The sequence below is a fragment of the Roseomonas sp. CAU 1739 genome, from assembly GCF_039839775.1.
Taxonomy (GTDB): Bacteria; Pseudomonadota; Alphaproteobacteria; order Acetobacterales; family Acetobacteraceae; genus Neoroseomonas.
Genome location: NZ_JBDOQQ010000009.1, coordinates 1 through 222217, shown reverse-complemented (window position 1 = coordinate 222217; position 222217 = coordinate 1). Strand labels below are relative to the sequence as shown.

Here is a 222217-nt window from a genome sequence, read left to right as displayed (position 1 = left end):
GCGATCGCGACGGTATCGGGCTTGGCGGGTGGCTCGGACGGTCCGGATTCAAGCCAGAACCAGGCGCCCGCGCCGACCCCGGCGATCAGCAGCAGCAGGCCTGCCGCCGCGACCAGCGCGACCGGCGGCCGCCGGCCCGCCGGAGCGGCGGGCGGCGGTGGCGCCGGTGCGGCTTGGCCGGGACGTTCGAGGCGTACCGTCGCGTCCGGGTCGACCACGAAGGGGGTCGTCAGGAGCCGATATTGACCACCTGCACGCGACGATTGCGTGCGTTGGAGGTCTGCGGCGGCGTCGGCACCAGCAGTTGCGTTTCACCAAGGCCGACCGCGACCAGCCTGTCCGGGGTGACGCCGAACTTCGCAATCAGGTATTCCCGCACCGCCGCCGCGCGGCGTTCCGACAAGGCCTGGTTGGAGGCGGCATCACCGACCGTGTCGGTATGACCCTCGATGCGGAAGCGGAAGCCAGCGAGATCCTGCGACGACAGCGCGCGGCCAAGCGGTGCCAGGGCGCGTTCGGCATCCGGCGTCAGCATCGACGACCCGGAGGCGAAGGAGACGGTGATCGAGGCCGAGGGGGCATCCGCCGTCGTCTCGCGCACAGGGGCGCGCGCGGCGGCGGGGACCGGGCGCGACGTTGCGGTGGTCGGGTTGGCGCTCGGCGCACCGGGTCCGGCGACCGAGGGCGCCGGCGCGGCAGCGGGCGGCTGCCCGTAGACCGGCGCGGGCTGCACCGGGGCGGGTGCGGCCGGTGCGGCCTCCACATTGCCAGGCACGCGGATGCCGCGGGTCTGGCCGCCGGCCTGCGGGCGCAGCCGTTCGATAAGCTGCAGCGCAGCCGGATCGGACTGCGCCTGGACGCCGGGGGCAGCCGTGACGAAAGCCAGCGCGGCGGCGCCGGCAAGAAGCAGCGAACGGGTCATGATTGGCCCTCCTTGGATACGACCATGAGTAGCATGTGTAGCGTCGCCGTGCATCCGAAGCGGTTCACACCAGCCCCATGCCGCGCCAGGCGGCCAGGCGCAGCCCCAGCAGGCGCTCGATCGCCACCTTCGCATTGGCCAGCGCCTCCGGCGGCATGTCGGGCGGGATCAGCTGCGCCGCGATGGCATCGGGGTCGGGCGGAACCCCCCTCTGCAGCTGCACGACCACCGCCAGATCCGAAGGCGACCCCGCGATGGCGCTGCCGAGAGCAGGCACCACGGCGCCCAGCACCGCACCGCCGGCCCCGGGCTCGCCGGCGAGGCTGGTGACCAGCGTCTCGTTCGATCGCGCGGCGCGGGCGGCGGCGACAGGGTCGCGCGTGATCGGCCGCCACAGCGGATGCGCCGCGTTGCTCTCGACCAGCATCAGCCCGATTTCCGCCAGGGTGAGGTCGCCGAGGCCAGGCAGCGCCGCCAATTCGCCAAGGGTACGCGGCCCATCAGCCAGGGCACGGCCCAGGATCGCCTGGTGCTCATCCTTCAGAGTCGCTTCGCCGGAGGAGGTGTTGACGGACGTATCGAGCAGTTCGGCCGCCATGCCGAGAACGACGGGTATGTCGGCCAGCGCGGTCCGGGCCGCCGGACGCCGGCCGCGCACGAAGATGTCGGCGCGGAAACGGCGCTGCAGGAACATGTCCGTCATCGTCTCGCGATGAATGCCGGCCGGCGCGTTCTCGATCACCTGGCGCTGTGCCGGGGTGAGTTGCAACTCGGGCATGCTGCGCGACGGGTTGGCGCTGCCGCCGTATTCAAGCCGCGCCGGAACCAGGGCCCGGGCCAGGTCCGCGTGATAGGCCGGCCGCCAGAACGAGGTCAGCCACTCATGCACCATGTAGGAGGGCGACCGACGCGACGAATCGAGGATGTGCTTGAGCACATGCTCGTTCGGCAGGTTATAGGCGCCGGCTTCCTTCATCGACGCGATGATCTCGATCGCCGCGGCGCCGCGTTCGAAGGGCGTGCCGCGGGGGTCGCGGCAGGCCTCGTCGATCAGGCGCTGCATCACCACCGAGTCGGAGAAACCGGGCAGCGCGTTGTAGCCCATCAGCACGATGCCGCCGGGCTTCAGCCGGCTTTTCAGCAGGCGGACGATGCCGTCGCGCACCGCGTCGGGCACCCAGGTCCACACGCCCCAGCAGATCACGATGTCGATCTCGGGCAGCCCGGTGGCGAAATCCGCCGCCTCCAACTCGGCGACGTCCATCTCCAGGAAGCGGATGTTGTCGATGCCGGCAGCCGCGGCACCTTCCTGCGCTTCGACGATATGCACCGGCTGGAGGTCGAGGCCGATCACATCCCAGCCCGGATTCGCCGCCGCCAACAGCCGTGCGGTCACGCCGCGTCCGCAGCCGATGTCGAGCACCGTCATCCGGTCGCGGTCGGCCGGTTCCCAATGCACACCGGCCAGCGCCAGGTCGAAATGCAGCCGTGCGGGGGACGCCTCCGACTGGAAGGCGGTGACGTAGCGGATGTCGGCCGCGCCGTAGCGCGACTTGGCGTCACTCATTTGCTTGTCCCTCAAACGCCGGGCGCCGCCCATCCGGGCGGCTTGGCTTGCGCGCCCTGCGCTGGTGCTTTGGCGGCGGCTGATGGTCTGGGCGCGGTCGCGCTGTGCGCTCCCGGATCGCGGCTTGGCCGCGATCCGCTGTTTCCGGTTGGAAGGGCGCGCCCCATGTCGTGATGCGGTCCGCCCGGCTTGGCTTGCGCGCCCTGCGCTGGTGCGTTGGCGGCGGCTGATAGTCTGGGCGCGGTCGCGCTGCGCGCTCCCGGATCGCGGCTAGGCCGCGATCCGCTGTTTGCGGTTGGAAGGGCGCGCCCCAAGTCGTGATGCGGCCCGCCCGGCTTGGCTTGCGCGCCCTGCGCTGGTGCTTTGGCGGCGGCTGATGGTCTGGGCGCGGTCGCGCTGTGCGCTCCCGGGTCGCGGCTTGGCCGCGATCCGCTGTTTCCGGTTGGAAGGGCGCGCCCCATGTCATGATGCGGTCCGCCCGGCTTGGCTTGCGCGCCCTGCGCTGGTGCGTTGGCGGCGGCTGATAGTCTGGGCACGGTCGCGCTGCGCGCTCCCGGATCGCGGCATGGCCGCGATCCGCCGTTTTCGCCGGGTGGCTTGCGCCCCACGCAACAGCGCCGTCCGCGCGCATCGGCGGGGCGGCGGTCACACCACCTCCCGCGGTTCGAACAGCGCGTCGCGGGCATCCCCGCGGCGCGCCTTCGACGATCCCATCCAGGAGGTCCAGCCGAGCCGTGCCGTGCTGCCGAGCGAACCCGCCGGGACATCGTCCTTGCGCAGGACCAGATTCACGGCGAAGGCCGTATCGGGTCCGACGAACAGGCGTGCCAACTGCGTCACGCGCAGCCAGGTGGGCGTGCCGGGCAGCAGCGAATCGAAGGCGGCACGGTCGAGCGGCCCGAAGCGGATGATCAGCCTCGCCTGCGGGTCCCACACCTGCGCCCCGGCGGTGGTCGACACACCCAGCGCGCAATGCTGCGGCGCGCCGCGGCCCTTGGGCATGCGGGTGCGTTCTTCCTCGGGCAGGCGGATGTAGCCGCCGGCGAATTCCTCGATCTCGACGCGCAGGCCGGTCTCGGCTTCCAGCATGGCGCGCAGGCGCTCGGCGCTGCGCGTGCGGGCGGCGAGGTTGCCGGCATGGAACAGCAACGCCGCCTGCGGGATGCGGGTCCGGACCTCGAGATGCGGCGTGCCCATGCCGATGGCGGCCGAGAGCACGCGCGCGGCCGGTTCAGGATTGCGGGTCGGGCGGTACTTGGCGCCGGCCTTGCTGTGCAGCCCGCTGACGCGACGGCCCAGCATGTCGAGGAAGGCATGCAGCGCGAGCGAGCGCTTGCGCTGCTCGGCGGCGACCTGGGCGGTGTGATGGCGCGGGAGCACACCGCCGGCCCCGACCAGGCCGAAGGTGCCAAGCGTGAGCTCGCCCTGTTCCGGCTTCGCCGCGATCACCGCGCCGGACGGCATGGCCAGGCGCGCCGCGCTGCGCAGCACCAGCGACTCGGGTTCATCCAGCGGCAGGCCGGCGGCGCGAAGCGTGACGCCGGTGGCCTGGTCGAGGTCGAAACGCGCCGGTTCGCGCTTCAATCGGTCGATCGGCGTGAGCGGGGCCAGCACCGGCGATGGGGGCGGTTCGGGCGGCGGGCGCGTCTCGGCCACCGCCTCGGGTGTCGCGACCGACAGGGTGGCGATGTCCAGGACGGGTTCAGGCGCGGCCTCGGCGGGTGGGGCGGCGGCGTCAGGCGGGGTCGGGCCGCTCACAGAAGGGTCCGCGTCCCGCTGCGCGGAGCGAAGCGTGCCGCGATGCCCGGCCGGCCGCGCAGCGCGATCATGGTGCGGGAGAAGGCGTTGACCGAGACCTGCAGCGCCAGGAAGCGTTCGAGCACCTGGGCCAGTGGATAAAGCCCCGCTGCCTGCCATGCCTGCGGGTCGAAGGTGAGCGTGACGTCCAGGCCACGCGCGAAGGCGCCAGCCCGCCCGCCGGGCAGGCGCGCCACGCCGGGGCGCGTATCGACGGCGACGATGGCGGCCAGCGCGGCGCGCGTCTCGGCGGTGTCGCGCTGGTCGTGCAGGCGCAGGATCTCGCGCAGCGCCGCCGCGCCGCCTTCCCCGCCCGTCACCGACAAGTGGTTGAGCGCGAGGTGGGAGATCAGCCGCCAGGCGCCGCGATCATTCAGCTTCGGGCGGAGCGTCGGCGTCGGCGGGGAGATGCAGTCCACCGCCGAGACTGGCGAGCCGCCCTGGGCCACGCGCAGCCGCGGCTGGCCGGCGCCGAAGGGCAGCAGCGCCGGCAGGTCACGGTTGCAGCACATGGCTTCGACGGTCAGCACGCCCTCGGCGGCCAGGGCAGGGTCGAATTCGGTGTCGCGCAGCTCGATCCAGGTCTGGGTACCGGTGACCGGTGGCGTCGCGCCCCGGCGGAAGGTCACGAAGTTGACGTCGGCAGTCAGCGCCTGGTCGGTCTCGGCCCGTCCGACCCGGTAGAAGGGCAGCACGGTGCGCCTGCGGCCGTCGGCGCGGCTCTCACGCACGGTGTCGACGGCGTAGATCTCGAGCGCGCCGGGGCGGCGTGCATCGGGCACCACCATCCATTCGGATTGGGTGCCATCGAGCGCGATCGGCTCGCAGCGCTGCGGAAACAGGTTGATCGCGGGCGTGCAGGCCAGCGCCACGTTCTCCACACCGACCGAGCGTTCCAGTTCGGGCATCGCGCGCGACAGATAGACGAAGATGTCGAGCTTGTCGGATTCCTGGAGCAGCGTCCGCGCATCCAGCCCTTCGAGGTCGAGGTAGAGGAACTTCTCCGGGAAGGCGAACCACTCGGTCAGCATCCGGTAGCCGGCGAAGGACCGGTTCGGCCAGGGCAGCGCGGCTTCCTCGGCGGTGAATCCGCCGGGCTTCAGCGCATCCGCGTCGAGCAGCGTCGGGCGTGGATCGGCCGGGCTGTCGGCGAGCGCGATGCCAAGCGTGGAGGTGCAGAGCAGTTCGTGGAGCAGCGAACCTTGCGCGCCCACGCCGCGCAGATGCAGCCGCAGCTTGTCCAGCCCCAGCTTGGCGAAGCTCACTTCCGGATTGGCCGTGCGCAGCGTGATGCGCAGCACCGCCAGCGCGCCCTGCACCCGGTTGTTCGCCGGCGCGGTGATCGGCAGGCCCGACAGGCGGAAGGCTTCCACCACCACCGGCCAGACGGTGACGTCATGGCAGGTGCTGAAGCGGACCGGCTCGCCGCGCACCGGCTCGGTTTCCACCATCAGGCCGCGCGGCACGCGCGTCGGGCCGGCCGCATCCGGCGGCGCGGCAAGCTTCAGCGTCGTCATCGACGGCACCGGCGCCAGCAGGTGCGGCGCCAGCATCTCAAGCAGCGTCTCGCTGAATTCCGGCAGCTCGTCGTCCAGCCGCTGCTGCACCCGTGCGGCGATGAAGGCGACGCCTTCGAGCAGGCGCTCGACATAGGGGTCGTCCACCGCCTCGGCGGTGACGCGCAGGCGGGCGGCGACCTTCGGATAGGCATCGGCGAACTCGCCGGCCAGCTTGCGGATCGCGCGCAGCTCGCGATTGTAATACGGAAGCAGCGATTCAGACATCGCTCAGTCCTCCCGCACCGCGACGTCGAGCGTGGTCGGGCGCACCACCGTCTCGAAGGAGATGTGCTCGGGCACCGGGTCGGTGCGCAGCACGGCTTCGATGCGCAGGCGCAGGACGCGGTCGATCGACTCGCCCTCATTCTTGTGGAGCTGGACCTTCACGCCGGTCAGGCGCGGCTCGAAGCGGGTGATGGTGGACTGGATCTCACGCGACAGGGCGGCGCGGCGTTCCTCCTCGGTGAAGGAACCGGCGGTGGGGTCGGGCACGCCGTAGCCGATCGGCGACAGGGCCAGTTCGGTTAGCCCGGTCGGCGGCGGCAGGCGGCGCCGCCGCGCGTTGAGCAGGGCCTCGAGATCGCGGCGCACCGCGGTGCGCAGTTGGTCCACCGCGAGGGATTGCGACAGCGGCGGGTCGCGCGGACTGTCCGGATCGGCATCGAGCAGTCGATCGAGCAGCGGAAGGCGGATACGCGGGCTGGAGCGGTTGTCGCTCATTGTGCTGCCCTCAGTCCCCGGGCGCGGCCCGTCCGGGCCGCTGGGCTCTCGCGCCCGGCACGGACGCGCCTGCCGCGGTCGTTGGCCCGGGCGCGGTCGCGCCGCCAGCACCCAGCCCAAGGCGTGGCCTCGGGCCGGTCCTGGCTGGCGAAAGGACGCGAGACATCGGCCTGCCACGCGCAGCAGGCGCCGACCGACAGGGCTGCGGGCCGAAGGCATGTCGCGGTCGGGCGCGCTGGGTGCATCAATCGAAGGTGATCTCGGTGAGTTCGGCGAGCGTCTTCGCATCCTCGCCGATGAGGAACTCACGCATGCCCAGGCCGCGCACCAGGCCGGCATCGTCCTGCCATTCGGTGCTGCGGCCGAGACGCAGCAGGTTCGGCATGTCCTTGGCCGTCCAGGGATAAACGGTGGGCATGTAGACCACGCCCTCCTGGCCGTCCTTGGTCTCGATGGTGCAGCGGCGCCAGTAGAGGTCACGCGGGCGCTTCGGCTCATCGAAGGACAGCGCCCGCAGGCGCTCGATCGGCACCCACATGTATTCGCCGCCGGCGGTGTGTATCTCGATGAAGGATGCGAGCACGTCGTCGGCGTCGCGCAGGTCGTCGAAGGCGACGCCGTCGATCTTGCCTGGCGCGCGGGGGCGCAGCGATTCGACCTCGGCGGCCGCGGCCGCGGCACCGGCGTGGTCGCCCGACCGCACCAGCGTCACGGCGCGCGCGGCCGCCTTCTGCGCCTCGGTCGGGTCATCGCCCTGGAACTTCGGCACGCGGCCTTCGGTGAAGACCTGGCGGCGCACGACCTCGGCGCGCAGCAGCTGGCGGAATTCCATCACGGTGGGGGACGGCGTCTCCTCGATCACCGCGTCGAGGGCGCGGTCGGCGCGCTCATACTCGCCGGCAAACAGGAGCATCTCGGAGAGCAGCCAGCGCGCCCCCGCATCCCGTGGAGAGGCCTTCACCGTGGCCGTCGCCGCGGCGACCGCCCCTTCGATGTCGCCTGCCTTGAACGCTTCACCTGCCGTGATCATGCCGCTTGCCTCGCCGCCTGGAGATCCGTCACGAGGCGGAAGGCCGCCCCCACCTCGTCCAACTGGTAATGCGGCTGCAACAGGACCGTGCAGCCGTAGACGCCGGGTTGTCCCGGCTTCTCGCGAACCTCGACCCGCGCTTCGCGCAGCGGGTAGCGCGCACCCGCATCGCCCGCGCCACCGGCCGAGATGTTGGTGAAACCCTGCAACCACCGCTGCAGGCGCCGCTGGATGTCGTCCGCGGTCTGGAAGGAACCCACCATGTCGCGTCCCATCAGCTTCACGCAATGGGCGAAGCGGCTGACGCAGAGCATGGCGTTAAACTGCGCCGACAGGCGCTGGTTGGCGTTGGCCGCGGCCGCCGTCTCCCCGGTCATGCGGGGCGGTCGGTGGATCGACGGTGTCGCCGCGAAAGACGCCTCGGGCAGCAATTCCAGCCCGATCATGGGTATGAATCCTGCCTCGACCGCTTGGCGTTCCTGGTCGTCGGTCAGGGCGACCTCGACCGGCGGGCGTAGCGTGCCGCTGCGCGGATCGCCCGAGAGGCGCTCGAAGGGCAGGTCCTCGATGACGCCGCCCGACGCTTCCTGGGAAATCGCGGCGCCACGGACATCGGCCGGCCAGGACGCCTTGGCGAAGGCGCGGATGGCCGCGGCCGCCAGCCCATAGGCCGGGCTGGTCCATACGCGCGCCTCCGGGCCCGGCGCGTATTCCCGGTAGCGGAAGCGGTCGGCGCGGGTCGCGTCGTCGGGCCAGGGCGGGCGGCCCAGCACGCGCGGCAGCACCACGGACAGGAAGCGGCTGTCCTCACGCCCCTGGAGAGAGCGCCAGCGGGCGCGGTCGGTGGCGCGCAGCACGTCGGTCAGGTCGGCCGCAGCCCCGACCCCGGCCCAGGTATCAAAGCCGAGCAGCGCCGGATGTGCGGCGATCGCCGCCGGGGCGAAGGCCGCCGCGGCAACGCCTGCCAGCCCGTCCAGCCCGGCGATGTCGTCGGTCGGGCTGCCCGGGCCAGGTGCATGCCGCACCTCATAGTCGGCGACCAACATGCCGAAGGGCTCGCCGCCCGGGCTGCCGAACTCGCCCTCATAGACCTGCTTGAACAGGGTGGACTGGTCGAATTCGATGGCGCGTTCGAAGTCGCGACAGATCTCCGCCCAACGCGCGGTGAACATGCGGATCTTGATGCGCGCGCCAAACGGGACACGCTCCACCAGCCAGTCGAGCGACCGCCAGCCACCTTCCAGTCGGCGCAGGCGTTCATCGTGCAGGACGACGTCGAGTTGCGAGCCAATCAGCCGGTCAAGCGCCGCGATGTCGCGGTCGACGGCCTCCTCGAGGCGGGCCATGGCGTCGGCGCGGCCGGCCTTGCTCCCGTCATGAGCGATGATGCGCTCCAGCCCATGGCCGAACCAAGCCTGGAGCGATGCGGTCGCGGATTTCTCCACGATGAAGGCGGAGACCGCACCCGCCCCTCCTGCACCAGACCTGCCCAGGAAATTCCCGGACAGGACCAGTGCACGCAGCGGCACGGGCGGGTCGGTGTCTGGCGGCCGTGATGCCACGCCGCTGTTCCCTCCCCGCCCCGCCGTTGCGTCAGGCCTTCTGCGGAATGCGCGCGACCATGCGCATGGAAGTCGAGAGTTCCTCCATCTGCAGCCACGGGCGGAGATAGGCGACGGCGTTGTAGACGCCAGGCTTGCCCGGCACTTCCTTCACCTCGACCTTCGCCTCGCGCAGTGGGTAGCGCGCCTTCAGGTCCTGGCCGGCATTCTCGTTGCCGTTGACGTAGTTGACGATCCAGCGGTTCAGCCAGATCTCGACATCGGTCGCCTCCATGAAGGAGCCGATCTTGTCGCGCGCCATGACCTTCAGGAAGTGCGCGAAACGGCTGGTCGCCATGAGGTACGGAAGGCGGGCGGAGATCGCCGCATTCGCCGTGGCTTCCGGCCGGTCGTACTTCTTCGGCTTCTGCACGGACTGCGCCCCGAAGAAGACCGAGTAGTCGGTGTTCTTGTAGTGGCACAGCGGCAGGAAGCCGAGGCCGGAAAGTTCCGCCTCGCGCCGGTCGGTGATGCCGATCTCGGTCGGGCACTTGGTGTCGCTGTCACCATCGTCCGAGGTGAAGACGTGGGTCGGCAGGTTGGACACCTTGCCGCCGCCTTCCGCACCGCGGATGGCAACGCAGAAGCCGTACTGGGCGAAGGCGTCGGTGAGCCGCGCGCCCATGACATAGGCGGCGTTCATCCAGCAGTAATGCTCGTGGTCCATCGCCTTCGGCTTGCCGTTGGCGTCGTACGGCGCCTCCTCATAGGCGAATTCCTCCACCGGGACGGTGGCGGCGCCATAGGGCAGGCGGGCGATGGTGCGCGGCATGACCAAGTTGAGGAAGCGTGCGTCCTCGGTGTCACGCAGGCCGCGCCACTTGGTGTATTCGGCCGTCTCGAAGATCTTGGCGAGGTCGCGCGGCTTGGACAGCTCGCGATAGTCGTTCATGCCGAACATCTGCGCCGAGGCGGCGGAGATGAAGGGCGCGAAGGACGCCGCCGCGATCGAGGACATCAGGCGCAGCGTCTCGACGTCGTCCGGGTGGGACGACCACTCGTAGTCGCCGATCAGCGAGGCATAGGGCTCGCCGCCCGGGGTGCCGAACTCGTTCTCGTAGATCTTCTTGAACAGCTGCGACTGGTCGAACTCGACGGCGCGCTGCAGGTCGCGCGACAGCTCGCGCTTGCTGATCTGCAGCAGGCGCAGCTTCAGGGACGTTCCCGTCTCCGAATTCATCACCAGGTAATTCAGGCCGCGCCAGGACCCTTCGAGCTTGCTGAAGCGCTCATTGTGCATGATCGCGTTCAGCTGCTCGCTGACCTTGGCGTCGATCGCGGCGATGGCGCGGTCGAAGGTCTGCGACAGGTTGCGGCTGAAGGTCACGGTGCCCTTCAGCGCTTCCTCGGTCAGCGCCTTGATCAGGTCCTGGGCGCGGTCGCGCTCGGTCTGCTTGGTGGCGCCGATGACCTGGTCGAGAAGGCCAAGGCCGCCTTCGGCTTCGGTGGTGGTGGTGGTGCCGGCCGCGGAAGTCTGGGTGCCGCTCATGCGTTCAGCCCTCCTTCTTGTCGAGGCCGAGCTCGGCCGACAGGGCGTCGAGCTTGGACTTGTCCTGCAGGACCTGCTCGAGCAGGCCTTCCAGCTCGTCCGAGCGGTCCACCTTGGACATCAGGTCGCGCAGCTTGGCCCGCGTCTCGAGCATGGCCTTCAGCGCGGGGACCTGCTCGGCCACCTTCGCCGGCTCGAAATCCTCCATGCTGTTGAACTTCAGGTTCACGGCCATCTGGCTGCCGTCGCCGGCGAGCGTGTTGTCCACCTTGATGTTCAGGCCGGGCTGGATGCGGGCCATCACGTCGTTGAAGTTGTCGCGGTCGATCTGGACGAACTTGCGTTCGGCCAGCGGCTTCAGCGGCTCGCTCGGGTCGCCGGCGAAATCCCCCATGATGCCCATGACGAAGGGCAGCTCGCGCACGATCTGCGCACCCTCCGTCTCGACCTCATAGGTGATGTGGACGCGCGGCTTCCGGACCCGCGCGAGCTTGTCATGCACGCTGCTCATCAGCATTCCTCCAAAGGGCGAGGTCCGAGGCCCATGATTACGGTGGCGGGAGACTACGCATCCAGCATGATCCGGGTCAACGCATCCGCATCACAGCCGGACCGCCTGTTTCATTCGTCGGCAACCCGGATCCCGAGGGTGGTCAACAGCAGCCGTCGGGCGGCGGCGTCGGGCAGCACCTCGGCCAGCAATTCCGGCAGGGACAGCCGCGCACGCCGGACGGCGTCGTCCAGGGTGAACGCCAGCGGCGAATGCGGCTCGGTCTTGCGGAAGAAATTGGCGATCTCCTCCAGCTGGCGGATGGCGTCGTCCCTGGTGCGCATGGGCTTGGGCCCGCCCGCCACCCCACCCGCCGCCGGAGCACCGCCGCCGGCATCGCCCGTCGCCGCCGCCTCCTCGGGTGCCTCCTCCGGCGCGGCTTCGGCCGGCGCACCGGCGATCCGGGTCACAACGTCGATGATCGCCTGCAGCGCCTCCGCCACCCGGCGAGTGGACGGCGCGCTGCCGCCGAAGCGGGTCGATAAGGCGGCATCCATTGCCGTCCAGGCGGCCAGCGCGGCGCGTGCCTCCTGCCCGGCCGTGCGCAGGGTCGCGACGCTCGCCCGGGCCTCATTCTGCAGGGCGTCGAAATCGGGCACGCCGGCCTTCAGCCGCGCCTGCTTGCGTTCGCCATCGCCGATCGCCGCGGTCTCCTCGGCGCGCTGCCAGGTGAACAGGTCGCCATCGGACCCGTCGCCGCGCTGGAACAGCGGATAGCGGCGAATCGAGGCCATCAGCGTGCCGTCTGCACCTTCCCCCGACAGGCCCCCAATCGGGGCGCCGCGGTCCTCGAGCCCGTCCTCGGTGTCGAGGCCAGGGAAGCCGTGATCCCAATACTGGTTGCACAGACCGGTGATGACCTCGGCGGCATCGGTAAGGCCTGGCAGGCCATCGACCCGGATCACCGCCTCGGCCAGCCATGACGCGACCTCGAAATCCTTCGACTTGCCGGCCAGGACATCGATGCCGAGCTTCTTTACCTCCCGCCAGGCGGTGGCGACCGCGGCCGGGTTCGCATCCGGGTCCGCTCCGTCGATCGCTCGCTCGCCGGCCCGCGCGTCATTCCGCTGGGTGCGGATGCGCTGGTACAGCGATGTCGGGGAATAGTCGGGACGCAGATCCTCGCCTGCGCCTTCACCCGCCGCCAGCGGCGCGAGAAGCGCCTCGGTATCGAGCACACCTGAACCCATCATGAACCCCCGTGTGATGCCCCTAACACCAAGACTACGGGGGCAGCGCGACGGAACGCTAGCACGCTGGACTCGTTTCGCACGCCCCCTTACCGTCCCGTCCGCGGAAGCGAGACTGCTCCGCGCGTTTCGTTCAAGTGAGGCACGTCCGACATGGTGGCGATCGACCTGAAATCACTCGTCGGGCGCATGAACGCGCTCACTCGCCGGCAGCTTGAGGCTGCGGCGGGGCTGACGCTGTCCCGCACGCATTACAATGTAGAAATCGAGCACGTCCTGCTGAAGCTGGTCGAGACCGGCGGATCGGATGTGTCGGCCGTGCTGCGCAAGGGCGGCGTCGATGCTGGGCGGGTCGCCAACGAGATCACCCGCGCGCTGGACAAGTTCAAGACCGGCAATTCCCGCGCCCCGTCGCTGTCCCCGGACATCGTGACCTGGCTTCGCGAAGCTTGGCTGCTGACCAGCCTGGAATCCGGCGCGCCGAAGATCCGCTCGGGCCACCTGCTGGCCGCATTGCTGAACGATGACGCGCTTGGCCGCACGGTGAAGGAAAGCGCCCCGTCGCTGCTGAACCTGCCGGCCGACGCGGTGCGGCGGAACCTCGGCGAGATGGCCGAGGGCAGCGAAGAAGCCGCCGAGGCGGGTGCCGAGAGCGAAGCCGGCCCCTCGGGCGGCGGCGGCGCGCCCGGTGCCGAGGCGCCGCGTTCGGGCGGCCCGCTCGACCAGTACTGCACAGAACTTGTTGCCCACGCCAAGGCCGGCAAGATCGATCCGATCCTCGGCCGCGACGGGGAGATCCGCCAGATGGTGGATATCCTGACCCGGCGGCGGCAGAACAACCCGATCCTCACCGGCGAGGCCGGCGTCGGCAAGACCGCCGTGGTCGAAGGCCTAGCCCTGCGGATCGCGCAGGGCGACGTGCCGGAGGCGCTGAAGGGCGTGAAGCTCTACTCGCTGGACATGGGCCTGCTGCAGGCCGGTGCCGGCGTGAAGGGCGAGTTCGAGAATCGTCTCAAAGGTGTCATCGACGCGGTGAAATCCTCGCCGACGCCGATCGTGATGTTCATCGACGAGGCGCATACGCTGATCGGCGCCGGTGGTGCCGCCGGGCAGAACGACGCGGCGAATCTGCTGAAGCCGGCCCTGGCCCGCGGCGAGATGCGCTGCATCGCGGCCACCACCTGGGCCGAGTACAAGAAGTACTTTGAGAAGGACGCCGCCCTGACCCGCCGCTTCCAGGTGGTGAAGGTCGAGGAACCGTCCGAGCCGCTGGCCTGCGCCATGCTGCGCGGCCTGGTTGGCACGCTGGAAAAGCACCACGGCGTGCGCATCCTGGATGAGGCGATCACCCAGGCGGTCAAGCTGTCGGCGCGCTACATCCCGGCGCGGCAATTGCCCGACAAGGGCGTGTCGCTGCTCGATACCGCCTGCGCCCGCGTCGGCATGTCCCAGGCGTCGATCCCCGCTCCGGTCGAGGACCGCCAGCGCCGCCTCGCGCTGATCGACACCGAGCTCGGTGCGATCCAGCGCGAGGAGGCGACCGGCACCAATCACGAGGCACGCCGCGTCGCCCTGGAACAGGAGCACGCCAAGGTTTCCACCGAACTCGGGGAGGTGATGAACCGCTGGGAGGAGGAGAAGGCGCTCGTCGCCAAGATGCGCGACCTCCGCCACCAGATCGAGACGGCGGCGGTGCCGATGCCGGGTCCCGACGGCAAGCCCGGCGAACCGGTGGATACCGAGTCGCTGAAGAAGGAGCTCGGGGAGACCGCGACCGCGCTGCACACGCTGCAGGGCGAGGAGCCGCTGGTCTTCCCGGTGGTCGATGGCCAGGCGGTGGCTGACGTCGTGGGTACCTGGACCGGCATCCCGGTCGGACGGATGGTCTCCGACGAGATCAACAACGTCCTGAAGCTGAAGGACCATCTGATGGAGCGCGTGGTCGGCCAGGACCATGCGCTGGACGCGATCGCGCAGGCGATCCGCACGTCGCGCGCCGGGCTGACCGACCCGCGCAAGCCGATCGGCGTGTTCCTGATGGCCGGTACCTCGGGCGTCGGCAAGACAGAGACGGCACTCGCGGTTGCCGACCTGCTCTATGGCGGCGAGCAGAACATGACGACCATCAACATGTCCGAGTTCAAGGAGGAGCATAAGGTCTCGCTCCTGATGGGCTCGCCCCCCGGTTACGTCGGCTATGGCGAAGGCGGCGTGCTGACCGAGGCCGTCCGCCGCCGCCCCTACTCCGTCATCCTGCTCGATGAGATGGAGAAGGCGCATCCCGGCGTGCAGGACGTCTTCTTCCAGGTGTTCGACAAGGGCGCGATGAAGGACGGCGAAGGCCGCGACATCGATTTTCGCAATACCGTCATCATCATGACGTCGAACGCCGGCACCGACACGATCGACAAGCTGTGTGCCGATCCTGAAATGGCGCCGGAGCCCGAGGTGCTGCGCGACAGCCTGATGCCGGACCTGCTGAAGTCGTTCAAGCCGGCCTTCCTCGGCCGCACGAACGTCGTCATCTACTATCCGTTGCCGCCCGAGATCCTGAAGAAGATCGCGGGCCTCAAGCTGCGCAGCATCAGCCGGCGGCTAAAGGAAGCCTACAACGTGCCGCTGCAGGTCGATGACGCCGTCATCGACGCCATCGTCGAGCGCTGCAAGGAAGTCTCCTCGGGCGCCCGCAACATCGACAACATCCTCAGCCGCACGGTGCTGCCGGAACTCTCGGCACGCATTCTCGAGCGCCTCGCCGAGGGTCATGAAATCCTTCAGGTGAAGGTGGCCATGAACGACGATGGCTCGTTCCGGTACGAGGTCGGTTGAGGTAAGGTTCTTCGTATCAGGAGGCGACATCGGGTCGCCTTCCGGGGGTAGGTTGGGAAAGGGAAAAGACAATGCCAATTCTGATGGAATACAAGAACATTCCTGGCGAGAGCAAGATCAAGGGCTTCGAGAAGTACATCGAGCTGACCTCGTTCGAGTTCGGCCTCGGCCGCCGGATCACCTCCGGTGTGAACTCGGTCCGCGAAGGTTCCGTCGTGAACATGAGCGAGATCGTCGTGAAGAAGTCGACCGACGGCACGACCCTGAAGCTGTTCGAGCAGGGCTGCTTCGGCAAGCTGGACAACGACGTGAAGATCTCCTTCGTGCGCACCGGCGCGGGCGACCCGCAGGAGTTCCTGGGCGTGTACCTGAAGCAGACCGGCGTTTCCGGCCTGTCCTTCAAGGCGGCCGGCGGCTCGGGCGTGGACAGCCGCCCCGGTGAGACGCTGCACATGAACTTCGGCGAGATCGAGGTGAAGTACAACCCGATCGGCGACGACCTGACGGGCAGCCCGGCCTCCACGAGCTGGAAGCTGTCGTCGATGACGAAGTGATGCCGCGCCGCTCGGCGGCGTGACATCCCCGGCGGCGGCTTCAACCGGCGCCGGATGACAAGACAGGACATGCCGTCCGGAGCGATCCGGGCGGCATGACCGTGAAGGAAACCAGGTCAGGAACCCACGCGATGTCCGGCAGTACCGTCCACATGTGCTACGGCAGCATCCGCGGCGAGGCGGAAGTTCCCGCCAATGTCATCAAGGCGCCGGCCAGCGGCGGGTGGATGAAGCTCACCAGCTGCTCGCTTGCCGCGGCCGTCAACTATGGCCAGCGATATTCGCTGCAGCTCCAGGGTGGTGGTGACGTGACGCCGATCCTCGTCAGCAAGGTCACCGATGCATCATCGACCGGGATGTTCCGCGAAGCGATACTCGGCAAGGCCGACCAGAACGCCGTGATCATCTTCATGCGGACCGGCCCTGACGGGCCGCAGGAATACATGCGCCTCGAAATTGAGAATTGCGGCATCGTGGATTTCACCGTCGACAGCAGCGGCGATGATCGTGCGACCGAGAAGTTTGGAATCAGCTACGGCCGCATGTCGGTCATCTCCTGGGGTTTTGACGCGAGCGGCCAAGCCGCCGGCCAGGCCATGGCGATGATCGAGAACGTGAGCTGACGGAGGAGATGCGACCATGCCGCTGTTGATGAAGTTTCCCGGCATCACCGGGGAAGGCACCGTCGAGGAGCACATCGGTTGGTTCGCACTGACCGGCTTCGACTGGGGCGGCACCCGCGCAGTCCGCCGCGTGTTGAAGAGTTCGGGGCAACCCGTGGTGACCATCGCTCCGCCCCAGATGCGCAGCGCCACGGTCCGCCGGAAGTCGGATTCGCAATCGGCGCTGTTCTGGATGCTCATGGTCGGCAGGGCCGCCGATGTGCCGAAGGTCACCCTGGAATGGCTGCGCACGGGCCAGGGCTCCCCGGTGTGCTACTTTTCGATAGAGTTCGACGGCGTGCGCATAGCACGCATCAGCGAGGATTCGACGGGCGACCATCCCATCGAGAGCATGGATCTCCTGTATCGTACGGTCACGCTCGGCGTTCGCGATGTGGGCAATTCGCTGACCGGTGCGCAGGACATCGTGACCTATTCGGTGCCGTTGAATATGTGACCGCCGCGGCTGCGGTGGCGGGCTGACAGCGCCATCGCCCGCTGCGTCGCACAGGCTGAACGCGATGATGGCCTGAAGGCGATCGGTACCGGGTATCGCCTTCGCACCGGCGCCGCGCGTCCCGACGGAATCACGGGCAGACGCAACCTGACACCGTCATCGTAGCGCGCCGATCAGCCCAGGGACACCCGCAGGGCCGCCGCCCGAACCTGGTCCGTCCCCGATACCCAGGGCTCTCGCGCGGTTCGTCCTCTCATACCAACGGCCGAATTCTTCGACCGCTGGCATCGGCTTCGGCCTGCGCTCGGACGCCGGGCGCAAACCCCCAGTTTGCTTGGCTTTCGCCGGGCCGCCTTCGCGGCCTCGGCACGAGCCCATGTCTCGTGCCGTCGGAATCAGACCACGCAATCCACGCCGATCGCGCTGACATTGTCGCGCGCACCGCGGCCTACCGCCTCGGTCACGATCGCCTGGGCATCCGCCCCGCCGGCGAGCATGGCCTGGATCTCGCCCTCGGCCATGGTCTTGAACAGGCCATCGGTGCACAGCAGGAAGCGGTCGCCTTCGATGATGCGGCCCGAGACCTTGTCGAGTTCCAATTCCCCATGCGCGCCGATCGCGCGGGTGATGACGTTGGCCTGCGGATGGCTCTCGGCTTCATCTTCCCGCAGCGTGCCCTGGTCGACCAGTTCCTGCACCAGGCTGTGGTCCTTGGTAACGCGCGACAGCGTGCCCTGCCGCAACAGATAGGCGCGCGAATCGCCCGCCCAAAGCATCGCGAAATGTTCCCCGCGCGCCAGCATGACGACGACGGTCGAGGCGAGGATGCGGCCCGGTCCGCGCCGCGCCGCTTCCTCCTGCAATTCCTCATGTACGGCGGTCAGGCGCAGGCGGACCTGCGCCAGCAGTTCCGCGGCGGCGAGCCCAGGGGGGACGACCTTCATCGCCGCGACGATGGCGTTTGACGCGACATCCCCCGCACCATGCCCGCCAGCACCGTCCGCCACGACCCACAGGCCGATATCCGGGCGTTCGAGCAAGGCATCCTCATTGCGCGGGCGCACCGCACCGGGATGGGTCGCGGTCAGCGAGACAAGGCGCCAGGTCATGCGTCGGCTTCCAGTAGGCTGGCAAAATCGGCGGCTGGCAGCAAAGCGGGTCGCGGCCGGATCATTGGCGGCAGGCGGCCCCCGCCGCCACTCCACCAGCCACCGCCGGGCGGCGGATCGGGTGCGTCGGCCGGCAGGTGCGTGGCATGCGATGGGGCGGGGTCGAAAGGCTCGGGAAGCGCAGCGGCCTGCACTGGTTCCCGCGCAGGCGCGGGCAGCGGTGGCGCCGCGCCGAACGGTCCATCGCCCGCCGCAATCAGCGCGGCCAGCGGATCGGCGGCATCGTCGGGCCCTGCGGAGGGTTGCGGTGCGGCATCGAGCGCGGCACCGGCGGCCGGGAGGAGTGCAGGCACCGGATCGCTCGCCGTACCCGCCGCTTCACCAAGCAGGAATGCGAGCGTGCCATCGGACGGAGCGGGCTCCGAGATCGCCTGCTGCGGCGCTGCGGGGAGCACCGCCGGGCTGCCGAGCATGTCGAGCACATCATCCCGCGGTTCCGCACGGGGAGGTTCTGCCGTGGGCCACGTCGGAGCGGGCGCGGCGATCGGGGCATCGCTGAACAAGCCAAGGACGTCCAGCCCATCCGGCGGGGCAGGACTGCCATCGACAGGCCCATCGCCGGTGGACGGCGGCAGGGCATCGGGCACTGCGGGCATCGCATCCCCGAACATGTCGAGCAGGTCGCCCGCGATGGGTTCGGCTTCGGTAGAAGCGGAGGACAGCGGCGGCGGATCGGCAGGTTCCGCCAGTGGCCAGGTGGCGGGCGTGGCGAAGCCGGGGATTTCCGGAAACGCGGCATCCGGCATTGGGATCGCGGCCGCCAACGCATCGGCATCCGCCTGCCCGCCCCGACCGGCCAAGGCCGCCGCCTCCAGCGCGGCGAACCATGCGGGACCTGGAACTGCATCGCCCGGCGCCAGCAGGGCCGCGAGCGTGATCGGGAAGCGCCGTCCGACCATGTCCTCGCTCGGCAGCATCACACCGGCCACCGCATCCGGCCCGCAGGCGCCGGCTGGCAACGCGAATCGCCAGGGTGGCGCGCCATCCCACCGTTCCGCCCAACGATCGCCGAGCCGTTCTCGCGCCGTCGCCATGCCGTCCTGCAACCAGGAATCCCACGGCCCGACGAAGCTCGTCGGCAGGCCACGGCGCACGAAATCGCCATGCGCCGGCACCTTGCCGAACAGGCCCGTCAGGGGGAGAGCGTCGGGCATCTGAACTCCGTCAGCTCGCGCAGGCCGAAGGGGTGCTGCGTGCTGCCCGCGCGCAGCTCGAAATCGATCACGCGATCGCCCTGCGTCACGCGCAGACGCAGCCTTTCGCGTGCCGGCGTGGTGGTCAGGGTGGACCCACGCCGCATCACCAGCCGCAGCGCCGACCAGGCGCCGTCATAGGCGAGCGGCCCGGCGAGCGACGGCGGGTCGAAGGTCAGCGTCGTGTTGCCGCGCGCCGGCCAGGACATCGGGATGGGTCGGAAGGCGGAATTGCGGGTGATCTCAGTCTTCACACCCTCCGCTTCCAGCGTCGCCATCTGCGTGCCGGCATCCATGCTCTGCGGCACCAGCTCGAAGCGCAGTCCGATCGAGGCGACGCCGGGGAAGAAGGCATCGCGGATCGCCCGAGCGCGCTGGAACTGCGCAAGGTCGGCCGCGGAGATCGGCGGCGGCAGGCCATCGGTTGCCACCGGCCGCCAAGGCAGTTGGGTGATGTCGGCATATTGCCGGACATTCTGCGTGAAGAACTGGTCGAACACGCCGCCCGGACCGAACAGGCGGATGAAGTCATCCACCGGCAGATCCTGGCCGTTGATGTTGAACGGGAAGCGTTGGTCGAGCCCACGACAGAACGGCGCGATCTGCTGTGCGCCGGCCGCCGCGAGTGCCGCCTTCGCCCCACCGCCACGCGCGGCGGCGGAAGCGGTGACCATGCCGTTCAACCAGCGCTGCAGCGGCTGCGGCTGGCGCACCGCCTCGGCCTGCAACCGCTGGCCGGGGTCAAGGCCCACGGAGGGCGGCGGCAGCGTGCCCGGCGGCGTGCTGGCCAGGCGCTGCACCTGGACGAACAGCTCGTTGACGATCTTCAGCACGTCATCCAGCGGCTGGCCGGCGGCGGTGCGGATCGCCTCGAAGCGCGGTTCCACGATGTCGCTGACCGGTTCGGCGCCGGTCGGCTCCGGCGGCTGCGCGGGCTGGCCCGGCGGCGTCGCGGCGCGCGGCTGCGCACCGGGGCGCGTCCAGCCCTGCGGCGGCGTGCCGACCGTCACCTGCCGCGCGATCGCGCGCAGCAGGTCCTTGATGGGCGAATTCGGCGCGCCGAGGATGTTCAGCGCCTCGGCCTGCTGCGCCAGAGCGGGCGGTAGCGGGATGAGGTTGAGATCCTCCAGCAGCGCCTGCCACTGCTTCACATATTCCTCGGCGTAGAGCCGCAACACCGACTGTTCCAACTGCACCGGGTCGTCGGTGCCGAGATTGGCCCCTTCCGCCCCCAGCACCCAGTATTCGGCAACGCCCTGACGCACCGCCTGGCCCAGCACCGGCAGCAGGCCGCGATACAGCCCATCGATGGTGTAGAGGCCGGGGATGCCCTCGGTCAGCGGCTGGCCGGAGGCGCGCACGAAGTACCGCTGGCCGGACTGGCCGAGCGCATCAGCCGGCCGCCAGGGCTGGATATTCTGCCCCGCCGTCGCCGCGATGGTCTGCAACCGCGAGAACACCCGCTGTGCCAGCGGCAGGCGGGAGAAGACGCGCCGCGCCTGGTCCACCAGCGCGCCATCCACCGGATAGCGCTGGAAGTTGCGCGCCAGCGTGGCATCGAGGTGACCCATCAGCGCATCGCGCACCGGCTGGTTCACCGCACCTGGAAAGCTGCGTTGCCAGTCGCGGGCAAACCAGTTCTTCACCACTTCAATGTCGAGAGGACCTTCCTGGCCCAGCATCAGATAGGCGCGGGTCGTGTCGTACAGCTCATCCGGCCGCTGGAAGGCACCGCGCATGACCAGTTCCATCCGCGCCAGCAGCCGTGGCAGGAAGGACCGGTCGAGCGCGCGGCGATAGGCGGCGTTGGCACCCGCCTCGAGCTTGTCGCCCTGGCTCAGCCCCAGCATCGGGCCGTCGCCGCGGGCCGCCGGCGGCAGGTCCCGCGCGGCGTCGAGATAGGGCAGGATGCGGCGGAATTCGGCATCGGAGATGCGCTCGAAGGGGACGCCCTGCGACGCCTGCTCGGATTTCGCGACCCGGTCAGCGAGGCGCTGCGCGCGCGCCTGCTCGGTGCTCCAGGCGCTGTAGCCGAACAGGCCGCCACCGGCGATCACGAGACCGGCGATCGACCATGCCGCGATGGCGACGATGCGCCGGCGCTTGTCGGCCTTGCGGTCGTTCGACGCCAGCCGCGCCTCGTTGAACACCACGTTCTTCAGGAGATTCGTGATGAAGTAGGCGCGGCCCTTCTGCTGCATCACCGCCGCCGGGCGACGCGGATCGAATCCGAAGGACCGCGACAGCGCGCCGGCCAGCCGGTCGAGCGGGCTGCCTTCCTGCGTGCCCGAAGTGAAATACACCCCGCGGAGCATCGGCGCCGGATCCAGCCGCGTCCCGCCGAAGGCCGCCGCGACGAAGGCGCCGAGTGCGCCCTCCATCGAGGCGAACTGCGCCGGGAAGCCTTCAAGTGTCGCACGCTGCTGCGGGCCACGCTCGTTCTGCAGCCGCTCGAGCACGCGGTCCTGCAGGCGGCCGAGCAGCAGTTGGAATTCCTCGTTGAACTTCGCGGCGTGGCCGGCCTCACCCGCACCTTCGACCGGGAAGGTGAAGCCCCAGACCTGTTCGCGCGCGGTCTTGTCGAGGTCGTCGAAGAATTCCATGAAGCCGGCCAGCAGGTCGGTCTTGCTGATCATGAAATAGACTGGCAGGCGCTGGCCGAGTTTCTCCTCCAGCTCCTTGATCCGCCGCCGCACGGTGCGCGCATGCTGCTCGCGCTCGGCCGGGCCGAGCCGAGAGATCATGTCGACGCCGAATGTCACCAGCACGCCGTTCAGCGGCAGGCGCGGGCGGTTCTTCTTCAGCAGGCCGAGGAAGCGTTCCCAGCCAGCCTTGTCCGCCGCCGCATCCGAATCCTGGGTGGTGTAGCGCCCCGCGGTGTCGATCAGCACGGCGGTGTCAGTCAGCCACCATTCGCAGAAGCGCGTGCCGCCGACGCCTTGCAGCTTGCCGCCGTCGCTCAGCGGGAAGTCGAGGCCGGAATTGGCGAGCGCCGTCGTCTTGCCCGAACCGGGCGGGCCGATGATGACGTACCAGGGTTGGTCGTAAAGGAACGCGCCCTTCTTGCCGGAAGCCGACTTCAGGCGGTCGAGCGCGGCAGTCAGCCGCTCGCGCATCTCGCCTTCTTCTTCGGCGGCGCGATCGGCGCCGGGGTCCGGCGCGGCGATGCCCGCCACCAGCAGCATGTCCCGGCGCGACTTGCGCCGTTCCATCACCCAGATCACCACGAGCGTCAGGACGAACAGCACCGCACACAGGATCATGCGGTTTGTTTCGGTTTCGAGCGGCCGGAAGCCACCGACCTCGATCATCGGGCCGAACAGGTAGACAATCGGCATCAACAGCATGACCGCGACCAGCGCCGCGACCGCGCGCCCCGTCAGGAAGGGACGGAAGACGTTGAGGAGTTCCATGGTCAGTTCGTACCCCTCAGCAGGATGACCTCGATACGCCGGTTCTCCTCCCGGCCCTCGGCTGTCCTGTTGTCGGCAATGGGTTCGGCATCGGCGCGGCCCTCGACCGTGAAGCGGCCGACATCCCCCGTGGCGGCGGAGATGATCGCCGCGGATGCCTCGGCCCGCGCCTGCGAGAGATGGAAGTTGGACGGGAAGCGCACGGTGCGGATCGGCTGGTTGTCTGAATGACCGATCACCTGCACGCGCCCCGGTTCGGTCCGCAGCCCCTGCCCAATGCGTTCGAGCATGGGCACGAAGCGCGGTTCGACCGTCGCCGACCCCGAGGCGAACATGCCGCGCCCCTTGATGCGCACGGTCACGGAGCGCCCGTCACCGAACACCGTCAGCAGGCCCTGGTCGATCTCGGGCTTGAGGAACTGGCGCAGCGTGGCGAGGAAATCCGGCGGCGGCGGCGGCAGGTTGCGCGGCGGCGGTGCCGGCGGGGCGGGCGGCACGGGCGGGGCGGAGCGCTCGATCTCCGGCACCATGCCAGGCGGCAACGCGGCCATGCGTTCATAAAGGCCATCCGAGCCCTCATTCATCGCATTGGCCAGCCAGGCATAGCCCATGCCCAGCGCGAACACGGCGACGCAGGCCGCGACCCAGGCCGGGATGCCGCGGCGCGGGCCGCGATGCGGCGCATCGACACCCTTCCAATGCGGCGACAGCTCGCGTTCCCACGGCGCGCGCACTTGCGTCAGAAGTTGGTAGAGCCCGGTGCGGATCTGGTCGAGTTCGGAGGCGCCGCGAGGCGACAGCCGATAGCGCCCCTGGAAGCCCATGGACAGGCACAGGTAGGACACTTCGAGCGCATCCTTCCAGCGCCCAGGGTCCTTCTGCATGCCGGCCAGCACATCGAAGAAGCGGTCGCCCGACTTCACTTCCTGATGGAAGGTCGCGACCAGTGACTGCACCGACCACACGCTGCCCTGCCCCCAATTGTAGGACAGCACCACGTCGTCGAGGCTGGCACAGAGGATGTAGTGCGCCGCACGAACCTGTTCGGCGCTGACGCCGGCGTCGCGGGCATCGACCTCGAACTGGCGGAAGGCGCGCAGCGCGCGCTCGCGCAGTTCCTCGCCCTGCGGCGGCGCGGTCATGCCGGCATTGGCAAGGCGCCCCTGCAGGTCGAGCAGCGGCTGCGCAGCGGCGGCGAGCGGGCCGATGCCGGTCTTGGGCAGCGCCTCGGCCTCACCGGCCAGGCGCGGCGCGGCTTCAGCACGGCCGGCCGGCGCCGCCCCTGTGGGCAGGCCGCCGAAACCGCCGACGGGCGCGGAAGGGGCGCCGAAACCGGGCTGCGGCTGCTGGGGTCGGGGCGGCGGCGCGGCGCCGCCCGGGCCCCGCACCACCGTGCGGTCGCTGTCATTCGGTTCGGCGAAGGGATTGTCGCTCATCGCGCCGCGTCCTTCGGGTCAGGCCGGGACATCCGGGGGATCAACCCCTGATCGCCCAGAGTTCCATCTTGAGGTTCGGGAAATCGCCGGAGACATGGATGGCGAAGGCCCCGGAATTCTGCATCTGCGCCCAATGCGGGCTGCCGCGGTCCAATTCGAAATAGACTGCGGCCGAATGGAAGGGGATCTGCCGGGGCGCCACCGGAAGCGGGCGCACCTGGATGCCCGGCAGCGCCACGTTGACCAATTCGCGGATGTGCTCGACGGCGCCGATTTTCACCTGGTTCGGGAAGACGCGGCGCAGCTGTTCCGACGGCAGATCCGCCTGCACGGACAGCACGAACTGGCTGGCGCGCAGCAGGTTGCGGTCGACGATTGGCCCGACGCGCACGCCGAACTGGCGTTCCTGCAGCGGGATGGAGACGGCGTTGGTCTCCAGCACCATCGACAGCGACCGGCGCAGATCGGCGACGACCGGCGCGAAGGACCGTTGCAGGTCCTCATGCCGATAGGCCGGGTAGGTCGCGGCCATGCGCTTGGGATCGGTGAAGGTGGCGAGCTCACCGGCCAGCTGCACCAGCGCGGCGTAGAGCGATTCCGGATGGACGTTGCCCGCATCGGCCCAGTGCGCGAGCAGCGGCTGCCAGCGATTGACCGCCTGCAGCAGCAGAAAGTCCGCGACCTCCGCCACGCCGCGCGCGCCCGGTTGGGACAGGCGCGCCCCGAGCGCTTCCGCCCGCTGGCCGAGCATGCCGACCAGTTCGCCCACCAGGTTGCCCAGCGGCGGCGTGGCCGACACGCGCAGGCAGGGCGGGATGAAGCGCTCATCGACGACGACGCGGCGATCGGCCTGCACCTCGACCACGCGGGTCAGGCCGATGGTGGAGAAGCCCGCGCGTTCCTCGGTTTCCAGCATGAAGCGCAGGCGTGGGCGGCCGACCTGCAACTCGGCGGGGACGGTCGCATCCGAATGGGTGTCGAAAGCCTCGAAGCTGCGCATGCCGAAGCGGGCATTGGCGGTGTCGGGGCCTTCGATGAAGGCGATCTCGGGGCTGCCGGGCTGGCGCACCGGCAGGGCCAGGTAGACGACGCAGTTGCGCGTGCCTTCCGGCAGGTCGAGCGGCGATGGCTGGTCCGCATGGCCAGGGACGGAGAAGGCTGTGCCGTCCTCCATAATGCCGGTTGCCGAGGCGATGGCGAACTTGCCCGCCGCCAACAGGTCACGGTCGAGCGACAGCTCCGTGATGCCCCAGGGGTGGGACCGCAGCGGCGCGGCGCGCGCCTGGAGCATCCATTCGGCATGGCGGTCCTGCTGCTGAAAATGCTGCGCCCGGAGGAACATGCCCTCCTGCCAGACCACCTTGTCGTGCCACAGCATCCGCGCCCTGCCCCCTTGTGCCCCGGCCTAACCGTCTCGCCGCGCTGCCTGTTCGTAGGCGCGCGCGAATTCCTTGCCGAAGGCGCTGTCGAAATCGTCGTCGAACTGTTCGGTCACCTGTTGGTGGAGACGCTTGTAGGCCTCCCACAGGCGCTTGTCCTTGCTGGCGAAAAGCCCGCCGCCGCCGCCATCGGTGCCTTCGATCCCTTCCGGTGCGAGCCGCGCGAGCAGCGCCCGGGCGGCCGCCTGGGTCGCGGCGAGCGTCGCCACCTGGTGGGCGGTCAGGTCCTCGACCGTCTCGCGCACCGCACGCGGGCCGGCCTGCGGGCCGGCGGTCAGCAGCGAGGCCAGCGCCTGTTCATCGGAAGCGGCGAACTTCACCGGGTTATTGCCGGCGGAGCGCAGCATCGTTTGCTCGATGCGGAATTCGCGCTTCACATCGGCCCGCGCGATCAGCAGTTGGCGCATGCCGGAAATCGCCGCGTGGAAGGCGGCGCCCATGGCGCGCAAAGCTGCTTCGGGATCCGCATTGGCGGCGAGCCCTGGCGGCAGGCCGGCGCCGGCGAGGAAGGCCACCAGCCCGGCATCGGCACCGCCGGCCGAGGGCGCGGCGGCAATGGGGCGCGGCGTCGGTGGCGGGGCCTCATGCACCGGCGGAGGTGCCGGCGGCGGGGCGGCGCGGGGCGGCTCGGCGAAGGGGTCCGCATGCGGCGCCGGTTGCGGCACATGGGGCGCCATCGGCGGGGGGGCGGCGAACGGGTCGGCCGCGCCGGGCAATGGTCCGGCCGGTGGCATCGGGCGCGGGGCCGGCGGCGCGAAAGGGTCAGGCCCGGACGGCGGGGCGGCGGGCTGCGGCGCATAGGCCGCCGGCGTCGCGAAGGGGTCCGGGCCTGCGGGGGGCGCAGCGAAGGGATCGGGTCCACCGGGCCGCGAGGGCGGCGGCGCGGCGAAGGGATCGGGCTCGGCCTGACGCGCGGGCGGCGGCGGTGCGAAGGGATCGGGGCCTGCAGGCCGCATCGGCGGCGGCGCGAAAGGATCCGGGCCCGCCGGCCGAGCCGGGGCGACCGCGAAAGGATCGGGCCCTGCCGGACGGGCGGGCGGTGGCGCGAAGGGATCGGGGCCGGGCGGGTGGGCTGGCGGTGGCGCGAAGGGATCCGGAGCAGGCGCCCCCGCCGGCGGTGCGGCAGCGGCGTCCGGCCTGGAAGGCGGCCGTGCGGGCTGCGCCGCCGGCGCCGGCGACAGGTCGATGTTCCAGTCGTCCGGGATACGCGACGCCCCCCCTGACGGTGCGGGCGGCGGCGGCGCGGCCGGGGTCGAGGGCGTCGGTCCCAAATCCCAGCTGTCCGGGATCACCGAGACCTGCTGCATCGGCTTCGGCGGCATGAAGGCGTCCGACGAGGCCGGCCGGTGGTCCGGCATCGCCGGCCCCTCATTGAAGGGATCGAAATCAGCGGGCATGCCGCTGCCGCTCGGCAGGCCGGGCATGCCGGTCGTCGGCGGCTTGGCGCCCATGAAGGGATCACCCGGCAGGCGCGGCTGCAGCGGTTCATCGCGCGGCGGCGCGCCCCAGCCACCACCCTGGTCCTGCCCACCCCAGGCCGGCGGCGGAGCGGCAGGCGCCGCGGCCCAGCCCGGCGTGGCAGCCGGCTGGTCCCAGCCACCGCCATGCTGCGGCGGCGCGGCCTCGGGCAGGCCGCCGCCCCACGCGGATCCGGCCGACTGGCCGCCTGCCATCGCGACGCGCACTTCGATCTCATAGGCGCCGAGCCGCAGCCGGTCGCCATCATCGAGCATCTTCACCTGGTCGCGCCCGACCGGCGCGTCGGCGTGATTGATGAAGGTTCCGTTGGTCGACAGGTCGCGCAGCTGCCAGCCGCCACCGCGGAATTCCAGCACGCAGTGGTGCTTCGACAGAAGCCGGTCCGGATCGGACAGCACCCAGCTTGCATCGGCGCCACGGCCGATGACGAAGTCGCCCCCGGGCACGCGCCGCTGTTCCGGCACCACGCTGTCCGGACAGCGGATCATGGTCAGGGTCAGTTCCATCGGTTCGTCCCCCCCGAGGCTGCCGGCACGATGCGCGCCGTCACGGCATCCTCGGCCGCGGTGCCGGCGGAGGCGGCGGCGGTATCACCTTGCGCTGGATCGGCCCGGGCGGCGCAGCCGCGGGCGGTGGCGCAGGCGGAGCTTCCTCGGGCGGCAGTCGGCCAGCGCCACCACCGGCGATGTCGCGCGCGCTGACGATGAAGCGTTCCAGCCGGTCCTGCGCCTTCTCAGGCGCATGGCGCGTGGCGGCGAGCATCACCGCGCCGGTGACCGCCGTCGCCGTCAGGTGGTCGGCCGGCGGGACGGCCATCTGGCCTTCCGGCGCCATGCTGCCACCGCTCCAGAAAGCACCCATGGCTGCCCAGGATTCGGGGGTGGCGAACTTGGTCTTCTCGGCGGCCGCGGCGGCCTTGCGGCGCGCGGGTTCATCGGGCCGGCGCACCCAGCCCTCCGCCGCATCGACCGCGGCGGCGTCCTCCGCAGGCAGCGCGGCGCCCGGCACGCCGCGCGCGCACATGCACGCCCACCACACCGCCTCGCGCTTCGGCAAGGCGTGGGCAAGCAGCTTCACGGCGTCCTGGTGGCGTCCGGCGGCAACGAGGCGGTCGACGCCGGCGGCTGCGGAATCGGCGCCTGCGATGGCCTTCTCGCCATCGGGATCGAGTTCGAGCCGGGGCACCAGCGGTGCGAGCGGCCCGGCGAGCTTTGCAGGGACTTCGGTCATCAGTTGATGAGGACGATGCCCCCCTTCACGATCGTCACGGCGCTGCCCTCGACCTGGTTGATCATGCCCTCGACCTTGCTCATCAGACCAGCCTTGGCTTCGAACATCATCTGCGCGTCATTCTTGATCATCATCGACTTCAGCTCGATCTGGAAGGGCGACATCGTGATGGTGCTGCCGCCACAGACCAGTTTGATCTCCTGGGCCGCGTTCAGCTCGATCTTGCCCGCTGTCGCCTTGACCGTGATGTTGCCGGTCTTTGACGTTTGCTTGATGTTTCCATTGACCTCGGCCGACTGGTTGCCCTGGCCGACGACGAGATCGTGGTGGCCCTGACTCACCTCGGTGTAGTGGTCGGACTTCTTGACGATGACGATGTGGTCGCCCTCGGTCACCTCGACGATGCGGTCGCCCTTCTTCACGAAAAGCGCGTCATTGCCCTTGTCGATGACACGGTAGTGGTTGCCCTCCTCAAGATGCGTGAGGAAGTCGCCCTTCTGGAGGGTGATGTACTTGTCGCCGTTCTTCAGCAGATAGGTGTCGTCACCGTCGAAGTCGCCGACATTGATGGTCTCCGTCCGGGCATTCTTGACAAGGACATTCATGTCCTTCTCGGCCTGGATGAAGAACTCCTCCGACCCCTTGGTGTCGTCGAAGCGCAGGATGTTGGCGTTGGACGTGCCGCCCTTCTTGGAGGAACGGGTCGAGAAGCCGCCCTGCTCCTTCTTGCCGGGCATCGGGAAGGGCGGCGGCGCGTCGTCGCTGTACAGCGAACCCACGATCACCGGCTTGTCCGGATCGCCGTCGACGAAGCCGACCAGCACCTCGTCGCCGATGCGCGGCAGGAAGAAGGTGCCGCCCCATTTGCCGGCGAAGGGCTGCGCCACGCGCACCCAGATCTCGCAGGCCGTGTCGTCCTTCGGCCAATGATGGTCCCACAGGAAGCGGACCTTCACCCGGCCCAGCTTGTCCGTGTAGATCTCCTCATTATCGGGGCCGACCACGATGGCCGATTGCAGCCCGGGCACCATCGGGCGCGGCCGCGGCGCCGCGGGGCGGAAGGGCCGGTCGTCGGGCATCAGCGTGATCGAGCAGGAATAGCCCGCCCCGCCGCCGTCGACGATATGCGTCTCATCGAATGCGCTGTGGACCACGCGGGTCAGCAACCAGGTCGTGGTCGCGTCTTCGTTCGGGTCGATCTGCACGGTGATCTTGCAGCCGGCGATGAAGGCCGGGTCGTAGCCGGTCGCGCGCGCGATATCGGCCTCGGCCTCGTAGGTCTGCATGGCGAGCAGCGCCGGATCCGCATCCGCCATGGTGTGCTGCCCGCCCGGCCAGTGGAACATCTGGAAGGCGGGGTCGTTCTGGATCGCCGTCAGCGCGGTGGGCGTCGTCGCATCCAGCAGGTTCGAATGCTTGGCCAGGTCATAGTCGAGGGTACGGACGGCGCCCGGCTTCAGCCGCGCCTGCCGCGTGAAGCCGGTCAGCGAGTCCCACGCCGAGGAGGATGCGCTGACCCTGTAGGGCCCCGAGGAGATCGGCAGGTAGTCGGCCGCGGCCGAGGCGACGAGCATGATGTGCTCGTTGTCGCCGTGGATGAAGTAGTAGCCGCAGCCGGTCTCGTCCATCAGCCGCTGGCAGAAGTCGAAATCGGTCTCGTTGAACTGCATGCAGTACGGCCGCGGCGTCTCCGGCGCCGACATGAAGACCGGCACAGCGGCGGCGGCCTCGGTGCACAGCTTCTTGACGATGGTGGGCACCGATTCGTTCTGGAACACCCGCGCATCGGAGGTGCGGGTCAGGTTCCAGAAGCTGGGCACGATCTCGAAGCCATAGGCCGTGTAGCTGGTGCCGAAGGTGCCGATTCGCCGGAAGGCATTGATCACGCCGTGGAACTGGCGGGGCTGCATCGTCTCGTCGCGGGTGATCGTCACCAGCGCGGTCTGGCCGATCATGTCCGCGGCGGCGATATCCGCGCTCGTGCTCAGCACCTCGGCGTGCACGACGTACGGCCGGGAGATCGCTTCGACGGCCTCGACGCGACGCAGCACGAAGTGCTTGTCGGTCGAAGTATCGATCCGAAGCAGTCGCGTCTCCTGGCTCAACTCGACGGACATAAACCCGCTCCTTTGCCCCGGGCGCAGCATAGCCGCCTCTCTCCGCGTCTTGAAACAGCGGCGCCCGGTCCGGCGGGCCGGAGGATGAAGCGTTTCAGGCGCGCTGTCCCGGTGAAACGACCGCACCCCCTTTGCGGAAGCGCAAAGCGTGCTTCGGGTCACAGCGGGAAAACAGCCGCATGACCACCAGCGCCGACCCCGCCGAGGACGTTCTGCTGCGCCATGCGGCCCTGCCGCTGCCGCGCTACACCAGCTATCCGACCGCACCGCACTTCGCACCTTTGCCGGCCGAGACCGTGGCCGGCTGGCTGGCGGGCTGCGGGCCGGACGACGCGCTCTCGCTGTATGTCCATGTGCCGTTCTGCCACGCGCTGTGCTGGTATTGCGGCTGCCACACGGCGGTGACGCGCTCATCCGCGCGCATCGCACGCTACGCCGCCGGGCTGGAGCGCGAGGCCGCGATGGTCGCGGCGCTCATGCCTGCCCATGGCGGCGTGGCCGCGCTGCATCTGGGCGGCGGCACGCCGACCGCGCTGGGCGCCGCGGGGCTGGTGCAACTGGTCTCCGCGCTGCGGCGCCTGTTTGCCTTCCGCGACGGGGCGGACGTGGCCGCCGAACTCGACCCGCGCAGCCTCGACGACGCGGCGATCGCCGCACTGGCGGGACTCGGGCTGAACCGCGCGAGCCTCGGCGTGCAGGACATCAGCCCGGTGGTGCAGGCGCTGATCGGACGGGTGCAGCCCACCGCACAGGTCGAGGCCGCGGTGCGCGGCCTGCGCGCGGCCGGCGTGGCCGGGATCAACATGGACCTGATATATGGCCTGCCGGCGCAGGGCGTGGCGGATGTGGAGGCCTCGGCCCGATTCGCCGCCGCTTGCGGCGCCGATCGCGTCGCCGTCTTTGGCTATGCGCATGTGCCCTGGATGAAGGCCCACCAGAAGGGCATCCGCACCGAGGACCTGCCGGGCGCGGCGCTGCGCATGCGCCAGGCGGAAGCGGCGGCGCGGGTGCTGACCGGCGCGGGCTATGTCGCCATCGGGCTCGACCATTTCGCCCGGCCGTCCGATTCGATGGCGCAGGCCGCCGCGGCCGGCACGCTGCGGCGCAACTTCCAGGGCTACACCACCGACACCGCGCCCTGGCTGCTCGGCTTCGGCGCCTCGGCGATCGGCCGCACGCCGGCGGGCTTCGTGCAGAACGAGGCGGATGAGCGCCGCTGGCTGGCCGCGGTGGAGGCGGGCCGCCTGCCGGTCGCGCGCGGCCGGCCTTTGAACGCAGAGGACCGGCTGCGCGGCGCGCTGATCGAACGGGTGATGTGCGATGCGGCGATCGACCTCGCCGCCGTGCCGTCGTCGGTCATGGCGGATGCCGCGCCGCGAATCGACGGGCTGGTGGCCGATGGGCTGCTGCGCCGGGAAACCGGACGCCTGGCGGTGACCGAGGCGGGGCGGCCCTTCCTGCGGCATTTCGCCGCATGCTTCGATGCCTTCCTGGCCCCGGCCGGCGGTCGGCACAGCGCGGCCGTGTAGCGGACGTCGGAGTTGGCCGCTGCCGGACTGGAATCAGTCAGGCGCGTGACGATGCCTGCTCCAGCAACGGGTCAGAGCGGTTTGCATGAGTGCAGTCGAACGCAAGCCGCTCTACGGGCGGCGCTCGCATAGCCGCGTCAGCATCGCGGTCAGGTCGGCCGGATCATAGGGCTTGGGCAGCACCAGCGCATTGCGGTGCGTCGCCGGCAGACCCGCCGCGCCATAGCCCGTGGCGACCACGAAGGGGATGCCGCGCGCGACAAGCGCGTCGGCAACGGCGACTGAATTCTCCCCTGCCAGGTTCAGGTCGAGGACCGCAGCGTCCGGAACCTCGGCCTCCAGCGATTCGAGCGCCTGAATGACGGAGCGGACCGGTCCGATCACGCCGAAGCCGGCCTCCTCCAGCGCGTCCTCGACCAGCATGGCCACAAGGGCCTCGTCCTCGACGACCAGAATGCGGTGGGTGGCCCGGTCAGGCGGCATGCGAAGGTCCCTCATTACGCCAGTGGGTCGGGCCGCGGCCCGACATACCCCCCGGCACGAAGCCATTACCACGACCAATGGTTGTGCGCACAACCCACGGCGTGCAACCGGCTCACCGCCGCGTGAAAAGCATGACGACCCCGAGTCCGGCCAGTCCGATCAGCGCCATGACCGTGATGGCAAGCCGCGGGCCATGCGCATCGGCCAGCGCGCCCATCAGCAGGACCCCGAGCGGGCCGGTGCCGATGCAGGTCGTGGTCAGGCCGAGGATACGGGAGCGTGCCTCGGGCGGCGCCTGCATCATCACGATGCCGGTCTGAAGGCTGGAAAAGGCCGCGGTGCCGAGGCCGCCGATCACCAGCAGCAGGACCCCCAGTGGCAGGGACGGCGCATGGGCGGCCAGCATCAGGACGCACAGGAAGCCGGCCGCGCCGACCGCCAGCAGGGTGCGATCGGGTGCCGCGCCACGCCGCAGCGCGAGCGCCAAGCCGGTCAGCAGCGCACCGAAGGGTTCGGCGGCCGCCAGCAGGCCGATGCCAACCGGATCGGCCTGGAAGGCGACAGCCCCGAAGGCGGGCAGGATACCGCTGTAGGAGAAGCCGAAGATGTTCATCACCAGGGTGACGCCAAGCACCATCCGCAGGGCCGGATGGGCGAGCGCGATACGCGCCGCCTCGGCGACCTCGGCCGCCAGGTGGCGCGGCCGAAGCACCCGGCGCTGCTGGCTGTGCGAAGCGCCCTTCACCAGCAGGAGCGCGGCCAGGAAACAGGTCGTCGCGATCAGGTAGGCCGCGGTGATGCCGACCGTCTGGTAGAACAATCCGCCGGCGAGTGGCCCAAGCATGCGCGTGGTGCTCGCCGACATGGTGTCGATGGCGATCGCCTGGACGATGCGCTGCGGGCCGGCGGCCTCGGCGACCATCCGGCGGCGGGTGGCCAGTTCATTGGTCCAGGCCAAGCCACCGATCATGCCGTTAAGGAACAGGTGCCACGGCGCAAGCCAGCCGCCCGCCGCCAACCCGGCGATCACCAGGGCGCCCGCCACCTGCGCCCCCTGCCCGGCCATCAGCAGCCGCTTGCGGTCCAGGCTCTCGGCCAGGGCACCGGCCAGGGCACCGACCAGCAGCATCGGCAGGGCGCGAGCCATCAGCACCAGCGAGACGGCGAAGGCGGAGCCGGTGAGTTCGAAGGTGAACAGGCCGCTGACCAGCATGTCCAGCCAGCGCATGGCGTTGGTCAGGCCGCCCGCAGCCCACAGGCGGCGGAAATCCGGATTGGCGAACAGCTCGCGGAGGGGTGAGCGTCCCGCCGCCGCCGGGGGGCCGTTCAATATCCGGAATCGTCGAGCCGCAGCAGCGGGAAGGCGCTGTGGACATGCGGCATGTTGGTCGGCATCGCCGCATGCACGAAGCCCGGGCCAAGCTGGTCGATGGCCGTGACACCCATCAGGCCGAGCGCCGAGCGCATCTCGTTCTCCAGGATCTCGAGCATGCGCACCACGCCCGCCGCGCCATCGGCCGCCAGCGCATAGCAGTACAGCCGACCCAGCCCGACCAGTTCGGCACCGAGGCACAGCGCCTTGACCACGTCGGTCCCGCGCGAGAAGCCGCCATCAACCCAGACCTTGGCACGTCCGCCGACGGCCTGGACGATCTCGGGCAGCACCTCGATCGACCCGCGCCCGGCATCGAGCTGGCGGCCACCGTGGTTCGAGACATAGACGACCTCGACGCCGTGCTGGACGGCGATCTGCGCGTCCTCCCCGGTCCCGACGCCCTTAAGGATCAGCTTCAGGTCGGGGTGCTGGTCCTTGATGCGCTTCACATCGTCCCAGTTCAGCATGGCCTGGCGCATCTGCGCCTCGCCGGTCGCGCTCGCCCGCCAGGGCTTGGCGAAGCGGCGGACGATGTCGCGCTCGCGGCGCGAATAGATCGCGGTGTCCACGGTCAGGCAGAAGGCGTCATAGCCATTGCCCTTGGCGCGTTGGATGCTGTCCTCGATGAAGCTGGCATCGCCGCGCACGTAAAGCTGGTAGATCTTCGACCCCGGCGTCGCCGCTGCCACCTGTTCCAGCCCGGGCTTGGAAACCGAGGAGAGCATGATCGGCACGCCAAAGGCCGAGGCCCCCTCGCCCGCCGTGACCGCGCCATTGTGGCCGACCGCCATGAATTCCAGCCCGCCGACCGGGGCGAGCATCACCGGCAGGCGGATCGACTTGCCGAACAGCGAGGATGTGCTGTCGATCTTCGATACATCGCGCAGCACGCGCGGGCGCAGCGCGAGCGCGTCGATCCCCATGCGGTTGCGGCGCATGGTGGTCTCGGTCTCGGTCGCGCCGACCAGGTAGTCCCACATATTGGCGTCGAGGCGGTTCTTCGCCGCCTTCACGAATTCATGCAGGGCCAGGTACTTGGTCTGGGTCTCGGCGAGGGCTTCGGGTTCGATCGGCATGGCTCTGTCTCGTCCGGGTCAGAGGAAGTCGCGGGTCCAGGCGGCGTAGTCGGCCTCCCGCGTCACCGTCTTCATCAGCGATGCCGGGGCCACGCCCTTCAGTTCCGCGGGTGGCGTGCCGTCGCGCAGCGCCTTGAGCGTCGCGTGGATGGCGGCGACCGCCGCGGCGAAGGGCTGGTGGCCCTGGAGCGCGACGCGCACGCCATGGGCGGCGAGCTTCGCCTTGTCCGACATGGATGCCGGCGTGCCGCCCAGGATGATCGGCACGCCATTCGCCGCCTGCTGCAGCGCAGCGAGCTGGTCCCAGTCATTCACGCCGGTGAAGAACAGCGCATCGGTGCCACAGGTCGCATAGGCCTTCGCCCGCCGCACCGCCTCGTCGAGATTGACCAGGTTCAGGGCCGAGGTGCGCGCGATGACGGTCAGCCCGGCATCCTCGCGTGCCGCGACCGCCGCGCGCATCTTGCCCAGTCCGGCCTCAAGGCTCAGCAGGCCCGGTTCGCCGCCGCCATGGGCGCGCGGCAGGTCGGTGTCCTCGATGGTCATCGCGGCGATGCCGGCGGTCTCCAGCTCCTCGACCGTGCGCATCACGTTCAGCGCATTGCCGTAGCCGTGATCGGCATCGACCAGCAGCGGAGGCGCGCCGCCGCGGCAGATCCGTCGCGCCTGGTCGGCGAATTCGGACAGCGTGAGAACAATGATGTCCGGCGCGCCGAGCACGGTCAGGGATGCGACCGACCCGGCGAACATCGCCGCCTCGAAACCGAGGTCGGATGCGATGCGCCCGGCGATCGGGTCGTGCACGGAGGCGGGATGGATGCAGGCGCTTCCCGAAAGGATCGCGCGAAAGGCCGCGCGGCGCTGCGCCGTGCTCGGTGGACGTTCCATCCCGGTAGCTTCCTCAGACTTTGTCGCCGGCACTGTGCAACCGGTCGCGCCATCGGTCTACAGCACCCCCGGACATGGGTGGCTCACGCCGTCGTCCGGTCTCCCGCGCCGGTTCGGCGCTGACGCCCGGCCCGAACAGGGGCTAGGCTGCCCGCGCGACATGCAGGGAGTGCGTGATGAGCGATGCGGTGGCCGATGCGCTTCTGGCGCGCAAGGACGAGATCCTGGAACGGCTGAAGGCGCTGCTGCGCCTGCCCTCCGTCAGCACGGACCCGGCCTATGCCGAAGGCATGAAGGCGACGCGCGAATTCCTGATGGCGCGGCTCAAGGAAGGCGGCGTGCAGGATGTCCGCCTGCTCGACGGCGGCGGCCAGCCTGCCATCACCGGGGTGTGGAATGGCGCACCGGGCAAGCCGACGCTGCTGATCTACGGCCATTACGACGTGCAGCCGCCCGACCCGCTCGAATTGTGGAAGACGCCGCCCTTCGAACCCACAATCCGCGACGGCAGGCTCTATGCGCGCGGCGCCTCGGATGTGAAGGGATCGACCCTGATCGCGGTCGAGACGGTGATCGAGTTCATCAAGTCAGGCGGCTGCCCGGTGAACATCCGCTTCTTCCTGGAAGGCGAGGAGGAGATCGGCAGCCCCTCGCTTGGCGCGATCATCGACCGCTTCCCCGACGCGCTGGTGGGCGATGCGATGATCTCCGCCGATGGCGGGCGCGCCAGCACGACGCTTCCGACCGTGAGCGTTGGGTCGCGCGGGCTGACCGCCCTGCGCTTCACGGTCCGCACCTCCGGCAAGGACGTGCATTCCGGGCGCTATGGCGGGGCCCTGCGCAACGCGAACCACGAAATGGCCCGGCTTGTCGCGTCCCTGCATGACGAGGACGGCCGCATCATCGTCCCCGGCTACATGGAGGCCATGGCCCCGATCACCGCGCGCGAGGCCGAGGACGCCGCCGCGCTGCCGGTCGATGAGGCCGATTTCTACCGCGAGGTCGCCGCCGCCCCCTATGGCGACGCGCGCTTCAGCGTGCGCGAGCGCATCACCCTGCTGCCGACCATCGAGGTGAACGGCATGTGGGGCGGATATATCGGCGCCGGTTCCAAGACCGTGCTGCCCTGCGAGGCGCATGCGAAGCTCACCATGCGCCTTGGCCCCAACATGGACCCGCTACGCGCCCAGGCGCTGGTGCGCGACCACCTGCTTGCCAAGGCCGCGAAGGGCACGACGCTGACCTTCGAGGAATCGGGCAACGGCACGCCCGCCTTCACTCTGCGCGAAGGCCACCCTCTGCTGGCCGCGGCCGAGACCGTGATCCGCCGTACCCGCAACCGCGCCCCGGTACGCGCCCGCGCCGGCGGCACCATCCCGATCACCGCCATCTTCAAGGAACGCCTCGGCCTCGACACCATCACCTTCGGCTTCGCCATGCCGGATGAGGATGTCCACGCGCCGAACGAATTCTTCCGGCTGTCCTCGCTGGAGGAAGGGCTGCGGTCCTGGCCGCTGCTGCTGACGGAGTTGGGGAAGGTCACGCCGGAAGCGCTGCGCGGGGGGTGACGGGACGCGGCAAGGGTTTCGCCGCGACGGGTTGGAGGCGCGCCCACCTGGCGCAGCAGGTTGGAGGGGTTTCACCCCTCCAAGCCACCCCACCAAAGGGCGGTGGCCCTTTGGAAACCATCACCTGACGCAGGGCATGACGGTCAGGATCAGGGGCCCGGCATTCACGTTTTCCCCGGCGCGCCAGGATCGTTGCGCCGGCGTCTCAGACTCGCTCACGCCGCCTTCAGCGCATCCACGAACATGTTGCAGTACCGCGCCGCCGTCACGTCGAACACGGCGCGGCGCAGCACCGCATGGCGTTCTTGGCGTTCCTCCAGCGGCATCTCGAGCGCGGTGTTCATCGCCTCGGCGATCGCGTCCGGGTCATAGGGATTGACCAGCAGGGCATCGCTGAGTTCCTCCGCCGCGCCGGCGAAGCGGGACAGGATCAGCACGCCTGGATCGGCCGGATCCTGGGCGGCGATGAATTCCTTCGCCACCAGGTTCATCCCGTCGCGCAGCGGCGTCACCAGCCCGATCCGCGCAATGCGGAACAGCCCGGCAAGCTTCGTCCGTGCCACCGTCTGGGTCATGTAGTGCAGCGGCATCCAGTCGAATTGCGAAAAACGCCCATTGATATCCCCCGCCAGGCGGTCGAGTTCACGGCGCAGCGCCTGGTATTCCGCCACATCCTCACGCGAACGGGCGGCAATCTGCAGCAGGGACACGCGGCGCTGCTGCTGCGGGAAGCGCGTAAGCAGCCGAGCGAAACCTTCGAAGCGGTTCGGCAGGCCCTTCGAATAGTCCAGCCGCTCGGCACTGATCGCGAGGTTGCGGCCGACCAGGCTTTCCCGCATGCGCCGGATATACGCCGTGCCGGTGGACCGCGCCGCGACCCGCGCAAAGCCGGTGGCGTCGATGCCGATCGGGTCGGCGATGGCGCGCACGCGCCGGCCATTGGTCACCACCTCCTCCCCCTCCACGGTGAAGCCGGTGAAGCGCCGCGCGCAGTCGAGGAAATCCTGCAGGTGGGTCCGTGTCTGGAACCCGACCACGTCGAATGCGCACAGCGCGCAGAGCAGTTCATAGGCCGGTGGCAGCGCCTCCAGCACCGAGGCGGGCACGAAGGGAATGTGCAGGAAGAAGCCGATGCGTCCGGTGAAGCCGCGCGCGCGCAATGCCGCCGCCAGCGGGATCAGGTGGTAGTCGTGCACCCATACGAGGTCGCCCTCGCGCAACATCGGCAGCAACGCGTCGGCGAAGTCGCCATTGACCGCAAGGTAGCCCTCGAAATCCTCCCGCCGGTAGCGCATCAGGCCCAGGCGGAAATGCAGCAGCGGCCACAGCGATGAATTCGCGAAGCCGACATAGAAGCGGTCGTAATCAACCCCGCTCAGGTCGATCGTCGCGTAGCTGACCCCCTGCCCTTCCGCCATGCGCGGCGTGTCGGACGGCTTGTCCACGACGCGGCCGCTCCAGCCGAACCATAGCGTGCCGGGCTCGACGAAGGACTGCAGCGCGACCGCCAGGCCACCCGCGCTCGCCCCGCTGCCGGCACGCGGCGGCGGCACGCGGTTCGACACGATCACGAGGCGCGCCACAGGCCTTCCTCCCAGCTGCGGGACAGGCGCATCGCCGACAGGATGAGGCCCACCTGGGAATAGGTCTGCGGAAAATTGCCCCACAACGCGCCGGTCGCCGGCGCCACATCCTCGGACAGCAGGCCGACATGGTTGCGCCAGGCCAGCGCGCGCTCGAACACCACGCGCGCTTCCTGCTTGCGGCCGATGCGGGCGAGGGTGTCGATGTACCAGAAGGTGCAGACGAGGAAGCCCACTTCGGGCGTGCCGAAATCGTCGGCATGGTCATAGCGCAGCACGATGCCGTCGCGCACCAGGCGGCGTTCCAGCACCTCGACCGTGCGCAGGAACAGCGGGTCGGTCGCCTTGATCATGCCGATCTCGGGCAGCAGGAAGGTCGAGGCATCGGCGACGCCATCGCCGTTCAGCACGCCGGACAACCAGCCCTCGCCGGGTACCGTGGCGGCCGCGATGATGCGGGCGCGCAGCGCATCGGCGCGGCGTTCCCAATCCTGCGCCTCGGTGGCGAGGCCGAGATGCTGCGCGATGGCGCCAAGCCGGTCGAGCGCGGCCCAGCACATCGCGGCGGAATGGGTGTGGGCGGCGGCGCGGCCGCGATACTCCCACAGCCCGGCATCGGGTTCGAACGCCGCACGTTCCGCCTGGCGGCCGATGCCGACGAGTTGCCGGTACAGCGCGACGTCGCCGGTGCGGGTCAGCCGCTGGTCCCAAAACATCTGCGTCGCGGTCATGACGATCGCGCCATAGCTGTCGTTCTGTCGCTGGGAGACGGCGGCATTGCCGATGCGCACCGGCCCGTCGCCGCCGAAGCCGGGCAGCGCGGTGGCAATGCGTTCGTCCACCAGCGTGCCGGGCGCGATCGGGAACAGCGGCGGGATCGGGCCGGAGGACCCGTCCGGCACGGTGTCCATGATGAAGCGCAGGAAGCCTTCCATGGTCCGCGTCGCGTTCAGCCGGTTCAGCGCGCCCACGGTGAAGAAGGCATCGCGCAGCCAGCAGAAGCGGTAGTCCCAGCAACGCCCGCTGCCCGGCGCCTCGGGCACCGAGGTGGTCAGCGCGGCGACGATGCCGCCGGTATCCTCGAAGGAGCAGAGCTTGAGCGTGATGGCCGCACGGATCACCGCCTCCTGCCAGTCGAAGGGCAGGTTCAGGCCACGCACCCATTCGAGCCAATAGGCCTCGGTTTCCGCCAGCGCCTGGCGCAGGACGGCATCGGGTGATTCCGGAAGGCTCTCATCCGGGCCGATCACCAGGTTGACCGGGCGATCGAGCCCGAATTCCGCTTCCTCCGTGACATAGGTGAGCGGTGCGTCGGTGGTCAGGCGCAGCACCATGTCGGCGCCGTAGTAGCGGATATGATTGCTGCCGATGCTGGTGCGGCCCCGATCGGTGCCATAGGCGAAGGATGGCCGCACCCGGAGGCGGATGCGCGGCCGGCCGCTGACCGGTTCGATCCGCCGCAGCAGCATGGGCGGACGATACATGCGCCCGAAGCGGCGGAATCGCGGGGCGAGATCGAGCACGCGCACGCCGCCGCCTGCCGCATCCGTCAGCAGCGTCTCGACCACCGCCGAATTGCGCAGGTAGCGCTGGGTGCTGCCTGATTGTCCGTGCAGCAGCACGTCCATGAAGCCGCATTCGGGGTTGGTGCCGCCCAACAGCGCATCGAAGACCGGCTCGCCATCCAGGCGCGGAAAGCAGAACCAGTCATGGCGGGCGCTTGTGGAGATCAGCGAGGCGACGGCGCAATTGCCGACGACGGCATAATCAAGCCCGGGCATGGCGCATCCCCTGCGAAAGGCGCGCTGCCATGGTGGCGACCCAGGCGCGGACCTGGGCAGGACCGCCCGTCAGGTCGCGGCCCACATGCAGCCCGAGGCCGCCTAGCCGGCGCGCGGCCTGCATCCCATCCTCATCTGTCACATCATCCCCCACGAAGACCGGCCGCCGGTCTGCAAACGGCGACGACGCCATCAGTGTTTCCACCACACGCCCCTTGGTGGCGCCGCGCGGCCGGATCTCGAAGGCCATGTGCGCGGGCAGCAGCTCGAATTGCTCCGCGTGGCCGGCAAGCAGTGCCACCAGCAGCGCGCGCACGGCATCGCGCCACTGCGGCGCTGCACGGAAGTGCAGCGCCAGGCCGTGCGGCTTGCGTTCGAGCAGGACACCCGGCCAACCAGCCGCGGCATGGGCGAGGCGTGGCGCCCAGTCGGGCGGAAGCGGTGGGATCGCGCCGAGGGCGAAAACGCGCCCGGACGCGTCGCGCAATTCGGCGCCATGGCCGAAGCCACCGGGCAGGATGAGCGGCGCCATCAGCCGATCCACGGTCGCGCGGGCACGCCCGGTCACGATCGCCAGGGCGCCGTCCAGGCGCTGCGCCAACCCATCAAGGGCGTCGATCAGCCCGGATGGCACGACAACGGCATCCGGCGCGGGCGCGAGGTCAAGCAGAGTGCCGTCGAGGTCGAGGAAGAGCGCCCAATTGGCCTCGATCTCGGGAACACCGAAGTCAGTCACCGAACCTATTTGGGTCCGATCACCTCGAATTACACCCTGGTAACGTATCGTGAGCTGCCCGATCCGGACGACACTTCGTGATCGGCGATATGAGGACTATGCCAGCGGCCTGCACGATTGGCGCGCCCTGAGCGCTGCGCGCGCGACGGTTGCGACGCTGCGCGATGTGTCCCGGCAATGAAATAATGAGGAGTGGCGCGCCCGAAGAGATTCGAACTCCTGACCCCCAGATTCGTAGTCTGGTGCTCTATCCAGCTGAGCTACGGGCGCCTGGCCGCTACTGCGGCGCGGCCGGGGAAATAGCGGAGGCGGCGGCGGGGCGCAACCCCTCCGCCGCCAAAGATTCACGCGGCGAGTTTGTCGAGCTCGCGCACCACCGCCTCACCCATCACCGAGGTGCCGACGCGGGCCATGCCGGCCTGCATGATGTCGGCCGTGCGCAGGCCGCCGGACAGCACCTTGCCGACCGCGGCCTCGACCAGGGCGGCATCGTCATCCATGCCGAAGGACCAGCGCAGCAGCATCGCGAAGGACAGGATCTGCGCGAGCGGATTCGCCACGCCCTTGCCGGCGATGTCGGGGGCCGAGCCGTGGATCGGTTCGTACAGCGCATGGCGCTTGCCGGTGACCGGGTCCACCGCGCCGAGCGTCGCCGAGGGCAGCATGCCGAGCGAGCCGGTCAGCGCCGCCGCCAGGTCCGACAGCACGTCGCCGAACAGGTTGGAGCCGAGGATCACGTCGAATTGCTTCGGGCGCGAGCAGAGCTGCATGGCGCAGTTGTCGGCGTACATGTTCTCGAGCTCGACATCGGCGTATTCGGCCTTGTGGATCTCGCCGACCACGGCACGCCACAGGCGGCCGGACTGCATGACGTTGGCCTTCTCGACGCTTGTCACCTTGCGGCGGCGCTGGCGTGCCAGGTCGAAGGCGACTCGTGCGACGCGGGCGATCTCATCCTCATGGTAGACATCGGTGTCGAAGCCGCGACGCTTGCCGTCGGGCAGCGTCTCGACGCCGCGCGGCTCGCCGAAATAGACACCGCCGGTCGATTCGCGGACCACCATGATGTCCACGCCGCGCACGATCTCGGGCTTCAGCGAGGAGGCATCGACCAGCGGATCCAGCACAACAGCCGGCCGAAGGTTGGCGAACAGGCCAAGATCCTTGCGCAGCCGCAGCACGCCGAGTTCGGGGCGCTTCTCGAAGGCCAGGCCATCCCATTTCGGGCCGCCAACGGACCCGAACAGCACGGCATCCACGGCCTTGGCGCGGGCGACCGTCTCATCGGAACAGGGCGTGCCCTCGGCATCGATCGCCGAGCCGCCGACCAGGCGCTCCTCGATGTCGAAGGTCACGGCGCGGCGGCGGTCCATCCAGTCGATGACGCGACGGACTTCGCGCATCACCTCGGGGCCGATGCCATCGCCGGGCAGGATCAAAAGCTTTTTGTTGGACGGCATGTGAAAGGACGTCTCCTGGTCATTCGGGAGACGCCCCGGGTGGACGCCGCCCGCGGAAGATTCAAAGCGCCATGCGTTGCCGATGAACTGTCATCGGCTGGACGAACGACATGGCGCGCAGCGGCGGCGAGGCTACTGCGCGCGAAGCAACCACTCTCAGGCGTAGAGCCAGGGCTGGGTGGCCTTCTGCTTCGCCTCGAAGGTGTCGATGGCCGGCGCGTGCTGCATGGTCTGGCCGATGTCGTCGAGGCCGTTCAGCATCAGGTGGCGGCGCAGCGGGTCGATCCTGAACGGGATCTCCTCGCCATTGGGGCGCACCACCACCTCGCGTTCCAGATCGACGGTGATGCGGGCATTCGCACCGAGCTTCGCATCCTCGATGAGCTGCGCGCAGACTTCCTTCGGAAGTCGCACCGGCAGCACGCCGTTCTTGAAGCAGTTGTTGTGGAAGATGTCGGCGAAATCGGGGGCGATGACGCAGCGGATACCGAAATCGAGCAGCGCCCAGGGGGCGTGCTCACGCGACGAACCGCAGCCGAAATTCTCGAAGGCGATGAGCACCTCGGCCTTGCGGTACGGTTCCTGGTTCAGCACGAAATCCGGATTCTCGGAGCCGTCTTCCTTGTAGCGGAAGTTGGCAAACAGGTTCTTCCCGAAGCCAGACCGGCTGATCGACTTCAGGAAGCGCGCCGGGATGATCTGGTCGGTATCGACATTCGCCTTCGGAAGCGGCGCGGCGATACCGGTCAGCGTCGTGAAGGCCTGCATCACACGATCTCCTTCGGCTGATAGTCGCGCACATCGGCAAGGTGGCCCGACACCGCCGCCGCCGCCGCCATGGCGGGCGACAGCAGATGGGTGCGGCCGCCGGGGCCCTGGCGGCCCTCGAAGTTGCGGTTGGACGTGCTGGCCGAACGCTGGCCCGGCGTCAGCTTGTCCGGGTTCATGCCGAGGCACATGGAACAGCCGGCCTCGCGCCACTCGAAGCCCGCTTCACGCAGGATACGGTCTAGCCCTTCGGCTTCCGCCGCCTTCTTCACCAAGCCCGAGCCGGGGACGACCATGGCGCGCACGCCATCGGCGACCTTGCGGCCCTTGGCGATGGCGGCGGCCGCACGAATGTCCTCGATGCGCGAATTGGTGCAGGACCCGATGAAGACCACATCGACCTTGAGGTCCTGCAGCCGCTGGCCGGGCGTGAGGCCCATATACTGGACCATGCGCTCCATCTGGGCGCGCTTCGCCTCGTCCTCGACATCGGCGGGGTTCGGCACCACGCCGGTGATCGGCAGCACCGCCTCGGGGTTGGTGCCCCAGGTGACCTGCGGCGCGATCTCATGCGCGTTCAGCCTTACCACCGTGTCGAAATGCGCATCGGCATCGCTTGGCAGCGTCTTCCACCAGGCGAGCGCGCGTTCCAGCGCCGCGCCCTTCGGGCCATTCGGGGTGCGGGCGATGTAGTCGAAGGTCGTCTGGTCCGGGGCGATCAGCCCGGCCCGCGCGCCGCCCTCGATCGCCATGTTGGAGACAGTCATCCGCCCGGCCATGTCGAGGCTGCGGATGGTGTCGCCGCAATACTCGATCACATGGCCGGTGCCGCCGGCCGTGCCGATCTTGCCGATGATGGCGAGGGTGATGTCCTTGCCCGAACAGCCGACGGCGAGGTTGCCCGACACCTCCACCTTCATGTTCTTCGCCGGCTTCTGCAGCAGCGTCTGGGTGGCGAGCACATGCTCGACCTCGGACGTGCCGATGCCGAAGGCGAGCGCGCCCATCGCGCCATGCGTCGAGGTATGGCTGTCGCCGCAGACGATCGTCATGCCCGGCAGCGAGCGGCCGAGTTCCGGCCCGATCACATGCACGATCCCCTGCCGCTCATCCAGCAGCGGGATCAGCGGCATGCCGAATTCGGCGGCGTTCTTTTCGAGCGTGGAGACCTGCAACGCGCTCTCCGGATCGACGATCCCAGTGTAGCGCGACGCATCCGTCGCGATGTTGTGGTCGATCACGCCGAGCGTCAGGTCCGGGCGGCGGATGCCGCGCCCGGCCGCCCGCAGCCCGTCGAAGGCCTGCGGCGTGGTCACTTCATGGGTAAGATGGAGATCGATGTAGAGCAGCGCCGTGCCGTCCGGGAGGGTGTCCACCACATGGGTGTCCCAGATCTTGTCGAACAAGGTGCGCGGCTTCTGCGCTGACATCGCTTTCTCCCGGTCGGTCAGTGCAGGGCGCCGCGCGGATCGCGGCGCCCCTTGGAAAATCAGCCCTCGGCGGCCGGGGCCGCGGCGGCAACGGCGGCCTTGGCGTCTGGCTTGGTGCCCAGCTTCTCGGCGATGCGCGCCGACTTGCCGGTGCGGCCACGCAGGTAATACAGCTTCGCGCGACGCACCTTTCCGCGGCGCACCACCTGGATCTCGGCCACGTTCGGCGAATAGAGCGGGAACACGCGCTCCACGCCCTCGCCGTAGGACAGCTTGCGGACGGTGAAGTTGCTCTGCACGCCCTTGTTGCTGCGCGCGATCACCACGCCCTCATAGGCCTGGGTGCGGACGCGTTCGCCCTCGACCACCTTCACCATGACGCGCACGGTGTCGCCCGGCGCGAAGTCCGGGGTGGTGCGGGCGGCGGTGAGGCGCGTGAGCTGGTCGGCCTCGAACTGCTGCAGCAGGTTCATGACAGTATCCTTTCTTTCGTTCGTTTAGGCGGCAGCGGGGTGGCGGGCAATGGCCCCCGCGCCGCCGTGCTTTGCGTCATGCCGGGCCCACAGGTCAGGCCGGCGTTCCTGGGTGATCTTCTCGCTCTCGGCACGCCGCCAGCGGGCGACGTCCGCGTGATGGCCGGAGAGCAGGATTTCGGGAATGGCCCGGCCCTGCCATTCGGCGGGCCGGGTGTAGTGCGGGTATTCCAGCAGGCCTTCGGTGCCGTGGCTTTCCTCCGCGGCACTGTCGGCCGCGCCCATCACGCCGGGCAGCAACCTTATGCAGGCATCCAGGAGCACCAGGGCCGCCGTCTCGCCCCCGCTCAGCACGTAGTCGCCGATCGAGACCTCGACCATGCCGCGTGCATCGATCACGCGCTGGTCGATGCCTTCGTAGCGACCGCAGACCAGGACGCAGCCCGGCCCGGTGGACAGCGACCGGACCATCGCCTGGTCCAGCAACCGGCCACGCGGGGTCAGGTAGATCAGCGGACGGGTATCACCATCGGCCATCACCCCGCCGATCGCCCTGTCGAGCACGTCCGCGCGCATGACCATCCCTGCCCCACCGCCGGCCGGGGTATCGTCCACCGTGCGGTGGCGGTCGGTGGCGAAGCCACGGATGTCATGGCTATCCAGCGACCAGGTCCCGTTGCCCAGCGCACGGCCGGCCAGCGACAACCCCAGCGGACCGGGGAACATCTCCGGGAACAGCGTCAGGATCGAAGCGCGCCACGGGTTGGTCGCCGGGTCCACGCGTCCGGTGCTCGGCACCGCTGCCGGGATGGGATCAGACGGCGTCATGCCGCGTCCTCCTCCCCGGGTTGCGGCTGGACGATGATCTCGTCCGGCGGAACCACCGTGACGCGCCCGCCGGCGATATCCACCACCGGCACCGCGGCGCGGGTGAAGGGCAGCAGATGCTCCTTCGCCGGACCATCCACGATCAGGAAGGCGCCGGCGCCGTGATCTTCCACCGCGCGGATGGTGCCGAGCGTCTCCCCGCCCTCCGTCACGGCCGCGAGGCCGATCAGGTCGGTCAGGTAGAACTCGTCATCCTCGGGCGGCGGCAGGCGGTCGCGATCGACGAACAGCTTCGTCCCGGTCAGGCGCTGCGCCGCGTCGCGGTCTGCCACGCCCTCGATGGCAGCGATGTCGCCGCCCTTGAGCGTGACGACGAAGCGCTTCGCGCCGGTCTCGTCGGTCAGCGGGGAATAGGCGGCGATGGCGGCCGGGTCCTCGGTGAAGGCGCGCAGGCGCACGAGGCCGCGCACGCCATGCGGCCTGCCTATCTCGCCCACCATCACACGCTTCACCGCCACGTCACGTCACCTCGCCTGGCGCGGCTCAGCCGGCCGCGGCGGCGGCGGCGGCAGCGCGTTCCTGCGCCTTCTTCTTCGGCGCGGACTGCTTCGGCTGCTCCGCGAACACGGGCATCGGCGCCAGGCCGGCCTTGCCGAGGAACTTCGCGACACGATCGGTCGCCACCGCACCCTGGCCGATCCAATGCGTGATGCGCTCATCCTTCAGGCGGATGCGGTCGGCATGCTCGGCCGGCAGCATCGGGTTGTAGGACCCCACCTGCTCGATGAAACGACCATCACGCGGGCTGCGGCTGTCGGCCACCACGATGTGGTAGTAGGGACGCTTCTTCGCACCGGCGCGGGCGAGGCGGATCTTGAGGCCCATGAGGCTTCCTTTCATCGTATCTCTAGAAGGGTCGTTTGTTGGCCATGCCGGGAAGAAGCGAGGCGAGACCGCCGCGCATCAGACCTTTCTGGCCCATCTTGTTCATCCGCTTCATCATCGCGGACATGTCGTCGAACTGCTTGAGCAGCTTGTTCACCTCCTGCACGGAGGTGCCGGACCCGGCGGCGATGCGCTTCTTGCGCGATGCCTTGATCAGGTCCGGGGTGCGCCGCTCCCGCGGCGTCATGCTGCTGATGATCGCCGCCTGACGCCCCAGTATCGACGTATCCAGGTTGGCGTCGTTCAGCTGCTGCTTGATCTTGCCGACACCCGGCAGCATCCCGAGGATGCCCTGCAGGCTGCCCATCTTGCCGATCTGCTTCAGCTGGGATGCGTAGTCCTCCAGCGAGAACTGGCCCTTCTGCATCCGGGCCGCGAGCTTCTCGGCCTCGGCCTGGTCGATCGTCGCCGCCGCCTTCTCGACGAGCGACACGATGTCGCCCATGCCGAGGATGCGCGACGCGATACGGTCCGGATGGAAGTCCTCGAGCGCGTCGAGCTTCTCGCCCGCGCCCAGCAGCTTGATCGGCGCGCCCGTGACCGCGCGCATGGACAGCGCCGCACCGCCACGCGCATCACCGTCGATGCGCGTCATCACGATGCCGGTGACACCCACCTTCTCCTGGAAGGCCTTCGCGGTGTTCACCGCGTCCTGGCCGGTCATGGCATCCACGACCAGCAGCGTCTCGTGCGGGTTGGTGGCAAGCTTGACCTGCGCCACCTCCTCCATCAGCGCCTCGTCGATCGCCAGCCGCCCCGCGGTGTCGAGGATGACGACGTCGTAGAGTTCGCGCCGGCCAAGGTCCATCGCGCGCATGGCGATCTGCATCGGCGTCTGGCCGGCGATGATCGGCAGGGAGGTGACCTCGGCCTGCTGCGCCAGCGTGGCCAACTGCAACTGCGCCGCCGGGCGGTGCACGTCGAGCGAGGCCAGCAGCACCTTCTTCTTGTCGCGCGAGCGCAGCCGCAGCGCGATCTTGCCCGAGGTGGTCGTCTTGCCCGAACCCTGCAGGCCGACCATCAGGATCGGCACCGGGGATGGCGCGTTCAGGTCGATGCCGCGCTTGCCGTCATCGCCCGCGCCGCCGCCGAGCGCTTCGACCAGCGCATCGTTGACGATCTTGATGACCTGCTGGGCGGGGGAGACGGAGCGGATGACCTCCTGCCCCACGGCGCCTTCGCGGACCTTGTTCACGAGGTCGCGGACCACCGGCAGGGCGACGTCGGCCTCCAGCAACGCCACGCGGACCTCGCGCAGCGCCTCCGTCACGTCGGCTTCCGACAGCGCGCCACGGCGGCGCAGCCGGTCGAAGACCCCGTTCAGCTTGCTGGACAATGCCTCGAACATCAGGCGGTCCGTTCAGTCCTTCAACGCGTTGCGGATGCCCCAAACGACTTTGCGCCGCTGCGCGAGTCTTCGCGGAGCGGCGGTGCCAACCCCATCAGGGGGCCGACATGACGGTTCAGGGCGAACCGGAGAATGGGGCGTTTACGGCGGGTGGTGCTTGCTGGTCAAGTCGGAACCGGAGGGGCGCCGCCCCTCTGGGCCACCCCGCCAGGGGCCAACGGGCCCCTGGACCGCGGTCACCTGGCGCCTCGAGGCTTGGGTTGCGCCATGGCTATCAGGTCGCGGTCTTCGAGCCTTTGAGCAGCGCCACGATGGCCATCGCGTGCCCGTGGCCGAGGTCGAAATCGGCCTTCAGCCAGGCAACGATCTGGCCTGCCTTGACGCCTGGCGCAAGGCCACCCGCCGTGGCAAAGCCCTTGGCCTCGGCGAGCGTTCGGAACTGGTCGGGCGTCATGCCCGTCTTTTTCTCGATGTTGTCGAGATAGGCCTGGAAGGACATGAGGCGTGCCCCGTTCAACCGGCACGGACCGGCAGCATCGCCCGCACGGCCGGATCGCGCAGCCACAACCCGGCCCACATGACCAGCCCGAGATACACCCCGAACAAGACATGGCTGAACAGCGGCTGGCCGGCCCGAAGCTGCGTCGCGATCGCTCCGCCGAGCAACGCGGTCATCAGCACCGCGCCGAGGATGCTCGTCCGCGGAAGGAGGTACAGCAGGAGCAACGCCAGTTCCATCATGCCGATGAACAGCACGAAGCGCGGATCCCAGCCAAGCACGACCATCGTTTCATCGGCCACCGCCATGCCCGCCAGCTTCGGCGCGATCGATGCGCCGAGCATGAACAGGGCGAACAGACCGGTCAGTCCCCAACCCACCTTTGCGCCGATCGTCATAGGTCGCCCTCCGGTGATGAAGCCTTGAGAGGCTGTCAGCGTGGATCTATCTTGATATCGAGATAACTCGCGAAATATCTTGATGTCAAGACAAACTGAATCGCCACCCCCGGACCATGTCGAACAGCGGCGCAGCCAGTGGCGCCGGGAACTGCCCGAGGTGGACACGATCGGCATGGCGGTTCTCGGCCGTGCGCGCCTCGCGACCATCCTCGCGCGCGGGCCGATCGAGCGCGTCTTCGCACGCCACGGCCTCGATACCGGCGAGTTCGATGTCGTCTCGACCCTGCTGCGATCGGGACCGCCCTACCGGCTGCGTCCGACCGAACTCTACAATGCCCTCATGATATCGTCCGGCGGCCTGACCGACCGGCTCAACCGGCTGCAGAAGGCCGGCTTGATCGCGCGCCGACGCAGCGAGGAGGATGCGCGAAGCCTCCTCGTCGAGCTGACCGCGAAGGGGCGCGCGGTGGCGGAGGCTGCCTTCCGCGAGGATATGGCACTGGAGGCGCAGCTCCTCGAAGGGCTGACGCAGGAGGAACGGTACCGTCTCGCCGCCTTGTTGGCCCGGTTGGTTGCGGTCGTCACCGAGCGCTCTGCAGGCCAGGACCGCGACCTCGACCGGCCATGACGAGGCTGGCGCAAAGGTCGGTTCGCCTTCGCTCACGCCTCCGGTGATCACGCTCTACGTTCCGAATCAATGCGCCGATCAGGCGCGTTGGTGTCCGCGTCGACCGGCCCATCGTCGACAAGACCGCGATCTCATCCCCATCCTCGGGCACCGAACGTCGATCCCGTGGCCTCGTGTCGATGCAGGGGCGCCATCGGCGAGGCGCCAGGCGATCTCGCGCAACCGCCCCAGGTCATCCGCAGGCGAGGCGTTCGCCGCCAAAGCCAGCGCGATGGCCTCATCGACCTGGATCTCCGCCAAACGGAAGACGTGGCGGCGGCAGCGATATCGCCCTCCGCTGCAGACGCCTCAGGGCGACCGAGAATGCTGCAAGACGCCGAAAGACGCCGCCAATGCGGCTCCGGCGCATGCCAGTCCGCCCAGGGGGAATGGCGACCAATATCGTGGCGGTATGCCCAGCCGGCACCATGGCGGTCCAGCACCCTCAAACCGGGTGCACCGCCTGCGTACGGGAATAAAATCAAAATGCTCGCAGCAGGTAGCGCCGCGGGGCACCCAATAAAGCGATGAGAACAACACGGGGAGGGTCGCCCCTCCCCCGCTTCGTCACTTCGGCGCCAGCACCATGATCATCTGCCGGTTCTCCATCCGCGGGAACTGCTCGACCTTGGTGGTCTCGGTCAGTTCGTTGCGAATTCGCTCCAGCACCTTGGCGCCAAGGTCCTGGTGCGCCATTTCGCGGCCACGGAACCGCAGCGTCACCTTCACCTTGTCGCCTTCCGAGATGAAGGACTTCATCTGGCGCATCTTCACATCGTAGTCGTGATCGTCGATGTTCGGACGGACCTTGATTTCCTTGATCTCGACGACCTTCTGCTTCTTCCGCGCCTCGTTGGCCTTCTTCTGCTGCTCGTACTTGTACTTGCCATAGTCGAGGATCTTGCAGACAGGCGGCACCGCGTTGGGCGAAATCTCAACCAGGTCGAGGCCGACATCATAGGCGCGGATCAGCGCATCACGCGCAGTCAGCACGCCCTGCATCTCGCCATGCTGGTCGATCAGGCGCACCTGGGGGACGCGAATCTCGTCATTGATGCGCGGGCCGTCGCGGGTCGGGGCCTGGGCGGCGGGCGAAGGGGGTCGGGCTATTGTCGTCTCCTGTGGCAGTTTCGGGCTCAGTAACGCGGATATATGGAACGGCGGGGGCGCCGCCGCAACCATGAAGGCGCGCCCTGCCCGCATGGCCGGGCACGGAATTCAGCCGATGAGGTCTGGCGGCGTCGCCTCGGCCTTCAGCCTCGCGACGGCTTCGGCGAGCGGCAGCGTCGCCTGCTCGCGCCCGGGCAGGCGGCGCAGCACGATGCTGCCTTCCTCGGCCTCGCGCCGCCCGACCACGGCGAGCACCGGTACCCGTTGCTCGATGTGGTCGACGATCTTGCGGTTGATCTTCTCGTTGCGCAGGTCGAGTGCCACAGAAACCCCGGCCTTCTCCAGCGCCGCGGCGGCCTGGCGCGCGAAGTCGTCGGCATCGGAGACGATGGTCGTCACCACCACCTGCACCGGCGCCATCCAGGCCGGGAAGCGGCCGGCATGCTGTTCGATCAGTATGCCGAGGAAGCGTTCAAAGGACCCCAGGATCGCCCGGTGCAGCATGACCGGGCGCTTGCGGGTGCCGTCCTCGGCCACGTATTCGGCGCCGAGGCGTTCGGGCAGCACGTAGTCCACCTGCAAGGTGCCGCATTGCCAGTCGCGGCCGATCGCGTCGCGGAGGACGAATTCCAGCTTGGGGCCGTAGAAGGCGCCCTCCCCGGGGTTCAGCTCATATGCCACGCCGGCCAGGCGGCAGGCCTCGCGCAGCCCTTCCTCGGCCTTGTCCCAGGATTCCTCTGTGCCGGCGCGCTTGTCCGGCCGGTCGGAGAACTTCACCCGGAAATCGGCGAAGCCGAGGTCGCGGTAGATGCCGGCGAGCAGCGCGACGAAGCGCGCCGTCTCCTCGGCGATCTGGTGCTCCTCGCAGAAGATGTGCGCATCGTCCTGGGTGAAGGCACGCACCCGCATGATGCCGTGCAGCGCGCCGGACGGCTCGAAGCGGTGGCAGGCGCCGAACTCCGCAAGGCGCATCGGCAATTCGCGATAGCTGCGCAGGCCATGGTTGAAGATCTGCACATGGCAGGGGCAGTTCATCGGCTTGACCGCCAGGATGCGCTCGCGCTCCGCCTCATCCTCGACGGTCGCGATGAACATGTGCGGGCGGTAGTTCTCCCAATGGCCGGAAGCCTCCCACAGCTTGCGGTCGACCAACTGCGGGGTCTTCACCTCAAGGTAGCCGGCCGCATCCAGCCGGCGGCGCATATAGGCCTCGACGTTGCGGTACAGCTTCCAGCCCTTGGGGTGCCAGAACACCGAGCCGACCGCTTCCTCCTGGAGATGGAACAGGTCCATCTCCTTGCCGATCTTGCGGTGGTCGCGGCGCTCCGCCTCCTCGATCTGATGGAGATGGGCGTCGAGTTCCTTCTGGTCGCGCCAGGCGGTGCCGTAGATGCGCGACAGCATCGCGTTGCGGTGGTCGCCGCGCCAATAGGCACCGGCCACCTTCATCAGCTTGAAGGCGGTGCCGACATCGCCGGTGCCGCGCATGTGCGGGCCGCGGCACAGGTCGATCCAGTCGCCCTGCTTGTACAGGGTGATGGTCTCACCCGAAGGCAGATCCTGGATCAGCTCGACCTTGTACTTCTCGCCCTTCTCGGCAAACAGCGCGATGGCGTCATGGCGGGTGGTGACGATGCGTTCGAAGGTCGCGTTACGGGCGACGATCTCGCGCATCTTCGCCTCGATCGCGCCGAAATCCTCCGGGGTGAAGGGCTCGTTGCGGGCGAAGTCGTAGTAGAAGCCATTCTCGATCGACGGGCCGATGGTCACCTGGGTGCCGGGGAACAGTTCCTGCACAGCTTCGGCCAGCACATGGGCGGCGTCGTGGCGGATCAGTTCCAGCGCCTCGGGGTCGCGGCGGGTGATGAAGCGGATGGCAGCGTCGGACTCGATGCTGCGCGCTAGGTCCTGGGTTTTCCCATCGACCTGCATGGCGAGCGCGGCCTTGGCCAGGCCCGGCCCGATCGCGGCCGCGACCTGCGTGCCCGTCACCGGTCCATCGAAGGACCGGACGGAACCATCAGGCAGGGTGATCGCGGGCATCGGGCGTCCATCTCATCGGGGGAAAAGCGGGCGCGGACCATGGGGATCGCGCCCCGCCGGGTCAAGTCAGCCCGGCCGCCGCGGCCGCCACATCGGCCGGATTGAGCCCCGAAAGCGGCACATGGCGCAGGAAGGTGGCCCGCGCGCCACGCGGCGCGCACAAAGCCGGGTCGCTGTCCTGCCCGAACAGGGCGAGGGTCGGGCATCCGCAGGCCGCCACCAGATGGGTCGGGCCGGTATCGTTGCCGATGCAGAAGATCGCGCGGCGGGCCAGGGCCGCGATGTCGGCGAAGCTGGTCTTGCCGGCCAGGTCCACCGTCCCCGGCGCAGCGGCTGCTATGGCGGCAGCGAGCGGTGCCTCGGCCGGACCGCCGATCACCACCGCCGGAATGTCCAGGGAAGCCGCCAGCACGCCGAAGCGATCCTCCGGCCAGCGCTTGGCCGGCCGGCTGGGCGACGCGCCCGGGACCAGTAGGTAGAAGCGCTGCGGCAAGCCGAAGCGTGCCACGTCGGCGTCCAGCCAGGTCAGTTCAGGGATGGGGAACGCAGTGACGCCGGCCAGCTCCAGCTGCTCGCGTTGGCGGTCGATGGTGTGCATCAGGTCGCGGCGCGGATTGGCGTGGCGGTGGGAGGAGCCGGGCGCGATCCCGGACCATGCGGCACGTCGTCCGACGAACCAGCGGTATCGGGACGAGCGCGAGGACGTCTGGAGATCATACACGCGGTCGAAGCGCGCCCCACGCAGCCGGCGCGCGAGGCGGAACACGGCGGGGATGTCGGTCCAGTCGGGCCGGCCATCCTCCCACACCTCGTCGAACCAGGGGGACATCCGTGCGAGCGGTGCGTAGGGCCTGGTCGTCAGCAGGGTGATCCGCGCATCCGGGTGATGCGCGCGGATCGCCGCGAAAGGCCCGAAGGCCTGGGCGAAGTCGCCCAGTGCGGCGAGCTTGATCACCAGCACCCGCATTCACAGCAATTCCCGATAAACGGCGAGTGTCGCCGCCTGCATCCGCGCCTTGGTGTAGCCCGCCAGCACGGCTGCCCGCGCCCGCGCGCCGGCCGTGGCGCGATCCTGCGGCTTCATCGCCAATACGCGGCCGATCGCCGCCGCCAGCGCCGCCGGATCACCTGGCGGCACGCGCCAGCCGGTGACGCCGTCCTCCACCGTCTCGGTCGGGCCGCCGAGGTCGCTGGCGACGACGCAGCGTTCCATCGCCTGGGCCTCGATCACTGTGCGGCCGAAGGCCTCGGCGTCGGTCGAGGCATGCACCACCACATCGGCCAGCAGCAGGGCGGCCGGCACATCGCTGGCGTGGCCGACCAGCCGCACGCGCCCATCCAGGCCGAGGGCGGCGATACGGTCGCGCAGTTCCTCCTGGAATGCAGGCTTGGCGCCGCCATCGCCAACGAGCAGCGCCTGCGCGTCATGCGGCAGGCGGGCCATGGCCTCGACCAGTACGGACTGGCCCTTCCAGCGCGTGACCCGCCCCGGCAGCATGACAACCGGACGCCCCGGCACGATCCCCCAGGCAGCGCGCAACCTGCCAACCCGATCGGGGGCAACCGCGGCAGGATCGAAATACCGCTCGTCCACGCCGCGGGGAATGATGCGCAGGCGGTCATCGGCAACGCCGTGCCGGTCACGGACCAGCGCCGCGATGAAGCGGCTGATGGCAATCACGCGGTCGCCGCGCGCCATCACGGAATTGTACAGCCGCTTGCCGGGCAGGCCCTCGTTGTAGGTACCGTGATAGGTGGTGACCAGGCGCGCGCCGGTCCGGCGCGCGGCCAGCAAAGCCGACCACGCCGGGGCGCGCGACCGCGCATGAAGGATGCGGATATCTTCCGCCCGCGCAATCGCTGCAAGGTGTTCGGCATTGCGCCAGATCCCCAGCGGCGACTTGGTGTCGAGCGGAAGGGTCACATGGCGCGCGCCGAGCGCTTCGAGCGAACCCACCAGTGGCCCGCCGGCCGAGGCCACGAAAGCGCGGAAACCTGCCGCGATCTGGGCTTCGGCGATCTCCAGCGTGCCGCGTTCGACACCGCCCGAGACCAGCGATGGCAACACCTGCAGGATGGCGGGCGGGGCGGACAACGTCACGGTATCCTGAATTGCTTCATAGCGCGCGGCGCGAACTATCGCAGCGCAACACGCGGGGTCTTGCGCGGAAGCGGCGCGGGACGCAAGTGAGGGGCATGTCGATGTATTTCCTCGCCATGGTGCTGCTTTCGGCTGGAAGCTTCATCCACGCCCGATCCGCCGCACCCGAGATGCGCCCCGCTTCGGCGGCGTCGGACCTGGTCTGGGGCCTGGTGGCGAAGGCGGCGTTCTGGATGTGGCTCGCGCTCATCGTCTGGGGCTTCCTGACGCTGCATTGGTCGCAGCCGGTGGCCGCCGTGATGGTGTCGCTGGCGGTGAATGCGTTGATCGCCACGCGCGGCCCATTGCGGACATGGCCGGGCATTTCCCTGATTTTTTGTGCTGCCGGGCTGATGTCCGGCACAGCCACCTTCCTACAATAGTCGATCGTCGACCGTCGCCCTTCGCCGGACGCCCGTTGCCAGGCGCGGGCGATGATGGTCAGGCCTTCGGGTCCAGGTGCAGGGCGACCACCTCGCCATTCTGTCCGGCAACGGGTGGGAACCGGTCGCGCACCGCGGGGTCATGGCCTGGGATGACGCGGCTGTCGTCGCCGCCGGCAAGCCTCTTCGCCGTCCGCCAACCCGCCGCCATAGCGCCCAGGTCGAAGATGATCGGAAAGGGATTGCCGCTCAACGCATTGGCATAGAAGTGCATCGCGTCTGAGGCGATGACCACGGGGCCGCGCGCCGTCTCGACACGCACCACCTGCAGCCCATCGGAATGGCCGCCGACGCGGTGGACCGTCACGCCGGGCGCCACCTCGGCATCGCCGTCGTGGAATTCCACCCGGTCGGCATAGAGGGCACGCACCATGGCGATGACATGTGCAGCCTCGAAGGGCATGCGGATGGCGTGGACGCACATGTGGCGGCCGACTGCGAAGTGCATCTCCCGTTCCTGCAGGTGGAAACGCGCGGCGGGGAAGATGTCGAGGCTGCCGGCGTGGTCATAGTGAAGGTGGGTGACGATGACGTCCTGCACCTTCGCCGGATCGGTGCCCATCGATGTCAGGCACTCGCCGACCGAACGCGACAGCTTGCGACCACGCTTGGCCGCGAGTTCGGCGTCGAAGCCGGTATCGACCACGATCTCCCGCCCATCCGGGCCGCGCAGCAGCCAGATGTAGTAGTCGAGCGGCATGGCTTCATGCGGGTCGGTCAGTGGCAGCAGGTGGTTGGATTGCGCGGTGCGCTCATGCCGCCCGTAGCGGATCGCGTAGGCTTCCCAGGTCATTTCTCTTGGTTCCCCCCCAGCACCGTGCCGGACATCTGTTCGGACAGCTTGGCAACCGCGGTGTGGTCGGCCCCCGGGCCAAGCAAGGCGGCGGCCGAGGCCCACATCTCCCGGCAAAGCGCCGCGAAGGGGGTGGGCGTCGTCGTCTCGCGACCGACCTCGAGTGCGATCGACAGGTCCTTGACCATCAGGTCGAGGCCGAAGCCGGCGTCGAAGCGGCGTGACAGCACGTATTCCTTGAACTTCTTCTGCGTCGAGTTGTTCATCCCGGTGCTGGCGTTCAGCACATCGACCATCTTCGCGGGGTCGAGGCCGAAGCGCTGGCCGATCAGCAGCGCCTCGATGCCGATCAGGTAGCCACCCGCACTCACCAGGTTGTTCAGCGCCTTCATCGCTTGCCCCGCACCGATCGGCCCGCAGCGGTGGATGGAGGTGCCCATCGCCTTCAGCACGGCATCGGCGCGGTCGAGATCGGCGTCCTCGCCGCCCGCCATGATGGCGAGCTGGCCGGTCTTGGCACGCGGCACGCCTCCGGAGACCGGGCAGTCGATCATGGCGACGCCCTTGGCCGCGAGGCTCGCCGCAATCTCCCGCGTGCGACCCGGCTGGCCGGAGGTCATGTCGATGACCAGCATGCCCTTGGTCAGCGACGGCAGCATCGCCTCCACCGCCTCGGCCACCTGCTTGCTGGTGGGGACGATGGTCACGACGGCATCTGCGCCGGCAGCGGCATCGGCGGGGCTCGCCGCCGCATTGCCGCCGGTCTCGGCCGCGAAGGCATCAGCGCGGCCCGGCACCACGTCGCAGACGGTGACGTCGAAGCCGGCCTTCACCAGGTTGGCCGCCATCGGCCAGCCCATGTTGCCGATGCCGACGAAGGCGACCTTCCCGATGGCGGCCATGGGCTTACTTCTTCCCCGGAATGGCGCCTTCGGCGATCAGCACCTCATGCGCCGCCTTGAAGGCGTCGAGGCCGGCCGGGATGCCGCAATAGGCAGTGGCGTGCAGCAGCGTCGCCTTGATCTCATCGACCGTGATGCCGTTGTTGAGCGCGCCCTTCACATGCAGCTTCACCTCCGGGATCTTGCCCAGCGCGGTCAGCATAGCGAGGTTCAGCAGCGAGCGCGTCTTGCGGTCCAGCGTCGGGTCGCCCCAGGCCCAGCCCCAGGCCCAGGCGGTCGTCGCACGCTGGAACGACATCATGAATTCGTCGGCCTTCGCCATCGACGAATCCACGTATTCGGCACCCAGCACGGCGCGGCGGATGGGCAGGCCTTTGTCGAACAGCGCGGCATCATCGGACATGGTGCGTCCCTCCCTCGGGCATTGAGGCGCGCACGCTGGCCCGTCGCGGCAGGCCGGTCAACGGGTGGCGGGCAGCATCCGATGGCGCGGAACGCGGCCTTGCGCCAGTATCCCGCACCGCCGCCGCAGGGAGGACCACCCCATGGACGCCGCCAGACCCTCGCGCATCGTGCGCATCGGCGCGCTGGAACTCCGCTTCCACGTCGATGAGACGGACGGCGCCGGCGATGTGGTGATGTTCGAATTCATCGTCCCGCCCAAGGCGCGCGTGCCGGTGCCGCATTTCCACGAAGCCTGCGACGAGATCGTTTATGGTCTGGAAGGCACGATGACGACGACGCTGGACGGACGGACGCATGAAGTCTGCAAGGGCGACGTGGTATTCGTGCCGCGCGGCAAGGTGCACCACCACGCCAACCTGCATGAGGACACTGCCAAGGCGATGATCGTCATCGCACCCGGCACCATCGGCCGCCGCTATTTCGAGGAGATGGCCGAGGTCGTGAGCCGACCTGGCCCGCCCGACATGGCCCGCATGCAGGAGATCATGCGCCGGCACGGTCTCGTGCCCGCCTGACACCAGCCAGCCTTTGGGCTCACCCGGTGTCGGGGGCCCTTGCTTCGCGCGCAGCCGCCACGCCAACCCTGCGCGCCCTCACTTCAGCGCGCAGCCGCCACGCCAACCCTGCGCGCCCTCACTTCAGCGCGCAGCCGCCACGCCAACCCTGCGCGCCATGCCGGCGGGACAGCACGCGCCGCCCATGCGAGACTGCCTATCGGAGGGACCGGCCCGATGTTCTTCGAAGGCTTCACGCTCGAATACCAGGAAGCGGCAGGCAAGCGCTTCCGCCTGCGCCGCGGCGGCGAAGGCCCGCCGCTGCTGCTGCTGCACGGCAATCCGCAGACCCATGCCATGTGGCACAGGGTGGCACCCGTGCTGGCCAGGCGCTTCACCGTCATCTGCCCGGACATCACCGGCTATGGCTTCTCGGCCAAGCCAGCGGTCAGCGACGACCACGCCTCCTATTCCAAGCGCGCCATGGCGGCGGACATGGTCGCGCTGATGCAGGCCTTCGGATACGGGCGCTTCCAGGTGGTGGCGCATGACCGCGGCGCACGCGTCGCGCACCGCATGGCGCTGGACCATGCCGATGCCGTGGAGCGGCTCTGCACCATGGACATCGTCCCGACGGTCGAGCATTTCGACCATGTCGATATGCGCTTCGCCATGGGCTACTGGCACTGGTTCTTCCTGGCCCAGCGGCATCCCGGACCGGAGCGGATGATCCGCGCCGACATCGTCCCCTGGTTTGACTTCCACACCTCGCGCGAGCCGAAGCCGGCGGATTTCTTTCATCCCGAGGCGCGGGCCGACTACCTCGCCGCGCTGCACGAACCTGGCACGATCGAAGCGATCTGCGAGGATTACCGCGCGGCGACGAGCATCGACCTCGATCACGACCGGGATTCGCGCGACAGCCGGCAGACCGTGCGCTGCCCCATGCTGGCGCTGTGGGGCGCGAAAGGCAGCATCCCGAAATGGTACGATGCGGCCGAGGTCTGGCGGCGCTACGCCTCCGGCCCGCTGATGACCGGGGACGTTCCTTCCGGCCACTACCTGGCGGAGGAAGCACCGGAGGCAGTGCTCGCCCATCTCGACGGCTTCCTCAGCCGATAGGCGCATCCTCGGCCGGCAGCACCAGGTGCAGCCGATTCAGCCCATCGGCGGTGCGCTCATAGGCCAGTTCGGCGGCGATGCGCTGGACCAGCGGCACGCCGAGGCCGCCGATCGGCGCCTCCTGCAGGCTGCCCGGCTTGCTGGGCTGGGCTGCCTTCGTCGGGTCGAAGGGCAGGCCGCGATCCTCGAGGTCGAGGCCGCAGCGCGCGCCATCATGCCAGGCTGTGACGACCAGTTCCGGCGTGCCGCCCGCCTTGAAGCCATGGCGCAAGGTGTTGAGCGCCAGTTCCTCGAGCAGCAATTCGGCCCGCGCCGCCGTACGGGGACCGGCTCCGCACCCGCGCAGGAAATCGGCAGCGGCAAGCTGGGCCTCTCGCAGCGCCGAGGTGCCGCCGCGCAGCACCAGCCGCAATGTGTCCCCCGCCACGTCCGGCAGTGTCACGCCGCGAGGTGCGCGAGCGCCGCCGCCTCATCCGGCACGACGGGGATCAGGTCGTCGAGGGCGATCGTGCGGAACACCTCGGCCACCGCCGGCTGCACGCCGAAGATCACGGCCTTGCAACCGCCGCGGTCAGCCAGACGGGCTCCGGAGATCAGCATGCGGATGCCGAGCGAACCGACGAAGGTGACACCGGTCATGTCCACCAGGGCGCTGTCCCGCGCGGCGCGCATCTGGGCGCTGAAGGCGACCTCCACCTTCTCGGTCCCGGCCGCATCCAGCCGCCCGGTGAGCACGAGGCGCTTCGGCGCCCCCGCAGCATCGACCACCACCATCTCCATCAGCGACTCTCCCTTTTTGCCCGGGCCTGACACCTGCCCTTCGCCGCAATGCCGTGTGACATCGCATGCGTCTCACACAAAATCGAGGCTCACCAGCGAGACATCGTCATCAAGCGGTCCGGCCCGCGAAGCGCCGCGCACTGCGCGCCAAAGGCGCTCCGGTTCCGGCAGGCCGGGGCGCGGGGGGGCCGCCAGCACCGGCAGGAAGTCGCCGATCGTCAGTTGCCGGTCATCAGGGGTGATGATCTCGAAGGCGCCATCGCTGAACAGGTGCAGCCTGCCACCCGGCGGCACGACCACCTCCGCTCGGCGATAGGGCCAGTCGGGCGCCAGGCCGATGCCGGGATTCTTCACCCACAGCGGATGCGGCGCCGAATCGCCCGGGACCAGCATGAATGCGGGATGCTGCCCCGCGCAGCCAAAGCCGAGGACGCGGCTGCGCGTGTCATAGACACCGTACCAGATGGTGAAATACAGCCCGCCCTGATGGTCCATCTGGAAGCGGTCGTTCAACGCGACCAGCACCGCGGCGGCATCGGTGAAATCCGTCCCCGGCAGGGAGTGGACGCGCAGCAGGTTCATCACCGAGGCGGCAAGCAAGGCCGACCCCACGCCATGGCCCGAGACATCGAGCAGCCAGATGGCGAAGCGGTGTTCGTCGAGCCAGCCATAGCCGAAGCCGTCGCCGCCGATATTGGTCGAAGGCACGAAGCGCCAGTCGGCGCGCACCGGCCCGTCCGGGATCGGCGGCGGCAGCAGGGCGGCGACGTAACGGCCGGCGCGGGCGAGGTCCTTCTCCACCTCCTCGGTGCGGGCGAAGTCCGAGGCGCGGCCACTCCGATAGACCAGGGTGAAGGGACCGAGCGCGAGGCGCGCACCCGGTGTCAGTCGCACCGGCCCCTCGGCACGCCGGCCATCGACGATGGTCCCGTTGGTCGAGCCGAGGTCGGTGACGATCGCCATCTCCCCTTCCAGGGCGATGACGCAATGGCTGCGCGAGACGTCGCCGGACGGCAGCACCAGCCCGGCCTGCGCGCCGCGCCCGATGGTCAGCGGCCCGGGACCGATGGCCATGCGCCGGGCGGGCTCGCCCTCGGCGGCCTCGATGTCGAGCAGGTGAACGATCGGCTCCGCCGCCGCGGAAGGCGCCGCGCGGCGAAGCATGGTGCGCTCCTCCTCCGGCGCGTGGCGCTCGGTGGCGTCGCCGGTCATGGCACGAGCCCGAGGCCGGCGAGGTCGACCACCCAGGGCATGTCGGTATCCCCGGTGGCGCCGCCGGCGGCGGTGATCAGCGCGTGCGCCTGGCCGCGATGATGGGTCTGGTGGTTGAAGACGTGGGTGGCGGCAATCCAAAGCGGCATCGTCACCTCGCGCCCCGATTGGCCGGAAAACCAGGTGAGCGGACCGGCGAGGCGCGCCTGCGTCAGGCCGGCGACCCAGGCGGCGATCCGGTCATCCGTCGCGATGCGCGCGGCTTTCAGCGCGGTCCAATCCTCGATCATGCCAGGGCTGTCCTTCTGTCCGACCGGAGGCTTCGCCCCACCATCGAAGCGCGACATCCATTGGGTGTCGCCCCACAGCAGGTGCGACAGAGTGCCGTGCAGAGATCCCCAGAATGCGCCACGGTCGGCACGCCGCGCTGCGTCGCCGAGGCCATCGGCGGCACCGTACAGGCGGCGGTTCATCTCCGCATTGTAGGCCGCCATCATGCGGCACCAGTCAGGCGAGATCATGGAAACTCCTCGGCCGGGGCCGCCGGGCGCACTCATGCGTCGGATGCGGCGAAGGTCAAGCCCGATCCGGGCGCGGAAGGGTGCGCGAGGTGGCGGGCCGTTCCCCTTGGGCAATACGTCCGTGCGCTGAGGCACCGACCGATCCATGTCCTGGCGCCGGCGTTGGGTGCCCTTGGCGGCGTGGCGGCCGGTGAGCGAGGTGAAGGCCTGACGCACCGGAGAGGGCTTTGCCCCCTCCGGACCTCCGCCACCAAAGGCTTAAGGCTTTTGGGAACCTCAATCTGGTACCGGGTGGATGGTGCAAGGGCGATCGCCGTCCCCGGCGCAGGAGCAACCTTGGGAATTGGCCCCGAACGCAGTGCCCGGTGCCAGGTGACGGTTTCCAAAGGCCCACTAGCCTTTGGCGGGGTGGTTTGGAGGAGCGGCGCCCCTCCAATCTACAGCTCCAGCGCGCCTAACCGTGTGATGACCGTAGGTGCGAATGCGCCGAAGGTCTGGATCACGCGAACAAACAATAGATGAGAGCGTGATAGGTGAACGAAGATGCACCAATCGCGCTCCAAGACCCCCTGGGATCAGACCCGCTTCCAGAAAAACACCGTATCGCAGGACTCACGCGCGGCGTTCAGTTCCAGGCCCGGAATGCGCCCAAGTTCCTGCCACGCTTCGCCCCGGTACAGCGATTCGGCGGCACTGCCGGCACGGGCGTCGAGCATGACCAGCCGCCGCCCATGCGCCCGCGCGGCCTGTTCGGCGCGGCGCATCAACGCGCGGCCGATGCCGCGCCGGCGTTCCACCGGGTCGACCATCAGCGTGCGCAGGGAGGCCGCGTGGGGCATGTTCTCCTCGGTGGCGAGGTCGAGGATGACGCAGCCGGCAAGCCTTCCATCGCACCAGGCGGCGAGCAGCACGCGGCTGCCGGCCGCCACCGCTGCCGAGGCGGTCTTCCAGAAGGCCACCGCGCGGTCGCGCGACAATGGCGGCATGAAGGTCAGGGATGCGCCATCCGCAACGCAGGCGATCAGCAGTTCCGCGAGGCGGCGTTCCGCGCTCGCCGCCGCGGCGGCGTCAAGGGCTTCGACCACCAGCCCCACCGCTGGCTTGGTGTAGCGGAATTCCAGCGAGTTCGAGATGTCGTCGAGGATCCGGATCGAGCCCTGCCGCACATAGCCCAGCTTTTCGTAGAAGCCGTGGGCCCGCGTGAAGCGCGTGTCGGTCCACAGGACCATGCGTTCTGCCCCGGACACCCGTGCATGGGATTCGGCGGTATCAAGCAGCCGCGTCGCGAGACCACTGCCGCGTGCCGCGCCGTCCACATACATTCGGCAGATCTCCCAGGCTGCATCCTCCTTGAGGGGGCGGGTGGCGATCATGCCGATGATGCGGCCACCCTGTTCCGCGACCCAGAGCCGGCCGCCCTGGTCGCGGAAGTAGGTGGCGAGGGCACGGAGTTCCGGCACCTCACCGTCCACATCCAGGATGCAACCGGGGTATTCGCCCCAGCAGGCGCCGATCAGGGCGATGAACCCGTCGGCGTCACTGTCCAGGCCGTCGCGCAGGGCCTGCGCCGCGGTCACACGAGTTCCTTGCAGAACTCCTGGATGCGCTCGCAGGCCTCACGCAGGCTGTCGGTATCCGTCGCGTAGGAGATGCGCAGATAGGGCGACATGCCGTAGGCCGAGCCCTGCACGGCGGCGACGTACTTCTCCTCGAGCAAAGCAAGGGCGAAGTCGGTGTCGGTGTCGATCTTCTTGCCCGCCTTGGTCGTCTTGCCGAGGCAGCCGGCGATGTTCGGGAAGACGTAGAAGGCGCCCTCGGGCTTGTGGCAGGCGATGCCGGGGGCGGCGTTCAGCATCTCCACCACCATGTCGCGGCGCTTGCGGTAATCCTCGGCGCGCTCGCGCACGATATCCTGCGGGCCGTCCAGCGCGGCGGCGGCGGCCGCCTGGCCGACCGAGGAGACACCGGAGGTGGCCTGGCCCTGCATGTTGACCATCGCCTTGATCAGCGCCTTCGGCCCGCCGCAGAAGCCAATGCGCCAGCCGGTCATGGCATAGGTCTTCGACGCGCCGTTGACCGTCAGCGTGCGGTCCTTCAGCGCGGGCTCGACCTCGGCGATGGTGCAGAATTCGAAGCCGTCATAGACGAGGTGCTCATACATGTCGTCGGTCATGACCCAGACATGCGGGTGCTTCTTCAGCACATCGGCGATCGCCTGCATCTCGGCGCGCGAGCACGCCGCACCAGTCGGGTTGTTGGGGAAGTTCAGCATCACCCACTTGGTCTTGGGGGTGATGGCGGCGTCGAGATCCTCGGCGCGTAGCTTGAAGCCGTTGTTCTGCGGGCAGGACACCAGCACCGGCTTGCCGCCGGCGATCTTCGCCATGTCGGCGTAGGAGATCCAGTAGGGGGCGGGGATCACCACCTCGTCGCCCGGATCGAGCGTCGCCATGAAGGCGTTGAAGATGCACTGCTTGCCGCCATTGGCGACCATGATCTCGTCGAGCGCGTAGTCGAGGTTGTTGTCGCGCTTGAACTTGCGCTGCACGGCCGCCTTCAGCGCCGGGCTGCCATCCTGCGGCGGATACTTGGTGTCGCCGGCGAGGGCGGCCTTGTGCGCGGCCTCGATCGCATGCAGCGGGGTGGGGAAATCGGGCTCGCCTGTGCCGAGGCTGATGACCTTGATGCCTTTGGCGGCCAGCTCCCGTGCCTTCATCGTCATGACGACGGAGGCGGAGATGGAAACTTCGCTCATTCGGGCGGCGAGGGCTGGCATTTTCTTTCGGTGTCCCTTCGGGAGAACAGTTTCGCGAAACTAGGCCGCGGGTGCGGAGTCGCCAAGGCTTGGCGGACGTTCATAGAGCCAGTCGAAATCCTGTTCGCCCGTCCGGACGAAGCCCTGCTTCTCCCAGAACCGGTGAACCTGGCTGCCTTTCAGCACCTCGATCCGCACGGGCAGGCCGGCATGGCGGGCGGTGACGGCGGCAAAGACGGCGGCACCCAGGCCGCGGCCCTGCGTGTCGGGCTCCAGGTAGAAGGAATGGACTTCGATATGGTCGGCCGCGGGTGTCGCCGCGATGCAGCCGACCAGACGCCCATCGCATTCGATGGCTGAAAGCGTCGCCGGGTCGAAGCCGGCCCGCATCCGGGCTCGGCGCCGATCCGGGTCGAACCGGCCGACGCGATCGAGATCCGCCCGCAGCACGCGGATGGATAGGTCGAGGAGCGGTTCGAAATCCGCTTCCCCGACCGGACGCAGGGTGAAGGCCGCGCTCACGCCATCCCGGCGCAGAACTTCTGGATGCGGCCGCAGGCTTCCTTCAGCGCGGCATCCGAGGTCGCGTAGGAAATGCGGAAATGCCCCGGGGAGAGGAAGGCCGCGCCATGCACCGTGGCGACGCCGGTTTCCTCCAGCAGGGCGATGGTGAAGTCCTCGCAGGTCTCGATCTTCTTGCCGCCGGCGGTGGTCTTGCCGATGCAGCCGCGCATGTCCGGGAACACGTAGAAGGCGCCTTCCGGCTTGTGGCAACGCAGGCCGGCGCAGGCATTCAGCATGTCCACCACCATGTCGCGGCGGCGCTCATAGACGACGCGCATCGCCTCGATGCTCTCTTGCGGGCCGGCGAGCGCCTCGACGGCGGCGGCCTGGGAGATCGAGGAAGTGCCGGAGGTGGACTGCCCCTGCAGCTTGTCCATCGCCTTGATCAGCGCGACCGGCGCGCCGGCGAAGCCGATGCGCCAGCCGGTCATGGCATAGGCCTTGGAGCAGCCATTCATGGTCACGGTGCGGTCGCGCAGGCGCGGCTCGACTTCCAGGATCGTCGCCACCTTGAAGCCGTCATAGACCAGCTTCTCGTAGATATCGTCGGTGAAGATCCAGACATTGGGGTGCTTCAGCAGCACATCCGTCAGCGCCTTGATCTCCGCCGCGCTATACGCCGCGCCGGTCGGGTTGCAGGGGTTGTTCAGGATCAGCCACTTGGTCTTGGGCGTGATCGCGGCTTCCAGCTGCTCGGCCGACATCTTGAAGCCGGCATTCTGGCCGCACTGCACGATCACCGGCTTGCCTTCGGCCAGTTCGACGATGTCCGGGTAGGACACCCAGCACGGGGCGGGGATGATCGCCTCATCGCCCGGATTGATGGTGGCGAGCAGCGCGTCGAAGATCACCTGCTTGCCGCCGGTGGAGACGATGATCTCCTCCGGCTTGTAGTCGAGGCCGCTGTCGCGCTTGAACTTCTCGCAGACCGCCTTGCGGAGTTCCGTGGTGCCGGCGACGTCGGTGTACTTGGTCTCGCCGCGCTGGATGGCGGCGATCGCCGCGTCCTTGACGTTCTGGGGCGTGTCGAAGTCGGGCTCGCCCGAGGACAGGCCGATGATGTCCTTGCCCGCCGCCTTCAACGCGCGCGCCTTGCCCGTCATGGCGATGGTGAGCGAGGGCGAGATACGGTTCAGGCGATCGGCGATCAGGGTCATGGCGGTCCCGGCTGGGTTCTGGGGAGGGGGCGGACCGTAATCCCGCCCTCCCCGGTCATCAACCCGACTTCGGCACAACCCGGACCCGCGTTCGGGATTGCGCCGTGCGGCGCATTCCCAGGCCCGCCATCGGCCCGCACCACCAACCCGGCCGCCCCACGCCAGCGCCCTGGAATGGGGGCCGGGTGCGGGTACTGGCCCCGGCCGCTTCGATCAGACGCCCCTCAATCGCGCCACGGCTTGCGGGCCCAGATGGCGCGCAGGCGCGCGTCCTCATCCAGGAACAGACGCTCCTGGTCCTCGGCCGACATCGGGCGCATCGGTAGGTTCAACCGCGTCGCCTCAGCGATCCAGGCGGGATCGGCATTCGCTGCGGTGACCGCGGCGCGCAGTTCATTGCGGATTTCCGCCGGCAGGTTGGGCGGTGCGACCAGGCCGCGGGTGGACCCGCCGATCACGGCAAAACCGATTTCGCGGAAGGTCGGCACCTGCGCCGTCCCGGTCCAGCGTTCCGGGCCACCCTGCGCCAGGGCCCGGATCAGCCCTTCGCGCATCAGGCCCAGCCCCTCGCTCATGTTGAAGGACCCGACATCGATGCTGCGGGACAGCAGCCCGGTGACGATGGGCGGGGTGCCGTTGAAGGGCACGTGGGAATACTCGGTCTGCGTCGCATCCTGCAGGGCGAGGATCAGCAGATGGTCATCGCTGCCGACCCCGGCGGTGCCGATCGTCACCTGCCCCGGCCGCGCCCGGGCGGCGGCTACCAATTCCGTCACGCTGGTGATCGGGCTGTCCGCCTTCACCCACAGCCCGCAGGGATCCTCAATGACGTTGCCGAGGAAGGTGAAGTCCTGCACCCGGTAGCGCACCTGGCGTTCGATCGGCAGGGTGATGGAATTGGGTGCCTGGGCGGCACCGATGGTGAAGCCGTCGGGGGCCGCCTGGGCAATGCCCTCGAAGGCCTGCTGGCCGCCGGCGGTGGGGCGGTTGACCACGACGAAATTCGCCCGCGACAGGCGCTGCTGGACGAAAGGCAGGATCGTGCGCGCCAGGATGTCCATGCCCCCGCCGGCCGGTCCCGGTACCAGCACCTGGATCGGCCGGTCGGCCGGCCAGGCGGCCTGCGCCAGTCGCGGGGCCACCAGGGCGCCGGCCGCCGCCAGGGCGCCGAGCATCTGTCTGCGGTGCATGCGTTTCTCTCCCACCGAGGTCGTTCTGCGCGGCAGGCTAGGCCGCTTTGCGCATCAGCGGGAGTCGCCGCGCCGGCGCAGCAGCAGCGCGGCGACCGCCAGCATGGCGCCGACGCCGATGACCACCACGGCGCCGAGTGCATTGACCTCCGGCGTCAGGCCCAGCCGCAGCATGGCGAACAGCGCCATGGGCAGCGTCGTCCCGGCCGGCCCGGAGACGAAGGAGGCGATCACCACGTCATCGAGCGAGAGTGTGAAGGCGAGCAGCCACCCTGCCCCCAACGCCGGGGCGATCAGCGGCAGGGTGATGGTGCGGAAGGCGGTGAATGGCGTGGCACCCAGATCCATCGCCGCCTCCTCCAGGCTGCGGTCCGTCTCGGCAAGGCGTGCCTGCACGACCACCGCCACGAAGGCCGCGCCGAGCGTCGCGTGCGCCAGCAGCACGGTCGCCGCGCCGCGGCCCTGCGGCCAGCCTGTGGTGATCTCCAGCGCCACGAACAGCAGCAGCAGGGATAGGCCGGTGACGACCTCCGGCAGCACCAGGGGCGCGCCGATCAATGCGCCGAACAATGCCCGGCCGCGGAACCGGCCATAGCGTGCCAAGGCCCAGCCCGCTGTGCCGCCGAGCAGCACGGCGAGGCTTGCCGACCCCGCCGCGACGCGCAGCGACAGCATGGCGGCGTCGACCACCCGATCATTCGCTGCCAGCGCCGCGAACCAGCGCAGCGAGAAGCCGCCCCACTGGAAGGGGATGCGGTCGGCGCTGAAGGCGTAACCGACCAGCAGCAGGATCGGCAGCCAGAGGAAGGCGAATCCCGCCCCCATCGCCACGGCGATGAACCGGCCGCGCCTCATGCGCGCGCTTCCAGCCGCTGGAACAGGCGAATGGGGATCAACAGCAGCGCCAGCAAGGCGACGGCGAGTGCCGCGGCCACGGGCCAGTCGCGGTTCTGGAAGAATTCCTGCCACAGCACGCGGCCGACGAGTTGCGCTTCCGGCGGGCCCATCAGTTCGGGGATCACGAACTCGCCTGCCGCCGGGATGAACACCAGCAGGAACCCCGCCGCGGCCGCGGGCGCGGTGACTGGCAGCGTCACGGTGAAGAACGCTGTAGCCGGCCGCGCGCCGAGATCGGCCGCCGCCTCGCCCAGCGTGGGATCGAGCCGAAGCAGGGCTGCGAACAGCGGCAGCACCGCGAAGGGCAGATAGGCATGCACCATGCCGATCAGCATCGCGCCCTCGGTGTAGAGCAGCGGCAGGGGCGCGTCGGTCAGGCCCGCCGCCATCAGCATACCATTGATCCAGCCCTCGTCGCGCAGCAGGCCGATCCAGGCGCCGACGCGCAGCAGGAAGCCGGTCCAAAAGGGCAGCATCAGCAGCGCCAGCAACAGCACCCGCCGGCCTGGCGCCGCTCGCGCGATACCGATCGCCATGGGGTAGGCAATGAGCAGGCAACCCGCCGCCGTCATCGCCGCGATGCGCAGCGCGGTCAGCAGGGCGTCGAGATAGTAGCTGTCCTCAACCAGCGTGGCGAAACCGGTCAGCGACCAGGCCAGGTGGAAGGGCGGCAGGCCGGGATCGGCCTCGGCCAGCGCGATGGCCACAAGGATCGCCGCCGGCGACGCGACGAAGACCAACAGCCAGGCCCAGACCGGTGCGAGGACCGCCAGCCGCCCCTTCACGAGGCGAGCGGCACGACGTCGGCGGCCTCCCAGGCGAGGGTGACCTCGGCGCCGCGGGCGGGCGGGGCGCCGTCCTCCTCGGCATGGGCGACGCGCAGCACGGCGCCGCCGGGCAGGCGCACCAGCAGCAGCGTGTCGTCACCACGGAAGGCGGCGTCCTCGACCACGCCACGCGCGGTGTTCGGCCCGGCCGCGCCGGGCGCGACGCGGATGCGCTCCGGGCGCAGCGCGACAGCCACCGTGCCGGGCGGGATGGCGCCGGCGAAGGTCACGCCGGCCTCGGCGCTGTCGAAGCCGCCTGCCGCCGCGCTGCCTTCCAGCACATTCGCCGCCCCCAGGAAGCGGGCGACGAAGCGCGAGGCCGGGCGTTCGTAGATGTCGCGCGGCGCGCCGAGCTGCGCGATGCGCCCGGCTTCCAGCACCGCGACGCGGTCCGCCAGCGCAAGCGCTTCCTCCTGGTCATGGGTGACCATGACGAAGGCCGCGCCGGTCTGCCGCTGCAGGGCGCGCAGTTCGAAGCCGGTGCGTTCACGCAGGCCGGCATCCAGCGCGCCGAGCGGTTCATCCAGCAGCAGCAGGCGCGGGCGCATCACCAGGCTGCGCGCCAGCGCCACGCGCTGCTTCTGCCCGCCGGAGAGCTGATGCGGCTTGCGACGGTCGAGACCGGTCAGCCCGACCATGGCGAGGGCGGCGGCGATCCGCGCTGCGGCCTCCGCCTTCGTCACGCCGGCGCGGCGCAGGCCATAGGCGACGTTGTCCGCGACCGTCAGGTGCGGGAACAGCGCGTAGGATTGGAACATCATATTTACCGGCCGCGCCCAGGGTGGCGTGGTGGCGATGTCGGCGCCATCCAGCAGCAGGCGGCCTGATTCGGGCGCCTCGAAGCCCGCGATGATCCGCAGCAACGTGGATTTTCCGGAGCCAGATCCGCCCAGCAGGGCGAAGAACTCGCCTTCCGCGATGTCGAGGTCGAGCGCGTCCAGCGCCAGTGTCGCACCGAAGGTCTTGGTAATCGCCTCGGCCCGGAGCAGCGGCGCCGGCCCGATGACTGCAGGGCCACCAGGGCCGGAGTTTACAATCGGCCCGGCCAAGCTAGCGCCCAGCCTTGAAGCGCGACCACAGCCGCGTGCGGATCCGCTCGGCCTCGCGCGGCGGCGTGCCGGCGATGAAGGTGCGCGACAGCGCCTCGGCGGAAGGGAAGACATTGGGGTCGTTGCGCACCGCCTCATCCACCAGCGGCCGGCTTGCCGGCACGGCATTGGGGTAGCGGACATGGTTGGTGATGCCGGCCATCACGTCCGGTTGCAGCACGAAGTTGATGAATTGCTGCGCGGCCTCGGGGTTCGGCGCATCGGCCGGGATCGCCATCATGTCGAACCACAGCTGCGCGCCCTCGCGCGGCATGACGTAGCCGACCTCGACGCCGCGCCCGGCCTCCCGCGCACGCGCCGCAGCCTGGATCACGTCGCCGGAATAGGTGAGCGCGACGCAGGCCTCCCCGGTTGCCAGCGCGTCGAGGATGGAGGAGGAGGCGATGATGGCCCGCACATGGCGGCGGATGCCCATCAGCGCCTGCTCGGCGGCGCGCAGGTCATCGGCCTCGCTGCTGTTGGGATCGCGGCCGAGCCAGCGCAGCACGGAAGGCAGCACATCGGTCGGGCTGTCCATCACCATGATGCCGCAGCGCGCGAGCCGCGCCGCATTCTCGGGCTTCAGCAGGATGTCGAGATTGTCGAGCGGCACGTCCGGACCGAGCACCGAGCGCACGCGATCCACCCTGATGCCGAGCCCGACGGTGCCCCACAGATAGATCGCGCCATGACGATTGCCCGGGTCGATCGCCGCGACCCGTTCCATCAGCACGGGGTCGAGGTTGCGCCAGTTGGGCACTGCCGCGCGGTCGATCTGGCGCAGGGCGCCGGCGCGCACCAAGCGGGCGAAGGTCGGCTCGCTGGTGGGTACCACGATGTCGTAGCCCGACCGCCCGGCCGACAGCCGGCCTTCCAGTGTCTCCAGGCTGTCATAGACATCGTAGCGGACGCGGATGCCAGTCTCGCGTGTAAAGCGGGCGACCGCATAGGGATCGATGTAGTCCGACCAGTTGTAGACGTTCAGCACCCGCTCCTGCGCGGCAGCCGGCAGGGCCAGTGTCAGCAGGGCAAGCAGCAGCGGCAGGCGTCGGAACATCGGCGCGGTCCCTTGGGCGGCGGTCGGCGGATTGCGCGAGACTAGCCATGCGCGCGGCGCCTGCCATCCCCTACGAGGTTTTGTGACGCGTAGGATTTTTAGCCTTGACGTTCCGTATTTGTTCCTGTATCCACGCCTCATCACGGGGCGAACTGCGCCTTCCGCCCGCCCCGTCCTCCCACCCAGACAGCCCGACCCCCAGCACCCGCTCCGGCGGAAGGCCCGCGCCTTCCGTCCCGGCGGGCGAGGAGCCATGCATGCCCTTCCTCTCGAGCGGCCTTTCGGCGCTGACCACCGCGAATGGCTTCACGCTTTGGCACTATCGCACCGAGGACGACCGGGCGAGCGTGTTGGCGCTCGGCTACTTCACCCCGGCCGCGGCGCAACTCGTGCCGGGCGATATCGTCATCGTGCAGGCGGCCGATGCCACCGCCCTGCTGCCGATCCGGGGGGGGTCGATCGCGGGCGGCGGGGTGACCCTGGATGCGTCGGGCAGCGCGCCGGCCCTGCTGCGCTCGGCCACGCTGCTGGCCGATGTCTTCCTCGCCGGGTCAGCCGTCGCGCGGGCCCTCGTGTTGGATGCGCCACCGAGCCCGCTCAATCCGGGCGATGCATTGGTGGCCGGCGTCACCGTCACCGGCCCGATCGCTCAGGTCACCTTCAGCTTTCGCCGATCCAACGGCGCCGATGTCAGCACACCGCAGACGGTGGCGGTGGTGGCCGGCCGGGCGGTGGCTGGCTTCACTGCGCCGGAACCTGCCGGTGGCTACCGGCTGTTCGCGGTCGATTCGACCGATCCGACGAGCTACGTCCTCTCGCCGCCCTTCGCCGTGACCCAGCCACCGCGCCTGCTGAGCGAGGCGGGCGGCACGCTGCTCACCGAAAGCGGTGCGCTGCTGCTCCTGTAGCCGCCCTCCCGGCGGGCCATTGGCCACAGCGGCCGGTGCCCCGGGTGCCGGGGTCCGACCAGGTCCCGCCCGGGTGGAACCACCGAGGCGGGCGACGATGCTTGCTTCACCAATGGGCCGGAGCGGATTGCGTGCGCGCAGTCACGCCCAATCCGTTGCGGCCGAGGCAGCCACGCCGAACGCCGCCGACCAGCCACGCAATGTCCAACGGGACGCGTCGATCCGACGCGATCGCGCGCACCCCTGCCGCGGCTCCCGCCCCTTCCCTTCCCCAGCCCCCGACGGGAGATCCCCATGTCCGATACGAAGATCAGCGCGCTGCCGGCGGTTGCCGCCACGGCCGATGCCGACAGGCTGCCCATCGTCCAGGGCAGCGGTGCCGGCGCCGTCACGCGCAACGCGACCGTCGCGCAACTGCGCGGCGGCATCCTCGCCGACCGCCCCTATCATGTGCGGGATTTCGGCGCGGTCGGTGACGGCACCACCAACGACGCGCCGGCGATCCAGGCGGCGATCGACGCGATGAACGCGGCCGGCGGCGGCACGCTGGAATTCGGCGCGCGGTCGTACCGCATCGCCAGCCCGGTGGTGGTGGACAGCGTCTCGATCACCTTCCAGGGGGCGGGCTTCACGGAAGGCCCGTCGATCGCCGACGGCACCTGGTTGCGCATCGACACCACCGGATTCACGCCCTTCACCTTCACGGGCACCGGCGCGCGCGGGTCCACGGTGCGCGACATCGCGGTACGCCAGACGCACAACGCGACGCAGGACGCGACCTGGGCGCCGACCAACTACGACTTCGTCTTCCGCGTGCAGGATTGCCTCGGCTCCGTCACCTTCAAGAACGTCCTGCTGGTCGCGGTGAATCGTGGCATCTGGTGCGACAATTCCGGCCGGCTGAACATCGAGAGCCTGCGCGGCCAGGTCTTCACCACCGGCATCGAGATCGACCGCGCCTTCGACGCCTGCCGTATCGAGCACATCCATTTCTGGCCGTTCGCGACGTCCGACGACGACGTGGTGCGCTGGCAGCAGCAGAACTGCGACGCGGTGGTGCTGCGCAAGGTCGATGGCATCTTCATCGACGACGCCTTCGCGCTGGGCGCGCGGTCGATGCTGCGGCTCGCCTCCTCGGCCTCGGGTGTGCCGACCAAGGTCTATGTGGGCAGCCTGTATGCCGATTTCGTGCTCACCCCGATCTGGGTCGAGGGCAATGGCGTCACCGCCCAGATGGCCAGCATCACCACCCAGTCGGAGCTGTTCAATTCCGGCGGCCAGCCGCTGGTGGGCGGCAACGGCATCCGCATCGACGGCAACAACGCCAGGCTGCAGATCGCCAACCTGCGCATCGATGATGCCGAGAGCAATTCGATCCGCGTCAACGGCTCCGGCAACCGCGTGGACGTCTTCTCGTTCCGCGCCGAGTACTACAACCGTCTGAACGACGGATCGGCGGCGATCCACGTCGCCAACGTCGCATCCGGCACGCCCAATGCGGTCCATCTCGGCAGCCCGGCGCTGCTGGGCAACGGCAATGCCGGACCGCTGGTGAACACCGGCACCAATGGTCATGTGGCGCTCGGCGCGCCGGCCGGGCGGATCGACCGGCCCGGCGTGATGCTGGGCTTCGACAACCAGGGATTCTTCTCGCCCTCCTCGACCGAGATCGCCGCCTCGGCCGCAGGGGTCGAGGTGCTGCGCGCATCCTCGGCCGGCACGATCAGCCTGGGCGGCGCCTCGGGCGCGCATGGCCTGGGCATCACGACGCCGACGAACAGCGTGAACCGCGTTGCCATAACAAGCGCGGTCACCGCGGGCACACCTTCGATCATGGCCCAAGGGACCGACGCCAACATCGCGCTCGCGATCGCCGCCAAGGGCACCTCGACGATCCGGCTTCAGACGCGCGGCCAGACCGCCTTCGAGGTGAACGCGACCGGCACGCCAGGCAACTACATCCGAGCGGACGCGGCCGCGTCAGGCGGCTGGCCGCGCATCATCGCCCAAGGCAGCGACACCAACGTTCACCTGCAATTGGCGGTCAAGGGCACCGCCTACGTCGAGTCCACCGCGCCCTTCAAGCTGCCGACCTACACGGTCGCCACCCTGCCTTCCGCGGCGACCTTCGCGCGCTGCCTGATCTTTGTATCGGACGGCACGGCGAACAAGCGCTTCGCGGTCAGCGACGGCACGTCCTGGCGCTGGCCCGACGGCGCGGTGGTGAGCTGAGCGCAATGCGAGCGAAGGAGACACGGCCATGACCGCGCTGACCGACTATGCGAAGAACCTGCTGGCGCGGTCCCTGACCGGACGGCAGCCGGCCCTGCCGACCGGCATCTGGGTGGCGCTCGGCACCGGTGGGACCGATGCCGCCGGCCTGACCGGCGAGCCTTCCGCCGCCGCGGGGTATGCTCGCCAGCCGGTGTCCTTCACCGGCAGCGGCACGCAACGCAATGCGGCGGCGCTGCGCTTCAACTTCACCGCCGCCATCGGCACGCTGACCCATGTCGGCCTGTTCGACGCGGTGTCCGGCGGCAATGCGCTGGCCTGGGCAGCACTGGGGTCCCCGGCGACGCTGGGGGCGGCGGGCAGCGTGACCATACCGGCCGAAAGCCTGACCGTGCTGGCGGATTAGAGCATGATTGGCTCACATTCGTTCACCCATCACGCTCTAACCTGTTGTTTGATCGCGTGCTTCAGGCCTCCGGTGCATTCGCACCTGCGGCCATCACACGCTAGCGGATCCCGATCAGGTGGATTCGCCTGATCGGGCGCGGATGCGCGCGGACACCGCTCCATGCCCTCGGTCGCGCAAGCATCGTCACGTGGCTGGGTGGGTCCGGCCTAGCGCGATCGGGTCTACTGCCCCGACGTCCTGGACCGGATTCCGGCACCGGCCGACTGGCCCGCATCCAGCAAGGCCTGGGTGCGGTCCATGGCCCAGGTCGCGCCCATATTCGGACGCAGGTCGCCATCGCGTTCATCGGTGACGGCATAGGTGACCAGGTAGCCACGCCCCGCGCGCCCGGCGATCACGGACAATTCCACGACCATGAAGCTGACATGCAGGTCGGCCGCGCAGCTGTCGTTGCGTTCGATCGGCATGCGCACGGCCCGCTGCACCCCGGCGGTGAAGGCGACCGCATCGTCCCGCGCTTCGGCATGGCGGACGATGTGGATGCACGACGCGGCCGCACCGCCGGTCGAGGCCACAAGGCCCAGCATCGCCGCCCCGATCGCACGCATCGCCCACCCCCCAACACGCTGCGAAGGATGCCCCGGAAGCACCGTCCGGGGCCAGTCTTCCGCGGCCCGCCAAGGAGGACCCCATGGACCCCCGCCAAACCCGCGGCTACCGCAACCGCAACCCGGGCAATATCGACCATGTCCCAGCCAATCGCTGGCAGGGCCTCGACGACCCGCCGATCGAGGCGCCACCGGTCGGCGGCCGCCCGCGCTTCGCCCGCTTCGTCTCCCACGCCTATGGCATCCGCGCGCTCGCCGTGCTGCTGACCACCTATCAGGACCGGCACGGGCTGCGGACCATCCGGGGCATCATCGGCCGCTGGGCACCGGGCAGCGAGAACAACACCGAGGCCTATGTCGGCGCCGTGGCCCGGCAGATGGACCGGCACCCGCGTGCCGAGTTGGACCTGCATCGCTTCGAGGATCTCCGCCCGCTGGTCGAGGCGATCATCACCCATGAACTCGGCGGCAACCCCTATGACCGCGGCACGATCGAAGCCGGGTTGCGGCTGGCCGGCGTGACGGCCGGCGGGCGCGCCGCGGTGGCCCGCAGCGGCACGGCGCGCGCGGCGGCGGGGACCGCCGCAGCGGGGGTTGGCGGCGTCGCGGCCACCGAGGTGCTGGGGCAGCTTGCGCCGCATCTGGGCAGCGCGGCGGAACTGGCCCGTGCACTCGGGCCCTGGGTGGTCGCAGCCCTGCTGGTCGCCACCGCCGCCTGGTTCGTCTGGCAGCGCGCGCGGCAGTCGGCATGAGCGCGGTCGTTGCCCTGCTTGGCGCCGCCTGTTCCCGCGCGGCCGGCTGGATCGCGGCGGGGGGGGCCGCACTGGCGCTGCTGCTCGCCGCCTATGGCACCGGTCGGCGGGACGGGCGCACCGCCTCACGGACGCAAACGCTTGAGCGCGCGGCGCGCGCGCGGGAGATCAGGGATGAGGTGGACCGGACTGTGGATCGCCTTGGCGATCCTGCCGACGAGTTGCGCCGGGACTGGCGCCGCGGGTTGTGACGCCTGGCGGCCGATCCTGGTCGCCGAGGCGGACGGGCTGAGTGCCCAGACCGCCCGCCAGATCCTGGCGCATAATCGGACGGGACGCCGGATCTGCGGCTGGTGAGGGTCGGGGCGGCCATGGCCAGCGGCGCCGGTTTGGGGAACCATGGCCCCACAAGAGGAACGCCATGACCGAAGACACCCGCCTGGACCCGCCGAGCCTCGAGATCGAGGGCCGCCGCGCCACCATCCGCCTGCATCGTGCGCGCCACCGAAACCGCGTCGAGCCGGGCGACATCATCCGCATCCTTGAGCATTTCGACACCGTGCAGGCGAATCGCGACCTGCGCGTGCTGGTGCTGGCGGCGAGCGGCCCGGCCTTCAGCGCCGGCTTCCACCTGGGCAGCTTCGCCGAGGACCGCGAGGCCGCCGCCCGGGCTCCGGGTTTCGATGCCATGGTCGACCGCTTCGAAACGCTGCGCGTGCCGACCATCTGCCGGCTGCAGGGCGGCGTCTACGGCGGCTCCACGGACCTTGCCCTGACCGCGGATTTCCGCATCGGCGTGACAGGCATGGAGATGTTCATGCCGGCCGGGCGGCTGGGCGTGCACTATTATCCGGGCGGATTGCGGCGATACGTTTCGCGCCTGGGGCTGAACAATGCCAAGCGCCTGTTCCTGACAGCGGAGAAGCTGGGCGCGGAGGAATTGCTGCGCATCGGCTACCTGACGCAGTTGGTCGCACCCGAAGCGCTGGACGCCGCGGTGGACCGGCTGGCGGAAACGCTGTCGACGATGGCGCCGCTGGCGGTGCAGGGGATGAAGCAGGCCTTGAACGAAATTGGGCACGGGGTGCTGGACGTCGCGGCCTGCGAGGCACGGGCGAAGGCCTGCAAGGCGAGCGCGGATATCCAGGAGGGGCTGAAGGCATTCCGGGAAAAGCGGGCGCCGGTGTTCAGCGGGGCATGAACGGCAGGGCAATGGTGCTGTTGGAGAGGATTGAACTCTCGACCTCTCCCTTACCAAGGGAGTGCTCTACCACTGAGCTACAACAGCGCCGTGCCCGCGGGCGGCGCCCTCTCTAGGCGGATGGGACCAGCCGCGCAACCCCGTCCTTGCGCCTGGGGCCGCCTGGCCGCCCTACCGGTCGTCGCCTTGCGCAAGCAGCCCCGCTTCCTCGAGCGCCGGGATTCGATCCGCGAGCCGCGCGCGCAGCCGTTCGAGCGTGGCACCTCCCGTCAACAGCGGCCGGCATGGCTCCGTCCCCCGCCGCAGCGTCCCGGTACGCAGCCCGTCCGCCACGATCATGTCGTGATCGCCCATCTCCAGCTGGAGGTAGCGGACAACGCCCGACATCGGCACCGTCCTGATGCTGCGGCCATTGACCAGGGCGACAATGGGAACCAGCCAATCATCCACCCCCACCAGGGTGTGCGGTGCGATGATCGTGGTCCGGTTGGGGGAAAAACGGTCGAACGCCCCTTCTGCGATCCGCACCGGGGCGGCGTCCGGGCGCCGCGCCAGGTCGACGATCGTCTCAACCACCCGCTGCACGGGGCGGTAGCCGGCGCAGGCCAGCACCACGACGATGTCGCCCGCCTCCAGCTCGTCAACCTGGCGCTCCCCACGAACCGTCACGACCATCGATGTTGGCAGCAGGCCGCTCAGCGCCGGGTCCTCGCATGCGGGCTTCCCAGCGGCGGGGGACCGCGTCCAGGGCAATGCCACCGGGCCATGCGTCATGTCGTACTCCAAGGCTCACCGCCACGCGGTCGGAACTCATCTCATCTTGATTTAGATCAATCCGCGCCCACGGGTTGTAACGGAAGCGCGATCCGCAACCATTGGTGACGCCATCTTGCCGGGCGGCGCCGGTCGCAGCCATCCTCAGGGCATGTCCAAACCCCCTGCGCCACCCAAGCCCGAGGATCGCACCGCCCGCCTGGCCGCCGCGCTGCGGGAGAACCTGAAGCGCCGCAAGGCGCAAATCCGTGCGCGCGATGCCGCCGAAGAACAACCCTCCAACGCCGGCAAGGTTGCCCCACCCAAGCCCATGGGCTAATGCGGCCGCCCTGGGGCGCGCCGGGGCCCCGCCCCGCCCCGCCCGCCCTCATGTCGCAGGCCAGGCTCCGCCCCATGTCCATCATGCCCGACAGCTGGATCCGCCGCATGGCGACCGATCACGGCATGATCGAACCCTTCGTCGAGGCCCAGCGGCGCGAAGGCGTGATCTCCTACGGCTTGTCCTCCTACGGCTATGACGCGCGGGCGGCCGACGAATTCAAGATCTTCACCAATGTGGACAACGCCGTGGTGGACCCCAAGGCGTTCAGCGAGGAAGGCTTCGTCACCCGCCGTGGGCCGGTCTGCATCATCCCGCCGAATTCCTTCGTGCTGACGCATACGGTCGAATATTTCCGCATCCCGCGCGACGTGCTGGTCATCTGCCTCGGCAAATCCACCTATGCACGCTGCGGGCTGATCGTGAACGTCACGCCCCTGGAACCCGAATGGGAAGGCCAGGTGACGATCGAAATCAGCAACACCACCCCCCTGCCCGCCAAGGTCTATGCCAACGAAGGCGTCTGCCAGTTCCTGTTCCTGCAGGGATCGGCGCCACCCGAGGTGAGCTACGCAGACCGACGCGGCAAATACATGGGCCAGCGCGGCGTCGCGCTGCCGAGGTTGTAGACCATGGATCGCATCCGTATCCGCGGCGGCCGCGCGCTCAGCGGCACCATCCCGATCTCCGGCGCGAAGAATGCCGCGCTACCGCTGATGGCGACCGCCTTGCTGACCGACGGGCCGCTGACGTTGACCAATGCGCCGGATCTCGCCGATGTCACGACCATGGCCGGGCTGCTCGCGCAGCACGGGCTGGCGGTGGAACGCGACAAGACGGCGCGCACCATCACCATGTCCGGGGCGGCCACGCACCTCGAAGCACCCTACGACCTGGTCCGCAAGATGCGCGCCTCGGTGCTCGTGCTGGGTCCGCTGGTCGCCCGCTTCGGCCAGGCGCGCGTGTCCCTGCCCGGCGGCTGCGCCATCGGCACGCGCCCGGTCGACCTGCACCTCAAGGCGCTCGAGCAGATGGGTGCCGAGATCGAGATCACCGCCGGCTATATCGAGGCCCGCGCGCCTGGCGGCCTCAAGGCCGCGCGCATCATCTTCCCGCAGGTCTCGGTGGGTGCCACCGAGAACATCCTGATGGCCGCGACACTGGCGAGCGGCGTCACCGAAATCGTCAACGCGGCGCGCGAGCCCGAGATCAGCGACCTCGCCGCTTGCCTGATGCGCATGGGTGCGCGGATAGAAGGCCTCGGCACCGACCGGCTGCTGGTCGAAGGCGTGCCCGCGCTGGGTGCCGCGGTCCACCCGATCATCCCCGACCGCATCGAGGCCGGCACCTTCGCCTGCGCAGCGGCAATCACCGGCGGCCAGGTCCTGCTCGGCGGCGCGCGGCTCGACCATCTCGGCGCCGTGGTGCGCATCCTGCGAGATGCCGGCGTGGATGTCGCCGAAGCCGATGGCGGGCTGAAGGTCTCGCGCCTGAACGGCCTTCGCGGCACCGATGTGGTGACCGAGCCCTTCCCCGGCTTCGCCACCGACATGCAGGCGCAGTTCATGGCCCTGATGTGCGTCGCCGAGGGCGCGGCGATGATCACCGAGACGATCTTCGAGAACCGCTTCATGCATGTGCCGGAACTCGCCCGCATGGGTGCGCGCATCAATTTCCACGGATCCTCGGCGATCGTGCGCGGCGTGCCGCGGCTCGCCGGCGCGCCGGTGATGGCGACCGACCTGCGCGCCTCGGTCTCGCTGATCCTCGCGGGGTTGGCGGCGCAGGGGGAGACCATCGTCAACCGCGTCTATCACCTCGATCGCGGCTATGAGCATGTCGAGGCGAAGCTCGCCGCGGTGGGTGCAGACATCGAACGTTTGCCGGGCTGAAACGGTATCGCGATGACACCGACTCCGCCCTTCTTGGTGTAGCCTCCGCCATGGATCACGCGCTTACCTCCCCCATCACGCCCGCCACGCCCGAGGATGCCGGCCCGATCGTGCTGGCGCTGCCCAAGGGGCGCATCCTGTCCGAGCTCGGCCCCGTCCTCACCCGTGCAGGCATCGTCCCGGCGGCGGACTACGCCGATGAAAGCAGCCGCCGCCTGCGCTTCCCGACCGAGGACCCCGCGCTCGACGTGATCCGCGTGCGGTCCTTCGATGTCGCCACCTTCGTCGCGCATGGGGCCGCGCAGATCGGCATCTGCGGCGCCGATGTGCTGATGGAATTCGACTATCCCGAGATCTATGCGCCGCTCGACCTCGGCATCGGCCGCTGCCGTGTGTCCATCGCCGAGCCCGTGGTGACCGAGCCGGACGACCCGACCCGTTGGTCGCGCGTCACGGTGGCGACGAAATACCCCAACATCGCCCAGCGCCATTTCGCCGCGCGCGGCGTGCAGGCGGAAATCGTCCACCTGAACGGCGCGATGGAACTGGCACCTTCGATGGGCCTGTCGCGGCTGATCGTGGACCTGGTGCAGACCGGTTCGACGCTGAAGGCCAATGGCCTGCACGAGACGGAAGTCATCGCGCATGTCACCTCGCGCCTGGTGGTCAACCGCACGGCGCTGAAGACGCGGCCGGAGGCGATCGGGGCGTGGATCGCGCGGTTCCGCACGGCGCTGGCCGGGCGGGATGCGCGGTGAGCAAGCAAGGAAGGTTGGGGGAGGAGAACCTCCCCCAATCCCCCGCCCTTTTTCTGACAATTGGTGCCGGCCGATATCGTCGGGCGAGCGGCAGCGCCGGCCGCCTCTTGGTCGGCTACCCTACATTGGATCGTGAGCGCGAAGGCGCGACCGCGACCAGACCATCAGTGGCCCCGGGCAAATCCGTGCAAGTCGCTGGCCCGGATGGGCCGCGCCCGCCGTTCGTGGGCACGAAAAAAACCAAAAGAAGGAGGGGGATCGGGGGAGTTCTCTCCCCCGACCTTTGCCCATGAAGCGCCTGGACACCACCGCCTCGGATTTCGAATCCGCCTTCACCGCCTTGCTGGACGAGGCGCGCGAAACCACCAGCCGCGTCGATGCCGCCGTCGCCGACATCATTGCCACCGTACGGGCCCGCGGCGATGCCGCGCTGATCGACACCACAGCCCGCTTCGACCGCTGGGCGCCGGCGGATGCCGCCGCGCTGCGCGTGACCTCGGCGGAGATCGAGGCCGCCGATGCGTCCATTCGTCCGGAACTCCGCGCGGCGCTGAACCTCGCTGCCGAGCGGATCGAGGCATTCCATCGCGCGCAACTACCGCGCGACCTTGAGATGCAGGACAGCGCCGGTTTGACGCTGGGCATGCGCTGGGGAGCGATCGACGCGGTCGGCATCTATGTGCCCGGCGGCAAGGCGGCCTATCCGTCCTCGGTGCTGATGAATGCGTTGCCGGCGCGTGCGGCGGGTGTGAAGCGCATCGCGATGTGCGTCCCCACGCCCGATGGCACGCTCAATCCGCTGGTGCTGGCGGCGGCGAAGCGCGCGGGCGTGACCGAGATCTTCCGCATCGGCGGCGCCCAGGCGGTGGCAGCCATGGCCTGGGGCACCGCGTCGATCGCCGCGGTGGACCGCATCGTCGGGCCAGGCAATGCCTATGTCGCCGAGGCCAAGCGCCAGGTGTTCGGGCGCGTCGGCATCGATTCGATCGCCGGGCCGTCGGAAGTCGTCGTCATTGCCGATGCCGGCAACGACCCGCGCCACATCGCGGTGGACCTGCTCGCCCAGGCCGAGCATGACGAAAGCGCGCAATCCATCCTGATCACGCCGGATGCGGCACTCGCCGATGCGGTGGCCGGCGCGGTCGAGGCCGAGCTTCGGCACCTGCCGCGTGCCGACATCGCCGGCGAATCCTGGCGCCGCCATGGCGCCGTGATCCTGGTGCGGGACCTGACCGAAGCCGCGGCGCTGACCAATCGGCTGGCGCCGGAGCACCTTCAACTCATGGTGGCGGAACCACGCGCGCTTCTCGCGCAGGTGCGCCATGCCGGCGCGGCCTTCCTCGGGCGCTTCTGCCCCGAGGCGGTGGGCGACTACGTCGCCGGCCCGAACCATGTCCTGCCAACCGGGCGCACGGCGCGCTTTGCCTCGGGCCTGTCGGTGTTCGACTTCCTCAAGCGCACCACCTGGGTCGAGGCGGATGAGGCCGCACTCGCCGCTGTGGGGCCTTCCGCGGTGGCCTTGGCCGAGGCCGAGGGCCTCACGGCGCACGCCCGCAGCGTGGCATTGCGACTCGGCGGCTGACGCTGCGCTTGACCCGGCGGGGTTCGCGGACCATTTTCCCGCCGATTTCCGGTGGCGCGCCGTCGCGCCGCGTTCCCCCATGCGCGCCTGGCGCGCCAAATTCGAGGCCCGATGTCGAAGGAAGATATGATTGAGTTCAGCGGCCAGGTCGTTGAACTCCTCCCGAATGCGATGTTCCGCGTGAAGCTGGACAATGAGCACATGGTTCTGGCGCACACCTCCGGGAAAATGCGCAAGAACCGCATCCGCGTGCTCGCCGGCGACCGCGTGAACGTCGAGATGACGCCCTACGACCTGACCAAGGGCCGCATCACGTTCCGCTTCAAGTGACCGGCATGCGCCGGGATCGCTCCAAGTAGGCCGCCAGTGCCCGAATCGCGCCCGCCGCTGGTGCTGGCAAGCGCCAGCCCGCGGCGCCTCGACCTTCTTGCCCGGCTGGGCATCGTTCCCGCGCAGGTCATCGCCACCGACATCGACGAATCGCCGATGAAGCGCGAGACGCCGCGGCCGCATGCGGTGCGCCTGGCGTTCGGCAAGGCCGAGGCCGCGGCGGCGCAACGGCCTGACGCCTTGGTTCTCGCTGCCGATACGGTGGTCGGCGTCGGCCGCCGCATCCTGCCCAAGGCGGAGACCGACGCGCAGGCGCAAGCCTGCTTCACGCTGCTGTCGGGTCGGCGGCACATGGTGACCACGGCCGTGGTGCTCGCCCTTCCCGATGGGCGCCGGCTGAAGCGCGTGGTGGAAAGCGCTGTGACGTTCCAGCGCCTGACCGAGCAGCAGGTGGCGGACTACCTCTCCAGCGGTGAATGGCAGGGCAAAGCCGGCGGCTACGCCATCCAGGGCCGCGCCGAGGCCTTCATCCGGTTCCTGTCGGGCAGTCATTCCAACGTGGTCGGCCTGCCGCTGTTCGAGACGGCACAGTTGCTGCGCGGCGTCGGATGGCTGCGACCTTGACGACCTGCGCGCCTGGTGGCGCGACGATGCCCCGCGCGCCTGGCGGCGCGACAACACCTCGCGCGCCCGGCGGCGTGACGATCGTCGTCAGCGCCTCCCCCGGCGAGCTGCGCACCGCGCTGCTGCAGGGCGGGGCCCTGACCGAGGCCTGGGTGGAGCGCCCCGGCCGCCCTGATGGCATGGGCGACCTGCATCGTGGCCGGGTCTCGGCATTGGCCCCGGCCATGGCCGGGGCCTTCATCGCCCTGGCAGGCGGCGAAACGGGCTTCCTGCCGGAACGCGAGACCGGCGAGGCGCGTCGCCCCCTCGCCGCCGCGGTCCATGAGGGCATGATCCTGCCGCTGCGCGTCATTCGCGCCGCGCAGGGTGGCAAGGGCCCACGCGTGACCGCCCGGGTGACCCCGACCGAGGCCGCCCGAATCGCCGCCGCGCCGCCCGGCGCCCCCAGGCTGGTCGCGCGCGGGATGCTGGCGGTGGAACGGCTCGCCGGGCAGTACGCGAATGCGGCGGTGCTGGTGGACAGCGCGGCGCTGCTGGCGCGGCTGCGCGGCCGCCTGGGCGACAGGGCACGCCTGGTCCCCGCCCCGGCCTTCGACGACGCCATCGAGGCTGACTTCGACATCCTGGCCTCCGCCGAGGCCCCGCTGCCCGGCGCTGGCCGCCTGCTGATCCACCCCACGCCGGCGCTGACGGCAATCGACATGGACGCCGGCAGCGCGGCCGGGGCGCGCGGTGCCCATGCGGTGCTGACCTTGAACCGGGACGCGCTGCCCGAACTCGCGCGCCAGATCCGCGCCCGCAACCTGGGCGGCGCGATCTTGGTGGATTTCGCCGGGCTGTCGCCGAAGCGGCGCGAGGCCCTGGCCGATCCGCTGCGCGAAGCCCTGGCGGGGGATCGCCATGCGCGGCTGCTCGGCTTCACCCATCTTGGCCTGGCCGAAATCGTCCGCGACCGCATCCATCCTCCGCTGAATGAGGTGCTGGGGCGTCCGCCCTCCGCCCTGACGCGGGGATTGGCGGCGTTGCGGCAAGGGGCGCGGGATGTTGCCGCCCGGCCTGCGGCGCGGCTGGCGCTGCGTGCTTCACCAGGCGTCATCACGGCGCTGCAGGACCTGCCCGGGGCCTTGGAGGAATTCTCGGCCGAGGCGGGCTTTGCGCTGCTGCTGCGCCCCGACCCGGCCGCCCGTGATCCATCGATCGAGGAGGCCGGTCATGACGGCTGACCCGACACCCCGCGCACCATCGCGCTGCCCGATCTGCGGCCGGCCGGCGCAGCAGGCGGGATCCCGGCCCTTCTGCTCGCTGCGTTGTGCGCAGGTTGATCTGGGGCGCTGGCTCACCGGCGGCTACGCGATCCCGGTCGAACCGGAGACGACGCAGGACAATGACGAGGATGGTGGCTGACCCCGCTGGACAGGGGACGCAGCCTCCGCTATTTCCCGCCGCCTCGCCGGGTTCCCACGGGAACCTCATGGGCCCAGGTAGCTCAGTTGGTAGAGCATGCGACTGAAAATCGCAGTGTCGGTGGTTCGATTCCGCCCCTGGGCACCATTTACCCGAATAGATTCAGGCTGTTAGGATCGGCGTTCGCCCATCATCAGTGATCGAGGTCGCGCCAGCGAGCATATAGCGAGCACGTCTGCTCCAACCTGGGCACTGCCCCTCCTTGGGCCGACCGTAGCCTTTGGAAAGGCTTCATGGCGCGTAACCCGTCCCGCTCCATGGGTCCTCGCACTCGAGCGTACGGGCGCTGCCCGCGACGCCTATTCGACGACGATATCGGCCGGCGGCATATCGCCGCGAATGACCCGGCACGCCAGGAGGGCGTCCATTCCCTCGCCGAGGGCCTCTGGCAGCGTGGTCCACCAGATCGTCTCCGCGCTGCGCAGTCCTGAATGAGCATCCTGCGCCCGGCGGAGTGCGGTTCCTACTTCCTGGCGCGCCCTACGACCCTGAAAGGCTGCTCCCACCCCCTGCTGGATTGCGGTCAGCCTGCCAATCTCGCCCTCGATCTCGCGACCGATCCAGCCCGCACAGCGGATAAGGATCCGGCGGATCGCAAGGTCCTCCTACTTCGACCCACCCCGTTTCGGCCACAGCACCGGGTGGTGCCCCCCACCCTCGGCCTTCCTCGTCACGGCTTCACCGCCTTCGGTGCCTTCACCATCGGCTTGCCGGTACGCGGCGGGTAGCGGTGGATCAGCGGCAGATAGGCATCGATCACCAGCCTGATCCGGTCCGAGCCCTCGCAAGGGTCGACCGAAAGCCGCAGGTGTTTGATCCCGGGGTTAGATGGTGCAGTCTTTTCGCAGGCGTGGAAGGACGCGCTATGGGCCAGGTTCTTCACGGCAGCGCCACCACGACAGCGGCAGCCCGTCGCGCGATCCAGCATAGTCAAGCGAGCCTGAGGGAACTGGCGCGGCGCTACGGCGTGAAACCCAAGACCGTCGCCAAATGGCGCAAGCGCACCTCAGTTGCCGACCGCCCGACCAGACCGCGCGAGGCGCACTCGTCCACCCTGTCCATCGAGCACGAGGCCATCATTGTTGCCTTCCGCCGCCACACCCTGCTGCCGTTGGACGACTGCCTCTACGCGCTGCAAGCCACCATCCCGCAACTCACGCGCTCAGCGCTTCACCGCTGCCTGCAACGCCATGGCATCTCCCGACTGCCGGAGGTCGAGGGCGACAAGCCGACCAAGAAGGCCTTCAAGCCCTATCCCATCGGCTACTTCCACGTCGACATCGCCGAGGTCCAGACCACCGAAGGAAAGCTCTACCTGTTCGTGGCCATCGACCGCACCAGCAAGTTCGCCTTCGTCCAGTTGGTCGACAGCGCTAGCCGAAAGGCATCGCTACGCTTCGGTCGCGATCTCGACGAAGGTTGCGACCGCCGCGAAAACGTCGTTCTTCGAGATGGCGCGGGTCAGATCTGAGAATTTCTGTGCACTCGAGTGCACGGCAAAGACGGACCGCTACGCTCGATGCCCCACTACGTCGTAGGTAGTGCTCACGTCGGCGCTTCGTGCACGTTGTGACGATCCAACTCGACGCATCGCCATGCGGGCATCGGAACCTTTAGTTCCCTGGCGCCGGCCTTTCCCATCTGATCTGGGCTCAACGGCGAGATTTGCCCTGGGCTATGGTCCCAGGCGTGAAATTTCGCGCAGGAGCGCTACCGCGTCAGCGCCCAAAGCCTCAGTCACTTCTATCAGTTCGATCACGTCCAGGCGGCGCTCGCCGGTTTCGTACTTGGATACGAAGCTCTGCGGGCGACGCAGCCGGAGACGCACCGCTCGCCGCGCGCTTTGTGCGGCCTGTCGCAGCGCGCGATCGGAACACGTGCGAAAGGCGGACAGCTCAATACGGAAACCCGGCTTCAGCGCGGAGCGTTGACCCCCGCAGCAACGGAGGCATTCGCCATGGAATCGCTCGCCACGCACACTTCGTCGCAACAGAACGGCCAAGGGGAAGTGCAAGCCTATTGGAAGGCGTGCACGGCCATCCGGGAAGGCGAGACCGCAATCGGCGTTGCGGACCTGCTCACCATCGCCTGGACGCGCTCTCCAATTCTTCGTCAGCGTGTTCGGCAGGTGCTGGCGAAGCACGGAGCGAACTTCCACTAGCCGGGCGCGAGGGCTGCCCTCGCATCGCCGTCTCATCGGAAACCAGTCCCCCACCCTCGGACGGCGGCGTGCAATATGAACGGGCCGCCTAATTCGACGACGGAGTCTCCCATGTCCGACCTGGTCGCCAAGCCGGGAATTCTGCAGCTCACCGCGTCAATCGTGGCTGCGCACGTCTCCAACAATCCCGTACCGATGAGCGATCTCCCCAGTCTTATTGCCGGCGTCCATGCCGCGCTGGCGGGGAGCGGACAACCGGCTCCGGCCAAGGCTGAGGCCCGGCCGGAACCCGCCGTTCCGATCAAGAAGTCGGTCCACCGCGACTATCTCGTATGCCTTGAAGACGGGAAGAAGCTGAAGATGCTGAAGCGTCACCTCGCGACGGCATTCAACCTCACGCCCGACCAGTACCGCGAAAGGTGGGGCCTGCCTCCCGACTACCCAATGGTCGCGCCCGCCTATGCGGAACGCCGATCCGCGCTGGCAAAGGAGATCGGCTTGGGCAAGGGTGGTCGCGCGAAGGCGGCGCGGAAGAAGAAGTAGGCCAGACGCTACCCACACCAGCGAGGACGCGGACCGCGACCGGCATCGGCATGGAAGGCCCTGCGCCCTTACGCGGGGCCCTGGCCGGATTTCAAGCTAGCGGCGCGGCGCGCCGGCTTGGGGCTGCGTGGCCGGTGCTCCCATTGCTGGCGACGCGCCGGACCTGCCCGCAAGGCACTCACTCATGAAGGTGCGTCGCGCATCGCCTGCGAGGTTCTGTCGCCCCGCGTCCGCATTGCAGGTCCGCATCCGATCCTGCTGCGCGGCCTGCGCCGAGCTCGGCTGACTACCCCCTGCCGCTGGCGGCATGCGGCCCGCCAAGCATTCGCTCATGAACGTCCGCCGGCCGTCGCCTTCGAGGTTTCGGCTGCCCGCTTCGGTGTTGCATGACCTCATTCGCTCCTGCTGGGCCGCCTGGGCCGCGGTAGGCGTGCGCTGTGTTCCGGCCCCAGGTGTCGGCGTCGAGGCACCGGGCGCAGACGGTGTAGCTGGCGCGGACGCTCCTTGAGCAAAGGCAGCGGCGGGTATTGCGACGGCCAGAACCGACGCGACGACGATGGCCGAGGCAGCATTCTTGAAGGTCATGACGACTTTCCCTTTGGGTCCGATGCATGCAGGCCCCGGCAGGAGAGTGCATTGGCTGATCTGGTGGCAAGTGACAGGTCAGCCACGATCCCCACGCCTGCGTGATGCCGTGGGGTCGTCACTTCGGGCATTTTGCATGGCGCAGGCGCATGGCCTGAAGGACTCTATGCTGGCCCTGCGGCAACCACTCCCTGAGAACCGTACCATCGTGATCATCACCGTTGCCGAATGCCCGCGGTGCCGTAGCGTTGTCGTCTGCAAATTCCTTTGGCGTTCGGACGGTGCCGGCTGGTCTGGCCTTCAGCCTTTCGCCGCCACGGAACAGGTCGCGCCACAAGCTCCATAGCAGCTCAATCTCAAGGAGTTTAAGTATCTTGGTATATTCTACCTTTGGTTTCTTTCGCATGTTCATACTTGCCTTCGCCAGGCGGGGGCCGAGTTGCCGTCCGCCGCGCCTCGGTGCAGCCTTCCCTCAAAGAGTTTGAGGGAACGTCATGATCACCGGTTTGCGCCGCCGCAGCCTTCTGGCCCTTGCCGGCGCCGGTGCTGCCTCACCCTCCGCATTGCACGCGCAAGGTGTCTTCCCCGATAGGCCGGTTCGCATCATTGCAGGCTTCGCCGCAGGTGGTGGGGTCGATCTAGTAGCGCGCTTGCTTGCGGAGCCGATGCGAGCAAACCTCGGCCAGGCGGTCGTCATCGAGAACATTGCGGGTGCTGGCGGTCAGATCGGCGCCCAGGCAGCCATGCGGTCGCCGGCAGATGGCTATACCATCCTGCTTGGCACAGCCGGCGAGATAGCCGCGGGGCCCCAGCTCTACGGTTCTCGCCTGCCCTTTGATCCGGCGGCATTCGAACCGCTCTCCTGCGGCGTTCGGGTACCAAACCTTCTCACGCTCGGTGCCAGCATCCCTGCAAATTCCGTCGCCGAGCTGATTGCCATGGCGCGGGCGCGACCTGGTGAGCTCACCTACGGCAGTGGCGGTGTCGGCAACCTCACCCACCTGAATGGCGAGCTGTTCACGCGCATTGCGGATATCAAGATCGAGCACGTTCCGTATCGAGGCACCGGCGCGCTTCTGAGCGACATTGCCTCCGGGCGCGTCACAATGACCTTCGCCGGGCCTCCGGGTGTGTTGCCCCTCATCCGCGAAGGCCGAATGAAGGGTCTAGCTGTGACCTCCCGGTCGCGCATGGCGAGCCTGCCTGACTACCCCGCCATCGCCGACTACCCGCCAATGGCGGCATACGAGATGGTGAACTGGTATGGCTTCTTCGCTCCGCCTGGCACACCGCCACCAATCCTAGATCGCCTGAACACAGCCATCGTGGCCGCTTTGCGCGACCCGGAGGCTGGCCGCCGCCTTGCAGAACAAGGCTGCGAGCCGGCCCCGATGACGCGGACCGAGTTCCGATCCTTTGTCGCCACTGAGACAACGTCCCTCACGCGCCTTATCCGTGATGCCGGCATCAGGATCGACAGCTGAGCGTCCACCACCTCCCCCTTCTTCGGAGACAACACATCCATGCCGATCAACCTTGATGAGGCGGGCCTGCTGGGCCTTTTTCCTGAGATCGCCGAAATCCGTGACGATCGTATTCGCCGTGGCGTGACGGCGATCTGGCTGGAGGTCGCCGCCGAATGCCCGTGGAACCGGCTGGAGGACATCCCCAAGAATATGGATGCTGAGCGTCACCGGCGCCTAGTGGATCACGTTCGTATCGTCACGCGCATGGCACTCGCTCTCGCCCAGGTGGCAAAGGTAGAAAGCGGTACGGAATATGATCGGGATGGGCTAATTGCGATGTGCCTGCTGCACGACGTGAGCAAGCCGATGGAATGTGAACCCGATCCCGACGGTAAGCCGACCGGCACGGAAGCATTGCCGGCCCGCAAGAGCAAGATGGGCAAGCTGATCCAGCACGCTGTCTATGCCACGCACAAGGTCTTCGCACATGGGCTGCCGATCGAGATCGCTCACGCGGTGAACACGCACACTCACCAAAGCGCTCACCGCTCGCGCACGGTCGAGGGAGCCTACCTGTTCTACGCCGACTATGCAGACAGCGATTCCGTCATCATTCCTGACGGTGGTCGGAGTTATCTTGGCCGGTGGGAGATGCACTGAGCCGCGAAAGCCGCTCTACGGCCGTACTGGACAGATTCGATCCATGTGCAACCTCTACAGCATCGTTTCCAATCAGCAGGCCATCCGCCAGCTTTCGATGGCGTTCAAGGACAGCACCGGGAATCTCGCGCCGATGCCGGCGGTGTTCCCCGACTACGCCGCTCCGATCGTCCGAAACACATCGGAAGGTCGAGAACTGGCGCTGGTGAGGTGGGGCATGCCCAGCTCTAAGAAGGCACTCCTGGACGCAGCGACGAAGCGTGCAGACAAGCTGCGGGCCAAGGGCAAGGCAGTAGATTTTGACGAGCTGTTGCGCATGGAGCCGGACGCCGGAACCACGAACATCCGCAACACGGCATCGAGCCATTGGAAGCGTTGGCTTGGTGTCGAGAACCGTTGCCTGGTCCCCTTTACGTCCTTCAGCGAGTTCAATCGCGAGGCCGGCGGCGACATATGGTTTGCCCACGATGCCGGCCGCCCCTTGTCGTTCTTTGCGGGTCTGTGGGCGCCGCAGTGGGCCAGCGTGCGCAAGGTCCGGTCGGGCCTAGAGACAATCGACTTGTTCGGCTTCCTCACCACCGAGCCGAATACGGAGGTGGCCGCGGTCCATCCCAAGGCTATGCCGGTGATCCTGACCACGGCGGAAGAAATCGAGACGTGGATGACGGCGGAATGGCCAGAAGCGAAAGCGTTGCAGCGCCCGTTGCCGGATGGCTCGCTGGTGGTGGTGGCGAAGGACGTGAAGCACGATCCTCCGATCGAGCGCACGACGGAAGGCAAGGTATAGTGGGCAGTGCGGTTCATGTTGCCACCCGACTAACCCATCCTGCCAAGGCGCCAGTCGCGCACGACCCTTGCCGCTTCGCCGACCGTGATGCGCTTCGCAGCCAGCGTATCCGCCAGGATCTCACACGCCCCCGCCACGGTCGCTGCGTCGCGCTCCTGTAAGGCCCGTCCTAGCTCGACCCAGAACGCCTTGTGATACCGCGCTGTGAGCGCGCCATAAGCCGGGTAGCAGCCGAGCGCGGCCATGGCGCGCTCTGCGAAATCAGTATCGAGCACAGCCCGCCGGGCGTGCAGGGGATAGGTGTAGAGGTAGGCAGGATGCTTGCGAGCCATCGGCCCATCCGCATAGCAAACCCTGGCCACCGAAGGGCAGCGCGGCTAGGCAGCATCGCTGCTTTTCGACGGTCGACCAGCGCAATTTCCGCTGGAAAGGCATCACTACAGCGTTCTTGATTTGTTCTCAAGCGTGCGCCATCGTCCTCCTATGTCCGACCCTCTCACCATTCCGCCCATCCCGACTGCCGGCCTTGCCCCTGTCAGCCCGAAGGAAATCGCGGAGTCCATCGCCTATGCTCTGCGCTATGACGCACGCGGCAAGCCCGTGTCCGGCGGATGGGAACTCGCCGCAAAGTTGGCCGCGGACCGTCTGGTGGAGCATCTGGAACGCTCCGGCTTCGTTGTCCTCAAGCGCCGCCCCGGCGCCCCGCACAGCGCCGGATAGCCCCGATGCCGGCCGGCCCTGCCTTCGCCGAGCTGTGCGCCAAATCCAACCTCAGCCTGCTGGATGGCGCCTCTCATCCCGGCGAGATGGCGACGCAGGCGGCTGCATTGGGCATGGCGGGCATCGGCATCTGCGACACCAACACCCTGGCCGGCGTGGTGCAGGCTCATGTCGCCGCTAAGGAACTCGGCCTGCCCTTCGCGGTCGGAGCACGCGTGCTGACCGATGACGGTGCCGAATACCTGGCATGGCCCACGGATCGCGCTTCCTACGGCCGCCTGACAGCGCTGCTATCCCGTGGCCGCACGCGCGCGCCGAAGGGCGAGTGCTGGATCAGTCGCGAGGAATTGCTTGGCGCCGCCTGTGGTTCTGCCATCGCTATCGTGGCGCCCGAGATCGTCACGCCCGACTTCGCGGACCGCCTACGCGCCGATGCCGAGGCTCTACGGGATCGGCTGCCGTTGCCGCTGCATTGCGCTGTGCCAAGCGTCATGGACGGCCTTGGCTATCGTCGGCTCCGTGGTGCCGCCGCCACCGGCGTCCCAATCCTCGCCACCACCACGCCGCGTTTTCATGCCGCCTCCCGCCGCCGCCTGGCGGACGTGCTGACGGCGATCCGTCTGCGCACGACCGTGGATGAGATCGGCTATGCCGCCGAGCAGAATTCCGAGCGCCGGCTGAAGTCCCCGGCCGAGGTCGCCAAGCTGTTCGAGCACCATCCCGACGCGTTGACCGCCTCCCTGCGCATCCTCGAAGCGACGCGCGGTTTCAGTCTGGACCAGCTCCGCTACGAGTATCCCGAGGAGGTGCTGGAACCCGGCCGCACCGCGCAGGAGACGCTGGTCGCCCGTGTCGTCGATGCCGTGGCCGAACGCTGGCCGCATGGCGTCTCAGCCGACATCACCGGCCGGCTCGACCACGAGCTGAAGCTGATCGAGCAGCTGGGCTACGCGCCCTACTTCCTCACCGTCCACGAAATCGTCCGCTTCGCACGCAGCAAGGGCATCCTCTGCCAGGGGCGCGGATCAGCCGCGAACTCCGCCGTCTGTTACGTCCTCGGCGTCACCGCCGTTGATCCCGCCAAGCACGACCTGCTGTTCGAGCGCTTCGTCTCGGCCAGTCGCGGCGAGCCACCGGATATCGATATCGACTTCGAGCATGAGCGCCGCGAGGAGGTGATCCAGCACCTCTACGACCGCTATGGCCGGGATCGGGCGGCGATCACCGCTACCGTGATCCGCTATCGCGCCCGCAGCGCCATCCGCGAGGTCGGCAAGGCGATGGGCCTGACGGAGGATGTGACCGGGAAACTGGCCAAGGCGGTCTGGGGGCCAGGCGCCGACCGCACGCTGACCGAGGTCGCCGAGGCCGCCGGGCTGGACGCCCGCAATCCGCGCTTGGCGATGACCCTGGAGCTGGCGGAGGAGATCGAGAACTTCCCCCGCCACCTGGCAACCCATGTCGGCGGGTTCGTCATTACCCGCGGCCCGCTCACCGAACTGGCGGTGGTGACGAACGCCGCCATGCCGGGGCGCACCGTACTGGAATGGGACAAAGACGATATCGAGGCGCTGGGCATCCTCAAGGTCGATGTGCTCGGCCTTGGGATGCTGTCCTGCCTGCGGCGTGGCTTCGACCTGCTGCGCCAGCACCGACATGTCGCGCTCGATCTGGCGGCCGTGCCGAAGGACGATCCCGCGACCTATGCGATGCTGCGCCAGGCCGACAGCCTCGGCGTGTTCCAGGTGGAGAGCCGGGCGCAGATGGCCATGCTACCGCGGCTGCGGCCGAAGGAATTCTATGACCTGGTGGTGCAGGTCGCCATCGTCCGGCCCGGCCCAATCCAGGGCGACATGGTGCACCCCTACATCCGTCGCCGGTGGGGCCTGGAAGAGCCGGAGTATCCCGGCCCGTCACCCGATCACGGCCCGGCGGACGAGTTGAAACAGGTGCTCGGCCGCACGCTGGGTGTGCCGTTGTTCCAGGAACAGGCGATGCGTCTGGCCATTGTCGCCGCCAAATTCTCACCGGAGGAGGCCGACGATCTACGCCGGGCCATGGCGACGTTCAAATACACCCAGGGCGTCAGCGTCTATCGGGATCGGCTGGTGGGCGGGATGGTTCGCCGCGGCTATTCGCCCAAGATGGCGGAGCGGGTGTTCAAGCAGATCGAAGGGTTCGGCAGCTACGGCTTCCCGGAGAGCCACGCCGCCTCTTTCGCCCATCTGGTCTACGCATCGAGCTGGCTGAAGTGCCACCACCCGGCGGTGTTTGCCTGCGCGCTGCTCAACAGCCAGCCGATGGGGTTCTACGCGCCGTCACAGATCGTCCGCGATGCCAGGGAGCATGGCGTTGTGATCCGGCCGGTCTGCGTCAACGCCAGCGAGTGGGATTGCAGCCTGGAATCCGACGCTGACAGCGCGGACCTGCACGCCATGCGCCTTGGCCTGCGGATGGTGTCCGGCCTCGGCGAGGAGGAGGCGCGCGCCTTAGTGAAAGCGCGCCACGCCAGCAACGGGGCACCCTTCGCCTCGGTTGAGGAAACGGTGCGCCGCGCCGGCCTAAGCCGCCGGGCGGTCGAGCAGCTGGCTGGCGCCGATGCCTTCGCCAGCCTTGGCATCGGGCGCAGGCAAGCCGCCTGGGATGCCACTGGCATCGCCCCGGATGCTGGGCGGGAACTGCCGCTGTTCCGTGCGGCCATCGCGTCAGAGCATCCGGACCAACGGTCGCTGTTCGATGAGGCGAAGCCAACGCTCCCGGCCATGGCGGAGGGCGAGTCCATCGGCCAGGACTACGGTAGCACGGGCCTCACGCTGCGGCGCCATCCCCTGGCACTGCTGCGGCCCGTGCTGGCCCGCCTGCGCTGTGACGATAGCAGGACGCTGGCCAAGGCTCCGGCCGGCCGTCGCGTCAAGGTCCCTGGCCTGGTGCTGATGCGTCAGCAGCCGATGACTGCGAAGGGCGTAATCTTCGTGACCATCGAGGATGAGCACGGCCAGGCCAATGTCGTGGTCTATGCGCATGTCTCCGAGCGTGACCGCATCCCACTGCTGACCTCACGCTTGCTGGTGGTGGAGGGGCGGGTTGAGCGCGAGGATCAGCATGCCGAGGTGCCGATCGTTCACCTCATCGCGGCGCGGCTCGTTGACCGGTCCGACCTGCTCGACACTCTGGCGAAGATCGATGGCCAGGATGATGGGGCGTGGGCGGAGAAGATGCTCGGCCGGGCGGATGAGGTGAAGCGGCCGGAGCCGGGATCGCGGCGCGTCAAGATGCCTGGGACGCGCGACTTTCGATAATGATGCGCTATCGAGCACGCAAGATCGATCGGGTATCTTGTGCACTCGAGTGCACAGAACGAGATCGGCTAGATGGACGAGGGCGACCTACCTGCCGCGGGGCCGCGGGATCGGTCTCGGCAACCCCTTGTTTCGGTTACCATCGGCGGGCACGAGCGTGTTCCCCGACCCGGCCGGGATGCAGATCGCCGTGAGGGCCGCTGCCCGTGCGCCAGGTCCCGCGCCCGCCGGTGCACCGTGGAGCGCAAGCGCCTTGCGTACGGAGGCGGCCTGGCGTGCGGTGAGGGAGAAGTCGAGAACCTCGAGCTTCCCCTGACGCGACGGTGCTGCGGCCAGCATTCGAGCAGATTGGCCAAGAGCATGACGGACCGCAGTTCGGGTCACCTTCTTCATCTCGCGCAAGGCCTGACTGGCCAATACGCGGGCTCGAGCCCACCCCAAAGCCGCCACGTCGGCTTCGGTGATGAGCCCCGCGTCGACGGCCCTTGCTATCGCAGCGAGATAGAATGCCGAGCGCCGCGCAATGCCAGCCTCGCTTGCCGCGGTCTCGCGCTCAGTTCCCACCAGCGTTTCAAGGATCCGCCCCACCGCAACCGGGGACGCTCTTCGATCCACAGCAAATTGCCGGAGAGCCACAACCGCAGCCTCGTACGGTGTCTGACGTGATTGATACTTGCGTGTCTGTCGTTGGCTAGGGCGTCGCGGTGACTTCATGGGTGCAAAGGATGGCCTAGTGACCGCGCCCATGGGAAGCGGGACGCACCGACCTTGGCTGCGTGCGCACCGTTGCATACTAATCCACGGCGACATCGGGCGGCGCGGCATCGCCCGGCACGTTGCGGCACGCCATCAGTGCCGCCTCGCCCTTGCCCAGCGAGTCCGGCAGCAACCAAGGCCAGATTCTCGCGGTCCCCCCGAGATCCAAATCGGCGTCCCGCGCAGCCTTCAGTGCCGCCCCCGTTGCATCGCGCAGCGCCTCGAGCCGCAGCAGCTCCGCCTTGGCCTCCTCGTGCAGCGTGGCAAGCCGTCCGATCTCGACCTGCAGGTCCGACCTCAGTCGCGCCGAGCAGGCGAAGAGGGCCTTGCGGATGGCACGGTCCTCCTTCTTCAACCCACCGCGCTTCCGACGCAGCACCGAATGGTTCGTGTTCTCATCGTCCTTGGCGGTCACGGCTGGACCGCCTTTGGCGCCTTCACCATCGGCTTGCCGGTACGCGGCGGGTAGCGGTGGATCAGCGGCAGATAGGCATCGATCACCAGCCTGATCCGGTCCGAGCCCTCGCAAGGGTCGACCGAAAGCCGCAGGCCCGGTGCTGCCCGGAAGGGCACGTCCTGGCGGATGGTGACCTCCTGGCCGCCGGGGGCGAACAGGACGGCGGCCGTGCCATCCTCGATGACGTCCTTCAGCAGCCAGATGTCGATGGTGTCGATCCTGACCCCCTCACCGACCGATAATTCAGCAATAATCGGCATCACGCCTCTCCATATGTATTGGATGGAACGTGGAGAAGCGTGAACTACCGGCGGCCGCAGTCCATTGAAATATTAACATCAAACAAAATTAGAATAATTGAATTCTATCGCGGTGGAGTTAAAATGTTTCACCCTTCAAATAAGCAGCGATTCTCGCTCAAGCGGCGGAATTCCTCACCGCCTCCGGGTTTTGGGCGCTGGCCGAAAGGCATCGCTGCGCTTCGGTCGCGATCTCGACGAAGGTTGCGACCACCGCGAAAACGTCGTGCTTCGAGATGGCGCGGGTCAGATCTGAGAATCTCCGTGCACTCGAGTGCACATCCCAACGCTTCTTCAAAACTCCCACCGGCGGCCGCCGTGAATGTTGCACGCCAAGCAGCGCCTACCACGTCGTCTCCGAGCGAGGACGCGAGACGCTCCCGGACGGCTGACTACTCCTGATGCGGCCCAGCGAGCGGCGCGCGTACGGAAGTTACCGTCTGGATCTTCGCCGAACTCGATTTAAAGGGCCCGCTGCGGCGCCTCGCGGAGGACCATACTATTCCGCCTGGTGGAAATGCCACCCCACCTCTTCTCGCTGACGCCGAACGACCTCCATCCTGGCTGAACGGGATCGACAGCCTAGTCGGTGGCTTGTGCCATCTCAACGTCCATCCAATCAGCCGACATCGCGTTTCGCCGCGTCCGCCATCGGCGGCGCCCTCCGCCAGCAGGTCCCGCGCCTTAACCAGGAGATCGAAGGCCAGCTCGGAGCGTGGGACATGCCAGTTGCCAGAATTGCAGCGTAGCGATGGCGGCACTACCGGCCTCGGCAGCGGCCCGAGGCGAGCAGTGAACTGGAAGCACGTACCGACCGCCGCGGCCCGGCCGGGCGGGAGCGTGGTGGTGCAGGCGCGACGGCGCCGCGCTGGAGATGGCCGCCCACCGCGATCGTGCTAAGCGTTGCCCATGTGGGTGCCTGCAAGCTTTGACCAGGCGGCCGGCGAGATCATTCAGGTCGACGCCTGGGAGCCGGACGACAAATTCCCCGTCATGCCCTTGGGGCAGAAGCCGAAGCGTGTCTTGGTCTGCCCGACGCCTTCGCCCCACCGCTTCCTTATCGCAGGCCATCGATATCTGTTTAAGGAGCCGGCGGGCCATGCGGAGCAGCAGGTCTGGTCGGAGGTGATCGCCTACAAGCTGGCACGCGCGGTCGGCGTGGAGGTCCCGCCGGCCTTCCTAGGCTACGACGGCCGCCGCGACTCCCCGGGCGTACTGATGGAATTCTTCTTCGGTCATGGTGAGCGTGCCGACGCCCGCTTTGTCCATGCTCGCGACCGGTTCCAGGCCCTGGGCGTCAAGCTGGACGAGCGTCGCGGCAGCTTGGCCGAGAACATCAAGCTCTCGCGTCAGCACCAAGTGCCAGATCCGCGATCATGGTGGGCTCAGACGCTCGCCTTCGACACGCTGACCGGCAACACGGATCGCCATTCTGAGAATTGGGGGTTCCTCATCCGCCGCTCCCCTGATGGCCGGACGTCCTACGAACTCGCGCCCGCCTTCGACAATGGCAGCAGCCTCGGCTGGATCGTGCGCGAGCCTGACCTGCAGCGCCATCTCGAAGCCGCCGGCCTGCGGCGCTTCGTCGAGCGGGGCCGGCATCATTACGGCTGGCTATCTTGGGACGACGGCAGCGCGCGCCATATCGAACTCGCCCGGCGTTTTGTAGCTCGACATGGCGTTTCGCGACCGACCATCGCTAGGATCGCCGGGATCGCCGAGTCGAAGGTGGAGGCCGTTCTCCGCTCATGCAGCGAGTTTGATTTTCCGGTCCGGTTCTCCGAACAGCGTGCCGCGTTCGTCCTCGGGCAGATCAGGGCGCGTCGCATCGCCCTCGAACAGGCGCTGGGAGGCTGAGATGGAACGCTGGATCGAGCACCTAGTGGAGCCACGGCGGCTCATCCTGGAATGGCGTCCGCCGCCGCATGTCGCCCACCGGTCGCGATGGGCAGTAGGCGACCTACGCCGGAACGAGGACGGGGCTGAGTTCCGCTACTTCGAGGCGCAGGACCTCCCGACCCTCAATAACGGCCGGACGCCGGAGGCTCTGAGGGAGGCGGGCTTCGTCGGCTACCCCGCATTCCCCTGGGATCCCCGGCGGCCAAGCGGCGTGTTCCGGGAGCGGGCGCTGGAGCCATTCCTGCGGCGGCTGCCCTCGCCTCGGCGCAGCGACTTCGCTGCCTATCTGGCCCGCTTCTTTCTGCGGCCTGGGGCGCCCATGCCGGCCTTCGCGTTACTGGCAACTACCGGCGCTTCACTGCCGAATGATGGGTTCTCGCTGGTAGACCCGCTGGACGGCGAGGCGACGCTGCAGGACGTCGTGCTGGAAGTGAACGGCGCTCGGTATTACTGGCCGTACCTTTCCGTACCGCCCGCCGTCGGCAGCCGCGTCTCCCTGGTGCCGGAGCCAACGATGCCGCATGACCCCTTTGCTGTTCGAGTCGAAGTGGAGGGCGCGTTGATCGGCTATGTCAGCCGCCTGCAATCGGCCGCAGTCTCTCGCTGGATCGCCCGCGGCGTGGCGGAAGCGTGGCTGGTGCGCGTGAACGGCACCGCGGCGGAACCGCGGGTGCATATCCTAGCGCAGGTGCGCGACCGGGCACAGCGGCCGGTGGCCTGAAAGTAGCGGGCCCCAACGGCGCCGAGGCCGGAGCCTGGGCTTATCGGCGCGCCCAGACAGATCAGGTGGGCGACCCTGCTAGGACGTTCCGTCCTCCTGGTCCGCCTTCGCGCGGATGGCCGCGGTGCCGACCCGCAGCGCGGTCCAGAAGGCCTCCGACTCGCGGACGAAGTTCTCTTCTTCCTCTTCGTCGTCTGTCTCGGCTCCACCGTCGCCGTGCACCGCGAAGCGCAGCGACACGACGATCGGGCGCAGCTGCTGATGAATGTCCTCCAGCCAGCCATAGAGCGGGCCGGGCTTACCCGGCATGTCGAATAGGGCATGGGTCAGCCGGACATCCCGAAGATGGCGGAGCCGATCGAGACGGTCCGACCAGTCCGGGGCGCTCGTGATGGCGTTCCAGGTGGACTCGGCACGGCGGCGATGTCGGACGCAGGCCCGCGCATTGCGGGCTGCTCGGTGTGGAAAGTTGGCGTTCAGCCACAAGGCCGCCTCGCGGGTGAGTCTGCGACGTACATCGCGTCGGGCGAGGATATCCATCGCGGTCGGCACCGAGGCGCGGTTGCTGCTCGCCTTATCGAGGAGGCTGGTGAGTGCCAGGACCAGTCGGCCCAGGATCGCGTGGTAGACGGCATTGAAGCCGGGCACTTGGGGGCTGCTGTGCAACGCTGCGCGCAGGCTGGTGTCGCTATTGGCGACGCGGAGCATAGCCGCCATGAGCGACGCTTCGCGCATGGCCTCCGTCATGCGCGTGACGAGCCGCCCAAGGCGCTGTTGTTCCTGCTCGGCCGTTTCCGCTCTCGCTTCCTTCTCGCCGCCATTCCCTTTCGCCATCGACGTTACCAGTTTCGCACAAAGCCTTGGCGAAGGCTGCCGAGCTCAGCGGGCAACGAGGCGCCATCCACCGTGACGCCGAGGTAGGTCGCTGCCCGTGTCGCTCCTACGTAGAGATACTTGTCGAAGAGCTCCGGCTCCTCCTGAACGAGTCGATCCAGGCCAACGAAAAAGACGGCCTCGAACTCGAGGCCCTTGATGTGGCGGACGTCGAAGACGCGAATGTCTCGCTCCTCGCCGACAAACTTGCCCTCCGGGCACGGGACGGCGCGCAGGTTGCGCTCCTCAAGGACCTCGCTCAGGGCATCAGCGAGCGGCTTCACCATGTCCTCATTCGGGGCAAGCACAGCTACCGTCGGAAGCGGGAAACAGGCAGATTGGATCTCGTCGATCCGCGCAGCGAGCCACGTCGCGCACGCTTCAGGGCTGGACAGATCCGCGCCAAGCACCGGCGCGACGCCCTCGTTCCTGATATCGGGCGGCAGCATCGGGCCTGGGCCGTCGTCTCCCATCATGCCCGCGATCTCGCGGGCGAACTCGTTGAGTCGTCGACTGTGGCGATAGGTGATGTTGATTTCCCGCAGGTCGATGTCGGGGAAGACCCAGGCCAGATCGTCGCGGGAGCGGGCGCCCCAGCGCGTCGTGCGCTGCCGAAAATCGCCACACGCCAGGAAAGAATCTACGGCCGGGTCGCAGAGCGCGGCCATGCAGGCCAATTGGACGGGCGAGAAATCCGTCGCCTCATCCACCACGATTTGGGATTCGAACAGGCCGCGCAAGTCAGCAAGGAACTCGAACCGAGCATCGTCCAGCAGCCCGCTGACGCGCGGCTCACGCAGGAGCTCCCGCACTACCCGGAGCATTGCGAGGATCACGACGTCTAGCTCAAGGGGCGCCAGGTCATTCGGCCTGGCGGGGGCGTCGCGGTACCAAGCCGCGCGGGCTTCTGCGGTACGACGGAAGGCGCGGTACCGCTTTGGCAATTCGAATAGGTAGCGGCGAACGGGAGCCATGAAGCGACGCAGCGCGCTTTGGGCCTGAAGCGCACGCCCAAGCTCCTCGAATTCAGCCTCGGGCGGCACGCGCGTGCCCAGCCAGACCATAACCTTCGCCGTGCGGGACTCGGGCCTGAGCCGCCGGCGCGCTGCACGCGCGCGTGCCGCCTGCTTGAGGGCACGTGCGTAGGCCGCGAAGGTGGCAGCGGGAGAGCCGGGCGACGGGGGCGCAGATTCGCCCTCTTCATCCTCGTCCTCGTCCGCCTCGTCGCTCTCCTCCTGCTCCGCCTCCACGCCGACATCGAGACGGGCGAGGTAGGCAGCGAATTCATCCAGGAAGCCCTTGTTTGCGGAGATCGCCGTGTTGGCGGCCTTCCGGATGATGCTGTTCGTGCGATACCCGATCGCCTGCAACTGATCCGAAAGCCCGCCACCCAGGTCGAGCAGGACCCGCACTGAGGGATCTGCGCCGGCGGATGTCGTCGCCAGCAGTGCCTCGAGCTTCTGTCCGATGCTTCGGATGGCCACTGCCTCATGGGCGGCTAAGCGTGTGGCGCGTTCCCGTAGGTCGGCCCAATAGGCGCGCCGCTGCCACCGATTGAAGCCCTCGAACCATGGGATGGGCCCCTCCATCACTCCCGGCTGCAGGTGCAAGAGGTCCGCCTGTGGTCGTAGCACGAACACGCCGCGGCCTGAGACGGAGCGGAGGATTCGAAGTTCATTGCGGCCCAGATCCCTGCGGAAATCTGACCAAGTTTGGATCCGCTCGCTTGGCGCCGGGATGCCTTCCTGGTTGAAGGCATCCTTGACGTACTCCTTGAGCAGGTCGGTCGGGGAGAACATCAGCCAACTCGTGCGATGCCCCTCCACGCCGGCGAGGCTACCGCGCACAAGGGCCATCTCTTCCTCATCCTGCGCCAAGACATCGAGGTCGAGCTTTTGGCCGAGCCGCTTGATCAGTGTTGTGGTCTTGCCGCTGCCTGGCGGACCCATCAAGACAAGGCGGCTCGAAATGGGCAGGCGGAACACCTCGTCCTGGAACTGGTCGAGGATGGGGTTTTCCCGCAGCGACATGCTGCGCAGGAGCTCGCGCCTGAATCCTGCCGTGACGAGGCTTGAAGCGGCCTCATCCGCAAGCAGGCCGCCGATGAAGTCTTCGGCTTCCGTATCCGCGGGCGCGCCGAGCAGAGCACGGAGAGACTGGATGGTTGCGGCGGCCCGGTCCACGGCCTGGACGCGGGTGTCAAGCGCGTCCCAAGCGCTCGCCTTGAACTCGGGACGAAAGGCGGCACGTTCGACGATCTCGAAGGCGCGGGTGCCACCTGGCGTCTTGATCGTTTCGTAGGCACCGACGGGCAGCGCCGCCAGGCGCCCCATCGGCCCTCGATAGCTGAGGATCGAGGCGTCCGCGGCCGCACTCAGGGCGGGCGTGGCGCGGCTGACGAAGAAGGTTCGCTGCGTTCCGTCATCTTCCATGGCGACAATTCGCGCCACCGCGGGCTCGACGCACTGCCGTCGGTAGTCCTCCTGGTTCTGCTGCTGGATGGCCGCGAGATTGATTGCGGCCCTCGCAGCGTGGATCGTGTTGTTGTGGGTGAACACGTCCGACGCGGCGGCGCCAGGGCGGGCTAGGAGGGACCTGGCCTTGTCCGCCACTGCCGCGAATACCTCCAAGGACTGCGCGGCCATGGCCGTCAGTTCCGCACGCTCGATCGCGAACTTGGCGCCGGATGGGTCGTTCATCTGGATCCTGGTCTCCCGTGTCGTGCCCAGCCGCTACCGTGGGCTTCTGGATGTGTCAGGCCGGCGTGGCGCCGGCCTAGCTGGATGTCATGCCGCACGCTTTCGCCCACGCCGGGTCGCGATGGGCGCGGCAACGGCGCCAATCCGACTGAGGGTGACGGAGGCAGGCTCGTCGGCGGGGTCCTGCGGGACGAGCTCACCGCGGAAGGCGCGGGTCAGGATGCTGCGTTCGAGGTGGTCGAGGAGGGCAAGGGCGCGGGTGGCGTCGTCGGCGAGCCGTACCGCTTGGCCTCGTTCTGAGTTGAGGCGCTCTACAGCTTTACGCTGTTGCTCGATTGGCGGCAGCGGCACTTCGAGCGCACCCAACTCCTCACTGTTGATGTTGTGGACGCCGCTGCTGGAACGGGCATTGATCTCGATGTGCTCCCGGATTTGTGGCGCCTGCAACATCAGGGAGAGATATGCAGGCTCTACGCGGTCAGAGCGTGGCCGAGCACGGATGAGGTATCCGGCGAAGGCGAGACCCTCGGCCTCCGGACCAACCAGCGCGGGCCGGCCGACGAGGGTCGGGCTTCCGTTGGATCTGATGATAAGTATGTCGCCGACCCGGAGCCGAAGGCGCTCCAGTTCAGCTCGGTCGAGCTCACCGTATTTTAGGTCGCCGAGGTCGATGCGTCCGTTCGCGACGTTCGGGATGCGGAGCACGGCAACGCCACGCGGCTCGGTTGAGCACTTCTGCGCAGTTCCGTAACGTAGCGACTCAACAATAGTCCTGAGCGGAATCAGCGGCGGCGGCATCGCGTCGCCGTGGGGTGGCGGGAGCATCTCGCCGCGGAAGATGGCAGCTAGAACCGCGGACATGTGGCGTTGGGCTAGCGGCGCGATGCGCAGCAGGTCGGCGCGGGCCTGGCGGGTGCGGGCGAACAGCGCCTCGATCCGCGCCACGATCCGGCGCTGCTCGGCGAGGGGGGGAAGGGCAAGCGGCTCATCAAGGGTGTCCCCAACCTTGACGAACGGTTGTGCAGAGCCGCCCTTCTTCCAGAAGTCTTCGTCATTGACGCGCCACCAAAGGAAGTCGCGGTCAACCACGTGTTCGTTGGGCCAGAGCACATGTGTGTTGGCAATCGCCGACCAACGCCCATCGGCAATAAAGCATTTGCCGCAACGCGCCCCAACGGCCGACACAATAATGGCGCGCCCTTCATGGGCGGGTTCGGAAACCCACACATCCTGACCCGAGGCACTAAAGGCGGGGAAAAGCCCCGAAACCGGCTCCTTCGTGAGTTTACCCTTGATGAGCTTGCTGTCTCCGGAACGCGTGCGCACCATTGGTCGAAGCGGTGCGAGCGCCCACCCCGGCGGCAGTTCTTCACTCACTCCACCGCCTCCACCCGCTCACCGCCGCCGTTCAACTCACCGGCCAGCGCCTCCACCTCCACCATCGCCCGCGCTAGATGCGTGCGGATCGCCTCCAGGATGTCTTCCGGCTCCTCCAACGCATCCTCGGCCGCCGCGTCGTCGCCGCGGAGCCAGGCAATGTCTAGGTTCTCGCCGCGCGCCGCGATCTCCTCCCGCGTGAAGCACCGGAAGCGGCCCTCCGCGCCCTGGTCCTCGCGCGCCGCGCCGCCATGCGGGTCGTCGCCATAGGCAGCCTCAAAGGCTGCGAAATCCTCGGCACGCAGCGGGCGCGTCTTGCCATAGGCGGGCTGCCCGGCGCGCATGTCGTACACCCACACCGCCCGCGTGCCACCCTTCGTCGCCTTGCCGCGGCGCAGGAACACCACATTGGTCTTCACGCCCTGGGCGTAGAAGATGCCCGTGGGCAGGCGCAGGATGGTGTGCAGGTCGGCCACCTCCATCATCCAGCGCCGCAAATCCCGCCCCACGCCATCGGCGAACAGCACATTGTCGGGCAGCACGATGCCGGCGCGGCCGCCCGGCTTCAGCCCGCGGACGATGTGCTCCACGAAGGCCAACTGCTTGTTGGACGTATCGGCGGTGATGGTGAAGTCCCCGCGCACCGGCCGCCCGCCGCCCTTCTTGGTGCCGAAAGGCGGGTTGGACAGGATCAAATCCACCTGGCCCATCGCCTCCCCATCCGGCCCCAGCGCATCGCCGCCCTTCACGCCATCCGGTTCGATGCCATGCAGCAGCAGGTTCATCATCAGGAGCCGGTGCGTGCCGGGCACCAGTTCCAGGCCGCGGAAGGCCTCCCGCCGCTGGAAGTCCTGCTGCGTCTTGGGCAGGGTGAACAGCTCATCGGTCTCCGCCTTGATGGCGCGGTCCGCCGCCACCAGGAAGCCGCCGGTGCCGGCGGCGGGGTCCTGGATCACCTCGCCGGGCTGCGGCTTCAGCAGCCGCACCATGCAGTCGATCAGCGCGCGCGGTGTGAAGTACTGGCCGGCGCCGGATTTCTTCTCGTTGGCGTTCTTCTCCAGCAGCCCTTCATAGAGGTCGCCGAGCCCTTCCTCCTTCGCGGAATACCAGTCGAGCCGGTCGATCGCGCCGACCAGTTCGCGCAGGTTGGCCGGCTTGCGCAGGCTGGTCTGGGCGTTGTCGAAGATGGTGCGAATGCCGGCATGGCCGGAGGTGCCGAGCTTCAGCAGCGTGGCGCGGTAATGCGTCAGTAGCGCATCGCCTTCGCGGGATGTCAGGCCGGACCAGCGGCAATCGGGCGGGACCAGTTCCTCCCGCCCTGTCTCGGCGAGCATCTTGAGGAACAGCAGGTAGGTCAGTTCGGTGACGTAGTCCTGATAGGTAATGCCGTCATCGCGCAGGATGTTGCACAGGCCCCAAAGGCGCTGGACGAGGTTGGTGGTTGTCGTGCCGCTCATGCCGCTGGCTTCCAGACTTCTTCGTTGATGTCGGCGAGCAGCGAGGCGAGTTGCCCGCCGAAGACCGTGTTGAGTCGCTTCATGCCGCCGTTCTGCGCGAATAGCCCTTCATCGAGAAGGGCCGGATCCGCGACGCCCATTTCCTTCACCAGGTTGCCCAAGCGGTCGAGCCAGTTCCGCTGCGGTTGCGTCCAGCCCTGGCGCGCCTTCAGGCGGGTGATGGCGCGGTCCACCCGCGATGGCCAGGGTTCCAGCGCATCGCCCAGCGCCGCCTGCCGGATGAAGCCGATCAGCCCGGCGGCGATGTCGTGGTTGGTGGCGTCGCGATAGGCGGCGCGCAGCGTGGCCTCGGTGAACTGCGCCGCCTGCAATGCCATGGCGAGGTCCTTCAGCGCCGCGCGGGTCAATTCGCGCGGCCGGGTCAGCACGGTGTTGAGCGCGGCAAGGGTGTTGCCGTTCTCCCGCAAGAAGGTCGCGAAGGCCGACAGATAGTCCTCAGGCCGGCCCGCCGCGCCATAGCCGACCGTGGTGCTGTGGTGGCTGTCGGGGTGGTAGGAGACGGCGAGCGGCGGCGGCCGGCCGCCTTCCGGGTTCCAGTCCAGGATGGGGCCGAGGGCGGGGCGGGCCTTCACCCAGGCGGCGAAATCCTCTGGCGTGGCGCCCTGGGCCCGCGCCAGGGTGGCGGCGGGGGTTTCGCCGGTGGCGTTCTCCCACGCCTCGGCGGCCTGTGGGGCCAGCTTGCCGATGCGGCGGCGCAGCCGCACCAGGACCTGGTCGCGCACCGCGGCGCGGAAGGCGGGGTCGCTGGCCTCGGCGAGTTCCTTCAGCAGTTGCTCGAAGGACAGGGTCGGGTTGACCACGACCGGCTTCATCTCGGTGAAGCCCTGGATGGCGTCGTATTGCCGCACGGCGTCGAAGACGCGGAAGGTCTCCTTGCCGATGGCGTCGCATCGCCGCGTCGCGCGGCCGATCATCTGGTCGTACAGGATGCGGCTGTTGACCCGCCGCAGAAAGACCAGGTTGACGATGGACGGCACGTCCACGCCGGTGGTCAGCAGGTCCACCGTCACCGCCACCTTGGGCAGGGCGTCGTTGCGGTAGCGGCGGATCATCTGGCCCGGCTTGTCGATGCTGCCGGTGATCTTCTGCACCGCGCCGTCCTCGATCTCGCCATAGGCGGCGGCGAAGGCATCCTTCAGCGCCTTCACCACGATGTCGGCATGGGCGTCGGTGGCGGCGAAGACGAGCGTCTTGCCAGGCAGGCTGGGGTCGATGTGGCGGGCCAGTTCCTCGGCGACGACGCGGTTGAACGGCTCGGTGATGACGCGGCGGTTGAAGCTTTCGACATCGAAGTCGAGGTCGTCCGGGGCGGTGGTGAGGTCGATGGCCTGGGTCAGCGGGTCGAGCAAGGGCAGTTCGTCGCCCTGCTGGAAGTGGATGCCGGCCTGGGACAGCGCGGTTTCGATGCGGATCGGCGGTTCCTGGTCGATCAGGTAGCCGTCGATCACCGCCTCGCGCAGGCCATAGGTGAAGACGGGCCGGCCGAAGATGTCGGTGGTGTGCAGCGCGGGCGTGGCGGTGAGGCCGATCTTCACGGCGTCGAAGTGTTCCAGCACGCGGCGGTATTTCGAGACGTAGTCGGCCTCATTGCGGAAGCCGAGTTCGGCGTCGCCGAGTTCGCGGTCGAGCGTGTAGCCGCGGTGGCATTCGTCCACGACGATCAGGTCGTAGAGGTCGACGGGTGGCGTGGGGTCCGGCGCGGGTGGGCCGAGGATGCGCTTCACCAAGGATTGAATGGTGCAGATGTGCACCTTGGTCGCTTCGTCGGGGGCGACCTCGTTCAGCCCCTTCAGGCCGAAGGTGTCGGCGAAGGTGTTGGCGCCGACGACGCGGGTGGTGCGGAATTCCCCGCCTGCCTGGTCGCCGAGGGAGGTGCGATCCACCACGAAGCACACCCGCCGGAAGCGCCGCGTGGCGAGCAGCCGGTAGAGCATGGCGATGGCCAGCTTGGTCTTGCCGGTGCCGGTCGCCATGGCGAGCAGCAGGGAGCGGCGGCTGTCCTCGGTGAGGTTGCGTTCCACCGCCTCGATGGCGCAGCGCTGGTAGGGGCGCAGTTCGAAGCCGAAGTCGAATGGCTTTTCGGCGAGGTCCGCCTGCGCCTTGGCCTGGTCCTGACCGAGCAGGGCGAACAGGCCTTCGGGCGTGTACCAGTCGGCCAGGGCGCGGCCGTGGTTGGTGGTCGCCCGGGCGTCGCGGAACCAGGTGCCGGATTGGGTCTCGATCTGCTTGAGGTAGCCACGGCCATTGGCGGAGAACAGGAAGGGCAGCCGGTAGGCGGGCTCCTGGCCCTGGTTGTCGGCCAGCCATGGGCCGCCGGCGGGTAGTTCGAGGCCGGGTTCGGGCAGGAAGCCCTGGGCGTACCGTCCGGCCTGGCCGAGGGAGGCGGCGACGTTGCGGTTGCGGCGCTTGGCCTCGACGACGCCGACGCAGGTGAGGCCGCAGAACAGGGCGTAGTCGGCCGGGCCGCTGGCGGTGGGCCATTCGGCGATGGCCATGTTCCGGCCCTTGGCGGGGCGGGCGCCGGCGGCGTGGCGCAGGGTGCGGCTGTCGGCATCCCAGCCGCGAGCGCGGAGCTGGGCGTCGATACGGTCGCGGGTGCTGGCCTCGTCAAGATCGAGGGCCTCGGCGGCCTGGAAGGCGAGGAGGCTGATGGTCTGTTGCGCGGCGGGTGGCGCGGATGCCGCGGCCTGTTGCAGCGCGGCGAGTTCGGCGGCGAGGGCGGATCGGGCGGCCTGTTCCTCGGCGGCCAGCGCTTCCCACACGGCGCGGTCGGCGGATTCGGCCTGGGCGCGTGCCTCGGCAGCTTCTGCGGCCTCGCGGGCGCGCTCGGCGGTGGTCAGGCTGGCGTCACGCTCGGTGCGCAGGCGTTCGATCTCGGCCTGAAGCTCGACCGTCGCGTCAGCCGGCGGGCGCGGCGGCTGGAAGGGGCCAGGCTTGAAGTTCGGGTCGCCGCCGAAGGTGCGGTGGAAGAAAATGGCCAATTGGCGGGCAAGGCGCAGGGCGGCCATGGCCTCGGCATGGTCGCCCTGGTGGCCATGGGTGGCATCGTTGCCGCGGCGCCGCAGGTCGTGGAACACGTCGAGCACGTCCCGCGGGAGGTTGCCCTCCCGGCGCAGGCGCGCGAGCAGTTCGGCCTGCGATTCCTCCATCGTCGTGAAGACGCCGGTCCGCGCGGCGACCTGCTGCGCGAGCATCTCCCCGAACTGGCGGAGCTTCATCAGGGCGGTGACGGGGTCTTCCGGGAAGTACTGCTCGGCCCGGGTCGCAACCAACGCCAACCCCGCGTCGTACCGAGCGAGGAAACCGAAATTGGCGGAGGGTGGGAGAGTGACCGGCATGACGTTGCAGCTATGAAGCAGCCGGCGCCCCGCATAGGCAAGCCGTCCATAATACGTCGCGGCCTGCGCCATGCGGCCAAGAGCCCACGGGGCATTCAACTTCGTCCGTCCGCCCCGCCTCCGCCCTCTTGCTATCGATATTACCGATTGGGCGAGATTTAGGCCGGAATGCTAGCTTTCTTTCAGAGGGGTCGGCTCGCCCGTCCGGCCTCGACGTAGGATCGAGACACATGCAGGCCATCCTTCACCAGCTTGGTCCTTAATTTGCGAATGCGAGTTCGACGTCGGCTTGGGACGTGAAGGAGCTAGACATCATGAATGACCGGTTAATGCGCGTGCTGCAGCGAGTCCCCACCATGGCGGGGGCGCAGCTGACGCAGCTCGAAGATAACGCGCGGCGCCATAGCACCGATCCAGCTGCCCAGGTGATTCTGCACGAGATTGGTGAGGAGCGCCGGCGACGTGTGGAGTCCGGCGCGAAGGCGGAAGAAGAGCGAGCCGACGCGATCGCCTCGCGCGTAGCGGATCTTAACCTCACCGAGCGTCTCGGCCTCGCCTTCACCGAGATCCCACTCTCGGATGCCGAGCTCGCCCGCCTTAGGGTTCTCCACGATCATCCCGACCAGAACGAATATGAGCTGATGGTGCTTGCTGGGGATCGCGGTCCGAGCGCGTTCAATCTGATCATCGGCATGCTGTGCTATCGGCGGCGCGCTTACCTGCCCGCTCCGCCACCATCGAGGACGCCGAACGAGGAATTCTGGAGCGGCTTGGTCTGCGAGCTGACACCGCGCAACGCGTCGAACGGCTCGAAGACGCATGGCTGGAGGCTGAGGCCTGAAACGGTCTTGGCGCTGCGTCGATTGGCCTTGCTGCCCGAAGCAGCCTAGCGTCGCCTCGCGTCGGTAGTCTTTCACCGCTCGTCCCTCGGCCATTCTTCTCGAAGGAAGCTGATCGAGGTCACGCTGCGAGGCTCACACCCGTCAATCCTCCGGCCTTGCACTCGAGTGCAATTCCCTTCTGCACCTTATATTTCCCGAGATCTGCATGGCCCTTCCTCATACCACGGATCCGGCAAGCACCGGCGGCAGCGGAAGGCCGCAAGCCGCGACAGCGAGAAGGGCGTGCGCGGAGGCGGGCCAGCCACCCCAAAGATCGCCGGGGGCCCACCATGGCGGCGTGCTTCCAAGCAGCAGATCGGCAGCGATCGGGGAGTCGTCGAGCGACAGGTCGCCGAGTGCCTCCCGCAGGCCCGCGACGTTTACCGCCGTTGCGAGGTGGCGCCGATGGGCCTTGGTAAGCGGCAGGGCTGCAGTGTCCATCACCAACAGATCGTCCAGCGGACTGACCAGATGCGGCAGCGCAAGCAGTGGCTGGTCCCCGCCTTTCGGCATGATTCGGAACTCAATGCGCAGCGCGGGGCTCGGATTGTGTGGAAGCTTGAGGCGGTCATAGACCACGACGTGCGAGTCACCCTCGGCCCCGAAGCGGATGCCCGTCAGGCCCGCAAGGCGGCGTCCTTCGCCCTGGATCACCTGCTTTTTCCGATGTGCGAAGGCAAAGGTGCTGAACCCCTGCTCCGGCAGATCGAAGGCGGCGTCCACACGCGTTACGCGGATTTGGGGAAGCAACATCGGCGCCGCGACGTTCTGAGCCGACGCGCACTGGAAGAGTCCCTCGAAGATTCGCGCATTCTCCGACTGGGTGAAGCGAGCCGGATTCCAATCGGCACGGCAACTGTAGCCGAGGGCTTTGGAACCCGTCGGCCCGACCTGCAACGTCAGCGTCGGATCGCCCTTTTCGCCCGCGCCCGCGCGGATGTGGAACGCGGCTTTGTAGCCCTTCCGTGCGCCGCTGCCCGCCTTGGCCATGGTCACGGTAAGACCCGGGAACAGCAGGCTCACACCCTCCGTTGCATCGGCCTCAAGGACCTTCGCCAACTCCAACTCCTCGGCCTTCTTTGCTTTCGCTAGATCAGCGACATCGATCGCCACTGCCGAGAACACGTCTGGCTTGAAGCCCAACGGCGGCAGCAGCAGCACCAGCCGATCGATGATGGGGCCGACCATCCCAGCTCCTTCAACTATCAGCATCATCGGCTCCCTTCTTCACCTGCACCTTCCTCCTATTCACGACCTCTGCTGTGGCATCGGGGGGCTGATAGAAGGAAAACTCGATCACTCGAATAGCTGCATTCAGACACGCCGGCAGCGTCGGCAGTTCGCCTGCCGCCGCCGGTCCGAATTGCGTGTGGCCATCACTTCAGGCGGTCGTTCGCCCATTCCAGCGCGCTGGCCCATCCGTAGACGGCGCGCTTGCCGAACTTGGCGTAGGGCGGGCCTTCGCCGCGCCACGCCATGTTCTCAAGCGTCTTTCGGCTGATGGGGAAGCCGGCGGCCGTCAGGGCGTCGGCGACCTGTTGCCGACCGAGCTTAATGTCGGCCGGGAGAGATGGTGCAGCCAGCGAAAATCCGCTTGCAGGTGCGGCCTTCGTGGGAGGGTGGACAATGGTCACGGCCATGGGGAATCTCCTCGTGCCCCCCAGTCGTGCCCCAATTGATTTTCTTCAGGAAACTGAAAAGAGTCCGCTGCCCACCTCGCTCAAACGACGTCGAGGGTTGCGTCGTAGGTCGCCAGCGCCGTGTCCTGCAAACCATGGGTGCGGTAGTACGCGATCAGGTTGCGTGTGTAGCCGGCGCCCTTCTTCTTATAAGGCGCGCCAAAACGCGACAGCAGACGATTGTAGATGGTCTTACGACCGGGAATGGCCGTCGCGCTCTGGGAGTTCTTAAGCCAATCCTTAAGGAAAGCGGCTTCATGCGTTGGCGAGAGATGGGCTATTCCGGCTTTCCTCCGCTGCTGGTGCTCCTCCCACACCATGTCGAGGTCCGTTTTCGGGGCTCCTTTCTCTGATTTCTGAGTGGCCGTCGAGGCAGGCGCATGCAGGCCAATGTCGACTTTCGCGATGCGTCCCGCGCCTGCGTCCCTTGGCATCATGCGGCCCCCTTCTTGCTGACAGCGGCGATTGGCGAGATCCCCATGCTCTCGCCCACCACGCGGGCAACCTCCTCCGCGTGCGGATGCAGGTGGTGCGGGATCCGCTTGGCGTAGCGGTTCGGCATGGCGAGGGTCCGCCACCCGAACAGGTCCCGCATGGTGAAGGCGTTCATCCCCCGGCGCGCTGCCGTGGTGGCGGCAGTCGAACGGAACACATGAAGGGTCGCGTCAGGGCCGAGTTCTGCTGCCCGCCGAATCTTCGTCCAAGCCCGGACGACGACGATGGCGTTCGCCGGCTTTGCGGGATCGCGTCCGGGAAAGACGAATGGTCCGAGCCGCGGCAGAGTGGCGAAGATCGCCAAGACGTCCGTACTGAGCGGCACGCTGCGCGGTCCCGTTTTCGTCGCGGCGAGGTGCAGCAAGCACTGCTCCACGTCGACCCAGTCCCAGCGGGCTTTCAGCAACTCGGACCGTCGCAACCCGGTCAAGGCATACAGGCGGACGGCCGCCGCCGCCCAGGGGCTGATCTCTCCGGAACGCTCGAAGTCGTCGATCGCTTTTCCGATGCGCCGGAGTTCGTCGGCTTCGAAATGCCGAACTCGCGGCTGCTCGGCATTTCGCTCAATGCCTTTGCATGGGTTTTCGCTTAGCCCTGCTAGCTCCCACTGAACGGTCGCAAGGCTGCACATCTTGGACAGCGCGGCCAGGGCCCGATTGGCCTGGATCGGCACGGATCCCATCGAGGCATGCCAAGCATGAACCCGCGCCCGCGTCAGTTCTGACAGCTTTAGGTGGCCCAGTCCTGGTACGATGTGGCGGCGGACAACACCACGGATGCCTGGCTTGGCCGACGCGGCATTCCGCTTGGCAACGTATTCCCTCAGGTAACGTTCCGCGAGGTCGGCGACGGTGAGTTCCGCCCGCAACGTGTCTCGTTCGGCTGCAGGATCATGCCCAAGATGCACAGCCGCCATGCGGTCGCGCGCCAATCGCCGCGCCTCGGCAAGGGTGAGGGTTGCGGCGTTGCCAAGCTTCAGCCAGCGTTGCCGCCCTGCTCGGTCACGGTAGCGGAGGGAAAAGACGCGCAGCCCCCCGGGGTGGACGATAAAGGCCAAGCCTAGTGTCGTCGTATCCCAGGCGGTGCGGCGGTCGGTCGCCGCGTCCGCGAAGTCGCGAAGCCGGCTGGGCGTGAAGGCGAAGCGGCTGCAGGGAACGCTCATAGAACAGATGTTCCTCGTCTTGCGCCAGCGAGCAGATAGCGAGCAACACGGTTAGGAATCTGCGCGGCGACGACGGGAGCAATCTAGTGATGGCGGGAGGAATTCGCCATTTATTTCAGCCCGTTGAAGGAAATCACGAGAAGCGCCGGGAGATGGAGGTCACTAGGCTGTACGTGACTGAAAATCGCAGTGTCGGTGGTTCGATTCCGCCCCTGGGCACCATTCCTCTTTTTTCTACTTCCGATCAGTCGCTTGAGAGACGCTTTCGTCCCTCTCGGGCTTTGCTGCGCCTGAGTGGGATTTTTCGTGCGCGGCGACCCGCGCCATCGCGCTCATGCGCCATGCCTCGCTGCGCCCCGGGCGTATCGATCCTCCTCCTGCAAGGTCCGATGGACGGTCACGGCCATGATCTCGTGCGCGCTCGCGCCGAACTCAGCCAGGCGCGCCGCGGCGGCCTTCCGCAGGCCATGCGGCGATGATGTGCACCGCGGCGGGCGCGGAAGCCGTGACGGCGCCTGGCGCTGGAAGGATCCCATACCAGCGGCACAAGTCATTGACTCGTGCCGAGGCCGCGAAGGTTGTCGGCGAAAGCCAAGCAAACCGGAGGTCTGCACCCGGCGTCCGACGGCACGCCGAAGCCGATACCAACGGTCGAAGAATGCGGCCGTTGGTATCGGTCTTTTGGCTTTGCTCGACGGCTACGGCGACACGGCTCTGTCACAGCGGGTATGACGTCGCGGCGACAGCAGGAGATTTTGATGACGATTCGACGCAATGTCCGGCCGTTGCTGGCCCTTCTGGCGGTCGCCGGCTGCGCCGAGGGTGGCGTCTGGGCGAATGTGCCCAATGAACCCGGCCCGGTCGCGGCGGCATGCCGCCAGGAAATCGCGAATGACCCCCGGGTGCGCGGCCTTGGCGCCGAGGCTGGCGGCAACGCAGCCAATACCGAGACGGTCCGGCAGCAACTACTCGTGCTCCTGCCGCAGCTCTACCGGCAATGCATGGTCCGCGCCGGCGTCATCGCGCCAGGCCAACCGCTGCCCACATCAAGAGACACCTTCTGAACGGGAAGGGCCTTCGCGGAACGGGATGGGTCCGGGGAGCGATTGGTCCACCGGCCGACGGCGCCATCAGCCGCGCAGGAAGTCCGCGAGCCCAAACCCGCCGGCCTTCTTCCGGTCATCGACACCCCGGCCGCCACGGGGCGCCCTGCGCCATTCGGTGGGCGTTACGCCGAAACTCCGGCGAAACTGCCGGCTGAACGAGGACGGATCGAAGAAGCCGACCGCCTCACCAATCTTGACGATGCTGCGTGCTTCATCCGGCTGGAGCAATAGCCGCCCGACCGCCTTCAGGCGTTCCTCCTGTATGGCCGACGCAACCCCGCCCACGGGCTCAAAGGCGCGATACAACTGACTACGGGACACGCCCAGGGCGCGCCCGACGGATTGCGGGGTCAGGCGAGGTGATCCGAGATTGCGCCTGATTACCGTCAGGGCACGGGCGCGCTGATGGGCCTGGAGGTATGGTTGCGCCCCGCCCAAAGCATCGGAAGTCCCGCAGACGCAGGCGGTGATCATTGCCGCGGTGGCCTCGGCGACGCGGGCACGCTCCTGCAGGGCCAGCGCCGGCAATACAGGCCACAGGGCAGCGAGATATTCGGCGAGCATCCGCGACCGTGCATCGGCACGGGGATGGTCGCGCGTTGCATCGAGGTGCACGGACAATCCCGGGAGGCTGTCCCGGGTAAAGAAAACGCCGATCCATTCCGTTTGCTCGCGAAAGCCCCAGTACGCTTCATCGAGAGCCTGCACGTGCAACTGACCTGCGGGCACCGACAGGCAGCGGTCGCCGCGGTCCCATCGGAAGCGCCGATCGCCGCGCACGGTGAGGTTGAGACACCAGTGGTCGAGCCCGTCGCGCCGGACATGGTTCCGTGTCCGAATGGCTGTCGCGCTGTCCGCCACGACGCGCGTCATGACGAAAGGACCGAAGGAGATCACTTCCCGCTCGGCGGCGAAGCCAAGCGTGCCTTCATTGAAGATTACATCGAGCGACGGTGCATTACCGGCGCGCCAGGCATCCGCCTGGTGCGCCGTGGGAAGCGTCTGTGTCGAGAAGACAAGGGTCGATGGCGCGGTTGACTCCTCGGGAGCGGACGGCTCGCCAATGTATTCAATGTCGCGTCGTGAACCGCCCAATCTGTCCAATATTGACACCCCGGCTTGAGTGGACATCCCGCCACAGTAACGTGAGTGCTGCATTCGTGCACCAGCCTCGGCGGGCATGGGCTGCGGTCGATCCGGTTGATGGCGCGCGGCGTCATCGCGAACCGAGGGAACCCGACGGAACGCGTCGGCGATCATGCCTGCGGCCTACGCGCCAGGTCAGTGAACCAAGCCGGCTGGTCGGCGGAAGGCAGGCAACCAAAGCCGAGGTCGGCCGCTGCCCAAATCAGGAGGCGATTGCATCGGCGCGAGCCGAAAGGGGGATACTGCGCTTCTGAAACCCGGGCTTTACCTGGGCTTTCCAATTGTGCGGCAGCCCGCTATGGACTGGCTCCGGTGAGCCTTATTCCGCTAGCCCCTGGGCACCATTTTCTCCCGCGCGATGCCGCCCATCAGCCCGCCACGCCGGCGTGATTTCGTCGCGCTCAGCCACGCCCTCACCACGCTTCCCTCCATGCCCGGCTTCGCGCCGCGCACCGGTGGTGCCGGCCAGATGGACGTCATGCCGGCTCCGTTGACCGGGGCGCGCTTCACCGTCGGCTTGCCGTCCTCATCCAACCGGCCAGGTCTGCGGCCGTTGATCCGCTGGAACCTCCTATGACCGCTTCCCTCGCATTCGGCCTCGACACTTTCGGCGACGTCACCGCCGCGCCGGACGGCATGGCACTGCCACAGGCCCAGGTGATCCGCGACGTGATCGCCGAGGCCGTGCTCGCCGACAGCCTGGGCATCGACTTCTTCGGCGTGGGCGAACACCACCGCGAGGATTTCGCCGTCTCCGCGCCGGAGGTCGTGCTCGCCGCCATCGCCGGGCAGACGACGCGCATTCGTCTCGGCTCCGCCGTCACGGTGCTGAGCTCGGATGATCCGGTACGCGTGTTCCAGCGCTTCGCGACACTGGACGCCGCCTCGAACGGGCGCGCAGAGGTGATTCTCGGCCGCGGCTCCTTCACCGAATCCTTCCCGCTCTTCGGCTACCCGCTCGACCAGTACGAAGTCCTGTTCGAGGAAAAGCTCGACCTTTTCACGAAGCTGCTGCCGCAGGAGCCGGTGACCTGGTCGGGCACGGTTCGCGCACCGCTGCGCGACCAGCGCGTCTTTCCCCTCGTTGAACATCCTCCATTGAAGGCGTGGATCGGCGTTGGCGGCAGCCCCGAATCCGTGGTTCGCGCCGCGCGCCACGGCCTGCCGCTGATGCTCGCCATCATCGGCGGAGATCCGCGCCGTTTCGTCCCCTATGCCGAATTGTTCCGCCAGGCCTGCGACAAGCTTGGCCAGAACGCGCTGCCGATCGGCGTGCATTCCCCCGGCTACCTCGCCGAGACCGATGCGTCGGCGCGCGAGGAATTGTGGCCCGATTACCGCCGCATGCGCGACCGCATTGGCGCGGAACGTGGCTGGCCACCGATGACCCGAACCGAATTCGACCGCGAGGCCGATCACGGCTCGCTCTATGTCGGATCGCCCGAGACGGTGGCGCGCAAGATCGCCGCGACGGTGCGTACGCTCGGCCTGCAGCGCTTCCAGCTGAAATACAGCGCCGGCGCGCTCAGCCATGCGCGCATGCTGCGCAGCATCGAGTTGTACGGCACCCGCGTGATGCCCCTCGTGCGCGACATGCTGGCCTGATCCTGCCGCGCCCTTCCGATGAGCTACGGGGGAGATCGAACAATATCGCCCGCAGAATTGGCATCGTGGCTGCGCGCCAAGGCGGGGCCCAATGCCGGCTTCTCCCACCACCGAGAAGAAGCGGTCCGCAGCAGGCGCGCGACCGGACCCTGACGCATGTCGTGCTCGATGGCGTCGACGCCACCCTGCCGCTGGGGCGGGTCGCAACGGCGCGCCTGTGCGCGGCTTTGGCCGACCGCCCGCGGGCGGGCCAGCCGCCGGGGGCCGAGAGCAGGTCCCGGGCCGGTGGAATCACCTGATCGGGTAACGATGCGCCGGAGCCTTCGCGCCGCGGCGCAGGGGCGCGGCCCTACGACCCGCCGATCAGGATGCCTGTCGCCAGCACAAGACCGCCGCCCAGCAGGATCTGGAACATGGCGCGGCCGACCGGCGTCTCCATGTAGCGGTGCTGGATCCACACGATCGCCCACAACTCGAAGAACACCACCACCAGCGCAATCGCCGTCGCGGTCCAGAAATGCGGGATCAGGTAAGGCAGCGCATGGCCCAGCCCGCCCAGCGCCGTCATCACCCCCGATGCCAGCCCGCGCTTGAAGGGCGAGCCCCGGCCGGACAGCTTGCCATCGTCATGCGCCGCTTCGGTGAAGCCCATCGAAATGCCGGCGCCGAGCGACGCGGACAGGCCCACCAGGAATGTCGTCCCCGGGTTCTGCGTGGCAAAGGCGGTGGCGAAGATCGGCGCGAGGGTGGACACCGACCCATCCATCAGCCCGGCCAGGCCCGGCTGCACCCAGGTCAGCAGGAATTGCCGCCGGGCGGTCGAGACCTCCTCCTCGCCTTCGGCCCCGCCCAGGCGATCGGCCACCAGCAGATCGGCCTTCTCCTCATGCTGCGCCTCCGCCACCTCAAGGTCGCCAAGCAGCTTGCGGACCTCGGCATCCGTGGTGCGGGCGGCAGCGGCGGCGTAGAAGGCCTGGGCGTCGCGCTCCATCGCCGCGGCTTCCTCGCGGATACGCTCAAGGCCAAGGTTCTCCACTAGCCAGACCGGCTTGCGGCCGTAGAAGTCCGCGACATGCTCGCGCCGGATCGGCAGGATCAGGTCGCCGTAGCGGGCGCGATACAGGTCGATCAGGCGGCGGCGATGGCCATTCTCCTCCTCGGCCATGCTGTCGAACACGGCGGCCGAGGCGGGGTATTGCTCGCGCAGGCGGCTCGCATACAGCGCGTAGATGCGGCTGTCCTCCTCCTCGGAGGAGATGGCCAGCGCCAGGATTTCCTGCGCCGAGAGGCTGTCGAAACGGCGGCGGGAACCGCCCAGGCCGGGAAGCAGCGATCGCATCGGGTCCATCCAGTCTTGCGGCGCACCGGCTGAACGGCCCGGTGGCCATGCCCACACGCCATAGCCGATCATGGCGCTGGAGGCACCGCCTGCGTGCGGCACCGGCGCCATCGGCGGGCTGGCCCGAAGGGTGGCCGCGCGAGGGGATCTGCCGCGGCGTGCTACCGCAGCAGCGCCGCGTAGCGGTCGCGATAGGCGACGATCAGCATCCCCGTCAGCAGCGCCAACACCACAGCCACTGGAATGCCGCCCGGATTCAGCACCAGATGGAACAGGATGATGACGGTGATGATCGGCAACAGCAGCAGCAGGGCGGCCGCCGGCGCGCGATTGAACAGCAGGCCCAGCGCCGCGACCAGGTCGATCGTCTTCATCAGCGGCCAGATGAAACCGCTCTCCTTCAGCGCGTCCTCGAAGCGCAGCCCGGCAGGGGAGGTCGGCGGATGGACCAGGCTTTGCCCGGTGAGCATCCAGGCGAAGCCATCGACGGCACTCACCAGGAACAGCAGGCCGATCAGGATGCGGGGGAGGTCGACCGTCAGGCGGGGGATCATGGTGGCTCCGGCAATGCGAGGAGCCTCACTCCTACCGCCGGGCCGGCTCGCGGCAAGATGCGCGATGCGCGCGATGTGATCCGCTTCACCGCCCCCTCCCGCGCCGTGCGGGAGGGTCGGGCATGCCGCCGGGCGCGTCAGACCATCGGCCGAATTCCTTGGCCGTTGATATCGGCTTCGGCGTGCCCTCAGACGCGTCGTGCCGAAGGGCACGCCCATGGCGTGACGCGCAAACCTCCGGTTTGCTAGGCTTTCGCCGGACTACCGGCGGGCCGCCTTCGCGGCCTCGACACGAGCCAATGACTCGTGCCGTTGGTATCAGACCGGCGGAAGCGGGCCCGACGGGCTGGCGCGGAAGGACATCGGCACCGCCTGCTGACCGTTCAGCGTGATGACACAGTCGAACTGCCGGTCGGCATGACCGATCTCGCGCGACTGGCAGGCGGCGACGACCGGCATCATGCCCGCCTGACCCTGCAGGGTTGTCGCGCCATAGGTCACCAACGTGCCCTGCACCGCCGGCTGCCCGTTCACACGAACGAACAGGTCGTGGCGCGGTTCGGTGTTCGCACCGACCGGGATGCGGCTGGTCTGCATCTCGCCGGACAGCACCACCTGCTGGGTGGTGCCGGGGATCGCGCCCGGCACGATCACCGCCTGGTCCGGCACGCGGGACACGCCGGGGGCCGTCATGGCGCAACCGGCGGCCGCGAACAGGGACAGGCCGGCCAGAAGACTGCGTCGCATGGTCGTTCTCCGTGATTCCATTGCTCGGAGCCAACGCCACCGTCGGAACGAAGTTGCCCCGGGCCGTCACGGCCGCCCGCCGAATCCGCTTTCGGCCCCGCCATCCCTGCCCTAGCGTCAGCCTCTGGGAGACTGCTGTGGGGGGCTCGTGGCCTATGCGCTGCAACAGCTGATCAACGGGATCAGCCTCGGGATGATCTATGGGCTGATCGCGGTCGGCTACACGATGGTCTACGGCATCATCGGCATGATCAACTTCGCCCATGGCGACATCTTCATGGTCGGCGCCTTCGTCGCGCTGATCTCGGTGGTCATGCTGATTTCCGGTGGCATCATGGATGGGCCGGCGGCGATCCTCATCGTGCTGCTGGTATCGATGTGCGTCACCGCGCTGTATGGCTGGACGGTGGAACGCATCGCCTACCGGCCGCTGCGCGGGTCCTTTCGCCTGGCACCGCTGATCTCGGCGATCGGCATGTCCATCGTGCTGCAGAACTACGTGCAGGTGGCCCAGGGCGCGCGGGTGAAGCCGATCGACGCGGTGCTGCCCGGCGGGGTGACGGTGCTGCGGGCGGAATCCTTCGTCGTGCAATTCTCCTACATGCAGATGCTGATCATCGCGCTGACGCTGGGCGTGCTGGCGATCTTCACCTGGCTGGTCACGCGCACGCCGCTGGGCCGCGCGATGCGCGCCTGCGAGCAGGACAGGAAGATGGCGTCGCTGCTCGGCATCGACACCGACCGCACCATCAGCCTGACCTTCGTGATCGGCGCGTCTCTCGCCGCGGTGGCGGGCACGATGTACCTGCTGCGCTATGGCGTGGTCGATTTCTACATCGGCTTCCTCGCCGGCGTGAAAGCCTTCACGGCCGCCGTGCTGGGCGGCATCGGGTCCTTGCCCGGCGCGGTGCTCGGCGGGCTGCTGATCGGGCTGATCGAGACCTTCTGGTCCGCCTATTTCAGCGTGGAATACAAGGACGTCGCCGCCTTCTCCATCCTCGTGCTGGTGCTGATCTTCATGCCGACCGGGTTGCTCGGCCGGGCGGAGGTCGAGAAGGTATGACGCTACGGGCGCTGAAGGATGCGGCGATCACCGCGCTGATCGCCCTCGGCCTGTTCGTGCCGCTGGTCGGGCTGCGCACCGATGTCGGGCCGACCGGCAGCCTGGTGCTGCGCCAGCGCTGGGGCGATGTGGCGATCCTGGTGTGCCTTGCCTTCGCGGGGCGGCTGGCGCTGCTGGCATGGCGCGCCGTGCGCGGCGAACCGAAGCCGCCCTCCGCCGCCCGTGCCGAAACGCTGCGCAGGGCCGGGCGGCTGGTCGCGCCGCTGATGCTCGCGCTGGCGGTTCTGCTGCCCTTCATCCCCGGCACCGGGCGGTATGAGCTCGACCTAGGCATCCTGGTGCTGACCTACGTCATGCTCGGCTGGGGGCTGAACATCGTGGTCGGATTGGCCGGGCTGCTCGACCTCGGCTACGTCGCCTTCTATGCGGTCGGCGCCTACTCCTATGCGCTGCTGGCGACCACCTTCGGCCTGTCCTTCTGGGTCTGCCTGCCGCTCGCCGGCATCCTCGCGGCCTTCTGGGGCATCCTGCTCGGCTTTCCGGTGCTGCGGCTGCGCGGGGACTACCTCGCCATCGTCACGCTGGCCTTCGGCGAGATCATCCGCGTCGTGTTGCTCAACTGGGTCAGCCTGACCAACGGGCCGAACGGCATTTCCGGCATCCCTCGCCCGACCTTCTTCGGCCTCACCTTCAGCGCCGGCGGCGGCCCCGGCTCCTTTGCCGATTTCTTCGGCATCGAGCCATCGCCGACCCATCGCGTGCTGTTCCTGTACTACCTGATCCTCGGCCTCGCGCTGTTGACCAACTGGGTCAGCATCCGGCTGCGCCGCCAGCCGCTCGGCCGCGCCTGGGAAGCCCTGCGGGAAGATGAGATCGCCTGCCGCGCGCTCGGCATCAACGTCACCACCACCAAGCTGACCGCCTTCGCGCTGGGCGCCATGTTCGCCGGCATCGCCGGGTCCTTCTTCGCCACGCGGCAGGGCTTCATCAGCCCGGAATCCTTCACCTTCATCGAAAGCGCCATCATCCTCGCCATCGTCGTGCTCGGCGGCATGGGCAGCCAGATCGGCATCGCCATCGCCGCCCTGGTGATGATCGGCGGGTTCGAGGTGTTCCGCGACCTCGACGAATGGCGAATGCTCGTCTTTGGCAGCGCGATGGTGCTGATCATGGTGGTGCGGCCGCGCGGACTGGTGGGTCACCGCACGCCATCGGTCGCGCTGCGCGAACGACGCATCATCGGTGCGGAACACGTCGCCGAGGGGCATGGCTGACGCATGCCGGCACCGATCCTCGAAGCCGAGAACCTCACCATGCGCTTCGGCGGCCTCGTCGCCGTCGATACCGTGACCTTCACCGCACGGCACGGCGACATCACCGCCATCATCGGCCCGAACGGCGCGGGCAAGACCACGCTGTTCAACTGCATCACCGGATTCTATCGCCCATCCGCCGGCGCGTTGCGCCTGTTCCGCGACAATGCCCCCGTCGAACTGCATCACCTCGCCGGTCATCGCATCGCCCGCACCGGCGTCGCGCGCACCTTCCAGAATATCCGCCTGTTCCCCGGCATGACCGCGCTCGAGAACCTGCTGGTCGCGCAGCACAACACGCTGATGGCCTCGACCGGCTTCGGCATCGGCGCGCTGTTCGGCATGCCGCGATACCGCCGCGCGCAGAAGGCCGCGATCGCCAAGGCGGTGCATTGGCTGGAACGCACCGCGCTGCTCGAGCGCGCCGACGACCCGGCCGGCGCCCTGCCCTATGGCCAGCAGCGACGGCTGGAGATTGCGCGGGCCATGTGCACCGACCCGGTGCTGCTGTGCCTCGACGAACCCGCGGCCGGGCTGAACCCGCGGGAATCGGAGGAACTCTCCACACTGCTGCGCGGCATCCGCGACGGCGGCTGCTCCATCCTGCTGATCGAACACGACATGGGCGTGGTGATGGGCATCTCCGACCGCGTCGTGGTGCTCGACCACGGGCGCAAGATCGCCGACGGCACGCCGGCCGAGATACGCGCCGATCCCCGCGTCATCGCCGCCTATCTCGGGGAGGGCGACGACGAATGCTGAGCGTCGAAGCCGTCTCCACCGCCTATGGCGCCGTGCAGGCGCTGCGCGACGTGTCCATCGAGGTCGCCCGGGGCGAGATCGTCACCCTGGTGGGCGCCAATGGCGCGGGCAAATCCACGCTGCTGATGACAATCTGCGGCGACCCGCGCGCGCGGTCCGGCCGCGTGGTGTTCGAAGGCCAGGACATCACCCAGATGCCGACGCACCGGATCATGCGCCTGGGCCTCGCCCAGGTGCCGGAAGGCCGCCGCGTCTTTCCTCGCATGTCGGTGATGGAGAACCTGCTGATGGGCGCGCAGGTCGCCGGCCACGACCCCGCGCCGCTGCTGCGCCAGGTCTTCGCCCTGTTCCCGCGGCTGGACGAACGCCAGGCTCAGCGCGGCGGCACGCTGTCGGGCGGGGAACAGCAGATGCTCGCCATCGGGCGCGCGCTGATGTCCAAGCCCCGCCTGCTGCTGCTGGACGAGCCCTCGCTTGGCTTGGCACCGCTGATCGTGCGGCAGATCTTCGCCGCCATCCGCGACCTGAACGAGAAGGAAGGGCTGACCGTCCTGCTGGTGGAACAGAACGCCAACCAGGCGCTGCGCCTCGCGCATCGGGGCTATGTGCTGGTCAATGGGCGGATCACCCTGGCCGGGCCGGGCCGGGAATTGCTGGCCATGCCCGAGGTGCGCGACGCGTATCTCGGCGGCGGGCACTGACGGCACGAAGAGGGGGGCAAAGCCCATTCCGGTCTCACCCCCTGCCGGATGACTCCCGCGCAGAGGGGCAGAGCCCCACCAATCCCATGCTATACGCCCCCCGATGTTGCGCCTGACCGAACTGAAACTACCGCTGGACCACCCGCCCGAGGCCCTTGAGGCGACGGTCCGCGCGCGCCTGGACCTGCGCGGCAGTGAACTACGCGCAATCCACGTCGCCCGCCGTGCGTGGGATGCGCGCAAGCGGTCGGACATTGTCCTGGTCTATTCCGTGGACATCGAGGTCGCCGATGAAGCCGCTCTGCTACGCCATGCCGCGACCGACCGCGTGCTGGCGCGCACGCTGGGACCCACGCCCGACACGCGGTATCGCCATGTCGTCCATGCTCCATCAGCCGCATGGAAGCGCCCGGTCGTCATTGGTACCGGCCCCTGCGGCATCTTTGCCGCGCTGATCCTCGCCGAGATGGGCTTTCGCCCGATCATCCTCGACCGCGGCAAGGTGGTGCGGGAACGCACCAAGGACACCTGGGGCCTGTGGCGCCGTCGCGTCCTGACGCCCGAAAGCAACGTGCAATTCGGCGAGGGCGGCGCCGGCACTTTCTCCGACGGCAAGCTCTATTCCGGCATCAAGGCGCCCGAGGCGCTGTCGCGCAAGGTGCTGACGGAATTCGTGGAGGCCGGCGCGCCGGAGGAGATCCTGTTCGTCGCGAAGCCGCATATCGGCACCTTCCGCCTGGTGACGATGGTCGAATCCCTGCGCGAGAAGATCACCGCCCTGGGCGGCGAATACCGCTTTGGCACCAAGGTCACCGACATCGTCGTCGAGACCGGGCGCGACGGCACCCGCCGTATGCGCGGCGTGGTCACCGAAGCCGGCGAGACGATCGAGACCGACCACGTCGTGCTCGCCATCGGCCATTCGGCACGCGACACCTTCCAGATGCTGTTCGACCGCGGCGTGCATATCGAGCCCAAGCCGTTTTCCATCGGCGTGCGCATCGAACATCCGCAATCCATCATCGACCGCGCGCGCTTCGGGGATTTCGCGGGAAACAGGATCCTCGGCGCGGCGGACTACAAGCTGGTGCATCACGCGACAAACGGGCGCGGCGTCTATTCCTTCTGCATGTGCCCCGGCGGCACGGTGGTCGCCGCCACCTCCGAACCCGGCCGCGTCGTGACCAACGGCATGAGCCAGTATTCGCGCGCCGAGCGGAACGCCAATGCCGGCATCGTCGTCGGCATCACGCCGGACCAGGACTATCCCGGCCATCCGCTGGCCGGCGTCGACCTGCAGCGGCATTGGGAGGAACAGGCCTTCATCGCCGGCGGTGGCGACTACAGCGCGCCGGCCCAGCTTGTGGGGGATTTCCTGGCGGGGCGGGCCTCGACGGCGCTGGGCAGGGTGGTGCCGTCCTACAAGCCGGGCGTGACGCCGACCGATCTCGCGCGCTGCCTGCCCGATTTCGCCGTCGCCGCGATGCGCGAGGCGCTGCCCGCCTTCGGCCGCCAGATCCGCGGCTTCGACATGGACGACGCGGTGATGACAGGGGTGGAGACGCGCACCTCCTCCCCCATCAGCATCCGCCGCGATGCGTCCTTCCGCAGCGTGAACACCGTCGGGCTGTATCCGGCCGGCGAAGGCGCAGGCTATGCCGGCGGCATCTTCTCGGCGGGCGTGGACGGCATCCGCGTGGCGGAAGCGGTCGGGCGCGACATGGCGGGCGCTGCGGCAGCGTGACGGATTTCGATGTCGTCGTCCTCGGCGCCGGGGCGGCCGGGCTGTTCGCCGCGATGCGCGCGGGCCAACGCGGGCGGCGCGTGCTGCTGCTCGACCACGCCGATGAACCTGGCAAGAAGATCCTGATCTCCGGCGGCGGACGCTGCAACTTCACCAATACGGGCTGCGTGCCGGATCGGTTTCTCTCGGCGAACCGGCATTTCGCGCGATCCGCACTCGCACGCTACACGCAGCACGATTTCATTGGCCTCGTGGGCAAGCACCGCATCGCCTTCCACGAAAAGACGCTCGGCCAACTGTTCTGCGACGGGTCGGCGCGGCAGATCGTGCAGATGCTGCTGGCGGAATGCGAAGCGGCGGGCGTCGATCAGCGCCTGCGCCACCGCGTCACCGATATCGCGCGCGGTGACCGCTTCACCATCACCACCGATCATGGTGCCTTCATTGCGCAATCCCTTGTGCTGGCCACTGGCGGGCTTTCCATTCCGAAAATGGGCGCCACCGGCTTCGCGCATGATGTCGCGCGCCGCTTCGGACTGCCCATCGTCGGCCCACGCCCAGCCCTGGTGCCACTGACCTTCGATGGCGCGATGCTGGACCTGATGCGCCCCTTGGCCGGCGTCGCGCTGCCGGTCATCGCGCAGGCCGGCCGCGCCAGCTTCCCCGAGGCGATGCTGTTCACCCATCGTGGACTGTCCGGCCCGGCGGTGCTGCAGATCTCCTCCTACTGGCAGCCCGGCGGGGCCGTGACCTTCGACCTGCTGCCTGGCCAGGACGCCACCGCGCTGCTGCTTGCCGCCAAGCGCGCCCGCCCCAAGGCCGAGCCACGCACCATCCTGGCCGACCTGCTGCCGCAGCGGCTCGCGCAGGCGATGGCCACCGCCCACCTGCCACCACGCATCATGGGTGAACTGGGCGATGCGCCGCTCAAGGCGCTGGCCACGCTGCTGAAGGCATGGCGGCTCGAACCTTCCGGGACCGAAGGCCATGCCAAGGCCGAAGTCACCCTGGGTGGCATCGACACCGCCGCGCTGTCGTCCAAGACCATGGCGGCACACGACGTCCCTGGCCTGTTCGTGATCGGGGAGGCAGTGGACGTCACCGGCTGGCTCGGCGGCTACAACTTCCAATGGGCCTGGTCGAGCGGCTGGGCGGCCGGCGAGGCGGCCTAGAAACCGCCGCTTTCGCGCCCCATCCTTCATCCATGCGCAAGCTGATTCTGCTCGCCGGACTGACGCTCGCCGCCTGCGCCACCCAGGCCGGCTTCGATACCCGCATGCAGGGGTTGGTCGGGCTGTCGGTGGGCGACCTCGTGCAGCAGGTCGGCGTGCCGGACGGCGACTTCACCACGCCGGAGGGCCGGCGCTTCCTGCAATATGAGCGGCTCGGCACATCGGCGCCGACACCCATGCCGGTGATGGGCTTTGGGGTCGGCGGCTTCGGCTGGCGCGGCGGCTATGGCGGCGGGTGGGGCATCGGCTCCGCCTACCCGGCCTATGCGCCGCCGCCACCCTGCCGCGTGACCTTCGAGATCCGCGCCGATCGGGTCGCGTCCTTCACCCGAGCCGGCGGCGGCTGCGTGGCAACCCAGCCGGACGGCTGACCCCTTGAGCATGCGGCGCTCGCATGCGCTCACGCCACATCCTCCGGCCTATTGTTTTGGGAGCATCGTCACGCGTCCAGATGAGTCCATCTGAACGCGATCTGCTCTACCGCGGCACCGCCGCCAGCGGGAACGACCTGAGATCGCGCTGCGCGGCCCGGAACACCGCGTTCTGCTGGTGCCCCTTCTCCCGCGCCAGCTGCGGCACCCGCCGCATCACCCACTCACCCAGCGCCAGCGCCGTCACCCGCCCTTCGGCGTCCACCGCCGCGCGTCCGCGCAGCCCTTCCATCAGGGCATAGGCGAACACGCCGTTCCGGTCGTCGTAGGAATCCAGCGCCTCCTGCACCGACGACGACGCCGCCAGCAAGAAGCGCCCGGTGTCGTTGCCGATGGCGGCGAGTTGGTCGATGTCGATCTGCCCCGCATAGCAGGTGTCGATCAGGATGAAGGCATCCCGCGCCCGGATGCGCGCGAGGGCGGCGACCAGCGTCGTGTCGTCCAGCGATTGCTGCCGCAGCACCGGGAAGCTGCTGGTGTCGCGCACATCCGACGGCAGGAACAGGAAGTGGTTGCCGGGCTGGGAGACGATGCCATGCCCCGCCAGATACAGGATGAAGGTATCAGCCGGCCCGGTATCACGCGCGACCGCCGCCAGCGCTTCCAGCACACCGCGCCGATCGGCCCGTGCGCTCGGCAGGAAGCGCAGATCGACATCGCGGAATAACCCCACGCCGCTCGCCTTCAGCGCCTCGCCCACCGACCGCGCATCAGGTTCGGCAAAGCGCAGGTTCAGATCGCGATTGGCGTATTCGTTCACCCCGATGGCCAGCACCACCAGCCGCCCCGCGCCCGCCGGCTGCTCGGGCTCGCCGGGTCGCCGCAGCGTCAGGGACGGGCCTTCGGCGAACAGCGTTCCATCGCTCGCGTAAAGTCGCGTCGCGATGCGGTTGCTGCCGGGGTCGAGCGGCACCTCGACGCTGGCATCGCCAGCCGAGGGTTCGGCACGCGCCGCGATGCGGTCATTAACCAGAACATCCAGCGGCCCGAAGCCGAGCCCGCGATCGGTCGTGGTGAAACCCATGCGCAGCGCGGTCGATCCCTCGGGCAGCGCCCGCGCATCCCAGGCGATCGGCGTGCAGGCGGACCCCACCACGGCACACAGCGAAGCCGGCGCCAGCGATGGCAGGCGCCCGATCCGGCTGCGCACCTCGCCCAGTTGGACGAGCCGTTCCTGTGCCGGGGCGAAGTCCCCCGCGATGCGCGCCCGCACCGCCCGCGGCGCATACAGCGCGCGATAGGCCTGCTGGAAGGACGCCCATTCCGGCGTCTGGTTGCGACCACCATTCAGGTGCACGCCAACCAGTTCCTGCCCGCCATTGGCCGCGTGATCGAACAGGCCTTCCGGCGACCACAGAACCCAGCGCAGCGTCTCGGCGCTGACGAACAGCGCGGCCTGTTCGCGCAAGGCACCAGCCTCGAAGCGGTACCAGCGGATGGTGCCGTCGCCCAGGGCGGCAACCCCCATGTCGCCCGCCACCGTCACACCCCAGACCGCGCCCGGCGTCGGGACCGAATCCACCAGCCGGCCCTGCGCGTCGAACAGCCGCAGATGCGTGTCGGTGCCGAGCAGGAAGCCGTCCTCCCGCACCAGGATGGCCAGGGATCGGGCGAATTCGCCCTCGCCGAGGCGCAACGGCGCGTTGTTCAGCCGCGGGCGGTTGGAATTGCGCCAGTCCAGCACGCGGATGCGCGGCGTCTCGGTGCGCGCGGTGGCGAAGCCGGCCTCGCCCTGCCATGCGGTCAGGTTGCCGGTCAGCGGGTCGAAGATGACCGGCGCACCGCCCGCGCGCAGGCTGAACAGCACCTGGGTGCCATCGGAGGACAAGGCCAGCGTCACGCCGGTATTGCGGAAATCCCCGCCCGGCGGCCGCGGCGCCGCGGCCAGCGTGCCGTCCGGCGCGATGCGCCCCCAGCCCGGATCGGCCGCCGCATAGACCAGCCCGCCCTGCGGCAGCGGCACCATATGGGCAATGGCGTCGCGCGCCGCCGGAATGTCGGTGGCTGGCCCGAAGCCGAAATCGGCCCAGCGGCGGATCATGAATTCGCGCTGCGTATCCGGTGGCGAGACCAGCGCCGGGTCGAGCAGCCCGGCCGGGGCCGGCTGCTGCTGCCGGACGACCAAGCCACGCCCGCCGCCTGGCGCGGAGGAGGAGGAGGACGAGGATGACGCCGGCCCCGGCAGCCGCTGCTGACCCGCCGGCGTGGCCGCCGGAGTGGGCGCGGGCACGGGTGGCGGCGCTGCCGCCCCCTGCGGCCCAGCTGGGCGATTATGCCGCGCGTAGCCACCGGCATAGAGCTGCAGCCCGCCGCGACCATCATGCGCCCAGGCCACCGCCGGCAGCCCTTCCCCCGCCAGCCCCGTCACATCCGGCGTGAAGACTGTGCGCAGGTCGGTGGTCGACAGCACCTCCACACGCAGCCGGTCCTCGAAGCCAAGCACGAGCAGCGAGCCCTCCGGCGAGAAGGCGATGCCATAGGGTCGCGCGCCCTGGACCGGCGTGCGCTGCGCGATCCGGCGACCATCCGGCGCATAGAGCCGCACCGACCCATCGGCGGAACTCGCGGCGAGCCGCCCGGCGCCATCGAAGGCGACCATGCGGGTGGGGCCGGTGAAGGTCGCGTCCTCGAATTGCAGCCGCCCGTTGCGCGCATCCCAGACCTTGATGCCCGCCCGCCCTCCGAGCGCCGCGGCCAGCCGCGTGCCGTCCGCCGAAAAGGCCAGATGCTGCACCGGAGCGGCGAGCCCGGGCAGCCGCGCCAGCAGCCGCCCATTCGCCGCATCGAAGATGTAGAGCGCGAAGCTGGTGTCCCAGGACCGCGCGGTGAAGCCCGCGGCAGCGACGCGCGCCCCGTCCGGCGTCAGCGCGACGGCATACAATTCGCCCTCCGCCTCGGGCCCCATGGGCGGGCGGATGACCATGCGCTGGGTGCCTTCGGGCAGGTTCCACAGCCGCAGCGTCTTGTCGTCGGACACGGTGGCCAGCGTGCCGCCCGCCGCATCGGTGGCGAGGCGGCCGACAGGGGCGATGTGCGCCCCGGCCTCGATACGCAGGAAGGGTTGTTGCGGTGGTTCGTTCGGTGCCTGGGCCAGGGCGGAAGCGCTGGTCAGCGATACCGCGACCACGGCAAGGGCACATTGGAGGGGCTTTGCCCCTCCAAGCCACCCCACCAAAGGCCTAAGGGCCTTTGGAAACCAATTCCTGGCACCCTGCGCCGCAGCGTGGAGCCGCCCTTCTGCGTGAAGCATATCCGTTCCCGCCTGGCGCCAGAACATCGCGGTCCAGGGGCCCGCTGGCCCCTGGCGGGGTGGTCCGGAGGGGCGGCGCCCCTCCGGCTTCCTCAGCTGCTGGCCAATTCGAAGCCCTGGCCCTGCGCCAGCCGATCCGCCGTCGCCACACTCTCAGAGAAATTGTCCCGCCGGGCGATATTGGAAGCGGCCAGCTGGCGGAATTCGCCATCCTGCCCACGCCCGCCGACGCTCGCCTCGGGGGTGCCGAGGCCGCGCACGCCCACCGAACTCGCCGGCACATAGCCGACCACACCCGAGGAGGTCTCGACCCGGGCGAAATTGCCCTGGGCCGGGCTGACCGTGACGGACTCGTTGCGGCTCAATTGGCCGACCTCGGCCGCGCCGGCATCGGGGCGGATGCGGATCGGGGCGGAAACGCGCGCCGTGGTCGGCGTCGCCGTCACCGCGCGCCTAGCCTGCACCTGGCCCTTCACGCCCGGGGAGATGGTCTCGATCGCGGTGTCGAACTCGCCGCCGCGGGTGCCGATCTTCTGGTTGATCTGCTGCGCCAGCGCGACGTCACGGCGCATCAGGTCGCGCTGGTACGACATCAGCGTGAGCCCCTGGTCACGGCTCATCCGACCGGACCGCACATCGGCGCGGATGCGGTTGGCGGTGTTCACGCGGCAATCGACCAACTGGTTGAAGGCCAGCTGCGTCGCGTCGAGCTGCCGGTTCTCATTGCGCAGGTCGCCGCCGACCGCCTGGACGAGCCCGCCCTGGTCCTGCGACTGGCGTTGCCGCGCGGCGATGTAGCCGCCGACGCCGCCGACCACGCCGCCGGCCAGCGCGCCGATCGCGGCACCCGCCAGGATATCGCTGCCCCGCCGCCCGGTCGCCGCCGCCAGCAGGCCGCCGGCGATCGCGCCCGTTCCGGCGCCGATCGCGGCGCCGCGGACGATGTCCTCGCCATAGAAGTCGCCGGTGGAATCGAGCTGCACCACATAGGCGCGACAGGCATCGCGCCCGTCATCGGCGCCGATGCGGCCCATCTGGGTCGAACACCCTGCGAGCATGACCAGAGCCGTGATGCCGGCGAAGGGGCGGCGGAGGGAGGAACGCATCAAAAAGGACTCCCGGAAAAGGGCAGCGAGACAGAGTAACAGGACGATACACCTTGTGCCAGAGTGGCGCGGCCCGCCCCCGTGTGCCAGGTCACGCCGCCGGGGCCGCCCGATCGCTTGTTCCCCCGCCGCGGCGAAGTGATCTAACGTCCCAGCCCCACAGGGTCGCGCGAGCCATCGGGGCACGGGGGCGGCTGGCTTCACATAGGGGACAACACCATGGTCACGACACGCAGGCTGGTGCTCGGCGCGGGCCTCGGCACCCTGGCCGTCGGGCGGGATGCTTTCGCACAGGCCGCATCGGGCCCGATCCGCATCGCCACCGCCGGGCCGATGACAGGGCAGAACGCTTCCTTCGGCACGCAGATGCGCGAAGGCGCGACCCAGGCGGTGACCGACATCAACGCCGCCGGCGGCGTGCTGGGCCGGCAGCTCGCGCTGGAAGTCGGCGACGATGCCTGCGACCCGCGCCAGGCGGTGTCGGTGGCGAACCAGCTCGCGGGCCGCCGCGTGCAGTTCGTCGCCGGGCATTTCTGCTCCGGCTCCTCGATCCCGGCCCGCGATGTGTACGCCGAGGAAGGCGTGCTGCAGATGTCGCCGGCCTCGACCAATCCGCGCTTCACCGACGAAGGCAAGTGGAACACCTTCCGCGTCTGCGGCCGCGACGACCAGCAGGGCATGGTGGCCGGCGCCTACATCCTGGCGAATTTCCGCAACCGGAAGGTGGCGATCCTCCATGACAACTCCGCCTACGGCAAAGGCCTGGCGGATGAGACGAAGAAGGCGATGAACGCCGGCGGCATGCAGGAGACGATGTACGCCGCCTATACGCCGGGCGAACGCGACTACAGCGCCATCGTGTCGCGCATGAAGGCCGCGGGGATCGATGTCATCTACCTCGGCGGCTATCACACCGAAGCCGGGCTGATCATCCGCCAGGCCAGGGAACAGGGGATGAATGTCACCCTGATCGGCGGCGATTCGCTGGTGACCAACGAGTTCTGGCAGATTTCGGGTGCCGCCGGCGAAGGCACGCTGATGACCTTCTCCTCCGACCCGCGGAAGCGCCCGACCGCGGCCGAGGTCGTCGCCCGCTTCCGCGCCCGCAACGTCGATCCGGAGGGCTACGTCCTTTACACCTATGCCGCGATCCAGATCTTCGCGGATGCGGCGAAGAAGGCGAACACCACCGATCCGCGCCGCCTGGCCGCGGTGCTGAAAGCCGAAGGCCCGTGGCAGACGGTGCTTGGCCCGATCAGCTTCGATGCCAAGGGCGATGTCACGACGCCCGACTATGTCTTCTATGTCTGGCGCAACGGCGCCTACGCCGAACTCTCGTGACCGGCCGGGCGCGCGGAGGCCGTAAACTCGTGCGCGCCCGCCCATCGTGAGGGCACGCCGATGCTCCTCATGGTTTTCGTACGGTTCCGGGGCCGTGATGCGCCTGCCGTCCATCGGGAGCAACGCGCCGAGGGCCGCGGCGGCTGCCGCACGGCCTGCGCCGTGTCGGGATCTGGATCGTTCGATCGCTGCCCTGCTGCCGTGGCGGGAAGGTGCAGGGATACGGGCTGTCCTGCGGCGACCACGTCGCTTGCGAGATCGTGACTGTGGTTGCCTCGCCACACAGGCGCGCGCTGGTGGAGGGCCTTCTCGAAGCGCTTGCATGCTGCGCGGGCGAAGGCGCAGACTTCGTGCAGTCGTCAACAACCGAAAGGAGGTGATCCGGTGTCTCATCGCATTATTCGGGCTGTCGCGCCCGTGGCCCGGATCACCGCGGGGGTCTGAACCTTCGATGACCTTCAGGCCGCAAGGCCTGGCGGTTTGCATCGATCGGCTCGGATGACACCTCGCGGGTCACCAGGGTTTCGCGGGCCGCACACCGGCCACGCGATGTAGGAAGGCTCCGGCGGGACACCGCCGGGGCCTTCTGCGTGTCAGGGAGTGCACTCATCGGGCCGCACCCAGAGCACCGTCAGCGGCTCGCGGAAGGCGAAGCGTTCGAGGTGGCGGCCCACCACCTCCTCCAGCCTGGTGAGCGACGCCTCGTCCGTTGCCGCGGCGCACATCAGCAGCGCCCCCGGAAGCGCTTCGGCATCGAGTGTGCAGACGCCCATCGGAAAGTCGATGCGGCCCTGGGTCTCGCTGAGTTCCACGGGCAGCTTGTGCTGGAAGTGCTTGCAGAGCTGGCCGAGGTAGCGGCGCGGCGCCGCGGTTGTGACGCGCGCTTCGGAACAGGCCGTCGCACCCATCAGCTGCGCTCCACGCCGGTGGCCGCGGCGTCGAGGGCGGCGGCAACCGCGTCGGCCTGTTCGGCCGTCAACGGACCGCGCGCCATCCGCATGCGCAGGGCGAGCTTGAGGTTTTCCATGGCGCGGATGATCTGCGGCGCGGGGCCGCCGCCCTGGGCGCGGCCGGCTTCATCCATGCGGGCGAGTAGGGCGTCGTGGGTCGGGCGGTTGGCCGCGAGGAAGGCGCGGCCCTGTTCCGTAACCTCGTGCAGCTTGCGGCCGCCCTCGGCGGCGGTGCTGACGGTGACGTAGCCGAGTTCCTCAAGCAGCGTCAGCGTCGGGTAGATCACGCCGGGGGATGGGCTGTAGGCGCCACCGACGCGTTCCTCGATCGCCTTGATGATCTCGTAGCCATGGCTCGGCTTCTCGGCGATCAGACCGAGGATGACCAGGCGCAGGTCACCATGGGCGAAGAAGCGGCCAAGGCCAGAGCGTCCGCCACCGCGATGGTGGTGGCCGAGGCGGGGACCGTGCTCTGTCCGGTCAGGGCGCGCGAAGCGGCAATCGTGGTCATGGTCGCGATGCCGGGGATGGGCGTGTCTCATGGGGTTCGTACCTGCTGTCAAAGCCTGTTGAGATCGTATTTCGATATAGCGATTTCTTAGATATATCGAATCTCTGTCGAATTCCAGATCATCGACATCACTTGACCGCGAGAATGGTCGCTGCTGTCCCCGTGACGGCTTCCAAGTCCCTTGGGCTTTGGTGGGTCCAGGGCAGCGCCCTGGCCGAAGCGGTTTTGGGGAGGGCGGGGTTCACCCCAATCGGCGCCGGGCGCGCGCCCTCCCACCCAGCACGCAAACCCCCTACCCTTCTACGCCAAGAACAGGGAACGCGGCCGCGCATGACCATACGCAACGTGCTCTACATCATGTGCGACCAGTTGCGCTGGGATCACCTCGGCTGCGCCGGCCATCCCTTCCTGCGCACGCCCAACATCGATGCGCTGGCCGCGCGCGGGGTGCGCTTCGCCCAGGCCTATGTGCAGTCGGGCATCTGCGGGCCCTCGCGCATGTCGGCCTATACCGGCCGCTACGTCTCCTCGCATGGCGCGACGCATAACCGCGTGCCGCTGTCGGTGGGCGAGGTCACGCTGGGGTGGCACCTGCGCGAGAGCGGACGGACGCTGGCGCTGGCGGGCAAGACGCACATGCTGCCCGATGCGCGCGGCATGAAGCGGCTGCTGCTGGATGGGCAGGACGAACTCGCCGTCCTGCTGCGGGAAGGTTGGTTCACCCTGGTGGATCGCCATGACGGGCACCATGCCGAGACCGACAGCGCCTATGCCGACTGGCTGCGCGTGCAGGGCTATGACAGCGCCGATCCCTGGACCGACTACGTCATCGCCGTGACGGACGGCCAGGGCCGCGCGCAGAATGGCTGGAAGATGCGCAACGCGCGTCATCCGGCGCGGGTGCGCGATGAGCATAGCGAGACCGCCTACACCACCGACCGGGCCATCGACTTCATGGACCGCCAGGGCGACCAGCCCTGGGTGCTGCACCTGTCCTATGTGAAGCCGCATTGGCCCTATATCGCGCCGGCGCCCTGGCACGCGATGTTCACGCCGGACCAGTGCCTGGCGGTGTCACGCGATGCGGGCGAGCGCGACGAAGCGGCGCATCCGATGTTGCGCGAATTCCAGAACGAGGAGGTCGCGCAATCCTTCCAGAACGATGAATGCATCGCGACGGTGCGCCCGGCCTATCAGGGCCTGATCGCGCAGCTTGACCATCACCTGGGGCGGGTGTGGGCGGCGTTGGACCGGCTGGGGCGGTGGGACGACACGCTGGTCGTCTTCACCTCGGACCATGGCGACTATCTTGGTGACCATTGGCTGGGCGAGAAGGAACTGTTCCACGACTGCATCCAGCGCGTGCCCTTCCTGCTTTATGACCCCTCGGCGGCAGCGGGTGGCACGCGCGGCACCGTCGATCATCGCTTCGTCGAGGCGATCGACGTGGTGCCGACCATCCTCGACGCGCTCGGTCTCGGCGCCGCCGAGCATGTGGTGGAAGGACGTTCCCTGCTGCCGCTGACGCGCGGCGATGCGCCAGCCTGGCGGGAGGCGGTGTTCAGCGAGCTCGACTGGACCTTCCGCGGCGCAAGGCGGCGGCTTGGGCTGCCGACCGGCCAGCACCATGCCTGGATGGTCCGCACCGATCGCTGGAAATACGTCCATTGGACGGACGGGCTGCGGCCGATGCTGTTCGACCTCGCGGCCGATCCTCAGGAATTCCGCGACCTGGGCGCCGATCCGTCGCTGGAGGGCGTGCGGGAGGCGATGCGCGAGCGCCTGCTGGCGTGGTTCACCGGCCTGAAGCGCCGAACCACATTGACCTGGGCGGAAGCCGAGCTGCGCACCGACCGGCACAAGGCGGCCAGAGTCTTCTACGGGGAGTGGTGAGCCCGGCAATGGCCGGCGCCGGGCCGGCCTCGGACCCGCCCGGTTGCTTCAGCAGGGCGGGGTGGATGTCAGCGGGCGATCCAGCAATCCGGGCCGTCGACGGTTTCCTCCGGCAGGTCCGCGGCGACGTCCTGAACGACCGACGACACCCATTCCTCGGCGGTGGTGCCGAGCGCCGCGGCACGGCGGGCGATCTCCGCGGCCAACGCGTCGGGTAGTTCCACCTTCACTTCCGTCATCAACCGGCTCCTTGTCTGCACCAACGACTGTGCATGTGCGAAGAAGATAGGGTGCAAACGGTTTACGGCGCCTTTGCGACCTTCGCATGGGAGCAATGCGCGCCCGATTCCCTGATCCAATCGTCCCCGCGCGGATCGCATCCGCCGCCGCTGGCAGGCCGCGCCGGGTCGATCCCTGGACGCTGGAAGCACCATTGCCTCCCCGGCCCGGCACCCTGCCCAGGGGCCGGGCGCCGCGATGTGCGCGCCGGCGCCATGGGTCAAAAGGACATCTGCGCGGCAGCGGGAGCCGCGGACAGCGGCATGGGCCTTCGACCCATGCCGAGGCCGCCAATGCGCCCGGCCACCGGTCAGCGAAGCCCGACAGGCCGGGGATCCACGCCCGGCCCTTGGGCACAAGACACCGTGGCTACCCACGGTCGCGCGCAGCGAGCGGTGGTATCAGCCGGCGCCGATCGCGTGGTAGCCGCGGCTGAACCAGATCAGGCCGCGCGATGCCGCACCCTGTCGGACGGCCTCGACCTCGGCGAAAATGACGCTGTGCGTTCCGCGCTCGACCACCTCGGCAATGCGGCAATCGAAGGATACCGCGGCGCCATCCAGCACCGGCGCGCCCGTCTCGAGCAGCCCCCAGCTCGCATGGGAAAAGCGCTCAGGCATATCGGCCTCGGCGGAACGGCCAGCGAAACGACCCGACAGTTCCTCCTGCCCCGGTGCCACGCTGTTCACGCACAGCACGCCGTTATCCTTGAACAGACGATTCTGCGGGCTGCCACGGTTGAGGCAGACCAACAGCGTCGGCGGATCGTCGGTCACCGAGCAGACGGCGCTGACCGTCAGGCCACCCAGGCCGGCCGGCCCGTCCGTGGTCACGATGTTCACGGCAGCCCCGAGACGCGCCATGGCATCGCGGAACTCCTGACGCGTCACGGACATTCAGACAATCCCCCGCCGGCCATCAACAACCCGGCCCTTCGATGACAAAAAGGTAGCAAGACGTGCCCCTGCATGGCACGGAGCGCAACCCCGCGATCCCGCCGCCGGGCTGCCGTCATGCCACACCTGATCGCGCCCTGGGCTTTGCTGCCCGCAACGCAGGCGGCGATCAGCGTTTCACCACCCCGCCGCCGCCTGGACTGCCGCCACCCCCGAAGTTTCCACCTCCGGGGCTGCCGCCTCCGCCGAAATTGCCGCCGCCGGGACTGCCTCCGCCGCCGAAATTGCCACCGCCGGGACTGCCGCCGCCGCCGGTCAGGTTGCCCCCGCCGGGGGACTGCCGGTTGCGGTAGGCGCGGGTGACGGCATCGACCAGCTGGGCGCTGTCATTGGACTGGTCGGTGACCCAGGCGAAGACGGCGGCGACGCGCTGCGCGCCGATGCAGCGCACGGTCAGCGCCTCGTCGCCACGCCATCCGAAGATGGTCTGTCGGTCCTGCGAGACGCTGACCTGGAAGCCGGCACCCTGCACGGCGCGCTGGCCGATATCGATGCATTCGTCCTGGTTGGTCGAGCGCAGTTCGACCCAGGCGGTGGACACCGACGCGGCCGTGGCGGGCAAGGCTGCCACGGCAAACAGCGTCGCGAAGACGTAGCGCTCAATGCGGGACACGGAACCCTCCTGCCGGCTCGCGGTGATGCCCACGATCCTACCGTTGCGGCGCCGCCAGGCGATAGAGCAGGTGATGGCGCATCGCATGCCCTTCGGGCAGGCGCGGGTGGTCGAAGCCACCATCGGGCGCCATGCCGAGCCGTTCCATCAACCGCCAGGACGCTTCGTTCGCCGGGATGGTGAAGGCGACGATCTCCGCCAGGCCCAGCGTGGCGAAGCCGAAATCGAGGGCAGCACGGGCCGCCTCCTCGGCATAGCCGCGCCGACGATGGGCCGGGCCGATGCGCCAGCCGACCTCGACCGCCGGGGTGAAGCGCGCCTGCCACGGAATGGTCAGCAGGCCGACCACGCCGATGAAGGGCGCCCCGCCGCGTTCCTCCACCACCCAGAAGCCCCAGCCATGCGCCTGCATATGGCCGCGCAGCCGCGTGGCCCAGGCGTCGCTCTCGGCCCGCGTCAGCACCGTGGGGAAGTGCCGCATGCTGTCGGCATCGCCATTCAGGGCGGCCAGCGGATCGAGATCCTCGTCGCGCCAGGGGCGCAGGACCAGGCGGGACGCGTGCAGGGTGACGGGCTTCATGCTGCCGCGGAATCTAGCCGGGAGCGGCGGCGCGGCGTAGTAGCATCGGTCACGGAGGATCCAACCATGATGCTGCCATCCGCGGATGCGCTCGCTGCCCTGGTGCCCGATGGCGCGCTGCTGGCGATGCCGCCGGACAATTCCCTGCCATCGGTCGCCATCGCCAAGGCGCTGATCCGGCGCGGGGCGCGCAATCTCCGCCTGCTCGGCGTGCCGGTGTCCGGCTTCGCGACCGACATCCTGATCGGCGCCGGCTGCGTCGCGGAACTGGAGACCTCCGCCGTCTCGCTCGGCGAGGCCGGCTTCGCGCCGCGCTTCTCGGCGGCGTTGCGCGAAGGCCGCATCGTCGTGCGCGACGCCACCTGCCCGGCGATCCATTCCATGCTGCAGGCGTCGGAAAAGGGCATCCCCTTCATGCCGCTGCGCGGGATCATCGGGTCCGACATCCTGGCCAACCGCTCGGACTGGAAGGTGGTCCCGAACCCCTTCGCCGAGGACGGCATGGACCCCATCGTGCTGCTGCCCGCCCGGCAGCCCGACTTCGCCATCTTCCACGCCGCCATGGCCGATTCCGAAGGCAATGTCTGGCTTGGCCGCCGGCGCGAATGTGCGACCATCGCGCATGCGTCGAAGGCCGCGCTGGTCACGGTGGAACGCCTCGTCGAAGGCAATTTCCTCGAGGATGAGCGCATGGCCGCGGGGGCCATCAGCAGCACCTATGTCACCGCGACGGCGATCGCCGAACGCGGCGCGCGCCCGGCGGCGCTGCTCGACGAATACGGGTTCGACGCCGCCTATGTCGCCGACTACGCCCGCGCGGCCAAGACCGAGGAGGGCTTCCGCGCCTGGCTCGACCGCGAGGTGCTGCACACCGCGCGGAAGGCCGCCGCAGCATGAGCGCCTCCGATCGCCCAGGCGCACAGGCGGAACCGGCGACCGGCGGCGTGAACCGGCCGGGCCTGCAGCCCGAGGGTATCGCCCCGGAAGAACGCATCGCGGCGGCGCTCGCGCGGCTGATCCTCGACCCTTCCGCGCCGCCGGCCCGGCACATCGCGGTGGGCGCGGCATCGCCGATCCCGGCGGCGGCGTGCTGGCTGGTGAAGCTGCTGGGTCATCCGGTGAAACTGTCCCTGCTGCACAAGCGCAGCGGCAATCCCTTCACCGAGGGCACGCGCGAATTGTTCGACCTGACCGGCCAGGGACGGATCGACCTGTTCTTCCTCGGCGGCGGGCAGATCGACGGGCAGGCGAACCTGAACCTGGTCGGCACCGGCGCATGGCCGGGCATGGGTGTGCGCTTCCCCGGGTCCTTCGGGTCGGCCTTCATGTACTTCATGACACCGCGCACCATCCTGTTCCGCGAGGAACACTCGCCCCGCGTGCTGGTGGACAAGGTGGACAACATCTCCGCCCCCGGCGTCTCGCCGCCGGGCGTGTTCCGGCGCGGCACAGCGCAGGCGCTGGTCACCGGCAAATGCGTGTTCCGCTTCCACCCCGACCGCGCGCGCTTCTCGCTCGACAGCCTGCATCCGGGCGAGACGGTGGACGGCGTGCGCGCCGCCACCGGCTTCGACTTCGACTTGGACGGCGCCATCCCCGCCACGGCCGACCCGACGGCGCAGGAATTGGCGCTGCTGCGTGGCGCGGTCTGTGACGAGATGCACGAAACCTATCCCGAATTCTGCCGCAAGGTGTGGGGACGCGCCGCCGCCGCCTGAATCCCCTGAACCGCCGGCGCGGAGGAGGCCGCGCATGCGACTGCCCTTCATCATCGCCCGCGCCGCCCGCCGGCCGGCATGACCCGGGCGATGTGGATCGTCCCCCTGGTCCTGGGCGGCATGGCGATCTGGATCGCGGTCGGGAGCATACGTGTCGCGCGCTGGCGCAGCGTGATCGGCACGGTGCGCCAGATCGCCCGCGCCGAGGACATCGATGCCTGGATCGTCACCTTCGCCTTCGACGAGCCCGGTGGCTGGACCAGCGAGGCAACCCTGACCGTCGATAGCCGCGACCAGTTCGCAGCAAGTGAGCAGGTCGCGCTGCGCCGCAACCCAATGGACCCGACCCAGATCGAGACGCTGCAGCCGCGGCGCATCGCCGCGGTCCTTGCGGTCCTGGTGGGCGCGACCGGGCTGTCGATCGCGGCACTCATCCTCGGCTGAAGCGCCCTCGACATTCGGCCGCCGCCGCCGCATCTTCCGCCCCTTTTCGAGGAGGAACCGGCGATGGATGACAATGCGGCGAGCGTAGGCGCGAGCATGCTCTCCGCCGGCGCGCTGGCCGGGCTGCGCGTGGTGGACCTCACCCGCGTCCTCGGCGGCCCCTACTGCACCATGGTGCTGTCCGACCACGGGGCGGAGGTCGTCAAGCTCGAACCCCCGCAGGGCGACGAGGTCCGCGACTGGGGCCCTCCGTTCAACGCCGATGGCGATGCCTCCTATTTCGTCGGCGTGAACCGCAACAAGCGCAGCGTCGGTCTCGACCTGTCCAGGCCGGCGGGGCGCGAGGTGCTGCTGCGCCTGCTCGACGGCGCCGATGTGCTGGTCGAGAACTTCAAGCCGGGTTCCATGGAGAAGTGGGGCCTCGGCTATGAAGCGGTGCTGTCGAAGAAGTTCCCCCGCCTGATCCATTGCCGCGTCTCCGGCTTCGGCGGCGAGGGCCCGCTCGGCGGCTTTCCCGGCTACGATGCCGTGCTGCAGGCGATGGTCGGGCTGATGTCGATCAACGGCACCGAGACCTCGGGGCCGACGCGCCTGGGCAACCCGATCGTGGACATCGCCACCGGCCTGTTCAGCACCATCGCCATCCTGATGGCGCTGCATGAACGCGCCACCTCCGGCCGCGGCCAGTATTGCGACATGACGCTGCATGATTGCGGCATGGCGCTGCTGCATCCGCATGCCGCGAACTTCTTCCTGTCGGGCAAGCGGCCGATGGCGACGGGCAACCCGCACCCGAACCTCGCGCCCTATTCCAAGTTCACCACCAAGACTTGCGAGATCTTCGTCGCCGCCGGCAACGATCCGGCCTTCCGCAAGTTCTGCGCCTTCCTCGAGATCCCCGAGGTCGCGAAGGACCCACGCTTCGCCACCAACGGCGAGCGCGTGATCAACAAGGCAGCACTGACCGAGGTGCTGAACGCCCGCTTCGCGAACGAGGACGGGCACGAACTGACCCGCCGCATGCTGGCCGCCGGGCTGCCAGCCGGACCGGTGCTGCATGTCGACGAAGCGATGGCGGCCGAACACACGGCCTTCCGCAACATGGTGGCGCAGATCGGCGATTTCCGTGCGCTGAACACACCAATCAAGCTGTCGCGCACGCCGGGCGGGGCACGGTCCGAACCGCCGCGCTTCAACCAGCATGGGCGCGACGTGCTGCTCGCGCGAGGCTTCTCGGAAGCCGAGATCGCCGGGTTGGAGAATGACGGGGTGATCGTCGGGTCGCGCCGGAAGTGACACCGCCGGGGGGGTTTGGCCCCTTCTTGCCGGGTTAGGCTGAAGGTTGGAGGGGGCTTCGCCCCTCCAAGCCACCCCACCAAAGGCCCAAGGCCTTTGGAAACCGTCACTTGGCAATTGGCATTGCGGCCAGTGTCCGGCGCCGGGATCAAGCCCTTGGCCCGAAGTGAACATCTCCTCTGGCGTAGACGATTGCGCCCGGCGCCAAGTCAAGGTTTCCAAAGGCCTTGGGCCTTTGGTGGGGGTGGTTCGGAGGGGGTGAAGCCCCTCCGGTTCCACCGTACAGGACCTTTACCAGCACTCATGGGGCGGTGCCCTCGCCTCATCGGCACTCCGTTACCCGAACCCCATGCGCCGCTGATCCTCCACGCCGACCAGCGCCTCGATCGAATCCTGCGCCAGAAGCCGGACCTGCTCCAGCAGCGGTGCGACCAGCGCCGCGGTCGCCGGTGTCGGCGACCGCCCCTGGCGGCGCGCCAGGTACACCGTGCGGAAGACTGCCGGTGCCAGGGGCCGGAAGCCGAGACCGTCCTCACGCATCGGCAGCGCCGCCAGCGCCGGCAGCGCGGCGACGCCGATCCCTTGCCGGATCATGCTCCGCAGACCGCCGACGCTCGACACTTCATGGCGCGCGCGCGGCATGGCGAGGCCGGCCGGGGCCTGGCGTTCCAGCAAGGCACGGATGCCGCTCTCACTGCCGAGGCTGAGCATCGGGTGATCCCGCAAGGCGCCCCAGTCGAGCGGCGTCGTCTCCGACAGCAAGGGATGGCCCGGTGGACACGCGACGCCGAAGCGGTCGCGCAGCAGCGGCACGGCATCCATCGCGGGGTCGGGCTCCGGCAAGGTGGTCAGGGCGATGTCGGCCTCCCCGCTCAGCAGCCGTCGCGTCGCGCCGCCGGTGTTCTCCTCGAGGATGCGCACCTGGATGCCGGGATAGCGCCGGTTGAGCACGGCAAGCGCGGGAGCGAGCGCATGGCTGACCAGGGAGGCGGTGGCGGCAACCACCACCAGCCCCCTCTCCCGCCGTGCATGGGCTTCAAGGTCGTCGAGCGCCTGTTCCATCTCCTCCAGCATGCGGCCGGCCAGGGCGACGAAGCGTTCGCCATGCAGTGTGGGCGTGACCGAACGGGTGCTGCGGTCGAGCAGCTTCAGGCCCAGTTCTGCCTCCAGCGCCTTGATGCTGACGGTCAGCGCGCTCTGCGTGACGTGCAACTGGGCGGCGGCGCGGGTGAAGCTGCGTTCCTGCGTGACGGCCAGGAAGGCGCGCAGCTGTCGGAGCGTTACGTTGCGACTCATGAGATAAATCTATCAATCATCAAGATAAATGAAATAGACTTGTGGCCCCGCCTGCGCTGCCCTTCCGGACGTGACGGGCGCAGGCCCGCGGGACGGATGGGCCGGGAGGAAACAGGACATGCCGCAGGAGGAGACCGGCCAAGGCCGGCCTTTGCGGGGACGCGCGTGGCGACGGCGCCGGCTGCTGGGCGGCCTCGCCGGCGCCATGGCCGCGCCGATGCCGGGCGCGCGCGCCAACGCCGCCGCCTGGCCGGGCGACCGGGTAACGATCGTCGCCTCCCTGCCCGCGGGTTCGACCGTGGACCTGACCACGCGGGTCTATGCCGACCAGTTGTCGCGCATGTGGGGCAAGCCGGTCATCGTGGACAATCGCGGCGGCGGCAATGGCGTGCTGGCCTGCCAGATGGTGGCGCGGGCGCGCCCCGACGGGCTGACGCTGCTAGCCACCTCGGCGATGACGCATGCGGCGAACCCCTCGCTGTATGCGCGGCCGCCCTATGACGCGGTCGGGGAATTCGACGCGGTGGCGCGCTACGGCGCCTCGCCTTTCGTGGTGATGGCCTACAGGGGCCTCGGCGCGCCGAGCCTCGCAGTACTGACCGAAACGCTGCGCCGGCGGCCGGGCGAATACAGTTTCGGCGCCGGCACCGTGCCGTCGCGCCTGGCGGCCGAGTTGTACCGGCAGGTCATCGGTGCCGAGGCGGTGCATGTCGGCTATCGCGGCAACCAGGCCGGCTTCCCCGATCTGGTCAATGGCCGCATCGCCTTCATGGCGGTCGATGTGGTGGGCGCCAAGCCGCTGGTCGATCGCGGCGACGTGGATGCGGTCGCTCTCAGCGATGTCGAACGCCACCCGGCGGTGCCGCAGGTGCCCACCAGCGCCGAGGGCGGGCTGCCCGCCTATCGCTTCACCACATGGTCGGGGATCTACGCGCCCAAGAACACGCCGCGCGAGGTGATCGCCCGCATCCATGCCGACATGACCGAAGCCTATGCCATGCCGGAGGTGCGCTCGCGCATCCTGGCCATGGGCGGATCGCAGGCCCCGCCGATGGGACCCGACGACTTCCAGGCCTTCACCATCGCCGAAATTGCCGCCTGGGGCCGGATCATCCGGCAGGCCGATATCCACGTCGAATAGGAGGAACCGCCATGAACCAGATCCCGAACCCGCGCTGGACCGGCCCGCGCATCAAGCATGAATCGACCACCGCCACGCCCTACGCCGCCATCACGGTCGAGAAGCTGACGCCGATCATCGGCGCCACGGTCGGCGGCGTGGACATCGGCAACCCGACCGAGGCGCAGATGGCCGAGATCCATCGCGCGCTCGCCGAGAACCTGGTGATCTTCTTCCGCGACCAGCATCTGAGCGCCGGGCAGCACCTCGATTTCGGCCGCCGCTTCGGGGAGTTGCACATCCACCCCGCCGCGCCGACCGAAGGCGGCCATGCCGGGCTGATGGTCATCAAGGCCGACCGCGACAGCCCGCGCGCAAACGGCGAAGGCTGGCATTCCGACGTGTCCTGCGACGAGGAGCCGCCGATGGGCAGCATCCTCTACATCAAGCAATGCCCGCCGGTCGGCGGCGACACGCTGTTCGCCAACATGTACGCCGCCTACGATGCGCTGTCGGACCGCATGAAGGCGTATCTCGAAGGCCTGACCGCGGTGCATGACGGGGAGGAGAACTACCGCGGCACCTACGCGAATTTCGGCGTGAAGGACCGCCCGGCCTATCCGCGCGCCATCCACCCCGTGGTGCGGACACATCCGGTGACGGGGAAGAAGGCGCTGTTCGTGAACAAGGGATTCACCCGGCGCATCCTGGACGTCCCGGTGGACGAGAGCACCGGGGTGCTCGCCTACCTGTTCGAACACATGGCCAATCCGCTGTTCCAGTGCCGCTTCCGCTGGCAGGAGAATTCCGTGGCGTTCTGGGACAACCGCTGCGCCCAGCACCGCGCGATGTGGGACTACTGGCCAGCCACGCGCTACGGCAACCGCGTGACGGTGAAGGGCGAGCGGCCGGTCTGACGGCGACAGGGGGCGCCGCGACAGGGATGCGCGGCGCGGCGACCGGAGAGGGCCTTGCCCCCTCCGGGCCACCCCCACCAAAGGCCTAAGGCCCTTGGGAACCTCGACTTGGCGCTGTGGGCAAGGTGCGCCCGAACGATGAGGGGGGCGCCGACCACAGGGCCGGTGCGCGGGGTACATCCCGCCACGGCCGCCTTGCGCCGAACATTGGTTCGCAAGGGGCCATTCCACCGGAACGAAGCCGCTCCGTTCTTCCGCCTGGCCCGGCACCAACGCATCCTGCGATCATGGCCGCCGCCCATGGCATGGCGTCCCAGTGCCGGCGAATGATATTCAACAATTTGGTTGAATGATCGGCCAAGGCCGCTATATTCAACGACATGGTTGAATTAGAATCCCCGCAACTGGACAGCGTCTTCCACGCCCTCGGCGACGCCACCCGCCGGCGCATGCTCCACGCCCTCGCGGATGGGGAACGGACCGTCGGCCAGTTGGCCGAGCCCTTCGCCATCTCGCTGGCCGCGGCCTCGAAGCACATCAAGGCGCTCGAACATGCCGGGCTGATCCGCCGCGAGGTGCGCGGCCGCACGCATCTGTGCCGCCTGGCTCCGGGGCCGCTCGCCTCCGCCCACGCCTGGCTGACCTTCTACGAGCGCTTCTGGACCGGGCGTCTGGACGTCCTCGAACAGCTCCTCCGTGAGGAGGATTCACGCCCACCAACCATCCCCCCCCAAGGAGACGAACGATGAATGACCTTTCGCCCATGGACGCCTATGGCGTGCTGAGCAAGCCGGCGACGCTGACCATCAAGCGCCTGCTGCCCGGCCCGATCGAGCGGATCTGGGCGTACATCACCGACAGCGATTTGCGCCGGCAGTGGCTGGCGTCGGGCCCGATGGAGGCAGTGGTTGGCGCGCCCGTCGAATTCGTCTGGCGCAACGATGAACTGACCGATCCGCCCGGCCAGCGGCCGGAAGGCTTCTCGGCGGAACACCGGCTGGTCTGCACCATCACCGACATCGATCCGCCGCGTCGCCTGTCCATCACCTGGGGCAGCACCGGCGGCGTCACCTTCGAACTGGAACCTGCCGGCGCGAAAGTGTTGCTGACCGTCACGCATCGCCGCGTGGCCGACCGCGCCATGCTGCTGAATGTCAGCGCCGGCTGGCACATGCACCTGGATGTGCTGGCGGCCCGCGCATCGGGGATGCAGCCGCAGCCCTACTGGGATGGCTGGGTGCGTCTGCGGCGGATCTACGAACAACGCATCCCGGACTGACCCACCCGCCGTGCCGATGCGCTGTCGTCGGCACGGCGAACGATACCCGTCGCAGGCCGGTCTGGCGGCGGCGCGCAACAGCACGGCTGTCATGCCGGCGCCGCCAAAGGGCTGGCCGGCATCCCCCTGCGGGGCGCATCGGGGTCGCGTCGCCGAATCGGCCGGCGCGAGGTCGCGCAGGCTCCCCCGGACACTACGCCACGGGCGGGCCGGGTTGCAGGATTAATGCCTGGTCCGCTGCATCGGCCGGTCGAGCGAAGCCGCGCACGAAGGCTTCCTGGGCCTCGGTTTCAATGGCCTCGGGCAGATACCGCGCGCGTAGCCACGCGACCGGGTCGCCCTCCACGGCCCCGGCAAGGCGCGCCAGGCACGCCATCGCCAGGCCGCTGCGCCCCAAACCGGCCTTGCAGCCGATGTGATAGGCATCGCCCGGCCGTGCGCGCATCGCGGCGAGCATGGCCGACAGCACCGCGTGCAGCGCCGCGGCCTCGGGCACGCCGAAATCGGGCACGTCGAGCCGCCATTCCGCCGCCGCCACGCGCGCCGAGTGCGCTTCGAGGCACAACCCGCGCGCGCCATCCGGCAGGGCGTCGAACGGCCCGCCGGTCACCCGCACGGGACGTCCGTCGACCAGCAGCGTCAGCACGCCGCGCGGCGTCACGGCTGCGCGCGCAGCGACCGCAAATAGGCGATGAGGTCGGCAAGGTCGGCTTGCGTCATCCGCGCATAGTAGCCGTAGCCCATCGGCGGAAACATCTGGCGCCCATCGGCCGAGACGCCCTGCGTCACCGCGCGGATGATCTGCGCATCGGTCCAACCGCCGATGCCATGCTCGCGGTCGGGCGAGATGTTTCGCGCGACGGAGGTGCCCCAGGGCCCGTCGAAGGTCTGCCCCCCGGCACCTGTGCGCGACCAGTCGCGCTGCCCGGTCGGCTCCATCGGCGTGTGGCATTCGATGCAATGGCCGAGCGGACCGGCCAGATAGGCGCCGCGCGCCACCGGGTCGTTCGCCGGCGGGTTCGCCACGCCCGCGACAGGCGGCCCATAGGCCGGCGGCAGCGGCATCCGGTACTGGCTGGCCGGCACGGCGTTGCGCACCGCCGGCACGCTGCGCAGATAGGCGACCATCGCCGCAAGGTCGCTGTCGGAGATGCCGCGGTACAATTCGATCGGCATGGGCGGGCCGATGATGCGGCCATCGGGCCGGATACCCTCGCGGATGGCGCGGGCGATCTGCGCGTCCGTCCAGCGGCCGATCCCCGTCTCCGGGTCTGGCGTGATGTTCGAGGCGATCGCGCGGAAGGGTGCCTCGTCGAAGACCTGGCCGCCGGCCAGCGCCATGCCGGGCAGGTCGCCCTGCGGGCTCTTCGGCGTGTGGCAATTGCCGCAGCCGGCGATCGATTCCACCAGGTAGCGGCCGCGCGCCAGGGAATCGGCCGGCTGCGCCACCGACGGCCAGGCCACAAGAATCATCCAACCGGCCAATGCGGCCTGTCCCAGGCGAACCATCATCGCTGTCCCTCGCTCCCTTTGGCGTGAACAATGCGATGACCCGCCATGGCTCGCCAAGCGGGACGTGACGTGCGGCGGACGGAATCGGATCGTGCCAGCCCCCTCCCCCGCCGGGCCGTCAGCGCGGAACCTGGGCGTGCGGACCCGCCCCGCGCGGCGGGCATTCGGCGCCCGGCACCACGGCGCGGCCCATGCGTCGCCCCAAGGCGGGGGTCCGGCAGTCAGGCACCGCCATCCGGCTCAGGCGTGAATCGGAAGGTGGCGACCAGTCCGGTGGGCTTGAAGTCCCGCGTCACCTCGCCGGGGACGGTATCGCTGTCGAAGGCGCGGCTGATGAGGAAGGCACCGAAGCCGTCGCGCAGCGGCGGCGCGGCGATCGGCGGTCCGCCTTCCTCGCGCCAGGTCAGCCGCACGACGCCGGCATCCTCCCGCCGCCATTCGAGCGACACCTTGCCGTCCGGCACCGACAGCGCGCCATACTTGGCCGCATTGGTTGCGAGTTCATGGAGCACGAGCGCAAGGCTCAGCACCTGGCTCGGTCCGAGCAGCGGCGCCGGCCCGGCTTCCCCGTCGATCGCGAGCCCGCCCCCGCCAATGCCAAGCCACGGCGCCAGCGCGATGCGCAGCACCTCGGTCAGCGCGGCATGCCGCCAGCCCGTATCGAACAGCAATCCATGCGCCCCGGCGAGGCTGCGCAGGCGCGCGCCGAACATTTCGAGGAACAGTTCGCCATCGCCTTCCGCGCCGGCCCAGCTCTGGTTCGCCAGGCTCTGCACCGTCGCGATCACGTTCTTCACGCGATGGTTCAGCTCGCGGATCAGCAGCAGCCGTTCGGCATCGGCGGCACGACGAGCGGTGATGTCCTGCATCAACAGGATCAGCGTCGGCGCCTGCCCCTTCACCGCATCGGCGCGAGCGATGGCGTGCCACGATCGACGGTCGCGCGGCGCGCCGGGCCCGTCGATCGTCGCATCCGACACCTGGCCCCGCCCCGCGAGGGCCGACCGCAGCAACGCATGCACCGGCGCCGCCAGCCCATCCGGCAACGCCTCGACCACGCGGCGGCCGCGCACCGCCGCCGCGGTGCGGCCCGCCGCCTCGCCGAACGCCTCATTGACCACAAGGAAGCGCAGCCGGGCATCGAGCATCGCGATGCCGAGCGGCGCGGTCTCGACAATGGCCCGGGCGCGCGCGGCGGCCTGCTCCTCACGCCCGCGGCCGATGCGCTGGCCGCCGAGGCCGGCCGCGAAGGCGATGGCGATCAGCGCGGCCACCGCCGCGCCACCCCAGCGCAGCAATTCCTCCGCGGCTCGCGAGGCGTGCGTGGCCAGAGCATCGGTGATCGCATGGACCTGTTCGACCAGGCGCCGTGCGTCGTCCATGTGGCGCTTGCCGACGCCGGCACGCACCCGCGCCAACGCCGCCGCCTGGCCGACTTCGACGAAGTCCCGCAGCGTCGCCTCGAGTTCGACCCGCTTCGCAGTCGCGGCATCCAGCAGGTCCTGCAGGACAGCGCCCAGGGTGTCGCCGGGGGGCTGCTCGGCGCGCATGGCGGAAAGGCCCGCAAGGGCCGGGGGCAGCGTCGCGTCCGCCCGGCGATAGGGGGCGAGATAGGCGTCCTCGCCGGTCAGCAGGTAGCCGCGCTGCCCGGTCTCGGCATCGAGCAGGGCGGAGAACAGGGCGTCGGCGGCGATCGCGACATCGCGCGCCCGCCGCGCATCGCCCGCCAGTGTGGTTATGCGCGGCGCGCCCAGGCCCAGCAGGCCGAGCGCCAGCAACAGGGCCAGCGTTGCCAGCACCCAGGCGAACCTGCCGCTTCGGCGATCCGGGATGATCGTGCGCGGCATGGGTTTCCCCGGCTCAGTGGCCGGATGAGCTGCCGTTGCCGCCGACCACCACGGGTTCCAGCAGGCTTTCGGCCTCCCGCTTCAGTCGCAGGTAGGAGCGAATGGAAAACGGCAGCATGCCGAGATAGGCCAGCCCGGCGAGCGCCAGCGCCGCCCATGGTTCGGCCAGCAGCACCGCGACGAACAGCCCGGTGCCGAGCAGCAGCGGCAGCACATAGGCCCGCGGCACCCGGAAATTCTTGAAGGACCAGGTCGGCAGGGTGCTGACCAGCAACCCCGCCACCAGCACCATCATCAGTCCGACGAAGGCCGGGTGGCGCGCGGCGGAGGCCAGCAACGGCCAGTCGATCTGGCTGAACCACAGGCCGAGGAACAGCGGCACCATCACGCAGACCGCGCCGGCCGGCGCCGGCACGCCGGTGAAAAAGTTGTAGGTATAGGCGGGCTTCACCCCCGGCCCGACATCGAGCGCCGCGTTGAACCGCGCCAGCCGCAGTGCCATGCACACCGCGAACATCAGGCAGGGTGCGAAACCCAGCGCCCGGTAGTCGTGCATGGTCCACAGGTACAGCACCATGGCCGGGGCGACGCCGAAGCACAGGAAGTCCGACAGGCTGTCGAATTCCGCGCCGAAGCGCGACGTCGCCTTCAGCAGCCGCGCGAGCCGCCCGTCGAGCCCATCGATCACGCCGGCAACCAGGATCAGCGTGGCGGCCTGTTCGAAGCGGTCCTCGAAGGCGAAGCGGATGGCGACGAGGCCGCAGCACAGGCCCAGCATCGTCATGATGTTGGGGATCAGCCGGTTGAACGACTGGCCTTCGACGCGCGGCCGCGTGCGCGGGCGGAAGCGTCGGCGGAGGCGCCGGACCCGGCCCTCCTCGCCGCTCATGTGCCCAGCTCCGCGATCACCGTCTCGCCGCCGATCATGGTCTGGCCCTCCCGTGCGAGCGGCAGCACGCCATGGGGCAGATAGACATCGGTGCGGCTGCCGAAGCGGATGATGCCGAAACGCTCGCCCGCCTGCACGGAATCCCCGGCCTTGGCATCGCACAGGATGCGGCGCGCGACGAGGCCGGCGATCTGCACCACCGCGAGGTCGCGGCCGTCCGGCAGGGCGATGGCCAGGGCGTTGCGCTCATTCTCCTCGCTGGCCTTGTCCAGATTGGCCGAGAGGAACTTGCCATGGTGATAGGCGACGCGGGTGACGGTGCCATCCACCGGCATGCGGTTCACATGCACGTCGAGCACGGAGAGGAAGATCGCCACGCGCCAGCGCGGCGCATCGCCCAGGCCGAGTTCGACCGGGGGTGCGGCCATGATGACCGAGGTGACATGCCCATCGGCCGGTGCGAGCACCATGCCCGGCCGGTCGGGCGGCACCCGTTCCGGGTCGCGGAAGAAGTAAAGGCAGAAGGCGACGAAGGCCGCGCCGAGCCAGAACAGCCAGTTGCCAAGAAGGACCAGGCCGAGCAGCGGAAGGACCAGGCCGAGCAGCGCGACCGCGCCCCCGCCGATCAGGAAGGGTCGCGCGGCCGGATGCGGCGGCGCGAGCACCATGCGGAGGCTTTGTTCAAGGGCCATGTCGCGGCGGTTATGGTGTGTTCATCCCTTTGGGACAACCCTGAAGGGCCATGGACACGATCGAACTCGGCCGCTTCGCGGTCGCCCCCGACGGCGCGCTGACCGCACGCCACCCGCCGGAACCCCCGGCCCTGCGCTTCGCCTGGCGGGGGCGGCCCTGCCAGGCGCATCTCGATGCCGGGTCGATCCGGCTGGAAGCGGACGCCGCGCGCATCCCCTCCACCGCCGAGCGGCCGGGCGACCGGTCGCGCGCCTTCGCGGCGGTGGCCGCGCTGCCGCGACGTTTGCCGGAAGGCTGGCAAGCCCGATTGCTGCCGGACCATCGCATCCGGATCGAAGCCGAGGCGCCGATGGACAATCCGTCCAACGCCACGGCGCTCGTGGCGGCGCTGGTGCGATTCGCGCTGGCGCTCGACCCCCACCTGGACGCGCTGGAGGCGGAAGGCGCGGACTGACGCTCGGCCGGCCGCCGCGGACCTTCGGGTACCGCGCCCGTGCAACTCGCATGAATGCGGGCAAGCAACCGGCCGCCACGCGCGATCTGCGCGGGGCTTGATGCCGTTCCATCGGCGGGTCGGGCGTCAGCGCACCACGGTGGCGGGCTGGCCCTCCGGCAGGGCAAAGATCTGTCCTGGGAAGATCCGGTGCGGGTCCCGTATCTGGTCGCGATTGGCCTGGTAGATGACGGTGAAGCGGGTGCCGCGGCCATAGGTGGCGCGCGCGATGCGCCACAGATTGGTGCCGGGCTGCACCACGACGCGATGCGCATCGAAGGCATTGGACGGCAATTCGTCGCGCTGGAAGGGGACCTCGATGCGTGCGGCGACGGTGCCGGCGGCGGCAATCTGGTCCACGCGCAGCGAATTGCGGCCGACCGGCGGCTGCTGGTCCGGTGCCAGTAGCCAGCGCCCGGCGGCATCGGCCACCGCGTCGCCGGCATGGCGTTCTCCGACATAGACCCGCACCGAGGCCCCCGGCGGCGCGGAGCCGGAGAAGCGGATCGAGCCGCCTTCCTCGTAATCGACCGAATCCATGCCGAGGCGCGGCGTGGCATTGCGCGCCTGGCCAGCCGGCGGGGCGACCTGCGGCCCCTGCAGGATGCGCGGCGCCGTCGCCGCCGCGGCAGGCGGGATCAGCACCGCGATCGGGCCAGATGCGGCCTCGGCCGGCGGCGAATCGGCGGCGGCGGTGGCGCCGCGCGCCACTTGGGCCGGCGCCGATTCGGGCACCACCACCACGACGGCATCAGGCCCGGCGGTTTCCTCCCCGGCCAGGCGGGAGCGCAACGACAACTCCCAGGCACCGGACGGCAGCGGATCGGCCGGCAGGATCACCCACTCGCCACGCCCGTCGGCCCGGGCCCGGCCGAGCTCGCGCCGGCCATCGACGAACAGCAGCACTTCCGCCCCCGGCGCGGCGCGGCCGGCAACCACCGCCGAGCCGCGCGCGCCGACGCGCACCACATCGAATCGCGGTGCCTGGGCGGTGGTCGCGGCGGCCGGTGCCGCAGCCGGCGGCACGGCGGTGCCTGGCGCGGTGCTGGTGCCCGGCGCGGCGGCCGCTGGCGATGCCGCCGCTGCGGCCGGGGTTGCGGTGGCCGCTGCAGAGGATGCGGCGGGGGCGGGCTGCGCGGCGCTGCGCGGCAGGTCCGGCGCGGCGGTGGTCGCCGGCGCGGCAGCCATGCGCGCCGGTTGCGGCACCTCCTCGGAGGGCCACAGGCCGTAGATGAGGGCCGACAGCAGGACGAGCCCGCCAAGGCCGAGTAGCGCAGTGGGCCGCATTGCGGAATCCGCCGATGTCCCCTGATCCTTACAGCCGAACCGACCCGGCTGTGCAGACGGAAAACAGCAATGCGGACAGCATTCGCGGTGGCGGCGCTTCAGCGTGCCAGCAGGAATGCCGCGGCGACGGCCGGCGCGGCCGCGACGGCCGGGCCAAGCCATGCGGCCAGGCGCGGCCCGGCCCGCCCGGCGATGCGCCCCGCCAGCAGCGGTCCGGCGAGCAACGCCAGTCCCGGCGCCGCCGCGGCCGCGACATCGGCCGCTGCCGCCCGCGCCATCACCGGCACCGCGGCAACCCCGACCAGCCCCAGCACCAGCGGCAGGCGGGACGCCGGTGCCGACGCCGCCCCGAAGGCACCGCCGGCGAGCAGCGCGCCCATGCCCGCCAGGGCAAAGGCGGCATAGGGGCCTGGTGCCGCCGCCGCCATCAGGCTGGCCGCCAGCGCGGCCCAGCCGATGATCAGCGCCGGGGCGCCCGCATCGCGGCGCGGCAGCAGCAGCAGCGTCATGGCCACCGCCAGGGCGAGAGTCTGAGGGGCCGCCCGCATCAGGTCCGGCGGATGCAGGGGCGCCCCGGCCATCCACCAGGCGCCTGCCACCACGCCCACGGCACTGCCGAAAACCCGCAGGACAGGACGCGGCAGGCTGGCGAGCAGGCCCGCGAGCAGCCCGATCAGCACCAGCGCGGGCAACCGCTCCGCCAGGTGCCGAGGCGAGGCGCTGATAACCCCGAGCACCGCAGCGAAGCCGGTGACGAGACCAAGTCCGACCGCCGGCCCACCCCATCGCGCGCGCCGCGCCAGCCGCGCCGCGCCCGCCACCACCAGCGTCACGACGCATGCCACGGCAAAACCCCGCCACTCGGCGGGCAGGTCGACTGTCATGGCGGCATCCTGCCATGCGGCGCGGCGCCTGGCGCAAGGCGTCGCGCACCGTGAGCACCCATGGCACGCTGCGCTGGCGCAAGGAGATTCGGCATGGCGGAACAGACGGTGGCGGTAAAGGTCTGGGACGGCTGGGTCCGGCTGTTCCACTGGGGCGTGGTGGCCTGCATGCTGATGTCCTATGTCAGCGCCAAGACGGATGCCTGGAACATCCACTACCTGTCCGGCTACACGCTGCTGGCCCTGGTAATCTTCCGCATCGCCTGGGGGCTGGTCGGATCGGAGAACGCCCGCTTCAGCGGGTTCATCCGCTCACCCCTGGCCGCGTTGCGGCACCTGGCACATTTCACGCGGCGCGAGCCGGATACCGAGACGACGCACAACGCCGCCGGCGCCTGGATGGTGGTGGTGCTGCTGCTGATGCTGCTGGTGCAGGCGACCAGCGGCTTGTTCACCAACCACGATGTCGGCATGACCTATTCGGCGCATGGGCCGCTGGCCAATGCGGTGGCGGAGGGGACCTCGGAATGGGTCTCCACCCTGCACGTCAAGTTCATCAACCTGCTGCTGATCGCGGTCGGGCTGCACGTGACTGCGGTGCTGGCCTACGCGGTGGTGAAGCGGCAGGACCTGATCGGGCCTATGGTGACCGGGGTGAAGCAGTTGCCGTCCACCTCCGCCCGCGCCCCGCGACATGGTTCGGCGGTGCTGGCGGCGGCGCTGGCCGCCGCTGCCGGCGGCGCGGTGCTCACCATCACGCGGCTGGGCGGCTGAGCCTGCACGGGATGCGCGCTGCGCGCATCCCGTGCCGCACTCAGCGCGCCGGACCGCGATTGGCGCGATGACAGGCGGCGCAGGCCGCGCCGACCTGGTTGAAGGCGGTCGTGGTGGCCGCGAGATCGCCCGACGCGGCTGCCACGCGGAGGCTTCCCAGCGCGGTGACGATCGTCGTCCTGGCCGCCTCGAAGCCCGCGGGGTCGGACCAGATCACCGGCAGGGCGCGGGTCGGACCGGTGTCGCTGCCCGGCGGATACAGCGCCTGCAGGTTGCGATAGAATCCCGCGATCGTGTCGACCCGCTCGACGAGCGGGCGGGTGTCGCCGCGCGCATCGAGCACCGCCTTGATCGCCTCCATCTGGCGGCCCTCGGCCCGCATGCCCTCGCGCCGCTGCGTGATGACATCCTGTGCGACCGCGGTCCCGGCCATGCCGAGCAGCGCAACAGCGATTCCGGCGATCGTCCCAGACTTCATTCGGCTTCCCCTGTCGGTCCCTGATCTGCCGCGACGCGGCAGCGCGTTGGAAGGTGGCGCGACCTGTCCGACAGCGCAATGGCAGCCGGCGAAATCCCGCCCCCACCCCGTCTTGCAGTGCCGATGACGGGCCGCTATACCGCCGCCTCCGCAGCAGACCCGGCGCCGGAGTGTAGCTCAGCCTGGTAGAGCACTGTGTTCGGGACGCAGGGGCCGGAGGTTCGAATCCTCTCACTCCGACCATTCCCGGTCATGCCGCGGCCGCAGGCCCCCCGAGCAATCGGGGGGCTTTTGCGTTTCAGGGCCCCGCCCGCCGATTGCCGCGGACCGCCCAGGCGATCAGCCACTTCGCCGGCCACACCCAGACGATGCCGGCAGCGGCGAAGAACAGGGATTCGATGGCCCAGTGCAGGCCGCGGACATGGTCCGCCAGCAACAGCACGACCACGACATAGGCGATGAAGCCGCCGATACCGGCGAGCGAGGCGATCATGTTGCGTGACATGCCCTGCACTTGACGCGTCCGGCGCCCGCCGCCAAGCCCCGCCGCCGTGAATGGACAGTGCCGCGGCCCATCCGCCACTCTCCGCGCCACAGACCCCCAGCAGGATCGGCACCGACGACGTGACGAGCGATACCATCGACCTGAAGTCCCACATCCGCGGCATTCCGGATTTCCCGAAGCCCGGCATCCTGTTCTACGACATCTCGACCCTGCTGCGGCACGGGCCGGCCTGGAAGGCGGCGATGGGGCGGCTGGCGGACATCATTCGCCCGCACAGGCCGGACCTGCTGGCAGGCATCGAAAGCCGCGGCTTCCTGGTGGCGGCGCCGCTCGCACTCGAACTCGGCCTGGGCTTCGTCATGCTGCGCAAGCCGCGCAAGCTGCCGGGGCTGACCATCGGGCTGAACTACGCGCTGGAATACGGCACCGACCGAATCGAGATGCAGGCCGATGCGGTGGAGAAGGGACAGAAGGTCGTGCTGCTGGACGACCTGCTGGCGACCGGCGGGACCATGGCGGCGGGGATCAACCTGCTGCGCCAGGCGGGCGCCGAGGTGCCCTGCGCCGCGGCGCTGATCGAACTGACCTTCCTGGAAGGGCGCAAACGGATCGACACGGCCTTCGAGGCGCTGGTGGCCTACGACGCGTAGGCTCCGCAGGGGCCTTGCCGCTGGCACGGCGAGGCTCCGTTCCGCCTACCGCCGCGCGGCCCACCACCGGACCACGCGCCAGAGCGGCACCGCCAGCAGGTTGACCAGCACCATCCGCACCAGGTGCAGACCCAGCACCAGGGGCACCGCCAGCACGAGCGCCTGCGCCGTCACCACCATTTCCGGCAACCCACCCGGCGCCAGGCCGAGCACGACGGACACCAGCGGCAGGCCAGCGGCCCAGCCGAGTCCGAGCCCGGCGACCACCAGCAGGGCCGACACCGCGGCGCCCGACGCCAGCCCGGCCAGCACCAGCCGCTGCGGTGCGCTGCCAAGGCCCTCGCGCGCCAGATGCGCCCCGAGACTTGCCCCCATCGCCACCTGCGCCGCATCGACCATCCACCGCGGCACGCCGGATGGCAGAGCCCCATTGGCGGACAGCCCCAAGGCCAGCAGGCAGGGCGCGAACATCGCGGCATTGGCGAGGCCGATCCGCCGCCCCGCCAGCGCAGCCAGAACCCCGCCGGCCAGCAGCAGCAGCAGCCCGCCCCAATCCAACGGCGGCAGTGCCGCGGCGAAGACCGAGGCGTCGCCGGGCGTGGCGAGCACGCCCATCAGCGCCGGATAGGTCAGCACCACCGTGGCCATGCGGATGGATTGCGCGATGGTCACCGCCGGTACCGCGACGCCGGCCTGCGCCGCGAGCATCGCCATCGCCACAACGCCGCCGGGGATGCAGGCGAACAGGGCGGTGCCGCCATCGACGCGAGCGATCCGCCGGTACAACGGCGCCACCGCCGCGCCCGTCAACAGGACCAGCATCCCGCCGACCAGCATGGCCGGCAGCGCCGCCGCCACGGCTTCCAGCACCGGCGCGGTGAAGCCTTGGCCCAGCGCCAGGCCGAGCACGATCAGCCCCGCCGGTCGCGCCGTCGCCGGGACCGCCGCCGCATCGCGGATCGTCAGATAGGCCGTCGCCACCAGCGCGCCGATCATCCAGCCAAGTGGCAGGCCGACGGCGGTGAGCAACCCGCCCGCCAACAGGCTCAGCAGCAGCGTGCGCAGATGGGAGTCGGTCAGGCGAGGAGGTGTATCGGCCACGATGGGAGACAAAGTCGGCGCCCGGCCGCCGCAGGTCAAAGTCGACGGCGCGTCGTTGTGACATCGCCACGTTTACCGGGGCTTCACGAACGGACGCGCAATATGGATCAGGAGCACAGCGTCATGCCGACCGATCTTGTCCTTCGCGCCATATCGACCGCCGAACCCGTCCGGGCTGCCGCCCGCGCCGCGGGCCAGGCGATGGCCGCCGAAACCGTGCCCGCCGTCGCCGCGCCGGCGACGCCCAATCCGCGCCTGCGGCTGGATGGCAGCCTCGGGATGGTCGTGCTGGAGTTCCGCGGCGCGGCCGGGGAGGTCGCGAACACGATCCCCTCCCCGCGGGCCATCGCCGCCTATCGGGCAGCCGCGATCTCGGACGCGCCGGTACCGTTTGGCGTGGCGCCGCGGGCGGAACCCGCACCTGCGCCGACGCACGATGTCGCTGTCGACTGACCGCCCCGATGCCAGCAGGCACGAAGGTCAGGCGGGCGGATACCCCGCCGCCCTCGGACAGACCCAGCACCCGGATCGTGGCCCCGCCTCGATCCGCGAGCGCACGGCGCGACCGCGCCCAGACCATCATCCGGCCCCGGCGCTTCAGTGCATGGTGCGAAGGCCAGGCGGGCGGATGCCCGCCGCCCGCCGCTTGAGGGTCAAACGAAAAGCTCCGAGGCTCGGGATCAGGCGCCGACCAGTCCGGTGGCGACCTGGTCGTTCACTTCGATCAGGAAGGCGAGATCGGGCACCGGCGCATCCATCTCCCGCAGCACGGCGCGGCCGAGCGAGACGAGCCCGGCGCGCATCGGCGGCGGCAATTGGTTGGAAGGGTCCAGCAGCGCGGTTTCCATCGCCAGCCACAGCCGGCGATTATCGGCAACCGCGCGCACCCGCCCCGGCCCCTCATCCTGCAGGGACGCACGCAGGCCGAAGTTGACCCGGCGGATCACGTCCGCCTCCTGTTCGCGTGGGTCGCGCGCGGCGCGCGCCGCGCCATAGGCACGGACGATGTCGGCAAGCGTCATCTTGGCTCAGTCCTCCGTCTCGCCACGGGTGGAGGGTGCGATGCCGAGCACGACCTCCTCATGCCGCATCACCCGACGCACGAATTTCAGCGCCTGGTAGCATTCATCGGCCTCGGCCGCCGACAAGGCTCGGTCGAGCAGGTCGCGCGCAAGGGTGGAGGTGGTCGCGGCCTGGAAGTCGGCGATCAGGCGCCGCGCAACGGCCAAGCCGGCCTCGCGTTCATCCTCGTCGCCGATATAGGCGGTCTGCAAGGCGAAGTAGATGCGACGCGCGGGGCTCGACGCCGTCTCGGGCGTCATCAGCTGCTTGCCGAAGAGAAAGCGCGCCTTGGCGGTCAATTCGATGCGCGCGCGATTGCGGAAGCGGATCGGCGCGCCGTTCACGACCATCAGGTCGCCCTGTCGCAGTTCAAGCACCAACGTGGACATCCTGTCCTCCCGGCCGGGGTGAGAAGGGCGCGGCCACCGCCGAAGCGGAGACCGCCGCCGGGATCAGCGGAACAGGCTCAGGAGGGTCTGCGGCGCCTGATTCGCGATGGACAGCGCCTGGGTGCCGAGCTGCTGGCGGATCTGCAGCGACTGCAGCCGCGCCGATTCCTTGGCGAGGTCCGCATCGATCAGCGCGCCCAGGCCGGATTCAAGGGAATCGACCTTGTCCTTGTTGTAGGCGACCTGCGCGTCGATGTAGCGCGAGTCCGAACCGAACTGGTTCAGCGCATCGCTGATCGAGGACTGCACCGTCTCGAAGTCGCCGCCCGTGCCCAGCGCGGCCTGCGCGCCCGCCGCATCGGTCGGTGCCGTCGCGACGATCAGCGTGCCGGCGCCGTCCACCGCCGTCAGCGTATAGGTGGTGCCGGACTCGTTGCGCGTGGAGGCGATGTCGCCACCCGCCGGCGCAGTGGTCGAAAGCAGGGTGCGGCCATTGTAGGTCGCATCCGAGATGAAGTTGGTGATCTGCGTCTGCAGCGCGTTGTACTGCGATTCATACTGCGCGCGCTGGTCGGTGTTCAGCGTGTCGTCGGCCAGGCGCACCAGCGTCTCGCGCACCTTGACCATGGTCTCGGAGACCTTGGTGAGGCCCGACAGCGCGGTGTCGAGGATGCCCTTCACGCCGCCGAGCTGTTCATTCGCCGCCGTCAGTCCGGCGACATCGGCTCGCACGGCCTGCGCCACGGCGAAGGCCGCGCCGTCGTCCTTGGCGTCGTTGACGCGATACCCGGTGGAGATCCGCTTCTGCGTGACGTTCAGCGCTTCGTTCGTGCGATTGAGCGACTGCAGCGCAACCATCGCGCCGGCATTGGTGTTGACGGAATTCAGTGACATCGGGGTCTTCCCCTGGTTGCGATGACCCCTGCATGTCCGGTGGACCGAGGGTCGGGTTGCGCGCCGCATCTTGCGGTATCGAGGCCATGATGACCGGCCGGCATTAAAAGAGGCTGAATCGCGCGGGGTTTTGGCCCGTGGCCGCCCAACCGCCATCCGCTGACGCGCGGCGCGAAGGCCGTGCCGGCCGATGCCGGCGCCGGCATGCGAGGGCACCACAGGGACCGTTGGCGGGATCACAGGAAGTTGGTCAGCCGCAGCGAGGATACCAGCGAGATTGCCTGGTACGACGCCTCGAGTTGGGTCCTGGTGGCGTCCAGACGGCTGATCGTCTCGGCCATGTCCACCTCCTCGATCGAGGCGAGCTGGGCGGTCAGCGTCACCGTGACGTCGGCATGGCGCTGCGATATCGCCTGCAGCCGCGCCTCCGTCGCGCCGAGCGTGCCCTTCTCCACCCCCAGCGCATCAATCGCGCTGCGCAGCCCGTCGCGCACCGTCGCCACCAGGGCGGTGAAGTCGGTCCCGAGCGTCGCCTGCGACGGGTCGAGCGCAGCAAGCGTCGCAAGCCCGCGCAGGATGTCCCGCGACCATGACCCGGTGGTCTCCCCGGTGCTGGCGGCGGCGGCGTTGCGGTTGGCGAGGACGCCGTAGTCAACCGACTGCCCATCGCCGGTGGGCACCGACCGGCGTGGTTCGGCGAACCCGCCCGCGGGGTCGGACAGGAAGGCGGAGAATGGCGTCGTGCCGGGCGCGTCGGAAGCCGCGGCGGCAAGCGTCGCCGCCGCCACCATGGCCGCAGTGCCGCCGGACAGCCCGGCCACGGCGGCGGCGATGTCGGTGGCCATGCCGGAACTGGCGATGCCCTCGGCGTCGGGCACCGGCGGGTTGGCGCTGTCGGTGCCGCCGAAGACATACTGCCCGGCATAGCTTTCGTTGAGCAGGCTGGCGATCTCGGCCATAGCGGCGCGCGCCTGGGTCGCGACCGAGGCGATCAGCGTGCCGCTGGTGCCGTCGATCTTGACTGCCTTCTGATAGAAATCCGTCGCGACATCGGAGATCCGCTGCATCGCGTTCTGCGTCACTGCCGTGCGCGCGAGCGTGGTGTCGATCGTGCCTTGCCAGACATCCCGCCGCGCCATGTCGGCGCGCAGGTCGATCGCGACACGGGCCTGCGGCGCGATGTCCCCGTACAGCGGTCCCTTGCGCCCGTCGGCCACCTGGCGCGTCAGCGTGTCGAGGCGCAGCCGCAAGGCGAGCGAGCCGGCATCGAGGCGGGACAACGTGCTGACCGCGGTCATGGCTCAGCGCACCGCATTCAGCAGCGTGTCCCACATCGCCTGCACAGTCGACATCACGCGTGCATTGGCGGCATAGGCGTTCTGCAGCGTCACCATCGCGGCCATCTCCCCATCCACATCCACACCCGAACGCCGGGCGAAGCGCTCCTCAAGGCCGGTGACGATGGCCTTCGCACCGGTCGAACGCGCTTCGGCCGCCGCGCTGTCGGCGGTCTGCGTCGCGGTGACCATGGCTGCATAGCCTTCGAGCGTGGCGGGCGCGTTGAACGGGCTCGACAACGTGCCGTCCGGGCCGAGGCCGCCGGTGGCGATCGCGCTCCAGGCGATGCCGGCACGCGCCTCGGCGCCGAAGCTGAAGTCGACCACGCGATCAAGGAGGCCGGTGAAGGATGCCGGGCCGCCGGCCGGGTTCGGCGTGAAGTCGGCCGAGCCGGACGGGTCGCCCGTCACCGCTCGCGTGCCGTCCCGCAACAGGGATGGATCAGCCGTCACCGCGGCATTGACCCTGATGCGCCCGGCGAAGCCGACCATGGCGCTGCCGGCATAGGCCCCGGCGGTGTCGGGCACCGCGCCCACCGCATCGGTGAACAGGGTCAGCCCCTGCGCGTCGAAGCGCGCGGCGAGCGTCGCCGCGGTCAGGTCCAGCTCGGCCTGGTAGCGCGGCAGCGTCTGGTCGCGCAGCGCCACCGCCTCGGCGAGGCGCCCGCCGAGCAGCGTGGCCGTAACGTCCTGCCCGCCCATGGTGATGCCGGGGATGCTGCCGCCGCTGCCGTGGAAGGATGTCGCATCGAGCGCGGCGTCGGATGTCGCGAAGGCATCCGACCAGGGATCCAGCGGCAGCACCAGGCCGTTGCGCGCGACCAGCACCAGGCCGCCATCCTCGCGTTTGAGCGCCTTGACCTCGATGGAGCTCGACAGCGTCGCGATCGCCGCGTCGCGCGCATCCTCGAGCGCCGCGGCATCGCCGGTCAGGGCGATCTGTTCCTTGATGCGCAGCGTCAGCCCGGCAATGTCGCGCAGCCCGGCATTGATCGCCGAGACCTCATCCACCACGGTGTCCTGGGCGCGCTGCCGCGCATCGGCGATGACGCCCGACACCTCGTTCAGCCGCCCCGCGAGATCCTGCGCGGCGACCACGGTCGCGCCCTGCAGCCCGGCTTCGGAGGGGGTGGCGCGCAGCTCCTCGAAGCCGGTGTGCAGAGCCGCGACCAGGTCGCCGATGCCATCGCCGGATTCGGTGCTGCCATGCGCGGCCTCGATGCCGGACAGCAGGTCGCTGCGCAGCGCAGCGCCGGCGGCGGCGGCACGGCGGCTGTTGAGCTCCGTGACCAGCGCCTCGTCCACGTCGCGGCTGGTGGGCAGGGCGCGCACGCCGCTGCTCTCGATCGCGGCCGCGCCCACCGTCTTGCGCGTGTAGCCGACGGTGTCGGCATTGGCGACGTTGTCCGACGCCGTGGCCAGCGCGCGCTGGGTGTAGAGCAGCCCCGAGCGCGCGGTGAGCAGGGCGGATTGCAGGCTCATGGCGAGGCTCCGCTACCGGCGGCGCCTCAGCGCCGCATGTTGATGGTGTCCTGCAGCATCTCATCCGTCGCGGTGACGATCTTGGTGTTCGCGGTATAGGCGCGCTGGGCGATGATCAGCTTCGAGAACTCGGCGGCGATATCGACGTTGGAGCCTTCGACGGAACTGATCGCGAGCTGGCCCGCGCCGTTGTTGCTGGCGTCGGAGGTCCGTGCCTCCCCGCTCTCGACCGTGCGCATGAAGGCCTGGCCGTCCAGGCGCTGCAGCGCGTCGGGATTGTTGAAGGTGGTGACCGGCACGCGCGCGACGACGCGCGACTGGCCGTTGTCGTAGTTGATCGAGATGTCGCCGTTGTCGCCCACCGTGACCGAGGAATAGGAGCCGAGCGGTACGCCGTTCTGGGCGAGGTTGCGCACGGAGTATTCGTCCTGCGCGTATTGGGTGACGCCGCCGGCCACGTTGAAGGCGCCGAGGTCGAGCGTCACGGTCTGCGGCCCCTGCCCGAAATCGGCGGTGAAGGTCACCGTGGCGGGATCGCCGGCGACCGCCGCGCTGCCGGCGAAGGTACCGGACGCATTGGCGAAGCTGCCGATGGTGCCGTCGGCCGAAGTGGGGGTCGCGGCCTGGCCGAACTGCACGTCGATGGTGCCGAGCGAACCGCCCGCCGCCGCCGAGGAGATGTCCAGCGTCCAGGTGTTGGACCCGTTCGGCGTCCAGGTCATCGTCATTTCCTGCAGCGCGCCGAGCGAATCATAGACGTTGATCGGCGTGGTGACCGCGGTGGTGCCGGTGGCGGGCAGGTTGGCGGACAGCTCGATGCTGGTGGTGGCGATCGGGTTGAACACCAGGTCGCTGATCTGGATCGGCTGGATCTGCGTGCGGTCCGGATTGCCCGAGGCATCCACGCTCCAGCCCTGCAGCACATAGCCCGAGCCGTTGACCATGTAGCCTTCGCGGTCGAGCTGGAAGTCGCCGGCGCGGGTGAAGAACTGCCGCTCGTCGAAGGTGACCTTGCCGTTGGTGGTGCCGGTCGGCCGCGCCACCGAGAAGAAGCCCTGGCCCGAGATCGCCATCGACAGTGGGTTCTCGGACTGGGAGATCGTGCCGGCGACGGTGTTGGTGTAGTCGGGCCGCGCCACCACCGAGCCCGGCCGGTGCACCGTCGCGGTGCTTTCCGTCAGGTAGGACACGAAGTTGGTGTCGGTGCGCTTGAAGCCCACCGTCTGGCTGTTGGCGACGTTGTCCGACACATGCCCGAGGGCCCGCGCCTGCGCATTGAGGCCGGTGATGGCGGTGGTCATGGAGGCGAACAGGGACATCGGGTTCTCCGCGAAAGGCGAGACGGGCGCGGTGGCGCAGCGCTGGCGGACGCAGCGCAACCGACGTGCCAGCCCGGTGGCGGGATTGGTCGGCGCGACCTGCCGGGGCGCGGCAGTTTGTGCCGGCGTGGCGGCAGGCGCTGCCCGGCGCGGCGGGCCACGGCGCTGGCGTGCGGCTTGCGTTGCCGGCCGGCGGCGCGCCGAAGCGCCGGAAGGTCCCGCCCCGATGGATTGCACCGCCTGCCCGCCCTCGCCATCGCCGGGTGCCGCGCCGCCCGCCGGCATCGCGGCACCTGCCGCGACCGTCGGCGGCCCGGCGGGCGGCTTTGCCGCGCTGATCGCCCAGGTGGCGCAGGCAACGACGCAGGGCACCGACGCCACGGCCGCCACGCCGACCGGCATCCCTGGCGCGGCGGGGATCCAGGCGAAGCCGGCCGGCACCCGGCCCGCGCCGATTGCCGCCGGGCCAGGCGCGGTGCAGGCCGGCCCGATTGCCGCGCCGGTTGCCGCGCCGAATGGGGAGGTACCGATACCCTCCGGGCCGCCTCCGGCGCCCATGGTGCCCGTCGGGGCACCGGCCGAGGCCACCGTCTCGACGGATCCGGAAATACGGCCTCCGCCCGCCCCGCAGCCCGTCGTCCCGGCCACGACCGGTGACCCGGCACCGGTCGTGGCGCATGCGCCACCGGCCGCCGAACCGATCGCCGAGGGGACGGAGGAGGCGGATGCAGAAGCCACCCTGGCGTTGCAGATGGTGTCTGCGGCGCCGGAGCCCCGCGATGCGCCGCCACCGCCGCTACCGCCCGAGGTCCCGGCGGCCATCCCCGGGCGCGGGCCGCCGGACGCGACGCAAACCGTCGGGGCCGCGCTGGTGGCCGTTGCCGCCACCGTGGCGCCCTCACCGCCGCCCAGCACGGCGGAGGCCCCGCCCGCAGCGATGCCCGACCGCGGCACCACGCCGGCGGGCCGCCAGCCGGCCAGCGCGGGCGCGACCGCGCCCCCCCGGTCGGAGACGACCGCCGCGCCCCCCAAGGCGGCCGAGCCGGCCGGGCCCGCGCCGGCGGCCGTGATGACCCGGCAGCCCGCGACGGGCGCCGCGCCCGCGATGACGGCCGAACCCACCGCCCCGCGCCCCACCGCCCCGGAACATCCGGTTCCCGAGGCGACGCCGGCCACCGGGACACCGGCTCCGGCACCTGTCGTGCCGCCGGCAGCGCCGCCGCAGGCCAGCGCGTCGCCACCCGCCGCGGCGCCGCCGCCGGCCACGCCGGCGCGCCAGATCGCGCCGGTGGTCGTCGCCGTCGCCATCGCAGGCGGCACGGCGCGGCTATCCGTCACGCTGGAACCGGCCGAACTCGGTCGGGTCGAGATCAGCGTCGAACGCCAGGGCGAGACCACCGATGTGCGCGTCATTGCCGAACGGCCCGAAACGCTCGCGCTGCTCCAGCGCGACCAGCGCGAACTGGATCGCACCCTGACGCAGGCCGGCATTGGCAGCGAAGGGCGCAGCCTGTCGTTCAGCCTGTCCGACGGTGGTGCCGGCGGCTTCGCCCAGGGCCGCGAGGGCGAGGCGGAGCGGCTGGCACGCGGCATGCGTGGCGCCGGTGGCGGCGCGGCCGCCGTTGCCGACGCACCCGCCGCCGTCGCCGCGCCGCCGCGCCGGCTGCTTTCGCTGCTCGACCTTGCCGTCTGAGAAGGACCACGCCGATGTCAGGAACCATCGCCAACGCCACCGCCGCCGGCAGCACCGCCGCCGGAAGCGCCACGACGCGCCTCGGGGCGGATCTCAACACGTTCCTGACCATGCTGACGACGCAGCTGCAGAACCAGGACCCGACCAATCCGCTCGATACCAACCAGATGACGAACCAGCTCGTGCAGTTCGCCTCCGTCGAGCAGCAGATCGCAATGAACCAGAACCTGACCTCGCTGGTCTCCCTGCAGCAATCGGCGCAGCTGACCGCCGCGGCGCCGATGATCGGGCGGCGGGTGGAAGTCGCCTCGGATCGGGTCGCGCTGCAGGGCGGCAGCGCCGAGGTCCGCCTGCCCGCTGCCGGCACCGCGCGCACCGCCGAGATCACCGTGTCGGATTCCGCCGGCCGCACGCTGCGCCAGCAGACCGTCACACTGGGGACGGGCGCGACAGGCTGGACCTGGGACGGCAGGAACAGCGCCGGCGTCACCCAGGCGGACGGCGCCTATGCGGTCCAGGTCAGCGGGCGCGACGCCAATGGCGTGGCGGTCACCCTGCCCCACACCGTGCGCGGCACGCTCACAAGTGCGCAGCGCGGCACCGACGGGTTGACCTTGAGCATGGGGGCGCTGTCGCTGGGCTTCGACAGCCTGCGCAGCATCCTGCCCGATAGCTAAGGCGCCATGGTGAGCGCCCGATGCGGCTGCCGCCATCGGTTCCGCCCGTATTAACCGCACCGCAACCCCGGCCCGGCAAAGTCTGCCGCAGGCGGCAGGAGGCGGCCTCGGATGCGGCATGTGCGGCGCGATGCGAATAACGGGGCGGCATGGGAGAGGGCGTGATCGCGCAACTGCGCGGCTTCGGGCCACTCCGCCTGTCGCTGCTCGGCGGTGCCGGGCTCGCCGTGCTGGGGCTGCTCGCCTGGTTTGTGCTGCGCGCCGGGCAGCCGCCCATGGCATTGCTGTATGGCGAACTCGACCCGCGCGATGCGGGGCAGGTGGTCGCCGCGCTCGAACGCGCGCGCATGCCCTTCCGGATCGAGGCTGGCGGTACCCGCATCCTCGCCCCCGAGGACCAGGTGCCGCGGCTGCGCCTGACATTGGCGCGCGAAGGCCTGCCGCAGGGCGGGTCGGTCGGCTATGAAATCTTCGACCGCGGTGAATCGCTGACCACCACGCCGTTCCAGCAGGATGTGAACCGGCTGCGCGCGCTGGAAGGCGAGATCGGACGGTCGATCCGCCAGCTCTCGGGCGTGCGCGGGGCGCGCGTGCATCTGGTTCTGCCGCGGCGCGACGCCTTTTCCCGCGAGCGGGGGGAGGCGCAGGCCTCGGTGGTTCTGACCATGCAGGGCGCGCAGCGGCTGGACCGGGAAGGCGTGCAGGCGGTGCTGCACCTGGTGGCAACCGCCGTGCCGGGCCTGCGGCCGCAGGCCATTTCGATCGTCGACAGCCGTGGCGCGCTGCTGGCACGGGGCGGCCAGGCGCTGGCCGGGCCCGCCGCCGCCACCTCGCAGGAGGAGATGCGCCACGCGCAGGAACTGCGCATCGCTCGCGCGGTGGAGGAAATGCTCGAACGCACGCTGGGCCCCGGGCGGGTGCGTGCCGAGGCGACGGTCGAGATGGATTTCGACCGCGTGCAGACCACCGAGGAACGCTTCGACCCGGACAACCAGGTCCCGCGCAGCCAGCAGAGCTCGCAGGATTCCTCGCGCGGATCGGAAGGCGGCGCGGCGACGGTGCAGAACAACGTGCCCAACGCCGATCCCAATGGCGGCGCCAGCACGACGCAGGAAAGCCGGCAGGAGGAGACGACCAACTTCGAGATCGGCCGCACCACCCGCAACACGGTGCGCGAGCATCCGGTGGTGAAGCGCGTGTCGATCGCGGTGCTGGTGGACGGCGTGTGGGAAACCCCGCCCGGCGGCACGCCCGCCTTCCGCGAACGCACCACCGAGGAGATCGCGCGCATCGCATCGCTGGTGCAGGGCGCGGTTGGCTACGACGAACGCCGCGGCGACCGCGTGCAGGTCGTCTCCCTGCGCTTCGCCGAACCGCCGGCGGTGGATGGCGCGTCGGCGCCGGGGATGTTCGACCTGAACTTCAGCAGCACCACCATCGCGCGGCTGGCGGAAAGCGCGATCTTCGCCCTGGTGGCGCTGCTCGCCATCCTGCTGGTCGGACGCCCCGCGGTGGGCCGGCTGGTGACGCTGGCCGCGCGGCCGGGCGTGGCCGGCGCGGTCGCGGGCACCGCCGCGATCGCCAGTGCGTATGCCGGGTCAGGCACGCCTGCGCTGCCGGGCCAGCCCGGCACTGACCAGGCCGCCCTGCAGCACACCACCGAGGAGGAAGCCGCGATGATCTCGCTCGCCATGGTCGAGGGGCAGATGCGCGCCTCCTCGATCACCAAGCTGCAGGACCTGGTGGAACGCCATCCGGAGGACGCACTCGGCGTGGTGCGTCGCTGGATGACGCCGGATGCGACGTGAGGACGCGGCTATGGCCCTGAAAGGTGCCCAGAAGGCCGCGACCTTCATGCTCGCGATCGGCGAGGACCACGCCTCGCGGCTGTTCGCCAAGATGCATGAGGACGAGATCCGCGACATCTCCCAGGCGATGGCCAATCTCGGCTCGGTGCCCGCCGTCGCGGTCGAGGAACTGTGCAAGGAGTTCGCCGAGAATCTCGGCCAGACCGGCAATCTCGTCGGATCCTGGGAGACGACGGAGCGCATGCTGCTCAAGACGCTGCCGCGCGAGCGCGTCGCCCAGATCATGGAGGAGATCCGCGGCCCCGCCGGGCGCACCATGTGGGACAAGCTCGGCAACGTGAATGAGGCGGTGCTCGCCAACTACCTCAAGAACGAATACCCGCAGACCGTCGCGGTGGTGCTGACCAAGGTGAAGGCCGACCACGCCGCGCGCGTGCTGTCCCTGCTGCCCGAGGGATTCTCGATGGAGGTCATCATGCGCATGCTGCGCATGGAGACCGTCCAGAAGGAGGCGCTGGACGGCGTCGAGCGCACGCTGAAGGCCGAGTTCATGTCGAACCTCGCCCGCGCGCAGCGGCGCGACGCGCATGAGATGATGGCCGAGATCTTCAACAATCTCGACCGCCAGTCGGAAACCCGCATCCTGGCCGCGCTGGAGGAGCGCAACCGCGACGCGGCCGAGCGCATCCGCGGGCTGATGTTCACCTTCGACGACCTCGGGCGGATGGATGGCGCCGGCGCGCAGATCCTGATGCGCGCGGTCCCGAAGGAGCAGCTGACCCTGGCGCTGAAGGGCGCATCGGACGCGCTGCGCGACCTGTTCATTAAGAACATGAGCGAGCGTGCGGCGAAGATGCTCAAGGAGGACCTCGCCAATCTGGGCCCGGTCAAGCTGCGCGACGTGGACGACGCGCAGGCCGCGGTGGTGATCCTGGCCAAGGACCTGGCGGCGCAGGGCCAGATCCAGATGCAGGACAGCCGCGAGGAGGAGATGGTCTACTGACATGGCCGACCTTTTCGCCCGGACCGCCACCGAACCCCCCGCGCGGCACTTCATGCCGACGCTGCTGGTCGCAGCCCTCGATGCCGCGCGGCGCGAGGCGACGCGGCCGCTGCCGCCCCCGCCGCCGTCGATCGAACCCTTGCTTGCCGAGGCGCGGCAGGGCGGCTGGGCGGACGGCCTCGCCGAGGGGCTGCGCCGCGCCGCGGACACGCAGCAGGCCGCCGCCGCCCGCGCCGCCGAGGTTGCCGTCGAGGCGCTGCGCCACGGCCATGACGCGGCGCGCGAGGCGGCCGGGGCGGTCGCGCAGGATCTCGCACGGCTGGTGATCGCCATGCTCGACGCCGCGCTGCCGGGCCTCGCGGCGGATCATGCCGCGCCGCTTGCCGCCGCCTTCGCGCGCCGCGTCGCCCCGGTGCTCGAGGTGACGCCGGAGGCGCGGCTGCTGGTGCCACCCGGCCTCGGCGATGCGGTGCGCGCGCTGCTCGGCGCCAGCGTCATCGCGGTGGAGGAGGATGCCAGCCTGCCGCCGGGCGATGCGCGGGCGACCTGGCGCGGCGGCGGCGCGGCCCTCGACCTGGCGATGCGGCGGCAGGCGATCGGCCGTGTCCTCGAATCATCCGGCCTCGGGCCGAAGGAGTAGACCATGTCCGGATCCACCGGCTTCGAACCCGTCTCCGCCGCCTCCGAGGAGGCGCGCCAGGCGGCCTCCGCCCCGGCGCGCGAACTGGAAGCGGTCTATGACATTCCGGTGCAGATCAGCGCGGTGCTCGGGCGCGCGACGATGCAGGTGTCGCAGTTGCTCAAGCTCGGGCGCGGGGCGGTGGTGGAACTGGACCGCAAGCTCGGCGAGGCGGTGGACATCTACGTCAACAACCGCCTCGTCGCGCGGGGCGAGGTGGTGATGGTCGATGACAACCGGCTCGGCGTGACGATGACCGAGATCGTGAAATCCGACCGGGGCGTCTGACCATGGCGCGCATCCTGATCATCGGCTCGATGGAGGCGGAACTCGGCATCGCGGCGCGCATCGCCGCCGCGCGCGGCGCGAAACTGGCCGTGGCCGAGGGCGCGGCGGCCGGGCTGGCGCGGCTGCGCGCCGAGGGTGCCGACCTCGTGCTGTGCGACGTGCTTCACGACGTCGCCTGGCTGATCGAACAGATGGCGGCCGAACGCATCGCGTGTCCGGTGGTCGCCTGCGGGCGGCCCGACGATGCCGATGGCGCGGTGCGCGCGATCCGGGCCGGTGCCAAGGACTTCCTGCCGCTGCCGCCGGATGCCGACCTGATCGCGGCGATGCTGGAGGCGGTGGCCGGCGACCCCGAGAAGCCGGTGGTGCGCGACCCCGCGATGGGCGCGCTTCTTGCCCGCGCCGAACAGGTGGCGCGCGCCGAGGCTTCCGTTCTGATCATGGGCGAGAGTGGCACCGGCAAGGAGGTGCTGGCGCGCCACATCCATGCGGCGTCGCGCCGGTCGCGCGGGCCGTTCGTCGCGCTGAATTGCGCCGCACTGCCGGAAGCGTTGCTGGAATCGGAATTGTTCGGGCATGAGAAGGGTGCGTTCTCCGGCGCGGTTGCGTCGCGGCGCGGCAAGTTCGAACAGGCCGAGGGCGGCACGCTGCTGCTGGACGAGATCGGCGAGATGGACCCGCGCCTGCAGGCCAAGATCCTGCGCGCCATCCAGGAACGCGAGATCGACCGGCTGGGCGGTCATGCGCCGGTGAAGATCGATGTGCGCATCCTGGCCGCGACGCATCGCGACCTTGCCACCGAAGTGGCGCACAACCGCTTCAGGGAGGATCTCTATTTTCGCCTCGCGGTGGTGCGGCTGCGCATCCCGCCGCTGCGCGAGCGGCCGGGCGACATCCTGCCGCTGGCGCGCCATTTCGCCGAACGCTATGCGCGCGCCAACGGCCTGCCGCTGCGCGGCCTGGCGCCGGCGACCGAGGCGCTTCTGCTTGCCCATCCATGGCCGGGCAATGTGCGGGAAATCGAGAACACGCTGCACCGCGCCGTGCTGCTGGCCGAAGGGCCCGGCATCGGGCCGGATGCGATCGACCTGCTGGAACACCGTCCCGCGCCGAATGCCGAGGCGCCCGTCGCGACACGGCCGATCGCGGCATCCGCCCCGCCGGTCGCGGCGCTGGTCGGACGCCGGATGGAGGAGGTGGAGCGCGACCTGATCCTCGAGACGCTGTCGCATTGCCTGGGCAACCGCACGCGGGCTGCGGAGATGCTGGGCATTTCCATCCGCACGCTGCGCAACAAGCTGCACGAATATCGCGCGGTCGGTGTCACGGTGCCGCCGGTGCCCGGCCAGGCGCCCATCCCCCTGCCGATCGGGTAGCGCGTGGGATCGATCGCCCTGCCGGGCTGGCTGCGTCGCGCCCAGCCGGGCAACGACATGACGCTGGCGCTCGGCGTCGCGGCGCTGCTGGTGGTGCTGGTGGTGCCGCTGCCCACGGTGCTGCTGGATGCGTCGCTGGCCATATCCATCACCGTGTCCGTTCTTGTGCTGATGGTGGCGCTGTTCCTGCGCCGGCCACTCGACTTCACCTCCTTCCCCACGCTGCTGCTGCTGACCACGCTGCTGCGGCTGGCGCTGAACGTCGCCACCACCCGCACCATCCTGACGCATGGGCATGAGGGGGAAGGGGCGGCGGGGCATGTCGTCTCGGCCTTCGGCGGCTTCCTGATGGGCGGGGATGTCGTCGTCGGGCTGATCGTGTTTGCCATCCTGCTGGTGGTGAACTTCATGGTCATCACCAAGGGGTCGGGGCGCATCGCGGAAGTCGCGGCGCGCTTCAGCCTCGATGCCCTGCCGGGCAAGCAGATGGCGATCGATGCCGACCTGTCCGCCGGCCTTGTGAACGAGACGGAGGCACGCCGCCGGCGCCGCGAGCTGGAGGAGGAAACGGGCTTCTACGGCGCCATGGATGGTGCCGCGAAATTCGTCCGCGGCGATGCCATCGCCGGGCTGATCATCACCTTCATCAACCTGCTCGGCGGCATGGCGATCGGCGTCGCCCGGCACGGGCTCTCGGTCTCCGAGGCGGCGCAGACCTTCTCGATCCTGACCGTGGGCGACGGGCTGGTCAGCCAGATCCCGGCGCTGCTCGTTTCGGTGGCCGCCGGCATCGTGGTGACGAAGGGCAGCACGGAAGGCACCGCCGATGAGGTGATGATCGGGCAGCTTGGCGCCGGGCCGAAGCCGCTTGCCATCGCGGCCGGCGCCGCGGCGCTGATGGCGCTGCTGCCGGGCATGCCGATGCTGCCCTTCCTGGCGCTGGCAGGTGGTGTCGGTGCCGCGGCGTGGGCAACGCATCGGCGCGCGGCTGCGCCGCCAGCAGCGCAGGATGCACCCGCCATCGCCGCCGAACCTCCGATCGCCGAGACGCTGCGCATCGACCTGCTACGGCTCGAACTCGGCTATGGACTGCTGTCGCTGGCTGCCGGCGATGCGCCGCGGCTGACCGAACAGATCAAGGGGTTGCGCCGCTCGATCGCGCAGGACATGGGTTTCGTGCTGCCATCCGTGCGCATTCAGGACAACCTGTCGCTCTCGCCCGACACCTATGCGATCCGCGTGAAGGAGATCGAGGCCGGGCGCGGCCGGTTGCGCCCGCCGCTGCTGCTGGCGATCGACCCGACCGGCGGCGTGCCGAACCTGCCCGGCGAACGCTGCCAGGAACCGACCTTCGGCCTGCCCGCGATCTGGATCGAGGAAGCGCATCGCGAGGAAGCGCTCGCGCGCAACTGCACCGTCGTCGATGCCGCCGGCGTCGTCGCCACGCACCTGACGGAACTGGTGCGGGAGAACATGGCCGAGCTGCTCTCCTTCGCCGAGACGCAGAAGCTGATCGACGAATTGCCGACCGAACACCGCAAGTTGGTCGCCGACCTGGTGCCCGCGCAGATCGGCATGGGCGGCATCCAGCGCGTGTTGCAGGCATTACTCGCCGAACGCGTGTCGATCCGCGACCTGCCGACCATCCTGGAAGGCATCCAGGAAGCCAATGCCGCGGGCGCGCGGTCGGTGACCGGCATCCTCGCCATCGTGCGGGCGCGGCTGGCGCGGCAATTGTCGGACGCGGCGCGCGGGCCGCAGGGCTATGTGCCGATGATCACCCTGTCGGCGGATTGGGAAGTCGCCTTCACCGAGGCGCTGATCGGCCCGCCGGAGGAACGCCAGCTCGCCATGGCGCCGTCGCGGCTGTCGGACTTCATGGAGCGGCTGCGCTCCGCCTTCGACGCGGCGACATCGGCCGGGGAACAGCCGGCGCTGATCTGCTCGGCGCCGATCCGGCCGCATGTGCGCGCGATCGTGGAACGCTTCCGGCCGGCGACGATGGTGCTGGCGCATACCGAGATCCATCCGCGGGCGCGGATCCGCACGGTGGGGACGCTGTGACGCGGCGCGCGAGTGGCGGGACGTGCCAGAGAGGAGCGTCGCCCCTCTCCGCACCTCACCCAACCAAAGACCGGTGGGCCTCTGGAAACCATCACCTGGTGCAGGGCGCCGGAGTTGGGTCACGCGCCGGGTGCCGGGCCCTTCGGCTGCCTGCCGATCGCGCCGAACCACAGCGCCCGGGCACCAAATCCCCGCGGTCCAGGGGCCCGTTGGCCCCTGGCGGGGTGGTTCGGAGGGGCGGCGCCCCTCCGATCGGAGCCCCCCCATGCGCCTGAAGACCTACCGCGCTGCCCGGATGCCGGAGGCGATGGCGCTGCTGCGCGAGGAACTCGGCGCCGAGGCGGTGATCCTGTCCACCCGCCGCACCGCGCAGGGGGTCGAGGTCACCGCGGCCCTCGAGCCTGAGGAACCGCTGATGATCCCGCCGGCGGGCCCGGCAAGCCCGGCCGCGGCAACCGGCCCCCTGACTTTCCACAACCCCCCGGCGGCCTTCACCGCCGCCCTGGGGCACGGCCCGCTCGACCAGGCGCTGGCCGCCTCGCTGGGCTTCGCGCCGCTGCCGGATGGGCGGGACCGGCCAGTGATGCTGGTCGGCCCGCCGGGCGCGGGCAAGACGCTGACCTGTGCGAAGCTCGCCGCCCGGCTGGTGCTGGCCGGCGTCCCGCCGGTCGTCGCCACCACCGACGGGCAGCGCGCCGGGGCAACGGCGCAGCTGGCCGCCTTCACCGGCGTGCTGGGACTGACGCTGGCCGTGGCGCAGTCGCCCGCGGCCTTGGGCAAGGCGCTGGCACGGCGGCTGCCAGGCCAGCCCGCGCTGGTGGACAGCGCCGGTTGCGATCCCTTCGATGCGCGTCAGGCGGTCGCGCTGCATGCCCTGGCCGCCGCCGCGCAGGCCGACCTGGTGCTGGTGCTGCCCGCCGGGCTCGACGCCGCGGAAGCCGCCGACCTGGCCCGGGCCTTCGCGGCCCTTGGCGCACGGCACCTGGTGCCGACGCGCCTTGATGCCGCACGGCGGCTCGGCGCCGTGCTTGCCGCCGCCGAGGCCGGACCGCTGCTGCTGACCGAAGGCGGCACCAGCCCCGAGGTGGTGGATGGCCTCGAACGTCTCACCCCCGCGCGGCTGGCCGCACGCCTCGTGGCCGCGCCACGCCGCGGCGCCCTGCACCCGGCCGAGGAGGCCGCATCATGATCCCAGCCGCCACATCCCCGGCGCCCGCTGCCGGCCAAATCCTCGCCATTGCCTCGGGCAAGGGGGGGGTGGGCAAGACCTGGTTCGCCATCACCCTGACCCAGGCGCTGGCGCGGCAGGGGCTGCGCGTGGTGCTGGTCGATGCCGATCTGGGCCTCGCGAATGTCGATGTGCAACTCGGCTTCCAGCCGGCGCGGGACCTGTCCGCCGTGATCGGCGGCGTGGTGACGGCCGAGGAGGCCGCCATCGCCCACCCCGGCGGCTTCGACATCCTGGCCGGGCGGTCGGGGTCGGGCGCGCTCGCCATGCTGGATGCCGGCTCGCTGGCCGCGGTGCTGGCGACGCTGCCGCGCCTGGCGGCGCGCTGGGACCGCGTGGTGGTGGACCTGGGGGCGGGGCTGGAAGCGCCGCAGCGCCGCATCGCCGCGGCGGCCGACACGCTGCTGGTGGTCGCCACCGAGGAACCGACCAGCCTGACCGATGCCTATGCCGTGCTGAAGCTGCATGGCCGCGACCGGCCGGGGGGCGATGCGCGCGTCGTCGTGAACCTGGCGGCGGATTCGGTGGCGGGCGCGCGCACCCATGCGGCGCTGGCGCGTGCGGCGGCCACCTTCCTGAAGCGGGAGGTGCCGCTGGCCGGGGTGATCCGCCGCGATGCCAGGGTGCGCGACACGATCCGCCACCAGGCGCCGCTGCTGACGCGCCACCCCGGCTGCAACGCGGCCCGCGATGTGGAGGCGATCGCGCGGAGCCTTGCCGCCGCGCCGTAACACCTCATCGCTTGCGGCGCGGAGCAGTCTGGTGTTCACCGGACCAATGTTCGCACTCGTCCGTCTGGACCGGGACCTGCGCGTGGATTTCGTCCGCGGCTTCTCGCTGTGGGCCATCTTCGTGAACCACACGCCGGGCAATTGGCTCGGCCACCTCACGCCGCGCAACTACACCCTGGCGGATGCGACCGAGGCCTTCGTGCTGCTCGCCGGCTATGCCGCGGGGCTTGCCTATGGCCGCGTGATGGACCGGCAGGGATGGTTCTTCGCGGCGTCGCGCGTCATGGGGCGGGTGTTCACCCTGTATGTCGCGCACATCTTCCTGCTGGTGGTGTTCACCGCGCAGGTGGGTCTGTCGGCCGCACGGCTCGACAGCGCGGCCTACCTGGACGAGCTGCACCTCGATCCCTTCGCCTCCGATCCCTATCGCGCGCTGCTCGAGGCGCTGCTGCTGCGCTACCAGCCCTCCTTCCTCAACATCCTGCCGCTGTACATCACGGTGCTGGCGATGTTCGCGGTGGCCATGCCGCTGATCCGCCGGCCGTGGCTGATGCTGGCCTTGTCGGCGGCGCTGTGGGCTGCGGCGCGGGTGTTCGACATCACCCTGCCCTCCTGGCGCGGGGAGGACTGGTTCTTCAACCCGCTGGCCTGGCAGCTGCTGTTCTTCATCGGCTGCGCGATGGGCTACCGGCCCCCGAACGGGCATCCGCTGGGCGTGCCCTGGCGGCGCTGGGCCGGGGTGCTGTGCGGCGTCATGCTGGCCGCCGGGGCGGTGATGACGGTCCTGATCTACTACCAGTGGGAATTCGCCGAGACGCGGCTGCCGGCCTTCGCACCCTATCTGGCAGCGATCGACAAGGCCTCGCTGCACCCGCTGCGGCTGATGACCATCCTGGCGCTGACCTACCTGATCGCGCATCTGGTGCCCATGGACGCCGCCTGGCTGCGCGGCCGCCTGGCGCGGCCCTTGATCCTCATGGGCCAGCAGGCGCTCCCGGTGTTCTGCGCCGGCATTGCGCTGTCCTTCCTCGGCCGCGTCGCGCTGGAGGACGCCGATGGCTGGGGCATGCAGGTCATGGTCAACATCGGCGGCGCCGCGGCGCTGGTCGGGCTCGCCCTGCTGACCGCCTGGTACGGGTCGGAGAAGCGCGGCAGCCGCCGGCTGGCAACAGCAGGCTTGCAGCAGCCCGCCGCGACCGATAACGGTTGAGTGAGATGCGCGGCATCCTCGCCCTGCTGGTCGGCCTGATCTTCTCGTTGCCGGCCGCGGCGGCGCAGGGGCCGGGCTGCGGCGCCCCGGAGGAATGGCTGCAATCCCCGCCGCTGCCCGCGACCGCCACCGGCATCGCCACGGGGCGGCTCAGCATTCTCGCGGTCGGCACGGCCTCGGTGACCGGGGCGGGGACCAGCAGCCCGGCGGCAGCCTGGCCGGCGCGGCTGGAGGCCTTGCTGCGCGAACGGCGCCCCAACCTGCAACTGCGCTTCGAAGTGCGCGGGACGCGCGGCAGCACGGCTGCCGACCAGTGGCGGCAGATCGAGGAGGCGATGCGCGCCGGCCCGCTCGACCTTGTGATCTGGCAGGCGGCCACCACCGAGGCGCTGCGCAGCCTGCCGATGGACGACATGGCGGCGATCATCGGTCCGGGGCTCGACCGGCTGCACGCCCGCGGCATCGATGCCGTGCTGATGGGCATCCAGTTCAGCCGCTTCCTGCGCGCCAATGTGGATGTCGATCCCTACCGCGACGCGCTGCGGGTGCTCGCGGGGGCCGGACATGCGGGGTACTTCTCCCGCTACGACATCATGCGCGCCTGGGCGGAGGCCGGCACGGTGGATGTGGAACGCGCCGCACGCGACCGCCGCACCGCCGAGGTCGACACGCTGAACGACTGCCTGGCGCGGGCATTGGCGGCATTCATCCGCGATGGGGTGGAGGAAGCGCGGCGGTAGCTGGCCCGCACAGGGCCCTGCCCCATGGGCGCGACGATGCCGGGCCTGATGAACCAGGCAGGAGCGCCGCCCCCTGATGCGACGACATCCCCGCGGCGGCAGCTTCGGGCTGAAGCCGCCGGCAGCGCTTCCCTGACCCCACCCGCCGTCAGAACAGGCCTTCGATCCGGCCCGCGGCGTCCAGGCGAATGGCCTCGGCCGCGGGGACGCGCGGCAGGCCCGGCATGGTCATGACGTCGCCGCAGATCGCCACCACGAATCCCGCGCCGGCCGACAGCCGCACCTCGCGCACCGGCAGCACATGGCCTTCCGGCGCGCCGAGCTTCGTTGGGTCCGCGCTGAAGGAATACTGCGTCTTGGCTATGCAGACCGGCAGGTCGCGGAAGCCGTCTTCCTCGAAGCGCTTCAGCTTCGCGGCGACGGGTGCGGGGATGGAGATGGCGGCGGCGCGATAGACTTCGCGCGCCACCGTCTCGATCTTGCCGGCGAGCGAGACATGGTCGGTGTAGAGCGGCGCGAAATCGGCCGTGCGCCCGGCGATCAGCGCGTTGACCGCCTCGGCAAGCTCGACTGCGCCCTGCGCCCCGTCGCCCCAATGGGTACAGAGGATGGCGCGCGTGCCCAACGCCCGCATCGCGTCCTGCACGGCGGCGATCTCCGCCTCGGTGTCGGAGGTGAACTTGTTGAGGCCGACCACGACCGGGATGCCGAACTTGCCGACATTCTCGACATGGCGGGCGAGATTGACCACGCCACGCTTCACCGCGGCGACATCCTCGCGCCCGAGGTCGGCCTTGGCGACGCCGCCATGCATCTTCAGCGCGCGCACCGTGGCGACCACCACGCAGGCGGCCGGCTTCAGCCCGGCCTGGCGGCATTTGATGTCGAGGAACTTCTCGGCCCCCAGATCAGCGCCGAAGCCGGCTTCCGTCACCACCACATCGGCGAGCTTCAAGGCGAGCCGCGTCGCCATCACCGAATTGCAGCCATGGGCGATGTTGGCGAAGGGGCCGCCATGCACCAGCGCCGGCGTTCCCGCGATGGTCTGCACGAGGTTCGGCGCGAAGGCATCGCGCAGCAGCACCGCCATCGCGCCATCGGCCTTGATGTCTTTCGCGGTGACGGACGTGCCGTCGCGCCGCTGCCCGACGACCATGCGCCCGAGCCGCGCCTGCAGGTCCGCCAGGTCCCTCGCCAGGCAGAACACGGCCATGACTTCCGAGGCGACGGTGATGTCGAAGCCATCCTCGCGCGGGAAGCCGTTCGCCACGCCACCCAGGGAGGAGACCACCGAGCGCAGGGCGCGGTCGTTCATGTCGAGCGACCGGCGCCAGGAGATGCGCCGCGCATCAAGCCCCGCCCCGTTACCCCAGTAGAGATTGTTGTCCACCATCGCGGCGAGCAGGTTGTTGGCGCTGGTGATGGCGTGGAAGTCGCCGGTGAAATGGAGGTTGATGTCCTCCATCGGCAGCACCTGCGCATGGCCGCCGCCGGTCGCCCCGCCCTTTACGCCGAAGCAAGGGCCGAGCGAGGGTTCGCGCAGCGCGATCATCGTTTTCGTGCCGATGGCGTTCAGCGCGTCGCCGAGCCCGACCGTGGTCGTCGTCTTGCCCTCGCCGGCCGGGGTCGGGCTGATGCCGGTGACCAGCACCAGCGCGCCATCGGGGCGGCCCTGCTGCGCGGCAATGAAGTCGAGCCCGACCTTCGCCTTGTACTTGCCATAGGGCTCGAGCGCATCCGCGGGGATGCCGGCCTTCGCGGCGATCTCGTGGATCGGCTTCAGCGTCGCGGCGCGCGCGATGTCGAGGTCCGTTGCCATGCCCTCATCCCCCCGTTGGATTTCGTCCCAGCGCGCTTACGGGCAGTGTTGCAGGCTTGCAAGTCCGTCCGTGCGAATTCGACGGCAGCGCGACAGCGCGGCGTCGATTGCGTTGCATCAAAGATCACGCAGGGGATCGCTCCTACGCGGGCCACGTCGGACCAACACAGGGGAGTCCCGACCATGATCCGCAAGTCCATTCTGCTCGCCGGAGCGGCCGCCATGGGGCTTCTCGCCCTGCCGGCGATCGCGCAGGAGAGTTCCACACCCGTCCGCGGCAAGCAGGCCGGAGACTTCATGATCGGCGCCAGCGTCATCGGCGTGGTGCCCATGAACGGCGGCAGCGTCGACATCATCGGCGGCACGCCGGACGTGTCGAACTCCGTCACCGGGCAGCTCGACTTCACCTATTTCTTCACGCCGAACGTCTCGGTCAACCTGATCGCGGCGACCACCCGCCATGATGCGGAAGTGTCCGGCAGTGCGATCGGCACCGTCGATCTCGGCCATGTCTGGGCGCTGCCGCCGACCCTGACCGTCCAGTACCACCCGCTGCCGACGGAACGATTCAGCCCCTATGTCGGTGCGGGCGTGAACTACACGATCTTCTATGGCGAGGGCGGTGGGTATTCGGCGCCGGTCACTGGCGTGGATGTGCGCAACGCCTTCGGCCTCGCGCTCAATGTCGGGCTTGATGTCGAGATTGCGCCGAACTGGCTGCTGAACCTCGACGTGAAGTGGCTGTACCTGCGCCCAGATGTCGCGGTGGAAACCACGGTCGGGCGCATCAACGCGACGGCGAACATCGATCCGTGGATCTTCGGCATCGGCGTGCGCTACCGCTTCTGAGGGTGCCGGGCGGGGGGCCGGCCCACCGCGATACGGGCGGCGGCGGGCTTCGCGCCGGCGCAGGATCACATTACGCTCCGGTCCAATCATGCCGGAGGAACCAAGATGATCCATCGCCGCGCGCTGCTCGCCGCCGGGTCCGCCGCCGTCCTGGCCGGCACCGCCCGCGCCCAGGATGCCTGGCCGACGCGGCCCGTCTCCATCCTTGTGCCCTTCGTCGCGGGCGGTCCGTCCGATATCGTCGCGCGGGTCATCGCCCAGCGCATGTCGATGACCCTGGGTCAGCCGGCGGTGGCGGAAAACCGACCCGGCGCGAATGGGGAAGTCGCCGCGCGTGCCGTTGCCCGCGCCACGCCGGATGGCCACACGCTGCTGGTCGGGTCGATCGGCGTCTTCGCCATCAACACGGCGCTGCGTCCCACGCTCGGCTACGATCCGGTACGCGAATTCGCGCCCATCACGCTGGCCGTCACCACGCCCAATGTGCTGGTGGTGAATGCCCAGCGCGTGCCCGTGAACACGTTTCAGGAGCTGGTCGCCTGGCTGAAGGCGAATCCCGGCCGCACCTCCTACTCCACCTCGGGCGTCGGTTCCTCGGACCATCTGACGATGGAACTGTTCAAGCAGGAGACAGGCACCGACCCGACCCATGTGCCCTATGGCGGCGGCGCGGCGGCGGCGACCGACCTGATCGCCGGCAATGTGCAACTGTCCTTCCAGAACCTCGGCACCGTGGCGGCGCATATCCAGGGCGGGCGGTTGAAGGCGATCGCCGTCACCTCCCGCCAGCGCCATCCGGTGCTGCCGGAGGTGCCGACCGTGATCGAAAGCGGCATCGCGGATTTCGAGGTGACGTCCTGGCAGGCGGCGATGGCGCCGGCGAATGTGCCGGCAGCGATCCTCGCGCGCCTCAACGCCGAAGCCACCGCCGCGCTGAAGCATCCCGAAAGCGTGCAGCGGCTGGAACAGATCGGCTTCACGGTCGTCGCGGGCAGCGCCGCCGACTACAGCCGGTTTCAGCGCGCCGAGATCGGGCGCTGGCGGCGCGTGGTGCAAACGGCGGGCATCCGGCCGGAATAGGCACGGGATGTATCAGGGGAGGGTTCTGCCCTCCCCTGCACCCCTATCCGCCAAGGGCCTGAGGGCCCTACCCGGCCGGAGATTCAGCGGGGCGCTTCGCAGGGCGCGACCTTGATCGCCGGTGCGCCATGCCCCCGATCCCGTTCTCACGCCGCCTTTGCGAGCACGTCATCCAGCGCGGTCCCGATCGCCGCGACAGCGCGGCGCATGTCGTCGGGCGTGATGGCGCCGATCGCGCCGATGCGCATGGTGGGCGCGGCGGTGTTGTAGAAGTTGCTGATCAGCACGCCACGGCGCTTCAGCGCATCGACGAAGGTCATCAGGTCGAAGCGCGGATCGGCCGGTTGGTGGACGGTCACGATCACCGGGCCCTGATGTTCGCGCGCAAGGTAGGGCGTGAGGCCCAGGCCGACGATGCCGTCGTAGAGGATATCCGCATTGGCCTGGTAGCGGGCGCGGCGCGCCGGCTGGCCGCCTTCGGCCTCATACAGGTCCAGCGCCACGTCGAAGGCCGCGATCGCCTGCACCGGCGGGGTGAAGCGGATCGACCCCCAGCCCGACCGCTTGGCATGCGCCAGCACATCCGACAGGTCGAGCGACCAGGACCCGGCCTGGCCGGCGCAGGCCTCGGCACGGTCGATGCGCGCGACCGCGAAGCCGATGCCCGGCATGCCTTCCAGGCACTTGCCCGAGGTGAACACGAGCACGTCGCATTCCGGGTGCTCGGCCAGCGGGAAGGGCAGCACGCCGAAGGCGGAGACAGCATCGAGGACCAACCGCTTGCCGGCCGCATGCAGCGCGCGGCCAATGCCATTCGCGTCGTTCACGATGCCGCTGCCGGTCTCGTTGAACACCATCGCGACGGTGCCGATGGCTGGGTCGGCCTCCAGCGCCGGCATGATGTCGGCCGCCGTCGCACCACGCGTGTCGGGCAGTTTCAGTTCCACCACGACGCGCCCGGCTTCCCGTGCGAGGCGCGCCATGCGCTGGGCATAGGCACCGTTCATCGGGATCAGCACCTTGGCCCCGGGGGCGACGAAGGTGCGAAGCGCGGCTTCGGAGACGAAATGGCCCGCACCCTGCAGCGGCAGCGTGGCGTGCACGCCCGGCGTGCCACCGGCCACACCCACGATACGGTCCCGGATGCGGGCATAGACGGCCTGGAAGTCGCGGTCCCAGGGGGCGATGTCTTGGGCCATCGCCGCCTTGACCTCGGGGCGGGTCTGCACAGGGCCGGGAATGAGGAGGAGCATGGCGTCGCCGTTCCTGCGGAAAGGAAGCATGGGTTCTGCCGCGCCTTGCGGTGCCGGCGCAACCCGTCCGCCCGCATGGCGGCTCAGCTGCCGGGGCGCGGCCCGCGGCGGCCATCGGCCTCGGCGACGCGATCCTGCAGCCAGGCCCGCAGCGCGGCGCGCCGGTCGCCCGGTTCGGCACGTTCGAGGAACACGGCCAGGTGCCCCGGCCGGCGGTCCGGCACCACCCGGTAGGCATGGGTCCAGGGGCCATGTCCCTGATGCAGCACGACATACAGCCAGGACGCCTCGGTGCGGCCCAGCCGCGTGGTCCAGGCGCACAGGGCGACGAATTCCGCCTGGTCGCCGGGGGCGAGCAGCAGGTCGAGATCGGGGGCGGGTGTCACGTCCAGCATTGCGGTCCTCCGTTTGTCGGGACCGGACGCAATGCGGCTTCGCGTCCCGTTTGGTTGCCGGAGCGGCCGCATCCCCCCTTGCGGAGGCCGCCACCTTGCCCGGGAAGGCAGGTTGGCGTTGGGCGCCGGCCCAACTCTTGATGCATGGCCAGATAAGCCACCATGGGGAGGAATTGGCAAGGGTCCGGGCGGATGGAGGTGCTTTTCTCCGTTCCGGCCGCCTTGACGGGGACGATCGCGCCGGCCGATGCTCCCGCGGTGACCCTGCGTCGTTCCAAGCCCGCCGCCTCGAAAAAGTGCCCTGCCAGGGGCACGACGGATCGGCGCGCGCGGTAGCCACAGCGCCCCAGGATCATGTTGAACCCCGCCGGTTTGGACGGGGTTCACCACAGGTCCCGTCTCCGGCATCCGAGGAGACGAACCACGATGCAACCTATTCACCCCGATGTCGGCGGACTCTGGCTGCCGCTCGTCACGCCATTCCGCGACGGCGCGCTTGATGAGACGTCGCTGCGCCGGCTGGCGCGGCACTACGCGGCGGAACCGCTCGACGGCCTGATCCTGGCGGCCACCACCGGCGAGGGCCTGACCCTCGACGATGACGAGACCGAGCGCCTGGTCGCCGTGGTGGCGGAGACCCTGGCCGCGGCGGGCCGGCGCCTGCCGGTGTTCCTCGGCCTGTCCGGCAGCGACACACGAAAGATGACGAAGGCGCTGCGTGCGATCGCGGATTGGCCGGTCGACGGCACCCTGATCGCCTGCCCGTACTACACGCGCCCCTCGCAGGACGGGATGATCCGACACTTCACCGCCCTGGCCGGGACCACGGCGCGGCCGATCCTGATCTACAACATCCCCTACCGGACCGGCGTGAACCTCGGCAATGCGGCGATGCTGGAACTCGCCGCGCTGCCCAATATCGTGGGGGTGAAGGACTGTTCGGCCGACATGGCGCAATCCTTGGACCTGCTGCGCCGCAAGCCGGCAGGCTTCGCGGTGCTGACCGGGGAGGACGCGATGTTCCACCCCATGCTCACCCAGGGTGCCGAAGGCGGCATCACCGCCTCCGCCCATGTCAGGACACGGGGCTTCGTCGCGGTGCGCGACCTGGTGCGCGCGGGCGACGCGGCGGGCGCGCTGGTGGCGTGGCACGCGATCTGCGACCTGCCGCCCCTGCTGTTCGCCGAGCCGAGCCCAGCGCCGATCAAGCATTGGCTGTGGCGGGAGGGCCTGATCGACAGCCCAGAGGTCAGGCTGCCGATGACGCCGGTGAGCGATGCGCTCGCCGCGCGGATCGGGCGCGCGGTCGAGGCCATGCGCATCGACCGGGTCGCCTCCTGAGCGCCGTCGCGTTGGGGAGGGGGCGCCGCCCCTCTCCAAATCTCACTGCACCAGGCCACGGTGTGGCCTGGACCGCCGGGATTGGTGCCGGGCGAAAAGATCCGTGCGCCTCGTCGCGTGACCGCCGGGCAGCATGACCCCGGGGCGTTGCGCCGCTGCGCCCGACCGGACATAGAGCGCCGACAGCAACCGGAGAAACCCACTGACCATCGAGAACGAAGCCCAACTCGACAAGCTGCGGAAGGTCGGCGGGCTGGTGGCGCGCACCCTGGCCGCGATGGGCAGGGCGCTGGAACCGGGCATGATGACCAGGGAGCTCGACACTCTCGGGCGCGCGCTGCTCGAGCGCGAAGGCGCGCGATCCGCGCCCGAGCGCAGCTACGGATTTCCTGGCGCCACCTGCATCTCGGTGGCCTCCGACTGCGCCCACGGCATCCCGGACGACACCGTGGTGAAGGCAGGCGACCTGATCAACATCGATGTCTCGGCCGAGCTCGACGGCTATTTCGGTGACACCGGGGCGAGCTTCGCCGTCCCGCCGGTACGCCCCGATATCGAACGCCTCTGCCGAGATGGTCGCCGGGCGATGTGGGCCGGGATCCGGGCGGTGAAGCCCGGCAGCCAATTGAATGCGGTCGGCCGCTCGATCGAGGATTTCGCCCGAAGGAAGGGCTACAGCCTGGTGCGCAACCTCGCGAGCCACGGCGTCGGCCGTACCCTGCACGACGACCCGGGCGAAATCCCGACCTGGTACGAACCGCGTGACAGGCGCCGAATCCCCGAAGGCCTCGTCTTCACCATCGAGCCCTTCCTGTCGCTCGGCGCCGACCAGGTGGAGCAGCGGGATGACGGCTGGTCCCTGCGTCCGCCGGGTCATCAGCCCACCGTGCAGTACGAGCATACGCTTGTCGCCACCAGGCGCGGGCCGTTGGTGCTGACCCTCGCCTGACCCGGCGCATCGGGGCGGCCTGCCGGCCCTCGCGATCACGCCACCAGCGGCTGCCCGACGATCTCGCGCAGCAGCTTCTGCCGGATCGCCTCGGCGAAGGCCGCGTAGTCCGGCGTGTGCATGGCGAAGGACCCGGGGCCTCCGATGACCTCCGCGCGATAATGGTCGAGCAGGTCGGGTTCCTCGTTCAGCACCGCAAGCGCGTTGATCGTCACCCCGGCGGCCACGCCGATGTCGCGCACCGGGCCGGGCGAGCGTCCCTGGTTGTGCCGTCCGTCGCCGGAGACGTCCATCACCAGCCGGCTGGCCTCGGCCGGCAGGGTGCCGAGCAGGGCGAGGCCGGCGGCCATCCCCTCCCCCAGGGCGGTCGCACCGGCCGGCACCAGGCGGGGGGCGTTCTCCACAGCATCAGCAAAGGCGGCGGTCGCGGCCGGGCTGTCCAGCCGTGTCCACGGCAGAGCCACGGCCTGTGCCCCCTGCCCCGACCACATCAGCAGGCAGATCGCCACCGCGCCGTGCCGACCGGCCGAAATCGCGGCCTGCACCGATTCGTCCCGCAAGGCCGCTGCGGTGCCGCCGAGCATGAGACCGAACTCGTCATAGTCCACTGAAGAAGACGCATCCACGGCGAGACAGAGGGCGAGGTCGACCTTCTCCATGGCTGATTCTTGCATGGCTGGCGGTTGGCCGCACGCCCGGTTGGTGGGCATGCTGGCGGCAATCAGCCGTGGAGAATTGACGATGCAACGCAGAATCCTGCTGGCCGGCGCCGCCGGCGCGGTGCTGGCCCGTCCGACGCTCGCTCAGGGCGCCTGGCCGAACCGCACCATCCGCATGATCGTGCCCTACACGCCGGGCGCGGCGACCGATGCGATGGCGCGCCTTTCGGCGCAGAAGCTGCAGGAGAAGCTCGGCGTGACGGTGGTGGTGGAAAACCGCCCCGGTGCGAATGGCGCGATCGGCAGCCAGGCGGTGCTGCAGGCGCCGGCGGATGGCTACACCATCATGGGATCGGCCTCGATCCACCCGATGGCGCGCTATGTCATGAAGGCCGCGCCCTATGACCCCGTCACGGACTTCATCCCGGTGGCGCGCACCGCCCGCGGGCCGCTGGTGCTGGTGATGAACCCGCGCCTGCCGCAGGCGACGATCCCTGCAGTGGTGGAAGCCGCGAAGGCCGAACCGAACAAATGGTCCTTCGCGACCTCCTCGCTGGGTTCGGCGGGGCATCTCGGATCGATCGAGTTCAACCGCATGACCGGGGCGAATATCGAGATCGTCGGCTATCGTGGTTCCGCCCCGGCGCTGACCGATGTGGCGGCCGGCAATGCACAGTTGATGTTCGACCCGGTGCTGGCGACCTTGCCGATGATCCGCGGCGGGCAGTTGCGTGGCCTGGGCATCGCCACGGCGGCCCGCACGCCGCTCGCGCCCGACCTGCCGACCATGGCGGAATCCGGGCTGCCCGGCTTCGAATTCTATTCCTGGTATGGCGTCTGGGCGGCGCGTGCCGTCCCGCGAGAGATCGTCGACCGCATGAATGCCGTGATCGTCGAGGCGATGCGCGAACCGGCGGTGGTGGAACGCCTGACCGGCCTCGGCTTCGAACCGGTGGCGGAGACGGTGCCGGAGCTCGAACGCTTCATCGTCGCCGATGTCGCGCGCAACGCGGAACTGCTCCGCATCGCGAATTTCCAGCCCGAATGAGCCTCACCATCACCCCTGCCGCGCTTGCCGAGGAACTCGGCACGCCCGGCCTGGTCGTGCTGGATGGCAGCGTGTTCCAGCGCCCGGCGCCCGACCTGTCCACCATGTTGCAGGACAGTGCGCGGGCATCCTTCGAGAAGTCGCGCATTCCGGGGTCGGTGCATCTGGATGCGCTGGACTGGTTGTGGGACCGCAGCCGGCCCTTCCGCTTCGCGCTGCCGGCGCCGGAGGTCGCGGCCGCCGCCTTCGCAGCGCATGGCGTGGGGCAGGACAGCCAGGTCGTGCTGTATGACCGCGTCGGCGGGAACTGGGCGACGCGGACCTTCTGGACGCTGCATTGGCTCGGCTTCGATGACGTGCGGGTGCTGGAAGGTGGGCTGGCGGCCTGGAAGGCGGCGGGGCTGCCGGTCGAGAGCGGCCCGGCGGCAGCACCGCTGCCGGCCGCACGTCCCTTCACGCCAAAGCCGCGTGCCGCGGCCATTGCCGACCGCGACACGGTGCGCGCCGCGCTGGGCGCACCCGGCGTCGCGGTGGTCAATGCCCTGTCGGCCGAACAGCATGCGGGAACGGGCGGGCTGCCCTATCACCGGCCCGGTCGGATCGCCGGCAGCACCAACCTGCCGGCCCCGCTGCTGAGCGACGCCACCCTGGCGCCGGAGGCCATCGCCACCCTGGCGGACCAGGCTGGCATCGCGCGCGGGGATCGCGTCATTGCCTATTGCGGCGGCGGCATTGCGGCATCGAACCTGGCGTTCAACCTGATGCGGGCGGGCTGGACGGACATTGCCGTGTATGATGGCAGCCTGGACGAATGGGGGCGCGACCCGGCGCTGCCGATGGAAACCGGGCCGGGCTGATTGCGCTGGGTCAATGACCGCTTCTGCTTCCGGCGCTATGTGACAGGGACAAGACGGAGGACACCGGCATGCCCCAGCGCACCCTGGGCGAGATCGTCCGTGACCAACAGCCCCTGACCCTGCCCCCGGCGGCGACTGTTTCCCAGGCCTGCGGCGCCATGCATGCGCGCCGCGTCGGCGCGGTGCTGGTGGTGGACGAGGATCACCACCTGCTCGGCATCTTCACCGGCCGCGATGCGGTTCGGCTGCTTGCCGAAGGGGCCAACGCGAAGACGACGCGCGTCGATGCGGTGATGACGAAGGATCCGAAGACGCTCGGCCCCAAGGCGAGCGCGATGGAGGCGCTGCTGCTGCTGAACGATGGCGGCTTTCGCCATGTGCCGATCGTCGATGGCGGGCGCGTGGCGGGCATCGTCTCGCGCTATGACTTCCGCGCAAAGGAACAGGCGCGCTTCGACGACGAGACGGGGTTCATGGAGATGCTGCGCTGAGCGCGATGACCGAAGGCGCGTATGCGCCGCAGGTCTGAATCGCGCGATCAAGCAAGCGCGATGACCGAAGGCGCGTATGCGCCGCAGGTCTGAATCGCGCGATCAAGCAAGCGCGATGACCGAAGGCGCGCAGGCGCCGCAGGTCTGAATCGCGCCGTCAGACAATCCGCGGCGCCAACGCGCCCAGCAGCCCATCCACCGCGAAGGCCATCAGACCCGTCAGCAGCGCGCCCTGTATCACCCAGGCGGGGTTGCCGTTCACCAGCCCGGCGATGATCGGCGTGCCGAGGCAGCTGGCCCCCGCCACGGCGCCGACCGCCGCAGTCGCCACCGCCAGCACCGCGGCAACGCGGATGCCGGAGAGGATGGGCGGCGCCGCCAGCGGCAATTCCACGCGCAGCAACACCTGGCGCGGCGTCATCCCAGACCCGCGCGCGGCATCCAGCACGTCGGGCGGCACGGTGGCGAGCGCCCCGGTCGTCGCCCGCAGCACCGGCAGCGTGGCGTAGCAGACCAGGGCGAGCAGTGCCGGCGCCGCGCCGAAGCCGACCACCGGCACCGCGATCGCGATCACGGCGACGGGCGGTACCGCCTGCGCGAAACCGACCAGGGCATCGGCGATGACGCGCACCTCCCGCGCGCCGGGGCGCGTCGCGGCGATGCCAAGGCCAAGGCCGATCGCCGTCGCCGGGATCAGCGAGGCCAGCACCAGCCAGCCATGGCGGAACGTGAGGGCGACGAAGGATTCACGCCGGTAGAGCGGGTCCGCCACGTCCGGGAACACCACCCCGAAGGCCGGGCCGGACAGCGGCAGCAGCAGCAGCCCCGCGGCGAGCAGAACGGCCGGCAGCAGCGGTGCCACCCTCATGCGCGCAGCAGGTCCCGCAGCGCGACGAGGCCCGACGGCATCCCGGCGCCATCCACCAGCAGCACGGCATCGGACCGCGCGGCGAGCATCGCCTCCAGCGCCTGCCGCGCCGTCGCGGCGGCGGGGATGCGCGGCAGGCTGGCCGGCGCCTCGCCCGACGGACCGGCCAGGGCGGCGGCGGCGACCAGCGCCAGCCGCCGCATGCCGAGCGCCCCGCCATCGAGCAGGCCGCGCACGCGCGGATCGGCGGGTGCATCCAGCAGGTCCCGCGGCGCGCCATCCTGCAGCAGCCGCCCATCGGCCATGACCGCGAGGCGCGTGGCGAGTGCCAATGCTTCCTCCACGTCATGCGTGACCAGCAGGATGGTCTTGCCGGTGGCGGCGTGCAGTCGCGCCATTTCCTGCTGCAACGCCTGGCGCGTGATGGCATCGAGCGCACCGAAGGGTTCGTCCATCAGCACGATGTCGGGATCGGCGGCGAGCGCGCGCGCCACGCCGATGCGCTGCGCCTGGCCGCCCGACAGTTCCGCCGGCCGGCGGTCGCGATAGGCCGCGGGGTCCAGCCGCAGCAGGGCCAGCAGGTCATCCACCCGCGCGGCGATGCGCCGTTCGTCCCACCCCAGCAGCCGAGGCACCGCGCCGATGTTGCGCGCCACGGACCAATGCGGGAACAGGCCGACGCCCTGGATGACGTAGCCGATGCGCCGCCGCAGCGCCGGGGCGGGTTCGGATGCGACGTCGCGGTCGCGCAGCATCACGCGCCCGGCATCGGGGTCGACCAGCCGGTTGACCATGCGTAGCGCGGTGGATTTCCCCGCACCAGACCCACCGAGCAGCACGGCGAAGGCACCCTCGGGCACCACGAGGTCGAGCCCATCCAGCGCCCTCGTGGCGCCGAAGGATTTCCGCACGCCTTCGAAGCGGATCACGCCGCACCGGCGCGACGGCGGTCCATCGCTTCCTCCAGCGCGCGCAGCCCCGCATCCAGCACCAGAGCGAGGACGGCGACCGGCAACGCGCCCAACAGGATCAGGTCCGGCGCGAACTGCCCAAGCCCCTGGAACATCAACACGCCGAAGCCGCCGGCACCGACCAGCGCGCCGAGCGTCACCAGCCCCACCGCCTGCACCGCCGCGGTGCGCAGGCCGCCGAGGAAGACCGGCGCACCGAGCGGCAGGCGCACCCGCAGCAGCACCTGGCCGGGCGCGAAGCCAAGCCCCCGCGCCGCATCCACCGCCGCCGCCGGCGCCGCGCCAAGCGCCGAGCGCGTCGCGGCCGCGATCGGCAGCAGCAGGTACAGGAACACGCCGATCACCGCCGGCGCGGCACCGATGCCGCGCAGCCCGGCCTCCCGCAGCAACGGCACCGCGCGCCCCAGCGCGGCCAAAGGCTCGATCAACAGGGCGAACAGCGCCATCGCCGGGATCACCTGCAACGCCGCCAGCACGCCGATGACGGCCGGACCTGCGCGCGGCGACACGAAGGCGAAGGCGCCGAGGGCGACGCCCACCGCGAGCGCCGGCACCAGGGCTGCAGCCACCAATTCGAGATGCCCGGCCAAGGCCGTGCGCAGTTCCACCCCGCGCGCCGCAGCCTCCCGCACCAGGCCGAGATCGCCGAGCAGGCCAAGCGCCGCCATCAATCCGATGGTTGCGACGAAGGCCATGGCGGTGGCCGCCCGACCCGCCGCGCCGACCTGCGCGCGGCCAAGCGCGAGGCGCGCGGCCAGCAGCAATGCGCCGAAGGCGACCCAGGCCCCTCCGCCCGGTCCCAGCCGCGCGGCGGGCGACGATCCCGTCAGCCGCCCCGCGACATCGTCCAACCCGCCGAGGAGCCCGCACAGGGCGACACCGCAGGCCAGTGCGGCCACCCGACCGGGCAGCAGCGCCGCGGCCAGCGCCGCCAGCCCGGCGGGCATCAGGAACCCCCAGACCTGCACATCGCCCACCGCGATGGGACGCGGCGGCACGATCCGGTTCGGCGCCAGCACCGCGAAGCCGAGCAGCAGCGGGGCCAGCACGGCGAGCAACAGCAGCGCCGTCTCCAGCGGGCCGGCGCGCCGCCCGCCCGTCAGCGGAGCAGCCCTGCCGCGGCAAGATGGGCGCGCGCCACCTCCCGCGCCGGCGTACCCTCCACCGCGATGCGGGCGTTCAGCCGCTGCAGCACCGTCAGTTCCAGCGTCCGGAAGGCGGGGGCGAGGATCTCGGGAATGCGCGAATTGGCGCGCAGCACCACGCCGCGCAGCACCGGCGCAGGGTTGTAGACCGGCTGGACGCCCTTGGTGTCGTCCAGCACCACCAGGTCGAGCGCGGCGATGCCGCCATCGGTGCCGTAGACCATGGCCGCGTTGACCCCGTTCAACTGCTGCGCCGCTGCGCGCATCGTCACCGCCGTATCGCCGCCCGGCAGCACCAGCAGGCGGTCCGGCGCCAGCGTGAAGCCATAGGCACGTTGGAAGGCCGGCAAGGCGGCCGGGCTTTCGACGAATTCTGCCGAGGCCGCGAGCTTGAACGGCCCGCCGGCGCCGACATGCCGCGCCAGGTCCTCGAGCGTGCGCAGGCCATGCGCGCGGGCAAGGTCGGCGCGCACCGCGATCGCCCAGGTGTTGTTCGCCGGGGCGGGCGCCAGCCAGGCGATGTCGTTGCGCTGCGCGTCCAGGTCGCGGACCTTCTCATATCCCGCGCGGGCATCCTTCCAGGCCGGGTCGGATTCCATCTGGAAGAAGAAGGCACCATTTCCAGTGTATTCGGGATAGAGGTCGATCTCGCCGGCCAGGATCGCGCTGCGCACGATGCGCGTGGGGCCGAGCGGGACGCGACTTTCCACACGCATCCCGCTGCCTTCCAGCAGCAGCACGATCAGCTGGCCCAGCAGGCCGCCCTCGGTGTCGATCTTGCTCGCCACCACGACCGGCCGCGCCTGGCCGAGCGCCGGCGCGGCGATCAGCGCGGCAGCGCCGGTCAGGAGGTGTCGGCGCGTCGCGCCATGGATGCGGGTCATCGGATCCTCCCGGTGCGAAACGGATACGAGACTGCCATGCAATACGCGCATCGCGCGACCCCGCTTGCCGCCGGCTGCGTGAAATCTGACACCGTCGCGCTCCGCAGGCGCTATGATGATGAACGGCATGGCGGCGAGGGCCGCCGCCCGCGCCGCGTGCCGCGCCGAACCGCCACGCTGGAGCCCCAGCCCATGAAGGATCGTCCCCTGATCGAGGTCGCGCCGCATCGCGACACCATCTGCCTTCCCCGCGACGCCACCGTGCAGCAGGCCTGCGCACGGATGCGCGAGGCCGGTGCCTCCGCCGTGCTGGTGACCGATGAGCAATCGCACCTGCTGGGCATCTTCACCGGCCGCGACGCGATCTGCCGGATGCTGGCCGATGGCCGCGACGCCGCGACAACGACGCTCGGCACGGTGATGACGGCGAAGGTCGAGGCCCTCGGGCCGCGCGACCGCGCCATCGATGCGTTGCACCTGATGCATGATGGCGGCTTCCGCCACGTCCCGGTGATCGAGGGCGGACGCGTGCGCGCGCTGGTGCTGCGCAGCGATTTCCGGGCGCTGGAGCGCGCGCAGATCGAGGTCGAGGACACGATCTTCGCGACCATCCGCTAGATCGACACGCCGTGCCCTAGGCACCTCCGGCGCCCCGCCCTAGTCTCGACGGGACGGAGGACGAAACCATGCCGGAAAGCCCGATCGACCCGAAGCTCGCGCAGGAGGCCACGCTGCCGCTCGCCGGCATTCGCGTGCTGGACCTGACGCTGGCCCGCGCCGGGCCCACCTGCGTGCGCCACCTGGCCGATTGGGGGGCCGAGGTGATCCGCGTCGAACCGCCGTCGTTCAATGACGGCCTGGGTGGTTCGCGGGAGGGCTACGACTTCCAGAACCTGCACCGCAACAAGCGGTCCATCGCGCTCGACCTGAAGACTGAGGAGGGCAAGACGGCCTTCTTCGAACTCGCCAAGACGGCCGATGTGCTGGTCGAGAACATGCGCGTGCGGGTCAAGCACCGCCTCGGCATCGCGCCCGACCAGGTGCAGGCGGTGAACCCGCGCCTGATCTATGCGTCGATCTCGGGTTTCGGCCAGACCGGGCCGTATTCCGAGCGCGCCGGCGTGGACCAGATCGCCCAGGGCATGGGCGGGATGATGACCATCACCGGCGAACCGGGGCGCGGGCCGATGCGTGCCGGCATCCCCTTCGTGGACCTGACGGCGGGGAACCTGCTGGCGCTCGCGGTGATGATGGCGCTGTGGGAACGGCAGAAGACCGGCAAGGGGCGGTATGTCCACACCTCGCTGCTGGAAGCGATGGTCTTCATGCTCGACCTGCAGGCGGCGCGCTACCTGATGGATGGGGAAGTGCCCGGCCAGGCCGGCAACGACCATCCGGTGAACATCCCGATGGGTGCCTTCGACACCGCCGACAAGCCGGTGAACATCGCGGCCTCCAGCCCGAAGATGTGGGCGCAGTTCGCCGAGGCGGTGGGCCACAAGGAATGGCTCGAAGTCGAGGAATGGAAGACGGCCAAGGGCCGCAGCGCCGACCGCAAGCGGCTCAATGCCGCGATCGCCGAGGTGTTCAAGCAGCAGCCGTCCGAACACTGGATCGACCTGCTGGAACGCATCGGCATCCCCTGCGGGCCGATCAACAAGGTGGACCAGGTCTTCGCCGACCCGCAGGTGCAGCATCTGCGCATGGCGATGCCGATGCAGCATCCGACGCGCGGGGCGACGCATCTCGTCTCCTCGGCCATCAACATCGAGGGCGTGGAGAGCGCGGTGCGCATCGTGCCGCCGCGCCTGGGCGAGCATTCCGCCGAGATCCTCAAGGAACACGGCTACAGCGATGACGACGTGGCGCGGCTGCGCGGCCTTGGCGTGATCGGCGAGGGTTGAGGCCGATGGAATTCGCTGACGGCAAGATCCTCGCCGAGATCACGGACGGCGTCGGGCGCATCACCTTCAACCAGCCCGAAAAGCGCAATGCCATGTCGGTGACGATGTGGGCCGGCATGGGTGCCGCACTCGACGTGTTCGAGAAGGACGCCGCGGTGCGCTGCATCGTGCTGACCGGGGCGGGCGACAAGGCCTTCGTGTCCGGCGCCGACATCAGCCAGTTCGACAAGATGCGCTCGGACGCCGATGCGCAGCGCGAATACAGCAAGCAGACGGCGGGCGGCCGGCTGAAGCTCGCCACCTTCCCCAAGCCGGTGATCGCCGAGATCCGTGGCTTCTGCATGGGTGGCGGGCTTGGCATCGCCATGTCCTGCGACATCCGCATCGCCGCCGAGGGCAGCCAGTTCGGCATCCCGGCGGCGAAGCTCGGCATCGCCTATGGCTTCGACATGGTGCGTCACCTGGTGGACCTGGTCGGCCCCGCCCATGCGCACATGATCCTGATGACCGGCGAACGCTTCGGTGCCGAGGAAGCGCAGCGGGTCGGGCTGATCAACAGGGTGGTCGCCCCCGACGCGCTGGCCGGCGAGATCGCCAAACTGACGGCCACGCTCGCCGTCAATGCGCCGCTGTCGCTGTACGCCAACAAGCGCACGGTGCAGGCGGTGCTGCAGGACCGTGCCGACCGCGACATGGCCGGCTACAACGCCGCCATGGCGGCCTGCTTCGACAGCGCCGATTACCAGGAAGGCCGGCGCGCCTTCATGGAAAAGCGCAAGCCGGCTTTCCAGGGTCGCTGACGCTTTGCGGGGCCGCGGCTGCGGCCCCGCAAGGCTGCTTCGTTTGGCCTCAGACGACGGCGCCGGCTTGGCTTTCGCGCCCTGCGCTGGCGCGCTGGCCAGGTCGGGAGGTCAGGGCGCGGTCGCGCTGTGCGCTCCCGGCCCGATGCGGGGCATCGGGCCGAAGCCGCTCACCAACGCCGGATGTTGTTCATGGGCTGCCGTTCCCGGTTCGAGCCGGCTCCCGGCCCGATCCCAGGCCGCCGGGGCGAAGCGGATGCGCGACACACGCAGCCTTGCCGAAAAGACATGCGGCTGGCCGTTCCTTGCGCAACTGCCCATATGCTACCCCTCGCGCCGCGAGCGGCCCTTCGCCGCGGCCCGACGGAGCGGAACGACAGCGTGGACGGATCACATGACGGGCCGGCGGCACGGCTGCAGGATGATGCGGGGGACTGCATCATCCCCGAAAGCCTGGCTGATACCCATGCCTCCGCACCGATCACCCGCTTGGTCGCCGAGGTCGCCGCGCAATGTTCCGGCGACCGCATCACGCTGGGCGAGATGGGCGAGGCCTTCGGCGACCGTGCCTTCGGCCTACTGATCCTGTTGCTGTGCCTGCCTGGGCTGCTGCCGGGGATGGCATCGGTGTTCGGCACGCCGATGCTGATCCTGGGCGTGCAGATGGGCCTGGGTTTCCGCAAGCCGAAGCTGCCGGCCTTCATCGCGCGCCAGTCGCTCAAGCGCACCGACCTGATGCGGCTGACGCCGGGTTCCACCACCCGCGTCTCGCGCGCCATCGCCAAGATCGAACGCTGGGTGCGGCCGCGCCCGGGGCCCTTCACCAACGCCACCGCGGACAAGGTGGTGGGCTGGCTGACCGCCTATGCCGCGCTGATGCTGATCCTGCCGGGGCCAGGGACGAACGGCCCGCCGGCCTTCGGCGTGATCGTCATGGCGCTCGGCGTGGTGGAGAACGACAGCAAGGTGGTCGGCATCGGCATGGCCCTGACCATCCTGGGCAACCTGTTCGCCACCGCGGTGCTCGGCGCGCTGCTATGGTTCGGCATGGAAGCCTTGCACTACGTTTATTAGATCCCTCAAACGGCGGGCGCCGGCCATCCGGCCGGCTTGCCTTCGCGCCTTGCACTGGCACGCTGGACACGGCTGACGGGCTGGGCGCGGTCGCGCCGTGCGCTCCCGGATCGAGGAAGGGCCTCGATCCGTCTGTTGTTTGACCCTCAGGCGGCGGGCGCCGGCCATCCGGGCTGCTTGCCTTCGCGCCATGCGCTGGTGCGCCGGACACGGCTGACGGTCCGGGCGCGGTCGCGCCGTGCGCTCCCGGATCGAGGAAGGGCCTCGATCCGTCTTTTGTTTGACCCTCAGGCGGCGGGCGCAGCCCATCCGGGCTGCTTGCCTTCGCGCCATGCGCTGGTGTGCCGGACACGGCTGACGGGCTGGGCGCGGTCGCGCCGTTCGCTCCCGGATCGCGGCAGCGCCTCGATCCGTTCTTGTTTGATCCTCAAGCGGCGGGCGCGGCCGATCCACGTCGTGGCCCTGGACGCGACGTCACCACCCGCCTAGGGTCGAAGGATGCGCCGGTGGCCCGAAAGGGCTGAAACGGGAACGCGCGACGCGGTGATCCTCACCGCCCATCCGCGGCTGCCCCCGCAACTGTAGGCGACGAGATCGGCCCCACACGCCATTGCGCCCCGTGCGCGAGAAGGCGGGGCCGGCGGCGGGGGCGCGTTGCCCCTGCCCCGTCGCGAGCCAGGAGACCGGCCGGCGCAGAGTTGTCTCGCGCGTGCCGGGCGGGGAGCACCGGCGCAACGGACCATGGGTGCGCCCGCAACAAGGCGGGCGTCCCCTCCGTCATGCGAGCACGACGCCAGCCCGCCCCGGCGCCCCACGGCACCGGGGCGAAACGCGGACCGTGCTACGGAGGGACCCCCGGATGAAACACCGGATCCTTGCTTTTATCGCCCTTGCCCCCTTTGCGCCCGCCTGGGCCCAGGAGGCGCCCACCACAACCACCGCCGTCCCCGACATGGTGGTGACGGCCACGCGCGTGCCCACGCCGCGCGACCGCATCCCCGCCCCGGTCACCGTCATCGACCGCCAGACCATCCAGGAGAACGGCTACGTCACGCTGGCCGAAGCCCTGGCGACGGTCCCCGGCTTCCGCCTGGTGCAGGCCGGCGGCCTTGGCCAGCAGGCCTCCGGCTTCGCCCGCGGCGCCAATGCCCGGCAGGTGCTGGTTCTGATGAACGGCGTGCCGGTCAACGACCCCTCCGATCCGAACGGCGCCTTCAACTTCGGCAATGAGTTGCTCGGCGACATCGAACGCATCGAGGTGGTGCGCGGGCCAGTCTCCTCGCTGTACGGCTCGGCGGCGATCGGTGGCGTGGTCAACCTGATCACCCGCTCCGCCCCGGCCGACCGCGTCGCCGCGCCCTATTTCGAGGCCGCCGGCGGTTCCAACAACACCGTGCGCGGCTTCGCCGGCATGGGCGGGACGGTCGGCATGGTGGATTACCAGATCACCGGCCAGGGCCTGTCCACACGCGGGTCCAACGCCGTCGCGCCGCGCTTCTACCAGAATGGCGGGGAACTGGATGGGCTGCGCTCGGCCATCGTCACCGCCCGGCTCGGCCTGACTGTGGGCGAGACCGTCCCCGGCGAGGTCTTCGGCCGTACCCGTATCGAAGGCCTGGTCCGCGGTCGCGAGAACACCGTCGGCCTGGATGACGTGCCCAATGACGACCCGAACTACACCGGGCAGGACCGGTCCTGGTTCGGCTATGTGCGGTCCGCGACCGACCTGTTCGGCGGCGCCCTGACCACCGGCGTCACGATTTCGGGCAGCCAGAACCGGCGGCGCTACACCAACCTGCCGGATCCGGGGAACCCCTTCGCCACGGCCGATGACCTCTATCGCGCCAGCCGCCAAGCCTTCTCCTGGGACAACACGCTGCGCTTCCCCGATGCCGGCGCGCTGACCGACGTCGTCATGCTGTTCGGCGGCCAGTGGGAAAAGGAAGGCGCGGACAGCGCCAATGGCTCGGCCTTCTTCCGCACCACCGTCGATGCGACGCAGCGCTCGGGCGCCGGCTATGCCTCGCTGCAGGGGCGGCTGTTCGACCGGCTCGATCTGACAGCGGGCATCCGCTACGACGGGCCGGAGGGCTATGACGGCTTCACCAGCTGGCGCCTGGGCGCGGTGCTGGCGCTGCCGGAGATCTCCTCCCGCCTGCGCGCCGCGGCCGGCACCTCCTTCAAGGCGCCTTCGCTGTTCCAGCGCTTCGGCACCATCACCGGCTTCTTCCAGGGCAACCCCGACCTGCGCCCCGAGGACGGCTTCGCCTGGGAAGCCGGCTTCGAGACCGACATCGCATCCTGGGCCACGGTGTCGGCGATGTATTTCGACAGCCGCATTACCAACCTGATCAACTACGACCAGACCTTCACGACGCTGATCAACGTGGACAGCGCGCGCATCCGCGGCGGTGAATTCGCCCTGACGCTGCGGCCGACCGACTGGTTCTCCCTGACCGGCGCCTGGACGGTGCAGGAAGCGATGGACACCACCAACAACACGCCATTGCCGCGCCGGCCGCGCAACATCGCCAGCCTGTCCATGCGCTTCGCCGCGCCCACGCCCTGGGACGGCCCGCGCAACCAGCGCATCGTGGTGGTGCCGGAGATCCTCTATACCGGGCAATCCCCGGAAGGCGCCTTCGCGCGCTACAACGACGACGGGTCTTCGATCACCACCGCCGGCAAGAACGACGCGGGCACGGTGTTCAACCTGACGGCAACGGTGCCGATCCTTGAACAGCTTGCGGGGTTCGTGGAGTTCCGGAACCTGGGGAATACGCGCTACGAGCCGGCGAACGGCTTCGTCATTCCCGGCCGCACGGCCGTGGCGGGGCTGCGCGGGACGTTCTGAAGACTTCTGGAGGGGCGTTGCCCCTCCAGACCACCCCACCAGGGGCCTGCGGGCCCCTGGACCGCGGGGAATTGGGCGATGGGCATCCCTGTCAGGATCACCGCCGAAACGCGGCTCTGCGCTGCAGCGACACGCCCGTGGGCAGCACCAATGCCCGGCCCGCCATGCATCTCGGGGACGAATCTTCCCGCCCAGCACGAGGTGACGGTTTCCAAAGGCCGTAGAGCGTGATGGCCGCAGGTGCGAATGCACCGGAGGTCTGAATCACACGATCAAACGAAGGCATAGAGCAGGAGGTGTGAGCAAGCGCGAACGGATCCTGCTCTATGCCCTAGGTGAGGAAGGTCTGGAGGGGGCAGGGCCCTCTCCGGTCCCGTCCTCCAACGACCCGCTCATCGCGTCGCGCCAGGCACCCACAGCACATCCCCGCCCGACGCCGCGTTCAGGTGCCGCGACAGCACGAACAGGTGGTCCGACAGGCGATTGAGGTAGCGGATCACCGCCGCGTTCACCTCCTCCTGCCCCGCCAGCGCCACCACCAGGCGTTCGGCCCGGCGCACCACGGTGCGCGCCAGGTGCGCATGCGCCGCCGCCGCGCAACCCGCCGGCAGGACAAAGGATTTCAGCGGCGGCAAGGCGGCGTTCATCGCCGCGATCTCGGCTTCCAGGCGCAACGACTGGGTATCCGCCACGCGCAGCCGCGCACCGGCCTCCCCTGGCACGCAAAGGTCGGCGCCGACATCGAACAACTCGTTCTGGATGCGCGAGAGCATGGCATCCGCGGCGGCATCCGCGCCCGTATGCAGCCGCACCAGGCCGAGTGCTGCATTCGCCTCGTCCACCGTGCCATAGGCCTCGACGCGCAGCGCATCCTTGCGCAGGCGGGTCCCGTCGCCGAGCGACGTCTCCCCCCCATCGCCGCCGCGTGTCGTGATGACGTCGAGCTTCACCATGCCGCACCCCCGGGTTGCCGCACCGTTATGGCGCGGGGCGGGGCGGCGGCAAGGGCTGGGGCCTATCGCCCACGCGCATCCGACAGGCGGAAATGCACCGCGGTCGACAGCGTCGCCGCCACCGGCATGCCGACGCGCGTCGCCGGGCGGAAGCGCCAGCGCCGCGCGGCCTCCACTGCGGCGCGGTCAAGTGCCGGATAGCCGGAGGAGATCGCCACCTCCGCCATCGTGACCCTGCCATCGGCGTCGATCTGCAAGGCGAGGCGCACCACGCCCTCCTCGCCCCGCCGGCGGGCATCGGCCGGATAGTCGGGCGGATTGTTGCGGTGCCCGGAATCGGCCCCGGGCGGGATCACCGCGCCGAGGGCGAAGGACCCCATGGACCGATCGGACGCATCGCCGGAACCGGCATCGAGGCGCACCGGCCCCTGCGCCGCGGCCGGGGGCGCCTGGCGGCGCGGCGGCGGGGCGGGCGGCGGCGCGGGCGGCGATGGCTGGGCGGCGGCCTGTTGCTGCGGCGGGGCCGGCGGCAGGGGTGGTGGGGGTGGCAGCGGGTCGGCCTCGGCCTGCTGCGCCTCGCTTGGCGCTGGCTGGGGTGTAGGCGCGGGGGTTGCCTGCTCGGGGGCGGGCGCCTCCTGCGGCGCCTCGGGCGCCGGGGGCGGGGCGATGGCGGCCTCGGGCATGGTCTCGCGCGGCGGCGGCGGGGCGGGCATGTCGCCGGCCGGGTCGGGTGGCAGGGCCGCGAAATCGTGCGGCGCATCCGGCGCGACGGGCGGGGGCGGCGGTGCCGGCGGGGCGGAGGCGGGTGCGGCGGCTTGCGGCGGTGCCGGCATGGGTGGAGGCGGCGGTACGGCGGCCTGCGGCGCGGGTGGCGGCGCAGGGGGCGCTGGTGTCGCGGGCGGTGCCGGCGGGACCGGCGGTGGGGCCTGCTCGACCGGCGCCCCGCCACCCTGCGCAACCGTATCGTCGAACACCAGGGCGACGCTGCCGATCTCGCCCGGTTCTTCGACCGGTTCGCGATCCGGCCACAACAGCAGGGCCGCCAGGATCCCGGCATGGATCAGGCCGGAGGCGGCCAGGGACAGAAGCAGCAATCGGCCAGCCCGGCGCGGCGCGCGGGCCGAGGGGCTGCGCGGCGGGGCGGCCAGGAGCGCTTCATCGGTCCGGACCGGGTCCGCCACCAGGCAGGGAAGCGGGTCCCGCAATGGCCGCTTCGGCGGGCGGGACGCCGGCGCCGCTCGCAATCGGGCCATCACAGCACCGGCACGCCCCTCTGCTTGGCCTTCGCCTCGGGCTCGACGTGGATGGTGATCAGGGCGCTGTCCAGCTCCGCCTTCAGCGCGGCCTCGATGCGGTCGCAGATGTCGTGCGATTCGCGCACCGTCATCGTCCCCGGCACCACCAAGTGGAATTCCAGGAATGTGTAACGGCCGGCATGGCGCGACCGCAGGTCATGCGCCTCGATCGCGCCCTCGGCCTCGGCCGCGACGATGCGACGGATGCGTTCCATCGTGGCCGGCGGCACCGCCTCGTCCATCAGCCCGCCGACGCTTTCGCGCAGCAGCCGGAAGCCGGAGAACAGGATGTTGCCCGCTGTCAGCGCCGCCAGCAGCGGATCAAGCCACAGCACCCCGGTCATCGCCACCAGCCCGACGCCGACGATCACGCCCGCCGAGGTGATCACATCCGACCACAGGTGATGCGCATCGGCGATCAGCGCGGGGGAGCGGATTGCCCGGCCGCGCCGCATCAGATGCATGGCCCAGGCGGCGTTGACCGCGGTCGCCACCACCGAGACGGCGAGGCCAAGTTTCGCCTGTTCGGGCGCGCGCGGCGCGAGGATCGCGCCCCAGGCCTGGTCCAGGATCAGGATCGCCGCGACGATGATCAGCGCGCCTTCCAGCACGGCGGAGAAATACTCGGCCTTGGCATGACCGTAGGGGTGATTGGCGTCGGCGGGGCGCGAGGAGAAATGCACCGCCGCCAGGGCGGCGGTCGCGGCGGCAACGTTGACGATGCTTTCCAGCGCATCGGCCAGCAGCGCGACCGAGCCGGTCAGCCACCAGGCCACCGTCTTCAGCCCCAGCACCGCGATCGCCACCACGACGCTGCCTATGGCCAGCGCCGTGGCGCGGTTGATCCTGCCTTCGGTCATGGGCGGGGGTTTAGAGCAGATCCCGCCCGGGTGAAATCACCCGAACAGGTGAAGATGCTCGTTCGGACAAGCCCGCGGCGGTTCCCACGGGGGGGAACCGCCCCGGCCCTGGCCTAGACCGAGAAGTACTTCGCGCGCGGGTGGTGCAGCACGATGGCGCTGGTCGACTGTTCCGGGTGCAACTGCCACTCATCGCTGATCGAAACGCCGATGCGCTCTGCCCCCAGCAGCCGCAGCAGGGGCACCTGGTCCTCCAGCCGCGGGCAGGCCGGGTACCCGAAGGAATACCGGCCGCCGCGGTAGGATTGCTGCAACATCTTGTCCATGTCGCGGTCATCCTCACCCGCGAAGCCCAACTCGGCGCGGATGCGCTTGTGGGTGTATTCAGCCATCGCCTCGGCCATCTCCACGCTCAGGCCGTGCAAGTACAGGTAGTCCTGGTAGCGGTTGTCCTCGAACCATTCCCGCGCGATGTCCGACGCCTTCTGGCCGACGGTGACGACCTGCAGGCCGATCACGTCGCGATGCGCCGGGCCGTCATTGATGTCGCGCACGAAGTCGGCGATGCATTCGCCGTCTTCCTTGGGCTGGCGCGGCAGGGTGAAGCGGGTGGCCTCGGTGACGCCATCCTCTTCGAACAGGATCAGGTCGTTGCCCTGGCCGGCGCATTTCCAATAGCCGTAGATCGCCTGCGGCTTGAGGATGTCCTGCTCGCCGGTGATACGCAGCATGCGCGACAGCACCGGGCGCAGTTCCTGCTTGGCCCAGCCGAGGAAATCCTCCAGCGAGCGCCCCTGCTTCCGGAAGCCCCACTGGAACTGGTACAGGCTGCGTTCGTTGATGAAGGGCACGACGGCCTTGGGCGAGGCCTCGATCGTCCGCGCGCCCCAGAAGGGCGGCACCGGCGTGGTCGATTCCGCGGACACACGGCGACGGCGCTGTTCCGCATAGGCCACATCGACCGGCGCGAAGCCGCGCGGATCGGCCTGGCCCAGCACGCGCTTTTCATTGCGCGCCTTGCCCACGCGCTTGGCCTGCACGGCGGCGAGGTAGTCGTCGAAGCCGTTGCCGACCACCTTGTCCATCAGGTGCAGCCCGTCGAAGGCATCGCGCGCATAGGCGACGCGCCCGGTCGTGCCGTCCTTGGCATAGGCGCGGGCGCAATCATCCTCGACATAGTTGCGCGTCAGCGCGGCACCGCCGAGCATCACCGGGATGTCGAGGTCCTGGCGCGCCATCTCCTCAAGGTTCTCGCGCATCACCACGGTGGATTTCACCAGCAGGCCCGACATGCCGATGGCATGGGCGCGGTGTTCCTTCGCCGCCGTGACCATGTCGGCGAGCGGCACCTTGATGCCGAGATTGACCACCTTGTAGCCGTTGTTGGTCAGGATGATGTCGACTAGGTTCTTGCCGATGTCGTGCACGTCGCCCTTCACGGTGGCGAGCACGATGGTCCCCTTCTCCTGCCCCGCCGCGCGTTCCATGTGCGGTTCGAGGTAGGCGACGGCGGCCTTCATCGTCTCCGCGCTTTGCAGCACGAACGGCAACTGCATCTTGCCCGCGCCGAACAGCTCGCCCACCACCTTCATGCCGTCGAGCAGCACGTCGTTGATGATGGACAGTGGTGCCAGGCCCTTGGCGAGCGCGTCGGCCAGTTCATCGTCCAGCCCCTTGCGGTCGCCATCGACGATGCGGTCCTTCAGGCGGCCCTCGACCGTCTCGGCGCGAGTCTTCTTCACGCTGTCGGCGGCCTTGCGGCCCGAGAAGATCTCCAGGACCTTCTGGAGCGGGTCATAGCCTTCGCGACGGCGGTCGAAGATCAGGTCCTCGACGACCTCGACTTCCTCGGGCGGGATCAGGTGCAGCGGCTTGATCTTCGACACATGCACGATCGCGCCGGTCATGCCGGCCTTCACGGCGTGGTCGAGGAACACGGAATTCAGCACATGCCGCGCAGCCGGGTTCAGGCCGAAGGAGATGTTGGACAGGCCGAGGATGATCTGGATGTCCGGGAACTTCTCGCGGATCATGCGGATGCCATCCAGCGTCCACAGGCCGAGCTTGCGGTCGTCCTCATTGCCGGTGGCGATGGTGAAGGTCAGCGGGTCGATCATCAGGTCCGACTGCGGCAGCCCATGCTTGTCGCAGGCGAATTCAACGAGGCGCGTGGCGATGCGCAGCTTGTCCTCGGCGGTCTTGGCCATGCCGACTTCGTCGATGGTCAGCGCGATGACCGCGGCGCCGAACTTCTTCGCCAGGATCATGCGATCCGTGGCGGCCTTCTCGCCATCCTCGAAGTTGATCGAGTTGATGATCGGCTTGCCGCCATGCAGCTTCAGCGCGGCCTCGATCACCGGCGTCTCGGTGGAATCGATCACCAGCGGCGCGTTCACCGAAGACGTGAAGCGGCGGATCACCTCGTTCATCTCGGCCATCTCGTCGCGCCCGACGAAGGCGGTGCAGATGTCGAGGGAGTTCGACCCCTCGCCCACCTGTTCGCGCCCGATGGCGACGCAGCCATCCCAGTCATGCGCCGCCTGGCGTTCGCGCCACGCCTTCGACCCGTTGGCGTTGCAGCGCTCGCCGATCGAGAAATACGCGTTCTCCTGCCGCAGCGGGACGGAGGTGTAGAGCGAGGCGACGGACGGGATCCAGATCGGCTTGCGCAGCACCGGCGCCGGCCGCGCGGCGGCGCCGGCGCGCTTGCGCAGCATCGCATCGAGTGCCGCGATATGCGGCGTCGAGGTGCCGCAGCAGCCGCCGATCAGGTTGACGCCATCCTCGGAGACGAAGCGTTCCATCCAGGAGGCGAGTTCCGCCGCGCCCAGCGGATAATGCGTCTTGCCGTCGACCAGTTCCGGCAACCCGGCATTGGGCTGGACGGAAATGAGCCCCGGCCAGTTCTGCGCGAGGAAGCGGACATGCTCGGCCATCTCCTGCGGGCCGGTGGCGCAGTTCAGCCCCATCAGCGGCACGTCGAGGGAATGGACCACGGCCGCCGCGGCGCCGATATCGGGGCCGACCAGCAGCGTGCCGGTGGTCTCGACCGTCACCTGCACGAAGACGGGGATGTCGGACTTCGCCTCGGCGCGCGCGATCTTGGCGGCATTGACGGCGGCCTTGATGAACAGCGTGTCCTGGTTGGTCTCGGTCAGCAGCGCATCGGCGCCGCCGGCGATCAGCCCGCGGCACTGCACCAGCAAGGCGGCTTCCAGCGCGTCATAGGCGATGTTGCCCAGCGACGGCAGCTTGGTGCCCGGCCCGATATCGCCGATCACCCAGCGGTGGCGCCCATCGGCGAAGGAGTCCGCCGCCTCGCGCGCGAGTTCCACCGCGGTCTTGTTCAGCTCGAAAGCGCGATCCTCAAGCTCGAACTCGCCGAGGGTGACCGGCGATCCGCCGAAGGTGTTGGTCAGCACCATGTCGGCGCCGGCCTCGTAGTAGCCGCGATGGATCTCCCGCACGACATCGGGGCGCGAGAGCACCAGCACATCCGTGCAGTTCTCCTTGCCCCAGAAATCGCGCTCGACGTCGAGGTCCATCGTCTGCACGCGGGCACCGGTACCGCCGTCGCACAGCAGCACGCGGTCGCGAAGGGCATCGAGCAGATGGGGGCGTGACATGGCGTGACTTTCAGGCGGTAAGGGCGGCGACAGGATGGGTCTTGCGTTCTGCGACCCAGAGGCGGACGGGCAGCGCGCCCGGAATGGTCAGGCTGCGCGCCGGCACGCAGCCGGTCGCACCCAGCCACCCGGCAATTTCCGCATCGTCGAAACCGGGCCAGCGATGCGCGTGGTTGCCGAGCAGATCGGCGCGCTCATGCGGGGCAAGATCGACGATCAGCAGCAGGCCTCCGGGCTTCAGCACGCGCCCGGCCTCGGTCAGCGCAACCGCCGGATCCTCGGCGTAGTGCAGCACCATCTGCAACGTGATGGCATCGAAGGACGCATCGGCCAGCGGCAGCCGGTACATGTCCGCCTGGCGCACGGCGATGTGCGGCATGCCGTGCTCGGCCAACCGCGTGCGCGCCAGGGCGAGCATGTCGCGGGAGGCATCGACGCCGACCCCTTCCTCGATGCGCGAGGACAGCCGTTCCAGCAGCCCGCCGGTACCGCAGCCGATATCGAGGAGCCGGCCCACGCGCGGCGGCAGGGCGGCGAGCAGGGCGGCCTCGATCTCCGCCCCGGGCAGGCCGAGGGCGCGCATCTCATCCCAATCGGCGCCGTGGCGACGGAAGGATTCCGACGCCGTGCGGGCGCGTTCGGCCGCCAGCCGCGCGGCCGCGCGGCGGTCGGCGGCCAGCAGCGGGTCATCCTCCGGCAGGCGGGCGAGGATCTGGCGGGCAAGGTCGGCCTCGGGCGGCACCTGGAACCAGGCATTGGCCCCTTCGGGCGTGCGTGCCAGAAGCCCGGCCTCGACCAGCAGCTTCAAGTGCCGCGACAGGCGCGGCTGGGACTGGCCGAGGATTGCCACCAGATCCGACACGCACCAGGCGCCACGGGCGCAGAGCGCGAGCAGGCGCAGCCGGGTCGGCTCGGCCGCGGCGCGGAGTTGCGTGAGGAGCTCATCCATGACGCTGGACATAGTCATAAAGATATCCTTATGTCCAGCACATCATGGCCTGGTCGATCGATGCCCGCATTCCTGTCCGCCTGCTTCATCCCGATGAGATGCCGCCCGCTGGCGCGGCCTTGCTGACCGAGGGGGACGCGCCCGCCCCGCCCGGCACGACAGCCTGGGCGGCGTTCACGGCGACGGTGCCGGGCCATGCGCCGGGCTGCGCCTGCTGCCAGCCACGAACCCCTGTTGCCGCGGCGCTTGACCGATTGTTCACCCTGCGCGTCCGCCAGCAGGTGCCCTGGTTCACCGAAGTGGTGGCCCGGATTGAAACCCAGGCTGGACAGGCGGCGCTTGACGCTGCTTTGGCAGCAGATGTCCTGGCCGTCGCCCGGTTCCGCCGCGCCTGACGTCAATCCATGTACGAAGCATCACTTTGTTTCGATATCGTTACACGCTAACTTTCCTCGTCCCAAGGCTGCAACTGGGACGGGAGGTGCAACCATGGCCACTCTGCAAACCATCCTCGGACAACCGATCCGCTGGCAGGCGGCGCCAGGCGATGCCGATCTGGCGCTCTTCCTCGGCGATCTGCAGGCGAACATCCTCAAGGGACATGGCCGGCATCATACCGGCAACCTGTTCCTGAGCTTCGCCGGCATGACGCCGGATGACGTCGCGGCGGTGCTTCGGACACTCGGCCAGAACTGCACCAGCGCCTATAGCCAGTTGCGGAAGAACCGACGCCAGCCGCCCTATCTCGATGGCGGCACGGTCATGTGCGTGTTCCTGAGCGCGGGCGGCTATCGCGCGCTCGGCCCCCTGGCGACATTGCCGCCAGGCGAGGCCTTTGCCGCCGACATGCCGGCGCGGCAGGCGATCCTGTCCGACCCGCCGCGCAGCGCCTGGCAAGCGGCCGGCTGGACTGAAGGCCTGCCGGCACCGGACGCCATGGTGCTGGTCGCCGATGCGCGGGAACAGCAGGTCACCGCAGCCCTCGAAGCGGTCGAAGGCTGGCTCAACGGCACCGGCGTGCGGGTCCTCGTGGTCGAACGCGGCCGCCAGCAGACCAGGGTCTTCAAACATGGCGCCGCGGCTGAGGGCGTCGAGCATTTCGGCTATGTGGACGGCCGCAGCCAGCCCCTGTTCCTCGAGGAGGATCTGGCGAAGGAACCGCAGGCGCAGTGGAGCGCGCGCTTCAACCCATCCCAGTTCATCGTCGCTGATCCGAACGGTCGCACGCCGCTGTCGGCCGGCAGCTATTTCGTGTTCCGCAAGCTCGAACAGAATGTCCGCGGCTTCAAGAAGGCGGAGGAAGACCTCGCCGCCGCGCTCGGCCTGGTGGGCGAGGATGCCGAACGCGCCGGCGCGACAATCGTCGGCCGCTTCGAGGACGGCACGCCGATCGTGCTCAGCGAGGATGCGACGCAGGATCCGCCGCCGAACGACTTCACCTTCGACGCCGATACGAACGGCGCGAAGTGCCCCTTCCACGCCCATATCCGCAAGACCAACCCACGTGGCGACGTGAAGCGCCAATTCGGGCTGCCGGATGCGAGCGGCGATCGGAACCCGATCATGGCGCGGCGCGGCATTACCTATGGCCATCGGCGCCGCAAGGCCGACGACACGGACTTCGCCGATCCCGAGGGCCAGGAACCGACCGGCGATGTCGGGCTGCTTTTCATGGCCTATATGGCCAGCATCGAGGCGCAGTTCGAGTTCACCCAGCAGAGCTGGGCCAACAACGAAGATTTCGTCCGCCCCGGCACCGGCGTGGATCCGGTGATCGGCCAGGGCGCGGGCGCCAAGCCTCTCGGCTTCGGCGGCTTCGTGAAGATGCTGGGGGGCGCCTATTTCTTCGCGCCGTCGCTGTCGTTCCTGCGTAGCGTCGGCACCTGACGCGGGCGCACGGATCTGGCGCAGATCCCGCCTGAGTGGACCCACTCAGGCGGACGACGATGTTCGCACAAGCAGGAGGTTCGACCGGTTTGCGTGAGTGGGTCGAACGCACGCCGCGCTGGAGCGTGATGGCTGAACTCGCGCATGCACCGGCCGCCTGAATCACTCGATTAAACAACAGGTTAGAGCGTGAATGGCGAACGAACGTGAACCAATCACGCGCTGGAGCAGGATCCGTTCGCCTTCGCTCACGCCTCCTGCTCTATGCCCTTGTTTGATCGTATGATTCACGCCTCCGGTAAGACCACCTGCGGCGATCACGCTTTAATCGGGCAGGGTCTTCTCCCCCTCCCCCAGCGCCTTCTGCATCTGCACCACATCGACCCAGCGGCCGAACTTCATCCCGACCGCCTTCAGCACGCCCACCTGGCGGAAGCCCAGCGAGATGTGCAGTCCGATCGAGCCGACATTGTCGGAATCGCCGATCACCGCGACCATCTGGCGGATACCCATCGCCTCGGCCCGGCGCAGCAATTCCGCGACCAGCGCCTTGCCCACGCCCTGGCCGCGGATGTCGTCGCGGATGTAGACCGAATCCTCGGCGGTGAAGCGATAGGCCGAGCGCGGCCGGAACGGCGCGAAATAGCCATAGCCGAGGATCAGCCCGTCCTCCTCAGCCACCAGCCAGGCATGGCCGCCATCCTGCACCTTCGCCATGCGGGCGGCGATGTCGCCGGCGTCGGGCGGGTCTTCCTCGAAGGTGCCGGTGCCGTGCAGGACGTGATGGGCGTAGATCGCCGTCATGGCCGGCACATCGGCGGCGACGGCATCGCGCAGCGTGATCGTCATGCCGGCAGCCCGGCGGCGTCGGCCACCGCCTCGGCCAAGGCCAGCAACGCGCGGTCGGAACCGTGCGCACCGACCAGCGACAGCCCGACCGGCGCGCCGCCCACCCTGGCCGCCGGCAATGTCACTTCCGGCAGACCGCACAAACCGGCAATCGCCGTCACACCCATCGTCTTCTCACGCACCGCATTCTGCTCCGCCTGGCTCGCGCTCAGCAGCGGCGCCGGCGCGGGGGATGTGGGGTAGATCAGCACCGCGCCGCCGGCCAGCAGGGCGCGGATGCGGGCCTGCGCCACGCGGCGGAAGGCGCGGCCGGCAGCTGCCTTGGCCGGGTCCATCGCCTTCGCCGCGGCGAAGCGTTCCTTCACGCCGGGGCCGAAGGCCGGGTTGGTCGCTTCGATCCACGGGCCGAGGCTGGTCCAGGCCTCGACCGCCTGGGCGCAGCGGAACGCTTCGTAGAAGGCTTCCAGCCCCTCGGGCGCGATATTGATGGGCAGGGCCGCGCCCAGGATCCCCTCCGCCGCCTCCAGCGCCGGCGCGAGGGCCGCCGCCGTCGCGGGCTCGGCGTTCATCCACGCCTCCTGCACCTTCAGTAGCGGCCCGGTCGCGGCACTTCCGCCGGACGGCAGCAACACATCGCCCACACGCCGCAGCAGGGATGCGTGGGCGGTGAACCACCCAGCCGTGTCGTAGGCCGGGCCAAGCGGGCAAGCGCCGGTCAGGCTGACCGCACCCCAGGAGGGCCGGATGCCGTAGATGCCGCAATACGACGCCGGAATGCGCACCGACCCGCCGGTGTCCGACCCCATGGCGAGGTCGGCAAGTCCGGCAGCGACGGCCGCCGCCGAGCCGCAGGACGATCCGCCGGGGAATCGGTCCGGTGCGGCCGGGTTGATGGGCGTGCCGTGCCAGACATTCTCCCCGGTCAGGCCATAGGCCAGTTCGACGGTCCTGGTCTTGCCGACCAGCCGCGCGCCGGCTTCGAGCAAGGCCGTGACCACGGCGGCATCGGCGGTCGCCGGGGGATGCGTGCGCGCCCAGTCCGGATTGCCGTAGCCGGTGACGTCGCCGGCGGTGTCGTACAGGTCCTTGACCGCGAAGGTCAGGCCGGCGAGCGGGCCGGAAGCGGCCCCGGCGCGCGTCGTCCGGGGGCCGGGAACAAAGGCGCCCACGGGATCATCGGTCATGCAGTGTGCTCCGGCGCATCGAGGCCGAAGGGTGGAGCAGCGGCGGCGCGGTGACAACTGCGGGGGGCTGCGGCGATGGGGGTTGGCGGAGGGGGCTATGCCCCCTCCGGGCCTCCCCCACCAAAGGCTTAAGGCCTTTGGAAACCGTTACCTGGCGCCGGGCCCGACGTGCGCGCCCGATGCCAAGGGCTGCCCCTGCCGTGGGGGGTGCCTAACCGTTGGCCAACACCAAAGTCGAGGTTTCCAAAGGCCTTAAGCCTTTGGTGGGGTGAGCCCGAGAGGGGCGACGCCCCTCTCGGTCCCACCGCCCAGGATCCGACCCTCAAATCCCCAGGCCGTCGGTCACCGCGCGCGCAGGAATTCCGGCACGCGCAGCAGGATGAACTCGTTGTCGTCGGCGCGCGTCAGGTGGCGGCCGGCGCTGAACGGCAGGTTGTTGTCGTTGGCGACGATGATGGTGTCGGCATCGACCATCGCAACGTCCTCGATGGTGAAGAAGGGGAAGCTGAAGCGATCATTCGCCGCGCCGGCCGGGCGGTCGCCGCGCTGGCGCGCCAGGTTGTCCGGGTCGCGGATCGCCATCAGGTCGATATGGCCGATCTTGCGCACGAAGCCCTCGGCATCGACGTCGCCGAGATCGACCAGATAGATCCGCTTGTGCCGCGCGGGCGCCGGGAAGCAGGGGCGTTCGGCTGTGGATGGCGTGCCCTGCGCGCAGGCGAGGCCGGGATCGCCTTCGCCGTTGTCGCGCTCGATGATCAGCGCGCGGCGGTCGTCGACCATGTTGAAGTCGCCGATCGCCGTCGCACCCGCTTCAAGCCGGTAGCGCATGGTCCGCCCGGTCCAGACGGCGCGCGCCGTGTCGAATTCCAGGATGCGCAGGAAGGCGCCTTCCGCCTGGTCGGAATTCGGCGCGAACAGCGGCTGTTCCAGAAGCGCATACAGCCGCGAGCCATCCGGCGCGGCGGCCATGCCCTCATACCCGCCGGACCGGCGCACGCGGAACGGCACGCCCTGCGTCGGGCTGGCCGGCACCGAGAAGGCGGGGTTGTCGGGCGAACGCAGCGGCTGGCCGTCCAGCATCGATTCGACCACCCGCAGCACGCGGCCCTGCGCGTCGAGATGGATCAGGAAGGGGCCGAATTCCTCGCCGATCCAGAAGGTGCCGTCCGGCATGGGCTGGATGGATTCAGGGTCGAAATCCGCCCCGGTCAGGAAGCGTTCCGGCGTCGCGTCGGTGGTGATGTGGAAGGGGATCACGCGGTTCGGATCGGACAGGAAGATAGTGCGCTCGACGGCCACCTGGCCGGTGCGGAAGTCGGGCCGCACCTTGTGGAACATCAGCATCGCGTCGGGACTGTTGCGGCGATTGCCGAAGCCGTTGTCGGTCAGCACCCAATAGGCGCCGGGCTCGCCCGCCACCGGCTTGATGCCGGAGAAGCCCTGCACCGGCTGGCCGTTGAACGGCAACGAAAGCCCCGTGCGGCGGCTGCCATAGGCCGGTCCGGTATCGCCCGGCGCGCTGCCGACCTGGTCGTTACGGGTGTTGCCCGCGCCTGTGTAGCGGCCGGAGACGGCCAGGCCCGGCGGCACGCCCTCGGGCGGGGCGGTGAAGGTTGCGGCCGGCAGGATGGCGTGGCCGGTGAGCGTCGCCTCGAAGCGCTGGTCGGCCAGCGCCGGCCCGGCGGCCATCAGGGCGGTGGCAAGAATCAGTCGGCGCATGGAACCCCCGTTCGTTTGTGCGGAACGGGGCGGCTCTACAGGGCCTGCATTGCGCCGGCGTGACGGCGCGGTTGCGGCTGCGGGACAAGCGGCGGCGGCCACGACCGCGGTCGGCACGACAGGATCCGTTGGATCTGCCGCGTATGCGGGCCGGGCGGCGGCGTCAGGTCAGGTTGAGCAGCGCCGCCTTGGTGGACAGCGCGGCCAGCATGGCCACGACCAACGCCGGCCCGGCGCCGAGGCGCTGCGCCAGCACGAAGGTGACGGTGCCGAGGATGAAGGCCCAACTCACGATTTCGCCGAGGCTTGGGTCGACCATTGCAGTGCCTCCCATCTGGAACATGTCCTGATCGTCATATACTGGACATGTTACCCCCAAGACCAGGGTTTCCGCGCCTCAGGCGCGAAAAGTCGCGAGGCCTCGCCTCGGCCGCCCATCCGGCCCCCAATTCGGCGCATCCAGCCAGCCGGCGATGGCATCGCGGCGGGACGGCCATTCATCCGCCAGGATCGAGAACCAGGCCGTGCTGCGCTGCCGCCCCTTGACCACCAGCAGATCCCGCAGCGTGCCCTCATAGGTGAAGCCGAGCCGGTCCGCCGCGTGGCGCGAGGGCATGTTCAGCGCGTTGCACTTCCAGGTCAGGCGGCGGTAGCCGAGGTCGTCCATGGCGTGGCGCATCAGCAGGAACATCGCCTCGGTCGCCGCGCGGGACCGCTGCATGCGCGGGGAGAACCAGATGTTGCCGATCTCGATATGCGCATGCGCCGGGAACATCTCCATCAGCGTCAGCCAGCCATCGGCCGTGCCGGTAACGTGGGGGCGGATGGCCCAGGCCATGGGGTCGTGGGTGGCGGCGAAGGCGGCGACGTGGCTGCGCATCGCGGCTTCCGTCGCGAAGGGCCCGGCCCCGAGATAGGCCCAGGACGCGTCGGCCGGCTGGCCCTGCGCGGCGCGGAACAGTTCCGTCGCGTGACGGACATGCAGGGGTTCGAGATCGACCGAGACCCCGCGATGCGGCACGCGGGCGGGCAGCGGCCGCGGCGTCGTGTCCACGGTGGGGCCGAGCGGCGGGTCGGTTTCGGGATCGACGGGGATCCCCGGGGGCAGGTCCTGCATGGGGGGCAGGAAAGCCCCGCACCCGCTGCAGCACAAGACGGCGCATTCCTGTTGCGCAATATGCGGCAGCGCAGCACAAGACCCTGCCATGAACGATGCCGCGATGCCTGCCGCCCCCATGATCCCCGCCGCTTATTTCGGCGAGCGCGTGACCTGGGTGCACCACTGGACCGACCGCCTGTTCTCCTTCCGCTGCACGCGGGACACGGCGTTCCGCTTCCGCGCGGGTGAATTCGCCATGATCGGGCTGATGGCGAACGGCAAGCCGCTGGTGCGCGCCTATTCGGTGGCGAGCCCGACCTGGGATGAGGAACTCGAATTCCTGTCCATCAAGGTGCAGGAGGGGCCGCTGACCTCGCGGCTGCAGCATGTCGCGCTCGGCGATACGGTGCTGATCGGCAGGAAGCCGACCGGCACGCTGGTGACCGACAACCTGCTGCCCGGGCGGACGCTGTGGCTGCTGGCGACGGGCACCGGCCTCGCCCCCTTCCTGTCCCTGGCGCGCGAACCCGATGTGTATGAGCGGTATGAGCGCGTCGTCGTCGCCCATACGGTGCGGCAGGTCGCCGAGCTGGCGCATCGCGACCTGTTCGAGCGCGATCTGCCGGCCCATGAATTCCTCGGCGAGATGGTCGCCGGCAAGCTGCTCTACTACCCGTCGGTGACGCGCGAACCGTTCCGCCACCAGGGCCGCATCACCGACCTGATCGAATCGGGGCGGATCTTCGGCGATCTGGGCCTTCCGGTGCTCAGCCCCGAGCATGACCGGGTCATGCTCTGCGGGTCGGAAGCGATGAACCGTGACGTCAAGGCCATGCTCGAAGCCCGCGGCTTCGAAGAAGGGGCGAACAACGCGCCCGGCACCTATGTGGTCGAAAAAGCCTTCGTGACCAAGTAGACTGCGGCGATACAGCGCCGCGGGCGAGCTGCGGTACCATTGCGCGCCCCCTGTGGCCGCGCTTCCCCAGGACGCCGGAAATCCGCCGGGCCCGTAAGCTCACGCTTGCGTTGGATCAAGGCTTCGGGCGCTATTGCCTTGTTGCATTGCCCTTACGAGGCAGGATTCCGTGTCGTCGGGACGCGGGACCTTTCGGTCGGGCGCACGACAACAATGGCAAGCCGGCGCGGCCGGAGGGGAGGAACAATGAGTTCGACGACACTGGGGGCCGGGTCCGCGACCCGGCCGATGACCAACGAGGAGCGGAAGGTCATCATCGCCTCCTCGCTCGGTACCGTGTTCGAGTGGTACGACTTCTACCTCTTCGGTTCCCTCGCGGCGGTGATCGGCGCGAACTTCTTCAACCCGCTCGGCGCCGACGGCCAGCCGATGTTCAACGAGGCGACGCGCAACATCTTCGCGCTGCTGGCCTTCGCCGCGGGCTTCCTGGTGCGCCCCTTCGGCGCGCTGGTGTTCGGCCGGCTCGGCGATATGGTCGGGCGCAAATACACCTTCCTCATCACCATCCTGATCATGGGTACATCGACCTTCGTGGTCGGCATCCTGCCCACCTCGGCCAGCATCGGCATCTCGGCCGCCGTCATCCTGATCCTGCTGCGCATGCTGCAGGGCCTTGCCCTTGGCGGCGAATACGGCGGAGCCGCGACCTATGTCGCCGAGCACGCGCCGCAGGGCCGGCGCGGCTTCTACACATCCTTCATCCAGGTCACGGCCACCGCCGGCCTGTTCCTCTCGCTGCTGGTGATCCTGTTCACCCAGCTTGCGGTGGGCCCGGAGAACTTCGCCGCCTGGGGCTGGCGCATTCCGTTCCTGGTCTCGATCGCGCTGCTCGCCATCTCGGTCTGGATCCGGTTGCAGATGGAAGAAAGCCCGGCCTTCCAGAAGATGAAGGCTGAAGGGACGCATTCGAAGGCGCCGATCTCCGAGGCCTTCTTCCAGTGGAAGAACGCGAAGATCGCGCTGTTCGCGCTGCTCGGCCTCGTCGCTGGCCAGGCGGTGGTCTGGTACACGGGCCAGTTCTACGCGCTGTTCTTCCTCGGCCAGGTGCTGAAGGTGGATGGCTTCACCACCAACATGCTGATCGCCTGGTCGCTGCTTCTGGGTTCGGGCGGCTTTGTCTTCTTCGGCTGGCTGTCCGACAAGATCGGCCGCAAGCCGATCATCCTCGGCGGCTGCCTGATTGCGGCGCTGACCTATTTCCCGCTGTTCAAGCTGCTCAGCGCGGAAGCGAACCCGGACCTTGCCCGGGCGCATGCGAACATCTCGGTCCAGGTGGTGGCCGACCCCTCGACCTGCTCCTTCCAGTTCAACCCGACGGGAACGGCCCGCTTCACCCAGCCCTGCGACATCGCCAAGGCCGCCCTCGCCCGCGCCTCGGTCAACTACCGGGTCGAGGAAGCGCCGGCGGGCACCGTCGCCGGCGTGCGCATCCAGGGCGGCCAGGTCATGCTGGCGAACAGCCCGACCTTCGCGCGTGAACTCGGCGCAGCGCTGACCGCGGCGGGCTATCCGGCGGCGTCCAACCCGTCGGTGGTCAAGATGTCGAACCCCTTCGACATCTTCCGCGAGCAGCCGGCCGTGCTGATCGGCATCCTCACGCTGCTGGTCATCTACGTGACCATGGTCTACGGCCCGATCGCGGCGGCGCTGGTGGAATTGTTCCCCACGCGCATCCGCTACACCTCGATGTCGCTGCCCTATCACATCGGCAATGGCTGGTTCGGCGGGCTGCTGCCGGCGACGTCCTTCGCCATGATCGCGCAGACCGGCGACGTGTATTTCGGCCTCTGGTACCCGATCGTCATCGCGCTGATGACGGTGGTGATCGGCCTGTTCTTCGTGCCGGAGACGAAGGACCGCGACATCTATGCGGGCGACAGCCAGCATCACTAGAGCAGATCCCGATCAGGTGGAATCATCTGATCGGGTGAAGATGCTCGAAGACCAAGGGGCTAGAGCCGCTGCCGTGAGCCATGGCGAACGGGAGCGGCTCTGGAGCGTGATGGCCGTAATGCGAATGCATCTGGGGTGTGAATCACGCGATTAAACAATAGGTTAGAGCGTGATGGGTGAACGAATGTGAACCAATCATGTTCTAAGACCTGACCGGTGTTGGGCCCAACGAGGGCCCCGGACGGGCGACGCCATTCGGTTGGCGCCGCCCATTTTTTGCACGACAGGCAGCATTTTCATAACGGTTTCGTTCTAAAATACCGTTAATTTCAACCACACGTTACATATTGCCGGGCATGATACCCGCTAATTGCCTCTAAATAATCTTCCTATACCACCTGGACTTGTATATCCCCTCTCCGATCGCGAAACCGAGAGGCCACGTCCATGGCTTTGCTCCAGAACACCACATCGCCGACGGACCCCCTGCTTCTCGTCGAGGATCCACTCCCGACGGCGCCGTCCGACATCCTGGTGCAGGGCGCCGCCGCCGCGACGGCGGCCCCGCGCGTCGTCTTCATCGATCCCACCGTGGCCGATGGCGGAGACGGGTCCGAGGGATCGCCCTTTGATTCCTGGTCCGACGTCACCTTCGAGGCTGGGACGCTCTACCTCCAGCGCGGCGGCACCGTCTCGCAGGGGTTCATCGTCTCGGGGCAGGGCAGCGCCGATGCGCCGATCGTCATCGGGTCGTATGGCGAAGGGGTCGCGCGCATCGAAGGGACGGTGGTCATCGACGGTGCCAGCCATGTGACCGTCAACGGCCTCGACATCACCGGCGGGCAGGGCTTCGGCATCTATGTCACCGGCAATGCCACGGCCGTCACGCTGCAGGACAACGACGTCCATGGCGGCCTGTCGGGCATCTACCTCGACGGCACGTCGATCGAAGGCGTGGCGATCGCCGGCAACCGGGTCCACGACAACGACACCAACGGCATCTGGATCAACGGCGCGGCCGCCACCGACGCCAACCCGGCGCTGATCATCGGCAACACCATCTACCGCAATGGCGAGAGCGGCATCACCCTGCACGGCAGCCACGTCATCGTGGATGGCAACACGGTGGTGAACAACGGCGTCTCCGGCCTGCCCGGCAATTCGGGCATCCACGTCTTCGGCCTCGCCGAAGGGGATGGGCTGGGACGGCTCAACGTCATCTCGAACAACGTGGTCGCCTACCAGCATGAGCCGGATTCCTTCGACGGCCACGGCATCCAGCTCGACCACTTCTCCGGACAGAACGTCGTCACCGGCAACCAGATCATCGGCAATGACGGGCCGGGCATCACGATCTACAGCTCGGACGGCAACTACGTCGCGCAGAACCATCTCGAGGGGAATGGCGCGGACAGCGCCGGCACGCGCGACGGCATCCTCGGGCAAACCGAGATCTACGTCGCCAATGCCGGCTGGACCCCCGAACTCAGCGCCGGCAACCTGATCACGGAGAACACCATCGTGGCGTCGGCCGACGGCGCCCACGCCATCGTCGTCACCGGCGGTGCCGAGGCCGGCGGCAACATGGTGGGCGGCAATACCGTCAGCCTCGGCACCGGTTCGACCGGCTATGCCTGGGGCGGTGACGAAACCTCCGACCTCGCGCAGTGGAACAGCCTCAGCGCCGATGACGGGTTGGACGATACGTCGGGTGCCCTGTCGAAGGCCGCACCTGTCTTCGACGCAGCCCTTCTGCTGCCTGGCTATGACGAACATTCCACGCTGATTGCGACGCCGCAGGCCGATGCCTCGAACCGGCTAGTGGCCTCGGCCGGTGGCAACCTGGTCGGCGGGTCGGCCATGGATCGGCTCGCCGGCGACGACGGGGCGAACCGCATCGAGGGGCTGGGCAGCACCGACTACATCGCCGGCGGCGCCGGCAACGACACGCTGCTCGGCGGCGACGGGGATGACATGGTCGGCGGCGGCGCGGGGCATGATTCCGTGCAGGGCGGCTCCGGCGGCGACATCCTGACCGGGGGCATCGGCAACGACACGCTGCTGGGCGAGGACGGCGAGGACTGGCTGAGCGGCGGCGACGGCGCGGACCGGCTGAATGGCGGCGCGGGCTTCGATGCGCTGACCGGCGGTGCCGGGGCCGATGTCTTCGTCGCCGCGCCGGGCATGGGCGGCGACCTGGTCTTCGACTTCACCGACGGGGTGGACAGGATCGACGTCAGCGCGCTCGGCATCTCCGGCACCAGCCAGATGGTGATCGTGGGCGGGACGGACGCCACGCTGATCAGCTTTGGCGGGGAGGACCTGATGGTGCTGCTCGGCGTCGCGCCGGGCGCCCTGGGGGCGGCGGATTTCGTGTTCGGCTGACAGGCAGGGTCGCGCGCGAGCCTGGGCGCCAGACTTCCGCCGCGCTTGACCCATCGCAATGCGCCCGCCGCACCTCTCCGCCACTTGCTTGCGCGGTGGCGGGCGGTCCAGGCTCCTGCCACGGGGAAGACGAACGGCAGGGAAGGCGTCCAGCAATGACCGGCGCGACTGGCTATGACGCCACCTATGCGGCCTGGCGCCGCGACCCCCAGGCCTGGTGGGCCGCGGCGGCGAGCGGCATCGCCTGGGACACGCCACCCGCGCGCATCTTCGACCCGTCGCTGGGCGTCTATGGCCGCTGGTTCGCGGGCGGGCGGCTGAACACCTGCTTCAACGCCGTCGATCGCCACGTCGCGGCCGGCCGTGGCGCGCAGCCCGCCATCATCTGGGACAGTCCGATGACCGGGCGGGCCGAGACCATCACCTATGCCGACCTGCTCGACCGCGTTTCGCGGCTGGCCGGAGCGCTCGCCCAGCGTGGCGTGACGAAGGGCGACCGCGTCATCGTCTATATGCCGATGGTGCCGGAAGCCGCCATTGCCATGCTCGCCTGCGCGCGGCTCGGCGCAGTGCATTCGGTCGTGTTCGGCGGCTTCGCCGCGGCCGAACTCGCCACCCGTATCGCCGATGCGAAGCCGAAGGCCATCGTCACGGCCTCCTGCGGGCTCGAACCCGGGCGGGTGGTCAAATACAAGCCGCTGATCGATGCCGCGATCGGGCTTTCGCCGCACAAGCCGGATGCGGTGCTGATCCTGCAACGCCCCGAACACCCCTGCGACCTCGCGCCCGGGCGCGATGCCGACCTGCTCGCGGCGATGGCAGCGGCCACGCCGCACCCCTGCGTCAGTGTCGAGGCGACCGACCCGCTCTACATCCTCTACACATCCGGCACGACAGGCGCGCCCAAGGGCATCCTACGCGACAATGGCGGCCATGCGGTCGCGCTGCACAATTCCATGTCGCTGGTCTATGGCGTCGGTCCCGGCGACGTGTTCTGGGCGGCGTCCGATGTCGGCTGGGTGGTGGGCCATTCCTACATCGTCTACGCGCCGCTTCTCGCCGGCTGCACCACGGTGATCTTCGAAGGCAAGCCGGTCGGCACCCCCGATGCCGGCACCTTCTGGCGGGTCTGCGAACGGCATGGCGTGAAGGTGCTGTTCACCGCCCCGACCGCGATCCGCGCCATCAAGAAGGAAGACCCCGACGGCACGCTGCTGAAGCGCCACGACCTGTCGAAGCTGGACGCGCTGTTCCTCGCCGGCGAGCGCTGCGATCCCGACACCATCACCTGGTCCGAACGCCTGCTCGCCAAGCCGGTGATCGACCATTGGTGGCAGACCGAGACCGGTTGGACCATCACCGGCAATTTCCGCGGCCTCGGCCTGTTCCCCACGCGCCCCGGTTCGGGCGGCAAGCCCGCCCCCGGCTACGACGTGGTGGTGCTGGATGAGGCGCATCAGGAGGTCCCGCACGGGCAGATCGGTTCCCTCGCGGTGCGGCTGCCGCTGCCGCCCTCCGCCCTGCCTACCCTGTTCAATGCGGATGACCGTTTTCGCGAGGCCTACCTCTCGGCCTTCCCCGGCTACTACTCGACCGCCGATGCCGGCATGGTCGATGACCAGGGCTATGTCTGGGTGATGTCGCGCACCGACGACATCATCAACGTCGCCGGCCACCGGCTGTCCACCGGGGCGATGGAGGAAGTCCTTTCCGCGCATCCCGATGTCGCGGAATGCGCGGTGGTCGGCGTGCGCGACACGCTGAAGGGCCAGGTGCCGCTCGGCCTGGTGGTTCTGAAGCATGGCGTGGCGAAATCCGAAGCCGAGATCGGCCGCGAACTGATCGCCATGGTGCGCGACCGCATCGGCCCTGTCGCCGCCTTCAAGGATGCGCGCGTCGTCGCCCGGCTGCCCAAGACCCGCTCCGGCAAGATCCTGCGCGCGACGCTGCGCAAGATCGCCGACGGCGACGATTTCGTGGTGCCGCCGACCATCGACGATCCAGTGATCCTCGAGGAGGTCGGGGAGGTGCTGAAGGGCGCGATGCGCTGAGGGCCGGTCCTGGAAAAAGGCAGCGAGCCATGGGCCTCAGGGCGAGTCGCAGCGCGACAGGCGCGAAGAAGGATGGAGGGGCTTTGCCCCCTCATAGTCCCCTTTGCCGAACCTGAGGACAAACCGGAAACGAGGTTGCGGCATTTGGCATCGCCTTCGCTGGGAAAGGCGCCGGTGGCCTTGAGCATGGCCATGATTTCTCCGACCAGTTCGATCCCGGGGGGATCGTCGCCGGGCGTCACGATGGCCGTGTCGATCAGCGCCCGTGCAGCCTCCAGTACGTCCTGGCCCTTTCCGGCATCGATGCCCCGCCGCAGCTCCGCCACGCGCGCTGTGTAGGTCTGCGCAAGGTTTGGGTGCAACGCCGGCGGCGCGATGCTGGCCTCTGCCGACGCCACGCGCAGTTCATCGCGGCGCGCCTCGAGCTCGGTCAGCTTCTTCTGGATGCTGGACGCCTTCAGACCGTCCGCGACCGCCTCCAGGATGTTCTCGATCTTGCGCTCAACAAGGTTCACCTCCCGCCGGCGGGCTGATCCGCAACGCCGCTGCGATCTTGCGGATCGTCTCGCCAGCCTCAGCGCGCTGCACCGCGCGCTCACGCAGATCCTCGGAGTATGGCCGCATCGGCGCTGGCCTCCATCGCCCAGCCCAACGCTTGAATCAGGTCCCAGCCCGTTTCGGAATCCCAATTCCAACGAAAAGCAGCGCGCTCTAGAGCGTTTTCCGACCTGCCTGAATCTTTGTTCTTCCGCGACGCGGGAGGGATCTGATTCAAGCTGACGGTCGGAGTGGAGGCCGACGGTCATGACCAAGGCGCTGTCGGAGGATCTTCGG

At 69.3% G+C, this 222217-nt stretch carries 208 protein-coding genes, 4 tRNA genes, 1 pseudogene and 2 riboswitches (1 of these 215 cut by a window edge); of the genes and pseudogenes, 91 read left to right on the top strand and 122 right to left on the bottom strand.

Features of this window, described 5'->3' with window-relative positions; genetic code table 11:
- The 11 genes from AAFN86_RS16505 to tssA all read right to left on the bottom strand — a co-directional run.
- Positions 1-218, bottom strand: partial view of a hypothetical protein gene (locus AAFN86_RS16505; protein ID WP_347544454.1) — the beginning only. 793 nt of this gene lie to the left of the window's left edge; only the first 218 of its 1011 coding nucleotides appear in the window; it begins with the start codon at positions 216-218; its stop codon lies off the left edge, out of view.
- An 11-nt stretch (positions 219-229) separates the two neighbouring features.
- The gene (locus AAFN86_RS16500) at positions 230-922 is read right to left on the bottom strand and encodes an OmpA family protein (protein ID WP_347544453.1); all 693 of its coding nucleotides are present in this window, start codon (positions 920-922) and stop codon (positions 230-232) included.
- A gap of 64 nt (positions 923-986) precedes the next feature.
- Positions 987-2489: a class I SAM-dependent methyltransferase gene (locus tag AAFN86_RS16495; RefSeq protein WP_347544452.1), complete on the bottom strand. Its 1503-nt coding sequence runs from the start codon at positions 2487-2489 to the stop codon at positions 987-989.
- 645 nt (positions 2490-3134) lie between these two features.
- Positions 3135-4247 (bottom strand): type VI secretion system baseplate subunit TssG, encoded by a 1113-nt coding sequence (gene tssG / locus AAFN86_RS16490; RefSeq protein ID WP_347544451.1) that lies wholly within the window; start codon positions 4245-4247, stop codon positions 3135-3137.
- Entirely contained in the window at positions 4244-6070 is a 1827-nt protein-coding gene (gene tssF / locus AAFN86_RS16485; RefSeq protein WP_347544450.1) for a type VI secretion system baseplate subunit TssF, read from the bottom strand. Before tssF ends, tssG begins: the two co-directional genes overlap by 4 nt.
- Positions 6071-6073: 3 nt before the next feature.
- A complete protein-coding gene (tssE, locus tag AAFN86_RS16480; RefSeq protein WP_347544449.1) occupies positions 6074-6565 on the bottom strand; it encodes a type VI secretion system baseplate subunit TssE in 492 nt (163 codons plus the stop codon).
- Positions 6566-6809: 244 nt separating this feature from the next.
- Positions 6810-7595: a type VI secretion system accessory protein TagJ gene (locus AAFN86_RS16475; RefSeq protein ID WP_347544448.1), complete on the bottom strand. Its 786-nt coding sequence runs from the start codon at positions 7593-7595 to the stop codon at positions 6810-6812.
- Positions 7592-9157: a type VI secretion system contractile sheath large subunit gene (tssC, locus tag AAFN86_RS16470; protein ID WP_347544447.1), complete on the bottom strand. Its 1566-nt coding sequence runs from the start codon at positions 9155-9157 to the stop codon at positions 7592-7594. The genes AAFN86_RS16475 and tssC (AAFN86_RS16470) overlap by 4 nt, the downstream gene beginning before the upstream one ends.
- A 31-nt stretch (positions 9158-9188) precedes the next feature.
- Positions 9189-10685 carry a type VI secretion system contractile sheath large subunit gene (tssC, locus tag AAFN86_RS16465; RefSeq protein WP_347544446.1) on the bottom strand — a complete coding sequence of 499 codons (1497 nt, stop codon included), beginning with the start codon at positions 10683-10685 and terminating at the stop codon, positions 9189-9191.
- A gap of 4 nt (positions 10686-10689) precedes the next feature.
- The gene (tssB, locus tag AAFN86_RS16460; RefSeq protein ID WP_347544445.1) at positions 10690-11196 is read right to left on the bottom strand and encodes a type VI secretion system contractile sheath small subunit; all 507 of its coding nucleotides are present in this window, start codon (positions 11194-11196) and stop codon (positions 10690-10692) included.
- Between the two features lie 110 nt (positions 11197-11306).
- Positions 11307-12428, bottom strand: a complete 1122-nt coding sequence (gene tssA / locus AAFN86_RS16455; protein ID WP_347544444.1) for a type VI secretion system protein TssA — start codon at positions 12426-12428, stop codon at positions 11307-11309.
- 150 nt (positions 12429-12578) lie between these two features.
- Between tssA and tssH the strand changes: the two genes are divergently transcribed.
- From tssH to AAFN86_RS16435, 4 genes are all read left to right on the top strand, one after another.
- Positions 12579-15254: a type VI secretion system ATPase TssH gene (gene tssH, locus AAFN86_RS16450; RefSeq protein WP_347544443.1), complete on the top strand. Its 2676-nt coding sequence runs from the start codon at positions 12579-12581 to the stop codon at positions 15252-15254.
- 71 nt (positions 15255-15325) lie between these two features.
- A complete protein-coding gene (locus AAFN86_RS16445) occupies positions 15326-15808 on the top strand; it encodes a type VI secretion system tube protein Hcp (protein WP_347544442.1) in 483 nt (160 codons plus the stop codon).
- A 131-nt stretch (positions 15809-15939) separates the two neighbouring features.
- Positions 15940-16431 (top strand): type VI secretion system tube protein Hcp, encoded by a 492-nt coding sequence (locus AAFN86_RS16440; protein ID WP_347544441.1) that lies wholly within the window; start codon positions 15940-15942, stop codon positions 16429-16431.
- Positions 16432-16447: 16 nt separating this feature from the next.
- On the top strand, positions 16448-16927 hold the full coding sequence (locus tag AAFN86_RS16435) for a type VI secretion system tube protein Hcp (protein ID WP_347544440.1): 480 nt from the start codon (positions 16448-16450) through the stop codon (positions 16925-16927).
- 395 nt (positions 16928-17322) lie between these two features.
- Here AAFN86_RS16435 and AAFN86_RS16430 read toward each other — a convergent pair whose 3' ends face one another.
- Genes AAFN86_RS16430 through AAFN86_RS16395 form a run of 8 tightly spaced genes read right to left on the bottom strand, consistent with a single transcriptional unit; the run spans position 17323 to position 30403 of the window.
- Positions 17323-18036 carry a protein phosphatase 2C domain-containing protein gene (locus AAFN86_RS16430; RefSeq protein ID WP_347544439.1) on the bottom strand — a complete coding sequence of 238 codons (714 nt, stop codon included), beginning with the start codon at positions 18034-18036 and terminating at the stop codon, positions 17323-17325.
- Positions 18033-19250, bottom strand: coding sequence for a type VI secretion system-associated protein TagF (gene tagF, locus AAFN86_RS16425; RefSeq protein WP_347544438.1), 1218 nt, complete (start codon positions 19248-19250; stop codon positions 18033-18035). Before tagF ends, AAFN86_RS16430 begins: the two co-directional genes overlap by 4 nt.
- Positions 19229-22702 carry a type VI secretion system membrane subunit TssM gene (gene tssM / locus AAFN86_RS16420; RefSeq protein WP_347544437.1) on the bottom strand — a complete coding sequence of 1158 codons (3474 nt, stop codon included), beginning with the start codon at positions 22700-22702 and terminating at the stop codon, positions 19229-19231. The genes tagF and tssM overlap by 22 nt, the downstream gene beginning before the upstream one ends.
- A 2-nt stretch (positions 22703-22704) precedes the next feature.
- Complete coding sequence (tssL, locus tag AAFN86_RS16415; RefSeq protein WP_347544436.1) at positions 22705-24138, bottom strand: type VI secretion system protein TssL, long form; 1434 nt, start codon at positions 24136-24138, stop codon at positions 22705-22707.
- Between the two features lie 40 nt (positions 24139-24178).
- Complete coding sequence (tssK, locus tag AAFN86_RS16410) at positions 24179-25516, bottom strand: type VI secretion system baseplate subunit TssK (protein ID WP_347544435.1); 1338 nt, start codon at positions 25514-25516, stop codon at positions 24179-24181.
- Positions 25517-25543: 27 nt separating this feature from the next.
- Positions 25544-27562, bottom strand: coding sequence for a type VI secretion system-associated FHA domain protein TagH (tagH, locus tag AAFN86_RS16405; protein WP_347544434.1), 2019 nt, complete (start codon positions 27560-27562; stop codon positions 25544-25546).
- Between the two features lie 40 nt (positions 27563-27602).
- The gene (locus AAFN86_RS16400; protein ID WP_347544433.1) at positions 27603-28286 is read right to left on the bottom strand and encodes a DUF6931 family protein; all 684 of its coding nucleotides are present in this window, start codon (positions 28284-28286) and stop codon (positions 27603-27605) included.
- Complete coding sequence (locus AAFN86_RS16395) at positions 28286-30403, bottom strand: type VI secretion system tip protein TssI/VgrG (protein WP_347544432.1); 2118 nt, start codon at positions 30401-30403, stop codon at positions 28286-28288. The genes AAFN86_RS16400 and AAFN86_RS16395 overlap by 1 nt, the downstream gene beginning before the upstream one ends.
- 179 nt (positions 30404-30582) lie before the next feature.
- Here AAFN86_RS16395 and hemN point away from each other — a divergent pair, with 179 nt between their 5' ends.
- Positions 30583-31932 (top strand): oxygen-independent coproporphyrinogen III oxidase, encoded by a 1350-nt coding sequence (gene hemN, locus AAFN86_RS16390; RefSeq protein ID WP_347544431.1) that lies wholly within the window; start codon positions 30583-30585, stop codon positions 31930-31932.
- A gap of 111 nt (positions 31933-32043) precedes the next feature.
- Here the strand turns inward: hemN and AAFN86_RS16385 are convergent, their stop codons facing one another.
- The 4 genes from AAFN86_RS16385 to AAFN86_RS16370 form a co-directional block, all read right to left on the bottom strand.
- Positions 32044-32415, bottom strand: coding sequence for a response regulator (locus tag AAFN86_RS16385; protein ID WP_347544430.1), 372 nt, complete (start codon positions 32413-32415; stop codon positions 32044-32046).
- A gap of 112 nt (positions 32416-32527) precedes the next feature.
- Positions 32528-33745 carry an MFS transporter gene (locus AAFN86_RS16380; RefSeq protein ID WP_347544429.1) on the bottom strand — a complete coding sequence of 406 codons (1218 nt, stop codon included), beginning with the start codon at positions 33743-33745 and terminating at the stop codon, positions 32528-32530.
- A complete protein-coding gene (locus tag AAFN86_RS16375) occupies positions 33742-34866 on the bottom strand; it encodes an alpha-hydroxy acid oxidase (RefSeq protein ID WP_347544428.1) in 1125 nt (374 codons plus the stop codon). The genes AAFN86_RS16380 and AAFN86_RS16375 overlap by 4 nt, the downstream gene beginning before the upstream one ends.
- Positions 34867-34884: 18 nt before the next feature.
- Complete coding sequence (locus tag AAFN86_RS16370; RefSeq protein ID WP_347544427.1) at positions 34885-35754, bottom strand: isocitrate lyase/PEP mutase family protein; 870 nt, start codon at positions 35752-35754, stop codon at positions 34885-34887.
- Between the two features lie 176 nt (positions 35755-35930).
- Here AAFN86_RS16370 and AAFN86_RS16365 point away from each other — a divergent pair, with 176 nt between their 5' ends.
- A complete protein-coding gene (locus AAFN86_RS16365) occupies positions 35931-37322 on the top strand; it encodes a M20/M25/M40 family metallo-hydrolase (RefSeq protein WP_347544426.1) in 1392 nt (463 codons plus the stop codon).
- Between the two features lie 215 nt (positions 37323-37537).
- On the opposite strand, the gene AAFN86_RS16360 is transcribed toward AAFN86_RS16365, so the two are convergent.
- The 14 genes from AAFN86_RS16360 to AAFN86_RS16295 form a co-directional block, all read right to left on the bottom strand.
- Positions 37538-38905, bottom strand: a complete 1368-nt coding sequence (locus AAFN86_RS16360; RefSeq protein ID WP_347544425.1) for a trehalose-6-phosphate synthase — start codon at positions 38903-38905, stop codon at positions 37538-37540.
- Positions 38890-40686, bottom strand: coding sequence for a glycoside hydrolase family 15 protein (locus tag AAFN86_RS16355; RefSeq protein WP_347544424.1), 1797 nt, complete (start codon positions 40684-40686; stop codon positions 38890-38892). The genes AAFN86_RS16360 and AAFN86_RS16355 overlap by 16 nt, the downstream gene beginning before the upstream one ends.
- Complete coding sequence (gene otsB / locus AAFN86_RS16350; RefSeq protein WP_347544423.1) at positions 40673-41422, bottom strand: trehalose-phosphatase; 750 nt, start codon at positions 41420-41422, stop codon at positions 40673-40675. Before otsB ends, AAFN86_RS16355 begins: the two co-directional genes overlap by 14 nt.
- Before the next feature lie 193 nt (positions 41423-41615).
- Positions 41616-41692, bottom strand: a tRNA-Arg gene (locus AAFN86_RS16345).
- 74 nt (positions 41693-41766) lie between these two features.
- Positions 41767-42882 (bottom strand): 3-isopropylmalate dehydrogenase, encoded by a 1116-nt coding sequence (gene leuB / locus AAFN86_RS16340; protein WP_347544422.1) that lies wholly within the window; start codon positions 42880-42882, stop codon positions 41767-41769.
- 156 nt (positions 42883-43038) lie between these two features.
- Complete coding sequence (gene leuD / locus AAFN86_RS16335) at positions 43039-43650, bottom strand: 3-isopropylmalate dehydratase small subunit (protein ID WP_347544421.1); 612 nt, start codon at positions 43648-43650, stop codon at positions 43039-43041.
- Positions 43650-45080 (bottom strand): 3-isopropylmalate dehydratase large subunit, encoded by a 1431-nt coding sequence (gene leuC, locus AAFN86_RS16330; RefSeq protein ID WP_347544420.1) that lies wholly within the window; start codon positions 45078-45080, stop codon positions 43650-43652. The genes leuD and leuC overlap by 1 nt, the downstream gene beginning before the upstream one ends.
- Positions 45081-45139: 59 nt before the next feature.
- Positions 45140-45553: a 50S ribosomal protein L19 gene (gene rplS, locus AAFN86_RS16325; RefSeq protein ID WP_347544419.1), complete on the bottom strand. Its 414-nt coding sequence runs from the start codon at positions 45551-45553 to the stop codon at positions 45140-45142.
- A gap of 24 nt (positions 45554-45577) precedes the next feature.
- Positions 45578-46381 carry a tRNA (guanosine(37)-N1)-methyltransferase TrmD gene (gene trmD / locus AAFN86_RS16320; RefSeq protein WP_347544418.1) on the bottom strand — a complete coding sequence of 268 codons (804 nt, stop codon included), beginning with the start codon at positions 46379-46381 and terminating at the stop codon, positions 45578-45580.
- Positions 46378-46899 carry a ribosome maturation factor RimM gene (gene rimM / locus AAFN86_RS16315; RefSeq protein ID WP_347544417.1) on the bottom strand — a complete coding sequence of 174 codons (522 nt, stop codon included), beginning with the start codon at positions 46897-46899 and terminating at the stop codon, positions 46378-46380. Before rimM ends, trmD begins: the two co-directional genes overlap by 4 nt.
- 25 nt (positions 46900-46924) lie before the next feature.
- Complete coding sequence (gene rpsP, locus AAFN86_RS16310) at positions 46925-47266, bottom strand: 30S ribosomal protein S16 (protein ID WP_347544416.1); 342 nt, start codon at positions 47264-47266, stop codon at positions 46925-46927.
- 22 nt (positions 47267-47288) lie between these two features.
- Entirely contained in the window at positions 47289-48674 is a 1386-nt protein-coding gene (ffh, locus tag AAFN86_RS16305; protein WP_347544415.1) for a signal recognition particle protein, read from the bottom strand.
- A 274-nt stretch (positions 48675-48948) separates the two neighbouring features.
- A complete protein-coding gene (locus AAFN86_RS16300) occupies positions 48949-49173 on the bottom strand; it encodes a DUF4287 domain-containing protein (RefSeq protein WP_347544414.1) in 225 nt (74 codons plus the stop codon).
- Between the two features lie 14 nt (positions 49174-49187).
- The gene (locus tag AAFN86_RS16295) at positions 49188-49571 is read right to left on the bottom strand and encodes a DoxX family protein (protein WP_347544413.1); all 384 of its coding nucleotides are present in this window, start codon (positions 49569-49571) and stop codon (positions 49188-49190) included.
- 82 nt (positions 49572-49653) lie between these two features.
- Here AAFN86_RS16295 and AAFN86_RS16290 point away from each other — a divergent pair, with 82 nt between their 5' ends.
- Positions 49654-50202: a MarR family transcriptional regulator gene (locus tag AAFN86_RS16290; RefSeq protein ID WP_347544412.1), complete on the top strand. Its 549-nt coding sequence runs from the start codon at positions 49654-49656 to the stop codon at positions 50200-50202.
- Positions 50203-50808: 606 nt separating this feature from the next.
- On the opposite strand, the gene infC is transcribed toward AAFN86_RS16290, so the two are convergent.
- The 4 genes from infC to AAFN86_RS16270 all read right to left on the bottom strand — a co-directional run bounded on the left by infC (position 50809) and on the right by AAFN86_RS16270 (position 55495).
- Complete coding sequence (gene infC, locus AAFN86_RS16285) at positions 50809-51423, bottom strand: translation initiation factor IF-3 (RefSeq protein ID WP_347544411.1); 615 nt, start codon at positions 51421-51423, stop codon at positions 50809-50811.
- A gap of 36 nt (positions 51424-51459) precedes the next feature.
- Positions 51460-53394 carry a threonine--tRNA ligase gene (gene thrS / locus AAFN86_RS16280; protein ID WP_347544410.1) on the bottom strand — a complete coding sequence of 645 codons (1935 nt, stop codon included), beginning with the start codon at positions 53392-53394 and terminating at the stop codon, positions 51460-51462.
- Between the two features lie 61 nt (positions 53395-53455).
- Complete coding sequence (locus tag AAFN86_RS16275; RefSeq protein ID WP_347544409.1) at positions 53456-54361, bottom strand: glycosyltransferase family 9 protein; 906 nt, start codon at positions 54359-54361, stop codon at positions 53456-53458.
- Complete coding sequence (locus AAFN86_RS16270; protein ID WP_347544408.1) at positions 54362-55495, bottom strand: glycosyltransferase family 4 protein; 1134 nt, start codon at positions 55493-55495, stop codon at positions 54362-54364.
- Positions 55496-55590: 95 nt separating this feature from the next.
- Here AAFN86_RS16270 and AAFN86_RS16265 point away from each other — a divergent pair, with 95 nt between their 5' ends.
- Positions 55591-55917, top strand: coding sequence for a multidrug DMT transporter permease (locus AAFN86_RS16265; protein WP_347544407.1), 327 nt, complete (start codon positions 55591-55593; stop codon positions 55915-55917).
- A gap of 58 nt (positions 55918-55975) precedes the next feature.
- Here AAFN86_RS16265 and AAFN86_RS16260 read toward each other — a convergent pair whose 3' ends face one another.
- Genes AAFN86_RS16260 through AAFN86_RS16250 form a run of 3 tightly spaced genes read right to left on the bottom strand, consistent with a single transcriptional unit; the run spans position 55976 to position 58075 of the window.
- On the bottom strand, positions 55976-56770 hold the full coding sequence (locus AAFN86_RS16260) for an N-acyl homoserine lactonase family protein (protein ID WP_347544406.1): 795 nt from the start codon (positions 56768-56770) through the stop codon (positions 55976-55978).
- A complete protein-coding gene (locus AAFN86_RS16255; protein ID WP_347544405.1) occupies positions 56767-57672 on the bottom strand; it encodes an NAD(P)-dependent oxidoreductase in 906 nt (301 codons plus the stop codon). Before AAFN86_RS16255 ends, AAFN86_RS16260 begins: the two co-directional genes overlap by 4 nt.
- 4 nt (positions 57673-57676) lie before the next feature.
- Complete coding sequence (locus AAFN86_RS16250) at positions 57677-58075, bottom strand: carboxymuconolactone decarboxylase family protein (RefSeq protein ID WP_347544404.1); 399 nt, start codon at positions 58073-58075, stop codon at positions 57677-57679.
- A 142-nt stretch (positions 58076-58217) separates the two neighbouring features.
- On the opposite strand from AAFN86_RS16250, the gene AAFN86_RS16245 reads away from it, so the two are divergent.
- The gene (locus tag AAFN86_RS16245) at positions 58218-58652 is read left to right on the top strand and encodes a cupin domain-containing protein (protein WP_347544403.1); all 435 of its coding nucleotides are present in this window, start codon (positions 58218-58220) and stop codon (positions 58650-58652) included.
- A gap of 216 nt (positions 58653-58868) precedes the next feature.
- The gene (locus tag AAFN86_RS16240; protein WP_347544402.1) at positions 58869-59753 is read left to right on the top strand and encodes an alpha/beta hydrolase; all 885 of its coding nucleotides are present in this window, start codon (positions 58869-58871) and stop codon (positions 59751-59753) included.
- On the opposite strand, the gene AAFN86_RS16235 is transcribed toward AAFN86_RS16240, so the two are convergent.
- The 13 genes from AAFN86_RS16235 to AAFN86_RS16175 form a co-directional block, all read right to left on the bottom strand.
- The gene (locus tag AAFN86_RS16235) at positions 59743-60195 is read right to left on the bottom strand and encodes an ATP-binding protein (RefSeq protein ID WP_347544401.1); all 453 of its coding nucleotides are present in this window, start codon (positions 60193-60195) and stop codon (positions 59743-59745) included. The two genes, AAFN86_RS16240 and AAFN86_RS16235, sit on opposite strands and share 11 nt — an antisense overlap.
- On the bottom strand, positions 60192-60533 hold the full coding sequence (locus AAFN86_RS16230) for an STAS domain-containing protein (protein ID WP_347544400.1): 342 nt from the start codon (positions 60531-60533) through the stop codon (positions 60192-60194). The genes AAFN86_RS16235 and AAFN86_RS16230 overlap by 4 nt, the downstream gene beginning before the upstream one ends.
- Before the next feature lie 72 nt (positions 60534-60605).
- Entirely contained in the window at positions 60606-61745 is a 1140-nt protein-coding gene (locus AAFN86_RS16225) for a SpoIIE family protein phosphatase (protein WP_347544399.1), read from the bottom strand.
- Entirely contained in the window at positions 61742-62266 is a 525-nt protein-coding gene (locus tag AAFN86_RS16220; RefSeq protein WP_347544398.1) for a DinB family protein, read from the bottom strand. The genes AAFN86_RS16225 and AAFN86_RS16220 overlap by 4 nt, the downstream gene beginning before the upstream one ends.
- Before the next feature lie 575 nt (positions 62267-62841).
- Positions 62842-63843, bottom strand: coding sequence for a GNAT family N-acetyltransferase (locus AAFN86_RS16215; RefSeq protein WP_347544397.1), 1002 nt, complete (start codon positions 63841-63843; stop codon positions 62842-62844).
- The gene (locus AAFN86_RS16210) at positions 63840-65042 is read right to left on the bottom strand and encodes a pyridoxal phosphate-dependent aminotransferase (protein ID WP_347544396.1); all 1203 of its coding nucleotides are present in this window, start codon (positions 65040-65042) and stop codon (positions 63840-63842) included. Before AAFN86_RS16210 ends, AAFN86_RS16215 begins: the two co-directional genes overlap by 4 nt.
- 39 nt (positions 65043-65081) lie before the next feature.
- On the bottom strand, positions 65082-65543 hold the full coding sequence (locus AAFN86_RS16205; protein ID WP_347544395.1) for a GNAT family N-acetyltransferase: 462 nt from the start codon (positions 65541-65543) through the stop codon (positions 65082-65084).
- Positions 65540-66742 carry a pyridoxal phosphate-dependent aminotransferase gene (locus tag AAFN86_RS16200; RefSeq protein ID WP_347544394.1) on the bottom strand — a complete coding sequence of 401 codons (1203 nt, stop codon included), beginning with the start codon at positions 66740-66742 and terminating at the stop codon, positions 65540-65542. The genes AAFN86_RS16205 and AAFN86_RS16200 overlap by 4 nt, the downstream gene beginning before the upstream one ends.
- A gap of 224 nt (positions 66743-66966) precedes the next feature.
- Entirely contained in the window at positions 66967-67932 is a 966-nt protein-coding gene (locus AAFN86_RS16195; RefSeq protein WP_347544393.1) for a tripartite tricarboxylate transporter substrate binding protein, read from the bottom strand.
- 54 nt (positions 67933-67986) lie between these two features.
- Positions 67987-68787, bottom strand: a complete 801-nt coding sequence (locus tag AAFN86_RS16190) for an ABC transporter permease subunit (protein ID WP_347544392.1) — start codon at positions 68785-68787, stop codon at positions 67987-67989.
- Complete coding sequence (locus AAFN86_RS16185) at positions 68784-69614, bottom strand: ABC transporter permease (protein ID WP_347544391.1); 831 nt, start codon at positions 69612-69614, stop codon at positions 68784-68786. Before AAFN86_RS16185 ends, AAFN86_RS16190 begins: the two co-directional genes overlap by 4 nt.
- The gene (locus tag AAFN86_RS16180; RefSeq protein WP_347544390.1) at positions 69611-70705 is read right to left on the bottom strand and encodes an ABC transporter ATP-binding protein; all 1095 of its coding nucleotides are present in this window, start codon (positions 70703-70705) and stop codon (positions 69611-69613) included. Before AAFN86_RS16180 ends, AAFN86_RS16185 begins: the two co-directional genes overlap by 4 nt.
- A gap of 1 nt (position 70706) precedes the next feature.
- A complete protein-coding gene (locus AAFN86_RS16175) occupies positions 70707-71801 on the bottom strand; it encodes a polyamine ABC transporter substrate-binding protein (protein ID WP_347544389.1) in 1095 nt (364 codons plus the stop codon).
- A gap of 257 nt (positions 71802-72058) precedes the next feature.
- Between AAFN86_RS16175 and AAFN86_RS16170 the strand changes: the two genes are divergently transcribed.
- The 3 genes from AAFN86_RS16170 to AAFN86_RS16160 all read left to right on the top strand — a co-directional run bounded on the left by AAFN86_RS16170 (position 72059) and on the right by AAFN86_RS16160 (position 75347).
- Positions 72059-72709 carry a hypothetical protein gene (locus AAFN86_RS16170; RefSeq protein ID WP_347544388.1) on the top strand — a complete coding sequence of 217 codons (651 nt, stop codon included), beginning with the start codon at positions 72059-72061 and terminating at the stop codon, positions 72707-72709.
- Between the two features lie 294 nt (positions 72710-73003).
- The gene (locus AAFN86_RS16165; protein WP_347544387.1) at positions 73004-74941 is read left to right on the top strand and encodes a glycosyl hydrolase family 28-related protein; all 1938 of its coding nucleotides are present in this window, start codon (positions 73004-73006) and stop codon (positions 74939-74941) included.
- Positions 74942-74969: 28 nt separating this feature from the next.
- Entirely contained in the window at positions 74970-75347 is a 378-nt protein-coding gene (locus tag AAFN86_RS16160) for a hypothetical protein (RefSeq protein ID WP_347544386.1), read from the top strand.
- A gap of 224 nt (positions 75348-75571) precedes the next feature.
- On the opposite strand, the gene AAFN86_RS16155 is transcribed toward AAFN86_RS16160, so the two are convergent.
- On the bottom strand, positions 75572-75958 hold the full coding sequence (locus AAFN86_RS16155) for a hypothetical protein (protein ID WP_347544385.1): 387 nt from the start codon (positions 75956-75958) through the stop codon (positions 75572-75574).
- Between the two features lie 83 nt (positions 75959-76041).
- On the opposite strand from AAFN86_RS16155, the gene AAFN86_RS16150 reads away from it, so the two are divergent.
- The 3 genes from AAFN86_RS16150 to AAFN86_RS16140 all read left to right on the top strand — a co-directional run bounded on the left by AAFN86_RS16150 (position 76042) and on the right by AAFN86_RS16140 (position 77911).
- On the top strand, positions 76042-76710 hold the full coding sequence (locus tag AAFN86_RS16150) for a structural protein (RefSeq protein WP_347544384.1): 669 nt from the start codon (positions 76042-76044) through the stop codon (positions 76708-76710).
- Entirely contained in the window at positions 76707-76961 is a 255-nt protein-coding gene (locus tag AAFN86_RS16145; RefSeq protein ID WP_347544383.1) for a hypothetical protein, read from the top strand. The genes AAFN86_RS16150 and AAFN86_RS16145 overlap by 4 nt, the downstream gene beginning before the upstream one ends.
- A 170-nt stretch (positions 76962-77131) precedes the next feature.
- Complete coding sequence (locus tag AAFN86_RS16140; RefSeq protein WP_347544382.1) at positions 77132-77911, top strand: enoyl-CoA hydratase/isomerase family protein; 780 nt, start codon at positions 77132-77134, stop codon at positions 77909-77911.
- Positions 77912-77923: 12 nt separating this feature from the next.
- Here the strand turns inward: AAFN86_RS16140 and AAFN86_RS16135 are convergent.
- Together AAFN86_RS16135 and AAFN86_RS16130 are read right to left on the bottom strand one after the other, a co-directional pair.
- Positions 77924-77998, bottom strand: a tRNA-Thr gene (locus tag AAFN86_RS16135).
- A gap of 84 nt (positions 77999-78082) precedes the next feature.
- The gene (locus tag AAFN86_RS16130; protein ID WP_347544381.1) at positions 78083-78685 is read right to left on the bottom strand and encodes a Hint domain-containing protein; all 603 of its coding nucleotides are present in this window, start codon (positions 78683-78685) and stop codon (positions 78083-78085) included.
- A gap of 151 nt (positions 78686-78836) precedes the next feature.
- Between AAFN86_RS16130 and AAFN86_RS16125 the strand changes: the two genes are divergently transcribed.
- The 13 genes and pseudogenes from AAFN86_RS16125 to AAFN86_RS16065 all read left to right on the top strand — a co-directional run bounded on the left by AAFN86_RS16125 (position 78837) and on the right by AAFN86_RS16065 (position 88358).
- Positions 78837-79004, top strand: a complete 168-nt coding sequence (locus AAFN86_RS16125) for a hypothetical protein (RefSeq protein WP_347544380.1) — start codon at positions 78837-78839, stop codon at positions 79002-79004.
- 74 nt (positions 79005-79078) lie between these two features.
- A complete protein-coding gene (gene dcd / locus AAFN86_RS16120; RefSeq protein ID WP_347544379.1) occupies positions 79079-79633 on the top strand; it encodes a dCTP deaminase in 555 nt (184 codons plus the stop codon).
- A 3-nt stretch (positions 79634-79636) separates the two neighbouring features.
- Complete coding sequence (gene murA / locus AAFN86_RS16115; protein ID WP_347544378.1) at positions 79637-80896, top strand: UDP-N-acetylglucosamine 1-carboxyvinyltransferase; 1260 nt, start codon at positions 79637-79639, stop codon at positions 80894-80896.
- A gap of 50 nt (positions 80897-80946) precedes the next feature.
- The gene (hisG, locus tag AAFN86_RS16110; RefSeq protein ID WP_347544377.1) at positions 80947-81654 is read left to right on the top strand and encodes an ATP phosphoribosyltransferase; all 708 of its coding nucleotides are present in this window, start codon (positions 80947-80949) and stop codon (positions 81652-81654) included.
- A 289-nt stretch (positions 81655-81943) separates the two neighbouring features.
- A complete protein-coding gene (hisD, locus tag AAFN86_RS16105) occupies positions 81944-83236 on the top strand; it encodes a histidinol dehydrogenase (RefSeq protein ID WP_347544376.1) in 1293 nt (430 codons plus the stop codon).
- 111 nt (positions 83237-83347) lie between these two features.
- Entirely contained in the window at positions 83348-83566 is a 219-nt protein-coding gene (gene infA / locus AAFN86_RS16100; protein WP_007003972.1) for a translation initiation factor IF-1, read from the top strand.
- Positions 83567-83602: 36 nt separating this feature from the next.
- Positions 83603-84190 (top strand): Maf family nucleotide pyrophosphatase, encoded by a 588-nt coding sequence (locus AAFN86_RS16095; RefSeq protein WP_347544375.1) that lies wholly within the window; start codon positions 83603-83605, stop codon positions 84188-84190.
- 26 nt (positions 84191-84216) lie between these two features.
- On the top strand, positions 84217-85413 hold the full coding sequence (locus AAFN86_RS16090) for a ribonuclease E/G (protein WP_347544374.1): 1197 nt from the start codon (positions 84217-84219) through the stop codon (positions 85411-85413).
- Positions 85403-85594, top strand: a complete 192-nt coding sequence (locus AAFN86_RS16085; RefSeq protein ID WP_347544373.1) for a DNA gyrase inhibitor YacG — start codon at positions 85403-85405, stop codon at positions 85592-85594. Before AAFN86_RS16090 ends, AAFN86_RS16085 begins: the two co-directional genes overlap by 11 nt.
- Positions 85595-85665: 71 nt before the next feature.
- Positions 85666-85741: transfer RNA gene (locus tag AAFN86_RS16080), tRNA-Phe, on the top strand.
- A gap of 778 nt (positions 85742-86519) precedes the next feature.
- A pseudogene (locus AAFN86_RS16075) lies at positions 86520-87119 on the top strand (hypothetical protein); the annotation flags it as partial.
- Positions 87120-87611: 492 nt separating this feature from the next.
- Positions 87612-87815, top strand: coding sequence for a hypothetical protein (locus tag AAFN86_RS16070; RefSeq protein ID WP_347544372.1), 204 nt, complete (start codon positions 87612-87614; stop codon positions 87813-87815).
- Positions 87816-87926: 111 nt separating this feature from the next.
- Positions 87927-88358 (top strand): MucR family transcriptional regulator, encoded by a 432-nt coding sequence (locus tag AAFN86_RS16065; protein WP_347544371.1) that lies wholly within the window; start codon positions 87927-87929, stop codon positions 88356-88358.
- A gap of 96 nt (positions 88359-88454) precedes the next feature.
- Here the strand turns inward: AAFN86_RS16065 and AAFN86_RS16060 are convergent, their stop codons facing one another.
- Positions 88455-88943, bottom strand: coding sequence for a PsiF family protein (locus AAFN86_RS16060; protein WP_347544370.1), 489 nt, complete (start codon positions 88941-88943; stop codon positions 88455-88457).
- A gap of 118 nt (positions 88944-89061) precedes the next feature.
- Positions 89062-89355, bottom strand: a complete 294-nt coding sequence (locus AAFN86_RS16055) for a hypothetical protein (RefSeq protein WP_347544369.1) — start codon at positions 89353-89355, stop codon at positions 89062-89064.
- 82 nt (positions 89356-89437) lie between these two features.
- Here AAFN86_RS16055 and AAFN86_RS16050 point away from each other — a divergent pair, with 82 nt between their 5' ends.
- The 3 genes from AAFN86_RS16050 to AAFN86_RS16040 are packed head-to-tail and all read left to right on the top strand — an operon-like array spanning position 89438 to position 91856.
- A complete protein-coding gene (locus AAFN86_RS16050) occupies positions 89438-90427 on the top strand; it encodes a tripartite tricarboxylate transporter substrate-binding protein (RefSeq protein WP_347544368.1) in 990 nt (329 codons plus the stop codon).
- A gap of 39 nt (positions 90428-90466) precedes the next feature.
- Complete coding sequence (locus AAFN86_RS16045) at positions 90467-91069, top strand: HD domain-containing protein (protein ID WP_347544367.1); 603 nt, start codon at positions 90467-90469, stop codon at positions 91067-91069.
- 43 nt (positions 91070-91112) lie between these two features.
- Complete coding sequence (locus AAFN86_RS16040; RefSeq protein WP_347544366.1) at positions 91113-91856, top strand: SOS response-associated peptidase family protein; 744 nt, start codon at positions 91113-91115, stop codon at positions 91854-91856.
- Positions 91857-91885: 29 nt separating this feature from the next.
- Here AAFN86_RS16040 and AAFN86_RS16035 read toward each other — a convergent pair whose 3' ends face one another.
- Positions 91886-92188 (bottom strand): hypothetical protein, encoded by a 303-nt coding sequence (locus AAFN86_RS16035; protein ID WP_347544365.1) that lies wholly within the window; start codon positions 92186-92188, stop codon positions 91886-91888.
- Positions 92189-92339: 151 nt separating this feature from the next.
- Here AAFN86_RS16035 and AAFN86_RS16030 point away from each other — a divergent pair, with 151 nt between their 5' ends.
- Complete coding sequence (locus AAFN86_RS16030) at positions 92340-92576, top strand: hypothetical protein (protein ID WP_347544364.1); 237 nt, start codon at positions 92340-92342, stop codon at positions 92574-92576.
- A gap of 5 nt (positions 92577-92581) precedes the next feature.
- On the top strand, positions 92582-95875 hold the full coding sequence (locus AAFN86_RS16025; protein WP_347544363.1) for an error-prone DNA polymerase: 3294 nt from the start codon (positions 92582-92584) through the stop codon (positions 95873-95875).
- 793 nt (positions 95876-96668) lie between these two features.
- Here the strand turns inward: AAFN86_RS16025 and AAFN86_RS16020 are convergent.
- Positions 96669-97046, bottom strand: coding sequence for a hypothetical protein (locus AAFN86_RS16020; RefSeq protein WP_347544362.1), 378 nt, complete (start codon positions 97044-97046; stop codon positions 96669-96671).
- Positions 97043-97348: a hypothetical protein gene (locus AAFN86_RS16015; protein WP_347544361.1), complete on the bottom strand. Its 306-nt coding sequence runs from the start codon at positions 97346-97348 to the stop codon at positions 97043-97045. Before AAFN86_RS16015 ends, AAFN86_RS16020 begins: the two co-directional genes overlap by 4 nt.
- Before the next feature lie 948 nt (positions 97349-98296).
- Between AAFN86_RS16015 and AAFN86_RS16010 the strand changes: the two genes are divergently transcribed.
- Positions 98297-99244, top strand: a complete 948-nt coding sequence (locus AAFN86_RS16010) for a HipA domain-containing protein (RefSeq protein ID WP_347544360.1) — start codon at positions 98297-98299, stop codon at positions 99242-99244.
- Between the two features lies 1 nt (position 99245).
- Positions 99246-100007, top strand: coding sequence for an HIRAN domain-containing protein (locus tag AAFN86_RS16005; protein ID WP_347544359.1), 762 nt, complete (start codon positions 99246-99248; stop codon positions 100005-100007).
- Between the two features lie 78 nt (positions 100008-100085).
- On the opposite strand, the gene AAFN86_RS16000 is transcribed toward AAFN86_RS16005, so the two are convergent.
- From AAFN86_RS16000 to hsdR, 5 genes are all read right to left on the bottom strand, one after another.
- Complete coding sequence (locus AAFN86_RS16000) at positions 100086-100841, bottom strand: hypothetical protein (RefSeq protein WP_347544358.1); 756 nt, start codon at positions 100839-100841, stop codon at positions 100086-100088.
- A gap of 5 nt (positions 100842-100846) precedes the next feature.
- Positions 100847-103579: an ATP-binding domain-containing protein gene (locus AAFN86_RS15995; protein WP_347544357.1), complete on the bottom strand. Its 2733-nt coding sequence runs from the start codon at positions 103577-103579 to the stop codon at positions 100847-100849.
- An 87-nt stretch (positions 103580-103666) separates the two neighbouring features.
- Positions 103667-104956 (bottom strand): restriction endonuclease subunit S, encoded by a 1290-nt coding sequence (locus AAFN86_RS15990; RefSeq protein ID WP_347544356.1) that lies wholly within the window; start codon positions 104954-104956, stop codon positions 103667-103669.
- A complete protein-coding gene (locus AAFN86_RS15985) occupies positions 104953-106413 on the bottom strand; it encodes an N-6 DNA methylase (protein ID WP_347544355.1) in 1461 nt (486 codons plus the stop codon). Before AAFN86_RS15985 ends, AAFN86_RS15990 begins: the two co-directional genes overlap by 4 nt.
- Positions 106410-109883 (bottom strand): type I restriction-modification system endonuclease, encoded by a 3474-nt coding sequence (gene hsdR, locus AAFN86_RS15980; RefSeq protein WP_347544354.1) that lies wholly within the window; start codon positions 109881-109883, stop codon positions 106410-106412. Before hsdR ends, AAFN86_RS15985 begins: the two co-directional genes overlap by 4 nt.
- A 242-nt stretch (positions 109884-110125) precedes the next feature.
- Between hsdR and AAFN86_RS15975 the strand changes: the two genes are divergently transcribed.
- The gene (locus AAFN86_RS15975) at positions 110126-110701 is read left to right on the top strand and encodes a hypothetical protein (RefSeq protein ID WP_347544353.1); all 576 of its coding nucleotides are present in this window, start codon (positions 110126-110128) and stop codon (positions 110699-110701) included.
- Between the two features lie 168 nt (positions 110702-110869).
- Here AAFN86_RS15975 and AAFN86_RS15970 read toward each other — a convergent pair whose 3' ends face one another.
- The 4 genes from AAFN86_RS15970 to AAFN86_RS15955 all read right to left on the bottom strand — a co-directional run bounded on the left by AAFN86_RS15970 (position 110870) and on the right by AAFN86_RS15955 (position 114028).
- Positions 110870-111880 carry a hypothetical protein gene (locus AAFN86_RS15970; protein WP_347544352.1) on the bottom strand — a complete coding sequence of 337 codons (1011 nt, stop codon included), beginning with the start codon at positions 111878-111880 and terminating at the stop codon, positions 110870-110872.
- 188 nt (positions 111881-112068) lie between these two features.
- Entirely contained in the window at positions 112069-112332 is a 264-nt protein-coding gene (locus AAFN86_RS15965; protein WP_347544351.1) for a hypothetical protein, read from the bottom strand.
- Positions 112333-112412: 80 nt separating this feature from the next.
- A complete protein-coding gene (locus AAFN86_RS15960) occupies positions 112413-112808 on the bottom strand; it encodes a hypothetical protein (protein WP_347544350.1) in 396 nt (131 codons plus the stop codon).
- The gene (locus AAFN86_RS15955; protein ID WP_347544349.1) at positions 112805-114028 is read right to left on the bottom strand and encodes a site-specific integrase; all 1224 of its coding nucleotides are present in this window, start codon (positions 114026-114028) and stop codon (positions 112805-112807) included. The genes AAFN86_RS15960 and AAFN86_RS15955 overlap by 4 nt, the downstream gene beginning before the upstream one ends.
- 758 nt (positions 114029-114786) lie before the next feature.
- Here AAFN86_RS15955 and AAFN86_RS15950 point away from each other — a divergent pair.
- Positions 114787-115092, top strand: coding sequence for a phosphoribosylamine--glycine ligase (locus AAFN86_RS15950; RefSeq protein WP_347544348.1), 306 nt, complete (start codon positions 114787-114789; stop codon positions 115090-115092).
- A 66-nt stretch (positions 115093-115158) separates the two neighbouring features.
- Here AAFN86_RS15950 and AAFN86_RS15945 read toward each other — a convergent pair whose 3' ends face one another.
- Both AAFN86_RS15945 and AAFN86_RS15940 read right to left on the bottom strand, forming a co-directional pair.
- The gene (locus AAFN86_RS15945; protein ID WP_347544347.1) at positions 115159-116394 is read right to left on the bottom strand and encodes an AraC family transcriptional regulator; all 1236 of its coding nucleotides are present in this window, start codon (positions 116392-116394) and stop codon (positions 115159-115161) included.
- A gap of 213 nt (positions 116395-116607) precedes the next feature.
- Complete coding sequence (locus AAFN86_RS15940; protein WP_347544346.1) at positions 116608-116760, bottom strand: hypothetical protein; 153 nt, start codon at positions 116758-116760, stop codon at positions 116608-116610.
- A gap of 93 nt (positions 116761-116853) precedes the next feature.
- Between AAFN86_RS15940 and AAFN86_RS15935 the strand changes: the two genes are divergently transcribed.
- Positions 116854-117885 (top strand): LLM class flavin-dependent oxidoreductase, encoded by a 1032-nt coding sequence (locus AAFN86_RS15935; protein ID WP_347544345.1) that lies wholly within the window; start codon positions 116854-116856, stop codon positions 117883-117885.
- Between the two features lie 349 nt (positions 117886-118234).
- Here the strand turns inward: AAFN86_RS15935 and mbfA are convergent, their stop codons facing one another.
- From mbfA to AAFN86_RS15920, 3 genes are all read right to left on the bottom strand, one after another.
- Positions 118235-119224, bottom strand: a complete 990-nt coding sequence (gene mbfA, locus AAFN86_RS15930; protein WP_347544344.1) for an iron exporter MbfA — start codon at positions 119222-119224, stop codon at positions 118235-118237.
- A gap of 161 nt (positions 119225-119385) precedes the next feature.
- Entirely contained in the window at positions 119386-119778 is a 393-nt protein-coding gene (locus AAFN86_RS15925) for a hypothetical protein (RefSeq protein ID WP_347544343.1), read from the bottom strand.
- A gap of 318 nt (positions 119779-120096) precedes the next feature.
- Complete coding sequence (locus tag AAFN86_RS15920; RefSeq protein WP_347544342.1) at positions 120097-120525, bottom strand: hypothetical protein; 429 nt, start codon at positions 120523-120525, stop codon at positions 120097-120099.
- A 148-nt stretch (positions 120526-120673) separates the two neighbouring features.
- On the opposite strand from AAFN86_RS15920, the gene AAFN86_RS15915 reads away from it, so the two are divergent.
- The 7 genes from AAFN86_RS15915 to AAFN86_RS15885 all read left to right on the top strand — a co-directional run bounded on the left by AAFN86_RS15915 (position 120674) and on the right by AAFN86_RS15885 (position 127711).
- The gene (locus AAFN86_RS15915) at positions 120674-121588 is read left to right on the top strand and encodes an ABC transporter permease subunit (protein WP_347544341.1); all 915 of its coding nucleotides are present in this window, start codon (positions 120674-120676) and stop codon (positions 121586-121588) included.
- Positions 121585-122862: a high-affinity branched-chain amino acid ABC transporter permease LivM gene (livM, locus tag AAFN86_RS15910; RefSeq protein ID WP_347544340.1), complete on the top strand. Its 1278-nt coding sequence runs from the start codon at positions 121585-121587 to the stop codon at positions 122860-122862. Before AAFN86_RS15915 ends, livM begins: the two co-directional genes overlap by 4 nt.
- A gap of 3 nt (positions 122863-122865) precedes the next feature.
- The gene (locus tag AAFN86_RS15905; protein ID WP_347544339.1) at positions 122866-123663 is read left to right on the top strand and encodes an ATP-binding cassette domain-containing protein; all 798 of its coding nucleotides are present in this window, start codon (positions 122866-122868) and stop codon (positions 123661-123663) included.
- The gene (locus AAFN86_RS15900; RefSeq protein ID WP_347544338.1) at positions 123657-124364 is read left to right on the top strand and encodes an ABC transporter ATP-binding protein; all 708 of its coding nucleotides are present in this window, start codon (positions 123657-123659) and stop codon (positions 124362-124364) included. Before AAFN86_RS15905 ends, AAFN86_RS15900 begins: the two co-directional genes overlap by 7 nt.
- Positions 124365-124467: 103 nt before the next feature.
- Positions 124468-126108 (top strand): NAD(P)/FAD-dependent oxidoreductase, encoded by a 1641-nt coding sequence (locus AAFN86_RS15895; RefSeq protein WP_347544337.1) that lies wholly within the window; start codon positions 124468-124470, stop codon positions 126106-126108.
- Positions 126105-127280 carry an NAD(P)/FAD-dependent oxidoreductase gene (locus AAFN86_RS15890; RefSeq protein WP_347544336.1) on the top strand — a complete coding sequence of 392 codons (1176 nt, stop codon included), beginning with the start codon at positions 126105-126107 and terminating at the stop codon, positions 127278-127280. The genes AAFN86_RS15895 and AAFN86_RS15890 overlap by 4 nt, the downstream gene beginning before the upstream one ends.
- Positions 127281-127312: 32 nt before the next feature.
- Positions 127313-127711 carry a hypothetical protein gene (locus tag AAFN86_RS15885; protein ID WP_347544335.1) on the top strand — a complete coding sequence of 133 codons (399 nt, stop codon included), beginning with the start codon at positions 127313-127315 and terminating at the stop codon, positions 127709-127711.
- A 106-nt stretch (positions 127712-127817) separates the two neighbouring features.
- On the opposite strand, the gene AAFN86_RS15880 is transcribed toward AAFN86_RS15885, so the two are convergent.
- Both AAFN86_RS15880 and AAFN86_RS15875 read right to left on the bottom strand, forming a co-directional pair.
- Positions 127818-130898, bottom strand: a complete 3081-nt coding sequence (locus AAFN86_RS15880; protein ID WP_347544334.1) for a caspase family protein — start codon at positions 130896-130898, stop codon at positions 127818-127820.
- Positions 130899-131113: 215 nt separating this feature from the next.
- Positions 131114-132127: an SH3 domain-containing protein gene (locus AAFN86_RS15875; protein ID WP_347544333.1), complete on the bottom strand. Its 1014-nt coding sequence runs from the start codon at positions 132125-132127 to the stop codon at positions 131114-131116.
- A 219-nt stretch (positions 132128-132346) separates the two neighbouring features.
- Here AAFN86_RS15875 and AAFN86_RS15870 point away from each other — a divergent pair, with 219 nt between their 5' ends.
- Complete coding sequence (locus tag AAFN86_RS15870; RefSeq protein ID WP_347544332.1) at positions 132347-133468, top strand: branched-chain amino acid ABC transporter substrate-binding protein; 1122 nt, start codon at positions 132347-132349, stop codon at positions 133466-133468.
- Positions 133469-134061: 593 nt separating this feature from the next.
- Here AAFN86_RS15870 and AAFN86_RS15865 read toward each other — a convergent pair.
- A complete protein-coding gene (locus AAFN86_RS15865) occupies positions 134062-134376 on the bottom strand; it encodes a DUF2218 domain-containing protein (protein WP_347544331.1) in 315 nt (104 codons plus the stop codon).
- A complete protein-coding gene (locus tag AAFN86_RS15860; protein ID WP_347544330.1) occupies positions 134376-134960 on the bottom strand; it encodes a PadR family transcriptional regulator in 585 nt (194 codons plus the stop codon). Before AAFN86_RS15860 ends, AAFN86_RS15865 begins: the two co-directional genes overlap by 1 nt.
- 299 nt (positions 134961-135259) lie before the next feature.
- Between AAFN86_RS15860 and AAFN86_RS15855 the strand changes: the two genes are divergently transcribed.
- Positions 135260-136822, top strand: a complete 1563-nt coding sequence (locus tag AAFN86_RS15855) for a sulfatase-like hydrolase/transferase (RefSeq protein WP_347544329.1) — start codon at positions 135260-135262, stop codon at positions 136820-136822.
- A gap of 68 nt (positions 136823-136890) precedes the next feature.
- Here the strand turns inward: AAFN86_RS15855 and AAFN86_RS15850 are convergent, their stop codons facing one another.
- The 4 genes from AAFN86_RS15850 to AAFN86_RS15835 all read right to left on the bottom strand — a co-directional run bounded on the left by AAFN86_RS15850 (position 136891) and on the right by AAFN86_RS15835 (position 139250).
- A complete protein-coding gene (locus AAFN86_RS15850) occupies positions 136891-137061 on the bottom strand; it encodes a hypothetical protein (RefSeq protein ID WP_347544328.1) in 171 nt (56 codons plus the stop codon).
- A 441-nt stretch (positions 137062-137502) separates the two neighbouring features.
- Positions 137503-137997, bottom strand: coding sequence for a flavin reductase (locus AAFN86_RS15845; protein WP_347544327.1), 495 nt, complete (start codon positions 137995-137997; stop codon positions 137503-137505).
- A gap of 169 nt (positions 137998-138166) precedes the next feature.
- A complete protein-coding gene (locus AAFN86_RS15840; RefSeq protein ID WP_347544326.1) occupies positions 138167-138670 on the bottom strand; it encodes a hypothetical protein in 504 nt (167 codons plus the stop codon).
- A 37-nt stretch (positions 138671-138707) separates the two neighbouring features.
- Positions 138708-139250: a GNAT family N-acetyltransferase gene (locus AAFN86_RS15835; protein ID WP_347544325.1), complete on the bottom strand. Its 543-nt coding sequence runs from the start codon at positions 139248-139250 to the stop codon at positions 138708-138710.
- 66 nt (positions 139251-139316) lie between these two features.
- Here AAFN86_RS15835 and AAFN86_RS15830 point away from each other — a divergent pair, with 66 nt between their 5' ends.
- The 4 genes from AAFN86_RS15830 to AAFN86_RS15815 all read left to right on the top strand — a co-directional run bounded on the left by AAFN86_RS15830 (position 139317) and on the right by AAFN86_RS15815 (position 142708).
- A complete protein-coding gene (locus tag AAFN86_RS15830) occupies positions 139317-140147 on the top strand; it encodes a CoA-transferase (RefSeq protein WP_347544324.1) in 831 nt (276 codons plus the stop codon).
- Positions 140144-140968 carry a CoA-transferase gene (locus AAFN86_RS15825; RefSeq protein ID WP_347544323.1) on the top strand — a complete coding sequence of 275 codons (825 nt, stop codon included), beginning with the start codon at positions 140144-140146 and terminating at the stop codon, positions 140966-140968. The genes AAFN86_RS15830 and AAFN86_RS15825 overlap by 4 nt, the downstream gene beginning before the upstream one ends.
- 90 nt (positions 140969-141058) lie before the next feature.
- Positions 141059-141412: a hypothetical protein gene (locus AAFN86_RS15820; RefSeq protein ID WP_347544322.1), complete on the top strand. Its 354-nt coding sequence runs from the start codon at positions 141059-141061 to the stop codon at positions 141410-141412.
- A gap of 63 nt (positions 141413-141475) precedes the next feature.
- Complete coding sequence (locus AAFN86_RS15815; protein ID WP_347544321.1) at positions 141476-142708, top strand: CoA transferase; 1233 nt, start codon at positions 141476-141478, stop codon at positions 142706-142708.
- A gap of 336 nt (positions 142709-143044) precedes the next feature.
- Here the strand turns inward: AAFN86_RS15815 and AAFN86_RS15810 are convergent, their stop codons facing one another.
- On the bottom strand, positions 143045-144004 hold the full coding sequence (locus tag AAFN86_RS15810) for a LysR substrate-binding domain-containing protein (protein ID WP_347544320.1): 960 nt from the start codon (positions 144002-144004) through the stop codon (positions 143045-143047).
- Between the two features lie 118 nt (positions 144005-144122).
- On the opposite strand from AAFN86_RS15810, the gene AAFN86_RS15805 reads away from it, so the two are divergent.
- From AAFN86_RS15805 to AAFN86_RS15790, 4 genes are all read left to right on the top strand, one after another.
- Positions 144123-145145, top strand: a complete 1023-nt coding sequence (locus AAFN86_RS15805) for a tripartite tricarboxylate transporter substrate binding protein (protein WP_347544319.1) — start codon at positions 144123-144125, stop codon at positions 145143-145145.
- Positions 145146-145156: 11 nt separating this feature from the next.
- Positions 145157-146041, top strand: coding sequence for a TauD/TfdA family dioxygenase (locus tag AAFN86_RS15800; RefSeq protein ID WP_347544318.1), 885 nt, complete (start codon positions 145157-145159; stop codon positions 146039-146041).
- Positions 146042-146421: 380 nt separating this feature from the next.
- Positions 146422-146790: a metalloregulator ArsR/SmtB family transcription factor gene (locus AAFN86_RS15795; protein ID WP_347544317.1), complete on the top strand. Its 369-nt coding sequence runs from the start codon at positions 146422-146424 to the stop codon at positions 146788-146790.
- Entirely contained in the window at positions 146787-147320 is a 534-nt protein-coding gene (locus tag AAFN86_RS15790; protein WP_347544316.1) for an SRPBCC family protein, read from the top strand. The genes AAFN86_RS15795 and AAFN86_RS15790 overlap by 4 nt, the downstream gene beginning before the upstream one ends.
- Before the next feature lie 193 nt (positions 147321-147513).
- Here the strand turns inward: AAFN86_RS15790 and AAFN86_RS15785 are convergent, their stop codons facing one another.
- From AAFN86_RS15785 to AAFN86_RS15765, 5 genes are all read right to left on the bottom strand, one after another.
- On the bottom strand, positions 147514-147981 hold the full coding sequence (locus AAFN86_RS15785; protein ID WP_347544315.1) for a hypothetical protein: 468 nt from the start codon (positions 147979-147981) through the stop codon (positions 147514-147516).
- On the bottom strand, positions 147978-148832 hold the full coding sequence (locus AAFN86_RS15780; protein ID WP_347544314.1) for a cytochrome c: 855 nt from the start codon (positions 148830-148832) through the stop codon (positions 147978-147980). Before AAFN86_RS15780 ends, AAFN86_RS15785 begins: the two co-directional genes overlap by 4 nt.
- 221 nt (positions 148833-149053) lie before the next feature.
- Positions 149054-150679 (bottom strand): CHASE3 domain-containing protein, encoded by a 1626-nt coding sequence (locus AAFN86_RS15775; protein WP_347544313.1) that lies wholly within the window; start codon positions 150677-150679, stop codon positions 149054-149056.
- Positions 150680-150692: 13 nt separating this feature from the next.
- The gene (gene pssA / locus AAFN86_RS15770) at positions 150693-151568 is read right to left on the bottom strand and encodes a CDP-diacylglycerol--serine O-phosphatidyltransferase (RefSeq protein WP_347544312.1); all 876 of its coding nucleotides are present in this window, start codon (positions 151566-151568) and stop codon (positions 150693-150695) included.
- Positions 151565-152260: a phosphatidylserine decarboxylase gene (locus tag AAFN86_RS15765; RefSeq protein ID WP_347544311.1), complete on the bottom strand. Its 696-nt coding sequence runs from the start codon at positions 152258-152260 to the stop codon at positions 151565-151567. The genes pssA and AAFN86_RS15765 overlap by 4 nt, the downstream gene beginning before the upstream one ends.
- 50 nt (positions 152261-152310) lie before the next feature.
- Here AAFN86_RS15765 and AAFN86_RS15760 point away from each other — a divergent pair, with 50 nt between their 5' ends.
- Positions 152311-152715: a hypothetical protein gene (locus tag AAFN86_RS15760; RefSeq protein ID WP_347544310.1), complete on the top strand. Its 405-nt coding sequence runs from the start codon at positions 152311-152313 to the stop codon at positions 152713-152715.
- A 126-nt stretch (positions 152716-152841) separates the two neighbouring features.
- On the opposite strand, the gene AAFN86_RS15755 is transcribed toward AAFN86_RS15760, so the two are convergent.
- Both AAFN86_RS15755 and AAFN86_RS15750 read right to left on the bottom strand, forming a co-directional pair.
- Positions 152842-154041, bottom strand: a complete 1200-nt coding sequence (locus tag AAFN86_RS15755; RefSeq protein ID WP_347544309.1) for a LysM peptidoglycan-binding domain-containing protein — start codon at positions 154039-154041, stop codon at positions 152842-152844.
- A gap of 98 nt (positions 154042-154139) precedes the next feature.
- Entirely contained in the window at positions 154140-154925 is a 786-nt protein-coding gene (locus AAFN86_RS15750) for a hypothetical protein (RefSeq protein ID WP_347544308.1), read from the bottom strand.
- Positions 154926-155018: 93 nt separating this feature from the next.
- Here AAFN86_RS15750 and AAFN86_RS15745 point away from each other — a divergent pair, with 93 nt between their 5' ends.
- A complete protein-coding gene (locus tag AAFN86_RS15745) occupies positions 155019-155699 on the top strand; it encodes a cytochrome b/b6 domain-containing protein (protein WP_347544307.1) in 681 nt (226 codons plus the stop codon).
- Between the two features lie 40 nt (positions 155700-155739).
- Here AAFN86_RS15745 and AAFN86_RS15740 read toward each other — a convergent pair whose 3' ends face one another.
- Positions 155740-156177, bottom strand: coding sequence for a cytochrome c (locus AAFN86_RS15740; RefSeq protein ID WP_347544306.1), 438 nt, complete (start codon positions 156175-156177; stop codon positions 155740-155742).
- Between the two features lie 166 nt (positions 156178-156343).
- Between AAFN86_RS15740 and AAFN86_RS15735 the strand changes: the two genes are divergently transcribed.
- Positions 156344-156420: transfer RNA gene (locus tag AAFN86_RS15735), tRNA-Pro, on the top strand.
- Positions 156421-156475: 55 nt separating this feature from the next.
- On the opposite strand, the gene AAFN86_RS15730 is transcribed toward AAFN86_RS15735, so the two are convergent.
- The gene (locus AAFN86_RS15730) at positions 156476-156682 is read right to left on the bottom strand and encodes a DUF2842 domain-containing protein (RefSeq protein ID WP_347544305.1); all 207 of its coding nucleotides are present in this window, start codon (positions 156680-156682) and stop codon (positions 156476-156478) included.
- 134 nt (positions 156683-156816) lie between these two features.
- Between AAFN86_RS15730 and AAFN86_RS15725 the strand changes: the two genes are divergently transcribed.
- A complete protein-coding gene (locus AAFN86_RS15725; RefSeq protein WP_347544480.1) occupies positions 156817-157332 on the top strand; it encodes an adenine phosphoribosyltransferase in 516 nt (171 codons plus the stop codon).
- A gap of 45 nt (positions 157333-157377) precedes the next feature.
- Here the strand turns inward: AAFN86_RS15725 and AAFN86_RS15720 are convergent, their stop codons facing one another.
- The gene (locus AAFN86_RS15720) at positions 157378-158433 is read right to left on the bottom strand and encodes an AbrB family transcriptional regulator (RefSeq protein WP_347544304.1); all 1056 of its coding nucleotides are present in this window, start codon (positions 158431-158433) and stop codon (positions 157378-157380) included.
- Positions 158434-158556: 123 nt separating this feature from the next.
- Here AAFN86_RS15720 and AAFN86_RS15715 point away from each other — a divergent pair, with 123 nt between their 5' ends.
- Positions 158557-158886, top strand: coding sequence for a hypothetical protein (locus tag AAFN86_RS15715; protein ID WP_347544303.1), 330 nt, complete (start codon positions 158557-158559; stop codon positions 158884-158886).
- Between the two features lie 227 nt (positions 158887-159113).
- On the opposite strand, the gene AAFN86_RS15710 is transcribed toward AAFN86_RS15715, so the two are convergent.
- The 6 genes from AAFN86_RS15710 to flgE all read right to left on the bottom strand — a co-directional run bounded on the left by AAFN86_RS15710 (position 159114) and on the right by flgE (position 164916).
- Positions 159114-159455, bottom strand: coding sequence for a flagellar biosynthesis regulator FlaF (locus AAFN86_RS15710; RefSeq protein WP_347544302.1), 342 nt, complete (start codon positions 159453-159455; stop codon positions 159114-159116).
- Positions 159456-159461: 6 nt separating this feature from the next.
- Positions 159462-159884 carry a flagellar biosynthesis repressor FlbT gene (locus AAFN86_RS15705; RefSeq protein WP_347544301.1) on the bottom strand — a complete coding sequence of 141 codons (423 nt, stop codon included), beginning with the start codon at positions 159882-159884 and terminating at the stop codon, positions 159462-159464.
- Between the two features lie 63 nt (positions 159885-159947).
- Positions 159948-160778 (bottom strand): flagellin, encoded by an 831-nt coding sequence (locus AAFN86_RS15700; RefSeq protein WP_347544300.1) that lies wholly within the window; start codon positions 160776-160778, stop codon positions 159948-159950.
- 236 nt (positions 160779-161014) lie between these two features.
- A complete protein-coding gene (locus AAFN86_RS15695; RefSeq protein ID WP_347544299.1) occupies positions 161015-162076 on the bottom strand; it encodes a flagellin in 1062 nt (353 codons plus the stop codon).
- Positions 162077-162079: 3 nt separating this feature from the next.
- Entirely contained in the window at positions 162080-163597 is a 1518-nt protein-coding gene (locus tag AAFN86_RS15690; protein WP_347544298.1) for a FlgK family flagellar hook-associated protein, read from the bottom strand.
- 26 nt (positions 163598-163623) lie between these two features.
- Complete coding sequence (gene flgE / locus AAFN86_RS15685; protein ID WP_347544297.1) at positions 163624-164916, bottom strand: flagellar hook protein FlgE; 1293 nt, start codon at positions 164914-164916, stop codon at positions 163624-163626.
- Between flgE and AAFN86_RS15680 the strand changes: the two genes are divergently transcribed.
- The 12 genes from AAFN86_RS15680 (at position 164885) to AAFN86_RS15625 (ending at position 178413) form a co-directional block, all read left to right on the top strand.
- Positions 164885-166609 carry a flagellar hook-length control protein FliK gene (locus tag AAFN86_RS15680; RefSeq protein ID WP_347544296.1) on the top strand — a complete coding sequence of 575 codons (1725 nt, stop codon included), beginning with the start codon at positions 164885-164887 and terminating at the stop codon, positions 166607-166609. The genes flgE and AAFN86_RS15680 overlap by 32 nt on opposite strands.
- Before the next feature lie 14 nt (positions 166610-166623).
- Complete coding sequence (locus AAFN86_RS15675) at positions 166624-167286, top strand: flagellar hook assembly protein FlgD (protein ID WP_347544295.1); 663 nt, start codon at positions 166624-166626, stop codon at positions 167284-167286.
- A 161-nt stretch (positions 167287-167447) separates the two neighbouring features.
- A complete protein-coding gene (gene fliF / locus AAFN86_RS15670) occupies positions 167448-169094 on the top strand; it encodes a flagellar basal-body MS-ring/collar protein FliF (RefSeq protein WP_347544294.1) in 1647 nt (548 codons plus the stop codon).
- Positions 169095-169104: 10 nt separating this feature from the next.
- Positions 169105-170097 (top strand): flagellar motor switch protein FliG, encoded by a 993-nt coding sequence (gene fliG / locus AAFN86_RS15665; protein ID WP_347544293.1) that lies wholly within the window; start codon positions 169105-169107, stop codon positions 170095-170097.
- A gap of 1 nt (position 170098) precedes the next feature.
- Complete coding sequence (locus AAFN86_RS15660; protein WP_347544292.1) at positions 170099-170737, top strand: hypothetical protein; 639 nt, start codon at positions 170099-170101, stop codon at positions 170735-170737.
- Positions 170738-170740: 3 nt separating this feature from the next.
- Positions 170741-171064, top strand: a complete 324-nt coding sequence (gene fliN, locus AAFN86_RS15655; RefSeq protein WP_347544291.1) for a flagellar motor switch protein FliN — start codon at positions 170741-170743, stop codon at positions 171062-171064.
- A 2-nt stretch (positions 171065-171066) separates the two neighbouring features.
- Entirely contained in the window at positions 171067-172440 is a 1374-nt protein-coding gene (locus AAFN86_RS15650) for a sigma-54 dependent transcriptional regulator (RefSeq protein WP_347544290.1), read from the top strand.
- Between the two features lie 57 nt (positions 172441-172497).
- Positions 172498-174504, top strand: coding sequence for a flagellar biosynthesis protein FlhA (gene flhA / locus AAFN86_RS15645; RefSeq protein ID WP_347544479.1), 2007 nt, complete (start codon positions 172498-172500; stop codon positions 174502-174504).
- 265 nt (positions 174505-174769) lie between these two features.
- On the top strand, positions 174770-175693 hold the full coding sequence (locus AAFN86_RS15640; RefSeq protein ID WP_347544289.1) for a hypothetical protein: 924 nt from the start codon (positions 174770-174772) through the stop codon (positions 175691-175693).
- Entirely contained in the window at positions 175690-176463 is a 774-nt protein-coding gene (locus AAFN86_RS15635) for an AAA family ATPase (RefSeq protein ID WP_347544288.1), read from the top strand. The genes AAFN86_RS15640 and AAFN86_RS15635 overlap by 4 nt, the downstream gene beginning before the upstream one ends.
- A 31-nt stretch (positions 176464-176494) precedes the next feature.
- Positions 176495-177673, top strand: a complete 1179-nt coding sequence (locus tag AAFN86_RS15630; RefSeq protein ID WP_347544287.1) for an OpgC domain-containing protein — start codon at positions 176495-176497, stop codon at positions 177671-177673.
- A gap of 5 nt (positions 177674-177678) precedes the next feature.
- The gene (locus AAFN86_RS15625; protein WP_347544286.1) at positions 177679-178413 is read left to right on the top strand and encodes an SGNH/GDSL hydrolase family protein; all 735 of its coding nucleotides are present in this window, start codon (positions 177679-177681) and stop codon (positions 178411-178413) included.
- A gap of 148 nt (positions 178414-178561) precedes the next feature.
- Here the strand turns inward: AAFN86_RS15625 and AAFN86_RS15620 are convergent, their stop codons facing one another.
- A complete protein-coding gene (locus tag AAFN86_RS15620) occupies positions 178562-180232 on the bottom strand; it encodes a formate--tetrahydrofolate ligase (RefSeq protein ID WP_347544285.1) in 1671 nt (556 codons plus the stop codon).
- Between the two features lie 183 nt (positions 180233-180415).
- On the opposite strand from AAFN86_RS15620, the gene AAFN86_RS15615 reads away from it, so the two are divergent.
- Both AAFN86_RS15615 and AAFN86_RS15610 read left to right on the top strand, forming a co-directional pair.
- On the top strand, positions 180416-181081 hold the full coding sequence (locus AAFN86_RS15615) for an OmpW family outer membrane protein (RefSeq protein ID WP_347544284.1): 666 nt from the start codon (positions 180416-180418) through the stop codon (positions 181079-181081).
- A gap of 105 nt (positions 181082-181186) precedes the next feature.
- A complete protein-coding gene (locus tag AAFN86_RS15610; protein ID WP_347544283.1) occupies positions 181187-182161 on the top strand; it encodes a tripartite tricarboxylate transporter substrate binding protein in 975 nt (324 codons plus the stop codon).
- Between the two features lie 146 nt (positions 182162-182307).
- On the opposite strand, the gene AAFN86_RS15605 is transcribed toward AAFN86_RS15610, so the two are convergent.
- Together AAFN86_RS15605 and AAFN86_RS15600 are read right to left on the bottom strand one after the other, a co-directional pair.
- On the bottom strand, positions 182308-183414 hold the full coding sequence (locus AAFN86_RS15605; protein ID WP_347544282.1) for a 2-aminoethylphosphonate--pyruvate transaminase: 1107 nt from the start codon (positions 183412-183414) through the stop codon (positions 182308-182310).
- Positions 183415-183497: 83 nt separating this feature from the next.
- Positions 183498-183809 (bottom strand): hypothetical protein, encoded by a 312-nt coding sequence (locus AAFN86_RS15600; protein WP_347544281.1) that lies wholly within the window; start codon positions 183807-183809, stop codon positions 183498-183500.
- 40 nt (positions 183810-183849) lie between these two features.
- Positions 183850-183958: riboswitch (SAM-I-IV-variant riboswitch) on the bottom strand.
- Positions 183959-184235: 277 nt separating this feature from the next.
- On the opposite strand from AAFN86_RS15600, the gene dapA reads away from it, so the two are divergent.
- On the top strand, positions 184236-185150 hold the full coding sequence (dapA, locus tag AAFN86_RS15595) for a 4-hydroxy-tetrahydrodipicolinate synthase (protein WP_347544280.1): 915 nt from the start codon (positions 184236-184238) through the stop codon (positions 185148-185150).
- A 202-nt stretch (positions 185151-185352) separates the two neighbouring features.
- Positions 185353-186099 (top strand): type I methionyl aminopeptidase, encoded by a 747-nt coding sequence (map, locus tag AAFN86_RS15590; RefSeq protein ID WP_347544478.1) that lies wholly within the window; start codon positions 185353-185355, stop codon positions 186097-186099.
- Between the two features lie 35 nt (positions 186100-186134).
- Here map and AAFN86_RS15585 read toward each other — a convergent pair whose 3' ends face one another.
- Entirely contained in the window at positions 186135-186758 is a 624-nt protein-coding gene (locus AAFN86_RS15585) for a DUF1194 domain-containing protein (RefSeq protein ID WP_347544279.1), read from the bottom strand.
- Between the two features lie 82 nt (positions 186759-186840).
- On the opposite strand from AAFN86_RS15585, the gene AAFN86_RS15580 reads away from it, so the two are divergent.
- From AAFN86_RS15580 to AAFN86_RS15570, 3 genes are all read left to right on the top strand, one after another.
- Complete coding sequence (locus AAFN86_RS15580; protein WP_347544278.1) at positions 186841-187806, top strand: tripartite tricarboxylate transporter substrate binding protein; 966 nt, start codon at positions 186841-186843, stop codon at positions 187804-187806.
- Positions 187803-188663: a rhodanese-like domain-containing protein gene (locus AAFN86_RS15575; RefSeq protein WP_347544277.1), complete on the top strand. Its 861-nt coding sequence runs from the start codon at positions 187803-187805 to the stop codon at positions 188661-188663. The genes AAFN86_RS15580 and AAFN86_RS15575 overlap by 4 nt, the downstream gene beginning before the upstream one ends.
- A gap of 68 nt (positions 188664-188731) precedes the next feature.
- The gene (locus AAFN86_RS15570; protein ID WP_347544276.1) at positions 188732-189154 is read left to right on the top strand and encodes a CBS domain-containing protein; all 423 of its coding nucleotides are present in this window, start codon (positions 188732-188734) and stop codon (positions 189152-189154) included.
- A gap of 157 nt (positions 189155-189311) precedes the next feature.
- Here AAFN86_RS15570 and AAFN86_RS15565 read toward each other — a convergent pair whose 3' ends face one another.
- The 4 genes from AAFN86_RS15565 to AAFN86_RS15550 are packed head-to-tail and all read right to left on the bottom strand — an operon-like array spanning position 189312 to position 193022.
- Entirely contained in the window at positions 189312-190022 is a 711-nt protein-coding gene (locus AAFN86_RS15565) for an ABC transporter permease (RefSeq protein ID WP_347544275.1), read from the bottom strand.
- Positions 190019-190951 carry an ABC transporter ATP-binding protein gene (locus AAFN86_RS15560; protein ID WP_347544274.1) on the bottom strand — a complete coding sequence of 311 codons (933 nt, stop codon included), beginning with the start codon at positions 190949-190951 and terminating at the stop codon, positions 190019-190021. Before AAFN86_RS15560 ends, AAFN86_RS15565 begins: the two co-directional genes overlap by 4 nt.
- Complete coding sequence (locus AAFN86_RS15555) at positions 190948-192042, bottom strand: ABC transporter permease (RefSeq protein ID WP_347544477.1); 1095 nt, start codon at positions 192040-192042, stop codon at positions 190948-190950. Before AAFN86_RS15555 ends, AAFN86_RS15560 begins: the two co-directional genes overlap by 4 nt.
- 50 nt (positions 192043-192092) lie before the next feature.
- On the bottom strand, positions 192093-193022 hold the full coding sequence (locus tag AAFN86_RS15550) for an ABC transporter substrate-binding protein (RefSeq protein ID WP_347544273.1): 930 nt from the start codon (positions 193020-193022) through the stop codon (positions 192093-192095).
- Between the two features lie 192 nt (positions 193023-193214).
- On the opposite strand from AAFN86_RS15550, the gene AAFN86_RS15545 reads away from it, so the two are divergent.
- The 5 genes from AAFN86_RS15545 (at position 193215) to AAFN86_RS15525 (ending at position 199654) form a co-directional block, all read left to right on the top strand.
- Positions 193215-193640 (top strand): CBS domain-containing protein, encoded by a 426-nt coding sequence (locus AAFN86_RS15545; protein WP_347544272.1) that lies wholly within the window; start codon positions 193215-193217, stop codon positions 193638-193640.
- 68 nt (positions 193641-193708) lie between these two features.
- Positions 193709-194926 carry a CoA transferase gene (locus AAFN86_RS15540; RefSeq protein ID WP_347544271.1) on the top strand — a complete coding sequence of 406 codons (1218 nt, stop codon included), beginning with the start codon at positions 193709-193711 and terminating at the stop codon, positions 194924-194926.
- A gap of 5 nt (positions 194927-194931) precedes the next feature.
- Positions 194932-195726, top strand: a complete 795-nt coding sequence (locus AAFN86_RS15535; RefSeq protein ID WP_347544270.1) for an enoyl-CoA hydratase — start codon at positions 194932-194934, stop codon at positions 195724-195726.
- Positions 195727-196107: 381 nt separating this feature from the next.
- Positions 196108-196800 (top strand): exopolysaccharide biosynthesis protein, encoded by a 693-nt coding sequence (locus AAFN86_RS15530; protein ID WP_347544269.1) that lies wholly within the window; start codon positions 196108-196110, stop codon positions 196798-196800.
- 487 nt (positions 196801-197287) lie between these two features.
- Positions 197288-197507, top strand: a riboswitch (cobalamin riboswitch).
- Positions 197508-197659: 152 nt separating this feature from the next.
- Positions 197660-199654 carry a TonB-dependent receptor domain-containing protein gene (locus AAFN86_RS15525; protein ID WP_347544268.1) on the top strand — a complete coding sequence of 665 codons (1995 nt, stop codon included), beginning with the start codon at positions 197660-197662 and terminating at the stop codon, positions 199652-199654.
- Positions 199655-200046: 392 nt separating this feature from the next.
- On the opposite strand, the gene AAFN86_RS15520 is transcribed toward AAFN86_RS15525, so the two are convergent.
- The 5 genes from AAFN86_RS15520 to AAFN86_RS15500 form a co-directional block, all read right to left on the bottom strand.
- Positions 200047-200607 (bottom strand): cob(I)yrinic acid a,c-diamide adenosyltransferase, encoded by a 561-nt coding sequence (locus AAFN86_RS15520; RefSeq protein ID WP_347544267.1) that lies wholly within the window; start codon positions 200605-200607, stop codon positions 200047-200049.
- A gap of 62 nt (positions 200608-200669) precedes the next feature.
- The gene (locus AAFN86_RS15515) at positions 200670-201701 is read right to left on the bottom strand and encodes an energy transducer TonB (protein ID WP_347544266.1); all 1032 of its coding nucleotides are present in this window, start codon (positions 201699-201701) and stop codon (positions 200670-200672) included.
- Positions 201702-201859: 158 nt separating this feature from the next.
- Positions 201860-202762, bottom strand: a complete 903-nt coding sequence (locus AAFN86_RS15510) for a cation diffusion facilitator family transporter (protein ID WP_347544265.1) — start codon at positions 202760-202762, stop codon at positions 201860-201862.
- Between the two features lie 113 nt (positions 202763-202875).
- Positions 202876-206388 (bottom strand): methionine synthase, encoded by a 3513-nt coding sequence (metH, locus tag AAFN86_RS15505; RefSeq protein ID WP_347544264.1) that lies wholly within the window; start codon positions 206386-206388, stop codon positions 202876-202878.
- A 10-nt stretch (positions 206389-206398) separates the two neighbouring features.
- The gene (locus AAFN86_RS15500; protein ID WP_408906606.1) at positions 206399-207337 is read right to left on the bottom strand and encodes an ArsR/SmtB family transcription factor; all 939 of its coding nucleotides are present in this window, start codon (positions 207335-207337) and stop codon (positions 206399-206401) included.
- A 44-nt stretch (positions 207338-207381) separates the two neighbouring features.
- On the opposite strand from AAFN86_RS15500, the gene AAFN86_RS15495 reads away from it, so the two are divergent.
- A complete protein-coding gene (locus AAFN86_RS15495) occupies positions 207382-207732 on the top strand; it encodes a hypothetical protein (RefSeq protein WP_347544262.1) in 351 nt (116 codons plus the stop codon).
- Positions 207733-207826: 94 nt separating this feature from the next.
- Positions 207827-209224, top strand: coding sequence for a hypothetical protein (locus tag AAFN86_RS15490; protein ID WP_347544261.1), 1398 nt, complete (start codon positions 207827-207829; stop codon positions 209222-209224).
- A 324-nt stretch (positions 209225-209548) separates the two neighbouring features.
- Here AAFN86_RS15490 and AAFN86_RS15485 read toward each other — a convergent pair whose 3' ends face one another.
- The 5 genes from AAFN86_RS15485 to AAFN86_RS15465 form a co-directional block, all read right to left on the bottom strand.
- A complete protein-coding gene (locus AAFN86_RS15485; protein ID WP_347544260.1) occupies positions 209549-210073 on the bottom strand; it encodes an N-acetyltransferase family protein in 525 nt (174 codons plus the stop codon).
- Positions 210070-211257 carry an amidase gene (locus AAFN86_RS15480; RefSeq protein WP_347544259.1) on the bottom strand — a complete coding sequence of 396 codons (1188 nt, stop codon included), beginning with the start codon at positions 211255-211257 and terminating at the stop codon, positions 210070-210072. The genes AAFN86_RS15485 and AAFN86_RS15480 overlap by 4 nt, the downstream gene beginning before the upstream one ends.
- 342 nt (positions 211258-211599) lie before the next feature.
- A complete protein-coding gene (locus AAFN86_RS15475) occupies positions 211600-212979 on the bottom strand; it encodes an esterase-like activity of phytase family protein (protein WP_347544258.1) in 1380 nt (459 codons plus the stop codon).
- Between the two features lie 163 nt (positions 212980-213142).
- Positions 213143-213298, bottom strand: a complete 156-nt coding sequence (locus AAFN86_RS15470) for a hypothetical protein (RefSeq protein WP_347544257.1) — start codon at positions 213296-213298, stop codon at positions 213143-213145.
- Between the two features lie 78 nt (positions 213299-213376).
- Positions 213377-214096, bottom strand: a complete 720-nt coding sequence (locus tag AAFN86_RS15465; protein WP_347544256.1) for a GNAT family protein — start codon at positions 214094-214096, stop codon at positions 213377-213379.
- 103 nt (positions 214097-214199) lie between these two features.
- Here AAFN86_RS15465 and AAFN86_RS15460 point away from each other — a divergent pair, with 103 nt between their 5' ends.
- The 4 genes from AAFN86_RS15460 (at position 214200) to AAFN86_RS15445 (ending at position 221383) form a co-directional block, all read left to right on the top strand.
- Positions 214200-214994: a ferredoxin--NADP reductase gene (locus AAFN86_RS15460; RefSeq protein ID WP_408906605.1), complete on the top strand. Its 795-nt coding sequence runs from the start codon at positions 214200-214202 to the stop codon at positions 214992-214994.
- 246 nt (positions 214995-215240) lie between these two features.
- Positions 215241-216947 carry an MFS transporter gene (locus tag AAFN86_RS15455; RefSeq protein ID WP_347544254.1) on the top strand — a complete coding sequence of 569 codons (1707 nt, stop codon included), beginning with the start codon at positions 215241-215243 and terminating at the stop codon, positions 216945-216947.
- A gap of 447 nt (positions 216948-217394) precedes the next feature.
- Positions 217395-219332 carry a right-handed parallel beta-helix repeat-containing protein gene (locus tag AAFN86_RS15450; protein ID WP_347544253.1) on the top strand — a complete coding sequence of 646 codons (1938 nt, stop codon included), beginning with the start codon at positions 217395-217397 and terminating at the stop codon, positions 219330-219332.
- Positions 219333-219487: 155 nt separating this feature from the next.
- A complete protein-coding gene (locus tag AAFN86_RS15445; protein WP_347544252.1) occupies positions 219488-221383 on the top strand; it encodes an AMP-binding protein in 1896 nt (631 codons plus the stop codon).
- Positions 221384-222217: the final 834 nt, after the last annotated feature.

What these genes read in the sequence shown, in the direction of transcription:
- AAFN86_RS16500 (WP_347544453.1), bottom strand. Translation starts at nt 922, where the DNA reads ATGACCCGTTCGCTGCTTCTTGCCGGCGCCGCCGCGCTGGCTTTCGTC.
- AAFN86_RS16495 (WP_347544452.1), bottom strand. Translation starts at nt 2,489, where the DNA reads ATGAGTGACGCCAAGTCGCGCTACGGCGCGGCCGACATCCGCTACGTC.
- tssF (WP_347544450.1), bottom strand. Translation starts at nt 6,070, where the DNA reads ATGTCTGAATCGCTGCTTCCGTATTACAATCGCGAGCTGCGCGCGATC.
- tssE (WP_347544449.1), bottom strand. Translation starts at nt 6,565, where the DNA reads ATGAGCGACAACCGCTCCAGCCCGCGTATCCGCCTTCCGCTGCTCGAT.
- AAFN86_RS16475 (WP_347544448.1), bottom strand. Translation starts at nt 7,595, where the DNA reads ATGATCACGGCAGGTGAAGCGTTCAAGGCAGGCGACATCGAAGGGGCG.
- tssC (WP_347544446.1), bottom strand. Translation starts at nt 10,685, where the DNA reads ATGAGCGGCACCCAGACTTCCGCGGCCGGCACCACCACCACCACCGAA.
- tssB (WP_347544445.1), bottom strand. Translation starts at nt 11,196, where the DNA reads ATGAGCAGCGTGCATGACAAGCTCGCGCGGGTCCGGAAGCCGCGCGTC.
- tssA (WP_347544444.1), bottom strand. Translation starts at nt 12,428, where the DNA reads ATGATGGGTTCAGGTGTGCTCGATACCGAGGCGCTTCTCGCGCCGCTG.
- tssH (WP_347544443.1), top strand. Translation starts at nt 12,579, where the DNA reads ATGGTGGCGATCGACCTGAAATCACTCGTCGGGCGCATGAACGCGCTC.
- AAFN86_RS16445 (WP_347544442.1), top strand. Translation starts at nt 15,326, where the DNA reads ATGCCAATTCTGATGGAATACAAGAACATTCCTGGCGAGAGCAAGATC.
- AAFN86_RS16440 (WP_347544441.1), top strand. Translation starts at nt 15,940, where the DNA reads ATGTCCGGCAGTACCGTCCACATGTGCTACGGCAGCATCCGCGGCGAG.
- AAFN86_RS16435 (WP_347544440.1), top strand. Translation starts at nt 16,448, where the DNA reads ATGCCGCTGTTGATGAAGTTTCCCGGCATCACCGGGGAAGGCACCGTC.
- AAFN86_RS16430 (WP_347544439.1), bottom strand. Translation starts at nt 18,036, where the DNA reads ATGACCTGGCGCCTTGTCTCGCTGACCGCGACCCATCCCGGTGCGGTG.
- tagF (WP_347544438.1), bottom strand. Translation starts at nt 19,250, where the DNA reads ATGCCCGACGCTCTCCCCCTGACGGGCCTGTTCGGCAAGGTGCCGGCG.
- tssM (WP_347544437.1), bottom strand. Translation starts at nt 22,702, where the DNA reads ATGGAACTCCTCAACGTCTTCCGTCCCTTCCTGACGGGGCGCGCGGTC.
- tssL (WP_347544436.1), bottom strand. Translation starts at nt 24,138, where the DNA reads ATGAGCGACAATCCCTTCGCCGAACCGAATGACAGCGACCGCACGGTG.
- tssK (WP_347544435.1), bottom strand. Translation starts at nt 25,516, where the DNA reads ATGCTGTGGCACGACAAGGTGGTCTGGCAGGAGGGCATGTTCCTCCGG.
- tagH (WP_347544434.1), bottom strand. Translation starts at nt 27,562, where the DNA reads ATGGAACTGACCCTGACCATGATCCGCTGTCCGGACAGCGTGGTGCCG.
- AAFN86_RS16400 (WP_347544433.1), bottom strand. Translation starts at nt 28,286, where the DNA reads ATGACCGAAGTCCCTGCAAAGCTCGCCGGGCCGCTCGCACCGCTGGTG.
- AAFN86_RS16395 (WP_347544432.1), bottom strand. Translation starts at nt 30,403, where the DNA reads ATGTCCGTCGAGTTGAGCCAGGAGACGCGACTGCTTCGGATCGATACT.
- hemN (WP_347544431.1), top strand. Translation starts at nt 30,583, where the DNA reads ATGACCACCAGCGCCGACCCCGCCGAGGACGTTCTGCTGCGCCATGCG.
- AAFN86_RS16385 (WP_347544430.1), bottom strand. Translation starts at nt 32,415, where the DNA reads ATGCCGCCTGACCGGGCCACCCACCGCATTCTGGTCGTCGAGGACGAG.
- AAFN86_RS16375 (WP_347544428.1), bottom strand. Translation starts at nt 34,866, where the DNA reads ATGCCGATCGAACCCGAAGCCCTCGCCGAGACCCAGACCAAGTACCTG.
- AAFN86_RS16370 (WP_347544427.1), bottom strand. Translation starts at nt 35,754, where the DNA reads ATGGAACGTCCACCGAGCACGGCGCAGCGCCGCGCGGCCTTTCGCGCG.
- AAFN86_RS16365 (WP_347544426.1), top strand. Translation starts at nt 35,931, where the DNA reads ATGAGCGATGCGGTGGCCGATGCGCTTCTGGCGCGCAAGGACGAGATC.
- AAFN86_RS16355 (WP_347544424.1), bottom strand. Translation starts at nt 40,686, where the DNA reads ATGCCCGGGCTTGATTATGCCGTCGTCGGCAATTGCGCCGTCGCCTCG.
- leuB (WP_347544422.1), bottom strand. Translation starts at nt 42,882, where the DNA reads ATGCCGTCCAACAAAAAGCTTTTGATCCTGCCCGGCGATGGCATCGGC.
- leuD (WP_347544421.1), bottom strand. Translation starts at nt 43,650, where the DNA reads ATGCAGGCCTTCACGACGCTGACCGGTATCGCCGCGCCGCTTCCGAAG.
- leuC (WP_347544420.1), bottom strand. Translation starts at nt 45,080, where the DNA reads ATGTCAGCGCAGAAGCCGCGCACCTTGTTCGACAAGATCTGGGACACC.
- rplS (WP_347544419.1), bottom strand. Translation starts at nt 45,553, where the DNA reads ATGAACCTGCTGCAGCAGTTCGAGGCCGACCAGCTCACGCGCCTCACC.
- trmD (WP_347544418.1), bottom strand. Translation starts at nt 46,381, where the DNA reads ATGACGCCGTCTGATCCCATCCCGGCAGCGGTGCCGAGCACCGGACGC.
- rpsP (WP_347544416.1), bottom strand. Translation starts at nt 47,266, where the DNA reads ATGGGCCTCAAGATCCGCCTCGCCCGCGCCGGTGCGAAGAAGCGTCCC.
- ffh (WP_347544415.1), bottom strand. Translation starts at nt 48,674, where the DNA reads ATGTTCGAGGCATTGTCCAGCAAGCTGAACGGGGTCTTCGACCGGCTG.
- AAFN86_RS16300 (WP_347544414.1), bottom strand. Translation starts at nt 49,173, where the DNA reads ATGTCCTTCCAGGCCTATCTCGACAACATCGAGAAAAAGACGGGCATG.
- AAFN86_RS16295 (WP_347544413.1), bottom strand. Translation starts at nt 49,571, where the DNA reads ATGACGATCGGCGCAAAGGTGGGTTGGGGACTGACCGGTCTGTTCGCC.
- AAFN86_RS16290 (WP_347544412.1), top strand. Translation starts at nt 49,654, where the DNA reads ATGTCAAGACAAACTGAATCGCCACCCCCGGACCATGTCGAACAGCGG.
- infC (WP_347544411.1), bottom strand. Translation starts at nt 51,423, where the DNA reads ATGGTTGCGGCGGCGCCCCCGCCGTTCCATATATCCGCGTTACTGAGC.
- thrS (WP_347544410.1), bottom strand. Translation starts at nt 53,394, where the DNA reads ATGCCCGCGATCACCCTGCCTGATGGTTCCGTCCGGTCCTTCGATGGA.
- AAFN86_RS16275 (WP_347544409.1), bottom strand. Translation starts at nt 54,361, where the DNA reads ATGCGGGTGCTGGTGATCAAGCTCGCCGCACTGGGCGACTTCGCCCAG.
- AAFN86_RS16265 (WP_347544407.1), top strand. Translation starts at nt 55,591, where the DNA reads ATGTCGATGTATTTCCTCGCCATGGTGCTGCTTTCGGCTGGAAGCTTC.
- AAFN86_RS16260 (WP_347544406.1), bottom strand. Translation starts at nt 56,770, where the DNA reads ATGACCTGGGAAGCCTACGCGATCCGCTACGGGCGGCATGAGCGCACC.
- AAFN86_RS16255 (WP_347544405.1), bottom strand. Translation starts at nt 57,672, where the DNA reads ATGGCCGCCATCGGGAAGGTCGCCTTCGTCGGCATCGGCAACATGGGC.
- AAFN86_RS16250 (WP_347544404.1), bottom strand. Translation starts at nt 58,075, where the DNA reads ATGTCCGATGATGCCGCGCTGTTCGACAAAGGCCTGCCCATCCGCCGC.
- AAFN86_RS16245 (WP_347544403.1), top strand. Translation starts at nt 58,218, where the DNA reads ATGGACGCCGCCAGACCCTCGCGCATCGTGCGCATCGGCGCGCTGGAA.
- AAFN86_RS16240 (WP_347544402.1), top strand. Translation starts at nt 58,869, where the DNA reads ATGTTCTTCGAAGGCTTCACGCTCGAATACCAGGAAGCGGCAGGCAAG.
- AAFN86_RS16230 (WP_347544400.1), bottom strand. Translation starts at nt 60,533, where the DNA reads ATGGAGATGGTGGTGGTCGATGCTGCGGGGGCGCCGAAGCGCCTCGTG.
- AAFN86_RS16225 (WP_347544399.1), bottom strand. Translation starts at nt 61,745, where the DNA reads ATGACCGGCGACGCCACCGAGCGCCACGCGCCGGAGGAGGAGCGCACC.
- AAFN86_RS16220 (WP_347544398.1), bottom strand. Translation starts at nt 62,266, where the DNA reads ATGATCTCGCCTGACTGGTGCCGCATGATGGCGGCCTACAATGCGGAG.
- AAFN86_RS16210 (WP_347544396.1), bottom strand. Translation starts at nt 65,042, where the DNA reads ATGCCAGCCCTCGCCGCCCGAATGAGCGAAGTTTCCATCTCCGCCTCC.
- AAFN86_RS16200 (WP_347544394.1), bottom strand. Translation starts at nt 66,742, where the DNA reads ATGACCCTGATCGCCGATCGCCTGAACCGTATCTCGCCCTCGCTCACC.
- AAFN86_RS16195 (WP_347544393.1), bottom strand. Translation starts at nt 67,932, where the DNA reads ATGCACCGCAGACAGATGCTCGGCGCCCTGGCGGCGGCCGGCGCCCTG.
- AAFN86_RS16190 (WP_347544392.1), bottom strand. Translation starts at nt 68,787, where the DNA reads ATGAGGCGCGGCCGGTTCATCGCCGTGGCGATGGGGGCGGGATTCGCC.
- AAFN86_RS16175 (WP_347544389.1), bottom strand. Translation starts at nt 71,801, where the DNA reads ATGTTCCGACGCCTGCCGCTGCTGCTTGCCCTGCTGACACTGGCCCTG.
- AAFN86_RS16170 (WP_347544388.1), top strand. Translation starts at nt 72,059, where the DNA reads ATGCCCTTCCTCTCGAGCGGCCTTTCGGCGCTGACCACCGCGAATGGC.
- AAFN86_RS16165 (WP_347544387.1), top strand. Translation starts at nt 73,004, where the DNA reads ATGTCCGATACGAAGATCAGCGCGCTGCCGGCGGTTGCCGCCACGGCC.
- AAFN86_RS16160 (WP_347544386.1), top strand. Translation starts at nt 74,970, where the DNA reads ATGACCGCGCTGACCGACTATGCGAAGAACCTGCTGGCGCGGTCCCTG.
- AAFN86_RS16155 (WP_347544385.1), bottom strand. Translation starts at nt 75,958, where the DNA reads ATGCGTGCGATCGGGGCGGCGATGCTGGGCCTTGTGGCCTCGACCGGC.
- AAFN86_RS16150 (WP_347544384.1), top strand. Translation starts at nt 76,042, where the DNA reads ATGGACCCCCGCCAAACCCGCGGCTACCGCAACCGCAACCCGGGCAAT.
- AAFN86_RS16145 (WP_347544383.1), top strand. Translation starts at nt 76,707, where the DNA reads ATGAGCGCGGTCGTTGCCCTGCTTGGCGCCGCCTGTTCCCGCGCGGCC.
- AAFN86_RS16140 (WP_347544382.1), top strand. Translation starts at nt 77,132, where the DNA reads ATGACCGAAGACACCCGCCTGGACCCGCCGAGCCTCGAGATCGAGGGC.
- AAFN86_RS16130 (WP_347544381.1), bottom strand. Translation starts at nt 78,685, where the DNA reads ATGACGCATGGCCCGGTGGCATTGCCCTGGACGCGGTCCCCCGCCGCT.
- AAFN86_RS16125 (WP_347544380.1), top strand. Translation starts at nt 78,837, where the DNA reads ATGTCCAAACCCCCTGCGCCACCCAAGCCCGAGGATCGCACCGCCCGC.
- dcd (WP_347544379.1), top strand. Translation starts at nt 79,079, where the DNA reads ATGTCCATCATGCCCGACAGCTGGATCCGCCGCATGGCGACCGATCAC.
- murA (WP_347544378.1), top strand. Translation starts at nt 79,637, where the DNA reads ATGGATCGCATCCGTATCCGCGGCGGCCGCGCGCTCAGCGGCACCATC.
- hisG (WP_347544377.1), top strand. Translation starts at nt 80,947, where the DNA reads ATGGATCACGCGCTTACCTCCCCCATCACGCCCGCCACGCCCGAGGAT.
- hisD (WP_347544376.1), top strand. Translation starts at nt 81,944, where the DNA reads ATGAAGCGCCTGGACACCACCGCCTCGGATTTCGAATCCGCCTTCACC.
- infA (WP_007003972.1), top strand. Translation starts at nt 83,348, where the DNA reads ATGTCGAAGGAAGATATGATTGAGTTCAGCGGCCAGGTCGTTGAACTC.
- AAFN86_RS16090 (WP_347544374.1), top strand. Translation starts at nt 84,217, where the DNA reads ATGCCCCGCGCGCCTGGCGGCGCGACAACACCTCGCGCGCCCGGCGGC.
- AAFN86_RS16085 (WP_347544373.1), top strand. Translation starts at nt 85,403, where the DNA reads ATGACGGCTGACCCGACACCCCGCGCACCATCGCGCTGCCCGATCTGC.
- AAFN86_RS16070 (WP_347544372.1), top strand. Translation starts at nt 87,612, where the DNA reads ATGGAATCGCTCGCCACGCACACTTCGTCGCAACAGAACGGCCAAGGG.
- AAFN86_RS16065 (WP_347544371.1), top strand. Translation starts at nt 87,927, where the DNA reads ATGTCCGACCTGGTCGCCAAGCCGGGAATTCTGCAGCTCACCGCGTCA.
- AAFN86_RS16060 (WP_347544370.1), bottom strand. Translation starts at nt 88,943, where the DNA reads ATGACCTTCAAGAATGCTGCCTCGGCCATCGTCGTCGCGTCGGTTCTG.
- AAFN86_RS16055 (WP_347544369.1), bottom strand. Translation starts at nt 89,355, where the DNA reads ATGAACATGCGAAAGAAACCAAAGGTAGAATATACCAAGATACTTAAA.
- AAFN86_RS16050 (WP_347544368.1), top strand. Translation starts at nt 89,438, where the DNA reads ATGATCACCGGTTTGCGCCGCCGCAGCCTTCTGGCCCTTGCCGGCGCC.
- AAFN86_RS16045 (WP_347544367.1), top strand. Translation starts at nt 90,467, where the DNA reads ATGCCGATCAACCTTGATGAGGCGGGCCTGCTGGGCCTTTTTCCTGAG.
- AAFN86_RS16040 (WP_347544366.1), top strand. Translation starts at nt 91,113, where the DNA reads ATGTGCAACCTCTACAGCATCGTTTCCAATCAGCAGGCCATCCGCCAG.
- AAFN86_RS16035 (WP_347544365.1), bottom strand. Translation starts at nt 92,188, where the DNA reads ATGGCTCGCAAGCATCCTGCCTACCTCTACACCTATCCCCTGCACGCC.
- AAFN86_RS16030 (WP_347544364.1), top strand. Translation starts at nt 92,340, where the DNA reads ATGTCCGACCCTCTCACCATTCCGCCCATCCCGACTGCCGGCCTTGCC.
- AAFN86_RS16025 (WP_347544363.1), top strand. Translation starts at nt 92,582, where the DNA reads ATGCCGGCCGGCCCTGCCTTCGCCGAGCTGTGCGCCAAATCCAACCTC.
- AAFN86_RS16015 (WP_347544361.1), bottom strand. Translation starts at nt 97,348, where the DNA reads ATGCCGATTATTGCTGAATTATCGGTCGGTGAGGGGGTCAGGATCGAC.
- AAFN86_RS16010 (WP_347544360.1), top strand. Translation starts at nt 98,297, where the DNA reads ATGTGGGTGCCTGCAAGCTTTGACCAGGCGGCCGGCGAGATCATTCAG.
- AAFN86_RS16005 (WP_347544359.1), top strand. Translation starts at nt 99,246, where the DNA reads ATGGAACGCTGGATCGAGCACCTAGTGGAGCCACGGCGGCTCATCCTG.
- AAFN86_RS16000 (WP_347544358.1), bottom strand. Translation starts at nt 100,841, where the DNA reads ATGGCGAAAGGGAATGGCGGCGAGAAGGAAGCGAGAGCGGAAACGGCC.
- AAFN86_RS15995 (WP_347544357.1), bottom strand. Translation starts at nt 103,579, where the DNA reads ATGAACGACCCATCCGGCGCCAAGTTCGCGATCGAGCGTGCGGAACTG.
- AAFN86_RS15985 (WP_347544355.1), bottom strand. Translation starts at nt 106,413, where the DNA reads ATGAGCGGCACGACAACCACCAACCTCGTCCAGCGCCTTTGGGGCCTG.
- hsdR (WP_347544354.1), bottom strand. Translation starts at nt 109,883, where the DNA reads ATGGCGCAGGCCGCGACGTATTATGGACGGCTTGCCTATGCGGGGCGC.
- AAFN86_RS15975 (WP_347544353.1), top strand. Translation starts at nt 110,126, where the DNA reads ATGAATGACCGGTTAATGCGCGTGCTGCAGCGAGTCCCCACCATGGCG.
- AAFN86_RS15970 (WP_347544352.1), bottom strand. Translation starts at nt 111,880, where the DNA reads ATGGTCGGCCCCATCATCGATCGGCTGGTGCTGCTGCTGCCGCCGTTG.
- AAFN86_RS15965 (WP_347544351.1), bottom strand. Translation starts at nt 112,332, where the DNA reads ATGGCCGTGACCATTGTCCACCCTCCCACGAAGGCCGCACCTGCAAGC.
- AAFN86_RS15960 (WP_347544350.1), bottom strand. Translation starts at nt 112,808, where the DNA reads ATGATGCCAAGGGACGCAGGCGCGGGACGCATCGCGAAAGTCGACATT.
- AAFN86_RS15955 (WP_347544349.1), bottom strand. Translation starts at nt 114,028, where the DNA reads ATGAGCGTTCCCTGCAGCCGCTTCGCCTTCACGCCCAGCCGGCTTCGC.
- AAFN86_RS15950 (WP_347544348.1), top strand. Translation starts at nt 114,787, where the DNA reads ATGACGATTCGACGCAATGTCCGGCCGTTGCTGGCCCTTCTGGCGGTC.
- AAFN86_RS15945 (WP_347544347.1), bottom strand. Translation starts at nt 116,394, where the DNA reads ATGATCGCCGACGCGTTCCGTCGGGTTCCCTCGGTTCGCGATGACGCC.
- AAFN86_RS15940 (WP_347544346.1), bottom strand. Translation starts at nt 116,760, where the DNA reads ATGACGTCCATCTGGCCGGCACCACCGGTGCGCGGCGCGAAGCCGGGC.
- AAFN86_RS15935 (WP_347544345.1), top strand. Translation starts at nt 116,854, where the DNA reads ATGACCGCTTCCCTCGCATTCGGCCTCGACACTTTCGGCGACGTCACC.
- mbfA (WP_347544344.1), bottom strand. Translation starts at nt 119,224, where the DNA reads ATGCGATCGCTGCTTCCCGGCCTGGGCGGTTCCCGCCGCCGTTTCGAC.
- AAFN86_RS15925 (WP_347544343.1), bottom strand. Translation starts at nt 119,778, where the DNA reads ATGATCCCCCGCCTGACGGTCGACCTCCCCCGCATCCTGATCGGCCTG.
- AAFN86_RS15920 (WP_347544342.1), bottom strand. Translation starts at nt 120,525, where the DNA reads ATGCGACGCAGTCTTCTGGCCGGCCTGTCCCTGTTCGCGGCCGCCGGT.
- livM (WP_347544340.1), top strand. Translation starts at nt 121,585, where the DNA reads ATGACGCTACGGGCGCTGAAGGATGCGGCGATCACCGCGCTGATCGCC.
- AAFN86_RS15905 (WP_347544339.1), top strand. Translation starts at nt 122,866, where the DNA reads ATGCCGGCACCGATCCTCGAAGCCGAGAACCTCACCATGCGCTTCGGC.
- AAFN86_RS15900 (WP_347544338.1), top strand. Translation starts at nt 123,657, where the DNA reads ATGCTGAGCGTCGAAGCCGTCTCCACCGCCTATGGCGCCGTGCAGGCG.
- AAFN86_RS15895 (WP_347544337.1), top strand. Translation starts at nt 124,468, where the DNA reads ATGTTGCGCCTGACCGAACTGAAACTACCGCTGGACCACCCGCCCGAG.
- AAFN86_RS15885 (WP_347544335.1), top strand. Translation starts at nt 127,313, where the DNA reads ATGCGCAAGCTGATTCTGCTCGCCGGACTGACGCTCGCCGCCTGCGCC.
- AAFN86_RS15875 (WP_347544333.1), bottom strand. Translation starts at nt 132,127, where the DNA reads ATGCGTTCCTCCCTCCGCCGCCCCTTCGCCGGCATCACGGCTCTGGTC.
- AAFN86_RS15870 (WP_347544332.1), top strand. Translation starts at nt 132,347, where the DNA reads ATGGTCACGACACGCAGGCTGGTGCTCGGCGCGGGCCTCGGCACCCTG.
- AAFN86_RS15865 (WP_347544331.1), bottom strand. Translation starts at nt 134,376, where the DNA reads ATGGGTGCGACGGCCTGTTCCGAAGCGCGCGTCACAACCGCGGCGCCG.
- AAFN86_RS15860 (WP_347544330.1), bottom strand. Translation starts at nt 134,960, where the DNA reads ATGAGACACGCCCATCCCCGGCATCGCGACCATGACCACGATTGCCGC.
- AAFN86_RS15855 (WP_347544329.1), top strand. Translation starts at nt 135,260, where the DNA reads ATGACCATACGCAACGTGCTCTACATCATGTGCGACCAGTTGCGCTGG.
- AAFN86_RS15850 (WP_347544328.1), bottom strand. Translation starts at nt 137,061, where the DNA reads ATGACGGAAGTGAAGGTGGAACTACCCGACGCGTTGGCCGCGGAGATC.
- AAFN86_RS15845 (WP_347544327.1), bottom strand. Translation starts at nt 137,997, where the DNA reads ATGTCCGTGACGCGTCAGGAGTTCCGCGATGCCATGGCGCGTCTCGGG.
- AAFN86_RS15835 (WP_347544325.1), bottom strand. Translation starts at nt 139,250, where the DNA reads ATGAAGCCCGTCACCCTGCACGCGTCCCGCCTGGTCCTGCGCCCCTGG.
- AAFN86_RS15830 (WP_347544324.1), top strand. Translation starts at nt 139,317, where the DNA reads ATGATGCTGCCATCCGCGGATGCGCTCGCTGCCCTGGTGCCCGATGGC.
- AAFN86_RS15825 (WP_347544323.1), top strand. Translation starts at nt 140,144, where the DNA reads ATGAGCGCCTCCGATCGCCCAGGCGCACAGGCGGAACCGGCGACCGGC.
- AAFN86_RS15820 (WP_347544322.1), top strand. Translation starts at nt 141,059, where the DNA reads ATGTGGATCGTCCCCCTGGTCCTGGGCGGCATGGCGATCTGGATCGCG.
- AAFN86_RS15815 (WP_347544321.1), top strand. Translation starts at nt 141,476, where the DNA reads ATGGATGACAATGCGGCGAGCGTAGGCGCGAGCATGCTCTCCGCCGGC.
- AAFN86_RS15810 (WP_347544320.1), bottom strand. Translation starts at nt 144,004, where the DNA reads ATGAGTCGCAACGTAACGCTCCGACAGCTGCGCGCCTTCCTGGCCGTC.
- AAFN86_RS15805 (WP_347544319.1), top strand. Translation starts at nt 144,123, where the DNA reads ATGCCGCAGGAGGAGACCGGCCAAGGCCGGCCTTTGCGGGGACGCGCG.
- AAFN86_RS15800 (WP_347544318.1), top strand. Translation starts at nt 145,157, where the DNA reads ATGAACCAGATCCCGAACCCGCGCTGGACCGGCCCGCGCATCAAGCAT.
- AAFN86_RS15795 (WP_347544317.1), top strand. Translation starts at nt 146,422, where the DNA reads ATGGTTGAATTAGAATCCCCGCAACTGGACAGCGTCTTCCACGCCCTC.
- AAFN86_RS15790 (WP_347544316.1), top strand. Translation starts at nt 146,787, where the DNA reads ATGAATGACCTTTCGCCCATGGACGCCTATGGCGTGCTGAGCAAGCCG.
- AAFN86_RS15780 (WP_347544314.1), bottom strand. Translation starts at nt 148,832, where the DNA reads ATGATGGTTCGCCTGGGACAGGCCGCATTGGCCGGTTGGATGATTCTT.
- AAFN86_RS15775 (WP_347544313.1), bottom strand. Translation starts at nt 150,679, where the DNA reads ATGCCGCGCACGATCATCCCGGATCGCCGAAGCGGCAGGTTCGCCTGG.
- pssA (WP_347544312.1), bottom strand. Translation starts at nt 151,568, where the DNA reads ATGAGCGGCGAGGAGGGCCGGGTCCGGCGCCTCCGCCGACGCTTCCGC.
- AAFN86_RS15765 (WP_347544311.1), bottom strand. Translation starts at nt 152,260, where the DNA reads ATGGCCCTTGAACAAAGCCTCCGCATGGTGCTCGCGCCGCCGCATCCG.
- AAFN86_RS15760 (WP_347544310.1), top strand. Translation starts at nt 152,311, where the DNA reads ATGGACACGATCGAACTCGGCCGCTTCGCGGTCGCCCCCGACGGCGCG.
- AAFN86_RS15755 (WP_347544309.1), bottom strand. Translation starts at nt 154,041, where the DNA reads ATGCGGCCCACTGCGCTACTCGGCCTTGGCGGGCTCGTCCTGCTGTCG.
- AAFN86_RS15750 (WP_347544308.1), bottom strand. Translation starts at nt 154,925, where the DNA reads ATGACAGTCGACCTGCCCGCCGAGTGGCGGGGTTTTGCCGTGGCATGC.
- AAFN86_RS15745 (WP_347544307.1), top strand. Translation starts at nt 155,019, where the DNA reads ATGGCGGAACAGACGGTGGCGGTAAAGGTCTGGGACGGCTGGGTCCGG.
- AAFN86_RS15740 (WP_347544306.1), bottom strand. Translation starts at nt 156,177, where the DNA reads ATGAAGTCTGGGACGATCGCCGGAATCGCTGTTGCGCTGCTCGGCATG.
- AAFN86_RS15730 (WP_347544305.1), bottom strand. Translation starts at nt 156,682, where the DNA reads ATGTCACGCAACATGATCGCCTCGCTCGCCGGTATCGGCGGCTTCATC.
- AAFN86_RS15715 (WP_347544303.1), top strand. Translation starts at nt 158,557, where the DNA reads ATGCCGACCGATCTTGTCCTTCGCGCCATATCGACCGCCGAACCCGTC.
- AAFN86_RS15710 (WP_347544302.1), bottom strand. Translation starts at nt 159,455, where the DNA reads ATGACGCTTGCCGACATCGTCCGTGCCTATGGCGCGGCGCGCGCCGCG.
- AAFN86_RS15705 (WP_347544301.1), bottom strand. Translation starts at nt 159,884, where the DNA reads ATGTCCACGTTGGTGCTTGAACTGCGACAGGGCGACCTGATGGTCGTG.
- AAFN86_RS15700 (WP_347544300.1), bottom strand. Translation starts at nt 160,778, where the DNA reads ATGTCACTGAATTCCGTCAACACCAATGCCGGCGCGATGGTTGCGCTG.
- AAFN86_RS15695 (WP_347544299.1), bottom strand. Translation starts at nt 162,076, where the DNA reads ATGACCGCGGTCAGCACGTTGTCCCGCCTCGATGCCGGCTCGCTCGCC.
- AAFN86_RS15690 (WP_347544298.1), bottom strand. Translation starts at nt 163,597, where the DNA reads ATGAGCCTGCAATCCGCCCTGCTCACCGCGCGCTCGGGGCTGCTCTAC.
- AAFN86_RS15680 (WP_347544296.1), top strand. Translation starts at nt 164,885, where the DNA reads ATGGCGGTGGTCATGGAGGCGAACAGGGACATCGGGTTCTCCGCGAAA.
- flgE (WP_347544297.1), bottom strand. Translation starts at nt 164,916, where the DNA reads ATGTCCCTGTTCGCCTCCATGACCACCGCCATCACCGGCCTCAATGCG.
- AAFN86_RS15675 (WP_347544295.1), top strand. Translation starts at nt 166,624, where the DNA reads ATGTCAGGAACCATCGCCAACGCCACCGCCGCCGGCAGCACCGCCGCC.
- fliG (WP_347544293.1), top strand. Translation starts at nt 169,105, where the DNA reads ATGGCCCTGAAAGGTGCCCAGAAGGCCGCGACCTTCATGCTCGCGATC.
- AAFN86_RS15660 (WP_347544292.1), top strand. Translation starts at nt 170,099, where the DNA reads ATGGCCGACCTTTTCGCCCGGACCGCCACCGAACCCCCCGCGCGGCAC.
- fliN (WP_347544291.1), top strand. Translation starts at nt 170,741, where the DNA reads ATGTCCGGATCCACCGGCTTCGAACCCGTCTCCGCCGCCTCCGAGGAG.
- AAFN86_RS15650 (WP_347544290.1), top strand. Translation starts at nt 171,067, where the DNA reads ATGGCGCGCATCCTGATCATCGGCTCGATGGAGGCGGAACTCGGCATC.
- flhA (WP_347544479.1), top strand. Translation starts at nt 172,498, where the DNA reads ATGACGCTGGCGCTCGGCGTCGCGGCGCTGCTGGTGGTGCTGGTGGTG.
- AAFN86_RS15640 (WP_347544289.1), top strand. Translation starts at nt 174,770, where the DNA reads ATGCGCCTGAAGACCTACCGCGCTGCCCGGATGCCGGAGGCGATGGCG.
- AAFN86_RS15635 (WP_347544288.1), top strand. Translation starts at nt 175,690, where the DNA reads ATGATCCCAGCCGCCACATCCCCGGCGCCCGCTGCCGGCCAAATCCTC.
- AAFN86_RS15625 (WP_347544286.1), top strand. Translation starts at nt 177,679, where the DNA reads ATGCGCGGCATCCTCGCCCTGCTGGTCGGCCTGATCTTCTCGTTGCCG.
- AAFN86_RS15620 (WP_347544285.1), bottom strand. Translation starts at nt 180,232, where the DNA reads ATGGCAACGGACCTCGACATCGCGCGCGCCGCGACGCTGAAGCCGATC.
- AAFN86_RS15615 (WP_347544284.1), top strand. Translation starts at nt 180,416, where the DNA reads ATGATCCGCAAGTCCATTCTGCTCGCCGGAGCGGCCGCCATGGGGCTT.
- AAFN86_RS15610 (WP_347544283.1), top strand. Translation starts at nt 181,187, where the DNA reads ATGATCCATCGCCGCGCGCTGCTCGCCGCCGGGTCCGCCGCCGTCCTG.
- AAFN86_RS15605 (WP_347544282.1), bottom strand. Translation starts at nt 183,414, where the DNA reads ATGCTCCTCCTCATTCCCGGCCCTGTGCAGACCCGCCCCGAGGTCAAG.
- AAFN86_RS15600 (WP_347544281.1), bottom strand. Translation starts at nt 183,809, where the DNA reads ATGCTGGACGTGACACCCGCCCCCGATCTCGACCTGCTGCTCGCCCCC.
- dapA (WP_347544280.1), top strand. Translation starts at nt 184,236, where the DNA reads ATGCAACCTATTCACCCCGATGTCGGCGGACTCTGGCTGCCGCTCGTC.
- AAFN86_RS15585 (WP_347544279.1), bottom strand. Translation starts at nt 186,758, where the DNA reads ATGGAGAAGGTCGACCTCGCCCTCTGTCTCGCCGTGGATGCGTCTTCT.
- AAFN86_RS15580 (WP_347544278.1), top strand. Translation starts at nt 186,841, where the DNA reads ATGCAACGCAGAATCCTGCTGGCCGGCGCCGCCGGCGCGGTGCTGGCC.
- AAFN86_RS15575 (WP_347544277.1), top strand. Translation starts at nt 187,803, where the DNA reads ATGAGCCTCACCATCACCCCTGCCGCGCTTGCCGAGGAACTCGGCACG.
- AAFN86_RS15570 (WP_347544276.1), top strand. Translation starts at nt 188,732, where the DNA reads ATGCCCCAGCGCACCCTGGGCGAGATCGTCCGTGACCAACAGCCCCTG.
- AAFN86_RS15565 (WP_347544275.1), bottom strand. Translation starts at nt 190,022, where the DNA reads ATGAGGGTGGCACCGCTGCTGCCGGCCGTTCTGCTCGCCGCGGGGCTG.
- AAFN86_RS15550 (WP_347544273.1), bottom strand. Translation starts at nt 193,022, where the DNA reads ATGACCCGCATCCATGGCGCGACGCGCCGACACCTCCTGACCGGCGCT.
- AAFN86_RS15545 (WP_347544272.1), top strand. Translation starts at nt 193,215, where the DNA reads ATGAAGGATCGTCCCCTGATCGAGGTCGCGCCGCATCGCGACACCATC.
- AAFN86_RS15540 (WP_347544271.1), top strand. Translation starts at nt 193,709, where the DNA reads ATGCCGGAAAGCCCGATCGACCCGAAGCTCGCGCAGGAGGCCACGCTG.
- AAFN86_RS15535 (WP_347544270.1), top strand. Translation starts at nt 194,932, where the DNA reads ATGGAATTCGCTGACGGCAAGATCCTCGCCGAGATCACGGACGGCGTC.
- AAFN86_RS15525 (WP_347544268.1), top strand. Translation starts at nt 197,660, where the DNA reads ATGAAACACCGGATCCTTGCTTTTATCGCCCTTGCCCCCTTTGCGCCC.
- AAFN86_RS15520 (WP_347544267.1), bottom strand. Translation starts at nt 200,607, where the DNA reads ATGGTGAAGCTCGACGTCATCACGACACGCGGCGGCGATGGGGGGGAG.
- AAFN86_RS15510 (WP_347544265.1), bottom strand. Translation starts at nt 202,762, where the DNA reads ATGACCGAAGGCAGGATCAACCGCGCCACGGCGCTGGCCATAGGCAGC.
- metH (WP_347544264.1), bottom strand. Translation starts at nt 206,388, where the DNA reads ATGTCACGCCCCCATCTGCTCGATGCCCTTCGCGACCGCGTGCTGCTG.
- AAFN86_RS15500 (WP_408906606.1), bottom strand. Translation starts at nt 207,337, where the DNA reads ATGGATGAGCTCCTCACGCAACTCCGCGCCGCGGCCGAGCCGACCCGG.
- AAFN86_RS15495 (WP_347544262.1), top strand. Translation starts at nt 207,382, where the DNA reads ATGGCCTGGTCGATCGATGCCCGCATTCCTGTCCGCCTGCTTCATCCC.
- AAFN86_RS15490 (WP_347544261.1), top strand. Translation starts at nt 207,827, where the DNA reads ATGGCCACTCTGCAAACCATCCTCGGACAACCGATCCGCTGGCAGGCG.
- AAFN86_RS15485 (WP_347544260.1), bottom strand. Translation starts at nt 210,073, where the DNA reads ATGACGATCACGCTGCGCGATGCCGTCGCCGCCGATGTGCCGGCCATG.
- AAFN86_RS15480 (WP_347544259.1), bottom strand. Translation starts at nt 211,257, where the DNA reads ATGACCGATGATCCCGTGGGCGCCTTTGTTCCCGGCCCCCGGACGACG.
- AAFN86_RS15475 (WP_347544258.1), bottom strand. Translation starts at nt 212,979, where the DNA reads ATGCGCCGACTGATTCTTGCCACCGCCCTGATGGCCGCCGGGCCGGCG.
- AAFN86_RS15470 (WP_347544257.1), bottom strand. Translation starts at nt 213,298, where the DNA reads ATGGTCGACCCAAGCCTCGGCGAAATCGTGAGTTGGGCCTTCATCCTC.
- AAFN86_RS15465 (WP_347544256.1), bottom strand. Translation starts at nt 214,096, where the DNA reads ATGCAGGACCTGCCCCCGGGGATCCCCGTCGATCCCGAAACCGACCCG.
- AAFN86_RS15460 (WP_408906605.1), top strand. Translation starts at nt 214,200, where the DNA reads ATGCCTGCCGCCCCCATGATCCCCGCCGCTTATTTCGGCGAGCGCGTG.
- AAFN86_RS15455 (WP_347544254.1), top strand. Translation starts at nt 215,241, where the DNA reads ATGAGTTCGACGACACTGGGGGCCGGGTCCGCGACCCGGCCGATGACC.
- AAFN86_RS15450 (WP_347544253.1), top strand. Translation starts at nt 217,395, where the DNA reads ATGGCTTTGCTCCAGAACACCACATCGCCGACGGACCCCCTGCTTCTC.
- AAFN86_RS15445 (WP_347544252.1), top strand. Translation starts at nt 219,488, where the DNA reads ATGACCGGCGCGACTGGCTATGACGCCACCTATGCGGCCTGGCGCCGC.